This window comes from Burkholderia sp. MR1-5-21 (genome assembly GCF_053427715.1).
In genome coordinates this window covers 1-227,801 of sequence record NZ_JBSAXD010000006.1, presented here as the reverse complement: position 1 = coordinate 227,801, position 227,801 = coordinate 1, and the positions used below count along the sequence as shown (strand labels likewise).

Annotated in this window: 196 protein-coding genes, 1 tRNA gene, 2 pseudogenes and 1 riboswitch (1 of these 200 running past the window's edge); of the genes and pseudogenes, 105 read left to right on the top strand and 94 right to left on the bottom strand. The window is 67.1% G+C overall.

Features of this window, described 5'->3' with window-relative positions; translation table 11 throughout:
- Window positions 1–444: the 3' portion of a GTP cyclohydrolase II gene (gene ribA / locus ACV229_RS11270; protein WP_448083203.1), read on the top strand. 204 nt of this gene lie to the left of the window's left edge; only the last 444 of its 648 coding nucleotides appear in the window; its start codon lies beyond the left edge, outside the window; it ends in the stop codon at window positions 442–444.
- A 337-nt stretch (window positions 445–781) separates the two neighbouring features.
- Here ribA and ACV229_RS11265 read toward each other — a convergent pair whose 3' ends face one another.
- Both ACV229_RS11265 and shc read right to left on the bottom strand, forming a co-directional pair.
- Window positions 782–1,321 carry a VOC family protein gene (locus ACV229_RS11265; protein WP_448083202.1) on the bottom strand — a complete coding sequence of 180 codons (540 nt, stop codon included), beginning with the start codon at window positions 1,319–1,321 and terminating at the stop codon, window positions 782–784.
- Between the two features lie 33 nt (window positions 1,322–1,354).
- On the bottom strand, window positions 1,355–3,412 hold the full coding sequence (shc, locus tag ACV229_RS11260) for a squalene--hopene cyclase (RefSeq protein ID WP_448083278.1): 2,058 nt from the start codon (window positions 3,410–3,412) through the stop codon (window positions 1,355–1,357).
- A gap of 53 nt (window positions 3,413–3,465) precedes the next feature.
- Between shc and ACV229_RS11255 the strand changes: the two genes are divergently transcribed.
- A complete protein-coding gene (locus tag ACV229_RS11255) occupies window positions 3,466–4,179 on the top strand; it encodes a TetR/AcrR family transcriptional regulator (protein ID WP_448083201.1) in 714 nt (237 codons plus the stop codon).
- Between the two features lie 211 nt (window positions 4,180–4,390).
- Here the strand turns inward: ACV229_RS11255 and ACV229_RS11250 are convergent, their stop codons facing one another.
- The 3 genes from ACV229_RS11250 to ACV229_RS11240 form a co-directional block, all read right to left on the bottom strand.
- Complete coding sequence (locus tag ACV229_RS11250; protein WP_448083200.1) at window positions 4,391–5,191, bottom strand: hypothetical protein; 801 nt, start codon at window positions 5,189–5,191, stop codon at window positions 4,391–4,393.
- Between the two features lie 44 nt (window positions 5,192–5,235).
- Window positions 5,236–5,838 carry an acyl-homoserine-lactone synthase gene (locus ACV229_RS11245; RefSeq protein ID WP_448083199.1) on the bottom strand — a complete coding sequence of 201 codons (603 nt, stop codon included), beginning with the start codon at window positions 5,836–5,838 and terminating at the stop codon, window positions 5,236–5,238.
- A gap of 208 nt (window positions 5,839–6,046) precedes the next feature.
- Window positions 6,047–6,490 carry a DUF4902 domain-containing protein gene (locus tag ACV229_RS11240; protein WP_448083198.1) on the bottom strand — a complete coding sequence of 148 codons (444 nt, stop codon included), beginning with the start codon at window positions 6,488–6,490 and terminating at the stop codon, window positions 6,047–6,049.
- 72 nt (window positions 6,491–6,562) lie between these two features.
- Between ACV229_RS11240 and ACV229_RS11235 the strand changes: the two genes are divergently transcribed.
- Complete coding sequence (locus tag ACV229_RS11235) at window positions 6,563–7,282, top strand: autoinducer binding domain-containing protein (RefSeq protein WP_448083197.1); 720 nt, start codon at window positions 6,563–6,565, stop codon at window positions 7,280–7,282.
- A gap of 51 nt (window positions 7,283–7,333) precedes the next feature.
- Here ACV229_RS11235 and ACV229_RS11230 read toward each other — a convergent pair whose 3' ends face one another.
- The 5 genes from ACV229_RS11230 to ACV229_RS11210 all read right to left on the bottom strand — a co-directional run bounded on the left by ACV229_RS11230 (window position 7,334) and on the right by ACV229_RS11210 (window position 13,410).
- On the bottom strand, window positions 7,334–8,041 hold the full coding sequence (locus tag ACV229_RS11230) for an MgtC/SapB family protein (protein ID WP_448083196.1): 708 nt from the start codon (window positions 8,039–8,041) through the stop codon (window positions 7,334–7,336).
- 328 nt (window positions 8,042–8,369) lie between these two features.
- On the bottom strand, window positions 8,370–9,920 hold the full coding sequence (locus ACV229_RS11225; RefSeq protein WP_448083195.1) for a TolC family protein: 1,551 nt from the start codon (window positions 9,918–9,920) through the stop codon (window positions 8,370–8,372).
- Window positions 9,907–12,090 carry an FUSC family protein gene (locus ACV229_RS11220; protein WP_448083194.1) on the bottom strand — a complete coding sequence of 728 codons (2,184 nt, stop codon included), beginning with the start codon at window positions 12,088–12,090 and terminating at the stop codon, window positions 9,907–9,909. Before ACV229_RS11220 ends, ACV229_RS11225 begins: the two co-directional genes overlap by 14 nt.
- Entirely contained in the window at window positions 12,071–13,120 is a 1,050-nt protein-coding gene (mdtN, locus tag ACV229_RS11215) for a multidrug transporter subunit MdtN (RefSeq protein WP_448083193.1), read from the bottom strand. The genes ACV229_RS11220 and mdtN overlap by 20 nt, the downstream gene beginning before the upstream one ends.
- Window positions 13,117–13,410: a hypothetical protein gene (locus tag ACV229_RS11210; RefSeq protein WP_448083192.1), complete on the bottom strand. Its 294-nt coding sequence runs from the start codon at window positions 13,408–13,410 to the stop codon at window positions 13,117–13,119. Before ACV229_RS11210 ends, mdtN begins: the two co-directional genes overlap by 4 nt.
- A gap of 408 nt (window positions 13,411–13,818) precedes the next feature.
- Between ACV229_RS11210 and ACV229_RS11205 the strand changes: the two genes are divergently transcribed.
- Window positions 13,819–14,967, top strand: a complete 1,149-nt coding sequence (locus ACV229_RS11205) for a metallophosphoesterase (RefSeq protein WP_448083191.1) — start codon at window positions 13,819–13,821, stop codon at window positions 14,965–14,967.
- Between the two features lie 133 nt (window positions 14,968–15,100).
- On the opposite strand, the gene ACV229_RS11200 is transcribed toward ACV229_RS11205, so the two are convergent.
- Complete coding sequence (locus ACV229_RS11200) at window positions 15,101–15,685, bottom strand: malonic semialdehyde reductase (protein WP_448083190.1); 585 nt, start codon at window positions 15,683–15,685, stop codon at window positions 15,101–15,103.
- Between the two features lie 255 nt (window positions 15,686–15,940).
- On the opposite strand from ACV229_RS11200, the gene ACV229_RS11195 reads away from it, so the two are divergent.
- The 3 genes from ACV229_RS11195 (at window position 15,941) to ACV229_RS11185 (ending at window position 18,312) form a co-directional block, all read left to right on the top strand.
- Window positions 15,941–16,531 (top strand): alpha-ketoglutarate-dependent dioxygenase AlkB family protein, encoded by a 591-nt coding sequence (locus ACV229_RS11195; protein ID WP_448083277.1) that lies wholly within the window; start codon window positions 15,941–15,943, stop codon window positions 16,529–16,531.
- Window positions 16,532–16,802: 271 nt separating this feature from the next.
- Window positions 16,803–17,009 (top strand): hypothetical protein, encoded by a 207-nt coding sequence (locus tag ACV229_RS11190; RefSeq protein ID WP_448083189.1) that lies wholly within the window; start codon window positions 16,803–16,805, stop codon window positions 17,007–17,009.
- A gap of 349 nt (window positions 17,010–17,358) precedes the next feature.
- A complete protein-coding gene (locus tag ACV229_RS11185) occupies window positions 17,359–18,312 on the top strand; it encodes an IclR family transcriptional regulator (protein ID WP_448083188.1) in 954 nt (317 codons plus the stop codon).
- A 106-nt stretch (window positions 18,313–18,418) separates the two neighbouring features.
- Here the strand turns inward: ACV229_RS11185 and ACV229_RS11180 are convergent, their stop codons facing one another.
- Window positions 18,419–19,498: a porin gene (locus ACV229_RS11180; protein WP_448083187.1), complete on the bottom strand. Its 1,080-nt coding sequence runs from the start codon at window positions 19,496–19,498 to the stop codon at window positions 18,419–18,421.
- A 440-nt stretch (window positions 19,499–19,938) separates the two neighbouring features.
- Here ACV229_RS11180 and ACV229_RS11175 point away from each other — a divergent pair, with 440 nt between their 5' ends.
- From ACV229_RS11175 to ACV229_RS11110, 14 genes are all read left to right on the top strand, one after another.
- A complete protein-coding gene (locus ACV229_RS11175; RefSeq protein WP_448074548.1) occupies window positions 19,939–20,256 on the top strand; it encodes a non-heme iron oxygenase ferredoxin subunit in 318 nt (105 codons plus the stop codon).
- Between the two features lies 1 nt (window position 20,257).
- The gene (locus tag ACV229_RS11170; protein ID WP_448083186.1) at window positions 20,258–20,569 is read left to right on the top strand and encodes a recombinase-like helix-turn-helix domain-containing protein; all 312 of its coding nucleotides are present in this window, start codon (window positions 20,258–20,260) and stop codon (window positions 20,567–20,569) included.
- 43 nt (window positions 20,570–20,612) lie between these two features.
- Window positions 20,613–21,686 carry an aromatic ring-hydroxylating dioxygenase subunit alpha gene (locus tag ACV229_RS11165; protein WP_448083185.1) on the top strand — a complete coding sequence of 358 codons (1,074 nt, stop codon included), beginning with the start codon at window positions 20,613–20,615 and terminating at the stop codon, window positions 21,684–21,686.
- Window positions 21,679–22,446 carry an SDR family oxidoreductase gene (locus ACV229_RS11160; RefSeq protein ID WP_448083184.1) on the top strand — a complete coding sequence of 256 codons (768 nt, stop codon included), beginning with the start codon at window positions 21,679–21,681 and terminating at the stop codon, window positions 22,444–22,446. Before ACV229_RS11165 ends, ACV229_RS11160 begins: the two co-directional genes overlap by 8 nt.
- A gap of 23 nt (window positions 22,447–22,469) precedes the next feature.
- Window positions 22,470–22,997, top strand: a complete 528-nt coding sequence (locus tag ACV229_RS11155) for a cupin domain-containing protein (protein WP_448083183.1) — start codon at window positions 22,470–22,472, stop codon at window positions 22,995–22,997.
- Window positions 22,998–23,015: 18 nt separating this feature from the next.
- Window positions 23,016–23,912, top strand: coding sequence for an alpha/beta fold hydrolase (locus ACV229_RS11150; RefSeq protein WP_448083182.1), 897 nt, complete (start codon window positions 23,016–23,018; stop codon window positions 23,910–23,912).
- A gap of 79 nt (window positions 23,913–23,991) precedes the next feature.
- Window positions 23,992–24,846 (top strand): IclR family transcriptional regulator, encoded by an 855-nt coding sequence (locus ACV229_RS11145; protein ID WP_448083181.1) that lies wholly within the window; start codon window positions 23,992–23,994, stop codon window positions 24,844–24,846.
- The gene (locus ACV229_RS11140; protein ID WP_448083180.1) at window positions 24,843–25,640 is read left to right on the top strand and encodes an SDR family oxidoreductase; all 798 of its coding nucleotides are present in this window, start codon (window positions 24,843–24,845) and stop codon (window positions 25,638–25,640) included. The genes ACV229_RS11145 and ACV229_RS11140 overlap by 4 nt, the downstream gene beginning before the upstream one ends.
- Window positions 25,633–27,300 (top strand): thiamine pyrophosphate-binding protein, encoded by a 1,668-nt coding sequence (locus tag ACV229_RS11135; RefSeq protein WP_448083179.1) that lies wholly within the window; start codon window positions 25,633–25,635, stop codon window positions 27,298–27,300. Before ACV229_RS11140 ends, ACV229_RS11135 begins: the two co-directional genes overlap by 8 nt.
- Window positions 27,293–28,132 carry an aspartate dehydrogenase gene (locus tag ACV229_RS11130; RefSeq protein WP_448083178.1) on the top strand — a complete coding sequence of 280 codons (840 nt, stop codon included), beginning with the start codon at window positions 27,293–27,295 and terminating at the stop codon, window positions 28,130–28,132. The genes ACV229_RS11135 and ACV229_RS11130 overlap by 8 nt, the downstream gene beginning before the upstream one ends.
- Window positions 28,133–28,237: 105 nt before the next feature.
- Window positions 28,238–29,728, top strand: coding sequence for an aldehyde dehydrogenase (locus ACV229_RS11125; RefSeq protein ID WP_448083177.1), 1,491 nt, complete (start codon window positions 28,238–28,240; stop codon window positions 29,726–29,728).
- Between the two features lie 18 nt (window positions 29,729–29,746).
- Window positions 29,747–30,712 (top strand): VOC family protein, encoded by a 966-nt coding sequence (locus tag ACV229_RS11120; RefSeq protein WP_448083176.1) that lies wholly within the window; start codon window positions 29,747–29,749, stop codon window positions 30,710–30,712.
- Window positions 30,705–31,949: an NAD(P)/FAD-dependent oxidoreductase gene (locus ACV229_RS11115; RefSeq protein ID WP_448083175.1), complete on the top strand. Its 1,245-nt coding sequence runs from the start codon at window positions 30,705–30,707 to the stop codon at window positions 31,947–31,949. The genes ACV229_RS11120 and ACV229_RS11115 overlap by 8 nt, the downstream gene beginning before the upstream one ends.
- 30 nt (window positions 31,950–31,979) lie before the next feature.
- On the top strand, window positions 31,980–33,380 hold the full coding sequence (locus tag ACV229_RS11110; protein ID WP_448083174.1) for an MFS transporter: 1,401 nt from the start codon (window positions 31,980–31,982) through the stop codon (window positions 33,378–33,380).
- 212 nt (window positions 33,381–33,592) lie between these two features.
- Here ACV229_RS11110 and ACV229_RS11105 read toward each other — a convergent pair whose 3' ends face one another.
- On the bottom strand, window positions 33,593–34,069 hold the full coding sequence (locus ACV229_RS11105; protein ID WP_448083276.1) for an OsmC family protein: 477 nt from the start codon (window positions 34,067–34,069) through the stop codon (window positions 33,593–33,595).
- A gap of 29 nt (window positions 34,070–34,098) precedes the next feature.
- Between ACV229_RS11105 and ACV229_RS11100 the strand changes: the two genes are divergently transcribed.
- From ACV229_RS11100 to ACV229_RS11090, 3 genes are all read left to right on the top strand, one after another.
- Entirely contained in the window at window positions 34,099–34,857 is a 759-nt protein-coding gene (locus ACV229_RS11100; RefSeq protein WP_448083173.1) for a GntR family transcriptional regulator, read from the top strand.
- 411 nt (window positions 34,858–35,268) lie between these two features.
- Complete coding sequence (locus tag ACV229_RS11095) at window positions 35,269–35,535, top strand: hypothetical protein (protein ID WP_448083172.1); 267 nt, start codon at window positions 35,269–35,271, stop codon at window positions 35,533–35,535.
- Between the two features lie 149 nt (window positions 35,536–35,684).
- Entirely contained in the window at window positions 35,685–36,056 is a 372-nt protein-coding gene (locus ACV229_RS11090; protein WP_448083171.1) for a hypothetical protein, read from the top strand.
- Window positions 36,057–36,233: 177 nt separating this feature from the next.
- On the opposite strand, the gene ACV229_RS11085 is transcribed toward ACV229_RS11090, so the two are convergent.
- Window positions 36,234–36,668: a universal stress protein gene (locus tag ACV229_RS11085; RefSeq protein ID WP_448083170.1), complete on the bottom strand. Its 435-nt coding sequence runs from the start codon at window positions 36,666–36,668 to the stop codon at window positions 36,234–36,236.
- Window positions 36,669–37,065: 397 nt separating this feature from the next.
- Here ACV229_RS11085 and ACV229_RS11080 point away from each other — a divergent pair, with 397 nt between their 5' ends.
- Entirely contained in the window at window positions 37,066–38,550 is a 1,485-nt protein-coding gene (locus ACV229_RS11080; protein WP_448083169.1) for an amidase, read from the top strand.
- A gap of 81 nt (window positions 38,551–38,631) precedes the next feature.
- On the opposite strand, the gene ACV229_RS11075 is transcribed toward ACV229_RS11080, so the two are convergent.
- A complete protein-coding gene (locus ACV229_RS11075; RefSeq protein WP_448083168.1) occupies window positions 38,632–40,071 on the bottom strand; it encodes a carbohydrate porin in 1,440 nt (479 codons plus the stop codon).
- A gap of 330 nt (window positions 40,072–40,401) precedes the next feature.
- Here ACV229_RS11075 and ACV229_RS11070 point away from each other — a divergent pair, with 330 nt between their 5' ends.
- The 4 genes from ACV229_RS11070 (at window position 40,402) to ACV229_RS11055 (ending at window position 43,689) form a co-directional block, all read left to right on the top strand.
- Window positions 40,402–41,088, top strand: a complete 687-nt coding sequence (locus tag ACV229_RS11070) for a hypothetical protein (RefSeq protein WP_448083167.1) — start codon at window positions 40,402–40,404, stop codon at window positions 41,086–41,088.
- A 102-nt stretch (window positions 41,089–41,190) separates the two neighbouring features.
- A complete protein-coding gene (locus ACV229_RS11065; RefSeq protein ID WP_448083166.1) occupies window positions 41,191–42,066 on the top strand; it encodes an arylamine N-acetyltransferase family protein in 876 nt (291 codons plus the stop codon).
- Window positions 42,067–42,277: 211 nt separating this feature from the next.
- Window positions 42,278–42,362: transfer RNA gene (locus ACV229_RS11060), tRNA-Leu, on the top strand.
- 283 nt (window positions 42,363–42,645) lie between these two features.
- Window positions 42,646–43,689, top strand: coding sequence for a Vgb family protein (locus ACV229_RS11055; protein ID WP_448083165.1), 1,044 nt, complete (start codon window positions 42,646–42,648; stop codon window positions 43,687–43,689).
- A 13-nt stretch (window positions 43,690–43,702) separates the two neighbouring features.
- Here the strand turns inward: ACV229_RS11055 and ACV229_RS11050 are convergent, their stop codons facing one another.
- The 5 genes from ACV229_RS11050 to ACV229_RS11030 form a co-directional block, all read right to left on the bottom strand.
- On the bottom strand, window positions 43,703–44,965 hold the full coding sequence (locus tag ACV229_RS11050; RefSeq protein WP_448083164.1) for a multidrug effflux MFS transporter: 1,263 nt from the start codon (window positions 44,963–44,965) through the stop codon (window positions 43,703–43,705).
- 214 nt (window positions 44,966–45,179) lie between these two features.
- On the bottom strand, window positions 45,180–50,021 hold the full coding sequence (locus ACV229_RS11045; protein ID WP_448083163.1) for an NAD-glutamate dehydrogenase: 4,842 nt from the start codon (window positions 50,019–50,021) through the stop codon (window positions 45,180–45,182).
- Between the two features lie 195 nt (window positions 50,022–50,216).
- A complete protein-coding gene (locus ACV229_RS11040) occupies window positions 50,217–50,405 on the bottom strand; it encodes a 4-oxalocrotonate tautomerase (protein ID WP_448074526.1) in 189 nt (62 codons plus the stop codon).
- 29 nt (window positions 50,406–50,434) lie between these two features.
- A complete protein-coding gene (locus ACV229_RS11035; protein WP_448083162.1) occupies window positions 50,435–51,211 on the bottom strand; it encodes a class II aldolase/adducin family protein in 777 nt (258 codons plus the stop codon).
- Window positions 51,186–52,085, bottom strand: coding sequence for an urea transporter (locus ACV229_RS11030; protein ID WP_448083161.1), 900 nt, complete (start codon window positions 52,083–52,085; stop codon window positions 51,186–51,188). Before ACV229_RS11030 ends, ACV229_RS11035 begins: the two co-directional genes overlap by 26 nt.
- 127 nt (window positions 52,086–52,212) lie before the next feature.
- Here ACV229_RS11030 and ACV229_RS11025 point away from each other — a divergent pair, with 127 nt between their 5' ends.
- Entirely contained in the window at window positions 52,213–52,767 is a 555-nt protein-coding gene (locus ACV229_RS11025) for a putative glycolipid-binding domain-containing protein (protein WP_448083160.1), read from the top strand.
- On the opposite strand, the gene ACV229_RS11020 is transcribed toward ACV229_RS11025, so the two are convergent.
- The 5 genes from ACV229_RS11020 to ACV229_RS11000 all read right to left on the bottom strand — a co-directional run bounded on the left by ACV229_RS11020 (window position 52,728) and on the right by ACV229_RS11000 (window position 57,994).
- Complete coding sequence (locus tag ACV229_RS11020; RefSeq protein WP_448083159.1) at window positions 52,728–53,639, bottom strand: alpha/beta fold hydrolase; 912 nt, start codon at window positions 53,637–53,639, stop codon at window positions 52,728–52,730. The genes ACV229_RS11025 and ACV229_RS11020 overlap by 40 nt on opposite strands.
- Window positions 53,640–53,643: 4 nt before the next feature.
- Window positions 53,644–54,549, bottom strand: a complete 906-nt coding sequence (locus tag ACV229_RS11015) for a metal-dependent hydrolase (RefSeq protein ID WP_448083158.1) — start codon at window positions 54,547–54,549, stop codon at window positions 53,644–53,646.
- Window positions 54,546–55,475 (bottom strand): SDR family NAD(P)-dependent oxidoreductase, encoded by a 930-nt coding sequence (locus tag ACV229_RS11010; RefSeq protein WP_448083157.1) that lies wholly within the window; start codon window positions 55,473–55,475, stop codon window positions 54,546–54,548. The genes ACV229_RS11015 and ACV229_RS11010 overlap by 4 nt, the downstream gene beginning before the upstream one ends.
- A gap of 23 nt (window positions 55,476–55,498) precedes the next feature.
- Window positions 55,499–57,076: a flavin-containing monooxygenase gene (locus ACV229_RS11005; RefSeq protein ID WP_448083156.1), complete on the bottom strand. Its 1,578-nt coding sequence runs from the start codon at window positions 57,074–57,076 to the stop codon at window positions 55,499–55,501.
- A gap of 246 nt (window positions 57,077–57,322) precedes the next feature.
- Complete coding sequence (locus tag ACV229_RS11000) at window positions 57,323–57,994, bottom strand: lysoplasmalogenase (RefSeq protein WP_448083155.1); 672 nt, start codon at window positions 57,992–57,994, stop codon at window positions 57,323–57,325.
- Window positions 57,995–58,440: 446 nt separating this feature from the next.
- Here ACV229_RS11000 and speB point away from each other — a divergent pair, with 446 nt between their 5' ends.
- Entirely contained in the window at window positions 58,441–59,409 is a 969-nt protein-coding gene (speB, locus tag ACV229_RS10995) for an agmatinase (RefSeq protein ID WP_448083154.1), read from the top strand.
- Between the two features lie 10 nt (window positions 59,410–59,419).
- On the opposite strand, the gene ACV229_RS10990 is transcribed toward speB, so the two are convergent.
- The 4 genes from ACV229_RS10990 to ACV229_RS10975 all read right to left on the bottom strand — a co-directional run bounded on the left by ACV229_RS10990 (window position 59,420) and on the right by ACV229_RS10975 (window position 63,062).
- Entirely contained in the window at window positions 59,420–60,397 is a 978-nt protein-coding gene (locus ACV229_RS10990) for a sulfonate ABC transporter substrate-binding protein (RefSeq protein ID WP_448083153.1), read from the bottom strand.
- A 126-nt stretch (window positions 60,398–60,523) separates the two neighbouring features.
- The gene (locus tag ACV229_RS10985) at window positions 60,524–61,366 is read right to left on the bottom strand and encodes a MerR family transcriptional regulator (RefSeq protein WP_448083152.1); all 843 of its coding nucleotides are present in this window, start codon (window positions 61,364–61,366) and stop codon (window positions 60,524–60,526) included.
- Between the two features lie 9 nt (window positions 61,367–61,375).
- A complete protein-coding gene (locus ACV229_RS10980) occupies window positions 61,376–61,939 on the bottom strand; it encodes an N-acetyltransferase family protein (protein ID WP_448083151.1) in 564 nt (187 codons plus the stop codon).
- 106 nt (window positions 61,940–62,045) lie between these two features.
- Window positions 62,046–63,062 (bottom strand): AraC family transcriptional regulator, encoded by a 1,017-nt coding sequence (locus ACV229_RS10975; protein WP_448083150.1) that lies wholly within the window; start codon window positions 63,060–63,062, stop codon window positions 62,046–62,048.
- Window positions 63,063–63,540: 478 nt separating this feature from the next.
- Between ACV229_RS10975 and ACV229_RS10970 the strand changes: the two genes are divergently transcribed.
- Both ACV229_RS10970 and ACV229_RS10965 read left to right on the top strand, forming a co-directional pair.
- Window positions 63,541–64,905 (top strand): MFS transporter, encoded by a 1,365-nt coding sequence (locus tag ACV229_RS10970; RefSeq protein ID WP_448083149.1) that lies wholly within the window; start codon window positions 63,541–63,543, stop codon window positions 64,903–64,905.
- A gap of 119 nt (window positions 64,906–65,024) precedes the next feature.
- Window positions 65,025–66,116 carry a porin gene (locus ACV229_RS10965; RefSeq protein WP_448083275.1) on the top strand — a complete coding sequence of 364 codons (1,092 nt, stop codon included), beginning with the start codon at window positions 65,025–65,027 and terminating at the stop codon, window positions 66,114–66,116.
- A 13-nt stretch (window positions 66,117–66,129) separates the two neighbouring features.
- On the opposite strand, the gene ACV229_RS10960 is transcribed toward ACV229_RS10965, so the two are convergent.
- Window positions 66,130–67,005 (bottom strand): LysR family transcriptional regulator, encoded by an 876-nt coding sequence (locus tag ACV229_RS10960; protein WP_448083148.1) that lies wholly within the window; start codon window positions 67,003–67,005, stop codon window positions 66,130–66,132.
- 125 nt (window positions 67,006–67,130) lie between these two features.
- Between ACV229_RS10960 and ACV229_RS10955 the strand changes: the two genes are divergently transcribed.
- On the top strand, window positions 67,131–68,132 hold the full coding sequence (locus ACV229_RS10955; RefSeq protein ID WP_448083147.1) for a quinone oxidoreductase family protein: 1,002 nt from the start codon (window positions 67,131–67,133) through the stop codon (window positions 68,130–68,132).
- A 120-nt stretch (window positions 68,133–68,252) separates the two neighbouring features.
- Here the strand turns inward: ACV229_RS10955 and ACV229_RS10950 are convergent, their stop codons facing one another.
- Window positions 68,253–69,767, bottom strand: a complete 1,515-nt coding sequence (locus ACV229_RS10950; RefSeq protein WP_448083146.1) for an MDR family MFS transporter — start codon at window positions 69,765–69,767, stop codon at window positions 68,253–68,255.
- Between the two features lie 258 nt (window positions 69,768–70,025).
- On the opposite strand from ACV229_RS10950, the gene ACV229_RS10945 reads away from it, so the two are divergent.
- Entirely contained in the window at window positions 70,026–71,585 is a 1,560-nt protein-coding gene (locus tag ACV229_RS10945; RefSeq protein ID WP_448083145.1) for a methyl-accepting chemotaxis protein, read from the top strand.
- Window positions 71,586–71,658: 73 nt separating this feature from the next.
- Here the strand turns inward: ACV229_RS10945 and ACV229_RS10940 are convergent, their stop codons facing one another.
- Together ACV229_RS10940 and ACV229_RS10935 are read right to left on the bottom strand one after the other, a co-directional pair.
- Complete coding sequence (locus ACV229_RS10940; RefSeq protein ID WP_448083144.1) at window positions 71,659–73,344, bottom strand: ATP-binding domain-containing protein; 1,686 nt, start codon at window positions 73,342–73,344, stop codon at window positions 71,659–71,661.
- Between the two features lie 181 nt (window positions 73,345–73,525).
- Window positions 73,526–74,380, bottom strand: coding sequence for a helix-turn-helix domain-containing protein (locus tag ACV229_RS10935; protein WP_448083143.1), 855 nt, complete (start codon window positions 74,378–74,380; stop codon window positions 73,526–73,528).
- A 243-nt stretch (window positions 74,381–74,623) separates the two neighbouring features.
- On the opposite strand from ACV229_RS10935, the gene ACV229_RS10930 reads away from it, so the two are divergent.
- The 3 genes from ACV229_RS10930 (at window position 74,624) to ACV229_RS10920 (ending at window position 79,118) form a co-directional block, all read left to right on the top strand.
- Window positions 74,624–75,952 (top strand): NAD(P)/FAD-dependent oxidoreductase, encoded by a 1,329-nt coding sequence (locus tag ACV229_RS10930; protein WP_448083142.1) that lies wholly within the window; start codon window positions 74,624–74,626, stop codon window positions 75,950–75,952.
- Window positions 75,953–76,073: 121 nt separating this feature from the next.
- Window positions 76,074–77,168, top strand: a complete 1,095-nt coding sequence (locus tag ACV229_RS10925; protein WP_448083141.1) for a potassium channel family protein — start codon at window positions 76,074–76,076, stop codon at window positions 77,166–77,168.
- A gap of 222 nt (window positions 77,169–77,390) precedes the next feature.
- A complete protein-coding gene (locus ACV229_RS10920; RefSeq protein WP_448083140.1) occupies window positions 77,391–79,118 on the top strand; it encodes an adenylate/guanylate cyclase domain-containing protein in 1,728 nt (575 codons plus the stop codon).
- Window positions 79,119–79,279: 161 nt separating this feature from the next.
- Here the strand turns inward: ACV229_RS10920 and ACV229_RS10915 are convergent, their stop codons facing one another.
- From ACV229_RS10915 to ACV229_RS10895, 5 genes are all read right to left on the bottom strand, one after another.
- Window positions 79,280–80,275 carry a hypothetical protein gene (locus ACV229_RS10915; protein ID WP_448083139.1) on the bottom strand — a complete coding sequence of 332 codons (996 nt, stop codon included), beginning with the start codon at window positions 80,273–80,275 and terminating at the stop codon, window positions 79,280–79,282.
- 93 nt (window positions 80,276–80,368) lie between these two features.
- On the bottom strand, window positions 80,369–81,466 hold the full coding sequence (locus ACV229_RS10910; protein ID WP_448083138.1) for a hypothetical protein: 1,098 nt from the start codon (window positions 81,464–81,466) through the stop codon (window positions 80,369–80,371).
- A gap of 567 nt (window positions 81,467–82,033) precedes the next feature.
- A complete protein-coding gene (locus ACV229_RS10905; protein WP_448083137.1) occupies window positions 82,034–83,512 on the bottom strand; it encodes an aminotransferase class V-fold PLP-dependent enzyme in 1,479 nt (492 codons plus the stop codon).
- A 173-nt stretch (window positions 83,513–83,685) separates the two neighbouring features.
- Window positions 83,686–84,567 carry an alpha/beta hydrolase gene (locus ACV229_RS10900; protein ID WP_448083136.1) on the bottom strand — a complete coding sequence of 294 codons (882 nt, stop codon included), beginning with the start codon at window positions 84,565–84,567 and terminating at the stop codon, window positions 83,686–83,688.
- Between the two features lie 64 nt (window positions 84,568–84,631).
- Window positions 84,632–85,738 (bottom strand): OpgC domain-containing protein, encoded by a 1,107-nt coding sequence (locus ACV229_RS10895; protein ID WP_448083135.1) that lies wholly within the window; start codon window positions 85,736–85,738, stop codon window positions 84,632–84,634.
- 395 nt (window positions 85,739–86,133) lie between these two features.
- Between ACV229_RS10895 and ACV229_RS10890 the strand changes: the two genes are divergently transcribed.
- Entirely contained in the window at window positions 86,134–87,288 is a 1,155-nt protein-coding gene (locus ACV229_RS10890) for a porin (protein WP_448083134.1), read from the top strand.
- A gap of 14 nt (window positions 87,289–87,302) precedes the next feature.
- Here the strand turns inward: ACV229_RS10890 and ACV229_RS10885 are convergent, their stop codons facing one another.
- Window positions 87,303–88,214: a LysR substrate-binding domain-containing protein gene (locus ACV229_RS10885; protein WP_448083133.1), complete on the bottom strand. Its 912-nt coding sequence runs from the start codon at window positions 88,212–88,214 to the stop codon at window positions 87,303–87,305.
- A 141-nt stretch (window positions 88,215–88,355) separates the two neighbouring features.
- Between ACV229_RS10885 and ACV229_RS10880 the strand changes: the two genes are divergently transcribed.
- A complete protein-coding gene (locus ACV229_RS10880; RefSeq protein WP_448083132.1) occupies window positions 88,356–89,372 on the top strand; it encodes an aldo/keto reductase in 1,017 nt (338 codons plus the stop codon).
- 21 nt (window positions 89,373–89,393) lie between these two features.
- Here the strand turns inward: ACV229_RS10880 and ACV229_RS10875 are convergent, their stop codons facing one another.
- A complete protein-coding gene (locus ACV229_RS10875) occupies window positions 89,394–90,344 on the bottom strand; it encodes a LysR family transcriptional regulator (protein ID WP_448083131.1) in 951 nt (316 codons plus the stop codon).
- Between the two features lie 129 nt (window positions 90,345–90,473).
- Between ACV229_RS10875 and ACV229_RS10870 the strand changes: the two genes are divergently transcribed.
- Window positions 90,474–91,457: an aldo/keto reductase gene (locus ACV229_RS10870; RefSeq protein ID WP_448083130.1), complete on the top strand. Its 984-nt coding sequence runs from the start codon at window positions 90,474–90,476 to the stop codon at window positions 91,455–91,457.
- Window positions 91,458–91,523: 66 nt separating this feature from the next.
- On the opposite strand, the gene ACV229_RS10865 is transcribed toward ACV229_RS10870, so the two are convergent.
- Complete coding sequence (locus ACV229_RS10865) at window positions 91,524–92,420, bottom strand: LysR substrate-binding domain-containing protein (protein ID WP_448083129.1); 897 nt, start codon at window positions 92,418–92,420, stop codon at window positions 91,524–91,526.
- Window positions 92,421–92,971: 551 nt separating this feature from the next.
- Here ACV229_RS10865 and ACV229_RS10860 point away from each other — a divergent pair.
- Window positions 92,972–93,817 carry a peptidoglycan DD-metalloendopeptidase family protein gene (locus ACV229_RS10860; RefSeq protein ID WP_448083128.1) on the top strand — a complete coding sequence of 282 codons (846 nt, stop codon included), beginning with the start codon at window positions 92,972–92,974 and terminating at the stop codon, window positions 93,815–93,817.
- Between the two features lie 42 nt (window positions 93,818–93,859).
- Here ACV229_RS10860 and ACV229_RS10855 read toward each other — a convergent pair whose 3' ends face one another.
- Window positions 93,860–94,036 carry a hypothetical protein gene (locus tag ACV229_RS10855; protein ID WP_448083127.1) on the bottom strand — a complete coding sequence of 59 codons (177 nt, stop codon included), beginning with the start codon at window positions 94,034–94,036 and terminating at the stop codon, window positions 93,860–93,862.
- On the opposite strand from ACV229_RS10855, the gene bla reads away from it, so the two are divergent.
- A complete protein-coding gene (bla, locus tag ACV229_RS10850; RefSeq protein ID WP_448083126.1) occupies window positions 94,035–94,955 on the top strand; it encodes a class A beta-lactamase in 921 nt (306 codons plus the stop codon). The genes ACV229_RS10855 and bla overlap by 2 nt on opposite strands.
- Before the next feature lie 119 nt (window positions 94,956–95,074).
- Window positions 95,075–95,947 carry a LysR substrate-binding domain-containing protein gene (locus tag ACV229_RS10845; RefSeq protein ID WP_448083125.1) on the top strand — a complete coding sequence of 291 codons (873 nt, stop codon included), beginning with the start codon at window positions 95,075–95,077 and terminating at the stop codon, window positions 95,945–95,947.
- Between the two features lie 57 nt (window positions 95,948–96,004).
- On the opposite strand, the gene ACV229_RS10840 is transcribed toward ACV229_RS10845, so the two are convergent.
- From ACV229_RS10840 to ACV229_RS10805, 8 genes and pseudogenes are all read right to left on the bottom strand, one after another.
- Window positions 96,005–96,340, bottom strand: coding sequence for a type 1 fimbrial protein (locus tag ACV229_RS10840; RefSeq protein WP_448083124.1), 336 nt, complete (start codon window positions 96,338–96,340; stop codon window positions 96,005–96,007).
- Window positions 96,341–96,654: 314 nt separating this feature from the next.
- Entirely contained in the window at window positions 96,655–96,909 is a 255-nt protein-coding gene (locus tag ACV229_RS10835; RefSeq protein WP_448083123.1) for a GlsB/YeaQ/YmgE family stress response membrane protein, read from the bottom strand.
- Between the two features lie 151 nt (window positions 96,910–97,060).
- Window positions 97,061–97,837, bottom strand: a complete 777-nt coding sequence (locus ACV229_RS10830) for an ABC transporter ATP-binding protein (RefSeq protein WP_448083122.1) — start codon at window positions 97,835–97,837, stop codon at window positions 97,061–97,063.
- A complete protein-coding gene (locus ACV229_RS10825) occupies window positions 97,834–98,751 on the bottom strand; it encodes an ABC transporter ATP-binding protein (protein WP_448083121.1) in 918 nt (305 codons plus the stop codon). Before ACV229_RS10825 ends, ACV229_RS10830 begins: the two co-directional genes overlap by 4 nt.
- Window positions 98,741–99,655, bottom strand: coding sequence for a nickel transporter permease (gene nikC, locus ACV229_RS10820; protein ID WP_448083120.1), 915 nt, complete (start codon window positions 99,653–99,655; stop codon window positions 98,741–98,743). Before nikC ends, ACV229_RS10825 begins: the two co-directional genes overlap by 11 nt.
- An 81-nt stretch (window positions 99,656–99,736) precedes the next feature.
- Window positions 99,737–100,807: an ABC transporter permease gene (locus ACV229_RS10815; protein ID WP_448083119.1), complete on the bottom strand. Its 1,071-nt coding sequence runs from the start codon at window positions 100,805–100,807 to the stop codon at window positions 99,737–99,739.
- Between the two features lie 10 nt (window positions 100,808–100,817).
- Complete coding sequence (locus ACV229_RS10810; RefSeq protein ID WP_448083118.1) at window positions 100,818–102,434, bottom strand: ABC transporter substrate-binding protein; 1,617 nt, start codon at window positions 102,432–102,434, stop codon at window positions 100,818–100,820.
- Window positions 102,435–102,509: 75 nt separating this feature from the next.
- Window positions 102,510–102,602, bottom strand: a pseudogene (locus ACV229_RS10805) (D-alanyl-D-alanine dipeptidase); the annotation flags it as partial.
- Between ACV229_RS10805 and ACV229_RS10800 the strand changes: the two are divergent.
- The 3 genes from ACV229_RS10800 (at window position 102,561) to ACV229_RS10790 (ending at window position 104,505) form a co-directional block, all read left to right on the top strand.
- Complete coding sequence (locus ACV229_RS10800; RefSeq protein WP_448083281.1) at window positions 102,561–102,746, top strand: hypothetical protein; 186 nt, start codon at window positions 102,561–102,563, stop codon at window positions 102,744–102,746. The pseudogene ACV229_RS10805 and the gene ACV229_RS10800 overlap by 42 nt on opposite strands.
- A gap of 170 nt (window positions 102,747–102,916) precedes the next feature.
- Window positions 102,917–103,165: a helix-turn-helix domain-containing protein gene (locus tag ACV229_RS10795; protein ID WP_448083117.1), complete on the top strand. Its 249-nt coding sequence runs from the start codon at window positions 102,917–102,919 to the stop codon at window positions 103,163–103,165.
- A 2-nt stretch (window positions 103,166–103,167) separates the two neighbouring features.
- Complete coding sequence (locus ACV229_RS10790) at window positions 103,168–104,505, top strand: type II toxin-antitoxin system HipA family toxin (protein ID WP_448083116.1); 1,338 nt, start codon at window positions 103,168–103,170, stop codon at window positions 104,503–104,505.
- Between the two features lie 314 nt (window positions 104,506–104,819).
- On the opposite strand, the gene ACV229_RS10785 is transcribed toward ACV229_RS10790, so the two are convergent.
- A complete protein-coding gene (locus ACV229_RS10785) occupies window positions 104,820–105,257 on the bottom strand; it encodes a hypothetical protein (protein WP_448083115.1) in 438 nt (145 codons plus the stop codon).
- 279 nt (window positions 105,258–105,536) lie between these two features.
- Here ACV229_RS10785 and ACV229_RS10780 point away from each other — a divergent pair, with 279 nt between their 5' ends.
- The 10 genes from ACV229_RS10780 (at window position 105,537) to ACV229_RS10735 (ending at window position 119,499) form a co-directional block, all read left to right on the top strand.
- Window positions 105,537–107,888, top strand: a complete 2,352-nt coding sequence (locus ACV229_RS10780; protein ID WP_448083114.1) for a type VI secretion system Vgr family protein — start codon at window positions 105,537–105,539, stop codon at window positions 107,886–107,888.
- 5 nt (window positions 107,889–107,893) lie between these two features.
- A complete protein-coding gene (locus tag ACV229_RS10775; protein ID WP_448083113.1) occupies window positions 107,894–110,320 on the top strand; it encodes a peptidase M23 in 2,427 nt (808 codons plus the stop codon).
- Between the two features lie 3 nt (window positions 110,321–110,323).
- Window positions 110,324–110,788, top strand: a complete 465-nt coding sequence (locus ACV229_RS10770; RefSeq protein ID WP_448083112.1) for a hypothetical protein — start codon at window positions 110,324–110,326, stop codon at window positions 110,786–110,788.
- A 236-nt stretch (window positions 110,789–111,024) separates the two neighbouring features.
- Window positions 111,025–111,669: a hypothetical protein gene (locus tag ACV229_RS10765; protein ID WP_448083111.1), complete on the top strand. Its 645-nt coding sequence runs from the start codon at window positions 111,025–111,027 to the stop codon at window positions 111,667–111,669.
- A gap of 1 nt (window position 111,670) precedes the next feature.
- On the top strand, window positions 111,671–111,934 hold the full coding sequence (locus tag ACV229_RS10760; protein ID WP_448083110.1) for a PAAR domain-containing protein: 264 nt from the start codon (window positions 111,671–111,673) through the stop codon (window positions 111,932–111,934).
- 2 nt (window positions 111,935–111,936) lie between these two features.
- Window positions 111,937–113,292, top strand: coding sequence for a hypothetical protein (locus tag ACV229_RS10755; RefSeq protein WP_448083109.1), 1,356 nt, complete (start codon window positions 111,937–111,939; stop codon window positions 113,290–113,292).
- Window positions 113,273–116,848: an ImcF-related family protein gene (locus ACV229_RS10750; RefSeq protein WP_448083108.1), complete on the top strand. Its 3,576-nt coding sequence runs from the start codon at window positions 113,273–113,275 to the stop codon at window positions 116,846–116,848. The genes ACV229_RS10755 and ACV229_RS10750 overlap by 20 nt, the downstream gene beginning before the upstream one ends.
- Entirely contained in the window at window positions 116,845–118,677 is a 1,833-nt protein-coding gene (gene tssF / locus ACV229_RS10745) for a type VI secretion system baseplate subunit TssF (protein ID WP_448083274.1), read from the top strand. The genes ACV229_RS10750 and tssF overlap by 4 nt, the downstream gene beginning before the upstream one ends.
- Window positions 118,674–119,219, top strand: coding sequence for a type VI secretion system lipoprotein TssJ (gene tssJ / locus ACV229_RS10740; protein ID WP_448083107.1), 546 nt, complete (start codon window positions 118,674–118,676; stop codon window positions 119,217–119,219). The genes tssF and tssJ overlap by 4 nt, the downstream gene beginning before the upstream one ends.
- 58 nt (window positions 119,220–119,277) lie before the next feature.
- Window positions 119,278–119,499 carry a hypothetical protein gene (locus ACV229_RS10735; RefSeq protein ID WP_448083106.1) on the top strand — a complete coding sequence of 74 codons (222 nt, stop codon included), beginning with the start codon at window positions 119,278–119,280 and terminating at the stop codon, window positions 119,497–119,499.
- Between the two features lie 24 nt (window positions 119,500–119,523).
- Here ACV229_RS10735 and ACV229_RS10730 read toward each other — a convergent pair whose 3' ends face one another.
- From ACV229_RS10730 to ACV229_RS10700, 7 genes are all read right to left on the bottom strand, one after another.
- Window positions 119,524–120,165, bottom strand: a complete 642-nt coding sequence (locus tag ACV229_RS10730) for an SGNH/GDSL hydrolase family protein (RefSeq protein ID WP_448083105.1) — start codon at window positions 120,163–120,165, stop codon at window positions 119,524–119,526.
- A gap of 21 nt (window positions 120,166–120,186) precedes the next feature.
- Window positions 120,187–121,794, bottom strand: coding sequence for an ABC transporter substrate-binding protein (locus tag ACV229_RS10725; RefSeq protein ID WP_448083104.1), 1,608 nt, complete (start codon window positions 121,792–121,794; stop codon window positions 120,187–120,189).
- A gap of 160 nt (window positions 121,795–121,954) precedes the next feature.
- Entirely contained in the window at window positions 121,955–122,290 is a 336-nt protein-coding gene (locus tag ACV229_RS10720; RefSeq protein ID WP_448083103.1) for a sugar ABC transporter ATPase, read from the bottom strand.
- A gap of 277 nt (window positions 122,291–122,567) precedes the next feature.
- Window positions 122,568–122,897 (bottom strand): hypothetical protein, encoded by a 330-nt coding sequence (locus ACV229_RS10715; RefSeq protein ID WP_448083102.1) that lies wholly within the window; start codon window positions 122,895–122,897, stop codon window positions 122,568–122,570.
- Window positions 122,898–123,039: 142 nt separating this feature from the next.
- Window positions 123,040–123,186, bottom strand: coding sequence for a hypothetical protein (locus ACV229_RS10710; RefSeq protein ID WP_448083101.1), 147 nt, complete (start codon window positions 123,184–123,186; stop codon window positions 123,040–123,042).
- A 3-nt stretch (window positions 123,187–123,189) separates the two neighbouring features.
- On the bottom strand, window positions 123,190–124,107 hold the full coding sequence (locus tag ACV229_RS10705; RefSeq protein ID WP_448083100.1) for a bestrophin family protein: 918 nt from the start codon (window positions 124,105–124,107) through the stop codon (window positions 123,190–123,192).
- 12 nt (window positions 124,108–124,119) lie between these two features.
- The gene (locus ACV229_RS10700; protein WP_448083099.1) at window positions 124,120–126,444 is read right to left on the bottom strand and encodes an FdhF/YdeP family oxidoreductase; all 2,325 of its coding nucleotides are present in this window, start codon (window positions 126,442–126,444) and stop codon (window positions 124,120–124,122) included.
- 164 nt (window positions 126,445–126,608) lie between these two features.
- On the opposite strand from ACV229_RS10700, the gene ACV229_RS10695 reads away from it, so the two are divergent.
- Both ACV229_RS10695 and ACV229_RS10690 read left to right on the top strand, forming a co-directional pair.
- Complete coding sequence (locus tag ACV229_RS10695; protein WP_448083098.1) at window positions 126,609–128,030, top strand: aminotransferase-like domain-containing protein; 1,422 nt, start codon at window positions 126,609–126,611, stop codon at window positions 128,028–128,030.
- A gap of 203 nt (window positions 128,031–128,233) precedes the next feature.
- Window positions 128,234–129,952: a SulP family inorganic anion transporter gene (locus tag ACV229_RS10690; RefSeq protein WP_448083097.1), complete on the top strand. Its 1,719-nt coding sequence runs from the start codon at window positions 128,234–128,236 to the stop codon at window positions 129,950–129,952.
- 134 nt (window positions 129,953–130,086) lie between these two features.
- Here the strand turns inward: ACV229_RS10690 and ACV229_RS10685 are convergent, their stop codons facing one another.
- On the bottom strand, window positions 130,087–130,953 hold the full coding sequence (locus ACV229_RS10685) for a LysR family transcriptional regulator (protein WP_448083096.1): 867 nt from the start codon (window positions 130,951–130,953) through the stop codon (window positions 130,087–130,089).
- Between the two features lie 50 nt (window positions 130,954–131,003).
- Here ACV229_RS10685 and ACV229_RS10680 point away from each other — a divergent pair, with 50 nt between their 5' ends.
- Complete coding sequence (locus ACV229_RS10680; protein WP_448083095.1) at window positions 131,004–131,657, top strand: LysE family translocator; 654 nt, start codon at window positions 131,004–131,006, stop codon at window positions 131,655–131,657.
- A gap of 51 nt (window positions 131,658–131,708) precedes the next feature.
- Here ACV229_RS10680 and ACV229_RS10675 read toward each other — a convergent pair whose 3' ends face one another.
- The 4 genes from ACV229_RS10675 to ACV229_RS10660 all read right to left on the bottom strand — a co-directional run bounded on the left by ACV229_RS10675 (window position 131,709) and on the right by ACV229_RS10660 (window position 134,268).
- Window positions 131,709–132,455 (bottom strand): carbonic anhydrase family protein, encoded by a 747-nt coding sequence (locus ACV229_RS10675; protein WP_448083094.1) that lies wholly within the window; start codon window positions 132,453–132,455, stop codon window positions 131,709–131,711.
- 288 nt (window positions 132,456–132,743) lie between these two features.
- Complete coding sequence (locus ACV229_RS10670; RefSeq protein WP_448083093.1) at window positions 132,744–133,307, bottom strand: isochorismatase family protein; 564 nt, start codon at window positions 133,305–133,307, stop codon at window positions 132,744–132,746.
- A gap of 74 nt (window positions 133,308–133,381) precedes the next feature.
- Window positions 133,382–133,837: a MarR family winged helix-turn-helix transcriptional regulator gene (locus ACV229_RS10665; protein ID WP_448083273.1), complete on the bottom strand. Its 456-nt coding sequence runs from the start codon at window positions 133,835–133,837 to the stop codon at window positions 133,382–133,384.
- 194 nt (window positions 133,838–134,031) lie between these two features.
- On the bottom strand, window positions 134,032–134,268 hold the full coding sequence (locus tag ACV229_RS10660) for a DUF7661 family protein (RefSeq protein ID WP_448083092.1): 237 nt from the start codon (window positions 134,266–134,268) through the stop codon (window positions 134,032–134,034).
- Window positions 134,269–134,497: 229 nt separating this feature from the next.
- Here ACV229_RS10660 and ACV229_RS10655 point away from each other — a divergent pair, with 229 nt between their 5' ends.
- On the top strand, window positions 134,498–134,665 hold the full coding sequence (locus ACV229_RS10655) for a hypothetical protein (protein WP_448083091.1): 168 nt from the start codon (window positions 134,498–134,500) through the stop codon (window positions 134,663–134,665).
- A gap of 258 nt (window positions 134,666–134,923) precedes the next feature.
- Window positions 134,924–135,799: a LysR family transcriptional regulator gene (locus ACV229_RS10650; protein WP_448083090.1), complete on the top strand. Its 876-nt coding sequence runs from the start codon at window positions 134,924–134,926 to the stop codon at window positions 135,797–135,799.
- Window positions 135,800–135,847: 48 nt separating this feature from the next.
- Here the strand turns inward: ACV229_RS10650 and ACV229_RS10645 are convergent, their stop codons facing one another.
- Together ACV229_RS10645 and ACV229_RS10640 are read right to left on the bottom strand one after the other, a co-directional pair.
- Complete coding sequence (locus ACV229_RS10645) at window positions 135,848–137,179, bottom strand: leucine-rich repeat-containing protein kinase family protein (protein ID WP_448083089.1); 1,332 nt, start codon at window positions 137,177–137,179, stop codon at window positions 135,848–135,850.
- Between the two features lie 99 nt (window positions 137,180–137,278).
- The gene (locus tag ACV229_RS10640; protein ID WP_448083088.1) at window positions 137,279–137,647 is read right to left on the bottom strand and encodes a DUF2784 domain-containing protein; all 369 of its coding nucleotides are present in this window, start codon (window positions 137,645–137,647) and stop codon (window positions 137,279–137,281) included.
- A 246-nt stretch (window positions 137,648–137,893) separates the two neighbouring features.
- Between ACV229_RS10640 and ACV229_RS10635 the strand changes: the two genes are divergently transcribed.
- The 3 genes from ACV229_RS10635 (at window position 137,894) to ACV229_RS10625 (ending at window position 140,363) form a co-directional block, all read left to right on the top strand.
- Window positions 137,894–138,700 (top strand): alpha/beta hydrolase, encoded by an 807-nt coding sequence (locus ACV229_RS10635; protein WP_448083087.1) that lies wholly within the window; start codon window positions 137,894–137,896, stop codon window positions 138,698–138,700.
- 17 nt (window positions 138,701–138,717) lie between these two features.
- Complete coding sequence (locus tag ACV229_RS10630; protein WP_448083086.1) at window positions 138,718–139,059, top strand: hypothetical protein; 342 nt, start codon at window positions 138,718–138,720, stop codon at window positions 139,057–139,059.
- A gap of 131 nt (window positions 139,060–139,190) precedes the next feature.
- Complete coding sequence (locus ACV229_RS10625) at window positions 139,191–140,363, top strand: 4-hydroxybenzoate 3-monooxygenase (RefSeq protein WP_448083085.1); 1,173 nt, start codon at window positions 139,191–139,193, stop codon at window positions 140,361–140,363.
- Between the two features lie 16 nt (window positions 140,364–140,379).
- On the opposite strand, the gene ACV229_RS10620 is transcribed toward ACV229_RS10625, so the two are convergent.
- Window positions 140,380–141,276, bottom strand: coding sequence for a helix-turn-helix domain-containing protein (locus ACV229_RS10620; protein WP_448083084.1), 897 nt, complete (start codon window positions 141,274–141,276; stop codon window positions 140,380–140,382).
- 188 nt (window positions 141,277–141,464) lie between these two features.
- On the opposite strand from ACV229_RS10620, the gene ACV229_RS10615 reads away from it, so the two are divergent.
- From ACV229_RS10615 to ACV229_RS10595, 5 genes are all read left to right on the top strand, one after another.
- Window positions 141,465–142,301, top strand: a complete 837-nt coding sequence (locus ACV229_RS10615; protein ID WP_448083083.1) for an SDR family NAD(P)-dependent oxidoreductase — start codon at window positions 141,465–141,467, stop codon at window positions 142,299–142,301.
- Window positions 142,302–142,324: 23 nt separating this feature from the next.
- Window positions 142,325–144,088, top strand: a complete 1,764-nt coding sequence (locus tag ACV229_RS10610) for an FAD-dependent oxidoreductase (RefSeq protein WP_448083082.1) — start codon at window positions 142,325–142,327, stop codon at window positions 144,086–144,088.
- Between the two features lie 13 nt (window positions 144,089–144,101).
- Window positions 144,102–144,443: an NIPSNAP family protein gene (locus ACV229_RS10605; protein WP_448083081.1), complete on the top strand. Its 342-nt coding sequence runs from the start codon at window positions 144,102–144,104 to the stop codon at window positions 144,441–144,443.
- Between the two features lie 101 nt (window positions 144,444–144,544).
- Window positions 144,545–145,921 (top strand): MFS transporter, encoded by a 1,377-nt coding sequence (locus tag ACV229_RS10600; RefSeq protein WP_448083080.1) that lies wholly within the window; start codon window positions 144,545–144,547, stop codon window positions 145,919–145,921.
- Between the two features lie 209 nt (window positions 145,922–146,130).
- A complete protein-coding gene (locus tag ACV229_RS10595; protein ID WP_448083079.1) occupies window positions 146,131–146,403 on the top strand; it encodes a transcriptional regulator in 273 nt (90 codons plus the stop codon).
- 54 nt (window positions 146,404–146,457) lie between these two features.
- Here the strand turns inward: ACV229_RS10595 and ACV229_RS10590 are convergent, their stop codons facing one another.
- The 3 genes from ACV229_RS10590 to ACV229_RS10580 all read right to left on the bottom strand — a co-directional run bounded on the left by ACV229_RS10590 (window position 146,458) and on the right by ACV229_RS10580 (window position 152,404).
- Window positions 146,458–147,201, bottom strand: coding sequence for a transporter (locus tag ACV229_RS10590; protein WP_448083078.1), 744 nt, complete (start codon window positions 147,199–147,201; stop codon window positions 146,458–146,460).
- Between the two features lie 86 nt (window positions 147,202–147,287).
- Complete coding sequence (gene mgtA, locus ACV229_RS10585) at window positions 147,288–150,050, bottom strand: magnesium-translocating P-type ATPase (protein ID WP_448083077.1); 2,763 nt, start codon at window positions 150,048–150,050, stop codon at window positions 147,288–147,290.
- 719 nt (window positions 150,051–150,769) lie between these two features.
- The gene (locus ACV229_RS10580; RefSeq protein WP_448083076.1) at window positions 150,770–152,404 is read right to left on the bottom strand and encodes a S8 family peptidase; all 1,635 of its coding nucleotides are present in this window, start codon (window positions 152,402–152,404) and stop codon (window positions 150,770–150,772) included.
- Window positions 152,405–152,844: 440 nt separating this feature from the next.
- Between ACV229_RS10580 and ACV229_RS10575 the strand changes: the two genes are divergently transcribed.
- A complete protein-coding gene (locus ACV229_RS10575) occupies window positions 152,845–153,741 on the top strand; it encodes a glutamate/aspartate ABC transporter substrate-binding protein (protein WP_448083075.1) in 897 nt (298 codons plus the stop codon).
- An 867-nt stretch (window positions 153,742–154,608) separates the two neighbouring features.
- A complete protein-coding gene (locus ACV229_RS10570; protein ID WP_448083074.1) occupies window positions 154,609–156,471 on the top strand; it encodes a methyl-accepting chemotaxis protein in 1,863 nt (620 codons plus the stop codon).
- Between the two features lie 214 nt (window positions 156,472–156,685).
- Here the strand turns inward: ACV229_RS10570 and ACV229_RS10565 are convergent, their stop codons facing one another.
- On the bottom strand, window positions 156,686–156,880 hold the full coding sequence (locus tag ACV229_RS10565; RefSeq protein ID WP_448083073.1) for a hypothetical protein: 195 nt from the start codon (window positions 156,878–156,880) through the stop codon (window positions 156,686–156,688).
- Window positions 156,881–157,215: 335 nt separating this feature from the next.
- Here ACV229_RS10565 and ACV229_RS10560 point away from each other — a divergent pair, with 335 nt between their 5' ends.
- Both ACV229_RS10560 and ACV229_RS10555 read left to right on the top strand, forming a co-directional pair.
- Window positions 157,216–157,629, top strand: a complete 414-nt coding sequence (locus ACV229_RS10560; protein WP_448083072.1) for a PPC domain-containing DNA-binding protein — start codon at window positions 157,216–157,218, stop codon at window positions 157,627–157,629.
- Between the two features lie 348 nt (window positions 157,630–157,977).
- The gene (locus ACV229_RS10555) at window positions 157,978–158,346 is read left to right on the top strand and encodes a VOC family protein (protein WP_448083071.1); all 369 of its coding nucleotides are present in this window, start codon (window positions 157,978–157,980) and stop codon (window positions 158,344–158,346) included.
- Between the two features lie 129 nt (window positions 158,347–158,475).
- On the opposite strand, the gene ACV229_RS10550 is transcribed toward ACV229_RS10555, so the two are convergent.
- Together ACV229_RS10550 and ACV229_RS10545 are read right to left on the bottom strand one after the other, a co-directional pair.
- The gene (locus tag ACV229_RS10550; RefSeq protein ID WP_448083070.1) at window positions 158,476–158,673 is read right to left on the bottom strand and encodes a hypothetical protein; all 198 of its coding nucleotides are present in this window, start codon (window positions 158,671–158,673) and stop codon (window positions 158,476–158,478) included.
- On the bottom strand, window positions 158,670–159,248 hold the full coding sequence (locus ACV229_RS10545; protein ID WP_448083069.1) for an elongation factor P: 579 nt from the start codon (window positions 159,246–159,248) through the stop codon (window positions 158,670–158,672). The genes ACV229_RS10550 and ACV229_RS10545 overlap by 4 nt, the downstream gene beginning before the upstream one ends.
- A gap of 218 nt (window positions 159,249–159,466) precedes the next feature.
- On the opposite strand from ACV229_RS10545, the gene ACV229_RS10540 reads away from it, so the two are divergent.
- Window positions 159,467–160,414, top strand: a complete 948-nt coding sequence (locus ACV229_RS10540; protein ID WP_448083068.1) for a pseudouridine-5'-phosphate glycosidase — start codon at window positions 159,467–159,469, stop codon at window positions 160,412–160,414.
- 460 nt (window positions 160,415–160,874) lie between these two features.
- On the top strand, window positions 160,875–161,123 hold the full coding sequence (locus ACV229_RS10535; protein ID WP_448083067.1) for an adhesin: 249 nt from the start codon (window positions 160,875–160,877) through the stop codon (window positions 161,121–161,123).
- 195 nt (window positions 161,124–161,318) lie between these two features.
- Here ACV229_RS10535 and ACV229_RS10530 read toward each other — a convergent pair whose 3' ends face one another.
- From ACV229_RS10530 to ACV229_RS10520, 3 genes are all read right to left on the bottom strand, one after another.
- Window positions 161,319–161,573, bottom strand: a complete 255-nt coding sequence (locus ACV229_RS10530; protein ID WP_448083066.1) for a hypothetical protein — start codon at window positions 161,571–161,573, stop codon at window positions 161,319–161,321.
- 417 nt (window positions 161,574–161,990) lie between these two features.
- Window positions 161,991–164,252 carry a penicillin-binding protein 1C gene (gene pbpC / locus ACV229_RS10525; RefSeq protein ID WP_448083065.1) on the bottom strand — a complete coding sequence of 754 codons (2,262 nt, stop codon included), beginning with the start codon at window positions 164,250–164,252 and terminating at the stop codon, window positions 161,991–161,993.
- Between the two features lie 7 nt (window positions 164,253–164,259).
- Window positions 164,260–170,328, bottom strand: coding sequence for an alpha-2-macroglobulin family protein (locus ACV229_RS10520; protein ID WP_448083064.1), 6,069 nt, complete (start codon window positions 170,326–170,328; stop codon window positions 164,260–164,262).
- Window positions 170,329–170,633: 305 nt separating this feature from the next.
- Between ACV229_RS10520 and ACV229_RS10515 the strand changes: the two genes are divergently transcribed.
- From ACV229_RS10515 to ACV229_RS10495, 5 genes and pseudogenes are all read left to right on the top strand, one after another.
- On the top strand, window positions 170,634–171,137 hold the full coding sequence (locus tag ACV229_RS10515; RefSeq protein ID WP_448083063.1) for a sugar dehydrogenase complex small subunit: 504 nt from the start codon (window positions 170,634–170,636) through the stop codon (window positions 171,135–171,137).
- Window positions 171,137–172,750, top strand: a complete 1,614-nt coding sequence (locus ACV229_RS10510) for a GMC family oxidoreductase (RefSeq protein ID WP_448083062.1) — start codon at window positions 171,137–171,139, stop codon at window positions 172,748–172,750. Before ACV229_RS10515 ends, ACV229_RS10510 begins: the two co-directional genes overlap by 1 nt.
- A 2-nt stretch (window positions 172,751–172,752) precedes the next feature.
- Window positions 172,753–174,042, top strand: coding sequence for a cytochrome c (locus tag ACV229_RS10505; protein ID WP_448083061.1), 1,290 nt, complete (start codon window positions 172,753–172,755; stop codon window positions 174,040–174,042).
- A 174-nt stretch (window positions 174,043–174,216) separates the two neighbouring features.
- Complete coding sequence (locus ACV229_RS10500) at window positions 174,217–174,636, top strand: DoxX family protein (RefSeq protein ID WP_448083060.1); 420 nt, start codon at window positions 174,217–174,219, stop codon at window positions 174,634–174,636.
- 56 nt (window positions 174,637–174,692) lie between these two features.
- Window positions 174,693–175,806 (top strand): annotated as a pseudogene (locus tag ACV229_RS10495) (porin).
- 129 nt (window positions 175,807–175,935) lie between these two features.
- On the opposite strand, the gene ACV229_RS10490 reads toward ACV229_RS10495, so the two are convergent.
- Entirely contained in the window at window positions 175,936–177,255 is a 1,320-nt protein-coding gene (locus tag ACV229_RS10490) for an MFS transporter (RefSeq protein ID WP_448083059.1), read from the bottom strand.
- A 40-nt stretch (window positions 177,256–177,295) separates the two neighbouring features.
- Window positions 177,296–178,477: a M20 aminoacylase family protein gene (locus tag ACV229_RS10485; protein ID WP_448083058.1), complete on the bottom strand. Its 1,182-nt coding sequence runs from the start codon at window positions 178,475–178,477 to the stop codon at window positions 177,296–177,298.
- 183 nt (window positions 178,478–178,660) lie between these two features.
- Here ACV229_RS10485 and ACV229_RS10480 point away from each other — a divergent pair, with 183 nt between their 5' ends.
- Window positions 178,661–179,563, top strand: coding sequence for a LysR substrate-binding domain-containing protein (locus ACV229_RS10480; protein WP_448083057.1), 903 nt, complete (start codon window positions 178,661–178,663; stop codon window positions 179,561–179,563).
- A gap of 220 nt (window positions 179,564–179,783) precedes the next feature.
- Window positions 179,784–180,104, top strand: coding sequence for a pyrimidine/purine nucleoside phosphorylase (gene ppnP, locus ACV229_RS10475; RefSeq protein WP_006478890.1), 321 nt, complete (start codon window positions 179,784–179,786; stop codon window positions 180,102–180,104).
- Window positions 180,105–180,215: 111 nt separating this feature from the next.
- Here the strand turns inward: ppnP and ACV229_RS10470 are convergent, their stop codons facing one another.
- From ACV229_RS10470 to ACV229_RS10455, 4 genes are all read right to left on the bottom strand, one after another.
- Complete coding sequence (locus ACV229_RS10470; RefSeq protein ID WP_448083272.1) at window positions 180,216–180,551, bottom strand: hypothetical protein; 336 nt, start codon at window positions 180,549–180,551, stop codon at window positions 180,216–180,218.
- Window positions 180,552–181,028: 477 nt separating this feature from the next.
- Window positions 181,029–182,822, bottom strand: coding sequence for a chloride channel protein (locus ACV229_RS10465; protein WP_448083056.1), 1,794 nt, complete (start codon window positions 182,820–182,822; stop codon window positions 181,029–181,031).
- 20 nt (window positions 182,823–182,842) lie between these two features.
- Window positions 182,843–183,256, bottom strand: coding sequence for a MarR family winged helix-turn-helix transcriptional regulator (locus ACV229_RS10460; protein ID WP_448074323.1), 414 nt, complete (start codon window positions 183,254–183,256; stop codon window positions 182,843–182,845).
- 124 nt (window positions 183,257–183,380) lie between these two features.
- Window positions 183,381–184,559: an HPP family protein gene (locus ACV229_RS10455; protein WP_448083055.1), complete on the bottom strand. Its 1,179-nt coding sequence runs from the start codon at window positions 184,557–184,559 to the stop codon at window positions 183,381–183,383.
- A 429-nt stretch (window positions 184,560–184,988) separates the two neighbouring features.
- Between ACV229_RS10455 and ACV229_RS10450 the strand changes: the two genes are divergently transcribed.
- Window positions 184,989–185,957, top strand: a complete 969-nt coding sequence (locus ACV229_RS10450) for a LysR family transcriptional regulator (RefSeq protein ID WP_448083054.1) — start codon at window positions 184,989–184,991, stop codon at window positions 185,955–185,957.
- A 202-nt stretch (window positions 185,958–186,159) separates the two neighbouring features.
- Here the strand turns inward: ACV229_RS10450 and ACV229_RS10445 are convergent, their stop codons facing one another.
- Both ACV229_RS10445 and ACV229_RS10440 read right to left on the bottom strand, forming a co-directional pair.
- On the bottom strand, window positions 186,160–187,524 hold the full coding sequence (locus ACV229_RS10445; RefSeq protein WP_448083053.1) for an MFS transporter: 1,365 nt from the start codon (window positions 187,522–187,524) through the stop codon (window positions 186,160–186,162).
- Window positions 187,525–187,625: 101 nt separating this feature from the next.
- Window positions 187,626–188,564, bottom strand: coding sequence for a 2-hydroxyacid dehydrogenase (locus ACV229_RS10440; protein WP_448083052.1), 939 nt, complete (start codon window positions 188,562–188,564; stop codon window positions 187,626–187,628).
- Between the two features lie 102 nt (window positions 188,565–188,666).
- Here ACV229_RS10440 and ACV229_RS10435 point away from each other — a divergent pair, with 102 nt between their 5' ends.
- The 6 genes from ACV229_RS10435 (at window position 188,667) to ACV229_RS10410 (ending at window position 196,096) form a co-directional block, all read left to right on the top strand.
- Window positions 188,667–189,575, top strand: a complete 909-nt coding sequence (locus ACV229_RS10435; protein ID WP_448083051.1) for a LysR substrate-binding domain-containing protein — start codon at window positions 188,667–188,669, stop codon at window positions 189,573–189,575.
- A 742-nt stretch (window positions 189,576–190,317) separates the two neighbouring features.
- Window positions 190,318–191,088 carry a hypothetical protein gene (locus tag ACV229_RS10430; RefSeq protein WP_448083050.1) on the top strand — a complete coding sequence of 257 codons (771 nt, stop codon included), beginning with the start codon at window positions 190,318–190,320 and terminating at the stop codon, window positions 191,086–191,088.
- A 19-nt stretch (window positions 191,089–191,107) separates the two neighbouring features.
- Window positions 191,108–192,244: a transporter substrate-binding and LysM peptidoglycan-binding domain-containing protein gene (locus ACV229_RS10425; protein ID WP_448083049.1), complete on the top strand. Its 1,137-nt coding sequence runs from the start codon at window positions 191,108–191,110 to the stop codon at window positions 192,242–192,244.
- A 133-nt stretch (window positions 192,245–192,377) separates the two neighbouring features.
- Complete coding sequence (locus ACV229_RS10420; protein ID WP_448083048.1) at window positions 192,378–193,910, top strand: WG repeat-containing protein; 1,533 nt, start codon at window positions 192,378–192,380, stop codon at window positions 193,908–193,910.
- 244 nt (window positions 193,911–194,154) lie between these two features.
- Complete coding sequence (locus ACV229_RS10415; protein ID WP_448083047.1) at window positions 194,155–194,811, top strand: hypothetical protein; 657 nt, start codon at window positions 194,155–194,157, stop codon at window positions 194,809–194,811.
- Window positions 194,792–196,096, top strand: a complete 1,305-nt coding sequence (locus ACV229_RS10410) for a hypothetical protein (RefSeq protein WP_448083046.1) — start codon at window positions 194,792–194,794, stop codon at window positions 196,094–196,096. Before ACV229_RS10415 ends, ACV229_RS10410 begins: the two co-directional genes overlap by 20 nt.
- Before the next feature lie 93 nt (window positions 196,097–196,189).
- On the opposite strand, the gene ACV229_RS10405 is transcribed toward ACV229_RS10410, so the two are convergent.
- The gene (locus ACV229_RS10405) at window positions 196,190–197,278 is read right to left on the bottom strand and encodes a calcium:proton antiporter (RefSeq protein ID WP_448083045.1); all 1,089 of its coding nucleotides are present in this window, start codon (window positions 197,276–197,278) and stop codon (window positions 196,190–196,192) included.
- 576 nt (window positions 197,279–197,854) lie between these two features.
- On the opposite strand from ACV229_RS10405, the gene ACV229_RS10400 reads away from it, so the two are divergent.
- The 4 genes from ACV229_RS10400 to ACV229_RS10385 all read left to right on the top strand — a co-directional run bounded on the left by ACV229_RS10400 (window position 197,855) and on the right by ACV229_RS10385 (window position 202,513).
- A complete protein-coding gene (locus tag ACV229_RS10400) occupies window positions 197,855–199,411 on the top strand; it encodes a 3-hydroxyacyl-CoA dehydrogenase (RefSeq protein ID WP_448083044.1) in 1,557 nt (518 codons plus the stop codon).
- 56 nt (window positions 199,412–199,467) lie between these two features.
- Window positions 199,468–200,790: a phenylacetate--CoA ligase PaaK gene (paaK, locus tag ACV229_RS10395; RefSeq protein WP_448083043.1), complete on the top strand. Its 1,323-nt coding sequence runs from the start codon at window positions 199,468–199,470 to the stop codon at window positions 200,788–200,790.
- A 39-nt stretch (window positions 200,791–200,829) separates the two neighbouring features.
- Window positions 200,830–201,630 carry an enoyl-CoA hydratase-related protein gene (locus tag ACV229_RS10390; protein WP_448083271.1) on the top strand — a complete coding sequence of 267 codons (801 nt, stop codon included), beginning with the start codon at window positions 200,830–200,832 and terminating at the stop codon, window positions 201,628–201,630.
- 211 nt (window positions 201,631–201,841) lie between these two features.
- Window positions 201,842–202,513 (top strand): MarC family protein, encoded by a 672-nt coding sequence (locus ACV229_RS10385; protein WP_448083042.1) that lies wholly within the window; start codon window positions 201,842–201,844, stop codon window positions 202,511–202,513.
- 160 nt (window positions 202,514–202,673) lie between these two features.
- Here the strand turns inward: ACV229_RS10385 and ACV229_RS10380 are convergent, their stop codons facing one another.
- From ACV229_RS10380 to ACV229_RS10370, 3 genes are all read right to left on the bottom strand, one after another.
- Window positions 202,674–203,540, bottom strand: coding sequence for a CPBP family intramembrane glutamic endopeptidase (locus tag ACV229_RS10380; protein ID WP_448083041.1), 867 nt, complete (start codon window positions 203,538–203,540; stop codon window positions 202,674–202,676).
- 178 nt (window positions 203,541–203,718) lie between these two features.
- Window positions 203,719–204,375, bottom strand: coding sequence for a VC0807 family protein (locus ACV229_RS10375; RefSeq protein WP_448083040.1), 657 nt, complete (start codon window positions 204,373–204,375; stop codon window positions 203,719–203,721).
- 61 nt (window positions 204,376–204,436) lie between these two features.
- Window positions 204,437–205,012, bottom strand: coding sequence for a histidine phosphatase family protein (locus tag ACV229_RS10370; RefSeq protein WP_448083039.1), 576 nt, complete (start codon window positions 205,010–205,012; stop codon window positions 204,437–204,439).
- Between the two features lie 57 nt (window positions 205,013–205,069).
- Window positions 205,070–205,303, top strand: a riboswitch (cobalamin riboswitch).
- Between ACV229_RS10370 and ACV229_RS10365 the strand changes: the two genes are divergently transcribed.
- On the top strand, window positions 205,294–205,461 hold the full coding sequence (locus tag ACV229_RS10365; protein ID WP_448083270.1) for a CbtB domain-containing protein: 168 nt from the start codon (window positions 205,294–205,296) through the stop codon (window positions 205,459–205,461). (Overlaps the previous riboswitch by 10 nt.)
- Before the next feature lie 12 nt (window positions 205,462–205,473).
- Window positions 205,474–206,193, top strand: coding sequence for a CbtA family protein (locus ACV229_RS10360; RefSeq protein ID WP_448083038.1), 720 nt, complete (start codon window positions 205,474–205,476; stop codon window positions 206,191–206,193).
- Window positions 206,194–206,304: 111 nt separating this feature from the next.
- Here the strand turns inward: ACV229_RS10360 and ACV229_RS10355 are convergent, their stop codons facing one another.
- A complete protein-coding gene (locus ACV229_RS10355; protein WP_448083037.1) occupies window positions 206,305–207,504 on the bottom strand; it encodes a GNAT family N-acetyltransferase in 1,200 nt (399 codons plus the stop codon).
- 119 nt (window positions 207,505–207,623) lie between these two features.
- On the opposite strand from ACV229_RS10355, the gene pdxR reads away from it, so the two are divergent.
- From pdxR to ACV229_RS10340, 3 genes are all read left to right on the top strand, one after another.
- Window positions 207,624–209,090, top strand: a complete 1,467-nt coding sequence (pdxR, locus tag ACV229_RS10350; protein WP_448083036.1) for a MocR-like pyridoxine biosynthesis transcription factor PdxR — start codon at window positions 207,624–207,626, stop codon at window positions 209,088–209,090.
- 313 nt (window positions 209,091–209,403) lie between these two features.
- Window positions 209,404–210,954: a trypsin-like peptidase domain-containing protein gene (locus tag ACV229_RS10345; RefSeq protein ID WP_448083035.1), complete on the top strand. Its 1,551-nt coding sequence runs from the start codon at window positions 209,404–209,406 to the stop codon at window positions 210,952–210,954.
- A 352-nt stretch (window positions 210,955–211,306) separates the two neighbouring features.
- Complete coding sequence (locus ACV229_RS10340) at window positions 211,307–212,512, top strand: Bcr/CflA family efflux MFS transporter (RefSeq protein ID WP_448083034.1); 1,206 nt, start codon at window positions 211,307–211,309, stop codon at window positions 212,510–212,512.
- A gap of 60 nt (window positions 212,513–212,572) precedes the next feature.
- Here the strand turns inward: ACV229_RS10340 and ACV229_RS10335 are convergent, their stop codons facing one another.
- The 6 genes from ACV229_RS10335 to cobA form a co-directional block, all read right to left on the bottom strand.
- Window positions 212,573–213,271, bottom strand: coding sequence for a fumarylacetoacetate hydrolase family protein (locus ACV229_RS10335; RefSeq protein ID WP_448083033.1), 699 nt, complete (start codon window positions 213,269–213,271; stop codon window positions 212,573–212,575).
- 144 nt (window positions 213,272–213,415) lie between these two features.
- Complete coding sequence (locus ACV229_RS10330) at window positions 213,416–214,336, bottom strand: helix-turn-helix transcriptional regulator (protein WP_448083032.1); 921 nt, start codon at window positions 214,334–214,336, stop codon at window positions 213,416–213,418.
- A 73-nt stretch (window positions 214,337–214,409) separates the two neighbouring features.
- Complete coding sequence (locus tag ACV229_RS10325) at window positions 214,410–215,009, bottom strand: uracil-DNA glycosylase family protein (RefSeq protein ID WP_448083031.1); 600 nt, start codon at window positions 215,007–215,009, stop codon at window positions 214,410–214,412.
- Window positions 215,010–215,172: 163 nt separating this feature from the next.
- Window positions 215,173–216,219: a CmpA/NrtA family ABC transporter substrate-binding protein gene (locus ACV229_RS10320; protein ID WP_448083030.1), complete on the bottom strand. Its 1,047-nt coding sequence runs from the start codon at window positions 216,217–216,219 to the stop codon at window positions 215,173–215,175.
- An 11-nt stretch (window positions 216,220–216,230) separates the two neighbouring features.
- On the bottom strand, window positions 216,231–216,827 hold the full coding sequence (locus ACV229_RS10315) for an ANTAR domain-containing response regulator (protein WP_448083029.1): 597 nt from the start codon (window positions 216,825–216,827) through the stop codon (window positions 216,231–216,233).
- 213 nt (window positions 216,828–217,040) lie between these two features.
- On the bottom strand, window positions 217,041–217,802 hold the full coding sequence (cobA, locus tag ACV229_RS10310; protein ID WP_448083028.1) for a uroporphyrinogen-III C-methyltransferase: 762 nt from the start codon (window positions 217,800–217,802) through the stop codon (window positions 217,041–217,043).
- A gap of 679 nt (window positions 217,803–218,481) precedes the next feature.
- On the opposite strand from cobA, the gene ACV229_RS10305 reads away from it, so the two are divergent.
- From ACV229_RS10305 to ACV229_RS10280, 6 genes are all read left to right on the top strand, one after another.
- On the top strand, window positions 218,482–219,804 hold the full coding sequence (locus ACV229_RS10305) for an MFS transporter (protein WP_448083027.1): 1,323 nt from the start codon (window positions 218,482–218,484) through the stop codon (window positions 219,802–219,804).
- Between the two features lie 20 nt (window positions 219,805–219,824).
- Window positions 219,825–222,377, top strand: coding sequence for a nitrite reductase large subunit NirB (nirB, locus tag ACV229_RS10300; RefSeq protein WP_448083026.1), 2,553 nt, complete (start codon window positions 219,825–219,827; stop codon window positions 222,375–222,377).
- Window positions 222,378–222,414: 37 nt separating this feature from the next.
- Window positions 222,415–222,762 (top strand): nitrite reductase small subunit NirD, encoded by a 348-nt coding sequence (nirD, locus tag ACV229_RS10295; RefSeq protein WP_448083025.1) that lies wholly within the window; start codon window positions 222,415–222,417, stop codon window positions 222,760–222,762.
- A 40-nt stretch (window positions 222,763–222,802) separates the two neighbouring features.
- Window positions 222,803–227,011: a molybdopterin-dependent oxidoreductase gene (locus tag ACV229_RS10290; RefSeq protein ID WP_448083024.1), complete on the top strand. Its 4,209-nt coding sequence runs from the start codon at window positions 222,803–222,805 to the stop codon at window positions 227,009–227,011.
- A gap of 97 nt (window positions 227,012–227,108) precedes the next feature.
- Window positions 227,109–227,363, top strand: coding sequence for a hypothetical protein (locus ACV229_RS10285; protein WP_448083023.1), 255 nt, complete (start codon window positions 227,109–227,111; stop codon window positions 227,361–227,363).
- A 216-nt stretch (window positions 227,364–227,579) separates the two neighbouring features.
- On the top strand, window positions 227,580–227,801 hold a 222-nt coding region (locus tag ACV229_RS10280), incomplete at its 3' end, for an ESPR-type extended signal peptide-containing protein (protein ID WP_448083022.1).

Genomic DNA, 227,801 nt, shown 5'->3' with positions numbered 1-227,801 from the left:
GAATGCCTGACGGGCGACGTGTTCGGCTCATATCGCTGCGACTGCGGCGAGCAGCTGGATCTCGCGCTGCGCTACATTGCCGCTGAAGACCGCGGGGTGCTGCTGTACCTGCGCGGTCACGAAGGTCGCGGCATCGGCCTGAGCAACAAGATTCGCGCGTATGCGCTACAGGAGCAGGGGCGGGATACCGTCGAGGCGAATCTCGACCTCGGCCTGCCCGACGATGCCCGCGAATACGATTCCGCGGCCGCGATCCTGCGCATCCTCGGCGTGACGTCGGTGCGCCTGATGAGCAACAATCCGAAGAAATTCGACACGCTGGTGAAGCACGGCATCCCCGTTTGCGAACGGGTGGCGCTGGCAGTGCCGGTGCGCGAGGAAAACGAACGCTATATCCGCACCAAGCAGACGAAGTTCGGGCATTACTTCGAGGAAAACGAGTAGCGCCCTTCGAGATGCCGTCGTCAGTGTGCTGGTTCGCGGGCGCGGTGTTTCCAGTCGTCACCCGACCGTAGTGCACCGGCGCGTCCGGCTTTTGTTCTGCGCGCGTGTCCGTTCGCGCTCGCCCCGTGTCTGGTTCGGCGGCCCCGCGATTGTCCGGCGGGTGTGTCGCCGGACGCAGGCTCGCAGCCCCGTGCACTGCCGGGTCGGCCAGCTAGTCGTGCGCGCAACAATCGAGATGGATATCCGATGTCACCTTGCGCGGAAATTGCGCGGCAGCACGCATCGGACTGAACGCCGTCAATACCATTGGGCTGTGGAAGTTTTCACCGCCCATCCTTCATCGAGACCACGCGGCGTTTTGCAGGACGATCCGGTAGCCGTCGGCATCCGTGAACGTCCGGCCCGACGCTTCCCAATACGGATTGAATGACGTCACGCGAACGAAGCCATGCGCTGTCGCGCGGGCGCACGCGTCTTCCCACATTTCGTGATCGGGCAGGTAGAAAACGACCAGGTCCTCGGGCGTCGTAGCCGGCGCAATCGGATGCGTCCGGCAGTGCGTGAACTCGAAGTGGTAGTCCTTGCCTTCGTGCCCGAGCACGATGCCGGCAAATCCATCGTGGTCGCTGAACCGTGCCAGCACGGTAAGACCAAATGCATCGCAATACATGCGCTCGGTGTGCGCGAGATCGCTGACCGGGCGGGCAATTCGCAGTTTGGCTTGCATGGATCGGAACGGGGCAGGGGTTGGAAGCGCAATCATACTGCGCGAATTGTGGGCGCGTGCGCTGTCCAATCCTTCGTGTCGCCGAGGATCACGGTTGCACATGCCGGCGTCGCTTCGGCGCCCGGCACATCGGAACAGCGCGCTATCCACGCCCCGTTCCGAATCACGACGGCGTTCCGTTGCTCAAGCGAGTGCCGCGTCCGCCGTTTCCACCGTACCCGGATCGCGCCCGCCGGTTGCCAGTTGCGCGCCTGCAAGACGGTGATACCGTGCCAGCGCCCACAGCGGGAAGTACGCGGTGTAGCCGTGATACTTGAGATAAAAAATGCGCGGAAAACCCGGCGCATTATGCGAGCGGTGCCACCAGAATCCGTCGTCCTGCTGAACTGACAGCAGGTATGCGATCCCGCGCCGCACGGAATCGGATTGGCAGTCGCCGAACGCCATCTGCGCGAGCAGTGCCCACGCGGTGCAGTTCGACGTGCTCTCGCCATAGTTGGTCCCGGCGAGTTGCGGATCGGGATAGCTGTCGTTCGTCTCGCCCCAGCCGCCGTCCGCATGCTGCTGCGCGCGGAGCCATTCGAGCGCGCGGGCGATGTGGGGCTGCGACTTGTCTTCGCCGGCGAGCGCGAGGCCGGCAAGCACGCTCCAGGTGCCGTAGAGGTAGTTGGTGCCCCAGCGGCCCCACCAGCTGCCGTCGGCTTGCTGCATACGCTTCACGTAGTCGATGCAGCGCGCGAGCGAGGCCCGGTCTTCCGCGCGCTTCGTGACGCCGAAGCACAGCAGCACACGGCCGGACACGTCCTCGGTCGGCGGATCGAGCAACGCGCCGTGATCGGCGAACGGAATCGCGTTGAGGTAGAGGCGGTCGCAATCGGCATCGAACGCGGCAAAGCCGCCGTTGCGCGATTGCAGACCACGCATCCAGTCGAGTGCGCGCGACACGCGTTGCGCGTACGGATGGGTGCCGTCCGCGTGCCGGTGCATGCGGCCGCGGCGATCGAGCATTGCGGTGACGACCGCGCTGTCGTCGATGTCCGGGTAGTACGGATTCGCATACTGGAATGCCCATCCGCCCGGTTGCGTATCGGGGTGCGCGTTTTCGATCCAGTCGCCGCGCAGGTCATTCACCTGGCGCGTCGCCAGCCAGTCGTACGCGCGGGCGATGCGTTCGTTGATTTCGCCGAGTTTGCGCTCGGCTTCCGCGTCTGCGGCCGGTTCCGGCGCGGTCACGCCGCGCGCCTGTTCGAGCGCCATCGTGCTCCACGCCGTATCCCACACCGGCGACAGGCAGGGCTGGCAATACACGCTGCCGTCCGCCCGCGTGACCAGCAGCTTTTCCAGCGCGTCTTCACAGTCGCGCCGCAGCGGATGATCGTCCGGATAGCCGAGCACGGCCATCATCTGATAGCTGTAGACGATCGGCGGAAAGATGCCGCCCAGCCCGTCTTCGCCGTTCATGCGCTCGGCGCACCACGCTTCGGCGTGCCGGATCGCGCGCTGCCGCAGACGCTTCGGCAGCAGCGGTTCGATATGGCGCACCGTGCGGTCGAGCGCCAGAAAGAGCCGGCGCATGCCGCGTGCGGGCGGGAAGTACTGGCGTTCCTCGTCAGGCGGCGTGACGAACAGTTCGCCGATCGACACGTTGCGCGGATTGCGGGCGCGCGCCTTCAGCGAACACAGCACGAGCAGCGGCACCATCGTCGTGCGGGCCCAGTAGGCGACCTTGTACATCGAGATCGGCACCCACTTCGGGAACAGGACGAACTCGACGGGCATGAACGGCGCCGCCCGCCACGGCACCTGGCCGAACGTCGCGAGCAGGATGCGCGTGAACACGTTGGACCGGGCCGCGCCGCCGAGCTTCAGAATCGCTTCCCGGGCACGCACCATGTGCGGCGCATGCTCGGCGTCGCCGGCCGCCTTGAGTGCGAAATACGCCTTCACGCTGCAGGACACGTCCGGCTGGCCGTCGACGTACAGGTCCCACGCGCCGTGCGTGTCGAGCCGCTGGATCGCGCGCAGGTAGCGGGCCATCTTCTCCTGGCGCGCGTCGTCGATCTTGTCCATGAAATGCATCATCAGGATGTATTCCGCGGTGATCGTCGCGTCGGATTCGAGTTCGAAACACCAGCTGCCGTCGGGTTGCTGAAGGCGCGCGAGCGCGTCGCGTCCGCGGGCGATGGCGGCATCGAGCGCGGACCAGGGGGATGGGGTAGGCTTGTTCATCCGGCGGATAATACCATCCGGATGGAATGTTTTTATTGAGGACCGCGGATGCTAAGATCCGCGCTATGAAAAAACGCCTCGACCAAGCGCCGAACGATGTCTCCACGACACGCGCACCGGCCGGAACCGCCGACGCGCATGCGGCCGAACAATCCTCGACACCGGCGGCGGCTGGCGCCGGCGTGCGGCGCAAGAAGGCGCCGGAGCAGGTGCGGGCACAGCTGCTGGTTGCGGCTTCAGACATTGCCACGCATTACGGCGTGCAGGCGCTGACGCTCGACGCGGTAGCCGAGCGTGCCGGCGTCACGAAGGGGGCGCTGCAGTATCACTTCGCGAACAAGCAAGGTTTGCTCGACGCGCTGTTCGAGCAGACGGTGGAGCGATTCGGCCGGCAGATGGAAGCGCGCATCGCCGCGGATCCGCAGCCGGCGGGGGCGGCGGCGCGCGCGTATGTGCATACGACGCTCGACAAGGCGAACCCGGCGGCCAGTACCGACGTGCTGCGCGTACTGGTGGCGTCGATGGTGACCGAACCGGAGACGCGCGAACGCTGGGCGGTACCGATACGCGAATGGAGTCGCCCGGACCCGGTGCCGCTCGAGCAGGCCGCGATGCTGATGATCTGCCGGCTCGCAGCCGACGGCTTGTGGATTTCCGAGCTGCTCGGCAGTCAGGAGATGCCGGCCGACCTGCGCGTGGAAATCGTTCGGCAACTGGATCGCATGACCGCCGGCATGTCTGCGGCCGATACGCCCGGACCGGGAGCCGACGGCAGATAGCCGATTCGACCGCGAACTGTTCGTGTGCCTGGTGGCGAAGGCAATAAAAAAGCCCGCTGCTTGAGCGGGCCGAATCCATGTTTGGAGACATGGAGGAGACAGACGTAAATTTAAGGGAAAACCCTAGAGAGTGCAACCCCCTGTTGCATTCCTGCGACACAGGCGTCATGCCGGCGCTCAGGCATCCGCCTGCCTGACCGCTCCAGATCGTTCACGCACTGTTTCGCGCCCGCAGTTGTGCGCCGCGCGTCCGATGGTCGCCGAACCGTTCCTGCGCGATCGGCAACGCGTACTTGTCGCGCATTTCCGTCTCGATCCACGCGCACGCCTCGCGCGCGCAGTCGTTGAGTTCGTGCCGGGTCGCATGGCCGTCGACGTCGTAGACGAAGCGCACGCCGACTTCGTCGTCCGCGAGCTGCCGCTCGAGCTGGTTCAGCTGCAGTTGCGGCGCATGCCGCTGCGCGAGCACGCGCAACTCGTCGAAGTGATACTCGAGCCAGTCCACAAAAAACAGTGCGTCGCTGTGGCACGGCAGCCGGAATGCCGCGCTGCGCGACGGGCGCAGCGTGCCATCCGCGCCGCCCGCCGGCAGCGTGGCGGATGCATGCGGCGCACGGTCGAGATCGGCAGCCCCGTCGGCGACAGGCGCAAGCGGCTGCCGGATATTCCGGTACGGCTCGCGGTCGCGCAGCGCGTGCCACAGCAGTTCGTCGCTCGCGGCGCACGAAGGCTGCATCGTCAGGTCGTGGCGGCCGTTGCCGGCCGCGGCGATCTCGCGAATCACGAGGCGCAGCGAACAGAGCGGTTCGTCCCCGGCGAGCAGCGTCGCCGCGCGGGGCAGCCCGCAGACGAGCGGTACCGGCCCGGAAGCCCGGAACACGAGCCCGCGACGATCGAGCCGGACCAGCGGCAGCGGTTCCGGAAACGACGGATAGGCGACGGCGATGCGTGTGCTGCTGTCGGCGGCCGTCAGTCCGGGCAACATCGCGTGAAAGACCCGTGAATGGTCCACGTTGATTCTCCTTCTAGTACGATGCCGCCCGAGAGACTGTGCGCTCAGGCGGCGATGGCTTGCCGGGCACTCGATTCCGGATCGATTCCGAGTGCAGCAAACGTTTGCGAGTCAATGTCAATCCAGCACGCGACCACCATGCGGCCGTCGACCACCTTCGGCGGACCTGCGCGGTGCGCATGCACGCCGATACGGCGGAACAGGCGTTCCATGCTCGTGAACGTCACGCCGATCAGCTGTCGCGCGCCGAGCTGCGCTGCGTGTTCGACCACCGCCGCCAGCATCGGCCGCACCGCCCATACGTCACTGTCCGCAACGTCACCCGTCGCCGCGAATCGCGACAGTTCCCATACCGCGGCCGATTGCGGCAGCGGCATGTCCTCGGCGATCAGGTCCGCGAACAGCGTCTTCAACAGGTAAGGCCGGGTCGTCGGCAGCAGACGCGCGCATCCGCACATCTCGCCGCGGCCGTTGCGTGCGAATACATAAACGGTGTCGTCCCGGTCGAACTGGTCGCGCTCGTCACATTCGTTCGCCGACGGAAGCGCCCAACCGAGTTGTTCGACGAAAACCCGGTGCCGGTAGCGCCCGAGATCCGCTGCAAGTTCGTGTGGCAACCGCCCTTCCTCGTGAACGAAGGTCCGCATGGTGTCCTCGGATCCGTGCTTGGCATGCGTGCATTACAGCGTGCGTCCCGAGGAGGTCGTAACTGGTAACTCTTACAGGGTGGCGGGTTGAAATGGCCGATCCGGAGCTGGTAACGGTTCCTTGCTCAGCGGGATTGAAAACCGGCCGGGTTTTGCTTATAAAGAGCGCCAGCGCGGCGCTAATATCGGATGAATGCGCGGCCGGTTGTCACTGGAGCGTCGGCCCGGCATGATGGGCGTCGTTGTGCGCGAGCACGGCGGCTGCCACGGCGGCGGGCCAGTCGAGCCTGGCGAGGCGGGCCGCGAGCGCGGTGACGGTGCGGGTCATGCCGATATCGGCGCCGGCGGCGTCGACGGCCATCACGTTGCTGCGGACGTCGCCGAACGCGATCACGAGTGCGCCGGACGCGCGTTCGAGGTACCAGTCCCAGCCGACCGTCACGTAAGCGACGCCGGTACGGGCAGGGCGATGCCATTCGGTATAGCCGGCCAGGCGCGCGTCGGTCGAGCTGTCGTGCAGTTCCGCCAGCAGCGACGCGTCGAGGCCGCTCGTGACATGGTCGAGCGCAAGCTCGGCCAATGCACTTTCGGACAGGCGCACGTAGCCGTCCGGAGACGGGCCGCGGAAGGGATGCAGCAAGGGTGAGGTCATGCGCGGAATGTATCAGCCCGGACTGGTGCTGAAACCTGACAAGTATGACAGCGTGACGTTGTCGGAGAACGAATGGAACTGCGCTGGCAGGACGCCTACCATCAATTCAGCGCCGCGGAGGACGAGCAGCAGCTCTTCCAGCGGATCGCAGCCTATTCGAAGCGCCTCGGCTTCGAATACTGCTGTTATGGAATCCGCGTGCCGCTACCGGTGTCGAAGCCGGCGGTCGCGATCTTCGATACCTATCCGGACGGCTGGATGGCGCATTACCAGGCGCAGAACTACATCGAGATCGATTCGACCGTCCGCGACGGCGCGCTCAGCACCAACATGATCGTCTGGCCGGACGTCGACAAGATCCCGCCATGCCCGCTGTGGGAAGATGCGCGCGATCACGGGCTGTCGGTCGGCGTTGCGCAGTCGAGCTGGGCGGCGCGCGGCGCGTTCGGCCTGTTGAGCATCGCGCGTCACGCGGACCGCCTCACGCCCGCCGAAATCAACATGCTGACGCTGCAGACGAACTGGCTTGCGAACCTGTCGCATTCGCTGATGAGCCGCTTCATGGTGCCGAAGCTGGCGCCGGAGGCGAGCGTGTCGCTGACCGCGCGCGAGCGCGAGGTGCTGTGCTGGACCGCCGAGGGCAAGACGGCTTGCGAGATCGGCCAGATCCTCAGCATCTCCGAGCGGACCGTGAACTTCCACGTGAACAACATCCTCGAGAAGCTCGGCGCGACCAACAAGGTGCAGGCAGTCGTCAAGGCGATTTCGGCCGGGCTCATCGATACGCCGTGAACGGCGGGGCGGCGCGGCGGCGGGCGCCGTTGCTGCGCTGCGGGGAACCGCTCACTCCATCAGCGGTTCCGCTTCCTTCGCCGTCCAGCTGACGCTCGAAATGCTTTTCTCCATGCTGATCCGGCTCGCGATCTGCTCGAGCTTCGGCTGATCCTTCGGATGCAGCTTCAGCGTCGCAGTGACCTTCAGCCGGTTCGGCTGGTCGGGCACGTCCTCGCTCGTCAGGCTCTGGAACGACAGCGGTTTCGCGTACATCGAATTCGACAGCAGCGTGCGGATATGCACTTCGTCCGACGCGAGACAGATCACCGTGATCTGGTATTCGCGGACGAGGTCTGCGTTCGACACGGGCGTCGCGTTGATCGCCTGGCTCACGCCGCGCAGCAGCGTGTTGGTGAGCAGCACGACCGCCGTCCCCGCGATCGCCGGCACGAAATGCCCGGAGCCGGCGAGCACGCCGACCGCGGCTGCGCACCACAGCGTGGCCGCCGTGTTGATGCCCTGGATCGAGCCTTTGTCGCGCATGATCACGCCGCCGCCGAGAAAGCCGACGCCGGATACGACGTAGGCGGCGATCTGCGTGACGCCGGCCACGCCGTTGCCGGTCAGCACGCCGAGCGTGACGAACAGGCACGCGCCGCTCGCGACCAGCGTGATCGTGCGCAGGCCGGCCGTGCGCTGCCGCATCTGGCGTTCGAGACCGATGGCGACGCCGCAGGCGAACGCGGTGAAAAGACGAATGGCGAAATCGAGAGTCATGAGTTGTCCTGCCGTGCAAGGGCGCATGCGGGCGGCCATGGCTTCGGCGCCGTGACGGGCGGCGAAGCGATGGACGTCATCGCGCGGTACTGTAGCGCGCGAATGCGTAACGCAGTGTGAAACGGAGCGGCGTGCCGGACTCGCTGGAACGCGAGCCGGGGCAGGAGAACTGCGGCGGGCAGGCGTTCAGGCGGCGAGAAGCGCACGCAATGTGCTGCAACTGTCCACGTTGATTCCTGAAAGATGAATGGGCGGCATTCTAGGCGGCGGCACACGGGCGCGTCAACTCATGCGTGCCCCATTTGACGCGGCCAAGGCCGCGCGAAGGTCATTGCGCCGCACTGATCGTCCCCGTCGCGAGCGCGAGTGCGGCGGCGGCCGACAATGCGCCGCAGTAGCTGTCGACGTCCGCGTTCTTCGCGACGAGCAACTGGCTTTGCGCGAGCGTCGCGTCGGTCACCGAGCCGACGCCGTTCCGGTATGCGGTCAGCGCGGCGTCGTAGCTGGTCTGTGCAGCGGCGACGAGCGCCGTCGCGGCCTCGTGCGACGCGAGGCTCGTCTGCAGCGCATTCTGTGCGGCGACGACTTGCCGGACCGCTTCCTCCTTGGTGCGCGTGAGCCGCTCGGCCGCGCTTTCGGCGTCGTTGCGCGCCTGCATCAGCACGGCCGAGCGCAGGCCGGCGTCGTAAAGCGGAATCGTGATGCCGACGAACACGCCGCCGCCATAGCGGTTGCCGTTCAGGTTGACGGTCGGCGCCTGCTGGCCGATCGCGGGCAGCGCGCTGATCGACGTGCCGCCGCTGAGGTAGGACGCCGTCGCGGACATGAACACCTTCGGCATGAATTCCGCTTCCGCAGCCTTCACCTTCGCGCGATCGGCCTTTTCGAGCGCATAGGCGCTCTGCAGGTCGGGGCGCCGCGCGATCGCGTCCGCCACGATGGCTTCCACCGACGCGCCGAGTGCCGGCGGCAGCGGCCGCGCCGGCAGCGGCGCGATCGTCGGCTTCGACAGCGGCGAGATGCCGAGCGTGGAGACGAGCCCCAGATAGCCGTCGCTTTCCGCGCCGCGTGCTTCGACGAGCGCGAGATTGGCCTGGGCGCGGTTCTGCGTCGCCTGCGCGACCTCGACGACGGTGCCGACACCCCGCTTGAGCCGGGTGCGAGCCGCCACGACGATCGTATCGGCGTTCGCGAGGCTCTGCTGCGCACTTTGCGCGCGCGAACGCGCGGCCTCGTAGCGGTAGTACGCGATGGTCACGTCGTGGATCACCTGCTGATGGACGGCCGTAAACGCGACGTTCGACACGATCGACGCCTGTTCGGCCGCTTCGACGCGCGCCTTGCGGCCACCGAAATCGAACAGCAGCCACTGCAGCGCCAGCGCCGAGACCGTGCCGTGCGCGCTCGTGCTCGCCGACGCGTTGCCGAGCTGCGTCGACGTCGTGCCGTGGCCGGCCTGGTAGCCGCCCATCGCGGTCGCGGACAGCTGCGGCAGGTATGCGGTCTTCGCGACGCCGACCGCGAGCGCCGCGTTGCGCGCACCGTTCCACGCGATGCGGGTCAGCGGGTTCGTCGATTCGGCAAGATCGATCAGTTCGGGGAGCGTGTACGCATGCGCGGCATCGAGCGCGGCGGGCGGCGGCACCGCCGCGAGCGCCGTATTGGCGGGCAGCGTGTAGTCGTGGCTGGGCGGATTGCCCTGTGGTTTCGGCACGCCCGGCACGATCTCGCCCGCGGCCGTCGTCTGAGGCTGCCACGGACGATCGGATGCTTCCGGCGCGAGGTCGAGCGACGACGTCGCGCAGCCGGCCAGCACCACGGCCGCTGCTGCTGCGGCGGCTGCGGCGAACAAGGCGGTCGGCGGTTCAGGAACGCGCATGGGAAAGAGACTCCTTCGGTGTGGCTTCGCGGGCGGCGTCGGCAATGCGAGCGAGCCGCGCGTCGATCAGGTTCAGCAATGCGTCGCGCTCGGGGGCCGTGCCGTTCGCGGCAGCGTCGGGCCCGGACGGGCGTGCGGCCGGCGGCGCGCCGACGTTCTCGGCGGCTGCGTGTGGCGCCGCAGCGGTGGGCTGCAATGCGGTAGTTTCATCCGCGTGGTTCGCGCCCGCACCCGGAACGCCGGGGCCCGTTTCGGCGTCGCGCGCAAGATGCGTGATTTGCGCGAGATGCGCATCGGCCGCCGCGTCGCCGGGCGCGCGCTCGGTGAGCAGGAACAGCGGTCCTTCGAGCGCGCCGAGTTCGGCGAGCGTGCGGCGGCGTGCGGCGACCCACGCGGGCGCGGGCCGCACCCACGATGGTTCGTAATGGATCAGGCCGAGGTCCTGCGCGATCGCACCGTAGCGTGCGAACGCGTCCGCCGCCTTCGCGCGCCGTTCGGCCGGATGGGCGATCTGCACGAGCCGGCGCCATTGTTCGAGCAGTGCGGCGAGCGCGGCGTCGACCTGCTTGCCGATGCTGACGGGCCAGATGCGCGTGAACACGAGGTAGACGACGACATTGCCGAGCAGGATGCCGATCGTGCGGTCGCGCGCGAGCGTCAGGTCGAAGCCGGGCCCCGCGCCCTGGATCACGCACAGGAACAGCGCGAAAGCGATCTGGAAGCCGGCATACGCGATGCGCGGCGACCCGAATGCGATCCACGCCGACAGCCACGCGCCGACGAACACGACGGCCATCAGCTGGCCGATCGACGACAGCGCGGGCATCACGAACACGATCGCCGCGGTGCCGACGAGCGCGCCGACGATGCAGCCGGTGATCCGCAGCGTGAGCTTCTCGACCGTCTCGGCGGTCGTGCCGAGCGACACCATGTAGCAGGTGATGAAGCACGTATGGATGCCGGACCAGTCGAGCTGCATGTACAGCAGGTAGCAGAACATCGCGGCGACGGTGGTCTTCAGCGCGTAGCGGATGTGGTCGGGGTTCGTGCGTGCGTCCGGCAGGAAGAAGCCGCCGCCGGATTTGGCGGGTGCTTCGGGTGCGGCTTTGGGCGAAGCCTGGGAGGAAGCGGGCGAAGAGGGCGAAGCCTCGGGCGCGGCAGCCGGCTGCTGCTGCGGGCCGGTGGCCTCCGCGAACTGCGTGATCGCCGCGTGCAGATCGGCCGCGACGACGCGTGCGAGCGGCGGCAGCGCATCGGCCGGCGGCAGCGCGAGCGCGATGTCGACCGGATAGCCGCCTTGCGCGAGCATGCAGGCCATCTCGTCGAGGGTTGCCGCGATCGGCGCGGCGAACGTGTCGGGCAGCCGCGCGTCCGCTTCGCGGCTCGCGAGCGCCACCGACACGAGGATCGCGGTGCTCGATGCGATCGCCTGGCGCAGCGCGGCGACGTCGGCGGCGGTCGACGTGCCTTCGAGCTTCGACAGCTTGAGCCACGTCAGCAGCTGCGCATCGCCTTCGCGCAGCGCGGCGTCGAACGCGGCGCGCGCATCGTCGTGACCGTTGTCGCTGTCGCCGCGCAGTTGCCGGGCGGCGAGCCGCAGCCGCTTCGCGAGCGCGGCGCCGGCGAGGCGGCGCGGCGACGGCGCAATCAGCAGGTGGACCACGATCGCGATGCCGACCGGAATCGCGATCATCAGCCACGTATAGAGCAGCGCGCGCGTCGCGGCTTCGCCGACCGGCGCGAGGCCGAGCTCGTCGAGCCCGAAGCCGACGATCATCGCGAGGATCGCGCCGACGGGGCGCAGCTTGCTCGCGGACGTCAAATAGAGCAGCCCGACCGACAGCACGGCCATGCACGCGACACGCAATATCGGATAGTCGATGCTGAACATCGCGACGCCGAGCACGAGCCCGATCACGATGGTGATGAGCAGCAGCAACGCCGTGGCGAGCACGATGCTCGTCACGCGGTCCGGCCGGATCAGGAAGAGCACGACGTACGCGGAGAGCGCGGCATCGGGCGTGCCGTACGCGCTCGTCACGAGCACGGTCAGCGCGCAGATCAGCGCGACCCGCGTGACGATCGCCGCGCGGCCCGGAAAAGGCGCGAGCAGCCGCAGGATCTCGCGCGGGCCGGGCGCGCGGACGTCGTCAGCGGCAGGCCGTGCCATGCCGGATCTCGACGATCGCGCTCGCGCCGACGCGCACGAGCTTGCCGTCGGGTTCGTCGAGCTTCACGCGCACCGGGAAGCGCTGCGCGACGTGCACCCAGTTCACCGAACGCTGGACGAGCGGCAGCGTGCGCGGGAGATTGATGCGGTCGGTATCCGCGATGCCCGCGCCGATGCCGACCACCTTGCCGGTGATCGGCCGGTTGCGGTCGATCATCGAATAGACGGTCGCGCAGTCGCCGACGTCGATGCGCGTCAGCGACGTCTCGCGGAAGTTGCCGACGGCGAACCATTCGTTCGCGTCGATCAGCGTGAAGATCGACTGGTTCGGCGCGACCGTTTCTCCGGCGAGCACCGACAAGCCTGTCACGAGTCCGTCGTGCGGTGCGCGCACGACGGTGTCGTCGAGCGCATGTTGCGCGCGTGCGAGCGCGGCTTCGCGCGCATGCAGCGTCGCGATCGCATCGGCATCGTCGCCGACCGTCTGCGCGGACGAGCGCTGCTGCTCCTGCGCCTGCTTCAGCGAGACGGCAGCGTCGCGCTCCGCGACCTGCGCCTGGTCGAACTGCTGCGCGCTGACGTAGCCCTGCGCGGCGAGCGGCGCGAGCCGCTTCACGGTGCGCGTCGCGAGGTCGTAGTTGTGCGCCGCACGGTTCACCTGCTCGGCGGCGACCGACGCGTTCGAGCGTTCGCCGATCAGCGTCTTGCGCCGCGTGTCCAGCGCGGCGCGCGCGAGCTCGACGTCGGCCTGCGCCTGCGCGACCGTCAGCCGGTAAGGCACGGGATCGATCTCGAACAGCAGGTCGCCTTTCGCGACGCGCTGGTTCTCGTGCACCGGGAGGTTCACGATGCGTCCGCCGACGGGCGATGCGACATGCACGACATCGGCGTCGATCGACGCGTCGTCGGTCGACGGATAGCCGGTCGTCCGGTAATACGCATAGCCGAGGGCCGCGACGCCGAGCGCGACGATCGCGAGCGCGATCAGGCGGCCTTTCAGGGAGGGGCGGGATTGGCCGGCGAGCTTCATGCGAACGGCCCCGTGCCGGTCAGCCAGACGATCACGGCGACCACGAGCCCGATCGCGGTGCAGACCGCGAGCTGGAACGGCACCGTATCGGCCCAGCCGGTCGCGACGAAGATGCGGTGCGCGACGATCGCACCGACCACGCCGATCACTGCGCTGACGAGCCACAGCGGGAAATACGCGCCGAACAGCACGTAGGTGGGCGCGCCGCGTGATGCGCAGCCCGCGAGCGGGACGGCCGGCGCAAGCGTCGCGCAAAGGCGCGCGGGGGCGCACAGTGTCGTTTTATTCATCACGTGACGGACTCGACGGACAGGTTGGGTCGGACGGCGGCGCCGGACCGCGATGCCAGGATGGCCGGCCCCACGATACGCCGCCGATATTAAATCAGTGCGGTGTCCTCGCCAACCCGGCGGCTCGGCCGGCGCGCGTTGGCGCTCTGCTTTGCGCTCCATTTGACAACGAATCCGGATCGACGGTCACGAATCGTGCATTCGTCATAGGCCAATGGCGCCGATCGATCGGCTCGCACTCTCCGGTGTCAGGCGACCTGCAGCGCGTCGGTTCGCACGTTGCCGGCGTCGTCATGGACGGGATATGTGTACCATCGAGCGTACGGTGCGGGACGCGCGGCACGGGGCACAACGAACCTGTTCGACGCGCGTTCCGCTGGGTCGTGTCGCAACGTGGGTGAGCGCTCCATGCGAAGTTTCTTTGTCCGGTTCATTGCGATCGGCTTGCTGTTCCATCTTTATGTCGGGCTGCGGATCGTGCCCGACGCGTTCGTATCGCCGGTCGCGCGCGGTGTCGCGGTGCTCGTGCTGGCAAGCTTCTGTGTGCTGATTCCGGTCGGGATGTTTTCGCGGCGTTTCGACGAAGGGTGGGCCGCGACCCTGTTCGGCTGGGTCGGGGCGATCGTGATGGGGTTCTTCTCGTCGCTGCTCGCGCTGACGTTCTTGCGCGAGTTCGTGCTGCTCGGCGTCGTCGTGTGGCGGCAGCTCGGGCACGCCGGCGCGTGGAGCAACGCGGCTACGGACAGCGCGCTCGGCGTATTGGCCAGCGCGGTGCTGGTCACGGTCATCGGCTTCGCGAATGCGCGGCGCACCGCATCGGTCAAGCGCGTGTCGATTCCGGTCGCGGGGCTGCCGGACGCGCTCGACGGCCTGAAGATCGTGCAGCTCTCCGATATCCACGTCGGGCCGACCATCAAGCGGGGCTATGTCGAACGCATCGTCGGCGCCGTCAACGCGCTCGATGCCGATATCGTCGCCGTCACGGGGGACGTGGTCGACGGCTCGGTCGAACGGCTGCGCGAGCATACGGCGCCGCTCGGGCGCATGAAATCCCGGCACGGCAGTTTCCTCGTGACGGGCAACCACGAGTATTACGCCGGCGCACACGCATGGATTGCCGAGTTCCGGCGGATCGGCCTGAACGTGCTGCTCAACGAACACGTCGTGGTCGAGCACGACGGCGCGCGCGCGGTGGTCGCGGGCGTCACCGACTTCACGGCCGGCGGATTCGACCCCGCGCACCGGAGCGACCCGGCGAGGGCGCTGGCGGGCGCGCCCGGCGATGTCGGGACGAAGATCCTGCTCGCGCATCAGCCGAGGAGCGCGGAGCAGGCGAACAAGGCCGGCTTTTCCGTGCAGATTTCAGGGCATACGCACGGCGGGCAGTTCCTGCCTTGGCCGCCGTTCGTGCGGCTGCAGCAGCCGGTGATCGCCGGGCTGCGGAAGTTCGGCGATCTGTGGGTCTATACGAGCCGTGGCACCGGGTATTGGGGGCCGCCGAATCGCTTCGGCGTGCCGTCGGAGATCACGCTGATCCGCTTGACGCGGGGCCGGTAGGCGGGGGCCCGCCACGCAACGGGCAAGCTTTCGATATGCCGTCGGCGATCGCCGGACGCGGGTGCCCGATGAACCGATCCGCGACACGCATGCCGCGGCACGCGCGCAACGAGACGCGCGCGCCGCGCGCCCGTCATTCGATACGGGCGATGTCGTCGAAATCGAAGCGCGGGCTGCGCGGGAACAGGCCTGCCGGATCGCCGTAGCCGAGGTTCACGAGGAAATTGCTCTTCACCGTCGTGCCGGCGAAGAACGCCGCGTCGACCGCCGCGCCGTCGAAGCCGGACATCGGGCCGGCGTCGAGGCCGAGCGCGCGCGCGGCCATGATCAGGTACGCGCCCTGCAGCGACGAGTTGCGGAACGCGGTCGCCTGGATCAGCGCGTCGTTGCCGGCGAACCAGCTGCGCGCGTCCGCGTGCGGGAACAGCCGCGGCAGGTGCTCGTAGAACGCCATGTCCATGCCGACGATCACCGTGACCGGGGCGGCCATCGTCTTCGCGCGGTTTCCTTCGGCCAGCGCGGGCTTCAGGCGGGCCTTCGCTTCCGGCGACTTGACGAACACGAAGCGCGCGGGGCTCGAGTTCGCGGACGTCGGGCCGAGTTTCGCGAGATCGACCAGCCGATGGAGCAGCGCGTCGTCGACCGGTTTGTCCTGCCACGCGTTGTGCGTGCGCGCGGTGACGAACAACTGGTCGAGAGCGGAATCGGAAAGGGGCATGATGGGATCCGGTGAGAAATGCGGCCGGGTCGCGCCGGCCGGCTGGATACGAAAGGGAGGCGGCGCCCTGGAACGGGCGCGGTGCGACTTGCCGCGATGATAGCGCGATGGGCGGCGATGCACGCGCCGGCGCCTGCCGTCGGCCATCCGCCGCTTACCGTCCCCGAATGAGCGAGCATGGCAGCCGCGGGCGCGCTTCGCTACCATGCACGCATGCATCGCCCGCCGATGCGCGTTCCACGTTTTCCGCCCGACATGTCGACGTTCGATCTCTTCGATGACACCCCCGCACCCGACGTGGACTGGTTTCCGGACTGGCTGCCGCCGGCGGAGGCCGATCGCGTGCAGGCCGCGCTGACCGGCGAGGTCGCGTGGCGCCAGGACGCGATCCGCACGCCGCGCGGGCGCATCCCGTTGCCGCGTCTCACCGCGTGGCAGGGCGACCCGGATGCGGTGTACGTGTATTCGGGCATCCGCAACGAACCCGCGCCGTGGACGCCGGCCGTGCTCGAGCTGAAGCGCGCGGCCGAGGCGACGTGCGGCGTGCGCTTCAACAGCGTGCTGCTCAACCGCTACCGCAACGGCCAGGACAGCATGGGCTGGCATGCGGACAACGAGCCGGCGCTCGGCGACGCGCCGGTGATCGCGTCGGTGAGCCTCGGCGCGATGCGCGTGTTCGATCTGCGGCACCGCGCGACCGGCGTCACGCACGCGTACCGGCTGACGCACGGCAGCCTGCTCGTGATGCGCGGGCGGACCCAGGCCGAATGGCAGCATCGCGTGCCGAAGGCGCCGGCCGTGCAGGGCGAGCGGATCAACCTGACGTTCCGCCACGTCTACGCGTGACGGGCTCCGCCGATCCCGGTGCCCGCACGCGTGTCGCACGTGGCCGGCGATGCGGCGTCATGCCTGATCGGGCAGCGTAAAACGCCGTCGATGGCGACAATGCATCGAAATTACCAATTCGATAGCCAAGTAGAACCACCGATGGTGCGTTGCAACAATTGTCGGGTAAACTGATAGTTGGGCCGGTGTCTGTCCACGGACGCCGGAATGATGGCATCGCGTGCCCGCGGGATCGGTAGATTCCGAACGGCGGGCAGCGGGAGAACTTTGCGTGACCGGACTGCATGAATCGCTCGAACCCTTGCTGCACGTCTTCGAACAAGACGGTGCATGGCAATGGGCGCTGACCGTGAAGCGCGCGGCGGGCGTCGGCGTGAAGGTCATCGCGTTCAGTCATGACGGTTTCCATCGGCAGGCCGATGCCAGGGAAGCCGGCGAACGCGCGCTCGCGTCCTTCGGCGGCCCGGTGACCGTGTGAGGTTGCCCGGCGGCGGCGCGCCGCTCGCCCGCGGTTCGACCCGGATCCGGCGCGGCTGCAGGTGAACCCCACGCGACACGACGTCGCAGCATGCCGGCCTCCATTCATTGCGGGCACTCCCCGTGTCGTCCGGCGAGGTACTCATGGCGCATCGCTGTCTATCGCTGATATCCTCTCAATTGTGTGTGGCTATTCGAAGTGTCGTGACGATGCGCCGATCGTCCCGGCCGTTTCCGGTTGACCGTGCTTGCGGTCGCGAAACGGCGTGCGGGGTGAGGTAGCATGAGTGAACGTCCACGACGCGCAATGGCCTGTCTTTCGTGATCGAATTCTTTCCGTCCATGCTCCCATGGCCAAAACAACGATGAGCGGTGCGACCAGGCCGCCCGCTGCGCCTGCGCGTCAAACGCGCGGTGCGGCAGGCGCTGGCGATGCGCCGGAACCTGTCCCCGCCGGCGACGACGAAGCCGCTGGCGGTGCGTCATCCTATCTCGTGCCGGGCCTCGAGCGCGGTCTGCGGATCCTGGCCGAGTTCTCCGCGCGCGAGCTGGTGCTCGGCGCGCCCGAACTGTCGAAGCGCATCGGCATTCCGCGCACGACCACGTTCCGCCTGCTGCAGACGCTCGAAGCGCTCGGCTTCCTCGAGCGCGTGAACGGCGACCGTCATTTCCGGCTCGGCGTCGGCGTGCTGCGGCTCGGCTTCGAATACCTGAACTCGCTCGAGCTGACCGATCTCGGCACCCCCGTGCTCGAACGGCTTCGCGACGCGACCGGCTTGTCGACGCACCTGCTGATCCGCGACCAGCGCGACGTCGTGTTCGTCGCGAAGGCGCAGAGCAATGCGTCGATGTTCGGCTCGGTGAAGGTGCATGTCGGCACGCGGCTGCCCGCACACGCGACCGTGCACGGCCACGTGCTGATGGGCGACCTCACGCGCGACGCGTTGCGCCACCTGTATCCGGAAAAGCGTCTCGAGCAGTTCACCGAGCGTACGCCGGGCACGGTCGACGAACTGTACGAGCGCGTGCGTCATTACGCGCGGCTCGGCTATGCGGTCAGCGAGGCCGCGTTCGAAGCCGGCATCTCGGCCGTGACCGCGCCGGTGCGCGATCATTCGGGGTCGATCGTCGCGGCGATTACCGCGACGGTGCCGCGCTCGGAGATCGGCGAGGCCCGCGAGAAGGAGCGCCTCGTCGAGGCCGTGTGCGGTGCGGCGGTCGACCTGTCGCAGCGCCTCAACTATCGTCCGCTCGAAAGCGATCCGACGTTCGCGCACGCGCGCCACAAGGTTGCGATGTTCTGACGTGCTGTCGATGTGCCGCTCACGCGGCCATCGATACAGAAAGCGGCCCGCGGGCCGCTTTTTTTTGTGCCGTCGTGCGCGTGTCGCACGCTATGCGGCCGCGTCGTCAGAACGAATGATGAATCCCCGCCAGCACGACGATCTGGTTCGCGGTGCTCGACACGCCGGCCGTGAAGAACGACGCATGGGCGCCGCCCGACGCGTGCTCGTACAACACGTTCGCATAGAGCTGCGTGCGCTTCGACAGCGAATAGATGTCGCCGAGCTCGAACTGCGTCCAGCGCCGGCCCGACAGCGTCGACGTCGCCGCGCCGCCCGCAATCGTGTTGAACGGGTTGGTGCGGTAGTTCACGCCCGCGTCGTAGCTCTGGAACGTATCCGAGAAACCGTTCGACTGCATCTTCGTGCGCGTGTAGAGCCCGTGCACGAGGAAGTCGCCGATCTGGTACGACGCGCCCGCGCCGATGTTCTCGACCTTGCTCGCCGTATAGCCGTTCGCGGTGTTCTGCCCCTGGAAGCTCGCGATCCCGGTCTGGCTAATCAGCACCGAGCGGTCGTGTTCGTTCGAATAGACGGCCGACGCCTTGAACGGGCCGTTTGCGTAGTTCAGCGCGACGCCGACCGACTTGCCGGTCGAGAAGTTCGTCGTGTTGCCGAGCGCCATCACGGCCGCGGCGGAGAAGCCCGCGAAGGTCGGCGAACGGTATTTGACCGCGTTGTTGTACGGCACGTTGCCGGTTGCCGCGAGGCCGTCGATGTTGCCCGGATGGAACGCATACCAGCTCTGCGCGAGGTACGCGGTGCTCAGCGGGTCGAGGTAGTCGAATGACAGCGGCGTCTGGCGGCCGAGCGTCACCGTGCCGTAGCGATCCGAGCTGAGCCCGACCCACGCGGCGCGGTTCCAGATCGTGTTGGCGGTCGCGAACTGGCCGTTGTTCGTATAGAAGCCGTTTTCGAGCTGGAAGATCGCCGACAGGCCGCCGCCCAGGTCTTCCTTGCCCTTCAGGCCCCAGCGGTCGGGCTGTGTATTGCCCTGGATCATCGCCCACTTCGCGTGGCCGCCGACGTTGTTCACGTAGGCAATGCCCGCATCGGTGCTGCCATACAGCGTCACGCTGCTCTGCGCCCACGCGCCCGACACGGCGCCGATACCGACGACCGCTGCTGCTACCGCATGCTTGACCATTAGATCTCCTTCCTGAGTCTCACTCGAATGAAAACGTGCCGTGGCGGTGCGCGAATGGACGACCTGCCGGCTGCGCGCATCTTCACTGCGGGTTGGGCATTTTCGTGTTCCATATAAGGAACGATGTGCCTCTGGTGGAATGAAGTATAGGGCGGTAGCAAGCGTGGAAAAAAATAAATTTATCGGGTCGAAGTCGTATGCGTCCGGCACGCAACGTGCGGGAACGACTCCCCGGAAAATCGCATAACTGCCCGACAGGTAAGAAAAAATCACAATCCTTAGGGTAGAGGCTGACGATTGCCAACCGAACGGTCAGTGTTTTCCCTAGGACGTGCAGCTTTTTGTTTTTCTCGTGGAAAGTCGCTCCTATAATCACCATCCATAAACTGATGTTCCGGATATGGAACAAACCGAGAGTCGATCAGAAGGAAGGGTGTGAGATGTCTGAACAATGGATTTGCGCCGGGCACGCCGGCGCGCTGTCGGAAGACACGCCGATCGAGTTCAAGCGGACCGACGGCGTCGAGATCGGGATCTACCGCGTCGGCGACGAGGTGTACGCGCTCGAGAACGTGTGCCCGCATGCGTACGCGCTGCTGACGCAGGGTTTCATCGACGAAGGCACGGTCGAGTGCCCGTTGCATGAAGCGGTGTTCGACATCAAGACGGGCCAGTGCCTGAAAGGGCCGGGCGGCCGTGCGCTGAAGCAGTACGCGGTGCGCCTCGCCGGCGAGGAAATCCAGATCAAGGTGGAATGACATGAAAGAAGCGATCGTGAACTTCAATCCCTTCCTGAAGCCGTGGGTGGCGCCGCAGCCGAACAACGTCGCGGGCAAGGGGCAGATCGAAATCCCGGGCCAGGTCGAGAACCGGATCTGGCAGACCCGCAAGGCCGAGCCGACGCAATACGAGAACGATCTCGGCGACGCGCTCGAACGCGTGTTCGAAGCCGGCGCGACCGAGCTGGACGACGTCGTCGCGGGCCTGAACCGCATCGGCTTCCGCGCGCCGGACGGTGCGCAGTGGACCGCCGAGCGCTTCTGCGCGGAAATGGCCGCGCTCGCGGAATGACCGCACGCCCCGCCGACCCGACAACCGCATCCGGAGCCCATTGATGACGTCCACTGCACAACACGCTTCCTCCACCGACCCCGTCCGCGACTATCTCGACCGCGGCATCAAGAACTACTGGTATCCCGTCGCGCCGAGCTGGCAGGTGTCGAACGCACCCGTCGGCCTCACGCGCCTGTCCGAGCAGATCGTGCTGTGGCGCGACCAGGACGGCCAGGTCCACGCGCTCGAGGATCGCTGCCCGCACCGCGGCGCGCGCCTGTCGCTCGGCTGGAACCTCGGCGGCAACATCGCCTGCTGGTATCACGGCGTCGAAGTCGACGGCAGCGGCACGGTCAACCGCGTGCCGGCCGTCGCGAACTGTCCGCTCGAAGGGATGAAATGCGTGAAGTCGTATCCGGTCCAGGAAAAGGCCGGCGCGATCTTCCTGTGGTTCGGCGACGAAGCGCATGCCGAGCCGGCGCCGCTGAACCTGCCCGAGGAACTGGTCGCCGACGAATACGCGCACTTCCTGTGCGTGTCGAGCTGGAAGTGCAATTACCAGTACGCGATCGACAACGTGATGGACCCGATGCACGGCGCGTACCTGCACGCGACGTCGCACTCGATGGCCGAAGGCGACAAGCAGGCCGACATGCGCGTGCGCAAGACGGAAACGGGCCTGATGTTCGAAAAGGTCGGCCAGCGCGACGTGAACTTCGACTGGGTCGAACTCGGCGAAACCGGCTGCCTGTGGATGCGCCTCGCGATTCCGTACAAGCAGAAGTTCGGCCCGGGCGGCAACTTCGGGATCATCGGCTTCGCGACCCCGGTCGACGGCGACCACTGCCAGGTCTATTTCTGGCGCACCCGCAAGCTCGCGGGCTGGCAGCGCGACGTGTGGCGCTTCATGTACCGCAACCGCCTCGAAGGGCTGCACTGGGACGTGCTCGAGCAGGATCGCTACGTGCTCGAAAGCCTCGCGCCGAATGCGCGCGACCACGAATACCTGTACCAGCACGACGTCGGCATCACGCGCGTGCGCCGGATGCTGCGCCAGCGCGCGCAGGAGCATCTGTCCGCGCTCGACGCGCATCGCGCGGCGCAAGCGGCCGCGTCGGAGTCCGCTCATGGCTGACGCTTCCGTGGTGTCGCTCGCCGGCCGGCGCGTGCTCGTCACGGGCGGCGCGCGCGGTCTCGGCGCGGCATTCGTAAAGGCGCTCGTCGCGGCTGGCGCGCAGGTCGCGTTCGGCGACGTGCTGGCCGACGAGGGGCGTGCGCTCGCCGCGCAGCTCGCGGAACAAGGCCACGCCGCGCATTTCTTCGCGCTCGACCTCGCCGATCCGGCGAGCGTCCACGCGTTCGTCGAGCAGGGCGCGGCGGCGCTCGGCGGCATCGACGGCCTGATCAACAACGCGGCGATCACGAACTCGGGCGGCAAGCTGGCGACGGAACTCGACGTCGCGACCTGGGACGCGGTGATGAACGTCAACGTGCGCGGCCTCTGGCTCGTCAGCAATGCGGTGCTGCCGTACCTCGCGCAGTCGGGTCGCGGCGCGATCGTGAACCTCGCATCGGATACCGCGCTGTGGGGCGCGCCGCGGCTGCTCGCGTATGTCGCGAGCAAGGGCGCCGTAATCGCGATGACGCATGCGCAGGCGCGCGAGTTCGGCGCGCAGGGCGTGACGGTCAACGCGATCGCGCCGGGGCTGACGGAAGTCGAGGCGACCGCCTACGTGCCGGCCGAGCGCCACGCGTTCTACCTGCAGGGCCGCGCGCTGACGCGTGCGCAGGTGCCCGACGACGTGACGGGCCCCGTGCTGTTCCTGCTGTCGGACGCCGCGCGCTTCGTGACGGGTCAACTGCTGCCGGTGAACGGCGGCTTCGTAATGAACTGATTTTCACTCTGAAGGAGATGACGATGGCGGACGCCGATCTCGATCGCAATTCGTGGGACCAGCCGGAAGGCGCAACCTTTGGCGACTGGATGGAAGGGCGCGTCGCGCGCTACGCGACGCGGCGCTACGACTGGGACGCGCTGAAGTTCCAGGCCGACTACGACCCGAAGTACCGCCGCGCGCAGATGCGCTATGTCGGCACGGGCGGCACGGGCATCGCGAAGGACGTCAACACGGTGCCGGCCGGCAACTTCACGTTCTCGACGATGGTGATCCCGGCCGGCAACATCGGCCCGAGCCACATCCACATCGATGTGGAAGAAATCTTCTTCGTGCTGCGCGGCAAGATGAAGGTGATCTGCGAGCGCGACGGCGAGACCTGGGAAGCGATCCTCGGCGAGCGCGACCTGATCTCGGTGCCGCCGGGCGTCTATCGCACGGAGATCAACATCGGCGAGGAAGACGCGCTGATGTGCGTGATGCTCGGTTCGCCGAAGCCCATCACGCCGACGTATCCGCCGGATTCGCCGCTCGCGAAGATCAAGCGTTGAGACGGAGCGGGTGAAGCGATGAGTGTCATCGACAAACGTGAACGCGACCGCGTCGCCGCCTTCGCGACGCTGCTCGAGCGGTTTCCCGAGCAGCGCTCGCCGGCCGGCGCGGCGGGCACGATCGGCTACCGCGAGGCCGGCGCGCAGCATGCGGGCCGCGCGCACCCCGTCGTGCTGCTGCACGGGATCGGCTCGGGCGCCGCATCGTGGGTGCGTCAGCTCGATGCGCTCGGCGCTTCGCGGCGCGTGCTCGCGTGGGATGCGCCCGGCTATGGCGCGTCGACGCCCGTGCACGGTGCGTCGCCGGCCGCCGCCGATTACGCGGCGTCGCTGAATGCGTGGCTCGAGGCGCTCGGCATCGAACGCTGCGTGCTGGTCGGCCATTCGCTCGGCGCGATCGTCGCGGGCGGCCTCGCCCGCGTGATGCCGGCGCGGATCGCCGGGCTGCTGCTGATCTCGCCCGCGGGCGGCTACGGCAGCGCGCCGGCCGAGACGCGCGAGTCGCGCCGCAACGCGCGGCTCGCGATGCTCGCCGAACTCGGCCCGGCCGGGCTCGCGGAACAGCGCAGCGCCAACATGTTGTCCGGCTTTGCGAGCGAGGACGCGCGTGCATGGGTGCGCTGGAACATGGCGCGCATCGTGCCGGCCGGCTACGCGCAGGCGACGCATCTGCTCGCGAACGCCGATCTCGCGTCGGATCTCGCAGGCTTTCGCGGCCGCACGGCGGTGGCTGTCGGCGCGAACGACGCGATCACGCCGCCCGCCGCGTGCGAGCGGATTGCCGCGGCCGCGCAGGTCGGGCTGCAGGTGATTCCGCAGGCCGGGCATGCGGGCTACGTCGAGGCGCCGGCCGTCTATACGGCACTGATCGAGACGTTCTGCCGTCAGTGCGACCAGCAGCGGGGGCTCGTATGAACTGCCCCCACGCTCACATTCGTTCGCTGCCCCCCGAGGGGGCGGCTGCCACCCTTGGGGCGGCCCGGCGGGAGGCAGCATGAGCGAACCGCTTCTGAACGAAACCGACGGCGCGAAAGGCGAAGCGAATTACGTGGTGCCGGGCCTCGAGCGGGGCTTGAGAATTCTCGCCGAATTCTCGCCGCGCGAGCCGGTGCTCGGCGCGCCGGAGCTGTCGAAGCGGCTCGGCATTCCGCGCACGACGGTGTTCCGCCTGCTGCAGACGCTCGAATCGCTGGGGTTCCTCGAGCGCGCGGACAAGGACCGCAACTACAAGCTCGGCATCGCGGTGCTGCGGCTCGGCTTCGAATACCTGAGCTCGCTCGAGCTGACCGATCTCGGCCTGCCGGTGATCGAGAGCCTGCGCGATGCGACCGGGTTCACGACGCACATCGTGATCCGCGACGGCCGCGACGTCGTGTTCGTCGCGAAGGCGCAGAGCCAGTCGCCGGTGTTCAGCTCGATCCGGGTGAACGTCGGTACGCGGCTGCCCGCGCACGCGACGACGCACGGCCACGTGCTGATGGGCGACCTGTCGCTGAAGGAGTTGCGCGCGCTGTATCCGGAAGCCACGCTCAACCGGATGACGAACGCGACGCCGGAAACCGTCGACGCGCTGTACGAAATGATCCGCGAGGATGCGCTGCGCGGCTACGGCGTCAGCAACTCGTCGTTCGAGCGGGGGATCTCGGTCGTCACCGCGCCGGTGCGCAACGACACGCAGAAGATCGTCGCATGCATCACGGTGACGGTGCCGCGGCCGGAGATCGACGCGTTGCTGATCGCGGACGGGTTGATCGACAAGGTACAGCGCGCGGCGGCCGAACTGTCGCGGCGGCTCAACTATCGCTCGGATGACGAGCACACGTTTTTGAAGGCATTAGGACTCCGATGATTCAGATCGATCTGACCGGACAGGTTGCGGTGGTGACGGGCGGTTCGTCCGGCATCGGCCTCGCAACGGCCGAACGGTTTCTGCAGGCGGGCGCGTCGGTCGCGATTTGCGGCCGCGACGGCGAGCGTCTCGCGCGCGCCGAGGCCGGGCTGCACGCGAAGTACCCGGGCGCGCAGCTGCTCGCGGCGCGCTGCAACGTGCTCGACGAAGGCGAAGTCGCCGGCTTTGCACAGGCGGTGTCCGCGCGCTTCGGCCGCGCGGACATGCTGGTCAACAACGCAGGCCAGGGCCGCGTGTCGACGTTCGCCGACACGACCGACGACGCGTGGCGCGAGGAGCTCGAGCTGAAGTACTTCAGCATCATCCGCCCGACGCGCGCGTTCCTGCCGATGCTGCGCGACGCCGATGCACCGAGCATTACCTGCGTGAACTCGCTGCTCGCGCTGCAGCCGGAGCCGCACATGGTCGCGACGTCGTCGGCGCGCGCGGGCGTGCTGAGCCTCGTGAAGTCGCTCGCGACCGAACTCGCGCCGCAGCGCATCCGCGTCAACTCGATCCTGATCGGCATCGTCGAATCGGGGCAGTGGCGCCGCCGCTACGAAGCGCAGGCGCAGTCCGGCGAAAGCTGGGAAGCCTGGACGGGCGCGATCGCCCGCAACAAGAACATTCCGCTGAACCGCTTCGGTCGGCCTGACGAGGCCGCCTGGGCGCTCTTTTATCTCGCAACGCATCTGTCGTCCTACACGACGGGCAGCCATATCGACGTTTCTGGAGGCTTTGCACGCCATGTCTAACAAAACCACGGTTGGCGAGCTGATTGCCGCCTTTCTCGAGCAGTGCGGCGTGAAGACCGCTTTCGGGGTCATCTCGATCCACAACATGCCGATCCTCGACGCGATCAACTCGCGCGGCAACATCCGCTACGTCGGCGCGCGCGGCGAAGCGGGCGCGGTCAACATGGCCGACGGCCTCGCTCGCGTGTCGGGCGGCCTCGGCGTCGCATTCACGAGCACCGGCACGGCGGCGGGCAACGCAGCCGGTGCGATGGTCGAGGCGCTGACCGCCGGCACCGCGCTGTTGCACATCACCGGCCAGATCGAGACGCCGTACCTCGACCAGGATCTCGCGTACATCCACGAGGCGCCGGACCAGCTGACGATGCTGAATGCGATCTCGAAGGCCGCGTTCCGCGTGCGCACGGTCGAGACCGTGCTGCCGACGATCCGCGAAGCGGTGCGCGTCGCGCAGACCGCGCCGACGGGCCCCGTGTCGGTCGAGATTCCGATCGACATCCAGGCGGCGGAAATCGACTGGCCGGAAGACCTCGCACCCGCGCACGTCGCGGTTCGCGAACACGACAGCGCGCGCATCGCGAAGCTCGCGGACGCGCTTGCGAACAAGCGTCGCCCGCTGCTGTGGCTCGGCGGCGGCGCGCGTCACGCGCGGGCGGAAGTCGAGCGCCTCGTGAAGCTCGGCTTCGGCGTCGTGACGAGCGTGCAGGGCCGCGGCGTGCTGCCTGAAGACCACCCGGCGACGCTCGGCGCGTTCAACGTGCATGCGGCGGTGGAAGCGTTCTACAAGACCTGCGACGCGCTCGTCGTCGTCGGCTCGCGCCTGCGCGGCAACGAGACGCTGAAGTACAAGCTCGCGCTGCCGCAACCGCTGTTCCGCGTCGATGCCGACGCGCTCGCCGACAACCGCGGTTATCGCAACGACCTGTTCATCCATGGTGATTCGAAGCGCGTGCTGGCCGAACTGGCCGATCGCCTCGAAGGGCGCCTCGCCATCGATCCGCAGTTCGCGGCCGATCTCGCCGCCGCGCGCGAGCAGGCGGTCGCCGACGTCGCGAAGGGCCTCGGCCCGTACAAGCAGCTCGTCGATACGCTGCAGGCCGCGGTCGGTCGCGACTACAACTGGGTGCGCGACGTGACGATCTCGAACAGCACGTGGGGCAACCGCCTGCTGCAGATCTTCGAACCGCGCGCGGGCGTGCATGCGCTCGGCGGCGGCATCGGCCAGGGGATGCAGATGGGCATCGGCGCGGCGCTCGCGGGCGCCGCGGCGAAGACGGTCTGCCTGGTCGGCGATGGCGGCCTGATGGTCAACGTCGGCGAACTCGTGACCGCCGTGCAGGAAAACGCGAACGTGATGATCGTGCTGATGAACGACCAGTGCTACGGCGTGATCCGCAACATCCAGGACGCGCACTACGGCGGCCGCCGCTGCTTCGTCGAATTGCACCAGCCCGATTTCGCGCAGTTCTGCGCGAGCTTCGGCCTCACGCACTACCGGATCACGTCACTCGACCAGGCCGAAGGGATCGTGCGCGAAGGGCTGGCGAAAGAGGGTCCGGTGCTCGTCGAAGTCGACATGCTGTCGGTCGGCTCGTTCACGTCGGCGTTCGCGGGCCCGCCCGTGAAGAAGGAAGCGCCCGTGGAGCGCCAGTATGCTTAACCGGCCCAACCAGGTGCACGCACCCGGGCAGGCGCCCGTCGACGTCGCGATGATCGGTTTCGGCGCGATCGGCGCGGCCGTGTATCACGCGGTCGAGCACGATGCGTCGTTGCGCGTCGCGCACGTGATCGTGCCCGAGCATCAGCGCGACGCCGTGCAGGGCGCGCTCGGCGGCGCGGTGGAAGTCGTGTCGTCGGTCGGCGCGCTGGCCTGCCGCCCCGAGTTCGCGCTCGAATGCGCGGGCCACAGCGCGCTCGTCGATCACGTCGTGCCGCTCTTGAAGGCCGGCACCGACTGCGCGGTCGCGTCGATTGGCGCGCTGTCCGATCTCGCGCTGCTCGACGCGCTGTCGCAGGCCGCCGACGAGGGCCACGCGACGCTGACGCTGCTGTCCGGTGCGATCGGCGGCATCGATGCGCTGGCCGCCGCGAAGCAGGGCGGCCTCGACGAAGTGCTGTACGTCGGCCGCAAGCCGCCGCTCGGCTGGCTCGGCACGCCGGCCGAGGCGCTGTGCGACCTGCGTGCGATGACCGAAGAGAAGGTGATCTTCGAAGGCACCGCACGCGACGCGGCGCGCCTGTACCCGAAGAACGCGAACGTCGCGGCGACCGTCGCGCTCGCGGGTCTCGGGCTCGACGACACGCGCGTACGCCTGATCGCCGATCCGGCGGTCGCGCGCAACGTGCACCGCATCACCGCGCGCGGCGCATTCGGCGAGATGTCGCTCGAGATGAGCGGCAAGCCGCTGCCCGACAACCCGAAGACCTCCGCACTGACGGCCTTCAGCGCGATCCGCGCGCTGCGCAACCGCGCGGCCCGCTGCGTGATCTGAACCGGCCACGGACGCTACCGACATGAAACGACCCCCACGCTCACTACGTTCGCTGCCCCCCGAGGGGGCGGTCAGCCCCCTTGGGGCGGCCCTGCGGAGGCTGACATGACTGCATTCGATTCCTCCCTCGTCCCGAACGGCGAAATCCTCGTCGGCGGTGAATGGCGCAACGGCCGCGGTGCAAAGACGCCGAACTTCTATCCGGCCGACCAGTCGCTGAACACCGAAATCCACATGGCCGACGCGGCCGATGCGAACGAAGCCGTCGAGGCCGCCGACGCCGCGTGGCGCAAGGCCGACTGGGCGGGCCTCAAGCCGCACCAGCGCGCGTCGGTGCTGTACCGCATCGCCGAGCTGGTCAACGCGAACCACGAAGGGCTTGCACAGCTGCAGCGCCGCGACAACGGCAAGCCGATCAACGAGACGCGCGCGCTCGTCACGAGCGCGGCGAACACGTTCCGCTACTTCGCCGCGTGCGCGGAGACGATGGAAGAGGAACTGACGCCGTCGCGCGGCGACTACCTGACGATGAGCGTGCACGAGCCGCTCGGCGTCGTCGCGGCGATCACGCCGTGGAACTCGCCGATCGCGTCCGACGCGCAGAAGCTTGGCCCGGCGCTCGCGGCCGGCAATGCGGTCGTGCTGAAGCCGGCCGAAGTGACGCCGCTCGCATCGCTCGCGCTCGCGCGTCTGTGTGAACAGGCCGGCGTGCCGCGCGGTGTCGTGTCGGTGATCCCTGGCAAGGGTTCGGTGGTCGGCGACGTGCTCGTGCGCCACCCGCGCGTGAAGAAGGTGTCGTTCACGGGCGGCACCGAAGTGGGCCGCGGGATCGCGCGACTCGCCGCGGACAAGCTGATGCCGCTGTCGCTCGAACTCGGCGGCAAGTCGCCGACGATCGTGTTCGACGACGCCGATCTCGATCATGCGGTCAACGGCGTGCTGTACGGAATCTTCAGCTCGTCCGGCGAATCGTGCATCGCCGGTTCGCGGCTGTTCGTGCAGCGCGGGATCTACGACGCGTTCGTGTCGCGTCTCGTCGACGGCGCGCGCAAGCTGCGCGTCGGCGATCCGACGAGCGAGCGCACGCAGATGGGCCCGCTGATCACCGGCCAGCATCGCGACTCGATCGAGCGCTACGTCGCGCTCGGCCGTGACGAGGGCGGCCGCGTGCTGTGCGGCGGCGAGCGTCCGGTCGGCGAAGGACGCGAGCAAGGCTTCTTCTACCTGCCGACGATTCTCGACGGCCTGACCAACCACGCGCGCATCTGCCAGGAAGAGATCTTCGGCCCGGTGCTCGTGGTGCTGCCGTTCGACGACGAGGCGTCGCTGATCGCCGAAGCGAACGACAGCGTGTTCGGCCTCGCGGCCGGCATCTGGACCCGCGACTACAAGCGCGCGTGGCGGCTCGGCCGCGCGCTGGAAACGGGCACCGTGTGGATCAACACGTACAAGCAGTTTTCGATTTCGACGCCGTTCGCCGGCTGGAAGGACAGCGGGATGGGCCGCGAGAAAGGGCGCCTCGGCATCCGCGAGTACATGCTGCAGAAGAGCCTGTACTGGGGCTTGAACGACGCGCCGCTGCCGTGGGCGAACTGAGCGAAGGAGAATGACGCAATGAGCATTTTGGGTATCGAGCAGATCACGTACGGTGTCGACGACCTCGCGACGTGCCGGCGTTTCTTTGCCGACTGGGGGCTGAAGGAAGTGGCGCACGACGAGACGCGCGCACGCTTCGAGACGATGAACGGCTGCACCGTGCTGGTCGTCAAGGCCGACGATCCGGCGCTGCCGCCCGCGTTCGAGACGGGCCCGACGCTGCGCGAAGTGACGTGGGGCGTCGCGACGGCCGCGGAACTCGACGCGCTGCGCGGCAAGCTCGCGGGTCAGCCGGGCTACTACACGCAGGACGACGCGGTCGGCTGCATCGATCCGAACGGGATGGCGATCCGCATCGAAGTGACGCGCAAGCGCGCGCTCGACGTGAAGGGCTCGCTGTCGAACGTGTGGGGCGAGACGCTGCGCGTCGACACGCCGAGCACGATTTATGAACGTGCGGAGCCGGTCGAGGTCGGTCACGTCGTGTTCTTCACGAACGCGCTCGACGCGCAGGAAGAGTTCTATCACGAGCTGCTCGGCTTCGAGACGTCGGACCGCTATCCGGGCCGCGGCGCGTTCATGCGCTGCGCGCCGCACGGCGGCCACCACGACCTGTTCCTGCTCGCGCTGCCTACGGCCAAGCGCGGCCTGAACCACGTCGCGTTCACGGTGCGCGACATCCACGAAGTGTTCGGCGGCGGGATGCACATCGACCGCTGCGGCTGGCAGACCCAGCTCGGGCCGGGCCGGCATCCGGTGTCGTCCGCGTACTTCTGGTATTTCCAGAATCCGGCGGGCGGCCTGATCGAGTACTACGCGGACGAAGACATGCTGACGCCCGACTGGCAGCCGCGCGAATTCGAGCCGGGCCCGACCGTGTTCGCCGAATGGGCGGTCGACGGCGGCCTCGACGGCAACACGCGCCGCCAGAAGAATGCGAAGGCGCCGGAAGGCAAGTTCATGACGGAGCGCAAACATGACTGACGCCACTGTGCAGGATACCGCCGCGATCGGCACCGTCGTCGTGATCGGCGGCGGCCAGGCCGCCGGCTGGGTGCTCAAGACGCTGCGTGCGGAAGGGTTCACGGGCCGGCTCGTGATGATCGCGGACGAACCGCATCTGCCGTACGAGCGTCCGCCGCTGTCGAAGGCAGTGCTCGCGGGCGACGCGCACATCGAGACCGTGCGTGTCGTGCATCCGGAGGAGTTCGAATCGCTGAACGTCGAAGCGTGGCAGCCGGAGCGTGCGGCGTCGATCGACCGCGCGCGCCGCATCGTGCGCACCGAGAGCGGCCGCGAGGTCGAATACGACCGCCTCGTGATTGCGACCGGCGGCACGTCGCGCCGCTTGCCGGATTCGCTCGTGAGGACTGCCAACCTGCATTACCTGCGCACGCTCGACGAGGCGGCCACGCTCGGCGAGAAGCTGCGCGCGAGCCGGCGCGTGCTGGTGGTCGGCGGCGGCTGGATCGGCCTCGAAGTGGCGGCGACCGCGCGCAAGCTCGGCGTCGACGCGGTGGTCGTCGAAGGCGCGCCGCGACTGTGCGGGCGTTCGGTGCCGCAGCTCGTGTCCGGCTTCTTGCTCGACCTGCATCGTTCGAACGGCGTCGACGTGCGCCTCGGCGCATCGCTCGTGTCGCTCGACGCGCAGCCCGGCGACGCGTCGAAGGTGCGCGCGACGCTCGCGGACGGCACGACGATCGACGCCGACTTCGCGGTGGCCGGGATCGGACTTGCGCTGAATGCGTCGCTCGCATCCGACGCGGGACTCGCGGTCGACGACGGCATCGTCGTCGACGAATTCGGGATGACGAGCGATCCGGCGGTGTTCGCGTGCGGCGACGTCGCGAACCACCACAACGGCTGGCTCAAGCGCCGTGTGCGCCTCGAATCATGGGCGAACGCGCAGAACCAGGCGATCGCGGCCGCGAAGGCGGTGCTCGGCGTGCGCGCGCCGTACGCGGAGATTCCGTGGTTCTGGTCGGATCAGTACGACGTGAACCTGCAGATCCTCGGCGATCTGCCGGCCGATGCGCAGCTCGTCGTGCGCGGCGATCTCGCCGCGCGGCGCGCAACGCTGTTTTTCGTGGGCGACGGGCATGTGAGAGGTGTCATCGCCGTCAACAATGCACGCGAACTGAAGCTCGCGCGCAAGTGGATGAACCAGGGCCGGGCAGTGGACATGGAAGCCCTGGCAGACACGACCAAAGCGCTGGCCTGACCGGGCAGAGAGACTACGGAGACACCCCGCATGAGCACTTTCGACAACGTCGTGGCCGGTCGGACCACGATGGAAGCTGCCGCCTCGACGCCCGGCGCGATCATCGCGCGGCTCGAGCGGCTTCCCGCCAACGGGATGCAGATCCGCGCGCGCGTGCTGATCGGCACCGCGACGTTCTTCGACGGCTTCGACGTGATCACGATCGCCGCGACACTGCCGCTGCTGATTCACAAGTGGGGCCTGTCGCCGAACCAGGTCGGCCTGCTGATCGCATCGGGCGCGATCGGTCAGCTGATCGGCGCATTCCTGTTTCCGGCGCTCGCGGAGAAGCATGGCCGCGTGAAGGCGATCGCGTGGAGCTCGGCTGTGATCGGCATCACGAGTATCGCGTGCGGGTTCGCGCCGACGTTCGAGGTGTTCGTGCTGCTGCGCATCCTGCAGGGTCTCGGGCTCGGCGGCGAGCTGCCGGTCGCCGCGACGTACATCAACGAAATCACCCGCGCGCACGGGCGCGGCCGCTTCGTGCTGCTGTACGAGATCGTGTTCCCGATCGGCCTGCTGGTGTCGATGGCGCTCGGCGCGTGGCTCGTGCCGCGCTTCGGCTGGGAGATCATGTACTTCGTCGGCGGCCTGCCGCTGCTGCTCGCGCTCGTGCTCACGCGCGTCGTGCCGGAATCGCCGCGCTGGCTCGCGTCGCGCGGTCGGCTGTCGGAAGCGGGGCGCGCCGTCGGCGTGTTCGAGGCATCCGTGAAGGGCGAGCTGCCGCCGGTCACGCGGGCTGCGGAGTTCGACGACATGGTGCGCCAGCACCCGAAGCGCCGGATGTCCGACCTGTTCAGCGCCGCGTATCGCAAGCGCACGATCGCCATCGCGACGCTATGGGCGACCTGCGGCTTCATTCAGTACGGGCTGTCGACGTGGTTGCCGACGATCTACAAGAACTTCTATCATGCGCCGCTGCAGCTCGCGCTGAACCTCGCGGTGATCGGCTCGGTGATGGGCGTGCTCGGTTCGCTCGCGTCCGCGTTGCTCGTCGACAAGCTCGGCCGCAAGCCGGTAATCGTCTGGTCGTTCGTGCTGTGCGCGCTGTCGATGGCGCTCGCGGGCGTCTATCACGCGTCGTCGGTGTACGTCGTCGCGACGTTCTGCTCGCTGTCGCTCGGGCTGATGGCGTCGGGTTTCATCACGGCCTACGTGTACACGCCGGAGCAGTATCCGACGAGCATCCGCGCATCGGGTTGCGGCCTCGGCAGCGCGTGGCTGAAGATCGCGTCGTTCGTCGCGCCGATGGTCGTGCCGCACGCGATCATCGGCGGCGACCTGAGCCCCGCGTTCTATCTGCTGGGCGCAGTGCCGCTGATCGCGGCCGTCACCGTGCACTTCGTCGGCATCGAGACGAAAGGGAAGGTGCTCGAGGCGCTCGAGGCGTAAGCGTTGCGCTTGTGACGCGTTGGAAGGAAGCGGCCCGGACGATGTCCGGGCCGTTTTTTTTCGGTCGTCGCGAATGCGGCGACGGAGCGTGCGGCAGGGATGCGGATCGGCGCGATTGCCGAGGGCTGAGGCCGAGTTTGGCCGGCTGCCGTCATCGGCGATCCGGGCTGGGCGTCCGGCGACAAGCACGGAGGCGTTGCTTCGATCGCCTGTCAGCTGCTGGCAAACTCGATCGTCGGCTCGCAGCGGATCGGAAAGTTGACGGAGTTCGCCACGTAGCACTTTTCGTGAGCGGTGTGGTGCAGCGTTGCGGCCCGCTCACGATCGTCGCCCGCGCGAATGACCACCTTCGGACGCAGGACGATTTCCGCGAATCTGCCTTGTTCGGGGCTGTCGAGCATCGTTCCTTCCGCGTCGTCGACGTAGGACAGGACGCAGATACCGGCGTCGGCGCACAGGTGCAGGTACCAGAGCTTGTGACACGCCGATGTCGAGGCCAGCAGCAGATCTTCCGGATTCCAGCGCGCCGCGTCGCCGAGGAACGCGGCATCGGACGAACCCGGGATGTCCGGCTTGGCGCCTGCGCGAATGACGTGGTCGCGGCCGTAAGCGCGATATCCCGACGTGCCGGTCCCTTTGTTGCCCGTCCATTCCACCGAAACACGGTACTTGTGCTCACCGTATGCCATCGTGCTCTCCTTCGATAACGAAACGTTGAATGTCGACCGAGGACCCTTGGAGCCGGACCTCATGCGTCGAACCGACTTGCTGGCGTCATTGTCGCACCAGATGCCTGTTTGGTATACCATTATTCCAAATCACGACACGCCAGACCATGGAAACGAAATTCGACTCCACCGCGGACGCGGTGGCCGCATCGCTGCGGGACATGATCGTCAACGGCGAACTGGCGGGCGGCGAACGGCTGGTCGAGCGCGACCTGGCCGACCGGTTCGGCATCAGCCGGATTCCGCTGCGCGAGGCGATTCAACGGCTGGAGCGCGAGGGGCTGGTGGATCTCTTCAGGAACCGCGGAGCCGTCGTGCGGATGCTGAGCGCGTCGGACGTGAAGGAAATCTACGACCTGCGGGCGCTGCTCGAAGGCGACGCAATTCATCGGAGCGTGAAGCAGCTCGACGACGAGACGCTCGCGCGTGCGGAACTCGTTCATCGGCTGCTTGGCGATGCGGGGACGACAGCGAGGCAGGGGGCGCTCAACCGGGAATTCCATGAGCTGCTGGTTTCGCGCTGCGGGAACGAACGTCAGCTCAAGGCAATCGCGGAACTGCGTGGCCAGGTCGAACGTTACGAGCGCTTGCAGAACACGTTGCTCGCGGATACGCCGTCGTTCCAGATCGAGCACGAGGCCATTCTGCAAGCGTGCCGGGAACGCAATGCACGGAGCGCCCGCGCGATGACGATCGCGCATCTCGATTCGGCGAGAGACATCGTGATGCGGCTCGTTGAACGCGGGTGAGCGTGGCGAGCCGCGGATTTACAACCTTTTTACTTGCCACGCCGCCGGCGTTCACTAAAATATCAACGCAACCAATCACAGAGAGCTGGTGACATGAACTTCCGATGTCCTCGTCCCCCGAGTCGTTTCACTGCCTGACAGGCAGGACGTCTGCGTCTCTCTTCCTTGAGCCGCCGTCTTGCCAGCAGGCAAGCGGTGCGCGTCATCCTCATTTTTCCGTGCATCCATTCACGCGACTTCGATACTGAGATTATCGGTATCGAGGCAGCAGCGCGCCGCCGTGGCGGCTTGTGCGCTCGCGCGTAATCGGGCCGGCACATATCGTGCGTCCTCGAGATGGTCCGCCAGGTAGCGTGCAGGAATCGGCAGCACTTCGCATGCACGGTGTTTGTCTTGTAATACGGATTGCTAATGAAAGAACTGATTGGAGCATGTTTTCCGACGAGTATGCCGAGCCTGAGCGCGCACGAGATGGCTGCGCTGATGTTGCTCGATCACGCGCCCGTTGAGGTCGAGATGGGAACGCTCGACATCACCGCGCTTTGCGACGCCGGGCTGGCCGAGCTGATCGGGATGGAAGCGGGCGAGCCCAAGTTTTCCATTACGCGAAAGGGCAAGACGGTATTGCGGATCCTGACTGCATTGATCGCGAACGAAGACAGTGTCTGGAACGCTTGACGCGACCCCGGCATTTCGAGCGCGGCTCGTCGCCAACCGATAGGTACCGCCCCGAAAGGGACGCGCAGGATTTCCCGGCAGTCGATGAGGATGAAATATCAAGCAATCCTCATTGAATGCATCGTGTTTGACAACCCTGGAGTTTTGTCATGTTCGAGATCAACAAGAACTACACTCGCGAATTCATCCACACGGTGTGTGGCGGCAACAAGCAGGCTTTCCTTCCGACGAAGAACGGGAAGGTCGTAGCAGCGTGCCTGCGCATGGATCTCAATCCGCACGCACCCGACGTCATCATCTGCGACGGCAGCGCGTCCGCGCGAGCGGCAGGAAAGACGCTCGCGGCGCAGGAGGGCGCCATCCCGGTGTTCATCAAGATCGAGACGGACGCGTTTCGCTTCGTCGGACTGTTTGTCGTCAGCGAGTCGCTGACCGTGCCGGTCGACTATGCACCCTATGTGCGTAACAGCGGGTTCACGACCGGTCAGGTTTCGCGCGTGCTCAAGATGAAGCGCAGCTAGTGCAACGCCGGTCGGTGCCGATCGCGTCGAGCGCCCGGAACCGGCCGGCCGATCCTGTGTCGTGAAGTTTTCCGTCCGGCCGCTATTTGCCCGATACGGTCGACTGGCAATGGCCCCGGACAGCAACAGCCGCACGGTACACATGCACCTGTGCCCGGCAGCCCGGGCGCACGCGGCCTACTGAACGGCGGTGACGGGGATGTTCGAAATCCGCACGAGGCGGTCGAGGACGCTGCGGCGGAACAGCGACATCAGCGAGTGGAAAGGATCGTGACGCGGCGCGACGATGACGATTTCGTCGCAGCCGTTCTCGGTCGCCGCAGCGGCGATCGTGTCGGCGACCGGGCCGACCTTCATCACGACGCTGTAGGCGACGCCGGCGTCCTTCAGGATCCGTTCGGCCTTCGCCAGTTCGCCTTCGGAGAAGTGCTGCTCGATCTCGCGCAGCCGCGACAGCGGATGGTAGGCCTCGAGACGGGTCGATTCCAGCGGCGGTTGGACGTTGATCAGGACGATTTCCGACGCGCACCGTTCCCGGAACAGGAACGTCGCATGGCGAACGGCCTGCAGCGAGCGGGGCGAGTGGCCGACCGGAACGAGCAGCTTGAGCATGAGCGATGTCCGACGAATGAGATACCTTCAGCGTAGCGCGCGGCCGGGCGCAATGTTCTAAAGAGATCGGGGGACCGCATAAAAATGTCGTCAATGCGTCCGCGCGGCTGCGCATCGCTTACTAGAAATATAAGAAATTTAAGTTTATGCGCATAAACGTTTTCACCCGGCGCGTCCCGGTCGCCGGGCGCGCAGGACGATCGATCACACGAATGCCTCGGCGTTTCGTTGCGATTCAGTCGAAACCGCAATGAATCCGCGCGGAAAATATCGGAGGTCGGCGGTGCCGTGTCGCGTAGAGTAGAGCGACAACGGCGGCGCGGCGCATCCCCGCACGGGCTTCGCGCGGGGGTTGCTGCAATGTCCGCCATCCCGTCCGATTTTCAGGAGACCCCGCATGCCGCACGGCGCCCCGTCGCTTCTCGCTCCCGCCTCCCTCACCGTCGATCCGATCGTGCGCCTGTCGGCGGGCGAACTCGCGTCGGCGATTCGCCGCAAGGATGTTTCGTGCGTCGAGACGATGAACGCATACCTCGACCACATCGGGCGCGTGAACGGCGCGGTCAATGCGATCGTCGCGCTGCGCGACCGCGATGCGCTCGTCGCCGAGGCCGCGCAGAAGGATGCCGAGCTTGCGCGCGGCGAGTATCGCGGCTGGCTGCACGGGATCCCGCAGGCGCCGAAGGATCTCGCGATGACGAACGGCATCGTGACGACGTTCGGCTCGCCGATCTTCCGGCAGAACGTGCCGCAGGCCGATTCCGTCGGCGTCGCACGGATGCGCGCCGCGGGCGCGGTCTTCATCGGCAAGACCAATACGCCGGAATTCGGCCTCGGCTCGCACACGTTCAACGAAGTCTACGGCGCGACGCGCAATCCGTACGACCTGACGAAGAGCGCCGGCGGCAGCAGCGGCGGCACGGCGGCCGCGCTCGCGTCGCGGATGCTGCCGGTCGCGGACGGCAGCGATTTCGGCGGCTCGCTGCGCAATCCGGCCGCGTTCTGCAACATCTACGGCTTCAGGCCGTCGCAAGGCCGCGTGCCGCGCTGGCCGGGCGTCGACGTGTTTGTCCAGCAACTCGGGATCGAAGGGCCGATGGGGCGCACCGTTGGCGACGTCGCGAACCTGCTGGCGATCCAGGCCGGCCACGATCCGCACGATCCGCTGTCGCTTGCCGAGGATCCGGCCGTGTTCGCGCAGCCGCTCGACGCGGACCTGCACGGCAAGCGCATCGCGTGGGTCGGCGACTGGAACGGCTATCTGGCGACCGAGCCCGGCGTGCTCGCGCAGTGCGAGACGGGGCTCGCGACGCTGCGCACGCTCGGCTGCGACGTCGATGCCGCGCTGCCGCCGTTCTCGCCGGAACGGATCTGGCGGATCTGGCTCGCGCACCGGCACTTGCTGTCCGGCGGCGGCCTGCTCGCGCACTATCGCGATCCGGCGCGCCGTGCGCTGCTGAAGCCGGAGGCGATCTTCGAGGTCGAGGGCCTGCTCGCGTTGTCCGCTCAGGAGGTTTTCGACGCGAGCGTCGAGCGCACCGCGTGGTACCAGACGCTGCTCGGCTTCTTCGACCGCTACGATTTCATCGCCGCGCCGACCGCGCAGGTGTTCCCGTTCGACGTCGACGCGCGCTGGCCGCAGCAGATCGCGGGCCGCACGATGGACACCTATCACCGCTGGATGGAAACGGTCGTGCCGTGGACGCTCGCGGGCTGCCCGGTGATCAGCGTGCCGGTCGGCTTCAACGCGGCCGGGCTGCCGATGGGGATGCAGCTGATCGGCCGGCCGCGCGCGGATCTGGCGGTGCTGCAGCTCGCGCACGGCTACGAACAGGCGGCCGACTGGGTCGGGAAGCGGCAGCCGGCGTGGATGGCCGCGTAAGCGGCCGTTGTCGGGCGCGATGTGTTGCCGCGCCCCCGGGCAGATCGCGCGGCGGTGCGCGATACGCGTCTGCGATGACGATCAGAACGTGATGTTGGTCCGCACGCCGAGCACGAACGTGTTGCGCAGCGGCGCGCGCGGATTGTCCGGATTCTGGCCGGCGCCGGCGTTGAACGTGTACTGCGCGTCGGCCTGGATCTGCCACCACGGCGCGACCTGGTAGGTGTACATCGCCTCGAGCGCGGTCTCGCTGCTGCGCACGCCGTACGGGCCGCCGCCGAACGCGAGCGCGTCTTGGTCGAGCGAGCGTACGTGGCGGCCGACCTTGAAGTACGTGAGTGCGAGGCCGGCGCTGTCGTTGTCGCGGCCCGCGAACGGCGCCTTCAGCACGACGCCGACGTTGGCCGCCGCGCTGACGAGGTTGCGGTCCCCCGGCGCGCCCATCACGCGCGCGAACACGCCGAGGCTGCGCGGGCTGTCGGGGCCCGCGCGCCACACCATCTGGTCCGCGACCGCATAGACGCTGTAGTCGCCGCGATGCGGCCGGCCGACGCCGCTTGAATCGGGGTTCGCGAGCGACAGGCCGGTCGTGTCGTCGCGCTGGTCCGCGAAACTGCCGCTGTGATACCAGACGCCGAGCTTGTACGTGCCGGGCAGGCCGCCGGGCGTCTTCGTGCCGCCCGCGCTGTCTTCCCGGTTGATCGCGTACTGCAGCTCGCCGATGAACAGTGCGCCGTTGTGGAGGTTGAAGTTCGTGCCGCCGCGGTTGTCCGGATTGTTGCCGAGCGGATCGCCGTCGAACACGCCGGCGAGCGCGGTCAGCGACGGCGTGAGCTTCGCGCGCACCCGCACGCCGAGCGCGGACAGCGGATACGCGGGCCCGCCGTTCGGCAGGTCGTACGACGGCAGCGCAGGCCAGCCGAACATCGTGTTGATGAACGCCGCGGAATAGGTGCTCGTCAGGAATTCCTGGTCGATCGCCTGCTGGCCGAGCCTGACATCGACGCGGTCGTCGAGCAGCGATTGCTGGTACCAGAGCTCCCAAAGCCGCGTCGTGCTCTCGGCTTCGATCCCGCTCGCGGTGTTGAGCGTGCCGAGATAGTTCGGGCTGAACTGGCGGCCGTGAATCTGCAGCGCGCTGACGTTGAAGCTGCCGCCTTTCCAGCCGAACGCCTTGTCGGTGTCGACGCCGAGCGTCATCGTCGTCAGCCCGTGATACGCGACACCGCGGTCGAGGCCGCCGCGCAGGTTCGCGAGCAGTTCGCTCGATTCGGTCAGGCCGAACGTGACGCCGTATTTGCCGAGCCACGGACGGAGGCCGCCGATGTCGCCGAGCAGCGTGTCGCGCGTCCACAGGCTGTCGGCAGCTGGCGCGGCGTGGTCGCCGGCGGGCGCGTCCTGCGCAACGGCGGCGCCTGCATTCAGCAGCGCCGCGCACGCGACGGCGGCGAGGGGCAGGCGGCACAACAGGTGAACGGGCGCGACGCGACGCGCGGCGAGGTGCGGCGAAACGAACGGCATGACGATCCTTGTGGACGAAGCGATGGACGGGCCGCGCGACATGCGCGGGCAATTGAAAGCAAAACGGGGCGAATCGTAAGAAACGCGAATGACCGCGTCAATCGCAAAGCGCGGCTCCCGACGCAATTGATGCGAAAAAGGAACGAATCCTGACGCGCGCTTGATATCGCGCAGCGGGTGCATGTGAATCCGCGTGTCAGTCCCGCTTCACGGCGGAATTTCAAGCCGGCGCCGAACGCGATTTCGTTTCGATGTGTATCAATCGTTGCGACGCCGTGTGGCGCGCTTCGACAATATCCGCCTCATCATTTCGGGCACGGAGAACAGGACATGAACAAGATTCGCGCGACGGGCAAGCGCCTGGCGTGGGCGGGCATCGTCTGCGGCGCGCTGCTGAGCGGTGCCGCACACGCGCAGCTCGACCTTCAATCGCTGGGCGCGTCGCTGCTCGGCGGCGGACAGCAGCAGGCGGCGCCGGCGCAGGGCGGCATGGGGCAATTGCTGCAGGCGTATGCCGGCGCGAATCAGCAGGTGCTGGCGGGGCAGTCGTCGCTCGCGTCGGCGATGGGGCTCACCGGCGCGGCCGGCCAGGCGCAGCAGGCGGCGAGCCTGCTGGGCGGCGGCAATGCGCTGACGCCGGCCGCGCTGTCGCAAATGGGCGGCGCGCAGCAGTCGGTGTCGCAGGCGCTGGGGCAGGCGTTCGCGAACGGCGGCGCATCGCACGGCCCGATCGACAAGCAGGCGTTCAGCAACGGCCTCGCGTCGCTCGGCCAGGGCCTCACGCAGTACTCGCAGCTTCAGTCGGGGCTCGGCAGCCTCGGCTCCGCGAACGCGGCGTCGCTGCTGCAATCGGGCATGAATCCGCAAAACATGCAGGCCGCGTCGTACATCGCGCAAAGTGCGCCCGGCCAGTTGCAATCGCTCGCGTCGACGCTCAGCCAGGCCGTGCAGTTCGCGACGAGCCAGGGCATCTCCGTGCCGTCGGTCGCGGCGTCGGCGCTCAAGCTGCTGCCCTGACGATGACCGCCACGCGCAAGGTCGTCGCTTACGATGACCTTGCGTTGCATGGGGATTTCGGCCGGTGCTATCGTGTCGCGTCCCCGCTACCCGTGACGGCTCATGACTGACTCGTTCGACCTCTCCCGCTATTTCGCGCGCATCGGCTACGACGGCCCCGTCGCGCCGACCCTCGATGTGCTGCGCCACATCCACCTGCTGCACCCGCAGGCCATTCCGTTCGAAAACCTCAACCCGCTGACCGGTGCGCGCGTCGCGCTCGACGTGCCGTCGGTCGTCGCGAAGCTCGTCGAGCGGCGGCGCGGCGGCTACTGTTTCGAGCTGAACAAGCTGTTCCATACGGCACTCACGGCGATCGGCTTTCGCGTGACGCCGCTGATCGCGCGCGTGCGCTGGATGCGCGCGCCCGAAGACGTGACCGCGCAGACACACATGCTGCTGCGCGTCGATCTCGACGGCGACGCGTGGTTTGCGGACATCGGCTTCGGCACGGCGACGCTGACGGCGCCGCTGCGTTACGCGCCGGGCGAACGGCAACTCACGCCGCACGGCGCGTTCCGCGTCGTCGATGCGCCGGTCGACGGCGAACTCGACATGCAATGCGAGACGCCGGACGGCTGGCAGACGACGTATCGCTTTGCGCTGAAGCGCGCCGAGTGGATCGATTACGAGGCCGCGAACTGGTTCACGTCGACGTATCCGGATTCGATCTTCGTGAACGACCTGATCGCCTGCCGCGTGCTGCCCGACGGCCGCGCGACGCTGTTCAATACGGCGCTGACGCTGCGCGATGCGGCGGGCGCGGGGAAGGCGCGGATATTCGAAGACGCGGCCGCGTGGAGCGCGTGCCTGCGCGATACGATCGGGATCGATACGACGGGATTCGATGTCGACGCGCTGTTTGCCCGGGTGGCGGAGCGGGGGACGGTGCTTGGCGCGCGCAGCCGCGCGGCGGAGTGGAATGCCGCCGAGCGCTGACGAAGGGGCGCGCACGTTGCGGACGGCATGACGCGACCCGTCGACGGTTGATGCCGCATGAGGTTACGAGCGCACAGGGCAAGGAAATCTCGAAACAAAACACCAGAAACCCGTCGTTTCCCTGTTGAACAATTCTGGAAATCAGGATAGAATTCGCTTTTTTGAGGCGACTCACGGGGAAGCAGCAGTAGCGACCCGGGTTGCACGCAGTGCCGACGTGGTGAAATTGGTAGACACGCTATCTTGAGGGGGTAGTGGCGAAAGCTGTGCGAGTTCGAGTCTCGCCGTCGGCACCAAAGATATTGAATGCCAGCCCGCTCAACACGGCTGGCATTTTTCTTTTCAGCGGTGCGCTTGCGGTCGATTGGCAATCGCGAGTCGTTCGAAACGATTTACTCCATTCCATCCGTCGTCGCTCGACGACATCCTGACCGCCGCAATGCACTTCGCTGCCGGTCATCTTCCGTTTTCCATTACCCGAACGACCGCTGCCCGCCGAGCCACGTCTCGGCACCGGGATCAGTGCAACAATGAAAACGTTGTGTGCGTTGAAACTCGTTCCGGAACATGGAGGCGGCCATGCTGGAGATCGCGAGAGGAAAGGTGGCGACAGCGGCGAGCAGGATGCGCGGATCCGTGCTGATCCTGGCGCTTCCGTCGCTGTTGATGAGCACCGTGCTCACGACAGGTATTGCCCACGCACAATCGCCATCGTTCGACAGCTTCGCCGTCCCCGACGGCAGCGCGCCGCACGACGTCGCCCCGGCACCCGACGGCCGCGTGTGGTACACCGCGCAGGCGAAGGGCGAGGTCGGGCGGCTGGACCCGCGTACCGGCAGGATCGACCATGTCCCGCTCGGCGACGGATCGGCGCCGCACGGCGTGATCGTCGGCCCGGATGGGGCGGCATGGATCACGGACGGCGGCCAGAACGCGATCGTGCGCGTGGATCCGAAGGCGCTCGCCGTCAAGGTTTTCCCGTTACCGAAGGACCGGCCGGACGCCAACCTGAACACCGCGGTCTTCGACAAGCGCGGGCATCTGTGGTTTACCGGGCAAAGCGGCGTCTACGGCGAACTCGATCCGGTGAGCGCGAAGATGCGCGTTTTCGACGCGCCGCGCGGGCCGGGGGCCTACGGCATCTGCGTGACGCCTGACGGCAGCGTGTACTTCGCGTCGCTCGCCAGCAGCTATCTCGGCCGCATCGATCCCGTGACCGGCGCCGCACAGGTCATCGACCCGCCGACGCCGAAGCAGGGCGCACGCCGCGTGTGGGCCGATTCGAAAGGGCGGGTCTGGATCAGCGAGTGGAATGCCGGGAAAGTCGGCATGTTCGACCCGGCGACGCAGCGATGGCGCGAATGGCCGCTGCCCGGCCACGATCCGCATGCGTACGCGATCTTCGTCGACGACCGGGACATCGTCTGGCTCAGCGAATGGAGCGCCAATGCGCTCGTGCGCTTCGATCCGCAATCCGCGAAGTTCGACGTGCTGACGCTGCCGCGCCCGCATGCGAATGTCCGCCAGATGATGGGACGCCGGGGAGACGTATGGCTGTCCGAATCGGGCACCGATCATTTGCTGCGCTACCGGTCCCGGGCAGCCGACGCGGGCAGCAATTGACGGCGCCAGCCGATTACGCGACCTCGCCACGGCCGCGCACGGCAGTCTCGGGCTGCATCTGCGCCAGATGGCGCAGCAGCTTCGTCACCATCGCGACGACGGTGAGCGCGAGGATCACGAAGAACACCGCGAGCGGCGTCAGCACCTGCACGGACACGAAGCCCGCGAGCCCCATCATCGCCGACGACACGAGCAACAGCGCACATCCTAGGATCGCGCTCGTCAGCCCCGCGATGTGCGGGAACAGCGAATTGCCCTTCGCCATCAGCGTCGGATACATCGCGCCCGCACAGAATCCCATCACGAGCACAGGCGTCGCGAGCGTCCAGACCTGCAGGCCGACCGTGAGCGCGAGCACCAGCATGGCGATCGACGCGCCGGCCATCACGCGCGCGCCGATCTGCAGCCGCCGCTCGGCACTCGGCAGGCCCGGACCGTGCATGCGGTTCGACAGGCCGCCGAGGAAGTACATCATCCCGATCCCGAGCGCGAGGTAGCCGAAAAAGGTCGGCGGCTTGTGCAGCGTGGTCTGCACCATGAACGGCCCGACGATGTTGAACACGAGCAGGATGCTGTAGCACAGCCCCTGCGCGAGGAAGCAGCTCTGGAACACGGGGCTCGACAGCACCTTGCCCGCATTCGTCATCAGCGTGCGCGGCTCCAGGTGCACGGGCTTCGGCAACGTCTCGCGGTAGCGCCACAGCAGCGCCCACATCACGAGCGAATAGACGAGCAGGAACACGAGGCACGCCTGCCAGCCGAACCACGTCTGCAGGTGCGCGCCGATCACCGGCGCGACGATCGGCGCGAGCCCCCATGCGATCGACATGTAGGTGAAGGCGTGCATCAGCGCCTGTCCGCGGAACGAATCGGTGACGATCGCCTTCGCGAGCAGGTTCGTCGTCGCGATGCCGAAGCCCTGCAGGCAGCGGGCCAGCACGAACGTTTCCAGACTGGACGCAGTGAGCGCGAGCACGCAGCCGATCGTGTAGACGACGAGCCCGAAGGCCAGCACGCGCTTGCGCCCGTATGCGTCGGCGACGGGCCCGAAGACGAGCTGGCCGAACGCGTAGGCGGCCATGTAACCGGACACGCTCGACTGGATCGCCTGCGGCGACGTCGCGAAATAGCGCGCCATCGCGGGCAGCGCGGGCACGTAGATGTCGATCGCGAGTTGTCCGGCGGACGCGAACAGGCAGATCAGGAGCAGCAGGAAGCGTGGCGAATTCGGTGCGCGCGCGGGCGTGGCCACGCGGTCGGAGGGCGTTTGGGTCATGACGGCAATGATGGATCGGATTTCGGCGACGCATCATTGCGCGGTTCGAATCTCGAACGCGCGTGCGGCGGCGCCATCGCCGCGTATTGTGCCTGTTGTCGCGCCGTTCGAACGGATTCCCATGGCGGGCGCGAGGTTGACGGGTGACGATTCGCGGTACAACCGGCGAACGGCAACGGCAGCCGGTGCAGCCGCCGCTACCGCGTCGCGTCCGTCAGGCCCGCTCCAGCACCGCCATCTCCCGAACGATCACGAGCAGCACCGACAGGCTTGCGCCACCCGTCGCGCGCAGATCCGCGAGCAGCTGCGCATAACGCTCGAGCGCAGCCTCCCGCCGTCCGCACCATGCGTTGACGATCGCATCCGGCGCCGCCGAATCCCCGGCTTCCGCGAGCGCGCTCGTCGTCAGCGTGCGCTTGAGGCGCGCGACGTCCGCGACCGCCGCCGCGCGCGCCATCATGTCCCAGTGGGTCGGCGTCGGCAGTGCCGCCGCGCGTTCGCTGATCCAGCCGTAGTTGAGCTGCGTGCCGAGCGCGAAGTACACGCCCGCGACGAGTTCGAGGCTGCGGTTGCAGGTCGCGGCCACCTCGGCGATGTCGAGCAGCGCGGCCGAGATGTCGCCGCTCGCGACGCGCGTCGCGAGCGCGCTGTCGACGCCCGCGTCGACCAGCGCGCGCTGCCGCTCGGACAGCGCGTCGAGATCGGCGGCGGCCAGCAGCGACGGCAGTTGCGGCGCGAGCCGTTCTGCGGCATCGCGGCAGCGCGCGAGCAGTTCGCCGACGCCGCCGTCGCCGATCGCGCCCGCCTGCAGATGCCGCAGGAACCATAGCGCCGCACGTTCGAGCAGCCGCGCGACTGCGACGAACATGCGCGCCTGCACGTCGTCGGCGACGCGGTTGTCGAGCGCGTCGATGTCGCGCCACACCGCATCGAGATCGAACACGTCGCGCGCCATGATGCATGCGCGCACGATGTCGCCCGGCTTCGCGTCGGTCTCTTCCATCAGCCGGTGCACGAACTCGCAGCCGACCCGGTTGACGAGCGCGTTCGTCAGGTGCGTCGCGAGAATCTCGCGGCGCAGCGGATGGCGGCGCATCGGCTCGCTGAAGCGCTGCTGCAGCGGCTTCGGAAAATAATCGACCAGCATCCCGGCGACGAGCGGATCTTCCGGCACGTCGGATTCGAGCAGCGCGTCGTACAGCCACATCTTGCTGTACGCGAGCAGCACCGCGCGCTCCGGCGACGTGAGGCCGAGCTTCGCGGCGTGGCGTTCGGCGATCTCGTCGTCGGTCGGCAGGAACTCGATCACGCGGTTGAGGCGTCCCGCGCGTTCGAGCCAGCGCATCAGCCGCGCTTCCGCATCGAGCAGCTCCACCGTGTAGCGGCCGGCGATCGACAGCGCCTGGGTCTGGTAGTAGTTGTCGCGCAGCACGAGCAGGCCGACCTCGTCCGTCATCTCCGCGAGCAGCGCATTGCGCTGCTTCTCGGTCATTTCGCCGTCGGCGACCACGAGCCCGAGCAGGATCTTGATGTTGACTTCGTGATCCGAACAGTCGACGCCGGCCGAATTGTCGATCGCGTCGGTATTGATGCGTCCGCCGCGTTGCGCGAACTCGATGCGGCCGAATTGCGTGAAGCCGAGGTTGCCGCCTTCGCCGATGACCTTGCAGCGCAGGTCCGAGCCGTTCACGCGCACCGCGTCGTTCGCGCGGTCGCCGACCTGCAGGTGGGTCTCGCGGGCCGCCTTCACATAGGTGCCGATCCCGCCGTTGTAGAGCAGGTCGACGTTCGCCTGCAGGATCGCGCGGATCAGCTCGCTCGGCGTGAGCGCGGACGCATCGATGCCGAGCGCGGTCTGGACCGCGGGCGACAGCGGGATCGTCTTCGCGGTGCGCGGATAGACGCCGCCGCCCGCCGAGATCGCGGCCGTGTCGTAGTCGGCCCAGCTCGACCGCTCGAGCGCGAAGAGCCGCGCGCGCTCGGCGAAGCTCACGGCCGGATCGGGGTTCGGATCGAGGAATACGTGCCGGTGATCGAACGCCGCAACGAGCCGGATGTGCGGCGACAGCAGCATCCCGTTGCCGAACACGTCGCCCGACATGTCGCCGATGCCGACCACGGTGAAATCGGTCGTCTGCGTGTCGATGCCCATCTCGCGGAAATGCCGCTTCACCGATTCCCACGCGCCGCGCGCGGTGATCGCCATCTTCTTGTGGTCGTAGCCGACCGAGCCGCCGGACGCGAACGCGTCGTCGAGCCAGAAACCGTACTCGTGCGAGATCGCGTTCGCATAGTCGGAGAAGGTCGCGGTGCCCTTGTCGGCCGCGACGACGAGATACGGATCGTCGGGGTCGTGCCGCACGACGTCCTGCGGCGGCACGATCGCATTGCCGGCGAGGTTGTCGGTGAGGTCGAGCAGGCCGCGCAGGAACGTCTGGTAGCACGCGACGCCTTCGCGCATCCACGCCTCGCGGTCGCTCGGCGGCGGCGGGTTCTTCACGACGAAGCCGCCTTTCGAGCCGACCGGCACGATCACGACGTTCTTCACCATCTGCGCCTTCATCAGGCCGAGCACTTCGGTGCGGAAATCCTCGCGGCGGTCCGACCAGCGCAGGCCGCCGCGCGCGACGCGCCCGCCGCGCAGGTGCACGCCCTCGACGCGCGGCGAGTACACCCAGATCTCGAACATCGGCTTCGGCTCGGGCAGGCCGGGCACTTTCGCGGGATTGAACTTGAACGACAGGTACGGCTTCGCGTCGCCGTTCCCGCCCTTGTGGAAGTAGTTCGTGCGCTCCGTCGCGTTGATCACGCCGAGGAACTGGCGCAGGATACGGTCTTCGTCGAGATTGGGCACCTGGTCGAGGGCGGTCTCGATCGCTTTCAGCAGCCGTTCGGCCTGTGCGTCGCGCGTGCCGCCGGTGCGCGGATCGAAGCGCACCACGAACAGCTCGACGAGCTGCCGCGCGATCGCCGGATTGCCGGTCAGCGCGCGCTCGATGTACGCGTCGCTGAACGTCGAGCCGACCTGCCGCAGGTACTTCGCATACGCACGCAGGATCGTGACCTCGCGCGCGCTCAGATGCGCACGCAGCACGAGCCGGTTGAAATCGTCGTTCTCGATCCGGCCGCTCCAGATCTGGTCGAACGCGTCTTCGAACAATCCCTTCACGCGCTCGATGTCGAATTCGGTATCGTCCGCGAGTTCGAGGCCGAAATCGTGGACCCACGCGGGCGCCGTATCCTGCGCCTGGATCCGGTACGGCCGCTCCTCGTCGACGCGCACGCCGAGATGCTCGAGCATCGGCAGGCTGCGCGACAGCGCGATCGGATCGTCCGCGCGATACACCTTGAAGCGGAACGCGCGCGCTTCGGCCTCGATCGGGCGGTACAGGTTCATCGCGAGGCGTTCGGTGCCTTTCACGCGCTCGATCAGCTCGATGTCGCGCACCGCCGTGCGCGCCGGATAGTCGTCGCGATAGCCGGCCGGGAACGAGTCGGCATAGCGCTGCAGCAGGCGGTTGCCTTGCTCTTCGCCGTATGCGTCGAGCAGCGCATCGGACAGGTCGTCCTGCCAGCGACGCGTGACCTGCACGAGCCGCGTCTCGAGTTCGCGGGTATCGACGTCGGGCATCGTGCCCGGTTCCGCATGCACGACGAAGTGAATCCGCGCGATCGCCGATTCCGACAGCAGCGGCGTGAATTCCACGTGCACGCCGTTGAACGCGTCGACGAGCAGGCGCGCGACGCGCCGCCGCAGGTCGGTGTTGTACTTGTCGCGCGGCACGTACACGAGGCACGACACGAAGCGGTCGAAGCGGTCGCGCCGCACGAACAGGCGCGTGCGCTGGTGTTCCTGCAGGCGCAGCACGCCGAGCGCGATGTCGTGCAGCTGGTCTTCGTCGGCCTGGAACAGCTCGTCGCGCGGATAGGTTTCGAGCACGGTCACGAGCGACTTGCCGAGATGGCCCTTCGGCAGGAAGCCCGCGCGGCGCACGATATTCGCGCACTTGCGGCGCACGATCGGGATTTCCGACGCGGACACCATGTATGCGGTCGACGTGTAGAGCCCGATGAAGCGCCGCTCGCCGCAGACCTTGCCGTCGGGGCCGATCAGCTTCACGCCGACGTAGTCGAGATAGCCGGGCCGGTGCACGGTCGCGCGCGAATTCGCCTTGGTCAGGAAGATCGGCCACGCGCCGTGGATGATTTCCGCCGCGGCGGGCGGCAGCGGCGTTTCGTCGGGCGTGCCCGGCTCGCGCAGCGCTTCGCGCAGGATCCCGACCCCCGAGCCTTCGATGCCGCGCAGCGCGAAGCCGGCACCGCGCGACTCGAGCGCGTAGTCGCGCTGCCCGAGGAACGTGAAGTGGTCGGCGACCATCCACTCGAGGAACGCGCGCGCCTCGATATCTTCGGCGGTCGTCTCGCGCCCCTTCATCTCCTTGATCGTGTTGCGGGCGATGTCGACGATCTTCGGCCAGTCCTCGACCGATGCGCGCACGTCGCCGAGTACGCGCGCGAGATCGTTGCGCAGCGTGTTGAGCATTGCTGCATCGCCGCATCGATCGACTTCGAAATGGATGAACGACGCGAGCTGGGAATGCCCGTCGTCCGAGGAGGCGCCGCCCAAGTCGATGCGCTCGATGCCGCCGTTCTTGCCGCGCCAGATCCGGAACACGGGGTGCATCGCCGAGTGCAGCGCAAGCCCGAGGCGGTTGACGGCCATCGACACCGAATCGACGAGGAACGGCATGTCGTCGTTGACGATCTCGATGACGGTGTGGTCGGAGTGCCAGCCGTGCTGTTCGAGAATCGGGTTGTACACGCGCAGCCGCTCGCTGCCGGGCACGAATTTCTGGGCGGTCTGCCAGTGCGCCATCGCGGCGCCGTAGAGATCGGCGATGCCGCGGCTTTGCAGGTCGTCGGCGTCGACGAAGTCGTAGTAATGGCGGAGGAGGGGTTCGACGATCCGGAATGTCGCTTCGGGCAACCGCTCGCGCGCGAATTCGATGACATCGGAGAGCAGGTGTGCGACGACTTCTTCGTTCTTCGCTTCCATGGCGCGTTCTCCTCGTCGGGTGGCCATCGACTGCTTCGTCAGTGGGCCATTATGCGCCGAATGCGTGACAAAGCCATGTGCGGGCGCACATCGCGCAGCGCATGACGCAACCCGTGCAACTTTCAGACATCACCGTGGCTCGAACGCGTGCCGCCCGCGGCAGGTGTCTCCCGCGCGGGCGGAGGCCGTATCAGGTCAGCGCTCGTCGCTCCACAGCTTGCCGGCGGTCGCCCAGTTCTCCTTCTTCACGTCGGTGAGGATGATGTCGACCGAGCCCGGCTCGCAGCCGAGCGTTTCGCACGTGACGCGCGTGATCGCTTCGACGAATTGGCGCTTCTGTTCGACGGTGCGGCCCTCGAACAGCTGGATATTGAAAGTCGGCATGCGGGTTTCTCCTGTCAGGTCAGAACAATTCAATTGCGATACGAAGGGTCGATGCGGTCGAGGCGGCGCAGCAGCGCGGGCCATTCGAGCTCGCCCTCGATCGCGCCGCCGTCGCGCAGCTGCTCGGCGGTGCGCGCGGCGACCGCCGCGTCGGGCAGCACGAGCGGCCCGCCGCCCGCCTGCGCGCGCACCTGGATGTCGCACGCCTTGATCAGCGTATCCATCAGCACGTAGGCTTCGGCGACCGTGCGGCCAACCGTCAGCGTGCCGTGGTTGCGCAGCAGCATCGCGGATTTCGCGCCGAGGCTCGCGGTCAGCCGCGCGCCTTCGGCGGGCGAGAACGCGAGCGCCTCGTAGTCGTGATACGCGAGATCGCCGTAAAAGCGCAGCGCATGCTGCGATGCGGGCAGCAGCCCGTCGCGCTGGATCGACACCGCGATGCCTGGCGTATTGTGCAGGTGCATCACACAGACCGCGTCGGGCCGCGCCGCATGCACGGCCGCGTGCAGCGCGAAGCCGGTCACGTTGACCGCATGGTCGCTGTCGCCGATCCGGTTGCCGGCCAGGTCGATCTTCACGAGGTTCGACGCGCACACTTCGTCGAACGTGAGTCCGAACGGGTTGATCAGGAAATGGCCGGGCTCGCCGGGCACGGTTGCGGACAGGTGCGTGTAGATCAGGTCGTCCCAGCCGTTCAGCGCGACGAGCCGGTACGCGGCGGCGAGATTGACGCGCAGCCGGCGTTCGGCGTCCGAGATCGGGCCGCCGGGCTTTACGGCGTCAGGACGGTGAGCGAATGACGACATCGGCATCTCCCAGGATGTGGCGGCGCGTTACCCGGACGGTGAGCCACGACGCGAGCACGAATGGTGCGGTGAGGACGGTGACGCCCGCGCGCATCGCGAGCCACTGCAGCAGCCCGGCAAGGACCGCGCCCGCGACGGCGGCGCGCGCGCCGCGCGGCATCAGCGCGAGCGCGGTGAGCGCGCCGTTGAAGCCGAGCAGGCCGTCGGCGCAGGTCGCGGCATTCGCGCCGAGCGCGAGCAGCAGCGCGGTCGACACGAGCGCGCCGCCGAGCGCGAATGCGGCCGCGCGGCGCGATGCGGCAGCCAGCCCGGCGACGAGCAGCGCGCCCGCCCACGCGCCTTGCGCGAACGTGGTCTGCGCGATGCCCGCGAGCAGCGCCGGTCCGAACGCGGCGAATGACAGTGGCACATGCAGCGGCACCTCGGCGGCGCCCGCATGCTGCATTGCGACAAACGGCAGCCACAGCGCGGTGACGGCGAGGCACGGGCTCGAATACGGACACTGGCGCCACTTCTCGAGCGGCCGGCGCATCGCGCGCTGCACGAGCGCCGCGCCGATCGCGGCGAGCGGGGCGAGCGCGACGGCCGCGCTCGGCTGCGGCGCGAACGTGACGGCCGCCAGCGCGGCGAGCGCACCGTTGAAGCCATGCAACCCGAGTTCGACGTCGCGGCGTGCGGCGCCCGTCAGCACGGCGGTCATGTTGGCGGCCGCTGCGCCGAGCAGCGCCGCGCACGCGAGGCGCGCGTCGGTCAGCGCGAGCGCGGCGAGCAGCAGCGCGCCTGTCAGCGCGTTCGCCTGCAGCACGATCTGGCCGATGCTGCGCAGCAGGATGCGCAGGTCGATCGTGGGCGAGGCGGACGGGGTGGCGGACATGACGGCGGTGGAGCAGGACGAGCCGCGAGCATAGGGCAGATCGGCGTGCACCGGAATAGGGAATTCTGGATACCGGGAATTTGTGCGAGGATGCGTCGCATCGGGGATCGGACGAGGAGGCGGAACGATGCGTGAAGTGCGTTGGGCGTCGCTCGAGGGCGACGGGATCGAACATCTGGCGTTCGATCGCAGCGACGGCGGGATCGTCGTCGAAAGCGCCGTGGTCGGCCAGCGCTATGGCCGGGGTTACGGACTCGCCTACCGGCTCGTCTGCGACGCGCAGTGGCGCGCGACCTACGCGGCGCTCAAGGTGATGGGCGGCGGCACGCTCGAGCTGCATGGCGACGGTCAAGGCCATTGGCACGACGCGTCGGGGCGATCGCTGCCGGCGCTCGACGGCTGCATCGACATCGACATCGCGGCGACGCCGTTTACGAACGCGCTGCCGATCGGCCGCCTCGGGCTCGCGCGCGGCGAGCGTCAGCCGATCGACGTCGTCTATGTCTCGACGCCCGACCTGACGGCCACCGCGGTCAAGCAGGCGTACGCGTGCATCGAGCCGGGCCGGCGCTACCGCTACGAAGGGATCTTCCGGAACTTCACCGCCGAGATGGACATCGACGACGACGGCCTCGTGATCGACTACGAGACGCTGTTCAGGCGCTTGCCGGCGATCCGCTGAACGATCCGCCCGGCGGGCGCCGCCGGCTTCTTCTCGTGCGCGGCGGCGAAGCGGTCGATTCGCGACGCGATCAGGTCGGGGTTGCGCAGCACGATCCAGTGCGCGCCGTCGATTTCCTCGCGCACGTGCTCGCCGAGCCAGCGGTCGAGGCCGGCCGACATCGCCGGCGTCACATAGCGGTCGCGCACCGGCACGAGGATCTGCACCGGTGCTTGCGCATGGCGCTCGCGCGGCTGCCGGGCGCGCGCGACGAAGTTCGCGCGGTACAGGTTCATCCCGTAAAGCGCGTTCTTCAGCTGCGCGGGGTCGGGTTCGGGGCGGATCTTCTCGGTGAGCTGCAGCCAGCGCGGCCACAACGCGGCGCCGCCGAGCCGCCACACCAGCGACGGCACGAGCGGCAGGTGGAAGAACGCGATGTACCACGACTTCAGGCTCTGCTTGAGCCGCAGCTTCGCGCGGAACACGTGGTCGAGGCACGGCCCCGAGATCGACGTGTACGACGCGATGCGCCCGCGGAACGCCGGGTCGGTCGCCGCTTCCCAGCACTGGATCGAGCCCCAGTCGTGGCCGACGAGGTGGAACGGCCGGTCGCCGCAGGTCGCGTCCGCGACGGCCTTCAGGTCCTCCGCGAGCCGCGCGAGCGCGTAATCCGCACGGCGGCGCGGCGCATCGGACGCACCCGCGCCGCGCACGTCGTATGCGATCACGCGGTAGCGTTTCGCGAGCCGCGCGCGGACCGGCTCCCAGACCGTCGCCGAATCCGGGTAGCCGTGCACGAGGATCACGGGCGGCGCACGGCGCGAGCCGCTCACGTAGACGGCGAGCTTCACGTCGCCGGATTTGACGGTCAGCATCTCGCTTGTGCGCGCCATCGCGTCATGCCTGCGGGACCGGATGCAGCGGCACGCGGCGCGGCGCGGCCTGCGCGGCGTAGCGCGCGTTGGTCGCGTCGATGTTCGCGAGCAGCGTGTCGAGCCCTTGCAGGTACTGGTGGTTGTCGTGGTCCCACGGATGGAAGCCCGGCCGGAAATAGTCGAGCCATTCTCTCGCGATGCTCGGGAATACGCCATGCTTCGGGCTGTACAGGTATTTCACGAGACGCCACATGCCGCCGAACTTGCCGTGACGGCGCCGGTGCGCGGACATCAGGCGCAGGTGGAAATCGAGCACGATCGCCCAGAACATGACGGTCGTCGTCAGCATCGTGCCGGTGCGCAGCAGGTAGCTGCCGAGGCCCGGCTTCATCACCGCGTTCCACACGTCGTAGGACACCGCCTTGTGCTCGGTCTCTTCCATCGCGTGCCACATCCACATCTGCTGATAGCCCTCGACGGAGCCGTCGATCCGGTGCTCGTGGCCCGACAGCAGCTGGTTCGCGAGGATCGCCGTGTAGTGCTCGAGCGCGATCGTGATCGCGAGCTGCATCGAATGCGGCAGCACCTTCTTGAACCAGCCGAGGATCGTCCACAGGCGCTTGTCGAGCTTGTGCGCCGGCAGGCCCGATGCCTGCAGCAGGTCGTTGTACTCGATATGCTCGCGCGTGTGCATCGCCTCCTGGCCGATGAAGCCCATCACCTGCTTCTTCAGCTCGGGGTCCTCGATGCGGTCGCGGTAGTTCCGCACCGAGTCCATGAAGAACCGCTCGCCGGCCGGGAACAGCAGCGACAGCGCGTTCATGAAGTGCGTGACCGGCACGCCCTGCACGTGCCAGTCGCGTGCGTGTTCAGGGGGCAGCGCGAAACGGATGTCGCGCCGCACGGGCATCATCTGCGGTGTCGTCATGATTGTTCTCCTCCCTGCTTGCCTGCATTGTTGTACGTTGCGTGGACCGGCGCGGGCGCGTTGCGCGCTGCGCGGCGGCGTGCCTTCGCGGCCTCGTGCTTCGTTGCGAGCACAACCAGTGACTGGTAGGCGGCAGGCAGGATCCGCGCGAGCCAGTCCGCGCCGCGCGCGTCGCGGCCGATCAGCACGCGGCGCTTGTCCTTGCGCACACCGGCGAGGATCGTGCGCGCGGCATCGTCGGCGGTCGTGATGAAGAACTTCTCGAACGTGTCCTTGCCTTGCTGTTCGCTCTCGACCATGAAGCCGACCATGTTCTTCGATACGCGGCTCGACTGTGCGATGTTCGTGCGGATGCCGCCCGGGTGCACACAGGTGGCCGACACGCCGCACTTCATCATGTCGAGCTCCTGGCGCAGCGACTCGGTGAAGCCGCGCACCGCGTACTTGGTCGCGTTGTAGCCGCTCATGCCCGGCTGCGCGAAGATCCCGAAGATGCTCGACGTGTTGATCACGTGGCCGTCGCCGGACGCCTTCAGGTGCGGCAGGAATGCCTTCGTGCCGTGCACGACGCCCCAGAAGTTGATGTTCACGATCCACTCGAGGTCGCTGTATTCCATGCCTTCGATCGTGCTCGACAGCGCGACGCCCGCGTTGTTGAAGATCAGGTTGACCTTGCCGTGTTCCTTCGCGGTGTCGTCGGCCCACGCGAACATCGCTTCGCGGTCGCCGACGTCCAGCACGCGCGTCGTCACGCGCACGTTCGGCGCGATCGCGCGCACGATGCGCTCGGTTTCGGCGAGGCCGATTGCGTTCTTGTCGGCAAGCGACACGTGACAGCCGGCCTGCGCAAGCTGCAGCGCGAGCGAGCGGCCCATGCCCGAGCCTGCGCCGGTGATCGCGGCGACCTTGTTGGCGAAATCTCTCATGTCGGTTGGCTCCTGTTCGGGTCTCAGGCCGCTTCGGCGGAAGCGGCGGGGGCGGGCGCGGCGAGCGGCCGCGCGGCCGTGTCGTGTTGCGGCGCGCGGTACGCGTGGTAATCGGCCATCGAGAAACGGGCCGTCGCCTGCCGGAAGCGCCACGTGAAGCCCGGCCACAGCGTCGTGTTCTTGCCGGTGCGCGGGTCGAGATACCAGCTCTTGCAGCCGCCCGTCGACCAGATCGCCTTCTTGAGCTTGCCCTGCAGGTCGTGGTTGAACTGCGCCTCGACGAGCGGGCGCACTTCGATCGCGTCGGCGCGCTCGCGGTGCATCGCCTGCAGCGCGCCGAGGATGTATTCGATCTGCGACTCGATCATGAACACCATCGAGTTGTGGCCGAGGCCGGTGTTCGGGCCGACGATCATGAAGAAGTTCGGGTAGCCGGGCAGCGTCGTGCCCAGATACGCGTGCGCGCCGTCGCGCCACGCATCGACGATGTCGAGGCCGCCGCGGCCGATGATCGCGCCGCGCGGATACGGATCGGCGACCTGGAAGCCCGTGCCATAGATCAGGCAGTCGACTTCGTGGCGCTTGCCGTCGGACGTGACGACGGCGTTTTCGTCGATGCGGTCGATGCCGGTCGTGACGACGTCGACGTTCTTGCGCGATAGCGCCGGGTAGTAGTCGTTCGAGATCAGCACGCGCTTGCAGCCGAGCGTGTAGTTCGGCGTCACGGCGGCGCGCAGCGCCGGATCGGGGATCTGCTTGCGGATGTGTCGCAGCGCGAGCTTCTGCACGTTCTTCATCAGCGACGGATGGATCGCGAAGCCGAGCACGCGCGATTCGAGCGTCCAGTAGATCCCGCTCCTCACGACCTTCTGCGTGAACGGCAGTGCGCGGAACAGCCACTGCTCGAGCTTCGTCAGGTTGCGGTCCGGCTTCGGCATGATCCACGGCGGCGTGCGCTGGAACAGCGCGAGCTGCTTCACGCGCGGCGCGATCTGAGGGACGAACTGGATCGCGCTCGCACCGGTGCCGATCACCGCGACGCGCTTGCCGTCGAGCGGATAGCCGTGGTCCCACTGCTGCGAGTGGAACGCACGGCCCTTGAAGGTCTCGACGCCCGGAATCGCGGGCAGCGCCGCGCGCGACAGCCCGCCCATCCCGGACACCAGCACGCGCGCGGACAGCCGCTTGCCGTTCGCGAACGTCAGGCGCCAGCGCTGCGCGGCCTCGTCGTACTCGGCGCGCTGCAGTTCGTGGTTCAGCCGCAGGTGCGAGCCGATCCCGAAGCGCTGCACGCAGTCTTCCAGATACGCGCGGATTTCCGGCTGCGGCGCGAACATGCGCGTCCAGCGCGGGTTCGGCGCGAACGAGAACGAGTAGACGTGCGATTGCACGTCGCATGCACACCCGGGGTAATGATTGTCGCGCCACGTGCCGCCGACCGACGCCGCCTTCTCGAGGACGACGAAGTCGGTCGCGCCGGTCTGCCGCAGGCGAATGGCCATGCCGAGGCCGGCGAAGCCGGTGCCGATGATGGCGATGTCGGTCGATGCGTCCGGGCCGTCGTGACCAGGGGGGCCGAAAGGCAAGGTGCGAGCATTCATCCGGGTGTCTCCGTTATGGCTCATTTCTGAATGTTACATTGTGTGATGTAACGATAGTGGGTGAGCCTGGAAACCGCAAGAGGCTAGACGGGGGACTCTAAGAGCCGGACGCCTTGTGGGAAAAGGCGGAGACGGGTTTGGAACGGTGTGGCGGCAGGGTGGCCGCCGGGCGGGCGAGGCCCGCCGAGCACGGTTCGGCGGGGATGAGGCAGACCGCCGGCATGCGGCGGTCTGTTTGAAATCGAATCAGGGCCGGACCGAGCGTGCGGTTGTCTCATGGAAAACCCCGGCGACGATCGTCACCTGCGCGAGCGCGTACAGCGCCCAGATCAGGTAGTCGATGCCGGGAAAGCCGCCGAGGAAGCGGCCGACGCCGATCAGCGTGTCGGAGCCGACGAAGACCAGGCTGCCGATCGCGACGAGCGGGCCGCGGGTGCGCGCGGCGAGCGCGAAGCTCGCCATCGCGCACAGCACGAGCATATAGACGGCGACCGGCACGGCGAGCTCGCCGAGATGCGGGAAGAACGCTGCGTAAAAGCCGGGTGCCGAGAGCCACAGTGCGATCAGCGCGGCGACGCGCCAGCCGTGCGGCCGCGCGCGCCAGCGCATGAAGATCGCGCAATAGGCGAGATGCGTGAGCAGGAAGGCGCCGAGGCCGCCGACGAACGACAGCGGCCAGCCGGGCAGCGCGAGCAGCACGTCGCCGAGCACGGCGGTCGCGAGCGCCGCGCATAACCACCTGCGTTCGCGCGCCGCGCCGCAGGCGCTGCCCACGGCGAGCAGCAGTACGCCCATCGCGGCTTTCGCGGCGGCCTGGCCCGGATAGGGCGCGGCGGCGAGCGACAGCCCGTACAGCAGCGCGGCGGCGACGGCGAGCGGCCAGAGCCGGCGGTAGGTGGCGGGAAGCGTGGCGGTCAAGGCGGGGTGTCTCCGGAAGATTGTTGTCGGCGGCGCGCTTGCGGGGGCGCGGCTGCCGGCCATTATCCGGAAGAACGGCGCGGCGAGAACCGGCGAATCCTTCTAGGAAATGCGGCGCGTGTGCTGCGTCGCGATCGGCTCGTTCCCGTGTGCTGCAACGGCGCTCCGGAGCACCCGCGCATATGCGGATGCATTGCGCGATCCGCACCGAATCTTCGCCTCTTTGCGCTTTGCCCCGGCTGAACCGGGGCATATGCCGAAATTCGGCTTGCTATCATCGGCGCGGGACACCTTCTCCCGCCCGGCTGTGCTACAGGGTTCGCCAGCCAGCGCGACGGTCACGACCGCCGGTCGTGATGCGCGTCCGAAATGAATCCGTGCCGTTCCGATCCGCCGACGACCGACCAACGGCAAGGCGAGACCGGCTTCCAGAAAACAGGTTCGACATGACCGAACTTCTCCACGGCGACGGCGCGATCCGTCGCACGTCCCCGTACGGCGCCTCGATCGAAAACACCTATGCCGGCGTGCTGTCGTTCATGCGGCGCAATTACACGCGCACGCTCGACGGCGTCGACGTCGCGATCTCGGGCGTGCCGCTCGATCTCGCGACGACCTACCGTTCGGGCGCACGGCTCGGCCCCGCGGCGGTCCGCGCGGCGAGCGTGCAGCTCGCGGAACTGCATCCGTATCCGTGGGGCTTCAACCCGTTCGACGAGCTGGCGGCGATCGACTACGGCGACTGCTGGCTCGACGCGCACAACCCGCTGACGATCAAGCCGGCGATCGTCGAGCATGCGCGCACGATTCTGCGCTCGGGCGCGAAGATGCTGACGTTCGGCGGCGACCACTACATCACGTACCCGCTGCTCGTCGCGCATGCGGAGCGTTACGGCAAGCCGCTGTCGCTGATCCATTTCGACGCGCATTGCGACACCTGGGCCGACGACGAGCCGGACAGCCTGAATCACGGCACGATGTTCTACAAGGCGGTGAAGGAAGGGCTGATCGATCCGGCGACGTCCGTGCAGATCGGCATCCGCACGTGGAACGACGACTTTCTCGGGATCGAGCGGCTCGATGCCGCGTGGGTGCACGAGCATGGCCCGCGTGCGGCGGTCGAGCGGATCGTCGGGATAGTCGGCACGCGGCCCGCGTACCTGACGTTCGACATCGACTGCCTCGATCCCGCGTTCGCGCCCGGCACGGGCACGCCGGTCGCAGGCGGGCTGTCGTCCGCGCAGGCGCTCGCGATCGTGCGCGCGTTAGGCGCGGTCAACCTGATCGGCGCGGACGTCGTCGAAGTCGCGCCCGCGTACGACCACGCGGACATCACCGCGATCGCGGCCGCGCATATCGCGTGCGACCTGCTGTGTCTGTGGCGGCAGAAGAAGGTCGCGGGGACATTCCGCTGAGCGGCGGCGCTTACTTCGCCGCGAGCGCGCTCGATGCGTGCCGGTCGGTCCACGCGTTGTCGCCGACGGTGAGCTTTTGCGGGATCAGCTTCGCGCCGTAGAACGCATCGGCAACCCCTTGCTGGGCTGCGACGATCCGGTCGTCGATCGGCATCGCGCCATACGGCGCGCGCCTGACCCAGGTCTCGACGACCGGCTGGCGAAGGCCGACCTTCGGCGCGATCAGCGCGGCCGTGTCGGCCGGATGCTGGTTGACCCACTGGCCCGTCACGCGTGCCTGCTGCAGGATCGCGCCGACGACTTCCGGATGGCGCTGCGCGAAATCGCGCGTCGCCTCGTAGAAGCTGTTCGTCGGCGCGAGCCCCGTGTAATCGGACAGCGTGCGGATCTTCAGCGTATCCTGCGCGGCCGCGTAATACGGATCCCAGACCGCCCACGCATCGACGTTGCCGCTCTCGAACGCGGCGCGCGCGTCGGCGGGCGGCAGGTAGACCGGACGGATCTCGTCGTAGCGCACGCCGGCTTTCTGCAGCGCGGTGAGCAGCAGGTAGTTCGCGCTCGAACCTTTCTGCAGCGCGACCTTCTTGCCGCGCAGGTCGGCGACCGTGCGGATCGGCGAATCGGCTCTGACGAACAGCGCTTCGCTGTGCGGCGCAGGCGGCTCCGCGCCGACATACACGAAGCGCACGCCGCCGGCCTGCGCGAACACGGGCGGCGGCGCGCCGGTCGAGCCGAAGTCGACGCTGTTCGCGTTCAGCGCTTCGAGCAGTTGCGGACCGGCGGGGAATTCGAACCACTGCACGCTGTAGCCGAGCGGCTTCAGCCGCGTCTCGAGAGCGCCTTGCGCCTTGATGACGGCAAGCAGGCCGGCCTTCTGGTAGCCGATGCGCACGACCTGGTCGGTGCTGCCCTGCGCGAACGCGGACGCGGCGGACAGCGCGACGAGCGCCGCCGCGGCGCGGGGAATCCAGCGGGTGAAACGAATCATCGAACGGGCTCCATGCGAAACGTCTTCGGGCGAGCGGCGGCACCGCCGCTCGGTTGGAAGAATCGTCGCATGGGCATGTGCGCCCGCAAACGAAGCAATGCCGATATGAATATGACCGCGCCGGACCTATGCTTTGTCGCGGTCGCCGGCCGCGTCCGACGGACCGGACTGGCGCGCGGCTTCGTCGCTGAGCTGCTTGTCGAGGATCGTCGCGACGCGGCCGCCGAGGTAGGCGCTCGCCGCGGCTTCGAGCGCGCGGTTCGTCTCGCCTTCGACGAACACGGCCGCGAGCGGACGCAGGCGCCAGATCGCGTCGACGAGCGCGGGCACGTCGGTCGGCGGCGGCAGCGTGCCTTCGTCGTAGCGATCGAGCCGCTTGACGACGAGGTCGACGAGCAGCCGCGCGATCGCGTCGAAGTGCGGGCGTGCGAGGCTGATCACGTCGAGCAGCTCGCGCGGCGGAATGCCTTCCTTCGTCATCGCGGCCGCCGCCTCGAGCAGCGCGGGGCTCTTCGCGACGAACGACAGGCCGCGCCGTTCGAGCAGGCCGAGCTCGGTCACGCGCGACAGCTGCGTGGCCGTCTGCGGGCCGAACATCTGCGCGAGCTGGGCGAGCGAATAGGTCTTCGGCAGTTCGTGCGACCAGCGGCCGCCGATCGCGTTTTCCAGGCCGAGGATCGAACGCAGGTCGTGGCCCTCGTCGATCGCCATGATCAGGTCCTGGATGTTCGACAGCGTGTAGCCGCGCGCGAGCAGGTGGTTGATCAGCTTCAGGCGGGCGACGTGCGTGTCGTCGTAGATGCCGACGCGGCCACGCTTCTCGGGCGGCGCGAGCAGGCCGCGATCCTGGTACGCGCGGACGTTGCGCACGGTCGTGTCGGACACGCGCGCGAGCTCGTCGACCGTGTACTCGTTGCGGGCGGTGTCCGCAGCGGCCTCGTCAGGTGTGGTGTGAGTCGGTTTTGGCATGCGGCCATTCTAGCGCGACGCGGCAGGCGCGGGCGAGGCGGGGAGCGTGCGCGCGCCGTCGCCGAGCGGGCGCTGCAGCAGCGCGGTGTCGATCCAGCGGCCGTGCTTGAAGCCGACCGCTTTCAAGATGCCGATCGGCTCGAAGCCGAACGCGCGATGCAGCGACGTCGAACCGCCCGTGCCGCCGCCGGCGATCACCGCGATCATCTGCCGCCACGGGCCGGCCTCGCAGCGCGCGATCAGGGCCGCGAGCAGCGCGCGGCCGGTCCCGCGCCCGCGCTGCGCGTCGTCGATGTAGATGGAGTCCTCGACCGTGTGGCGGTACGCGCTGCGCGTACGGTACGGCGTCGCGTACGCGTAGCCGGCGACGCGCCCGACGCATTCCGCGACCAGGTACGGCAGCCCGTCGCGCAGCACGGCGGCGCGGCGCGCGCACAGTTCGGCGACGTCGGGCGGCGTTTCCTCGAACGACGCGACGCTGTGGCGGACGTGATGCGCGTAGATCGCGTGGATGGCGTCGAGGTCGGCGTCGGTCGAGTCGCGGACGATGCAGGCGGCTGGCGTGGCGGACATGGTGACGGGGCGGCAGCGTGGCGATTCAGGGGAACCGCTACTATGCGGGCGATTGCCGGGCCCGTAAAGCGGCGGCCGCGCGTCCGGCGTCGCGGTGTCGCGCTGTTCAGTTCGGCGGCCGTTTCTTCTGCGTGTCGCGCGGCAACTCGTTGAAGCGGGCGAAATAGTAGGCGGAAAAACGCCCGTGGTGCCCGAAGCCGAACGTCAGCGCCGTATCGGTGATGCTGGCCATCGGGTCGGTCAGCAACTGCACGCGGGCGGCGTCCAGCCGGATGTTGCGCAGCAGCTCCATCGGGGTCGCGCCATGGTAGCGGCGACACAGCACGTTCAGCGTCCGAAAGCTGACGCCGGCCGCCCTGGCCAGATCTTCGAGCGAGATCGGCGCACAGAGCCGCGCGTCGATGAATTCGAGCAGCGCGTCCATTTGCCGGATGCCGCCCCGCGCGCCGAATTCGGCCGGCACGCTGCGCGATTCCGGCGCCGCGCCGGCATGCGTCGCGGCGGGCGGCGGGCGATGCACGAGCAGGAACAGCGCGAGGCTTCGTTCGAAGTGGTCGCGCCACTCGGCCCGGATGCCGCCGTCGTCGGCTACGGCGACGACATTGAGCAGCGACTGCGCGATCAGATCCCATTGGGACGCCAGCGCCCTCGGCAGCAGGAATCCCGGCGCGAGGCCGGGCGCCGCGTCGTCGGGCGGGCGGCCGGAGACCACCCGCATCAGCGAATCGGGCACCTTGACGATCAGTTGCCGTGTGCCGGGCCGCCAGCGGAGGCGGATGTGCGCCTTGGGCGCCAGCACGGCGGTGCGTCCTTCGGACACGTCCATCACGTGCCCGTCGCACTCTATTTCGGCGCCGCCCGCGAGCGACGTGTGGACGAGCGAAAAGCCGTCGAACGGGCGCGGCGTGACCTCGACTTCGGCGCCGTACTGCAATGCGTAGACGGTCAGGTGATTCAGCTGCCCCTTGAAAAGCGCCGCGTCGGGCACGCCCCGCTTCCAGCGCAGCGCATGATCGGCCAGCTCCACGGAGACCTGCTCGTGCGCATCCATGCGCAAGCGGGATCGGAACAGGCAATTCCGATACAGCGCGGACAGCACTTCCGCGTTGGGGGTGAGGGGCATGGCGTCTCCTGTGTGGCGTTTCCGTGCTGCGCATCCCGCTGGCCGCGGATGCGCGTCGTGCCACATGGGTCTCTCTTGGGTCTAGATCTCCCGAACGGATGATATTGATCTTTGTCAGGTTTGTGTAAAGTCTCGCAAGAATCGGATAGTCCTCGTTCCCGCCAACGCAAAATCCGGACAGCGCGCGGAAAAAGCGGATCAAATTCGCGAGCCGCGTGCAAATTCCGGATAGTGAAAATCATTGTGGCTTCCTACACTGCGCCGGTGTCTGGACGAAAATCGTTTCGCGACAATGTTTCGTACAACTACGAAAGTAATGTGCCGAAGGCGTCGCTGACGCCGCACGTTGAAACGGCGCGACCGACGGGCGGTGTCGCTCAGCTTGGCGGCGAGCGGCGGATGCCTGCTGCTTCGCACGGGCATCGCGCGACGGTTGCCGCCGGCCCTGAATCCCATCTGAAAAAAGGAAGGAAGTTCCATGCGTCAAATCAACCTGCAGGCGCTGTCGGACGACGCGCGGCTGGGCCCGCTGCACGGCGTCGTGCTGTTCTGGTGCGCGCTGATCATCGTGTTCGACGGCTACGACCTGGCGGTGGCCGGCATCGCGCTGCCGGCGATCATGAAGGAGATGGGCGTCAATCCCGCGCAGGCCGGCTTCATGGTCAGCTCGGCGCTGTTCGGCATGATGTTCGGCAACATCGTGTTCGGGACTGTCGCCGACCGGATCGGGCGCCGCTGGGCCATCGCGGCCTGCCTGACGCTGTTCAGCGTCTTTACCGCGGCGGCCGGACTGGCGCCGACGCCCGCGCTGTTCGTTGCGGCCCGCTTCCTGGCGGGCATCGGCATCGGCGGCGTGATGCCGAACGTGATCGCCCAGATGACCGAGTACGCGCCGCGGCGCGTGCGCAGCACGCTGGTGACGCTGATGTTCAGCGGCTATTCGGTCGGCGGCATGCTGGCGGCCGTGATGGGCAAGGGGATGATCGAGGCGTACGGATGGCAGTCCGTGTTCGTCGCCGCGGGCGCGCCGGTGCTGCTCGTCCCGCTGCTTGTGAAATGGATGCCGGAATCGCTTCCGTTCCTGATCCGGCGGGGCAGGACGGACGAGCTCGCACGCATCGCGCGCCGGCTCGATCCGGCGTACCAGCATCAACCTGGCGACTGCTTCGTCGTCCCGCGCGAGGACAAGGCGGGCAACGCACCGGTTCGCCAACTGTTCGACGACGGTCGCGGCTTCAGCACGGTCATGTTCTGGATCGCCTGCTTCATGTGCCTGTTCATGGTGTATGCGCTGAGCTCGTGGCTGACCCGGCTGATGGCGGGTGCGGGCTACAGCCTCGGCTCCGCGTTGACGTTCGTGCTGGTATTGAACGCCGGTGCGATGGTCGGCGCGATCGGCGGCGGCTGGCTGGCCGATCGCTTTCCGATCAAGACGGTGCTCGTGTCGATGTACCTGCTCGCCGCGGTGTCGATCACGCTGCTCGGCTACAAGGTGCCGACCGCGCTGCTGTTCGTGCTGGTCGGTCTCGCCGGCGCGTCGACCATCGGCACGCAGATCGTCAACTGCGCGTATGCGGGGCAGTTCTATCCGATGGCGATCCGCTCGACCGGCGTCGGCTGGACGCTGGGCGTCGGCCGCAGCGGCGCGATCCTGGCGCCGATCGTCATCGGCGCGCTGGTGGGCATCGATCTGCCGCTGGAGCAGAACTTCATGGCGATCGGACTGCCCGCGCTGGCGGCGGCCGTCGCGGTTGGCCTGATCGATCATCGCCGCTCGGCTTCGCATCAAGGCTGTCCGGCTTCCGGCGGCGAGCGGCAGGTGTCGCCCGCCCGGCAGTCGTGAGTGGTGCATCGGCAGGGCGCCGGCGCGCGGCCGGCGGCCGATCGCGCGCGGCGACGCAGCGTCGTTCGTCTGACGGGAACAAGTCAGTCATGCATATCGATTCGGGGGCGTTGAAGGCGATGGTGAAGGGGAACGCGCTCGCATTGGCGCTGATGGCGGCAGCGGGCATCGCGCATGCACAAGGCAGTGTGACGCTGTACGGCGTCGTCGATACCGGCGTTTCGTACTACAACCATGCGGCGAAGGGCGGATCGGCGATCGGCATGCCGCATCTGACCGGCGAATTGCCGTCGCGGTGGGGCATGAGAGGCGCCGAAGACGTTGGCGGCGGCTACCGGGTGTTCTTCGTGCTGGAGAACGGCTTCCAGCCCGGCACGGGCGGGTTCAATTACGGCGGGCGGCTGTTCGGCCGGCAGGCGAACGTGGGCCTGAGCAGCGATGTCGGAACGCTCACGCTCGGCAGGCAAATGAACATGACGACCTATGCGCTGGCAAACGCCGACGTGATCGGGCCGTCCATTCATTCGCCGAGCAACTTCGACGCGTACCTGCCGAATGCACGCAGCGACAACGCGATCGGCTACCTGGGCAAGTTCCGCGGATTCACGATCGGCGGCACCTACAGCTTCGGTCGCGACGCCGCCGGGCCGGCCGGGCCGGCGGCCACCGGCTGCGCGGGGCAGGTGCCGGGCAATCCGCTCGCGTGCCGGCAGTACACGGTGCTGGTCGCATACGACGCGACGCGCTTCGGCGTCGCGGCATCCTGCGACGTGAAGCGCGGCGGGGCCGGCGCATCGGCGCCGCTCGACAGCAGCGCCTATACGAGCACGCACACCGTCGTCGACGGATACGCGGAGATGGGGCGCGCGAAGGTCGGCGCAGGGTGGATACGGAACAACGTCGCGGCGGCCACCCATTTGCAGACCGACATCTTCTTCGCCGGCGTTACCTATACGCTGACGCCGGCGGTCTCGCTCGACGCGCAAGGCACGCGCTATCTGCAACGCGGGCCGGCGCGCAACGCGGACGCGAACGCGACCTTGCTGGTCGCGCGTGCCAACCATCTGTTGTCCAAGCGGACGCGCGTCTACACGTCGGTCGGCTACATGCTGAACAGTGCGACGGCCGCCAAGGCGGTCGCTGCCGGCGGAACGGTCGACGTGGGGCGGAATCAGCTCGGGGTCATGGCCGGTCTGCAGCAGCGGTTCTGACGGGGCCGCGGCATCAGAGCCGTCCGTCCGCCGCGCGCACCGCGTCCGCGATCGCGTCCGCGACGCGCTGGACGCGCGGCGACCGGCGCACGTCGGGGTGCACGACGAGCCAGATCTCGCGCTCGATGTCGCAGCGCGGCGCGGAGGTCAGTTCGACGAGCGGCGCCGTCACGGAAGCGGTCGCCGGATCGTCGACGAGAAACCGCGGCAGCAGCGCGACGCCCGCGCCGGCCAGGCACGCGCGATGCAGCGCGGCAAGGTCGTTCGCGACGAACGCGAAGCGGCGTCTGGCCGCGAAGCGTTCGAGCCATTGCTGCTGCGGCGTTTGCGCCAGCGCGTCGTCGTAGCCGATGAACGGCCAGGTGTCGGGCGGCGCGGCCGCCCATTCGGGTGTCGCGCACAGCGCGAAGCGCATCGTGCCGAGTCGGCGCGCGGCGAGCCCCGGTTCGCTCGGCCGCGACAGGCGCACCGCCAGATCGGCTTCGCGCGCGAACAGGTTGGCCGCGTGCATCTCGCCCATCAGGTCGATCCGCAGCGCCGGCCACGCGCGCTGTGCGCGGGCGAGACGCGGCGCGAGGAAGTGGCTGGCGAACACCGGCGACGCCGACACGCGCACGACACCGTCGAGCGCTGCCGCCCCCAGTGCGGCGCGCGCGAACGCATGGGCGTCGCCTTCGAGGCGCGCTGCATGTTCGGCAAGGTGCAGCCCCTCGTCGGTCGGCGGCCAGCCGCGCGGCAGCCGGTCGAACAAGCGGATGCCGAGCGCGGTTTCCAGTGCGTCGATGCGCCGCGCGACAGTCGAATGCTGGACCTGCAGCGACCGCGCGGCCGCCGACAGGCTGCCGCCGCGCATCACCGCGAGGAAGTAGCGGATGTCGTCCCAGCTCATCTCCGGCGCGGCGGCCGCCGCATCATCTGTCGAATTTTGCACAGTAGTTGATCGCTGATCGTGAATTCCGATCGATTATGCACGATGGGATCATCGTGTCACTTCATTCGATCGCGAGGAACACCATGACCCTGAATGCCACGGCCGCCTATCAGATCGGCCTCGACCGCTACGGTGACGCCGGTGTGCTGCGCCGCCTCGACGCGCCCGTGACGCCGCCCGGCGCGGGCGAAGTGCGGATCCGCCAGACCGCCGTCGGCGTGAATTTCGTCGACATCTATTTCCGGACCGGCGCGCACGCGCTGCCGGCGCTGCCCGGTGCGCTGGGCGTCGAGGCGGCCGGCGTGATCGACGCGGTCGGCCCGGGCGTGACGGGGCTGGAACCCGGCCAGCGCGTTGCGTACGCGGGAATGCCGGCCGGCAGCTATGCGAACCTGCGCACGCTGCCCGCCGAACGGGTGTTGCCGATTCCCGACGGCCTGACCGACGAGGCGGCCGCGGCCGGGCTGCTGAAAGGGATCACCGCGTACATGCTGCTGCATCGCGTGCGCTCGGTGCGCGCCGGCGACACGCTGCTCGTCCACGCGGCGGCAGGCGGTGTCGGGCTGCTGGTCACGCAGTGGGCGAGCGCGCTCGGCGCGCGGGTGATCGGCACGGTCGGGTCCGCGGCCAAGGGCGCGCTGGTGCGTGCGCACGGCGCGGAGGCGGTCGTCGCCTATCGAGATGACGATTTCGTCGCGGCCGCGCGCGCGTTCGGCGGCGGCGCGGGCGTCGACTATGCGATCGACGGGATCGGCGGCGATGTGCTGACGCGCACGCTCGGCGCGGTCAAGCCGTTCGGGATGGTCGCGAGCATCGGACAGGTCGCGGCGGTCGGCGCGCGCCACACGATCGACCTCGACGAACTCGGGCCGGCGCGCTCGATCGCGCTGGCGCGGCCGAGCGTGCTCGGTTTCATCGCGCGGGACGTCGACGGCTACCGCGAAGCCGCGCGCGTGACGCTCGACCGGCTGGCGGACGGGATGCACGTGGAGATCGGCGCGCGGCTGCCGCTCGGGCAGGCGGCCGATGCGCACCGGCTGCTGGAGTCGCGGGCGACGACGGGGGCGGTGGTGCTGGTGCCGTGATCTGAAGGGCGGCCTGCGGACGGAGTCGACCGCTATGGGACGGGGCGGCGCTCCGGATCCGGAGGGAAACGGCGAGAACCGGCAAGAACGGGCCGACCGAGCCGCCGCCCGCCGGCGCCGTCATGCGCGCTTGCGCAGCGGTGCATCCTCGACGAACCACGCGAGCACGAACGCGATCGCGATCACCGTCGCCGCAGACAGATACACGACGTGCAGCGACCCCGCGAACGCATGCAGATACGCATCGCGCACCGCGTCCGGCAAATGGTGCACGGTGGCCGGGCCGAGCGACGGCGGCAGTTCGGTGCCGGCCGGCAGCGCATTCGTCAGCCGCAACTGCAGCCCGTTCGAGAACAGCGCGCCGAACGCGGCGACGCCGAGCGAGCCGCCGATCGAGCGGAACAGCGTGACGCCCGACGTTGCGACGCCCATGTGGCGGAAGTCGATCGTGTTCTGCACCGCGAGCACGAGCACCGGCATCACCATCCCGAGCCCGATGCCGAGCAGCGCCATGTAGCCGTACATCGTGTCGAGCGGCGTGTCGAGCGACAGCGTGGACAGCAGCGCCATCGCGACGCCGCCGACCAGCGTCCCCGCGATCGGGAACAGGCGATACTTGCCGAGCCGCGAGATCAGGCGGCCGCTCACGACCGACATCACGAGCATCCCGCCCATCATCGGCAGCAGCTGCATGCCGGCCTGCGACGGCGTCGAGCCCTTCACGACCTGCAGGTACAGCGGAATGAACGTGACCGAGCCGAACAGCGCGATGCCGACGACGAAGCCGATCAGGCTGCACAGCACGAACGTGCGGTGGCGGAACAGTTCGAGCGGCATGATCGGCTCCGCGGCGAGCCGCTCCTCGTAGACGAAGCCGCCGATCGCGACGAGGCCGAGCACGAGCGTCATCCAGAGCTGCGGCGACGACCACGGCAGCAGCGAGCCGCCTTCGCTCGTGAACAGGATGATGCAGGTGAGGGCGGTCGCAAGGAACGCGGCGCCCATGTAATCGATCCGGTGCTTCACGTGCGCGGTGTGCGGCTTGAACGCGATACCGATCACCGCGAGCGCGACGAAGCCGAGCGGCAGGTTGATGTAGAAGATCCAGTGCCACGACAGGTGCTCGACCAGGAAGCCGCCGAGCAGCGGCCCGATGATCGTCGCGAGGCCGTACACGCCGCCGAACATCCCCTGGTAGCGGCCGCGCTCGTCGGGCGGGATCAGGTCGCCGATCGCGGCCATCGTGATGACCATCAGGCCGCCGCCGCCGAGCCCCTGCAGCGCACGCAGCAGGATCAATTGCGTCATGTCCTGCGCGAGGCCGCACAGGACCGAACCGGCGAGGAACAGCACGATGGCCGCCTGCAGCACGATCTTGCGGCCGTACAGGTCGCCGAGCTTGCCGTAGAGCGGCAGCACGACGGTGGACGACAGCAGGTAGGCGGTCACGACCCACGACAGCTGGTCGAGCCCGCCGAGCTCGCCGACGATCGTCGGCAGCGCGGTGGACACGATCGTCTGGTCGAGCGCGGACAGCAGCATTACGAGCAGCAGCGCGGCGATGATCAGCCCGACGGGGGCGTCGCGGCGCACGGTGTCCGGGGTTGGCGGGTGCGTAAGGGTCTCGGTTGACATGGCTGATATCTGCCGTGGCAGTGAATTGTTCGAGAATATAGAGCGATAAAGTTGCCTGGTCAATTTCTGCCTGTTCCTAAATTGTTGCAGCCGTAACAGGACGTTGGCCCGCCCGTCGGGTTCACCGGCCGGACGGGCCGAAACTTGACCTGCATCAGGGAAGGAAATGGCGCCAGACTCAAGTTTTCTGCAGGCAAACCGTAATCCCGGATGCCGTGCGCCGATCGCCGCGGCGTTTCTTACCGCACATGTGCCGACATGAACCTGAATGCCCTGTTTTCCCGTTTCTCGATCCGGACCCGGATCTTCTCCACGCTCGGCCTCGTCGCGGGCCTGCTCGTCGTATCGGGGCTGATCGGCCTCGCCGGCATGCAGCGCTCGAACCGCGCGCTCGAAGAGGCCTGCAAGCAGCAACTGGCCGCAAAGACCGCGCTCGCCGCGACGAGCCTGAACCTGACGATCGTGCGCACGACGCTCGACCGCGCGATGCTGCATCCCGAGTCGTCCGACGTCGCGGATGTCGTGACGAAGGCGGAGGGCTACCTCGCGAAGGCGGACGCCGCATGGCGCGTCTACGCGGCGATGCCGCACGACGGCGACGAGAGCGCGCTTGCCGACCGGATGGACGCCGCGCGCCAGGCGCTGATCGGCCAGGCGCTGAAACCGATGATCGACGCTGTCCGCGGCGGCCATCGCGACGACGCCGACCGGCTGCTGATGACGGTCGCGCCGCCGCTGTCGGTCGCGCTCACGCAAGCGACCAACGCGCTCGACGATTTCCAGGCGGCGCGCGGCAAGGACGTCTACGACACCGCGCAGACCTATTACAACTGGCTGCGCGTAGGCGCGGTCGCCGGCATCGCGTTCGGCCTCGCCGCATGCCTCGGCTGCGCGATCGGCCTGCACTTCGCGATTACGCAGCCGCTCGCGCGGCTGCTCACGCATTTCCGGCGGCTGTCCGACGGTGACCTGACGTCCGAGGTGCGCTGGTCGTCGCGCGACGAAATGGCTGAGCTGGTCAACGGCGTGACGGGGATGCAGCGCAGCCTTGCCGACACCGTGCGCCAGGTCACGCACGGCTCGGAGGCGATCGTCACCGCGACGCACCAGATCGCGGCCGGCAATACCGACCTGTCGCAGCGCACCGAGGAGCAGGCAGCGGCGCTCCAGCAGACGGCCGCGAGCATGGAGCAGCTCACCGCGACGGTGAAGCAGAACGCCGATCATGCGGTCGAGGCGCAGGCCTGCGCGGACAGCGCGTCCGACATCGCGACGAAGGGCGCGACGGTCGTCAGCGAGGTGATCGGCACGATGAACGAGATCGACCAGAGTTCGCAGAAGGTCGCCGACATCATCGGCACGATCGAAGGCATCGCGTTCCAGACCAACATCCTCGCGCTGAACGCGGCGGTCGAGGCGGCGCGCGCCGGCGAGCAGGGCCGCGGCTTCGCGGTGGTCGCGGGCGAAGTGCGGACGCTCGCGCAGCGCTCGGCATCGGCGGCGAAGGAGATCCGCACGCTGATCGGCGAATCGGTCGAGCGCGTCGCGAACGGCTCGCGGCTCGTCGGCGTCGCCGGCACGACGATGCAGGACATCCAGCAGGCGATCGCACGCGTGACGAGCATCATGACCGAGATCGCGGCGGCGTCGAACGAGCAGCGCGACGGCATCGAGCAGGTGAACCGCGCGGTGTCGCAGATGGATCAGGTGTCGCAGCAGAACGCGGCGCTCGTCGAAGAGGCGGCCGCTGCGGCCGCGTCGCTCGAGGAGCAGGCCGACGGGCTGCGCCGCGCAGTGGGTGCGTTCCGCGTCGCCTGACGCGGGCGCGGACGCAGACCAGGGAATCGGCGCGCGCCGACCGGCGCAGCCGGACCCGGCCGGCCGCCGGCCGTTACGGTCGGCCGGGGCGGGTGACGGCCGTCAGCTGCGCAGCCGCGCGCGCCGATGCGACGAGCAGCAGCTTCATCGTCGCGCGCGTCGCGCCGACGAACAGCTTGCGCGCCGCGCGCGCGTCGAGCGTGTCGAAATCGACTTCGGTGAGGATCACGCACGGCGCCGACTGGCCCTTGAAGCGGTAGATCGAATCGAGCAGCACGTCGCCGTCGCGATACTCGGGATTGCCGAACAGGTCGTACTTGCCGGTGAAGCTCTTGATCCGGTGCGGGCCGAGGTGGTCGAGCGGCGCGAGCACCGAGCCTTCGCGGCCGCGATACGACAGCACCGCGATGTCCTGCTTGCGGAAGCCGAGCGACAGCGCGTGCGTGATCGCGCGCTTGGTCGCGTCGACGCACGCGCTGGCCAGCGCGGCGCCCGACGCGCCATCTTCGCCGTAGGCCGACACCGCGGGATCCGACCCGTCGAACGGGCTGCCCGAGCGCAGCTCGGCCGCAAGCGGCTCGACGCGGCCGACGACGTCGCGCACGAAGTCGAGCAGGTCGCGCGGGCTGCGGTAGTTCGTCAGCGCCTTCAGCGTGACCCAGCCCGGCAGCGCGACGGGTTCGCGCATGTACAGGTTCTGCAGCGGGTCCTCGAGCCACCACCACGCGCCGTCCGGCGCGAGCAGCCGTTCCAGCGCCGCGGCCCAAGGCGCATGAAAATCCTGTCCTTCGTCGACGATCAGCACGTCGAACCGCCAGCGGTTCGGCACCGGCGTTTCCGCGAAGCGTGCCTCGAGCCGTTCGAACGCATCGGGCGCGTCGAAGTCCGGCGTGTAGCCGCCGTCGCGCGCCACCCAGTCGCACAGCTGGTGATAGTTCGCGATCTTCGCGCCGGGCGGCGCGATGCGCGCGATGTAGTCGGCGAGCGGCCGGTTGAAGCAGACATAAAGCACGCGCCGGCCCGCGGCGATCGCGTCGCGCATCGCCTGCACCGCGAGCTGCGTCTTGCCCGAGCCCGCGGTGCCCGTCACGCGTAGCCGGAACGGCGCGAACGCGAGCTGGCGCGCCCACTCGGCAAGGCCGCCGGACAGCCGCGTGACGAGCGTGCCGGCCTGCCCGACGAGCGCACTCGTATCGGGCGTCAGCGCGAGTTCGTCGGCGAGGAAATGATGGATCTTCGGTGCGTTCGCGTGTCGCGGCTCGTCGGCGGGCAGCAGTTGCCGGATGACCTGCGCGAGCTGGGCCTTGCGCGTCGCGTCGACGATGCGCTCGGCCGCAACGCCTGCGATCGCAGCCTGGCGGATCGTGTAGTCGGGACAGTAGAGCAGCGCGTCGACGCCGTAGACGCCCGCGCCGAGCGCGGCGGTCAGGCGCCGGTGCAGCGTTTCCTGCGTGCGTGCGAGCTGGATCGATACGTTGCGCTCGGTCTGCAGGTAGACCTTCACGAGCCCCTTCGGCGTCTCGCGCAGGAAGCCGGCCTTCTGCTCGATCAACAGGATGCGTCCGGCCTGGCTGACGACGACGAACGCCGCTTCGCCGAACACCGAGAAGCCCTGCTCGGCACGCGTCCAGTGGACGCCGTGGTACACGGTGTAGTCGTCCGGCAGCGCATGTTCGAGCGCGGCGAGCGTTTCGCGTTCGCGTTCGGCCGCGCCGGTGGCGGCGAGGCTTTTCCAGTCGTCGGGAATGAGGCGGGCCATGTCGTCTCGCGGCGGATGCCGGGTGGGCGTGAACAGGTGCGGCTATTGTATAGGGGCCGTTCTCGTGGCAACGCATGTGCGTTCCAGATGAAACAGACCCTGTGAACCTGTTCGCGGCCGTGGCGCCGCGTGTGGGTTGGCCATCCGGCCGGCGCCGCCAATGGGGCCGGCCTTGCAGCGTTCAGCCGCGGGCGAGGCGTTTCGCGAGATCCGCGCTGAGGATCGCCATGCGCGCGGGTTTTTCGTAGCAGACGACGTCGAACGCGCGGATCACTTCGCTGATGTCGGCTTCGCTCGCGCGGCCGGTGAGCAGGTCGCCCGTCAGCACGAAGATCGGCGCGCCCGGATTGTCGGACGTGCGCACCGCCTTGATCGCGGTGGCGGCCGTGCAGTCGTCGAACAGCCACTCGGTGACGACCGCGTCGAACGCCTGGCCCTGCAGCGCGTCGACGAACGCGGTCATGCCGTCGAATGCGGCGGTCGAGAAGCCCTGGCGTTCCAGATAGCGGCACAGCTCGGTCGCGCTGACGCGGTCGGGATCGATCACCGCGACGACCAGCTTGTCGCTCTCCGCGCGGCGCGGATAGATCTCGATCTTGTGCACGTCGTAGGCGTTCTGGTACAGCACGCCCGTATGGCGCAGCACGCGCCAGCGGCCGTTCTGTTCATACGCGACGAATTCGGGCCGCGCGCCGGCCTCGAGCGGCGCGCCGATCCACGCGGTGCATGGGATCTCGGCGACGCCCGCGAACAGTACGGCTTCCTGCGAATACGCGCCGACCATGCCGGGGTCGAGCGTCTGCGCGCCGAACAGTTGCGCGGCGGGTTCGCCGTACGCTTCGGCGACTTTCTTGATCTGTGAGAGCGTCCACGGGCTGCTGCCGCGCAGCTTGCGGTGGCCCTGCGAAAAACTGAGATCGAGGATACGGCACAGCTCGGTGGTCTGCTGGCGCTTGCCGATGCCGTTGCGGGTCATCAGTTCGCGCACGCGCTCGGCAACCGCGAGGGAGTCCGTGGTGATTGCTTCAATGGTCATGCTACGGGAGCGGATCGGGTCGAATGACGTTCAGAACGACGCCTTGCGGCGTAATCGGCGGACAATCTCGATGACGTCCAGTGGCGAGCCGACCGGCCACGCGCGGAAAAGATAACTTTACCGCAAAATGGCATCGGTTCCCCGTAGTGAAACATGCGATTGTGTGAAAGGTGTTTCGCAACGTTACCGTGTTTCCGCGCACGTTCCGTGTATTACCGACCAATAAGAAATAATGAAGTAACAATGACGACGACTTATCCTCTTCACGACACGCTGACGCATGCCGATGCGGCGTTCCCCGCCGACGCCGACGTCGTGATCGCGGGCGCCGGCATCATGGGCTGCGCAGCCGCGTATTACCTGGGCCTGCGCGGCCTGAAGGCCGTCGTGCTCGACAAGTCGCGGCTCGCCGGGCAGCAGTCCACGCGCGCATGGGGCTTCGTGCGACAGCAGGGGCGCGAGTCTCCCGAAGTGCCGTTGATGATGGCCGGCATGCGAATCTGGGAAGGATTAGAGGAAGCCCTCGGTTTCGATCTCGAATGGCGTCAGGGCGGCTGTCTCTATATTGCGGACAACGAAACGGACTGGGCGTCGTTCCAGGCGTGGCTGGATGTCGCACGTGCGCACGGGCTCGACTCGCGCACGCTGTCGCGCGCGCAGATCGACGAGCGCGTCAGCGGCCTCGCCGCGCCGGCGCTCGGCGGTCTCTACACACCGAGCGACGGGCAGGCCGAGCCGCGGCGCGTCGCCGCCGCATTTGCCGCGCGTGCGACGGAAGCGGGCGCGCGTTTTTTCGAGGGCTGCGGCGTGACGGCGATCGAGACGGCGGGCGGCGCGGTCGTCGGCGTCGCGACCGAGCGCGGCACGATCCGCACGTCGCGCGTGATCTGCGCGGCCGGCGCGACGAGCAGCCGGCTGCTCGACGGCGTCGGCATCCGGCTGCCGCAGCAGGCCGTGCGCGGCACCTGCATGCGCACCAACGTGCTGCCGCCCGTATCCGCGTCGACGATCTGGGGGCATGGCCTCGGGATCCGCCAGCGCAGGAACGGCGCGATCAATCTCGCCGACGACATGCAGGCCGACGTCGACCTGACGCTCGGCCATTTGCGCGGGCTGAGCCTGTTCTGGCCGGAATTCTGGTCGCAGCGCGAGAAATTCCGGCTCCACCTGAACGGCGCCGCGTGGCGCGACGTGATCGCGCGCCTGAACGGCGGGCCCGGGCCGATCGAGCCGCGCGATCCGCAGCCGCAGCCGAATCGCGCGCACGCGCCGCGCGCGCTCGCGAAGCTGAAGGCGATCTTTCCCGCGCTGAAGGACGCGCAGATCGTCGAGGCGTGGGCGGGGCTGATCGACGTGCTGCCCGACGGCATCCCCGTGATCGACGCGCCCGGCACGCCGTCGGGGCTCGCGATCGCGACGGGCTTCTGCGGTCACGGCTTCGCGATGGGGCCGATCGTCGGCCGGCTGCTCGCCGAATGGATCGATACCGGCGCGCCCTCGCTCGACCTGTCCGCGTTTCGCGCGGCGCGTTTTACCGACGGGACGATGGTGCGTCCGCGCAGCATGCTGTGATGTCGCGATGGGGCCGGCATGGAGCCGCCTGCACGGACCTGTTGCACGCGCCTGTTGCACGCGTCCGTTGCACGCGCGCACATCGTAGAATCGACCCCGTATCCTTCCGGAGAATCCCCCGTTGGCCTCGCCATCCGCTCAACGCCGGTCATTGCGTTCCCGTTTGCGGCGCGCCGGCAATCCGTGGCAGGCGCCGCGCAGGCGCACGCTGTTCACGCGTCCCGCGACGTCGCCGGGGCGCACGCTGCTCGTCCGTCTGTGCCTCGTCGTGTTCCTGTGCGCGCTCGCGTTCTTCGTGCTGTATCTCGATCGCGACGGACTCCGCGATTCGACGAAGAGCACGCCGATGAACATCGCCGACCTCGTCTATTTCACGATGGTCACGGTCGCGACGGTCGGCTACGGCGACATCGTGCCCGTCACCGCGCGGGCGCGCCTGATCGATGCATTCTTCATCGTGCCGATCCGCATCGGCATCTGGTTCATCTTCCTGGGCACGGCGTATCAGTTCGTGATCCAGCGCGTCATCGAGGAATTCCGCATGAAACGCCTGCAAAAGCAACTGACCGACCACATCGTCGTATGCGGCTATGGACTGTCCGGTTCGATCGCCGTGCGCGAGCTGCTCGAGAGCGGCGTCGATCCGGCGACGGTGATCGTGATCGACGCGCAGCAGCAGGCGCTCGAGGCGGCGACCTCGCTCGGCGTGACAGGGCTGCTCGGCGACCCCGCGCACGAGGATCTGCTGCAGCAGGCGCAGGTGCGCGCGGCGAAGGCGGTGATCATCTCGGTGACCGACGATCCGACCGCGATCCTGCTGACGCTGTCGGTGCGCAGCATCGCGCCCGATACGAAGATCGTCGTGCGCATCCAGGAGAACCTGTACCAGCGGCAATTGCGGCAGGCGGGCGCGGACGTGATCGTGTCGTCGACGAAGATCGGCGCGCTGCTGCTCGCGGACGCGGTCCACAGCCGCTACATCGTGCCGTTCGTCAACGACATGCTGTCGACCCGCGGCCGCGCGACGCTCGTCGAGCGGCCGGCGATGAAGCACGAGATCGGCTGCATGACGAACGTCGTGCCGGGCGCGATCGTCGTCGGGCTCGATCGCTGCGGCAAGATCCATTCGTTCTATGAGGATCCGCCGTGCCGGATCGAGGCCGGCGACACGCTGGTCGTGATCCAGTCGGCGCGGATTCCCGATCCGGATGCGTGAGCATCGACTTCGGGCAGGGGCATGCCACTGCGACCCCGAAGTCAGTGTAGAGCCAGTAAGCTTGCGATAGGGGGCGTGTACCGTGTTCGCCCGCCGACAGCGATCCGGTGCCGCGTCGCGACGGACCAGTCGATTGGGCGCAATCGTGCCCTCACGCCGCTGCGTTGACTGCGGAAAGTGAAGTGTTCCGGCAGTCTGACCACCGGGCGGACAAGAGAACGGGTGCCGATCAACACGCGTGGAGCGTCGAGCATGTCGCACTTTCCGTATCGTCAACGGTTGCGGCACGTGGGGATTCGGCCGGTCCGGCTGGCCACCGGGCTGGTCGTGTTCACCTACGTCGGCACGCACCTCGTGAACCATGCGCTGGGGAATGTCTCGCTCGCCTGGATGGAGCGCGATCTGCTCGTACAGAAGTTCGTCTGGCAGGGATGGCTGGGTACGACCGTGCTGTACGGCTCGCTGGCGACGCATTTCTTCCTCGGCCTGTGGGCGCTGTACGAACGGCGCTCGTTGCACTGGACGCCGGCCGAGCTGACACAACTCGTGCTCGGCTTGTGCATTCCGCCGCTGCTGGCCAACCATCTTGTGAATACGCGAATCGCCTTTGCCGAGTTCGGTCTGAACAAGGGTTATGCGCAGCTGCTGTACTCGTTCTCGAACGATTCGCCGTTCTTCGGCCGTGTGCAGCTGACGCTGTTGGTGGTCGCGTGGCTGCATGGATGTTATGGCGTCTGGTTCTGGTTGCGATTGAAGCCCTGGTTCGCGGCATGGCGCAGCGTGCTGCTGAGCGTTGCCGTTCTGCTCCCGGTGCTCGCGCTGCTCGGCTTCCTGCAGGGCGGACGGGAAGTCGCCGCGCTCGCGCGGGATTCCGTCTGGCGTGCGGCGGCGACCGAACCGGCGAAGGTCGGCACCGGTTCGCAGAATCGATGGCTCGCCGGGTTGCGCAACGACTTCCTGATCTTCGATGGCGGGGCGCTGTTGCTGGTGCTTTGCGGGCGGCTGTCGCGCGCGATCCGCGAACGCCGCGGCGGGCGGCTTCGCATCCGCTATCCGGATGGACGGCAGGTATTCGTGCCGCTCGGGTTCTCGGTGCTCGAGGCGAGCCGCATGGCTGGCGTTCCGCATGCCAGCAGTTGCGGCGGACGCGCCCGATGTACGTTGTGCAGGGTGCGCGTACTCAGCGATCTGCCGCTGCCCGAGCCTGGCGAGGCCGAGCGCCGCGTGCTGGAGCGACTCGGCGCCGATCTGCAGACCGTCCGCCTCGCGTGCCAGTTGCGGCCGACCCACGATCTGTCGGTGTGGCCGCTGGTGCCGCCGGCCGCGTCCGCCGCGTTCCTGCAGCGGCGGCAGCGGGACGTCATGCCGCAGGAGCGGTTCGCGGCGTTCATGTTCGTGGACATGCGGGATTCGACGAACCTTGCGGCGGCGCAGCTGCCATTCGACAGCCTGTTCGTGGTCAGCCGCTTCCTGAGCGCAGTCAGCTCCGCGGTGGTCCAGGCCGGCGGCCTGCCGAACCAGTTCGTGGGGGACGCCGTGCTCGCGATATTCGGCCTGAGCAGCGAGCCTGCCGCCGCCTGCCGCCAGGCGCTCGATGCGGTGCCGCTGGTGGCGGCCAATATCGACGCGCTGAACACCGCGCTCGAGCAGCAGCTGAGCGCGAAGATCCGGTTCGGCATCGGATTGCACTGCGGTCGCGCGGTCATGGGCGAGATCGGGTTTCGCGACCATGTCACCTTCACCGCGATCGGCGACCCGTTGAACGTGGCGTCGCGACTCGAGCAATTGACCAAGGAGGTCGGCTGCGAGGCGATCGTGTCTGACCCGGTCTTCGAGCATGCCGGCGTTTCGGCCGCCGGCCTGCCGCAGCTTGCCGCCCGCGTGAGAGGCCGCGATGATCCGGTACCTGTGCGCGTGCTGTCCAGGGCGGCGCACATGCCTCGGGACTGATTGCGCTCGCCACGCGTTCCTGCCGGGGAGCGTCGGGGCGATTGCGTCGCCTCTTCCCTCGGCGTAGCGCTCTGCGGCGCTCGCGCAACGGAAGGTCGATGCATTGCGCCGCACCTCGACGGCCCGACATGTCGACATCGCCAGCGCGCAAGACGGACGGTTCAGGGAGGACTTATTGCTGCCACCACCTTGCCCGTAGCCGAATGCAGGACGACCTGTTCGTCCGTGATAGTGGCGTGCCCGGCATAGCGCAGCGTATGACCCCGCGGCAACTTGAACGCCCATGCGGCCCCAGGATGGCTTGCTCGCGTTGCGGTATCTGCGGTCATCACCCGGGTGCCTGGGGGATAGTTCAGCGGTCCGACTCGCGTTTCCGCGGCCAGTTCGGCTCGGCCGACCCCCAGCCATGTCCGCTCCTGGCTGACCAGCAGCGTGCTGTGCAGCAGCGCAAGGCGCAGCGGTCCCGGCGCAATGATGGGCTTGTCGCCAACCAGTTCCACATGCCAGTAGTCGCCGGGTGCGAAGTCGGTGGAGATTGCGCTGAGCTCACGGTCGGTTTGCGCGAGTTCCAGCCGGGACAGGCCAGGAAGCGGTATATCGGCGACCCGGTTTCCCGCCGCCAGCGTGCAGTAAGTCAGGTTCCTGATCTGCCCTTGCGCGGTCGTGGCGAATCCGACAGAGCCGTAGGTTTCGTCGGTGTACCCGCAAACCCAGCCCTCCTGGGGCGAGGCTTGGCCGTCACCCCACAAGGCGATCCTTGCGGCATCTTCATCCGGATTTCTACCCAGGTTTCGATCCATCGATGTGACGTGGACACCGTGGATCCAGACGGGATAAGGGAAGCTGGCATGGCTAAACGTTTCGGGGCCGCCACCCGATTCGGCCAGAACCAGCTTCGTCCCCGCGGGCATATCCAGCCCCCATACACGAGCAGGTTGTTCGAGCGTGAGACTCAACGCTTCGTAGTACGCATGCTCGCGATGGCTGTCGTGGACCGCTTTTCCCGTCGTCAGCAGGAAAGATATTGCGGGAATCGTCACGATTACGATTCCGGTGAAGCTTGCCGCTTTGTGACGTCGAAATAGCGCGCGTGCTTTTTTGCTCACCGCGAGCCCGACCAGCGCGACAAGCAGATAAAGCGCAGCGAGCGGCGGCAAAAAATATATCGCGAGAGAACCGGGATCTGGCATGGACGACGGGGTGCGGCCAAGGAAGGGGAGACGGTAGTATCGAAAGACGAGCCAGGTACGCTATTCGCCGGATGAAATCTCTTGCCAGATGATAACGCCGGCTTGTTCATTGGAAAGAACGCTGATGACGCTGCCGTCCGACGCATGCAATACCGACATGCCCGGAACCACGTCGCCATGTCCCGCATAATGGGCGTTCGCATGGAGCGGGCTCACGATCCATGCGACACCCGGCCATTTCCTTTGCTCGCGCGCAATGGCCGACCGGATGGCCGTATCCGAAGCATAGGTAACCGGCCCTATCGTTGTTTCGCGCGTCAGGGTCGCGTAATTGCCTGTTCCTGGAGAAATGGCGAGCAACGCTCTTTGCGGATTCAACATCAATTGCGCATCACGCAGCGGCAGTTGCAGCGTGCCGACCGTGACCACGATCGGCCGGGACGACACGTCAAGGCGCCAGGCAGCGGGGACGACCATGTCCTGGCGTGAAGCGCGGCTCGTCAGCGTGGTTCCCCGGGGTATCGACAGGTTGCCCACGTGATTGCCGTTGCCGAGGGTGCAGCCGTCGAAGTGCTGCAGCTTGCCGTCCATGCCGGCGGTAAAGCCGATGAACTGCGTCGCATCGCAGATCCAGTCCTCGACCTTCTGGTCATGCGTGCCCTGCAATGTGACGACCTGTCCGGCAGGCGGCGATTTTTCCGCGAATTCGTTCCCGACGTGATATTTGCTGCTGAAGAATACGGCCGTGGCCTCGATGCCGTAGATGGTCTGCGGACCAGGAAAAACCGCCTTTTCCAGATATTGAATATTGCCGTCGGGATTCAGTAGCGTCAGTCGTGTGCCGGCCGGGAACTGAAAACCTTTGATGGACGTGACGTGGTCGAGCGTTCGATGCTTTGCCGCCTCGTCAGCGGCGCTTTTTGCATGCTCCTCATAGGTAAACCAGCCATACGCGAAGGAATACAACAGAAACGGGAGGCTGAAAACGCCAAGCAAAGCGAACAGGCTGAAGCCACTTCCCTTGTGTCTGTTGAACCAGGCGCGTGCCGGTTTCCTGAGCGCAAGGACAATCGCGCTGCCGAGCAGCGTGATCGCGGTAGCGAACGAGAAGAACAGAATGACGAAAAAACCCAGGGACGGGACGGAAACCGGAATCATGGCGGCCCAACGATCAATGTGCGTGGTGGGGTGAGCTGGCAGAAAGGGCACCCATCGCCGAGTTCGAATTGCTTGAATTCCGTCTGGGTCCGGGGCGTCGATTCGCTAACCGAGACGCGCACTCGAAAATCGAGAGTAAACGCGATCCCGCGCAGGTTTGCAAGCGCGGCGCGATTCAATTGAAAGGGGGGGGCGTATTTCCGCTATCGACGCAACGGGATTTCAGATGCGTATGACGCGAAGGCCATAAATGCGGCGCTGTTTATTTTGAAGGATTCGATGGAAGGCCGATTTTAGATGGCTAACTCTCCATGTGACCACAGGCGTTTGTCGTCATGAGAGAAGTCCACTTGGTCATTCGCCATCCATTCAGGCACCAGGCGGGGGAATGCAGGGGGAGTCGATTCATCTCAATCGATCCGAAACTCCGTGCATTCGCCCTCTAGCCTTTATGGATTGGAAATCCTTGCGCCGGCCTGGATGTCGATCGATCCCGGGAGGCGTGGAGACGTCCGGATTCCGGATCCGGACGGTTGAAGCTCGCGGCGGCCCGATCGGCCAGGATCGTCAGGCCGTACGCCGGGTCGCCAGTCGATTCCACAGCATTCCGGATCGCTTGCCGCTTCCGCAATAGGCGAGAACAGGCTTCGGCAACGCGTCGACCATTGCGCCGAAGGCATCGACTTCCGCGTCGCCGATATGACCGGATTCGACGGGAAGGTATCGCGCGTCGAGCCCCAATCGGCGGGCAGCGGCAGCAATCTCCTCGAAGGCCGGCTGATCGGTGCTTTCCCCATCGGGCCGGTTGCAGATCACCGAGCGGAAGCCGGCGTCGCAAATGGCTTTCAGGTCACCCGGCGTGATCTGGCGCGACGCGGCAAATCCGTTTGACGCGGTCGACCGGCACTGCTCGATCGCTTGCCGGAAACAGGCAATCGCGAAGTCGATGTCCTGTTGCGTCGTGAAGCGTCCGACGCTGATGCGGACGGTGCGGCTGGCCGAATCCGCATCCAGGCCGATTGCCGTGAGGACGTGGGACGGCGTGCCGGCGGCCGAGTTGCAGGCGGACGTCGATGACACGGCGAGCGCGTCGCCAAGCATGAACGGGAAGAAACCGGGGGCAGTCACGGTAAAGCTCAAGGTATGCGGAATGCGTCGCGCCGCGCGCGCGTTCTGCCTGACGTCTCCGAGCGCGAGCACCGAATCTCGCAAATGCGCGCTGCGCGCGGAAATCCGTGCCGTGTCGGTGTCGAATTCATCGGCTGCCAACGCGCACGCGGTTCCCATGCCGACGATCTGATGGGTCGCGAGCGTACCCGACCGCAATCCCTGCTCGTGTCCGCCACCGTGCATCTGAGGCGCGATTCGGTCCGCAATGTCGCGACGGACGAACAGCGCGCCGATCCCTTTGGGTCCGTAGACCTTGTGCGCGGACATCGACATCATGTCGATTCCGAGCGCGCGGACATCGATCGGGGTCTTGCCGAGCGCCTGCGCCGCGTCGACGTGGAGAAGCGCGCCGGCCGCGTGCACGATGCGAGCGATCTCGCCAATGTCCGTAAGGGTGCCGATCTCGTTGTTCACGAGCATCAGCGACACCAGGCCGGTCTCCGGGCCGATCGCCGCCGCCAAGGCGTCGGGCGTGATTTCGCCATCCGGCGTCGGCGTGAGGTAGGAGACCGACAGCCCGCGCTTCGACAGGCTGGCCATCGTGTCGAGGATGGCCTTGTGTTCGATGCGGCTCGTAATCAGATGGCGTTTCTCGACTGCGGCATCCGCGTAGCCCTTGAGCGCCAGGTTGTTGGATTCCGTGGCGCCTGACGTCCAGACGATCTCGTCCGCATCCGCGCCGATCAGCGCCGCAACCTGTTCGCGTGCCCGTTCCACCTTGGCGCGCGCCAGCCGGCCCGCGACATGCGAGTTCGACGCCGGATTGCCGAACACGCCGTCGGCACCGAGGCATGTGGCCATCGATTCGATCACCCGCGGATCGGCAGGCGTAGTCGCCGCGTAGTCGAGGTAGTGAAATGTGTTGTTCTCGCTCATATCCTTTTCTTGCCACTCTGCAATGCAAGAAATGATACGGCGGGCCACCAGGAATAAGGATCCAAACTTGGCTGGGAATTGCGCCCTCGGGAGAATATTTTTCTACTGTCGGACGCCGTCCCAAGCAACGCTCGCGTCACATGGTGTCGATTTTCCCGACCACGGGCTCCGGCCTACTTCACGCACTCGAGCGTGTACTTGAGCGCCTGGCCGATCAGGCCGCGCCACACGTCCCACGTATGCCCGCCGTCGACGATGCGCAGCTCGGCCGGGTTCTGCGCGCGGCGCAGCTGCGTGTACAGCACGCTCGATTCGGCCTGGATCGTCAGGTCGTCGTCGCCGGCCGCGATGAACATCGGCACGCGCCAGTTCCGCGCGAAATAGCCGCGCATCAGCGACGGGTAATTGAGTTCGTGCCAGACGCGCGGATCGAACTGCCTGTCGCCGAACACGCCGACGTAGCGGGCTGCCGAGTTGAGCGGCGGCTCGTTCGCGTAGATCGCGGGGCTCAGCAGCATCGCGCCGCAGAACAGGCCCGGTTCGAGCAGCGTGAAGCGCAGCGCGCCGAAACCGCCCATCGACACGCCGCCGATCGCGCGTCCCGCACGCTGGTTCGACACTGCGAAGTGCGACTCGACGTCCGGCAGCAGGTCGTTGAGGAACGCGCTCTGCATCCGCTCCTTGCGGTCGACATACCAGTCGGTGCCGCCTTGCGGCATCACGATCACGACGGGCGGGATGTCGTGCCGCTCGATCAGCGCATCCGCGGTGACCTGCAGGCGGCCCTGCGTGATCCAGTCGTTCGCGTTGCCCGCGTTGCCGTGCAGCAGGTACAGCACCGGGTAGCGCGCGCCTTCCGGGTTGTAGCGGGGCGGCAGGTAGACCGTGTACGACCAGTCGCGCTGCAGCGACGCCGAATGGAACGTGCGCATCACCACGCTGCTGTCGTCGTTGATCGGGGCGGCCTGCGCCGCCGGCGCGGACTGGCTGGATTCGGCGGAGCCGGCGAAGCCGACGGTCAGTGCGGCGGCGAGCAGGAGAAAAAATCGGCGCATGGCAAGCGGGTGGAGGATAGTCGCCGCCTATCGTAACAGCGACAGATGACGTCGGTGCGGTGGTTTATCGCCGCGTGCGGAACGGCAGCCGCGACATCAGCGGCGCGTACAGCTTCGCGACGAGATACAGCAGGCCGATCGCGACGACGTCGGCGGTCAGCCCGAGCGGCACGTCGAGGTAGCCCTCGGTCGCCTGGTACAGCACCGAATCGACCGCGAGCGAGATGCAGGTGCCCGCGACGAAGCACAGCAGGCCCTGCCGGCCGATCGTGCCGACCCACGGCATCGCGTGCGCGACCTTCTTCATCCAGCCGAGGTGGACGAGCTTGGCCGCGAGCCAGGCGATCGCGAGGAAGTTCGCGAGCCGCAGCACGCCGAGGTTCTGCTTGATCGACGGATCGGTCGGGAACGGCTCGATGCGCAGCCGGTAATACGCGCCCGCGGCGACGATCGCGAGTGACGCGGCAGTCAGCAGCCAGCCCTGCGGCTTCGGCGCGAGCGTCTGGTAGACGGGCTGGCAGCGCGAGATCACACCGAGCACGAACAGGAACTGCCACGCGAACGGGTTGAAATCCCACGGCGCGCCTTCGACGGTCGGCAGGTAGCCGGCGACACGCGGCGCCGCGAACCACAGCGACGTGCTGAACGCGAGCAGCAGCCACGGCTGGCTGCGCGCGAGCGGCAGCGCGAGCGGGACGAGCAGCGCGAAGAACGCGTACATCGGCAGCACCGACGCGAGATACGGCTGGCGCCGGAACAGCAGGATGTCGCGCAGCGCGGCGAGCGGCTTCTCGATCAGGCCGTCGAGATCGTTGGTCGGCATGTTCGGCGCTTCGATCGCGAACGCGTTCAGCACCGCGGTGATCAGCAGCATCAGGCCGGCCGTCACCAGGAACGCGCGGTAGATCTCGAACGCGCGGCGGATGAAGCGCTGGCGCGCGGCGGCCTCGTCGTGGCGCTCGGCGAGCGAGTTGTACGCGATCGCGGTCGCGAAGCCGCCGAGGAACACGAACACCTCGGCTGCATCGCACAGCGCGTACGCGTGCAGCGTGACGCGCGACAGGATGCTGCCACCGATGTGGTCGACGACGATCACGAGCAGGACGAGGCCACGGAAGAAATCGAGCTCGGCGTAGCGGCCGGGGCCGGGCTTGGCGGCGACGGTGGTCATCGGCCGGACTCCGGGGGCGGCGCGCCGATCGCGCGGCAGGCACTTGCCGCGCGGAAATCGGGGTGAAGCATGACTTCGTGAAGAAATGACGAACAGATGCGCATTGTGCCATTGAAGCGACACTTTCCGGGTTTATGCGGATGGCATACCGGGCACCCGCGGCCCGCAAGGCCCGCCTGTCAATCGGCACAATGGGGTCAGTTGGAAGGGCGCAACACGTTGCGCGGCGGGGCGCCGCCCCGATGGACGATTGATTGGCAACGTGACACCATTTTGACCATTGCGCGGCGTGCCACCCCGCGCTGCCCGCCGAGCGGGTCATGCAACAAGACAGACAAAACACTCGCCCGGTGCGCCGCATGCCGCACCCGGCATCCCGGTCCTGGAGATACGACATGAACAAGCGCGTGATCGTTGCCGCCACGCTCGCCGCCTTTGCCGCGCCGGTGTTTGCACAAAACAGCGTGACGCTGTACGGCCTGATCGACGAAGGCTTCAACTACACGAACAACGTCAACGTAAACGGGGTCGGCAAGACCAACTACCAGCTCGCAAGCGGCTATGCGCAAGGCAGCCGCTGGGGCCTGCGCGGGTCCGAGGACCTGGGTGGCGGCCTGAAAGCGATCTTCACGCTGGAAAACGGCTTCGACGTGAACAACGGCCGGCTCGGCCAGGGCGGCCGCATGTTCGGCCGCCAGGCGTTCGTCGGCCTGACCGAATCGCGCTTCGGCACGCTGACGTTCGGCCGCCAGTACGATGCCCTCGTCGACTATCTCGCGCCGCTGACGGCGAACGGCAACTGGGGCGGCACGCTGTTCTCGCATCCGTTCGACAACGACAACACGGACAACTCGTTCCGCGTCAACAACACGGTCAAGTACGCGAGCCCGGACTGGAACGGCCTGACGCTCGGCGGCACGTACAGCTTCAGCAACAGCACGGGCTTCTCGAACAACCGCCAGTACAGCATCGGCGCGCAGTACTCGCTCGCCGGCCTGCAGGTCGCGGCAGCCTACCTGCAGGCGAACAATCCGGGCGTCGGCAACGCGGGCGCCATCGCGGCCGACGACGCGAACTTCGTCGCCGACCGCCTGCGGATCTTCGGCGGCGGCATCAACTACTCGTTCGGCCCGGCGACGGTCGGTTTCGTCTACACGAAGACCGACGTGAAGAACCCCGTGTCGACCGTCTATCTGCCGGCGTCGACGTTCGCGGGCCTCGGCCTGACCGCGACGAAGTTCCAGAACTTCGAGGTCAACGGCAAGTACCAACTCACGCCCGATTTCTATCTCGGCGCGCAGTACGTGTACACGGACGGCAAGTTCGACGGCGCGAACGGCTCGATCAAGCCGAAGTACCACACCGTTGGCCTGATGGCCGACTACAGCCTGTCGAAACGCACCGACGTGTACCTGCAGGGCGCGTGGCAGCGGGTTGCCGGCGACAAGACCGGCACGGCCGCCGACGGCGGCTACGTGGTCGGCACCGACGGCCCGTCGTCGTCGTCGAACCAGTTCGCGGTGCGCGCGGCGATCCGCCACAAGTTCTGAAGCCCGGGCGCCGCTCAGCCGGCCCGATGCGGCCGGCCGAGCGTCTGCGCGAGCCAGTCGACGAAAATCCGCACGCGCGGCGCGAGGTGCCGGCCGTGCGGAAACACCACCGACACCGGCAGCGGCGCCGCATTCCATTCCGGCAGCACTTCGACGAGCGAGCCGTTCGCGAGCGGTTCGGCGAGCCCGTCGCGCGGCGCCTGGATCATCCCGAGTCCCGCGATGCAGCACGCGAGGTAGGCCTGCGAACTGTTGACCGACACGACGCTGCGCATCTTCAGCGCGTGCATCTCGCCGGTATCCATGTCCGCATATTCCCAGTCGAGCTCGCGGCCCGTGCGCGTCGAGAAGTAGCCGACCGCGACGTGCTCGGGCAGGTCGTCGGGCGAGCGGGGCGTGCCGTGGCGCGCGAGATACGCGGGTGACGCGCAGTTGACCTGCACGAGCTCGCCGATCCGCCGCGCGACGAGCGACGTGTCGGACAGCGCGCCGACCCGCACCGCGCAGTCGATGCCGTCGGCGACGAGGTCGACGAAGCGGTCGGTCGTGCTCATCACGACGCGCAGGTCCGGATACCGCGCGTGAAACGCGGGCAGCGCGGGGATCACTTCGTTCAGCGCGAAACGCTCGGGCAGGTCGACGCGGATCATCCCGCGCGGCGACGCGCTGGCGTCCTCGAACAGTGTCTCGGCGTCGTCGAGATCGGCGAGCAGCCGCGTGCAGCGCTCGTAGTAGGTCGCGCCTTCGGCGGTCAGCGCGACGCGCCGCGTCGTGCGTTGCAGCAGGCGGATCTTCAGATGTTTCTCGAGATACTGGACGGCGTTGCTGACCGTCGGGCGCGGCAGCTGCATTTGCTCGGCCGCTTTCGTGAAGCTGCCGAGATGCGCGACGCGCGCAAAGATGCGCATAGCGTGCAGATGGTCCATGCGGAACGGAAAACCTGGCGGATTGGAACAGGCTCCATTGTTAATCAGCGTCGAATAGTTTGGTGGAGTCTTTCGCGTTTATCGACACGCGCGATCTCGCCAGAATCGCGTCCATCCACTCACCACTGCGAGGAAACGGACATGAAACTGCGTCAACTGGGCCGCACGGGCCCGCAGGTCTCCGCCATCGGGCTCGGCTGCATGGGCATGTCGGACCTGTACGGGCCGGCCGACCGCGACGAAAGCATCGCGACGCTGCATGCGGCGCTCGACCACGGGATCACGCTGCTCGACACGGGCGACTTCTACGGGATGGGCGACAACGAGATGCTGATCCGCGACGCGCTGCGCGGCAGGGCGCGCGACCAGGTCGTGATCAGCGTGAAGTTCGGCGCGCTGCGCGACCCGGCCGGGAAGTTCGTCGGCTACGACGCGCGGCCCGCGGCGATCCGGAACTTCGTCGCGTATTCGCTGAAGCGGCTCGGCACTGACTGCATCGACATCTATCGGCCGGCGCGCATCGATCCGGCGGTGCCGATCGAGGAGACGGTCGGCGCGATCGCCGATCTCGTCAAGGAAGGGTACGTGCGGCATATCGGGCTGTCCGAGGTCGGCGCCGATACCGTGCGCCGCGCGGCGGCCGTCGCGCCGATCGCCGACCTGCAGATCGAGTATTCGCTGCTGTCGCGCGATATCGAGGCGCAGATCCTGCCCGCGTGCCGCGAACTCGGGATCGGCGTGACCGCGTACGGCGTGCTGTCGCGCGGGCTGCTGAGCGGACGCTGGACGGTGGAGCGGGAGGTAGGGCGCGATTTCCGCGCGGCGAGCCCGCGCTTCCAGGGCGAGAACCTCACGCACAACCTCGCGCTCGTCGACGCGCTGCGCGCGATCGCCGACGCGAGGGGCAGCAATCCGGCGCAGGTCGCGATCGCGTGGGCGCTGTCGCGCGGCGACGACATCGTGCCGCTGATTGGCGCGCGCAAGCGCACGCAACTGCAAGACGCATTGTCGGCGCTTGAATTGCAACTAACGGTCGATGACCTCTCCCACATCGAAGCGGCGGTTCCCGCCGGGGCGGCGGCCGGCGACCGTTATCCGGCCGCACAGATGGCGCACCTCGACAGCGAGCAGGGGCGGGGGGATGGCCACACCGGGTGAGCGGCGGCCGGGTTCGTGGGCTCACTGACGCCGGGCGGCGCTCGTCGCTGCGCCTGGCCGGTCGTTCGTTGCGCCGGCTTTCCCCGCCCATTCGCGAACCGCTTCCGCAAACAGCCGCAGCGCGGTCGGCGGATGGCGGTTCGCGGGGTAGTACAGGCACAACCCCGGAAAGCCGGGGCTCCATTCGCGCAGCAGGTGAACCAGCCGTCCGGACGCCAGATGGCCGGCCACCAGATGTTCCGGCACCCAGGCAATCCCGATTCCGCTCAGCGCGGCCTCCACCATCAGGTTCAGGTTGCCCAGCGTCAGCGGCCCGTCGACGTCGATGCTCGCGCTCTTGCCGCGATATTCGAGATCCCAGCGGTACAGCGCGCCGCTTTCGAAGCGGAACCGGATGCAGTGGTGCTGCTTCAGGTCGTGCGGCGCTTTCGGCCGCGTGCGTGCCGCCAGGTATTCGGGCGAAGCGACTGCGGCGAAGCGCATGTCGGGGCCGAAACGAATCGCGATCATGTCGCGCGGCACGTCTTCCCACACCCGGATGCCGGCATCGAAGCCATCGGCGACGATGTCGACGAGCCGGGTATCCACGACGAATTCGACTTGGATGTCGGGGTAGCGGGCGAGAAACCCCGGCAGCACCTCGCGTATCAGCGGCCTCGCCGACAATTCCGACGCGCTGATCCGGATCGAGCCCGACGGCCGGTTGCGCGCCGATGCGGCTTCGTTCATCGCGTCTTCGAGGTCGGCCATCGCCGGCCGTACGCGGCGCAGCAGTTGTTCGCCCGCTTCGGTCAGCGCGACTGAACGGGTCGTGCGGTTGAACAGGCGCACGTCGAGCTTGGCCTCGAGATTGCGCATCGTGTGGCTGAGCGCCGACGGCGATACGCCGAGCGCGCTGGCCGCGCGGCTGAAGCTCTGTTGTTCCGCGATCGCGATGAACGCGGTCAGCTCAGGCAGTCCGGTACGCATCATTTGTGAAAATCCCTCAATACATCATCAAACAAATGATGGATTGTTGAGCTGTCGTCAGCAACCTAGACTTTGCAGCGTTGCCGGGACGTCGCGCGTATGTCACGCGCGAGCCGCACGCAGGAGAAACGGATGCAAACGCGAAAACTGGGAAGGAGCGGCCTCGAAGTGTCCGCATTGGGGCTGGGCTGCATGGGGCTGAGCTTCGGCTACGGCCCCGCCACGGAGAAAGCGGACGGTATCAAGCTGATCCGCACGGCATTCGAGCGCGGTGTCACATTCTTCGACACGGCCGAATGCTATGGCCCGTTCGCGAACGAGGAACTGGTCGGCGAGGCGCTTGCGCCGTTCCGGGACCAGGTCGTCATCGCGACCAAGTTCGGCTTTCGGGACGGCGACTCGAAGCAGCCGCTCGACAGCCGCCCGGCGCGCATCCGCGCGGTGGCCGACGCGTCGCTCAAGCGCCTGAAGACCGATCGCATCGACCTGTTTTATCAGCATCGCGTGGATCCCGACGTGCCGATCGAGGACGTCGCGGGCACCGTCGCCGATCTGATCCGGGAAGGCAAGGTCGGCCATTTCGGGCTGTCCGAAGCCGGCGCGGAAACGATCCGGCGCGCGCATGCGGTGCAGCCGGTGGCGGCCGTGCAAAGCGAGTATTCGCTGTGGTGGCGCGAACCCGAAACCACGATCCTGCCGGTACTCGCGGAGCTGGGCATCGGCTTCGTGCCGTTCAGTCCGCTCGGCAAGGGTTTCCTGACCGGTGCGATCGACGAGCGCACGGCGTTCGATCCGAGCGATTTCCGCACCATCGTGCCGCGTTTTTCCGAAGCGAACCGGAAGGCGAATGGCGGGCTCGTCGATGTGCTCGGCGAGATCGCCGCCGGCAAGGGCGTCACGCGTGCGCAGATCGCGTTGGCATGGCTGCTCGCGCGGCAACCGTGGATCGTGCCGATCCCCGGGACGACGAAGCTGCATCGGCTCGCGGAAAACCTCGATGCCGCGGCGGTCGAGCTTTCCGCCGACGATCTGCGCAAGATCGCCGACGCGCTCGAATCGGTCCGGATCGAAGGCGATCGCTATCCGGCGTCGTTGCAGGCGCGTGTCGGGCGATAGGCCGGAACGGGCGAGCGCGCGCGGGACGCGGGGCGGCATGCCCTGTTTCCGGCCGCGCCTGCGGCGCTACTTGCCGGCAGGCTCGCCCGCCAGAAACCCGACGAACTCCCTCGTGTACTTCGGCAGCGCGTCGAACGACCGCGCACACAGCGTGAGCTTCCGATGGCTCCACGCATCGGACAGCTCGACCGTCTGCACCGCCATCGTCGGCATCGCGCGCAACGCCGCGTGCCGCGACACGATCCCGATGCCGACACCGCTTTCGATCACGCGGCAGATCGCATCGAAGCTCTTCAGCTGCACGCGATAGCGGATCCGCTTGCCGAGCGCGCGCGCCTGGTCCGCGAGATGCACCTGCAACGCGCTGCCGTCGGTGAGGCCGATGAAGTCAGCGTCGACGATCTCGTCGAACGCGACCTTGTCGCGCGCGGCGAGCGGATGGCCGGCCGGCACGACGACGATCAGCCAGTCTTCCCGAAACGGCTTCTGTTCGAGCCCGCCGAGTCCGACCGAATCGGCGACGATGCCGACGTCGGCGGTCTTGCTGCGGATCGCGTGCACGATGTCCTGGCTCGAGCGCTCCTCGACGCTGATCGACAGCTTCGGATGATGCGGCAGGTAGTCGGCGAGCGCGTCCGGCAGGTATTCGCTGAGCGACGCGGTATTGCACAGCAGCCGGATGTGCCCGCGCAGCCCCTGGCCGTACTGCTGCAGCTCGCCGCGCATGTGGTCGATCTGCTGCAGCACGGTGCGCGCATGGTGTTCGAGCGCGTGGCCGGCGTCGGTGACCTGCGTGCCGGACTTGGTCCGGTGCAGCAGCGGCACGCCGAGCTCGTCCTCCATCCCGCGAATACGCTCGCTCGCGGCCTGCAGCGTGATGTGCGTGCGTTCCGCGCCGCCCGTGATCGTGCCCGCGTCGCAAATGTTCAGGAAAAGCCGCAGGTCGGTCAGGTCGAAGCGCATGATGGGGTCGGATGTCGTTGGTTTGGGCGATAAGGTAGCAGGGAACGGCGCACGGGGCTCAGGCGCTGCCTGAGGCCCGATTCGCCGCTTCCGTATTTTCGGGGCGCGAACAATGCCGGATCATGGCGGGACGTCGAACCTGAGAGCCTGTCATGCGCAACGATCCATCGTGGGGCGTGTCGTTCAAGATCGCACTGCATCTGTTCTTTCTGTGTGTCGGCATCGTGCTGGCCTGTCGGGAAGTCGCCGAATGGCTGCGCTGAGCACGGCCGCACCGTGCCGCCGGCCGTCACGCGGGAAGCGTTCGCGGGCGGCGCGGCCGGGCGGCCTCGAATGACGGCCGACTGTCATTTTTCCGCATGACGGAATTTTTTTCGCCAATCTCGTCACCAGGCATCAAGTTTTTCCGGATCTGACCGTATTACCAGCATCGAATATGCTGCCGGCATCGGGTTCGTGATCGTTTGTCATCATTGTTTGCATCCGGTTACACGTCGGCCGTCCCATTTTTGAGATGCTTGAAAGATTGTCAAATCGGAATCGGGTCGACCATGGAAAAGCGCGAGATCAACCGCATGGCGGGATGGCTGCCTGGCCTGGCCGCCGTTGTCGTGATGGCCGGCTGCGCAACGCAGCAGACCCCGCCGAGCGATACGCTTGCGGGTGCGTCGGCGTCGCAGCAGAGCGCGCCCGCCGTGCCGCCAGCCCAGCCTGCGGCGGCGCAGATGCCGCCGGCGCCGATCCTCGTCGCGCACCGTTATGTCGTCAGACGCGGCGACACGCTGACGGGTATCGCGTCGGCGAACGACTGCAGCGTGGCCGACCTGCTTCTGTGGAACAAGCTCAACGCACGCAGCCGGTTGCGTGCCGGGCAGGCGCTGCGCATCGTGAAGCAGGAGACGCCGCAGGCGCCCGTGTCGACGGCCGCCGCGAACGGCGGCACGACGGCGGCGTCGGGCCCGCAGCCGGCCGCGGACACCGCGAGCAATCGGCAGGTCGTCAAGGAAACGAAGCGGCACGCAAGCGCGGTCGCGCTCGCGTGGCCCGCGCGCGGCAGCGTGGTCGAACCGTTCAAGCCGGGGCAGAACCGCGGGATCCAGATCGCGGGCCGCCCGGGCGACCCGGTGCGCGCGGCCGCCGACGGCCGCGTGATGTATGCGGGCACCGGCCTGAACGACTACGGCAGCCTGATCATCGTCCAGCACAACGCCGATTTCCTGACCGCCTATGCGCATAACCGCAAGCTGCTCGTGAAGACGGGCGACGTCGTGCACAAGGGCGACGAAATCGCGGAGATGGGCGACCTCGACAACTCGCGCGTCGCGCTGCTGTTCGAGGTGCGGCGCGACGGCAAGCCGGTCAACCCGATGCCGTACCTGCCGTCGTCGCAAGGCTGAACGCGGCGCGCGGGCGCCGCTGGAACAAGGGCGCCATCGCTGTTACGCTAGCGGCCAGTGCCAGTGCCAGTGCCAGTGCCAGTGCCAGTGCCAGTGCCAGTGCTGGAGTTCGAGCCCGAGCGTGTGCAGTCTGCCGCGCACGCGCGTGTGCGGATGCTTCGTTTCGGATACACCGCTTCCAATACGCAGCCCCAGATACGCAGCCGCCCCGACATCCATGGACCACTCTCCGTCACGCCGCTCGCTGCTGCTTGCCGCCGTTGCCGCGCCGTTCGTTGCCGCGTGCGCGCCGGCGCCCGTCGCCGATCATGAGCGCGTCCACGTCGCGCAAACCCAGCTCGACGCACTCGAAAAAGCGTCGAACGGCCGCCTCGGCGTCGCCGCGCTCGACACCGCGACCGGCGCGCGAATCGCCTATCGTTCACGCGAACATTTCCCGTTGTGCGGGACGTATGCGGTCGTCGCCGTCGCCGCGATGCTCGCGCGCAGCGCACTCGACGCGTCGCTGCTGCCGCGCCGGATCCTGTACCGCCGTTACGACGTCGTGTCGGGTTCGCCCGTCACGGAGAGCCACGTCGACACCGGCATGACGATCGAGCAGCTCTGCATCGCGATGCTGCAATCCGGCGACAAGTCCGCAGGGAACCTGCTGATGGACGTGCTCGGCGGCCCGCAGGCCGTGACCGAATTCGCGCACGCGAGCGGCGACACGCTGTTCCGCCTCGACCGCTGGCAGCCCGAGCTGAACACGGCCGCGCCCGGCGACGAGCGCGACACGTCGACGCCGCTTGCGATGACCGAAACAATGCGCCGGCTGCTGCTCGGCGACACGCTCGGCGAACCGCAGCGCGCGCTGCTGACGAAGTGGATGGCCGGCAATCCGAGCGGCGGTGCGGGCACCGGCGCCGGCATCCGCGCCGGCGTGCCGTCCGACTGGCGCGTCGCGGATCTGGCAGGGGCGGGCGGCTACGGCACGACGACCGACGTCGCGGTGCTCTGGCCGCCGTCGCACGCGCCGCTCGTGATGGCGGTGTCGTTCACGCAGCCGCGCGCCGATGCGGCGCCGCGCGCGGATGTCGTCGCGTCGGCGGCGCGCATCTCGGCCGCGGCGCTCACCGCCCCGGCTGGCGGCAACTGACGGCTGACCGCGGGCCGACAGCCGGGCTTCACCGCCTCGCGCAAACCCGGCGTTTGCCTTATCGTGTTGTTCTGCGCGCCGGCAGCGGCGCGCGATCCTTTCGTTCACCTCGTTTCGCCATGCGCCGACTTCCCCCGCTGCACGCGCTGCAGATCTTCTCGACGGTGGCCCGCCATCGCAGCTTCACGCGCGCGGCCGAGCAGCTCTGCATCACGCAGGGCGCGGTGAGCCGGCAGATCCAGACGCTCGAGGCGCACTACGGTTTCCCGCTGTTCAAGCGGCACGCTAAGGGGTTGACGCTGACGGCCGAGGGCGAGCAACTGCTGCCGGTCATCAACGAGAGCTTCGCGCGTATCGAGGACATCTCGCTTAAGCTCACGCGGCAACGCACCGATCTCGCGCTGAAGGTGCCGACCTGCGTGATGCGCTGGATGCTGCCGCGCATCATGCGCTTCCAGGGTGAGCATCCCGACCTGCACGTGCAGATCACGACCGCATGGCAGCACGACGTCGATTTCGCGACCGAGCCGTTCGACGCGGCGATCGTCTACGGGACGTCGCCGGGCGCGGGCGTGTTTGCGCTGCCGCTGTTCGACGAACGGCTGACGCCCGTCTGCGCGCCCGAGCTGCGGCAGACGTCGCCGCTCGACGACGTCGACGATCTCGTGCGACACACGCTGCTGCATCCGACGCGCGACCATCGCGACTGGCGCGCTTGGCTCGACCATGCGGGTGCGCGCACGATCGATCCCGAGCGCGGGCCAAGCTTCGATACGCTCGATCTCGCGACGAACGCAGCGATGCAGGGCTTTGGCGTCGCGATCGGCGACGTGACGCTCGTCGACGACGACGTCAGCGCGCGACGCCTCGAACGGCCGTTCGACATCGTGCTCGAAACCGGCGCGCGCTATTTCTTCGTGTATCCCGAGAGCCTCGGCAACCAGCAGAAGATCCGCGCGTTCAGCGACTGGATCGCACGCCATCGCGACTGACGAAATGGCGGACGACCGGGCCGCGCGAATTCATCGCAGCCGGACCCGAGGCGCACGTTATTGATACGTGACGATTGCAATCATCGGTGAATGCGACTTGTCGGCGCGATTCGGTAAATCGATCGAATGTGATGCTTGCGTAAATGTCGTGGTCTTGACAGCCTGTTGGGTGGCGGCGTCGACGAAAGCGATCTGGCCGGCGGCCGGGCGCGGGCACGCGGGATGCACGCTCGCGTGGGCGGCATTGGCCGCGTCGATGTCGAACGAGCACGGCGGCTCGACGATCATGCCGGTGAAGCGGATGATGCCGGAAGCCCCGTCGGCAAAGGACGAGGACGACGCCAGAAGCGAGGCAGCCAACACGAACGAGGCGGCAAACAAGCGGTGCTTCATGACAGGCTCCAGGGTGGAAGCGCGTCGCAGCGAGGCCGCTCGAATGGCAGTCCGTCAACGCTGCGAAGCTGAATGCATAAACGGCAAAATCATCGAATCTCTTGAATGAAAGTTTTCAAATAATCGAAATAAGCAAATAACCCGTGTATTGCTCGATTCAATATATGTCGAATCCGAGCAATCGCAAGTCAGGGTATTACCGGGCGCGCTACGATCGGGAATGGCGATGCGTTTTGCATGACGCAGGTCAAAAAGCAAAACGGCCGCTCGTCGAGAGCGGCCGTTTTCGTTTGCGGAAGGGACGCCGCGTGGTGTCAGCCGCCGCGCTGGCGCACCGCGCCGACGATCACCAGCAGCACAATCGCGCCGATGATCGACGCGATCCAGCCTGCGCCTTGTCCGGGCGCATACCAGCCCGCGACGCGGCCGACGTAGCCCGCGATCAGCGAGCCCGCGATGCCGACGACGGTGGTCATCAGCATACCCATCTTGTCGTCGCCCGGCTTGAGCGCGCGAGCGAGAAGGCCGACGATGAACCTGACCACGAGGGTTTCGATGAATTGCAGCATGAGCGCCTCCGATCGTTGCTGGACGAATGTCGGATGGACTCATGTGACGCACAAGGGTTCCTTGCAGCCCGCGCCGCGGCCCGCACGCACAACGTGTTCGCGCACGCCGGCATCGCGTGCGCACGCGTCGTGCAGATCAGTCGTGCCGACGTCACGCAGTGGACGCGTCGACTGCAGGATCGATCCGCCGATAACCTTCCGTTGCGCGCAGCAGCGTGCGCGTGTAGTCGCGCGCGACATTCCCCGCGCGCACGTCCTCGACCCGCAACTGCTCGACGATCTCGCCGTGCTGCATCACCGCGACGCGCTGGCACAGGAAGCCGACCACCGCGAGGTTGTGGCTCACGAGGATCATCGTCAGGCGCCGCTCGCGATGCAGGCGGCGCAGCAGGTTCAGGATCTCGGCCTGCACGGACACGTCGAGCGCGGACGTCGGTTCGTCGAGCAGCAGCACGCGCGGCTCGACGATCAGCGCACGCGCGATCGCGACGCGCTGCCGCTGGCCGCCCGACAGCTGGTGCGGGTAACGGAAGCGGAACGCGGGCCCGAGTCCGACTTCGGCGAGCGCGCGGGCGATCCGCGCGTCGGCATCGCCGATCCCGTGGATCGCCAGCGGTTCGCGCAGCGTCTGGTCGACCGTGAAGCGCGGATGCAGCGAGGCGTACGGATCCTGGAACACCATCTGCACGTTGCGGCGAAACGCGCGGTCGAGCGTGCCGCCGATCGGCCGGCCGTCGATCGACAGGCTGCCGGCCGCGAGCGGCACGAGCCCCGTCAGCGCGCGCAGCAGCGTCGATTTGCCGGAGCCGGACTCGCCGACGAGGCCGAACACTTCGCCGTCGCGCACGGCGAAGCTGGCGTCGCGCACCGCGTCGACATGGCCGGTGCGGGTGGGGAAACGGATCGAGACGTGGTCGATGTCGATCATCGGGCAGCCTCCTGATCCTGTGCAAGATTCAGCCAGGCCGGGTCGCGTTGCAGCACCGGCAGTTCATCGGGCGGATTCGCGAGCGGCGGGTTCGCCGCCAGCAATCCGCGCGTATAGGGATGGGTCGCGTGCCGCAGGTCGCTTGCCGCGCAGGTTTCGACGACGCGTCCTGCATACATCACCGCGACGCGATCGCAGAACGACATCACGAGCGGCAGGTCGTGGCTGATGAACATCAGGCCCGTGCCGTGCCGCGCGATCATCGCATCGAGCACCGCGAGCACCTGCATCGACACCGCGACGTCGAGCGCCGACGTCGGTTCGTCGGCGATCAGCAGGCGCGGGCCGGTCGACACCATCATCGCGATCATCACGCGCTGCCCCATGCCGCCCGACAGCTCGTGCGGATACGCATCGGCGACACGCGCCGGATCGCGGATCTGCACGGCCGCGAGCGCGTCGACGATCCGCTCGCGCAGCGCGCGGCCGCGCAGCCCCGGTTCATGCAGGCGGAACGCCTCGCCCATCTGCTTCGCGACCGTCATCACCGGGTTCAGCGAATATTTCGGGTCCTGCAGGATCATCCCCATCTGGCTGCCGCACAGACGCCGGCGTTCGCGCGCAGGCATCGCGAGCAGGTCGTGGCCGGCGAAGCGCAGCGTGCGCGCGGACCAGCGCGCGGCGTCGGGCAACAGGCCGAGCAACGCGCGGCCCGTGAGCGACTTGCCGGAGCCCGATTCGCCGACGATGCCGAGGCGTTCGCCGGGCGCGAGCGTCAGCGACAGGTCGCGCACCGCATCGGTGACGGTGCCGTCGTGGCCGCGAAAGCCGATCCGCAGTCCGTCGATTTCGCACAGCGGCACATTGGCTTGATTGGCTTGATTGGCGTGATGGGTGGTCATGTCACGCTCCATGTCGCGGATCGAAGACGTCGCGCAGCCCGTCGCCGAGCAGGTTGAACGCGAGGCTGACGAGCAGGATCGCCGCGCCGGGCAGCGTCGCGACCCACCACGCGTCGAGCAGCACGTTGCGCCCCGACGCGACCATGAAGCCCCATTCGGGGCTCGGCGGCTGCGCGCCGAGGCCGAGGAAGCCGAGGCCCGCGACGGTCAGGATGACGCCGGCCATGTCGAGCGTCGCGCGCACGATCACCGACGACATGCAGAGCGGCACGATATAGCGCAGCAGGATGCGCGTGCCGGACGCACCTTGCAGACGCGCGGCATGGATGTAGTCGGCCTGCGCGATGCGGATCGTCTCGGCGCGCGCGAGCCGCGCATACGCGGGCCACGCGGTGATCGAGATCGCGACGACCGCGTTGACCACGCCCGGCCCGAGCGCGGCCGCGAACGCGAGCGCGAGCACGATCTTCGGGAACGCGAGCGCGACGTCGGTGATGCGCATCAGCACGCTGTCGACGAACCCGCCGCAGTAGCCGGCCGTCGTGCCGATCGCGAGCCCGATCGGCACGACGATCACGACGACGAGCAGCGCGATGCCGAGCGTCAGACGGGATCCGCCGATCAGCCGCGACAGGATATCGCGGCCGAGCTGGTCGGTGCCGAGCCAGTGCGACGGCGAGCCGGGCGGCAGCAAGCGGTCGGCAAGCACCTGGCGCAGCGGGTCGTGCGGCATGATCAGCGGGCCGACGATCGCCACCGCGATCAGCGCGACGAGGATCGCGAGCCCGAACAGGTTCAGCGGATTCGCGGCGAAACGGCGCCAGCGGCGGTATGCGAGGCCGCACGCGGCCTGTGCGCGCGACGCGGGCGCATCCGACAGCAGCCATGCGCGCAAGGTCGATTGCTCGGCATTCATGGTCGGACGGCCTTGTGCAGCGATGAAAAGGAAAAACGCAGTGAAACGGTCATGGCGAAACGGTCCCTATGCAGACAGAGGCTAGCGCGCGCGAGGATCGAACACGCGGTACAGCGCGTCGGTCAGCAGGTTGACGGTGATGAACATCGCGCCGATCACGAGCGTCGCGCCGAGCACCGCGTTCATGTCGGCGTTCAGCAGCGCGCCCGTCAGGTACATGCCGAGCCCTGGCCACGCGAACACGATCTCGGTCAGCACCGAGCCTTCGAGCAGGTTGCTGTAGGTCAGCGCGATCACGGTCAACAGCGGCACTGCGATGTTGCCGAACGCGTGACGCCAGATCACGCGCCGCTCGGAGAGCCCCTTCGCACGCGCGGTGACGATGTATTCCTGGCTCAGCTGGTCGAGCATGAACGAGCGCGTCATCCGGCTCAGGTACGCGACCGAGTAGTAGCCGAGGATCGCCGCCGGCAACGCGATGTGCGACAGCGCGTTGCGGAACACGTCCCATTCGCCGGCCAGCGCCGAATCGATCAGCAGGCTGCCGGTGCGCGTGTCGACCATGCCGTCGAACACCGGGTCGATCCGGCCGGGCCCCGCGACCCAGTGCAGCCGCGCGTAGAACAGCAGGAGCCCCATCAGGCCGAGCCAGAACACCGGCACCGAGCTGCCGATCAGGCCGACGAAGCGCGCGACGTGATCGATCGGCCGGTTGTGCCTGACCGCGGCCGCGACGCCGAGCGGCACGCCGACCGCGATGCCGATCAGCGTCGCGAGCGTCGCCAGTTCGAGCGTCGCCGGAAACACGCGCTTGATGTCGTCGAGCACGGGGTTCGACGTCAGCAGCGACATCCCGAGATTGCCGTGCAGCACGTCGCGCACGTAGATCAGGAATTGTGTCGCGAGCGGCTTGTCGAGCCCGAGCGCGATGCGCTCGGCCGCGTACGCGTCGGCCGACGCGCGGTCGCCGAGGATCGCGAGCACGGGGTCGATCGGCACCTTGCGGCCGATCACGAACGTCAGCGCGAGCAGCCCGGCGAACGTGACGGCGAGCGTGAGCGCCCAGCGCAGCACGCGCAGCGCCCAGCGCACGCCGGGGTGCCGCTCGGGCAGCGTGCGCAATGCTTCGAGGGAGGAGGCGGGAGTCGACATGCGGTGAATCTCATTGCTTCTTCAGGTTACGGTACGACACGAGATCGTTGATCGGGCCGACTTCGAGTCCGCTTACGCCGGGCCGCGTCGCGACTTGCGCGACCTTCTCGAACATGATCACGAACGGCGACAGCGCGAGCATCGCCTTCTGCATCGCCTGGTAGCGCTGCGCGCGTTTCGCGGCGGACGGCTCCGCGAGCGCCGCGTCGGTGTCCTTCGTGAGCTGCGGAATGTCCCAGCTGTTGCGCCAGGCCAGCATTTTATAGCTCGACTTGTCGCTGTTGTCCGGATTCCACGCGAAGCCCTGCGCATTGCTGTGCGGATCGATGTAGTCGGCCGACCATTCGCCGATGTAGATGTCGTGCTGGCGCGCGCGGTATTTCGCGAGTGTCTGCTTGTTGTCGCCCGGGATCAGCTGCACGTTGACGCCGGCCTGCGCGAAGTTCGCCTGCACGGCCTGCGCGATTTCCGTATACGGATAGTCGTTGCGCACGTCCATCGTCACCGTGAACCCCTTCGGCACGCCGGCCTTCGCGAGCAGTGCCTTCGCCTTCGCGACGTCGAGCCTGTACGGGTTCGCGGCGAGCGTGCCGAGGAAGCCGTCCGGCAGGAAGGTCTGGTGCACCTTGTAGGTCGTCTTCACGACGTGCGCCTGGATGCCCGAATAATCGACGAGCCATTTCAGCGCTTCCTGCACCTCGGGTTTCGCGAGCGTCGGGTTCTTCGTGTTCAGTCCGAGATACAGCAGCGTCGCCTGCGGCGACGGCGTCACTTTCGCCTTGCCGGATTTCACGACTGCGGCGAGATCGTCGGGGCTCAGGTCGCGGGCTGCATCGACGTCGCCGTTTTCGAGCAGCAGGCGCTGGCTCGCCGCTTCCGGCACATGGCGCAGCACGATGCGCTTCATCGCGAGCGGCAGCCGGTAGCCGTCGAAGCGCTGCAGCACGACGCTGTCGCCGGCCGTCCACTTGACGAGCCGGTACGCGCCAGAGCCTGCTTCGTTGGTCTTCAGCCAGCCGTTGCCGAAGTCGTTGCCCTGCTGGTGCGACAGCAGCAGCTTCTTGTCCAGCACCGACGCGGGCCACGAGCCGAGCACGTTCAGCACGAAGGTCGGCGCGTACTTCTGGTCGGTCGTGACAGACACCGTCTGGTCGTCGAGCTTCTTCACGTTCGCGAGCACGTTCGCCTTCGTGAGGCCGATGCCCGTCAGCACCGCGGCCGGGCCCTTGTCGAGCAGCACCGCGCGCTGGATCGACCACGCGATGTCGTCGGCCGTCAGCGGGTTGCCTGAATGGAACTTGAGGCCGGCGCGCAACTTGAACGTGAAGGTCAGCCCGTCGGGGCTCACGGTCCACGACTGCGCGACGTCGCCGTTGAATTTCGACGGATCGCGCAGGTCGACGCGCACGAGGCGGTCGTAGGTGTTCGCGACGTATTCCTCCGGCACCAGCTCGTAGATCTCGCCGGGATCGAGCGTCGTGAATTCATCCAGCAGCGTGGCCATCACGAACATGTCCTTCGGCGTTTCCGCGCGTGCGGCGAGCGGGGCGGCGACGAGGACGGAGAGAGCGGCGAAGGCGGACGCGGCGGCCAGCGAGGCGGCGAGCCGGGATGTCGGAAGTTTCATGCGGGCTCCATCGGTCGGTGAACGGGAAAGAGGGCGGGCATTGCATCACGCGCCACGGGGCGCTGTCGATGCACGGCAATGCGCGCACAGGCGGATCGGCTTGCCGGTCAGGTTGCAGTCGGTCGCATGGACGAGATCGATCTCGACGCGATGCGTGGCGGCGGGGATGTCAACGAGGCGGGAGGCGTCAGGTCGGTGAAACGGGCTTCGACGGTACGGGCGAACGCGCAGGTTCATCGATTGTTGGATCGTTGTCGCCGGGCGGCGAAGGGTCATTCATCTCACGAAACCAAAATCTTTCGCGCCAGATGATAAAAACTATGATATGACGCAGATCGATAGCGAATTGGCGAGCGCCGGTGGAGCAGGTGGCGTGCAAGTTATTCCTGAAGGAAATATTACGCGTTTATTTGTTTGAGGAATATTTTTCACTTATGCGCGAGGGGAATATACTGCGTTTATTGCCCACAGGAATCCGCGCCGTGAACCTCATCGTCAACACCCCCGCCCAGCTTGGCGAGATCCTGTCGTCCGCGCGTCAGGCCAAGGGCATGACGCAGGCCGAGGCCGCCGCCCGCATCGGCATCGGCCAGCCGCGGCTGTCGCTGCTCGAAACCACGCGGACCGCCAGCCTGTCGCTGACCCAGCTCCTTGCGCTGACCGCGCTGTACGACCTCGAACTCGGCGTCCGTACGAAGGGCGAGAGCGGCGCGTCCGACGCCGAGTGGTAAGCATGGGCCGCAAATCGCACGCCCGCGCGCTGTCGATCTGGGCCAACGGCCTCAGGGTCGGCGTCTGGCGCATTCCCGCGCGCGGCGACATGGAGCTGCAGTACGACGCCGGCTGGAAGCGGTCGGCCGCGGGCCGGCCGTTGTCGCTGTCGCTGCCGTTCGGCATCGGCGACGCGCCGTTGCGCGGCGAGCGCGTGAACCACTATTTCGACAACCTGCTGCCCGACAGCGAGGCGATCCGCCGCCGTCTCGCGACGCGCTTCGGCACGCCGACGCTCGAGCCGTTCGACCTGCTTGCCGCGCTCGGCCGCGATTGCGTCGGCGCGGTGCAATTGCTCGGCGAGGACGAGACGCCGGCCGGCTACGACCGCATCGACGGCACGCCGCTGTCGGACGACGACGTCGCGCGGCTGCTCGACCAGGCGAGCGGCGCGGCCGCCGGCGTCTGGGACGATGACGACGACCTCCGCTTGTCGCTCGCCGGCGCGCAGGAGAAGACCGCGCTGCTGTTTCACGAAGGGAAGTGGATGCGTCCGCACGGCGCCACGCCGACCACGCACATCCTGAAGCTGCCGCTCGGCCTCGTCGGCAACAAGCGCGCGGATCTGACGACGTCGGTCGAGAACGAATGGCTGTGCCTCGCGATCCTGCGCGCGTTCGGGCTGCCGGTGCCGGATGCGGAGATCGTCACGTTCGGCGCGCACAAGGTGCTGTCGGTCGCGCGCTTCGACCGCGCGCTGCATCGCGACGGCCGCTGGCTGCTGCGGCTGCCGCAGGAGGATTTCTGCCAGGCGCTTGGCGTGCCGCCGCACCTGAAATACGAGTCCCACGGCGGCCCCGGCGTGCCCGATCTCGTCGGCATCCTGCGGCGCTCGGAGACGCCCGCCGAGGATCTCGACACGCTGTTCGCCGCGCAGGTCGTGTTCTGGATGCTCGCCGCGCCGGACGGCCACGCGAAGAACTTCAGCCTGCGGCTGCTGCCGGGCGGGCGCTTCCGGCTCACGCCGCTGTACGACGTGATGTCGATCTGGCCGGTCGAGGGCGACGGCGCGAACCAGTGGTCGTGGCACAAGGCGAAGCTCGCGATGGCCATGCACGGCAAGCGCAAGCACTACGCGATGCGGGACATCACGCGGCGCCATTTCAGCGCGATGGCCGAGCACTGCCTGCTCGGCGATATCGCGACGCCGATCGTCGAGCGGCTGATCGCCGCGACGCCGCGCGTGATCGACACGGTTGGCGTCGCGCTGCCGCGCGGGTTCCCGGCGAAGGTCGCGGAGCGCATTCTTGGTGGCTTGCGGCAGGCTGCGGAGCGGCTCGATGCGATGCCGGCGGGGTGATTCGGAGCTGACAGGCCGAGCATAGGCAGTGCGTGACGTTAGGCGTGCCGTTTCGCAGTAGACACGGGTGTTCCATTTTCAGTATCAACTAACCGGTCGACGACTCTACTGTGCGGCATCGGAATTATTAAAAGATAACAAAAATCGGATTAAGCCATTGCATCGAGTTCTTGCTTTTTATCTTTTTTTAAGCTTGTGATTGCTGTCCGAAATTTGGTTTTCAGGCTTATTGGTTTTTCGATGGAAATATGGGTCATGGATTGCAGGGTAATCGCATGAAATGTCAAAAACGGAGAGCAGCGGTTCGGTAGCCGTCACTGGCGCCAGCTTTGAGACGTCGATTCTTGATACCGGACGTCGAAGTCGTATCCGCCTTGAGCAGGGGCAGACTGTTGCGGCGCAAGATCGCAAAGTTCTGTTCTGAAGTCGGCCCCCATTGCACCGAGCGTGACGATCGCGCTCTTGAGCAGCAGAATGTCGAGCCGTGCCGTTATGGCCGTGATTTCGTTGCTCGTTTCGGTTTCCGAACTTGCCCCAGCGGCACCGCCAAGCTCGCGTGCCCACGCCGAAACCAGGTAGATGCCACGTCGACTCGCGTTGCGCGAGCCTCGCACGGCGTTGCCGTCGATTGCGACCCAGCTATCTGCCCCCGACAGGATCGCGCACAGCGCGACCAGGATCTCCCGCAAATCATGCGGGGAAGGCCGGCTACGTGGATCCGTCAATCCACCGAATGATTTTTCGATGCTCAACACATTCAGCTGAAAAAACGGACTGTCGCACGGACGTCTCTCAGGGAAAAATCGTGACTACATTCTGCTTCGAACTGGTTTTCAAGAAAGCGGAAGTCTATTAACAATTTACACATTTCGTGGGATTGTCCGATTTTCGTCGCAATTCTCGAAAATTTCGAATTTGTCTCATGGCTTTTGCTCTGAAGATTTGCTTAACTCGGGCAAATCCGACGGCATTGTGTCCCCAAAGTTGCGGCGGGCTTGCCGGTGTGTGCAACCCCTCATGCAACGGTGGTCATGCGAACCATTCAGGATGTGCTCAAACACCCGAGCGCGATCGTCACTCAGCCGCTTCATCTCGAGATCGCGACGGTAGCCTCTCCGCTCTCCGTGTACGAATTCACGCTCACGGAGGAGATGAACATGCCGTTCCTGGCCGACATCACGGTTACGTCGCCGGACAAGCATGTCGACGGCGCGGCTTGCGTCGGGCGGCCGGCGATCTTCACGATCGACGAGTACGCGTCGGTACCGTCGCTACCCGGCGTAATTGAGCCTGTGCTTCACACCGCGCGTACCGTGCACGGCATTGTCACGCAGTGGACGCGGATCAAGACGACGCGGGATGAGGCAACCTATCAACTGCATCTGAAGCCGCGCTTCGCGTTGCTCGAGTCGGTACATGATTCGGCGGTGTTCCTCGACCGCTCGCTTCGCGAACTGTTCACTGATGCAATCGTTGACCGCAATCTGTTTGAATCCTACGACGTCGAATTTGCGCTCGAAGGCCTCGACGGCAAATTCGAGCAGACACTCATGTACGAGGAGACGGTCGCCAGTTTCGTGGATCGCCATTGCCGCCGCGCAGGCGTCTACTACTATTTCAAGCAAGCTGCGAAGGGCGACGGGCCCCAGCGCGACACGCTCGTGTTCGGCAATTCGCCACGCGGCTATATGCGAGCGCTCGAGGTGCCGCTGCTGCCGCATTCGGGTCTGGTGAGCTGGCACGAAGCCGTGCTTGAACTCGGCGTGACGCGAGCGCTGGTGCCGCAGACCGTGCGCGGCTGGGATCACAACTACCACCGGCCGGACGATCCGTTGCAGGTCGAGACGGTCGTCGCTCATGACGACCGTTCGGTGTTCGGCAGCGTAAACCGCAGCAGCGAACACTTCCATTCCATTGAAGAGGGGCAAGCGCTGGTCGATGTCCGGCGCGATGCACTGGTCACGCGACAAACGCAAATCACCGGGAAGAGTAACGTGATCGGCATGATGCCGGGGATGGTCGTTCGGATTACAAACGACACCGTACCCGAGGCGCCGCACGGCATGGTGATCACGAAGTTGGTGACAACGGGCGGTCGCGCGAAGTCGGTGACGAACAAATTCGAGGCGATGCCCGCGCATCAGACGTACCGGCCCGAGTATGTGCCGGAAAAGCACTGGCGCTGGATCGGCGGCACACTGATCGGCATCGTTGAGTCGGGTGACGATCTGCCGTATGCGTGGCTGGATGAACATGGCCGCTACCGCGTGCGGTTCCAGTTTGCACGGCATACCGGCAAGCGCGGCACCAATAGCATGCTCTTGCGTCTCCTGCGTCCTTCGGCATCACACTATGGCGGGCTGCATATTCCGTTGCTACCGAGGACCGAAGTCAGGCTCGAAGCCACGCAAGGGAATATCGATCGCGTTTATATCGCCGGTGCAATGCATGACTACGCGCGGCGGGACCTTGTGCACGGCAAGGAGGGCTGGTACAGCCGGTCGGTGTTCCGCTCCCCCATGTTGGGGAACAAGCTGCGCTTCGAAGATCTGAAAGACCACGAAGGCGTCAAGATCGCGTCGGTCTTTGCGAAGTCGTCGGTGTCGCTCGGCTATCTGGTCGATGGCGAGAAAAGGAAGCGTGGGGAAGGTATCGAGCTAGGCACGCAGGCCTGGGGCACGATGCGTGCGCCGAAGGGACTGTTTGTCTCTGCCGATCCGTGGAATCCCAATGCGCCGCATCTTGAAATGCAGGCTGCCATCAAGGAATTGCAATCGGCCCTTCAGCGGGTGACCTCCCTCGTCAACGCGACGACGCAGGCAAAGGCGATGCCGGCCGACAAGGCGACACAGGCGAGCCTCATGAACATGCTGGACCAGCTCAAGGGTGCTGGGCTCATCGCCAGCGCACCGGCCGGCATGGCGTTCGCTACACCGAAGTCGATCCAGCAAGCCGCGGGTGAGAACGTCATTGTGACCGCCGGTCAGCACGCGGATGTGAGCGTAGTCAAGCGTTTTACGGTGGCGGCAGGCGAACTGATCTCGCTTTGTGCGCACAAGCTAGGGCTTAAGATTTTCGCGGCGAAAGGAAAAGTTGAGATTGCGGCCCACACTGATGCGATGGAACTGACCGCGTCCAAGCAGTTGCGACTTGCGAGCGCGGACGAAGACGTGTTGGTGATTGCGCGCAAGAAGATCGTGCTGGCCAGCGGCGGTGCCGCGCTCAAGATCGAGGACGGCACGTTCGAATTCATTGGTCCGGGGGCCTTCAAGATCAAGGCGTCGCAGTTCGTGTTTCAGGGGCCGGGCAATGCCAATTCCCCATTGCCATCGCTGCCCAAAAGCAATCTGAATCTATCCGACGACTATCCTCTTTCGAACTGACGCCCATGATTATCAGTCCGCCTTTCCTGCTCCCGGTTGATGCCGGATTGACTGCAGAAGATCCGTTGATGGACAAACTCGACAAGATGACCGACAGCGACGGCTTATATCCGATCGCGTTCGATCGCCGCTGGCATACTGGTCTGCATCTCGTTCCGTCGGATGACCTTTCACTACCCGTGAGAGCGATCGCGGACGGCGAAGTCGTCGCGTACCGTGTCTGTCAGCAGCCCATCGAGGGCGTGTCTGACAGCAAGAACACGAACACCGGGTTTGTGCTGCTCAAGCACACAACGGAGACGGGCGACGGCCGGACGCTGACGTTCTACTCGCTGTACATGCATCTACTCGATCTGAACACGATGACGCAGGACGGCATCCTGCCGCCACCGGTGAATGAAGCTCACAGCATGCCCGAATGGCTGCGGACTCGGGATACCGGCGGCCCGGTCACCGGTGAGGGAAAGAAGGTGCGCCGCAAAGATATTCTCGGCTACGTGGGGCGCTGCCAGGGCGGTCGGTGGCATTTGCACTTCGAGATCTTCATGGCCCCGGCTGATTTCGAAGCCTATTTTGGCGCGACGCAGTTGGGGCGTCAGTACGTCACTACGTCGGAGGGGAGCGACTGTTGGGGCCACAGCTACCACGTAATCCCCGCGCACCAGACTTTCCTCGCGCAGCCGCCGGGCGTAGATGCGCACCACAAACTAAACGGGATTGAATTTCTTCCGAAGCAGGCTGGGCAGAACGAACGCCCCTTGTACGTCGAAGTGTATTTTCACAAGGGGGACAAATACACGAACGTGTGGAGCGTCGCGGACGACGGCAGTCGGACGCTGCTAACCGATCGGGATCCGGAGTCGAGGCAGCCCAGACCGGTTAGCGAAACAGCGTTCGAATACGACATGTACAAACGTGCGTGCGCGCTGTACCCGGCTTGCCCGAGCGATGGTTACGAGATGTTGCGGTTCGGACGAATTCTGAGCCAGCCTGAAACGTTGCCGCCGGTTCCTGATCAGGAGACGTCGACCACGCCGAACCGGCGCAAGACGTGGTATTGCATCCCATTCGGTGATGGGCAGCAGGGCTATATCGATATCAGCAAATCGACGATCAAGAAACTGTCGGATGCGGATTTCCCGTTCTTCATGGGGTGGAGGAGGATTCAGACGTCGGACGTGCTGTTCGACGCGAACGGACTGTGGGATACGGACAAGTTCAAGGAACTGGTTCGCACGTCCGTCGGGCATGTCGGGCTACCCGATACCAACTCGGCGACGAGTGAGCAGAGCGCGCAGCAGAGAAGCGAGGCCATGCGGCACTACGTGAGCGACTCGGACCACCAAGCGGTCCGTGACCTGCTGCGTGGCTTTATCTGCGAGGCGCCGAGCGAATGGGACAGCGCGAATCTGGAGGACCGCTATCGAAACCTGCTGGACGAAGGGGAACATTTCGAGGGTAAGCAGGAGGCCTGCAACAAGTTTCTCGACTTCGTCAAAAAGCTCCAGTTCTGGGACAAAACCGGTTTGCCTGCCGGGGGAAAGGTATGGTTCTTCCATCCGCTAGCGTTCATCCGGCATTTCAGAAAGTGCGGATGGTTGACTCAGGATGAACTCGCCGCCTCGTTCCCTCGCTATCCGTTCTACACGGGAAGTGGTAGTCCTAGGCGGGCAGTTTCTACCGAAACCGATATATACAGAATAACGAAGGATATTGCTCGTCGGCGCGTTGCAAATCACGTGACTGCATTGAATAAGTGTATTAGAAAATATATGGGGAGCGATCAAAAGAGAATTGCTTTGTTTTTGGCGCAAGTCCTCCTAGAAACGGCCCAATGGAGAAACCTTGGTGGTACAAAACGACTTATGCACGAGTGGGGCTTCGGCCAATACTCTGCAGCCAATCCAGCGACTCAGTACTACGGCCCTTTTTATGGTCGTGGAATTATGCAACTCACATGGGTGAGTAATTTTGATGCGTATGGAAAATATAAAAAAATTCCAAACCATCTTGATGTATACGTGGAGCGACTAGCGGGCATAACTCCGCGAATCACGGGTAATTCGCGTCATTATTCTGCACATCCGGATGATGGTGGTCATTTGATGGTTTGGGCTCCGCGCTACGATCCAGATGTCGTCGCGGAAGATCCCGATTATGCTTGTGATTCCGGTGGATTTTATTGGGTTTCGAAAGAATTTTCTAGTGGTCCAAATATTAATAGGGTTTCAGATGGGAGGTATTCGGAGTCAAGTGTTGATTTTATCAATCGACTGGTCAATGGCGGGAGTAATGGCTACTACGAACGGCAGGTATATTCGGCATACATTCTGAGAATACTTGGTGATGGAGTTGAAGTTAGCGAGAAATTTATGATTTTCCCGCCGCGAAACAAAAAAGCAATCGAGGCAAATATGCTTGCCCCGGAGTGAAATATGCATATCGTAAGATATCCATTTGGCGCAGCGCTTATGTTGGTGGTATTTTCGGCGTTTGGTTTCGATTATGTGAAAAATTTTTCACCCGATGTCGGAGTTGAGGCAAATGTGGAAATAAAGGGTGGTGATTTGTTGTGGGGGGTGAACTATTTTGGAGGTAGTGCGCAAGGTCATATAACTCTTGATGTCGATAGGCCGGTTCACATCGCAATTGGTGACTATGATTTTAGTGGGCGACGAGGGTTTTTGGTATGGTATATCGATGAAGGTATGGGTGTGCATAAGATTTATAGGGTTTTTACGTTTTCTCCGATGAGAAGGGGGTTTGTGGAGAGATTTTCGGCGTGCGGCGATGAATTTATTGATTTGCGTGTCGAAAAAGAAGGGCGGCGTCTAATTAGTTCGTATTACGATGAAGGGGTCCCGAAAATTTGTATTACTCGTTTATCGTCAAGCAGGTAATGAGTGGATTGGTGTTTTATATTGTCGAGGTCAATGTCAAAAAAATGCCACGAGCAGGCACGTGAACGTATGGACCATGGCAGATGGACGCCCTAATATACATTTAATTGTTGTATCGCGCGGTGCGTGGCATGTGCGAAAGCGCTAGCAGTCCAGGCGAAAGTCGAGTTTTCAGTCGAATTAGGGGTGAATTTATTGAAATTTCATGCGAGATTCAATGCGCGAAGAGATTGGTCGTGCACGTAAAAATCCGTGTGATTTTAATTGTGGCAATTATCCAATTTTCCTCTTGCGCTGTAGGCGGTGTTGCTTCGGCCGCTGAGCCGTCGAGGCTCATAGTCGACATGGAGCAGCAATGTGTTATCAGTGTAATGGATTATTTCAAAGGAAATTTTTCTAGTGGAGCACCATTAAATGCGTCGTACTGGTCCGATAATCCGCTTGGTAAAGTGTTGGCGCCGAGGTTTGGTGTAAATTTCGTGTGCATCAATCTGATGGAAAAATCAAAAGAGGAGGTCGCGCACCAGCACGGAGCTTCCTACGATAGGCATAAAAAGAAGTGGATTCCTTATTTTGAGAGCGAAAGAGATTCGTGGATTTTGGGTGCCTTTACGAAGGTGTATAGCCTAGAAGCGATCAACGGGAATGGGTTTTATTTGATCCAAGACGATCGGGATGGTGATCCTGCACAGCGTGAGCGCTATATGACATTCTGTATTTTTCACAATAAAGTGGCTGTGTGTGGCGGTGAACCTGTCATGTATGTCAGCGATCCTGACGGAGATCTGCTTCCTTACATCCTTAATATCCTTCGCAGCGTCGAATTCGTTGACCGCTCGGGGTCCAAGGCTGCGGCGGCAAGTGGCCCTATTGGGAGTTGAAATGACACATTCTCCGATTCGCAAGGATGACGAACTGGAACACGGCGGCCAAGTGACGAGCGGCTCCTCGACCATGGAATTCATGGGTCGCCCGCTGGCACGCAAGGGCGACTCCGCGATCTGTGACCTGCATGGCCAAACGGTGATCGACGAAGGCGACGAGTCGTTTCCGGACCAGGACGGCAAGCCCGTGGCGATGCATCTGCATCGCTGTGCGTGCGGATGCCGGTTGGTCTCGTCGTTGCGGAACGTCTACATCGATTGACCATGCCTGTCGATCTGTCACCCGCTGGACTGCCATCGGCTTATCCGGCGCACGGGCCGCGCTTTGTGCCCTGGTTATTCGGGTGGGTACTGTGCTGCGGAATCGGCGCCGCGGCAGTGTTGTTGCTGTGGCCGGCCGGTACGCCAGCACAGGGTGCCCAGTTCTGGCTTTGCCTGCTCGGCATCCCGAACGCGGTGTATTTCACAGCACTCGGCATCGCGCGCGCCGTGTACGAGGCGGATTGTCTCTACGCACTGTTCCGGAACCGACATCGCGCCTCGTGGCTGAGGGACCGTATCCTGACGGCGCAGCGCCCACTGCAGATACTGGGAGCCGGATATTGTCTGCCGCTGGGCGGCAAGTCGATCGGCGAGATACTCACCGGCAAGACGTCGTTGTTGGAGGCGCGCGTGCCGCGTAGTGGCATCAATCGAATCGTGCACACCCGCTTTGCCGATGACGATCCGCTCCTTCAAGAGGACGCGGACGAGTCTGAATCATTCGATGATGATTTGTTTGGAGCAATCGATATCGAACACGTCGAGATTGCTGCACCGGACAGTGATCCGACTCCACCCGTGCCCGTGCCCGTGCCGTCCGTCGTACGCGTGATGACGCAGGCACTTGTGCCTCTCATCGAAAGCCTGCAAGCGTTGTCGCAATATGGTCCAAAGTATGCACCCGCAGTACGCGTGATGTCGGCCCCGGAAACAGCCGACATGCGAGTGAATCAGGTTAGGCAGGCGCTGCAACGAGCGGGAATTTCGGATCTGGAATGCTGCGCTGTATCGCCGGTGGACGGTTTGATGTTGACCGACGCCTGGCTGGATACGGCCGAACTGCGGCCGTTGTTGGTCGTCGCAGCGGAATGGCACGCCGCTCCACCGCTGGGCAGCACCGAGGGTGCGGTCGCCGTGCTGCTCGGCCCGGGTGTATTCCAGTTACCCGAACTGGTGAGCGTGATGGGACTGCTGCACCGGCCTGTGGCCGACGATCTCGAACACATGGACGCGATGCTCGCGAACAGCGTGCTGTGGGGCAAAGCCGACGCGCCCACGGTCGACACGGCGTGGATCAGCGGCCTCGACGGCTCGCACGAAACGAAACTGATTGCAGCGCTGCGCAACGCGGGGCTTATGGGGGTCACCGGACAGGACGCCCAGCGGCGCCCCGATCGCATCATCGGTTACGCCGGGACGGCTGGTGGTTGGCTGTCGATCGCTGCGGCGCTCGAAGCGGGACCCGGAACGCGGTTGATCCTGCATGCGCCTTCGCCTCCCTCGATCGCTCAGGCCGCGATCCTGCACGTCAATGACCAAACGCATAACGAAGATCTTAATGACGAACGCACGCAATAACATGCAAACGCTCGGGACCGGGGAAACCGAGTCCGTACAGTCCCGCCCGTTGCTCGCATGGGGGCCGATTTTTCTGGCGCTGTTGCTCGCGGGGATCACGCTGGCCCCTATCTGGTTCAACGGTGAATTTCTGGGCGTCCGAACTCGCGAGGCCAAGCAGGGCGCAACGATCTGGATATTCGGCGGGCTCGTCGGGGTGCTTCTCGCGCATGTCGGACTGTTGTTCGGTGGCGCATATCGCCTCGTCGGCCGGGTGTTCCGCGCCGACGTGGGCAAAAGGGGCGCAACCGCAAAGCAGGTCAAACCACTGAAACGCGATGCGCGGATGCAGACTCTGTGCGACGAACTACGCGCGTCGCACGGCTGGCGCTGGCGCTACCGGATGCCGTGGTTGCTGCTGAGCGGCACCGACGCGCTGATCGAGGAAGTGGCGCCGGGGCTGAAGCGCGCGGGCACGATACCGGTGGCCGACGCAATCCTCGTGCACGCCGCGCCGGACGGCATTGAGGCATCAGCGTGGCGTCGCCAGATACGGCAATTGCGCCGCCGGCGACCGGTCGACAGCGTCGTCCAGGTCGTGCGCTCGGGCGAAGATGCCGGATCGGCCGACAGCGAACTGCCGCGTGCGCTTGCCGCCCTGGCGACGGATCTCGGCTGGGCCGCGCCGGTCACGTTTTTGCATCCCGTGTCCGCCAACGGCAACCAGTCCGGAACGTTCGATGCGATTGGCGCATTCATGGGCAGGGGGCGTTCGAACCGAGAACAGGTGGAAGCGTTGGGCGACCAGCTTGCCGCAATCGAGATGCACACGGCAGATGTGGGCGTGCAGCTATGCAGTTCGCCGGCGCGCGTGACTTACCTGGCGCAGGTGTCCACCTATATCAGCCAGCAGCGCAAGCGCATCATAGCGGGCTGGGAGGCAGTCAGCGCCTCGCACTGGCTGCGCGCGCCGCTGGCGGGCGTAATGTTCGCACCCGCGTTCCCCGCGCCGGCGGCAGTACCGACGCCGGTGCCGGTAGCCACGCAGGGGCAGGCACAGCCGAATTCGAGCGCGATGGCATCCGGCACCGTGATCTTTCCGAAACAGCCCGCAGCGCTGCTGCCCGCGTGGCAGGCGATCGCCAGCCGGCGCGGTGTCGGCCGGCGGGTCGGCTTCTACTGGTCCAACGCGCTGGCGACGCTCGCCATGGTCACGGCGATCGCATGGTGCGGATGGATGACCGTCTCGTTCATCGGCAACCAGCAGTTGATGCGCGAGGCCCGCGCGGCAGCGGATGCTGCCGTCGAAGCGCGCCCCCAAACGACGCAGGGGTGGCGCGCCCAACTGGCGTTGCAGCAATTGATGGAAAAGCTCGAATACCGCCAGCAGCGCGGTGCGCCATGGCATCTGCGCGGTGGTCTCTCGCGCAACGACGAAGTGCTGGCCGCGCTCTGGCAGCCATACCGGGTCGCCGCAACCCGCAACCTGCAAATGCCTGTCGCGAAGTCGACCGAAGACCTGCTCAAGTTTGCGGCCGAAGCAAGGGCCGACGCCCTGCAATCGCAGGCTGCGCGCAGCAGCACCTATAACGCGCTCAAGACCTACCTGATGCTCGCGGACCCACAGCGCGCTGATTCTGCGTTCCTGAAGCGCATGCTTGTAGCGCTGTGGCCGAAGCCGGTCGAGATACCTCTCGGTGAGCGCGAGGACACTGGTCGGCGGCTCGCGGGCTTCTACGCGGACCACTTGAAGGCGCATCCCGACTGGCGGATCGCACCCGACGGCAGCCTCATGGCGTCAACCCGCAACATGTTGGTTACCCAAATGGGGCTCGCGTCGGCGGACGATACTGTGTATCAAGGCATCGTCGACGAGGTCAAAGGCAAGTACGCGGACGCATCGCTCGAGACGCTGCTCAATGGCGCCGATGCGCACGGGATGTTCACGATGTCGCAGACCGTGCCGGGTATCTATACGCGTGCCGCGTGGGACGGCATGATCGCCGCAGCGATCGACAATGCGTCGAACGAACGTCGCGTGAGCGGCGACTGGGCATTGACCGGCGTGCAGCCTGCGCAGCCGATCGGCAACACCCTTTCCCAAGGGGCCATCCAAACCGATGCCGCGATCGACGAGAGGCGCGCGGCAGATGCCCTGAAACAGCGGCTGACGGCGCGATACTTCGCCGAATATACGGCCGCGTGGCAACGTATGCTCAACAGTATCCAGTGGCAACCGGCGTCGAACCTCAATGGAGCGATCGAACAGTTGTCCCGGCTCGCGGACGCCCAGACCTCGCCACTGATCGCGCTGATGAAATCAGTGCAATATCAGGCGCAAGCGGGCCGGCCGTCGCAGGCCATGACCGACGCGCTGGTGCGCAAAGCGCAAAGCCTGATCGGCAGCGAGGAGCAGGCGGATACACCAACCGTCAATCCGCTCGACAAACCGTTTGGCCCGCTGCTCGCGTTGATGGGCGATTCCGGCGCCGCGCCGGCCACCGGTAGCGGCAAGGGCAACGCGCCAGTGAATGTTGCGCTGAACGGCGTGAGCCTGTCGCGTTATCTGACGGCCGTGACGACGATGCGCCTGAAACTGCAGCAGATCGCTCGCAGCCCGGATGCGCAGGCCATGGCGCGCTCGCTTGCTCAGGCAGTGTTCCAAGGCAAGCTTTCGGAGCTGTCGCAGGCCCGCGACGACGCGGCGCTGACGGCCGCGAACCTCGGCTCGGCGTGGTCCGGCTTTGGTGATGCCGCTTATGCCCAACCGCTCGAAGCTGCGTGGCAGACGATTCTGCAGCCGGCCGCGGCGAGCCTGAACGAGGCGTGGCGCGCTAGCGTCGTGGCACCGTTCAACGCGGCGATGAGCGGCCGGTATCCGTTCTTCGATTCGCAAGCTGATGCATCCTTTTCCGAGCTCGGTCGCTACGTGCGGCCCGACACCGGCTTGATCGCGCGCTTTGTTTCCACGCAACTGGCCGGCGTGTTGAAGCTCGAGGGCGATCACTGGGTGCCGAACGAGCTGGCGCCGCAGGCGCTGCAATTCGATCCGAAATTCCTGGCCGGTCTCCGCCAGTTGTCGACCGTAGGTGTGCAGCTCTACCTGCAAGGAGACGCTGGCGAGAAGTTCGAAATGATGGCGCTGCCGACACCCAATGTGACGCGCTCGGAACTGTCCGTCGACGGCAAGCAGATCGTCTATTTCAACCAGCAGGAAAGCTGGACGCCGCTCGCGTGGCCCGGCAACGGTCTGAATGGGCGCGCGGGGCTGGCGTGGCAGACGGCCAATGCCGGTTTGCGGCAGGCGTGCGATTCGACGGGCGACTGGGCGTTCCTGCGGCTCTTGGGTAACGCTCATGTCAAGTCGCTCGACAGCACGCGCTATCAACTGACGTGGAATGCGTCGAATGGCGAACCGCTGCGCTATGTGTTGCGCACGCAGGTCGGCGCCGGTCCGCTGGACCTGCTCAAGCTGCGTGGCTTCCGGATGCCCGAGCGGATCTTCGTTGTGGGCAAGGCCGGCGTCATGCCGGCGTTCCCGTCCCTTCCCCCTTTGCCGCAGGACCTGCAACCATGAGCCAGAATCCACCGCCGACAGACCCTTGCGACGACAGCGAGCCGTTTCTTCGTTACTTCGATGCGGAGATGCGCTACTTGCTTGAAGCAGGGAAGGAGTTTGCCCAAGCACAGCCGGGGGGCGCACGCCGGCTCGGTCTCAGCACGCCCGGCGCGCGTCACGACAGTGTCGAGCAGGCCTACGAGGCCTTTGCGTTCCTCACGAGCCGACTGCGGATGAAGCTTGACGACGCGCTGCCGGAAATCACCGACCCGCTGATCGACCACCTGTGGCCGCATGCGGGCCGCACGATCCCGTCGCTGGCGATCCTCGAGTGCGTGCCGCGCACTGGCGAGGCACGCGTACTGGATATGTTGCCGGCCGGACTGCAGGTGCGTTCGACACCGGTGGGTCCGGACGGCACCGTATGCATCTATCGCACCACGCAGCCGGTGCGCCTGCTGCCGCTCGACGTATGCGATGCGGGGCAGGCCGTACTGCCTGATGGGCGCACGGTGATCCGCGTCGCGTTCGACCTGTTGCACCGTGAGCAGCGCGCGCTCGACGACCTGTCACGCATCCGCCTGTTCCTGCACGGTGACCGGCCGACTGCATCGGCCCTCTACGCGGCATTCACGCGCCAGGTGGCGTCGATAGGCGTGCGCATGGCGGGCGTGCTCGACGGTCAGTTGCAACCGCGGCCTGCCATGCGCTTTCAGGCGGCCGGTTTCGGGCCAGACACGCGGCTGTGGCCCGTCGACCACGACGCGCGCAACGCCGAACTCGATCGCGAACAGACGCTGCTTGAGTACTTCGCGTTTCCGGAGAAGTTTCATTTCGTCGACCTGTGCGGCTTTGATGCAGCGAGCGTGCCGCCGGGCGAGACCCACATCACGTTCGAGATTGCAATCGACGGACGGATCGCCGGAGACGCCGCATTTGACGCACGCAATATTCGCCTGTTCTGCACGCCGGTAATCAACCTGTTCGAGCTGGATGCACAGGCGATCCGGCCGAACGCGCACGACCGCGACTATCCGGTGCGCGCGCCGACATCGGCCGGTGCGCACGTCGAACCCTACGATGCGTTGTCGGTCGTGGCGACCGATCCACGCAGCGCCACGCGTCACGAATATCGGTCGTTCAAGGAGTTCCGCCATCGCGGCGGGATGCTGCGCCACGAGTCGCCAGACCGGTATTTCCATACGTCGATTCGCCCAGGCGTGACGGGGCAGCGCGAGATGCGGATGACCTTGGGCGGCCATCTATGGGACGAGCCCGGCAGCCTGCCGGACGAGCACGTAACGATCCGGGTCCTGGCAAACAACGGACGATTGCCGCGCATGGCGCTGCGCGAATCGATGCTGACCCAGCCGGCTTCGGCCTTTACCGGCGTCGAGCGGGTACGGAACCTTACTGCGCCGACCATGCCGCTCCATCCGCCGCGCGGCGGCGACTACGATTGGCGGGTGATCTCGCACTTCAACTCGGCCGGCTCGGCCGAGTTGAACATGATGGACGCAAACGTGCTGCGCGGCGCGTTGTCGCTCTACGACTGGACGCAGCAGGACGAGAACCGGTGGCGTATCGCGGCGATCGACACCGTCTGGCTCGATCAGGAAGAGGAGATCGTCGGCGCAGGCATCGATCGGATCGTGAACATCAACGTCGGTATCGATCCACAGGCATTCGCAGGACCAGGCGATGTGACACTGTTCGGCGACGTGCTGAACTGCTTCGTCGGCCGCTACGCATGTTTTCACTACGCGGTTCGGCTGGTGTTGTACGAGGGTGTGGGAGGCACGATCCGGCGCTATCCACGTACAGCCATGACGGAAGGGTGGTTATGAGCGCACGATGGCTCAAAAGGAAACGGGTAGTCGGTCGAATCGGTGCGGGCGTCGTATTGGCGACGCTACTGTCTGGCTGCGGCATGTGGCAGTCGGTCAAGGATACGACGATGGACGCGACGCGTGCAGTGTTCGTTGCCAAAGTGAGGCGGATGAATCTGGTGCTCGAAAGCCGTGCGGCACTCAACCAGAACGGGCAGGGGCAGTCTTTGCCGGTCGTGGCGAGGATTTACCAGTTGAAGAATGCCAAGGCCTTCGAGAACGCGAGCTATGCGCAACTGCTCGCTGACGACCGCACGCCGCTGAAGGCTGATTTGCTCGACAGAGTGGAAGCGACGCTGGCGCCCGGGGAGACGGTCAAGCTGTCGGTGCCAATGGCGGACGACGCACAGTACATCGGTGTTGTCGGATTCTTTCGTGATCAGGGTGGCGCCGAGTGGCAACTTGTGATTCCAAAGTCGCAATGGAAGAAAACCGACCCCGTCAAACTGGTCGTGATCGACAACCGGCTTGAGCTGGAGGCCTCACGTCAGGAAGAATAGGCAGACGTATCGGCATTCATGGCTGAAACAGAACAGCGACACGCAGAGCAACTATGCGATGCGGGACATCACGCGGCGCCATTTCAGCGCGATGGCCGAGCACTGCCTGCTCGGCGATATCGCGACGCCGATCGTCGAGCGGCTGATCGCCGCGACGCCGCGCGTGATCGACACGGTCGGCGCCGCGCTGCCGCGCGGGTTCCCGGCGAAGGTCGCGGACCGCATCCTCGGCGGCTTGCGGCAGGCCTCGGAGCGGCTCGATGCGATGCCGGCGGGGTGAGCGCCGGCGAGAGGCAGCGCGAACTCAGCCCAGCATCGGCCGCACGACTTCCGCAAGCGCATTGCCGAGCACGACGTGCTGTTCCGCGTCGAGATGAATGCCGTCGATCGCGCTCGTCGCCGTGACTTCGCCTGCATCGAACAGCGCACAGCCGAGCGTGTGCGCGACGTTCCGGTACGCGTCGGCGAGCCCGGCACAGCGCGTTTCGCTGCCGGCGAACTTCGGCATCGCGGAGCCGCCGTCCGGTACGCGAATGGCCGGCGGGACGACGATCAGGATCGGCGGGACGGGCATGCCGGGCTCGATCGGTGCGCGGCGCACGGCGTCGACCAGCGCGCCGATGCCTTGTGCCGAATGCCACGCGGACAGCGCGTGGGTGTTCTGGAAGTCGTTGGTGCCCAGCATGAACACGACGAGGTCGAGCGGCGCATGCATTTCGACGACCTGCTCGAGTCCGTGCAGCCCGTTCCGTCCCGGTTTGAACGGATCGTCCCACACCGTGCGGCGGCCGTTCAGGCAGTTTTCGAAGACGCGCACCGGCATGCGCCGGGCTTGCAGCGCATGCTCCATGACGCCCGGCCAGCGGGCGTCGAACGGCAGGCGCCGGCGCGTGCCGGGGACGATGCCCCAGGCCAGCGAGTCGGCGTAGACGAGGATCTGTTTCATGTCGTACAGGAGGCGTTGCGCTTACTTCTTCAACGTCCGATACGACACGAGATCGTTGATCGGCCCGATCTCCGGGCCGGTCACGCCGGGCCGCGCCGCGACCTGCACGACCTTCTCGAACATGATGATGAACGGCGAGTTCGCGAGCACGGCCTTCTGCAGCGCTTCATAGCGCTGCGCGCGCTTGGCCGGCGACGGCTCGACGAGCGCGGCCTCGGTGTCCTTCGTGAGCTGCGGGATGTCCCAGCTGTTTCGCCACGCGAGCATCTTGTCCTTCGAATTGTCCGAATTGTCCGGATTCCACGCGAAGCCGCGCGCGTTGCTGTTCGGGTCCATGTAGTCCGGCGACCATTCGCCGATGAAGATGTCGTGCTGGCGCGCGCGATACTTGCCGATCGCCTGCTTCGCGTCGCCCGCGATCAGCTTCACGCGGATGCCACCCTGCGCGAAGTTCGCCTGCAGCGCCTGCGCGATCTCGATGTACGGATAGTCGTTCGGCATGTCCATCGTCACGTCGAAGCCGTTCGGCAGGCCGGCCTTCGCGAGCAGCGCCTTCGCCTTCGTGACGTCCTGCTTGTACGGCCGCGCGTTCAGCGTGCCGAGGAAGCCTTCGGGCAGGAACGTCTGGTGCACCTTGTAGGTCGTGCTGACGATGTTGCGCTGGATGCCGTCGTAGTCGACGAGCCACTTCATCGCCTGCTGTACCTCGGGCTTCGCGAGGTTCGGGTTCTTCGTGTTCAGGCTCAGGTACAGCAGCGCGGAGACGGGCCACGCCGTGACCGTGATCTTGCCGGCCTTCGTGAGCGCGGCGAGGCTGTCGGGGCTCAGGTTGCGCGCGGCGTCGACGTCGCCGTTCTCGAGCAGCAGCCGTTGCGCGGACGCTTCCGGCACGTGGCGCAACACGACCCGCTGCATCGGGTACGGCGTGCGGTACGCGTCGAAGCGCTGCAGTGAGATGCTCTCGTTCGGCGTCCACTTGACGAGCTTGTACGGGCCGGAACCGGCGTCGTTGGTGCGCAGCCAGCCGCTGCCGAAGTCGTTGCCCTGCTGGTGCGACATCAGCAGCTTCTTGTCGAACACCGATGCGGGGCAGGCGCTCAGCACGTTGAGCACGAAGCTCGGCGCGTACTTGCGATCGGTCTCGATCACGACGGTCTGCGGATCGATCGCGCGGACCTTCTGCACGACGTTCGCCTTCGTGAGGCCGAGATCGGCGAGCACGCCGGCCGGGCCCTTGTCGAGCAGGATCGTGCGCTGCAGCGACCATGCGACGTCGTCGGCGGTCAGCGGATTGCCGGAATGGAACGTGAGCCCGGGGCGCAGCTTGAACGTGTACGTGACGCCGTCGGCGCCGACGGTCCACGACTGTGCGATCTGCCCGTCGAAGCGCGTCGGGTCCTTCAGGTCGACGCGCACGAGCCGTTCGTAGGTGTTCGCGACATACTCGGACGGCACGAGCTCGTAGATCACGCTCGGGTCGAGGGTCGTGAATTCGCCGAGCTGCGTGGCGACGACGAAGATGCCGGGCGGTGTCGCGGCCTGGACCGGCGACGCGGGCGTGAATGTGGCGAGGGCAGTGAGCGTGGTGAGCGCGGCACCGACGAACAGCCTGGACAGCAGATGCTTCATGCGGGCTCCATCGGAAAGAGATCGTGGTGCGATTCTCTCATCGACGGGGCCTGATCGAAAGTATTCGAAAGTATTTGCGGCAAGGACAGGCCGTCGCACGTGCGCGCCCCGCGCTTGCCGGGCGTCCGCGCAAGGCCGGCGCCGTTGCGCGACGCGCGCGTCAGATCGCGCAGCGTGCGATCGCGAAACGCATCGCTTCTTCGGCCGGCTCGTTGCCCGAGCCGCGCACGACCCGGATGACCGAGCCGGCGCCCGACGGCGTCAGCGTGACGAAGTACGAGCGGGAGCCGACGTTGACGTCGATTGCGCCGTCGTGTTGCGACTGGTGCGTGTCGGACAGCCGGCTGCCGAGGCAATTGGCGATCGCGTAGGTCGGACGCTGCGACGATACGTAGATCATCGCGTTCGAGCCGGACGCGGCCGTGTTGTCGAGCGACGGTGCGGAACCGCAGGCTGCGAGCACGGCAGCGGGGAGGAGAAGCAGGAATCGTTTCATGATCGGGTCGTCGTGTCTCTCGTGTCGAGGCTGGAACGCGGGGGCAGGCGAAACGCGAAGCTTCGCGACGAAACCGCCCGGAATCGCGCCGCTGGCCGCGGCGAATGTGAAAAGCGGCTGACCGCGAAGTATACCCGCAGCGTTTGACACGCATCGCGCGTTGAAACGAATCGATACAACAAGCGCCCGTTGCCGGCGGGGCGGCAGCGGGCGTTTCAAGTTCACCGCGGCGGAGCGCTTGTTGGCGGACTTATTGGTCGACTTGTTTATTGGCGAATTATTGGCCGATCTTGTTGCTGACCGTGTTTTCCTGCTGGTTCAGCACGCGCTGTTCCGGCTTGGTGAGATGGCTGTGGTCCTGTGCAGCCATGTCCCGCTCTTCCTGGCGGATCTTTCGGTCGTCGCGATGCAGGCGCGCGGCCTCGGCATGCGACATCTCGCCTTCCTTCACTTCGTGATGGATGCGGCGGTTCTGGTTCGCGAGGCGCTGGTTCACCTCTTCGCGGCGCGGATGCGCTTTCTGCCACGGCGTGTCGGCGAAGGCCGTGCCGGTCAGGACCGACATCAGGGTGGCGGCGATGGCGAGATGGCGGGTGAGGGCTCGCATGGTGTTTTCTCCTGTCGTTGCGCGGAGGAATTTCCGGCGCTTGCCCCAAGAACGGGTAGCGAATCGCGTTTGTTGACGGTCGGTTTGTATCGATTGTGAGGGTTTATTACGTGCGATGCGGCGCTGCCGGTGCCGTCACGCATCACCGCATGCGGGCAGCACGGCGCGCGCCGCGGCCCGAGCGCGACGGCTTCGTGATCCGGACGAGCGGAATGATCGCGATGACGGTGATCGCCGACGCGTAGACGCTCTCGCCGACGTGCGTGCGCCGCGCGGCGGCGAGGGCCACGCGTCAGGTGAGGCGATAGTACTTGCCGGGCTTCACTTCGTCCGGCAGCGGCTCGCCGTTCAGTTCGAGCAGCGTGCGCTCGATCTGCCGCGTCATCGCGTCGAGCGCGAGATGGTTCGGGCCGGTGCCGAATGGTTCGGCGATCGCATGCGCGATCGCGTCGAGCGCAATCAGCGTGTAGGCGACGAACACCGTGACGAACGGCGTCGCGGCGCCGATCGAGTCGACGACGCCGAACGGCAGCAGCATGCAGTACGCGTAGATCGTGCGGTGCAGCAGCACGTCGTACGAGAACGGGATCGGCGTCGACGCGATGCGCTCGCAGCCGCTGACCATCGCGACGAGATCGTCGAGCCGCGCATCGAGCATCCACAGGCGCGTGTCCGCGAGGCGACCGGCATCCGCGCGCGCGGCGAACGCGATGCGCAGCGCGTGCAAGATCGCGATCGGCCGGAACTGCAGCGGCGCCACGTGCGCATAGGTCGGCGCATCGAGCAGCGGCCGCAGGTCGGCGTCGGGATCGGTGCCGCGCAGCTGATGCTTGAGCGCATACACGAACGCGATCACCGTGCGCACGAACGCGCGGCGCTCGCCGTCGGTGTCGAATACGCGGTACGCGAACGCCTGCGACGTCAGCGTGCGCGTCGCGGTCAGCACGCCGCCCCACAGCGTGCGCCCTTCGCGATAGCGGTCGTAGCTCGCGTTGTTGCGAAACGCGGCGAAGATCGCGAGCGTGAGGCCGATCAGCGTGAACGGCGTCGGGTTCAGCGGTACCTTCTCGCCCATCACGCGCCCGCCGGTCCACAGCGCGACGATGCTGATCGCGAGCGTCAGCGTGAGCTGCGGCAGGATCGCCTGCAGCACCGAGCCGTTCCAGACGAACAGCATCCGCAGCCAGTGCTCGCGGGGGCGGACGATCATCGAGACTCTCCTTCAGGCGGCCTGCGACGCTGGCGCGGCGGCGCGGTGCAGCAGCACCGGCACCGACTTCGACGTCGGCGTGTTGCAGACGTCGCCGACGCTGTCGAGCGGCACGAGCGGGTTCGTCTCCGGATAATACGCGCCGATGCAGCCGCGCGGAATGTCGTATTCGACGAGCAGGAAGCCGTTCGCGCGCCGCTCGATGCCGTCATGCCACACCGTTTCCATGTCGACCCAGTCGCCGGCCTTCAGGCCGAGCATCGCGAGGTCGCCGGCGTTCACGAACACGACGCGGCGCTGGCCGAACACGCCGCGATAGCGGTCGTCGAGCCCGTACACCGTCGTGTTGTACTGGTCGTGCGAGCGGGTGGTCATCAGCGTCATCAGGCGCTCGCCGTGCAGCGCGCGGGCGCGCTGGATCGGCGTGTCGGACGGCAGCGCGTGCGCGATGAAGTTCGCCTTGCCCGTCGGCGTCAGCCACTCGCGGTCGCGCGACGCGACGCGCAGGTGGAAGCCGCCCGGCTTCGCGATGCGCGCGTTGTAGTCGTAGAAGCCGTCGAAGGTCGCTTCGATCCCGTCGCGGACCTTCGCGTAGTCGTCCTTGTAGGCGAGCCAGTCGATCTTGCCGCTGCCGAACAGCGCGTGGCCGATGTGCGCGACGATCGCCGTCTCCGACATCAGGTTCGGCGACGCCGGCTTGTTCATCCCGTATGACACGTGCACCATGCTCATCGAATCCTCGACCGTCACGCCTTGCGGCACGTTGTCCTGCAGGTCGATCTCGGTGCGGCCGAGCGTCGGCAGGATAAGCGCGTCGCGGCCGTGGATCAGGTGGCTGCGGTTCAGCTTCGTCGTGATCTGCACGGTCAGGTCGCAGCGGCGCAGGCCTTCCCACGTGCGCGGCGTGTCGGGCGTCGCCATCGCGAAGTTGCCGCCGAGGCCGATGAACACGCGCAGATGGCCTTCGAGCATCGCCTCGATCGTCTCGACGACGTCGTAGCCGTGCCGGCGCGGCGGCTCGAAATCGAACACCTTGCCGAGCCGGTCGAGGAATGCCTGCGTCGGCTTCTCCTCGATGCCGACCGTGCGGTTGCCCTGCACGTTCGAATGGCCGCGCACCGGGCACAGGCCCGCGCCGGGGCGGCCGATGTTGCCGCGCATCAGCATCAGGTTCGTCAGCATCTGCACGGTCGCGACCGAATGCTTGTGCTGCGTGAGGCCCATGCCCCACGTCGAGATCACGCGTTCGCTGCGCGCGTACAGTTGCGCGAGGCCGTCGATCTGTTCGTACGGCACGCCGCTTTCGGCCGTCAGCGCGGACCAGCTTTCGTTGCGCAGGTCGTCCGCGAACGCGTCGAAGCCGGCCGTGTGCTCGGCGATGAACGCGGTGTCGAGCACGCGCGGCGCGCCGTTCCTGCACGCTTCATCGTCGAGTTCGAGCACGCGCTTCGCGATGCCCTTGATCAGCGCGAAATCGCCGCCGATCGTCGGCTGGATGAACGTCGACGCGATGTGGGTGCCCGACATCGTCAGCATCTCGAGCGGGCTTTGCGGATCCGCGAAGCGCTCCAGCCCGCGCTCCTTCAGCGGATTGATCGACACGATCGTCGCGCCGCGCTTCGCGCATTCGCGCAGCTCGCCCATCATCCGCGGATGGTTCGTCGCCGGGTTCTGGCCGAAGATGAACAGCGTGTCCGCGTGCTCGAAGTCGTCGAGCGTGACCGTGCCCTTGCCGACGCCGACCGACGGCGGCAGCCCGCGGCTCGTCGCCTCGTGGCACATGTTCGAGCAATCGGGGAAGTTGTTCGTGCCGTACACGCGCACCAGCAGCTGGTACAGGAACGCCGCCTCGTTGCTCGCGCGGCCGGACGTGTAGAACGCGGCCTGGTTCGGATCGGGCAGCGCGCGCAGGTGGCGCGCGATCAGCTCGAACGCGTCGTCCCACGCAACCGGCACGTAACGGTCGGTGCGCGCGTCGTAGATCATCGGGTCGGTGAGGCGGCCGTGCTGTTCGAGCGCGTAGTCGGTCTGTTCGAGCAACTCGGTGACGGTGTGCGCGGCGAAGAATTCGGGCGTCACGCGCTTGCTGGTCGCTTCGGCCGCGACGGCCTTCACGCCGTTCTCGCAGAACTCGAACGTCGATGCGTGCTGGCGGTCCGGCCACGCGCAGCCGGGGCAGTCGAAGCCGTCGGGCTGGTTCTGGCGGAGCAGCGTCCGGTAGTTGCCGCCGGCGACCTTTTCCTTGATCAGGTTGATCGTGACGGCTTTCAGCGCACCCCAGCCGGCGGCCGGGTGAGTGTAAGGCTCGATGCGCGCGGTGGAGGATTTCTTTTTCATGATGCAGATGTCAGGGTCGATGCGTGGAGGGTACGCGGGCCCGGGCGCCGCCTGTGTGTACACCTGTTCACTTCGAAAAAGAGTACAGTTTCGCCAATCTGTCGCAGTGCGCAACGCCACTGTGCTGGAATCGTGTTTTTGAAGGGGTTTTGAAAGGTGAGAGGGTGAAGCGCTACGAGAAACTGGCCGACGATCTGCAGTCGCAGATCGATCGCGGAATGTACCGGCCGGGCGAGCGGATTCCGTCGGTGCGGCAGGCGAGCCGGCTGCATCGGCTCAGCATCACGACCGTGCTGCGCGCGTACCTGGTGCTCGAAAGCCGTGGCGCGATCGAAAGTCGGCCGCAGTCCGGGTATTTCGTGCGCGCGCGCATGGAGCCGGCGGGCGTGCCCGAACTGCATCAGTCGGCGCCGGTCGCGACGTCGTCGACCGTCGACGTGAGCCGGCTCGTGCTGTCGACGCTGCGCACGATCGCGCGCGACGACGCGGTGCCGCTCGGGTCGCCGTATCCGGACGCGACGCAGTTTCCGGTGCAGCGGCTCGCGCGGCATGCGCAGTCGATCGCGCGGCGGCGCTCGCGCTGGGGCGTGATCGACGACCTGCCGCCCGGGAACCAGGAGCTGATCCGGCAGATCACGCGGCGCTATCTGGAAAGCGGCATCGCGGTCGAACCGGACGAGATCGTCGTGACGATCGGCGCGACGGAGGCGATCAACCTTTGCCTGCAGGCCGTCGCGCGACCCGGGGATACGATCGCCGTCGAGTCGCCGACGTTCTACGCGATGCTGCACGCGATCGAGCGGATGGGGATGCGCGCGCTCGAGGTCGCGACCCATCCGGCCGACGGCATCGATCTTGCGGCACTCGAGCGGATTCTCGAGCGCGAGCGGATCGCCGCGTGCATGGTGATGCCGAATTTCCAGAACCCGCTCGGCTTCCAGATGCCCGATGCCCGCAAGCGCGCGCTCGTCGAATTGCTCGCGAAGCACGGCGTGCCGGCGATCGAGAGCGACGTCTATCACGAGCTGTATTACGGCGATGCGCGGCCGAGCGCGCTGAAGTCGTTCGACCGCAACGGGCTCGTGCTGCACTGCGCGTCGTTTTCGAAGAGCCTGTCGCCCGGCTACCGGATCGGCTGGGCGATGCCGGGGCAATACCGCGATCAGGTCGAGAAGCTGAAATTCCTGAATACGCTCGCGACGCCTGTGACCGAGCAGCTCGCGATCGCGGAGTACCTGAAGCACGACGGCTACGACCTGCACCTGAGGCGGATCCGCAAGCACTATGCGCAGCAGGCGAACCTGATGAGCGCGATGGTGAGGCGCTTCTTTCCGGAAGGCACGCGGCTGTCGCAGCCGCAAGGCGGCTACGTGCTGTGGGTCGAGCTGCCGCCGCAGGTCGACGCGATGCGCCTGTACCAGCTGGCGCTCGCGCAGCGGATCACCATCGGGCCTGGACACATGTTTTCGGCCACGACGGATTACCGGCATTTCATCCGGCTGAACTACAGCTATCCGTGGTCGGCGCAGATCGAGGCGGCGTTGAAGACGCTGGGGCGGCTGGCCGCGGAGTGTGCGCGGGGGTGACGGGCACCGTGGCCGTCATCTGCCGCATGAAAGCGACATGCGCGGCGACGGTTGGGTTCCGGGACTCCCGAACATTCTCACCATTAGGCAGGGATCCTCTGTTTCTGCCTCCGCAAGCGCCGCGCGTGTCGCCGCTGCATTCGCGTTCCGGCGCCGGCTCGCCGCACGATGCACGAAAAACGTTCCGACGATACGATGTCTGCATGAGCGATTCAAACGACAAACCGCCGTCAGGCGTGCGCCTTCTGAAAGGCATTCTTCCGATCAACCGGGTCGCGGGCATCCGCGACGTGTTCGCGGGCATCTCGCTCGCGTCGATGGACATCCCGCAAGTCCTCGGCTATGCGCGCATCGCCGGCATGCCGGCCGTGACGGGCCTGTATACGGTGTTCCTGCCGCTCGTCGCATTCGCGTTGTTCGGCGCGTCGCGGCATCTCGTGGTGGCCGCCGATTCCGCCACCGCGACCATTTTCGCGAGCCGCGTGTCGTCGATGGCGCCGATCGGCAGCGCCGAATACGTGACGCTGGCCGGCATGGTCGCGCTGCTGACCGCCGTGATGCTGCTGCTCGCGCGGATCTTCAAGCTCGGCTTTCTCGCCGATTTCCTGTCGCGGACCGTGCTGGTCGGCTTCCTCGCGGGCGTCGGTGTGCAGGTGTCGATCGCGATGCTCGGCGACATGCTCGGCATGACGGTGCCGATTCCGTCATCGCGCAGCGTCGCGCAGTTCGCGTATGTCGTCGAACACATCGCCCGCGCACACCTGCCGACGCTGGCGCTGGCGGCGCTGGTGGTCGTCGCGATTCTCGGCTGCAAGCGCTTCCTGCCGCGCGTGCCGATGCCGATGATCGCCGTCGCGGGCAGTATCGCGGCAAGCTACGCGTTCGGTTTCGCCGCGCACGGCATCGCGGTGCTTGGGCCGGTCGCGGGCGGCCTGCCGCCGCTGCGCTTTCCGGCCGTGACCTGGCAGCAATGGCTCGATCTCGTGCCGGTCGCCGCGTCGTGCTTCGTGATGATCATCGCGCAGAGCGCGGCCGCGGCGCGCGTGTTCGCGCAGCAGTACCGTGAAGACGTCGACACCAACGCCGACATCCTCGGGCTTGCGGCGGCGAACACGGTGGCCGCATTCAGCGGCGCGTTCGTCGTGAACGGCAGCCCGACCCAGACGGCGATGGCCGATGGCGCCGGCGCGCGCAGCCAGATCGCGCAACTCGCGTTCGCGGCCGTCGTGGTGGTCGTGCTGCTGTTCCTGAGCCCGACGCTGCAGTATCTGCCGCATTGCGTGCTGGCGGGCATCGTGTTCACGATCGCGCTCGGCCTGATCAACGTGCGCAGCCTGATGGCGATCCGTGGCGAGAGTCCTGGCGAATTCACGCTGGCGCTGGTGACGGCCGCGGCCGTCGTGATCGCCGGCGTCGAGCACGGCATCCTGCTCGCCATCGCGTTGTCGCTGCTGCGGCACGTGCGGCACAGCTACCGTCCGCACACGATGGTGCTGGAACCCGCGACCGACACCGGGCGGTGGCAGCCGATACCCGCGCGGCCCGGCGCGATGACGGCGCCGGGGCTGATCGTCTACCGGTTCGGCTCGGACCTGTTTTTCGCGAACGACCATCAGTTCGCCGAGGAAGTGGTCGCACTGATCGACGCGGCGCCCGACACGCCGCGCTGGTTCGTCGTCGACGCGGGCGCGATCACCGATGTCGACTACTCGGCCGCGCGCACGGTCAGCGATCTGATCAAGACGCTGCGCGAGCGCGACATCGTCGTGCTGTTCGGCCGCGTGAACCGCTATCTGCGTTCGGACATGGACCGGCACGGGATCACGCCGATCGTCGGCGCGTCGAACATCTTCACGACGCTGCATGAAGCGCTCGCGGCCGCAGGCGTGAATCCGGAAATGCACGAGGCGGGCACGCTGTAGCGCGGGAGCAGGGCAGGCCGTCCATGCGCGGGTGCGTGCGATGCGCGTGACGATCGCCGTTCGGATCGGACAGCCCCGCCGGTACCGGCGGGGCCTTATCCGCATCGCACGTGTCTGGCCGATGTGACGCCCGGTCACGCCGTCTGCCGATATCGGGCGAAGCCGTTCCTCAGGTGATGCGCGAATTCTGCCGCAGCCGGCGAGCTCTGGCCGCGCGGCACATGCAGGTTGATCGCGAAGGCGGGGAGTTCGGGCAGGCCGCTGCCGGCCGGCAGGATGTCGAGATCGGCGGGCACGGTGGACGCGAGCGACACGGTCACGGCGAGATCGGAGCGCACCGTCGCGGCCGTCGCATCGAGGCTGCCGTTTTCGAACACGGTGCGCCACGCGAGGTCGCGCTCGCGCAGCGCATCGAGCACGACCGGGCGGAACGCGCACGTTTCCGCGACCATCGACACCGGCAGCGGCACCTTGCGATGTGCGGTACCGCCTTTCGCGCCGACCCAGACCAGCCGATCGACGGCAACGCATTCACCGCGCGATGGCCCGAGCGGCTCCTCGACCAGCGCGACATCGATGTCCCCTTTCCGGAGCGCGCGCAGCAAGTCCGGCGACGCCGCGCACACGAGCGACAGCGCGACCTGCGGCTGGGCCTGCGCATAGCCTTTCAGGATCGGACCGAGGCAGCTGCCGACGAGATCCTGCGGCGCGCCGACGCGAACCGTGCCTTCCATCGCGCCTGCCGTCATGTCCGTCCACAGCGTGTCGTGAAGCGCGAGCAGGCGGCGCGCCTGCGCCAGCATCCGCTCGCCGGCCGAAGTGAGCTGCAGGTTGCGATGTTCGCGCAGGAACAGCGGCCCGGACAGCGCTTCGAGTCGCGCGACCTGTTGGCTGACCGCGCCTTGCGTCAGGTGCAGCGCATGCCCCGCGGCAGTCATGCTGCCGTGATCGGCGACCGTGACGAACGCACGGAGCAGGGCGATGTCGAGATTGCGTGTCATTCACGCATTATGAATGCTAATGGATGGAATAAAAAACTTTCGCTGTCTTAATGCGTGACGCGCGGGTAAAAACGAAGCTTCCTCGACGACTGCCGGGAGGCAACGTGCCGTTTCGCGACTACCTGCCGTTGATGCTGTTCGTGATCGTCTCCACCATCACGCCGGGCGGCGCGACCACGTTGGCGACCGCGTCGGGCGCGCATTTCGGGTTCCGGCGATCGCTGCCGTACATGACCGGCATCGCGGCCGGGCTGGCATCGATGGCCGCGACGGCCGCAGCCGGGCTGGGCAGCGTGCTTGCCGCGTTGCCGACGCTCCAGTTCGCGATGAAGGCGGTCGGCTCGCTCTATCTGTTGTGGCTGGCAGTGCGGATCGGGCGCAGTGGCCCGCCCCATCTCGACGCACATCTGCGCAAGCCGCAGGGGTTCGTCGGCGGTGTCTGGATGCTGTGGCACAACCCGAAGGGATGGGCGATGACGCTCGGGGCTGCGGCGTCGTTTGCGGCGCTCGCGCCCGGGCCGCTGCGGCTCGGTACCTTGCTCGGCATGGCGTTCGGCGCGGCCGCGATGGTGTCGCTGTCGCTGTGGTGTGTGGCCGGTCTTCTGTTCGCGCGGCTGTTGCGGACCGATGCGCAATGGCGATGGCTGAATGCCGGGCTGGGCCTGCTGCTCGTCTTGTCGATCGCGCCGATGTGGTTGCCATAGCCACGCGATCGCTACCGATGCGCCCCTCGCTCCGATCGGCACGCGACGCAATCAGCCGAAGAATTCCACTGCGCCCGTGCCGAGGTTGTACATCGCGCCGACGATCCGGATCTTTCCGCCGGCCTCGAGTTCAGCGAGCACGGGGCTGTCCCGGCGGATGCCGGCGATCGTCATCTCGACGTTCTTGCGCGCGACGGCGTCGACGAACGCATAGTTCGTCGCCGATCGCTCGCCGTCGTAGGACGTCGCCTGCACGGCAGGCTTGATCCTGGCGAGCAGCCCGGTGAGATGGCCGAGCTGCGCGTCGGCAATCGCGCCCTTGATCGCGCCGCACGCCGTATGGCCCATCACGAGGACGACTTTCGCGCCGGACAGCTTGCACGCGAATTCCATGCTGCCGAGGATGTCGTTGTTCTCGACGTTGCCGGCCACCCGGCAGTTGAAGATGTCGCCGATGCCGAGATCCATGATCACTTCCGCGGGCGCACGCGAGTCGATGCAGCTCAGCAGCACCGCCGCCGGGTACTGGCCGGACGCGCTTGCCCGCTGCTCGCGCAGGTAATTGCGGGCCTTCCGCTCGCCTTTCTGGAAGCGCGCGTTGCCCTGTTTCATGACCTCGATGATCTGGTCCGGCGTCATGCGGTCGCGCTGCGCCTTGGTCAGCGCATCGGCCCGGGCCGGTGTCACGAGGAGGGGGCCCGACGCGAAGCCGGCCAGCGTCGCGGTGCCGGCCAGCCTGAGGAAGCGCCGGCGACTCGCCCCTCCGTATTGCCGCGGATACTCGAATGTGTCGCACATGACATTGTTCCTCTTGTTCGACAGTCGGCGAGCGGGGCATCGGTTCACGATGTCCGTGGCGAAAGTGGATTCACTATAGGCCATCGCCGGCGCGGTTCAAGGCAGTCGCAATGATTCAGTTGCGCAGCGGATTGCCGGGGATTCGATGCGTTGGCGTCGGTGTCCTGGCACGACGTGAACGCCGCAATCCTTCATATCGTTCCGGCGCCGGGCGATCAGGCGTCGCAGCGGTCGGGTGCGCGGTCGGGTGCGGACCGCGCGGGGCCGCCGCTCAGGTCCGCACCGCGATCACGCATCGAGCGTATCGAGCAGTGCGACGATGTCCTGCGTCGAACCCGTCTCGCCGAGACGCGGAAAGATCCGCGCGATGCTGTTCGCGTGTGCGTCCGCATTCAGGTCGGTCATCGCGTCGACCGCGAGCGTCACGTTGTAGCCGAGTTCGTGCGCCTGGCGCGCGGTGGACTCGACGCCGATGCTCGTCGCGATGCCCGCGAGCACGACCTGCGTGACGCCGGCGGCCTTCAGGTGCGCGTCGAGACCGGTGCCCGTGAATGCGCCCCACGTGCGTTTCGTCACGACATGGTCGTGCGGCTGCCGGTTCAGTTCGGGCACGAGATCGGTCCAGTCATCGGGCAACGGGACATTGAGGCCCCCGTGTTCCGTCCTGCCCGGCGCGCCACCGGCGACGTTGACGAGCACGACCGGCAGGCCGCGCCGGCGGAATGCGTCGGCCAGCACGGTCGCTTGCCGGACCACGTCGGCGGCCGGATGGGCGATGGGGAGGGCGGTGATGCCTTTCTGCAGATCGATGACGATCAATGCGGTGGTCGGATCGAGACGTGTTGCGCTCATGGTGGCTCCCTTCGGGCAGACGGTTGGCGGCCGGGAGGCGCGCGGCATCGCGCGCCTCCCGGATGGTGGAGGTTTTACGAATCGCCGAGCCGCTGGATCAGCGGTATCGCGGCGATCAGCGTTCGGGTTTCGTCCGGATCGAGTTTCGCGAGGGCGGAAACGAGCCATGCGCGCTTCGCGACGTTGCGCTTGCGTCTTTCTTCGATGCCCGCTTGGGTCAGCAGGAACAGGATCTGCCGACCATCGGTCGGGTGCGGCCGGCGCTCGACGAGGCCTTCATCCTCCAGGCTCGCGAGGATCGTCTTCATCGATTGCGGTTTCATCGATTCCGCACGCGCGAGGTCGGCGGTCGTCATCGGTCCGTTCTGCTCCAGCCGCGCCAATGCGCTGATCTGCGACAGGTTGAGCCCGCTTGAATCGACTTCCGACCGGATGCGGCGGACCAGTTGCCCGACAGCGAGCGTCAGGTCGTCGACCACGGTTTCGGCGGAGGGATCGGATCGACGTGAGGAGGTCATCGGGCGGATCATAGAAGAAGAAAGTTTAACTTGCAAGTTAAACTGTTTAATTAATCGAGCGCACAGCGGTGACGGCCCCGGCTCCGGGGCATGCGAACGACAGCGGGGGACGGCTTGAACCGGCGTGTTTGGGGGCGGCGCGTTTTGCGCAGCCGGTCCCTGTCCTGCGTGACGCACGACGCGGTGCGTCGACGGCGCGTGTGACGCTAGTCGCGGCCGCTCGCGACGATCGGCGTGACCTTGTCGTTGCGCGGCGTCGCGTCTTCATGCAGCAGGTCGCCGATGTATTGCGCGAGCTCGTCCGCGGCGAGCGCAGCCGGGATAGGGAGATCGGCCAGGCGCCGCTTGCCTTCGCCGCCAATGTCGAACACCACCCAGCGATCGCGGTCGCGCACGACCGCAAGCAGGCGTCCGAAAGCGTTGAAACGGTATTCGTCTGTCATCGAAGCGGCTCCTCTCCTGAAGGTTGAACGAATCGCGCATGCGTCTGCCGTTACTTCAACGAGCAGGTCATCCAGCGGTGGATCGTGAGTGCATCGCTCGTCACGCCGGCGAGCCGGCGCGCGTTTCGCGCGGCGAGCGTGCTGCGCGGATGCGATCTTGTGCTTGTCGGCGCGATGCCGTGCGTGAGGGCGGCGATGCTTCACGGCCTTGCGGTGAACCGGCAGTTTCTTGACGGCCGTCGAATACGCGAGCGATGCGGTGCTGCGAAAAATTATAAGCGCGAACATCGACGCGATGACGCAGCGTGCGCGCGTGCCGGCGCGTTCAACGCGGCCAATTCTTGCGCGACACGACGGCGAAGCTGATCGCGACCGCGCCTCGCGTTGGATGACATGACGTGTCGGAAGCGACGTCGCCGAAGCGCGGTCGGCGGCTGCGCGCGTGACGGGGATCAGGGGTGGAGGCGGTGGCCGTGCCGTGCTCGTCGTCGGCCTGATCCGCAGCGGCGGCGGGTTCGACGATTGCGCAGGGCGGTGGTCTCATCGGGTGACGTGCAGGCATGACGGCGATCTTCGGGAAGGATATGACCGTATTGAACCTCTCGACGATCGATCGGTAAAATGAATGTTTTGATCGATATGATTCCTGCACGGAATGGAACTGAAACTGCTGAGGACGTTTCTGACGGTCACCGAGTTGCGTCACTTCAGCCGTGCCGCCGAGATGCTGCACATGAGCCAGCCGGCGCTGAGCAAGCAGATCGGTGCACTGGAGGCCAGCCTCGGCGGCAAGCTGTTCGAGCGCGGGCGGCATGGCGCGGAACTGACGCCATTCGGCGAACGGTTCCTGCCCGATGCGCAGGTGCTCGTACGCGATGCCGACGAAATCGTGCGGCGTGCGAGAGAGGCGAGCGGCGGTCAGCGCGGGCATCTGCGCATCGGCATCTGCCTGTCGGTGCTGACGATCGTGCCGCGGCTCATCGCGGCGTTTCGCTGCCAGTATCCCGACGTTGCCGTCACGTTGAGCGACCTGTCGTCGTCGGAGCAGACGCGCCGGCTGCTGGCCGGCAAGCTGGAGGTCGGCTTCCTGCGACTGCCGGCCGATGAAGGGCTGTCGTCGTTCAGGATGGTCGACGAGGGGTTGGCGCTGGCGTTGCCGCCGCACCTCGGCTATACGCGCGTTCCGGCGGATCTCGCGGCGCTCAACGAAATCGGCTTCATCGCGCTGCAGCGCGCGCGGGGCCCCGGGCTCGCCGCGCAGATCGACCGGTGGTGCGTCGCGCGCGGCTTCGTGCCGAACGTGACGCAGCAGGCGGAAGACGTCCAGTCGGTACTCACGTCGGTTGCAGCGGGCGTCGGCGTCGCGTTCGTCCCGTCGCGCGCGCAGTATCTGTTGCGTGATGCGACGGTGCTGCCGCTTCCCGGCAAGGACGCGAAGTGGCGCGTGGGGCTTGCATGGCCGTCCGCGCGCAAGGATCCCGTTACCGCGCGCTTCGTGTCGTACGTGCGGTCTGCGATGAAGGACGCCTGAAGGAAGACGCGGACATTCGATCGTCGCAACGCATTCGCCGCGCCGGGATCATGCCGCCGTCCACGGCAGCAAGCTGGCGGCGATCGTCTCGAACGAAGGCCTGCTCTCGACGGTCTCGCTCACGCATGCGGCCGCGAGGGCTTCGAGTTCACCCGCGTCGCGCAGCGTGCCCGGCTCGCACCGCTCGATCAGCTCGTCGAGCAGATGGCCGAATGCCCGCACCTCCAGCCGTTGCAATGCCGATCCGAGCGTGTGATCGCGCGTGTCATAGAACGACGCAGCGCCGAAATCGCCCAGTAGCGCGCGCCCGGCGCCGCCATGCAGGATGTTGTGTGCGTACAGATCGCCATGCATGATCCCTCGCTCATGCAGGTGACAGGCGGCCGACGCGATGCCGTATGCAATACGCAATGCCGACGCCGGATCGAATCGCACGTCGTCGGCATAGACATCGCGTGTGCAGGAATCCAGGCTGGGCGGTGCGGCGAGATTCGCGAACGCCGGATCGATCAGCGCCATGACGAGGCCGTGCGTGTCCATCGGATGGTGCTTCACTTTGCCGATCACCGGGATCAGATTCGGATGCTGCCCTGCGTGAATGCAGGCGGCCATTTCGCAGTCAGGCAATCCGTCGCTCGTCACGGCGCCCTTGAACAGCTTGACCGCAACGGGCTGCGGCGCAAGACCGGCATCCGCCACCCGCGTTGCGCGATAGATGATGCCCGACGCGCCTTCGCCCAGCTTCTGGTCGAGCGTCAGCGACGCCCAGTGAATATCGGCGATCGCCGTATCGGCCGATGCCGCCGCTTCCGGTGCCGCGCCGAGCGGATTGCCCGCGTACGCGAGCCACGCAAGGCGCGGCAAGCGCAACAGCCAGTCGGGCAACGCGGTCAATCGATTGGCCGACAGACGCACGAGCTCGAGCCGGGTGCATGCGGCCATTTCGTCAGGCAATGCGCGCAACCGGTTGCCCGCGAGCATCAGCTTCTGCAACTGCGTGCAACGGCCGATTTCGGCCGGCAGCGATTCGATCTCGTTGTCGGTCAGGATCAGCCAGCGCAGCGCACGCGGCAGCGATTTCCCCGAAACCTTGCGGATGCGGTTCGCCTTGAAGCCGACCATGCTCAACTGCGGACACTCGCCCAGAACGTCGGGCAGTTCGGTGAACGGGTTGTTGGATGCAAAGAGGATGCGCAACCGGCTCAGGCGCGGCAGATCGTCGGGCAGTGTCGACAGTGCATTGCCGGACAGGTCGAGCGTTTCCAGCGTGTCGGCAAGATCGAAAATCTCGCGCGGGAATTCGGTCAGCCCGCAAGCGAGCTTGAGGTGCCGGACGCCGGAGCGTTGTCCGGCGCGAAGTTGTTCGAGCGTGGTAGTCACAGTGGAAAGCGGGGTTCGGTTACCGGTGAGGGGCGGGCGGCCGTGCCGATTCTACCGGGATCGCCTTGCGTCCACCAACGGGCCGATTCGGGCTGCTCGTCACGGTCGCGGCGGGATCAGGCGCCAGGTGACGACGACGACCAGCAGAAACGCCACGTAGGTGGCGGCAAACACCCAGCCGGGGAAATCGTAGTACATCCAGACGCTCACCCAATGCTGAATGAAGCCCTGCGGGCCGCTCCTGCCGGTGCGCAGCATGTCCTCGAGAACCGTGAGCGGGCAGGGCAGGTCGAGGGCAGCGAGCATCGCGACGATGCCGATCGCGCCGAGATGCGTGATCCGGAATGCGCGATTGCGCACCCAGTTGCGCTTGAATCCGGCGCCCACCCAGATCGCGAGCAGCCCGCCGACGATGAAGATGACGAGCATCGCGTGCAGGACCAGAATCGTATTCGCGAGCCAGATCATGGTGTCGTTGCGGGGTACGACGAAAGCGCTGCGGCATCGGCAGGCGCGTTCCGGGCATTTCGCGTCATCCGACCGGCAGGCGTATGCTTGGTTGTCGACACGTCACCGATTGCTCCGTCCGTATCCGCGCAGGCGGGAACGGGATACAGCGTAGCGGAAAAGTATGAAGCGGATTGCGAATTCGCCGGCGGACGCCCGATGCGCCGCCATGACAACAGACCCGACGGATCGCCTGGACGCGCTGCGATGAAACCCGCCGGGATCATGCTGCGTGTCGCCGTCGCATGTCTGGTTGGTCTGGTCGCGTTCGCAGGAGTCGCCATGGTGCAGGATCGCCTCATCTACTTCCCGGAGAAAATCACGGTTCGCGAGATCGTCTCCGGCGAGCTGCAAGCGTGGCCGTCGACGGAGGCCTTTCGGGGCCTCGTGGCCGAGCCGGCCGGCGCCGCGCGCGGGACGGCGATCGTGTTCCATGGCAATGCCGGGCATGCCGGATACCGTTCGTACTATGCGACGGCGCTTACGCGAATCGGGCTGCGCGTGATCCTCGCGGAATATCCGGGTTACGGGCCACGCGACGGCGCGCCAAGCGAAGCGAGCCTGGTCGCCGACGCGCAGCAGACGATCGCGATTGCGCGTCGCCGCTACGGCATGCCGTTGGTGCTCGTCGGCGAATCGCTCGGCGCTGGCGTGGCGGCGGAGGCGGGCGCGCGCGAGCGCGAGAACGTGACCGGCTTGCTGCTGATCACGCCGTGGGACACGCTCGGGCACGTCGCCGCGCATCACTATCCGTGGCTGCCCGTGACGTGGTTGCTGCGGGACCGGTACGACAGCGTTGCCCATCTTGCGTCGTTCGGCCGTCCTGTCGTGGTGGCGGTCGCGGAGCGCGACAGCATCGTCCCTGCGCGCTTCGGAGAGGGGCTCTACGACGCGCTCGCCGATCCGAAACGGCTGACGGTCGTGAAGTCGGCCGAGCATAACGACTGGATCGGCCTGGTCGACGATGCGTGGTGGCAAGACGCGATCGGCTTTCTGCTCGCACCGCTTCATTGAAACTGCTCCAGTGAGCGATGAAATCCCGTTCCGTTCCGCCCGAAGGGCGACGCTTCTACATCCTCGATGCAAAGGACACACCTGTCGAAGTGTTCGATGAAAGTGCGTGGTCGCGCTGGATGTCGGAGAACGATCTCGTGTTTCGTCGCACGGTGCTGGACGAATCCGGCGTCACGATCACGACGCGCTTTCGCGGCGTATCCGATGCGAAGACAGGGGATGCTCGCCTGTTCGTCACGCGCATCGCCGGTCTGCAAGTGCAGGATAACCAGGCCTTCGCCGCGAGTACGCTCGACGAAGCAATGGATCAGCACGAACACTTGCTGCAGGACATTCTCCGGAAACTGACGGGGCGATGACCGTCGCCGATCACGCTGCGTGCGTCCGGTTCTATTTGCTTTGGAGATATTGCGTATTCTCGATATCGCGTTGCGCGATACCCGATGCGACCGCCAAACTTGCGCAAAATCAATTCCACCAGGAGACGAACATGCGTACGCAAGTCGGCATCATCGGCGCAGGGCCCGCGGGCCTGCTGCTTTCCCATCTGCTGCATCTGCGCGGGATCGATTCGGTCGTGCTCGAGACCCGCAGCCGCGAACAGATCGAATCCACGATCCGCGCGGGCGTGCTCGAACAGGGCACGATGGACCTGCTGACGGAGGCCGGCGTCGGCGACCGGATGAAAGCGGAAGGCGCCCTGCATCACGGGTTCGAGCTGGCGTTCGAGGGCAAGCGCCGCCGCATCGACCTCAACGGGCTGACCGGCAAGGCGATCACCGTCTACGCGCAGCACGAAGTGCTGAAGGATCTCGTCGCCGCGCGCGTCGCCGCCAACGGCGCACTGTACTTCAACGTGTCGGGTACCACGATTGCCGACATCGACACCGATACGCCGTCGATCCGTTTCATGCACGAAGGCGAGCAGCACACGCTGCACTGCGACTTCGTGATCGGCTGCGACGGCTCGCAGGGCGTGTCGCGCGCGGCGATTCCGGCCGCGCTGCGCCAGGATTACGAACGGGTCTTTCCGTTCGGCTGGTTCGGCATTCTGGTCGATGCGCCGCCTTCGTCGGACGAATTGATCTATGCGCGCCACGAACGCGGTTTCGCGCTCGTCAGCACGCGTTCGCCGAACGTGCAGCGCATGTACTTCCAGTGTGATCCGAAGGACTCGGTCGACAACTGGTCCGATGACCGCATCTGGGCGGAAATGCATGCGCGTGTCGATTCGGCGGACGGTCAGCAGGTGGTCGAAGGAAAGATCTTCCAGAAGAATATCGTCGGGATGCGCAGCTTCGTGTCGACGACGATGCAGCACGGCCGCCTGTTCCTGGCGGGCGACGCCGCGCATATCGTGCCGCCGACCGGTGCGAAGGGGCTGAACCTGGCGGTGTCGGACGTGCGCATCCTGACGGCGGCGCTCCAGGCGTTCTATCAGGAAAATCGCAACGATCTGCTCGACGCGTACAGCGAAACCGCGCTGCGGCGGATCTGGCGCGCGGAGCACTTCTCGTACTGGATGACGCGGATGATGCATCGCCTCGACGACGCGTCGCCGTTCGAGCAGCGCCTGCAGGTCGCGGAGCTGGAGCACGTGACGACGTCGCGGCCGGCGGCGACGGCGATGGCGGAAAACTACGTTGGGGCGGTGGCGGTCTAATTAGCGCGAACAGCGCCTAGGGCGCCAGCATCAGGTCCCGATGCGCGGACTCCCTGAATGCGCCGGGCGTCAGCCCGGTTTGCTTGCGGAAATAGCGGCTGAAATACGCGCTGTCGTCGAAGCCCATTTCGTGCGCGATCTGCTTGACGCTCAGGTTCGAGTAGACGAGATCCCGCTGCGCCTCGCGAATCACATGCTCGTTGACGACTGCCGTCGGCGACGTGCCCAGTTCCTCCCGGCAGATTCGCGCGAGCTGCGCGGCGGCCACGCCGAGCCGCCCCGCATAGAATTCGACCGGCCGATGTTCACGAAAATGCGCGGCGATCAGCTCGCGAAAGCGTTGCAGCAGCACGCCGCGACGATCGACGCCGGCATTCGACGGCACGGCGGCGAGATCGCTGAGGCGGGCGATCTGGACGAATAACGCTACCAGCAATGCCATCCCGGCGGCGTCTCGGCCGCGCGCGCCGCCGCGAAATTCCTGCTCGAGCAGGTCGAACAGCGGCATCAGCATCGACACGCTGGTATCCGGCCCCCTGACCGGAATGACCGCCGCACGCTGCAGGATCGGCAGCACGCCCGGTGCGGCCACTTTCATCAACGCTTCCAGCGCGCGTTGCGCGACCGTGATCACGAGGCCGTCGATCTCCGGCGTGAACTCGAACGCATGCACCGTCTGCGCCGGCAACAGCACGATGCACGGCGGATCGAACGCGTGCTTTTCGCTCTCGATCACGACGTGTCCGTCTCCTCCGCGGATGTACAAAATCTGCAATAGCGCGTCGTGGCGGTGCGCGGCGATATGCCAGTCGTTCGGCCGGCTGCGCTCCGGGATCCATTCGAAGTTGAACGCGTTGTACCAAGGCGGACGCGCCGACTCGCCGTACAGGTCGTAGTTAGGGATTCTCCTCATGCCGATTTGCCTCCTGTGTACAAATTGTCCTGCCGCTTGCTGCGTTTGTCCAATTTCCGCGCGCCACGCGCTTCTATACTTTTTTCACGGAAACGGCCTGCGTGAATCGCTCACCGGGCGCTGATTTCGCGTCGCATCCAACCGTCGAGGCAACGCGTCTTCGACAATCGATCAGGATACCGTAAAAAATGTCAGAGACTGGGATTCAACCTGCGGGCTGGCTGGCGCTCGACAGCCGGATATGTGTGGTAACGGGCGCGGCCGGCGGCATCGGCGCCGCGATTGCGCATGTTCTCGCCGATGCAGGCGCCCGGCTCGCGCTGCTCGACCGGGACGCCGACAGGACGATTGCGCTCGCCGAACAACTGCGCGCGCGTGGCCGTGACGCGGTCGCGATCGGCTGTGATATCGGCGACGTGTCGAGCGTCGCGCACGCAGCCGAGCGCGTGCATCGCGAGCTGGGCACTGCCGACGTGTTGGTCAACAACGCAGGGTTGTTGCGTCCCGGCGGCATCGACACGCTCGACCTCGACGCATGGAACGCGATGCTGCAGGTCAATCTGACGGGCTACATGCTGTGTTCGCAGGCATTCGGGCGCGCGATGCTCGCTCGCGGCGCCGGCGCGCTCGTGCACGTCGCGTCGATCGCGGCCCGTCACCCGCAGACGTATAGCGGTGCGTACAGCGCCAGCAAGGCCGCGGTCGCGATGCTGGCGCGGCAACTGGCGGCGGAGTGGGGGCCGCGCGGGGTCCGCAGCAACACCGTGTGCCCGGGCATGATCCGCACGCCGCTCTCCGAGTCGTTCTATACACATGGCGACATCGAGGCGCGACGCAGCGCGATGACGGCGAGCCGCCGCATCGGCCGGCCCGACGACATCGCGAACGTCGTCGCATTTCTCGCGAGCCCGCGCGCGTCGTACGTGAACGGCGCGGAGCTGGTCGTCGACGGCGGGCTCGATTCGATGCTGATGGATCTGGTTCCGCGGCCGGGCTTCGACGCCGGCGCCGCGACGCAGAAGTGAGTCACGGAAGGAGAGGGGATGCCATGAACACTCAGCAGCGTACGAACGATCTCACGTGCGACATGCTCGTGATCGGATCGGGAGCGGGAGGCCTGTCGACCGCGATTACCGCGCGCAAGGCCGGGCTCGACGTGATCGTCATCGAGAAGGAAGCCTGCTTCGGCGGGACGACCGCATTTTCCGGCGGGGTCTTGTGGATTCCCGGCAACCGTCATGCGTTGGCCAACGGCGTGCAGGATACGCGCGAGGCCGCACGCACGTATCTGCGCGGCGAAACGGGCGCATTCCATGACGAAGCTGCAATCGACGCCTTTCTCGAGCACGGTCCGCAGATGCTCGAATTCTTCGAGCGGGAGACCGAGGTCAGGTTCGTCCCGACGCTCTATCCGGACTATCACCCGAATGTGTGTGGCGGTGTCGACATCGGGCGGTCGGTGGTGGCAGCGCCATACGACGCGCGCAGGCTCGGACGGCATCTCGAGCGGCTTCGACCGCCGTTGAAGACGATCACGTTCATCGGGATGATGTTCAATTCGTCGAATGCGGACCTCAAGCATTTCTTCAACGCGACGCGTTCGCTGAAGTCGGCGTGGTACGTAACCAGGCGGCTCGCGTCGCATCTGAAGGATCTCGCGCTGTATCGCCGCGGCGTGCAGGTGACGAGCGGCAACGCGCTCGCCGCACGGCTCGCGAAGTCGGCGCTCGACCTCGGGATTCCGATTCTCACGAGTACCGACGCGCGTGAACTGATCATGCACGACGGCCGCGTGACCGGCGCAGTGGTGAGGGGCGAAGGCGCGGAACAACGCATCATTGCGCGCCGTGCTGTCGTGCTCGCATGCGGCGGCTTTTCGCACGACGTGGCGCGCATCGCGCAGGCGTACCCGCATCTGAAACGCGGGGGCGAGCATCTGTCGCCGGTTCCTTCAGGCAATACCGGCGACGGCGCGAAGCTCGCCGAACGCGCGGGCGGCCGTGTCGAGATCCGCTATCCGCAGCCGGCCGCGTGGATGCCCGTGTCGCGCGTGCCGGTCGGCAACGGGCAATTCGCTGTCTTTCCGCACCTGCTCGATCGCTACAAGCCGGGCGTGATCGGCGTGACGCGCCATGGCAAACGCTTCACCAACGAATCGAATTCGTATCACGACGTCGGCGCCGCGATGATCGAAGCGTGCCGCGACGACCCCGAAACGGCGATGTGGCTCGTCTGCGACCACGCGACGATCCGCAAGTACGGTCTCGGTTTTGCGAAGCCGGCGCCGGTGCCGCTCGGGCCGCTGCTGCGCAACGGCTACCTCGTCACGGGCCGCACGCTCGCGGAACTCGCGCAGCGCGCGGGCATCGACGCGGCCGCGCTGGAACGCACGGTTCGGCGCTACAACGACGGCGCCGCACGTGGCGAGGATCCCGAGTTCGGCCGTGGGACGACCACGTTCAACCGTTATCTCGGCGATCCGGATCATCGGCCGAATCCCTGTGTTGCGCCGATAGGCAACGGCCCGTACTACGCGCTGAAGATCCTGATGGGCGACCTCGGCACGTTCGACGGGATTCGCACCACGGTCGCCGGCCAGGTGCTGGCCGCGAACGATTGTCCGATCGCCGGCCTCTACGCGGTCGGCAACGATCGCGCCAGCATCATGGGCGGCAACTATCCGGGCGCCGGTATCACGCTCGGGCCGATCATGACGTTCGGATACCTGACGGCTCGTCACGTTGCGGGGCTGTATGAGCCGGCAACAGCCGGTTCCGCACCGAATTCCGAGCGCGTCCGCGAAACCACCTGAACCGCTACCGATCATGAACACCTCGAAAGCCTTCATCGACCATCGCATCTACACGATCCGCCCGCGCGGCATGACGGAGTTCCTCGAGATCTTCGACCGCCTCGCGATGCCGGTGCAGCTCAAGCATCTCGGCGCGCCGGTCGGTTTCTACATGAGCGACATCGGTGCGCTCAACCAGGTCGTCCACCTGTGGGGTTACGACAGCATCGCCGACTACGACACCCGCCGCACCGCGCGCGATGCAGATCCCGCGTGGCCGGCCTACCTGCAGGCGTCGGGTCATCTGATCGTCGCGCAGGAGAGCCGGATCATCCGCCGAGTCGATTTTCCGAGCCTCAGGCATCTGACGTCCTGAGCGGTTCATCCGCACCGGCAAACCTTTCAGAGCGAAACATGGAGACATCCGTGCGCGAGCGGCGCAGGCGCAGCTCGCCCGGACCAACAAGGAGACATCAGATGCAACCCGCTAACCGTACGCTCGACGTGCAGTCGGTCATCGACACCGAGCGCTTTTCCGCTTGCCAGTGGCTGATCCTGATCCTGTGCTTTTGCGTCGTCGCGGCCGACGGCTACGACACGGCGGCGATCGGCTTCATCGCGCCGTCGCTGGTGCACGACTGGGGGATTGCGCGCGGCGCGCTCGGCCCCGTGATGAGCGCGGCGCTCGCCGGGCTCGGCATCGGCGCGCTTGCCGCCGGACCGCTGGCGGACCGGTTCGGCCGCAAGACCGTGCTGGTATCGTCCGTCGCGTGCTTCGGCGTCTGGAGTCTCGTATCGGCGCACGCGCAGACCATCGACGCGCTGACGGCGTTGCGCTTCCTGACCGGTCTCGGGCTCGGCGCGGCGATGCCCAATGCGGTGACGCTGATGTCCGAGTATGCGCCGGCGCGCGTACGCGGGATCGCCGTCAACGCGATGTTTTGCGGCTTCTCGTGCGGGCTCGCGCTGGGCGGTGTCGCGTCGGCGTGGCTGATTCCGCATCATGGCTGGCAGAGCGTGCTGACGGCCGGCGGCATCGGGCCGATCGCGCTGGCCGCGTTTCTCGTGGTTCTGCTGCCGGAGTCGGCGCAGTTTCTCGCGGCGCGGCGCGGCACGCATGCGCGCATCGCCCGGATCCTTGCGCGGATTGCGCCGCGTCAGCGCTTCGACGACTGCACGTTCGTCGCGACACACACGCACGCCGAAGCGGATGACGGGCGCTCCGCGCTGTCGCTGGTGCTGTCGTCGCAGTTTCGCTCGCGCACGCTGATGCTGTGGCTCGCGTATTTCATGGGCTTGCTGATCTATTACCTGTTGACGAACTGGATGCCGACGCTGTTTCGCGACGCCGGCTTCGGCGCCGAGCGTGGCGCGCTGATGACGTCGCTGTTCCCGCTCGGCGGCGTGGTCGGCAATCTCTGCACGGGCTGGTTGATGGACCGTTTCAACCCGAACCGGACGATCGTTCTTGCGTACGTGGTCGCGGCAGGCCTGGTGCTGGTGGTCGGCCGCACGATCGGTCACGCGGCATGGCTCGGCACGCTGATCTTCCTGTGCGGCACCGTCGTCACCAGTGCCGTGACGTCGATGTCGGCCTATGCGGCGAGCCTGTATCCGATGCGCGGCCGGGCGACCGGTGTGGCCTGGATGCTCGGGATCGGCAGGATCGGCGGTGTCGCGGGCGCGTTTGTCGGCGCGGCGCTGATGGGGCTGGGCTGGAATGTCGGCGATGTGTTCAGCCTGCTCGCGGTGCCGGCGCTGGCCGCCGCCGGCGCACTGCATGCGATCGTCAACTGCCGGCCCGAATACACCGAGCAGGAACGCGCAGCCGGGCCGGCCGCACCGCAGCACTGACGCTCGAACGATTCGTCGACGAGCAAGCAGACGTTGGTGCGCGTCGCGATGCGGCACACATTCCGAGGCCGCCGTCGGATTCGTCGCCGCTTCCATGCTTCGATGCCGCAACCGCCGGCGATTGGTTAAAGTAGCGGCAATGTGACGGGCGAGGGTGAGCATGCAGCGCTTGCCCCGCCCGATCGACGAATCCTCGACACGCACAACCGATGACCACCGAACAAGACGACGATCTCGATCCCGCCATTGTCGCGATCCTGGCGGCGCTGCATGAAGCGGCGCGCGACCCCGCGGGTAAACCGTGGTCGCTCCCGAAGCTCGCGAAGCGCACGCAATTGCCGATGAGCGCGTTGCGCCGCGTGTTGACGCAGCTCGATGCGGGCGGCCTGACCGCGACGACCGTGCGCGAAGACGGCACGGGCTCGGCGGCATTGACCGATGAGGGGCGCGCGCTGTGCGCCCAGCTTTTCGATGCTGCATAAAGAAAGCGGGCCGCCGAAGCAGCCCGCCATCCGTCCGGTCGATTCGCCGATGGATCACCAGCGCGCCGTCACCCCCGCCATGACCGAATGATCGTAAGTCTGGTCGTTCAACCCGCGCCGGTATCCGACATCGAGATCGAGCCAGGGCTTCGGCGAGTAGATCGCGCCCGCGATCACGAAAGCGGGATTCGCCGACGTGCCACGTTCTGCGTTGCGTGACGTCCCCACATCGACGACCAGTTGCAGCGCATCGGTTGCCCGATAGATCGCGGCGCCGGAGACCTGCCAGATCGACGTGAGGTCGTCCTGCCGATTCGGCTGATACGTGATTCCGGCATTCGCGAGAAACGAAAACCGCGCGACGTCGACCTGCGCGAGCATCGTTGCGCCGGCGCCGACGCGCCCGGTTCCGAGGCCGCGCCGGTCGTTCCCGGTCGGCATCGTCAGCTTCGGCTTCAGCGCGAGCGTGAACGGCCCGCGTTCGACGAAGCGCCATTTCATTCCGGCTTCGACATCCCCGAATCCCGAGCCGTTGTCGTCGGACCGCGTCTGCAGATGCGTATACGGCGCGCTGACGTACAGATCGACACGCTCGCCGAACCCGCGCGTCAACGTCGAATTCCAGAGTTGCTGACGTCCGGTTTCTTCCTGTTTCGACGTCTCCTCGACGTTCAGTTCGAACTGCCAGTTCGCATTGCCCTGCGTGCCCGTGTCGTCGCTGACGAGCGGATGGGCTGCATCGGCGCCGATCGGCACGAGGAAAGCGCTCGCGGCGGCGAGCGGAAGCATTCTTTTCATGAGGTCACCTGTGAAGCATTGCACACGGCAAGGCCCGCGCGTCGCGCGCGAGCCCGCCGGTCGTCATGCGTTGGAAGCGGAAGGGATCAGAACCACTGCTTGTACCGGCGCACGTAGATCGTCTTGACGATCTGCGCGAGCAGGATGTAGCCGACCATCGTCGCGGCGAGCCACAGCCAGAAGCTGCCCGGCAAGTGCATGAAGCCGAGCGAATCCGCGAACGGCGAGAAGGGCAGCCAGCAGCCGATCGCGATCGCCGTGAACGTCGACAACAGCACCGGCAGCGCCGCCGTGCTCTGCAGGAACGGAATCTTCTGCGTGCGCAGCAGGTGCACGACGAGCGTCTGCGACACGAGGCTCTCGATGAACCAGCCGGAGTTCATTACGATCTGGCCGCCCGAACCGCCGTGCAGGTGATACATCGCGCCCGCGCCGAACACGGTCCACATCAGCACGTACGTGGTGATGTCGAACACCGACGACGTCGGCCCGACCCACAGCATGAAGCGGCTGATGTTGCCGGCTTCCCACTTGCGCGGCTTCTTCAGGAACTCGGGATCCATCTTGTCCCACGGCAGCAGCATCTGCGACGTGTCGTAGATCAGGTTCAGCACCAGCAGCTGCGTCGCGAGCATCGGCTCCCACGGCAGGAACGCACTGGCGACGAGCACCGAGAACACGTTGCCGAAGTTCGAGCTGGCGGTCATGTTCAGGTACTTGAGAATGTTGCCGAACGTCTCGCGGCCCTTGATCACGCCTTCCTCGAGCACCATCAGGCTCTTTTCGAGCAGGATGATGTCGGCCGTTTCCTTTGCGATGTCCGCGCCGCTGTCGACGGAGATGCCGACGTCGGCGTCACGCAAGGCCGGCGCGTCGTTGATGCCGTCGCCGAGGAAGCCGACCGTGTGGCCGTTCGCCTGCAGCGCCTTGACGATGCGCGCCTTCTGCAGCGGCGTGAGCTTCGCGAACACGGTCGTGCGTTCGACGACCTGAGCGAGCGTCGCGTCGTCGAGTGCTTCGACCTCGGTGCCGAGGATCGGCTTGCCGGGCTCGAGGCCGACCTGGCGGCACACCTTCATCGTGACGGTCGGATTGTCGCCCGTCAGCACTTTCACGGCGACGCCGTTCTCGCGCAGCGCCGCGAGTGCGGGCGCGGCCGATTCCTTCGGCGGGTCGAGGAAGGTCAGGAAGCCGCGCACGATGAGGTCGCGCTCGTCAGCGGTACGGTATTGCTCGCGCTCGTCGCCGCGCGGGATCGCGCGCGTGGCCACTACGAGCACGCGGAAGCCGTCCTCGTTGTATGCGTTCGCCTGTTCGAGCAGCCGCTTGCGGGCGACGAAATCGAGCGGCCGCACGCCGTCTTCGTCCTGCACGTGGGTCGACACGGCGAGCATTTCCTCGACGGCGCCCTTGCAGATCAGCGTGTGCGTGCCGCGCGTGTCCTCGACGACGACCGACAGGCGGCGCCGCACGAAATCGAACGGCAGCTCGTCGATCTTCTTGTAGCCCTGCGGCTTTACCCGGTCGCCGATCTCGTTCGCGCGATTGACGACCGCGATGTCGATCAGGTTCTTCTGGCCGCTCTGATGGAAGCTGTTCAGCCAGCCGAGCGTCAGGATCTCCTCGTTCTTGTGGCCGGACAGGTCGAGGTGGTGCTCGAGGATGATCTTGTCCTGCGTGAGCGTGCCCGTCTTGTCGGTGCAGAGCACGTCCATCGCGCCGAAGTTCTGCACGGAGTTCAGGCGCTTGACGACGACCTTGCGGCGCGCCATCGCGACCGCGCCGCGTGCGAGGTTCGCGCTGACGATCATCGGCAGCATTTCCGGCGTCAGGCCGACGGCCACCGCGAGCGCGAACGTGAGCGCACTCAGCCAGTCGCCCTTGGTCAGCCCGTTGATCATGAAGACGATCGGCACCATCACGAACATGAACTTGATCAGCAGCCAGCTCACGCTCGCGACACCGCGGTCGAAGCTCGTCTCGATCCGCTTGTGGCTCACGACGTTGCGCGCAAGCGACCCGAAATAGGTGTCCTCGCCCGTTGCCACGACGACCGCGGTCGCCGTGCCGCTGACGACGTTGGTGCCCATGAAGCAGACGTTCTCGAGATCGAGCAGCGACGACGACGCGTCGTTCGCGGCGGCCGCGCGTGCATTGGCCGACTTGCCGGCGACCGCGCCGAGCGTGTCGTACTTCTCGACGGGCAGCGCTTCGCCCGTCAGCACGGCCTGGCTGATGAACAGGTCGCGCGACGCGATCAGGCGCACGTCGGCCGGAATCATGTCGCCGGCCGACAGGTGCACGATGTCGCCGACCACCACTTCGCGCATCGGAATGTCGCGACGCGCGGGCTCGGCGGTGTCGGTGACCGCGCGCTGCACGGTCGCGGTCGTGCGCACCATCGCCTTGAGCTTCTCGGCGGCACGCAGCGAGCGGAACTCCTGCACGAAGCGCAGCAGTGCGCTGATCGTGACCATCGTCAGCAGGATCGTCATGCCGACGTAGTCGCGATCGTCGGGCGCCGCGAACCAGACGTCCGTGCAGAAGCTGATCGCGGCGAGCACGAGCAGCACGTAGACGAACGGGTTGTGGAACGAATGCAGCAACTGGGTGGCCCAGTGCGGCGGCTTGTCGTGCGCGATCTCGTTCGGGCCGTAGCGCTCGAGGCGGTCGGCGGCCTGCGAGTAGGTGAGGCCGCGCATGCTGGTGCGCAGCGACTTCAGCGTGTTTTCGAGCGGGCCGGCGGATTCCTGTGCGGCGCGCATGATGCGCGGTTCGTTCTGCTGACCGGCGCCGCCGGCCTTGATGAAGCCGCGCTGTTTCTTGTGCGAGGGATTACGTTGTGTCATGTGTCGCTCCATGCGCGCGAGGCGGCGGGCGGGGAGCGCACGTTATCGACGAACGAACGCTCCCCGCCGCGTCGCGTCAGGCGCGATCGGCTGGGTATCGGTGAAGGGGGGAACGCTCGCCGGCGCGCCGTGCGTCGTGATGCAGCGGGTGTGCAGGGCCGCACCGGCGAGCGGTAATCGACTACTTTCGTCTGAGTTCATTGGCACTCCTGTCGTTGTCGGTCGACGGCACGGCAATCGGTGGCGGTGCGTGCATGACGGCACGCACGCCGGACGGCGCGCGAACGGAATACGCACGCAGCCGGGCTGCGCGCGCGACGGACGTGCGCTACCGCGTCGGCGGTTGCACGTCGTTCAAAAAAATCGGCGGGGTTTCTGGCCGGTCAGGCCGGAAGGGCGCCGCATCCTGCTTCCCGGGATGCGGCAGAAGACGAGGCTCTGCGCAGTTTCCTCAGGCGGCAGTCATGTTGGTCAAGCACCAACTACAACTCGCATCGGTGTTCACAGAACACTCCATGTGTTTAGACGGGGGCGATGGTAAAGGGACGCAGTGCGAAGCGTCAACCCTTTTGTAAGACATTTTTTTTGAGATTGTCATGCATCGCCGGCCGGATCGTAAGGCAGCGCGGGTTCCTGTTCGCCGGGCGCGTTGCGCGCGACGATCGCGCCCTCGGCGGTTGCCGAAGGCGCGTATGCGACCGCATCGCCGATCAGGTGCGTTACTGCGTCGACGCGGTCACGGCGGCAGCCGCATCGACGATGCCGGCGCCCGCAGGCAGTGCCGTGCACGACGTGCCGGCCGGCAGCTTCGTCGTCCGCGCGCCGCCCTGCAGTTTCTGCTGGATCTGCGCGGGCGTCAGGTTGCCGTTGACTGCGAGCATCAGCGCGGCGACGCCCGACACCTGCGGCGTGGCGAGGCTCGTGCCGTTCGCGAGGTTGTAGGTGTCCGCGCCGGGCACGGTCGTCCCCGTGTTCGACGTCGACAGGATGTTGACGCCCGGCGCGGAGAGCGCGACGTCGGTGCCGAAGTTGCTGAACGATGCGCGCCGGCCGGTCGCGTCGGTCGCGCCGATGCTGATCACGCCGCGGCAGTTCGCCGGCTGGTCGAGCCCGGTCGACAGTCCGTCGTTGCCGGCCGCGACGACAACCGTCACGCCTTTGGCGGTCACGTCGTCGACCGCCTGCTGGAACGTCTGGCTGCACGTGCCGGTGCCGCCGAGGCTCAGGTTGATGATCTTCGCGGGCGTCGGATTGGCCGGCACGCCGTTGACCGCGATGCCGGCGGCCCAGCGCATCGCGTCGGCGATGTCGCTCGTCACGCCGCCGCACTTGCCGAGCACGCGCACCGGCAGGATCTTGCCGAGCCACGAGACGCCGGCGATGCCGATGTTGTTGTTCGCGGCCGCGCCGATGACGCCCGCGACGAGCGTGCCGTGCCAGCTGCTGTTGCTCGGCGCGCTCGCGCAGTGGTAGAACGGGCCGCCCACGTTGTCGATCTCCTGTTGCGTGACCCAGTCGCCCGGGTCGGTCGCGTCGGGGCCGCGCGTGTTGCCGTTGTTGCTCGTGTTGACGTTGGAGATGAAGCTGTAGCCGGGAAGCAGGTTGCTGACGAGGTCCGCGTGCGGGCGGTAGCCCGTGTCGAGCACGGCGGTGACGACCGTCGGCGCGCCCTTGGTCAGCGTCCAGGCGGCGGGCAGGTCGATGCCGGCCGTCGGATCGAAGAGGTTCCACTGCTGGCTGTAGTCCGGATCGGTCGGCGTGTCGCGCACACCCATCCGGCTGTCCGGTTCCGCGTAGTCGACGTCCGCGTCGGCGGCGAACACCTGCGCGAGCGCGGCTGCGTCGGCCGCCGCGATGTGCTGCCCGAGCGCCAGCACGGACGCGCCGTTCGACATCGTCCGCTCGACCTGCACGTTCAGCGGCGTCTGCGACGCCGTGCTCGAATACGCGCGTGCGGCGCCGCCCGGCGCGCCCCATTGCGTGATCGCGCGCTGGATCACCGCGTCGATGCGCGACGTGCCGTTGGCGGCCGACATCGCCTGCGCGGCTGTCACGGTCTTGAGCTTCACGATCAGGTGATCGACCGGCGGCGCATTTGCGGCGACGGTTTGCGCCGCCATCTGCGCGGCGGCCTGCTGGGTCGCGCACGAGCTGCTGCTGGTCGGCGTCGACGGGGTAGGTGTCGGCGTGGGCGACGGTGCCGGCGCGGCAGTGGACGGTGCCGCGCTGCTGCCGTCGCCGCCGCCGCCGCCGCAACCGGCGAGCGGCAGCAGCGCGGCGGCGGACAGCATGCCGGCCAGCGCGCGGGCGTGAGCGAACCGTGCCACAGCGGGATTGAAACGTTTGGCTCTCATGGTGAAACTCGATCCTGGTAGATAGCCGTCGTGCCGGCGGTGGCAGTCGGGCCGGTCGCCGCGATCGTCGCCTGTCGTTGCGTTATCGCGTCGGCGTCGCTCGGCGGTCAGCCGGCCCTTCTCGTTGTTTTCCGGCGGCCTCAGCGACCGATGCTGCGACGCGCCACGCTCTGGGTAACGGCCGTTGCGGCCGCTTCTTGAGCGCGCTTCAAAAGAAAACATGGCTGGCGCGCAAACGATAGCGTTGCTGCACGCCAGCACGAACATGCGTTTCGAACGGTCGATATATCGGGAGGGCCGGCGGCGCTCCGAGATCGGGCGGCACGGCGCCGCACAAGCAGGGCTGGACGACGGCCGCAGACCTTACGCTTTCCCTGATGAGGGGCGATTTTGGCGGGCGTAGGATCGCGGTTCGATCCACGATTCGTCAGGAGAAAGGCATGGACCGTCGTTACCGTTGGCTGGCCGTCGCGCTGTCGTGTGCGCTGGCGGGCGCCGCGCACGCGCAGGCGCTCACAGGTACGCTGAAGAAGATCAAGGACACGGGCATCGTGTCGCTCGGCATTCGCGAATCGTCGGTGCCGTTTTCTTATTCCGACAACCAGCAGAAGAACATCGGCTACTCGCGGGACATCGCGTCGCGCATCATCGACCAGCTCAGGACGGACCTGAACCTGCCCGGCCTCATGGTGAAGGAGATTCCGATCACGTCGCAGAACCGGATTCCGCTGCTGCAGAACGGCACGATCGATTTCGAATGCGGATCGACGACGAACACGCTCGAGCGGCAGAAGCAGGCGGCGTTCTCGAACAGCATCTTCCTGTACGGCATTCGCTTCAGCACGCGCAAGGATTCGGGCGTGAAGGACTTCGCGGATCTCGCGGGCAAGACGGTCGCGACGACGGCGGGCACGTCGGACGAGCGCCTGCTGCGCAAGCTCAACGAAGAGAAGAACATGAACATGACGATCATCAGCGCGAAGGACCACGCGGAGGCGTTCATGAACGTGACGACGGGCCGCGCAGTCGCGTTCGTGATGGACGAGCCGCTGCTGTACGGCGAACTCGCGAAGGACCGCAATCCTGGCGCGTACACGGTGACGGGCACGCCGCTCGTCCACGAGAACTACGCGTGCATGTTGCGCAAGGACGATCCGGCGTTCAAGCATGTCGTCGACGGCGTGATCGCGAAGATGCAGACGTCGGGGGAGGCCGAGAAGGGGTATAACCGCTGGTTTACGCAGCCGATTCCGCCGAAGGGGATGAACCTGAACTATCCGCTGTCGGCGGAGATGAAGCAGCTTTTCAGGAGTCCGACGGATCAGGCGCAGTATTGAACGAGCAGCGCAGCGTGGATGCCGCCACGATGCCCGAGCCGCGTGCGGCACGTGTCGGCATCTGCAAACCATGCTTGCGTTCGCCTGACGATCCATCGATGACGCTCCACGCACGCTTTGCTGTCGATACCCTTGCGGACGATGCGCACAGTGACGGTCCGCCGGGGACTGGGTGTGCCCGCCGCATCCATGCTCGCGCAGTCTGCGTTGCGCCGCCACGAGCCACTGCATGACTGCAATTTCGGGGTGAGGCAGATTTCAGAGTAGACGATTCCTGCGCTGCTCACGAATCGTTGCCGATTTTTTTTGCTGCACCCAACGAGAAACGTTGCGCAAGCAACGCTGCCGAGTCGCATCGGCGGACGGGAATTTTGCGCATGCTCGTTCTAAAGGAACGTCTTGTAATTCAGCGATAGTTTCCTACCATGGATTGCATTCGACGCCGAGGCCCAATATCCCGGGTTGATCGGGAACAGAACGATACAAGCGGCGCCGCGAATATTCAATTTCGCATCTCATTCCGGGGAATCGTTGCAATGATCAAAACCGTGGCCATCCCGAGCGCTCGCTCGGGACATGATCCGGGGTAGTACGACCGGGGTTCATGCTCTTCGAGGTCGGCGCGACGTTCTCGGCGCGGGGAGAGGATTTGCCGTTGACGTCTCGTAGACGCTCAAATTTCGAAGTGCAAATTATCGAACCGCGATAGATGGCGCCGACGGATCGTGCTCGCCCCGAATTCGGTGAACCCGCCGATCCGATATCCGCATTCCCTGATACCCGCTATTTGCGCCAGGCACTAACGTTCTGCGCTTGCTTGCCGATAACCCATGCTGGCCACGACCAAGCAGATATCGAGGGTTTTCAATGCATTTCTGGCGCAAGCTATCCATTCAGAACAAGTTGATTCTCAGCATGACCAGTTGCCTGCTGGTCTTCGTCGCGATTTCGAGCGGGTTGAGCCTCTGGTTGATCGGGAACGCCGTGCGCGAGCGTGTCGTGCATGACGAACTGCCGACCGCACTCGACAGCATCCGCGCCGACGTGCAGCGTCAACTCGCCGGACCGGTCGCGGCATCGCGCGTGCTGGCTCGCGACGCCTTTCTGCTGCAATGGGAGGCCGACGGCGAACCCGATGCGGGCACGCGCAACTGGATGCGTCTTGCCGAGAGCGTGAAGGCGGAGCAGAAGGCCGCGTCCGTGCAGTGGGTATCGCTGAAGAGCGGCAATTACTACAACGAGGGCGGTCTGCAGCGGAAGGTCGGCGACAACGATCGGTGGCTGACCGCCTTCCTCGCGTCCGGCAAGCCGTTCGAGGTCAACATGGACCATGAGGTGACTGGCGGCGGCTACATGATGTTCATCAACAGCCGCGTGGAAATCGACGGGAATCCGGTTGGCGCGGCCGGCATGAGCCTGTCGGTGGACGCGCTGGCCAAGGGCATCGCCGCATACCGGATCGGCGAAACCGGGTTCGCGTATCTCGTGCGCCCGGACGGCGCGATCATGATGCATCGCGACACGTCGCTGATCGACGGCAAGCACTTCCTGGCGGACGAGGCCGGGCTGTCCGGCGATGCCGCATCGGTGCTGCTGGCCGGCAAGCCGTACGCTTACCTGAGCTATGCGGGAGCAGGGGGCGCGCGTTTCATCGCGACGTCCTTCATTCCGGAGCTGAACGCCTATGTCGTCGTCGAGGTGCCGCAGGGCGAGATGCTCGGGCCTGTCACGCATGCGATCCGGAATGCCGCGCTGGTGGCTGCCGTCGCAGGGTTGGGCGTGGCGTTGATCGTCATTCTGCTGGTCGGCCGCGCGATCGCGGCGCCGATCCGGCGGGCCGCGTCGCTGCTGTCCGAGATCGCCGGCGGCCACGGCGACCTGACTCGCCGCATGACGGTCGAGAGCGAGGACGAGATCGGGCAATTGTCGGAGGCGTTCAATCGCTTCGTGTCGTCGCTGGCGACGCTCGTTCATCGCATCCGGGCCGCATCGACGTCGATCGCGACCGGCTCCGCGCAGATCGCTTCGGGCAACGCGGATCTCAGCGAGCGCACCGAGGGCCAGTCGAGCAACCTGGAGAAGACTGCATCGTCGATGGAGGAGATCACCGCCGTCGTGAAGAACAACACGGAAACCGCGCGCACCGCGGCCCGGATGGTCACCGGCGCATCCGATACGGCCGTGCGCGGCGGGCAGGTGGTCGGGGAAGTGGTGAGCACGATGGAGCAGATCAGCGACGCGTCGAACCGGATTTCCGAAATCATCGGGTTGATCGACAGCATCTCGTTCCAGACCAATATCCTCGCGCTCAATGCTGCGGTGGAAGCCGCACGTGCGGGTGAGCAAGGCCGGGGGTTTGCGGTGGTGGCGTCAGAAGTGCGCAACCTCGCGCAGCGCAGCGCGCAGGCGGCGAAGGAGATCAAGGCATTGATCGAGCATAGTGCGGGGACGGTGAGCGTCGGTTCGCGTCTGGTCGGCGAAGCCGGTGAAGTCATGCGCGACGTCGTCTCGCAGGTGCAAGGCGTCAGCACGATGATGAACGAGATCGCCGAGGCGAGCCTCGAACAGAGTGCCGGGATCGATCAGATCGGTGGCGCCGTGCAGTCGCTCGACGAGATGACGCAGCAGAACGCGGCGCTGGTCGAGGAGAGTGCGGCTGCGGCGGAGAGCTTGAGGCAGCAGGCTGCCGAGCTGACGCGGTTGGTGGCGGCGTTCAAGGTGGAGGTTTGAGGGTTTGCGTGAGTGAATCGGGCTGATGTCGGGGGTGTTGCGTGGACGCCGCCTGTGTTCGGAATGTGGGTGGCGGACATTCAGCGCTCCGGCCGGCTGATGGGTGTCCTGCGTCACGACCAGCGGGTGCATGCTGTCGACCTGTTGCGGGCCATTGACGCGCCAATATGTATGACAAAAGCCCCGCCAAGTGCCGGGCGGGGCTATGTAACGCCTATTCCCGATAGGTCAGCTCCTCGGCCAACTCATTGATCAGTATCGAAAGATACTTGGCATCGCTGGTTGCATGTTGTTGAACGTGAGCCGGATCTGACGCGCTTCCAAGCAGACGAATCGCTCCGCTCTGAACGGCCGCTTTGACGATTTCCGCTGCCATCGCTGCTGCGTCTCCGCGATTGAACAATGTCATTCGCCGCCTCCGCTTCGTTGACCATGGAATAGTCATCGTAGCAAAGGGTGGGGTGGCGTGAACGGGATTTCAGGCCAATCGCGCGTCGCTCAGGTGGGGCGCAGCATGACGAATGCGCGGACGAGCAGCCAGATCCCGTTTGTGGATGCTCAGGCGATCAGCACGCTTGGGGCGGAGCGTGCAGCGGGAGCGGATCGTGAACAGGCGGGCGACGTACCATCAGTCCGCACCTGGCTCGAGTCGACCCGCTTCGACTGTTCTCACGACCGCTTGCCGGCCTGCCTTGTTCACGCATAACCTTGCTCGGATTCGCGGTTCTCGAACAGGTACCGAGCATGCTGCCCTATCCTTTGCGCCTTTTTCCCGGCGATGATTTGCGCGCGTCTGTCGAGGAGGCGCTGCGTCAGCAAGGCGTGCGTGCGGCGTTCGTCCTTCAGGGCATCGGCAGCCTCAGCGTTGCCCAATTGCGATTCGCGGGTGCCGAGGCGCCGGTCACGCAGCGCGGCGATCTCGAAATATTGACCCTGGCAGGTTCGGTGGCTCCCGATGGCGCACACCTGCACATGTCCGTTTCGGATGCAGGCGGTCAAGTGTTCGGCGGTCATGTGGCGACCGGATGCACGGTTCGCACGACCGCAGAGATACTGCTCGTCCTGCTTCCGGAGCATCGCTTCTCTCGTGAACTCGATGACCGCACCGGATTCAAGGAGCTTGTGGTTCGGCATGAATCAAGCGGCAGCGCCGCCTGAACGACAGTCATTTCCATGCTCGACTATTCGAAAGGGTTCGGGCATACGGACCTTGTCACGTGCTGAACGTGTCGCATGACATGAATGCGGAACGTCAAGACGTGGTGCCGAAGCCGGGCAGGGACCCACCACGTTCAATTGCAGGTCGCGACCTTTCCTGTCTGATGTATCCCGCTGTAAAGTGAGTGGCGTCGGCGGCAGACGATGGACCCCATGAAGTCCGTTCCTGCCGTAGAGGACAAAAATGGGGCATGATTTGAACGCGGGCTGGGGTGTAGCGTCGGTCTCCGCCCACGGGTCGCTTGAATCATTGTCAGGCCGCGCACAGGCCACACTTCAGGAGAGCTCATGTTTGACCACGTCGTATTCGGAGTCAGCGACTATGCAGCGAGCAAGGTGTTCTTCCTCAAGGCACTCGAGCCGCTCGGCATAGCGGTTGTCCAGGAGGGACAGCACGGCATCGAGCTCAGCTCGGACGGCAAGACGTCGTTGTGCATGTTCCAGACCGAGGAGAAGCCGGCGCATCTTCACCTGGCGTTCGTGGCCGAGAATCGCCAGCAAGTCGACGCATTCCATCGCGCGGCTCTGGAGGCGGGCGGCAAAGACAATGGTGCGCCTGGTCTGCGTCCGCGCTACCACGCGAACTACTATGCGGCTTTCGTCACTTGTCCGGATGGGCACAACATTGAACTGGTTTGCCACAAACCCGAGGCCTGACTGTTTCGTCTTTTGGTCAGGTCGGATGAACGGCAGGAGATGGCCGACATTACACGTTCATGTAGACCGCCGGAAAGCTGACGTTGAGGATTCCAGCGTCGACGACATCGGAGCAATGGGCGGACAAGATTACCGCCACCAAGCGCGCCAGCGGGCTGCTGAAATGCACACCCAGCTTCGGGTCGGGTAGACGTCGAGCAAAATTCTGATGAGTTTGTTGGCGTTTGCCATGACCGTCATATCGGCGCCGGGCGCTGCAATATGCGCGCCGACAGCGCGCGACACAGCCAGATCGGACCCTGGCCGGACGAGAAATGCCGCAGTCATGGTTTTCGCGTTCCTCGTCTTATCCGTTCCAGATATTTTCCTGAGGCGACTTCGATTCGCACCGTGTCCCCTTCCTTGATGAACTGAGGAACGAGAACTTCCATGCCGTTCTCGAGGGTGGCGGTCTTGAAGGTGGAGGTTTCATGCTCGTGCAGGCCCGGCGGCGTGGACACGACGCTCAACTCGACCGCCGGGGGGAATGCGATGGTGACGGGCTCACCCTCATAAAGCTGCACCGGGATTCGCATATTGGGCTGAAGAAACTTTTCGTATGCGCCGATGGTTTCCGAGGGAAAACTGATCTGTTCGAAGGTGTCGGGATTCATGAAGTAGAAGGCGACACCATCCGTGTACAGATACTCCATATCCTTGCGATCGAGCGCGTACTCCTCGAGCTTGTCACCCGGGTGCAACCGCAGTTCCTTGATGTGACCGGTCTTCAGGTTCTTGACCCTGGCAAAGACCGCGCTCGCCTGCTGGCCGCCGCCAGCGTGGTACCCGGCGCTGACGACGCTATGAAGTTCGCCTTCGAGCATGACGACCATGCCCGACTTCAGTCCGGAAGCCTCGACCATTTGCTTGTCTCCGCCTGGTCAGCAAGATGACGCCTTCAGCCTAGCACTGCAGCGGACCTCCAACAACCGGTCGGCCGCAACAGCGACAAATCAATCAGGCGACTTTGAACGGGCTTTGTCCCGGACTAACGAAGCGTCATCCGAATGCGTGGGCTGCGGCTGCGGCACCTTGGCCTTTGCTGCATACTTGACTGATTGACGTCGCCGAATGCATCGAGATGGTTGCCAGCCTCGCTCACTCCTGGTTGACCAACAGCGCGCCCGTGGCCGCTGCACAGGCTGCCGGCCGCCCGCTAGTGGCGCTCGAATCGACCATCATTGCGCACGGCATGCGCTACCCGGAGAACGTTCGAACGGCACGCGAAGTGGAGGCCCTGATACGTGACCTGGGAGTGGAGCCCGCTACCATCGCGTTGATCGGGGGACGAATCCATATCGGCCTTTCGGATGACGAACTGGAACTGATCGGCCGCTCGGACCAGGTGCACAAGGTCAGCCGCCGCGACCTTCCGGCCGTCTTGGCCGGTGGGGGGCTCGGCGCCACGACAGTGGCCGGCACGATGATATGTGCCGCCTTGGCCGGCATTGAAGTCTTCGTCACTGGCGGCATTGGCGGCGTGCACCGCGGCGCGCAGGAAACCTTCGACATCTCGGCCGACCTGCAGGAACTGGCGAAGACCTCGGTGGCGGTGGTCTGTGCGGGTGCGAAGTCTGTCCTGGACATCGGGCTCACGCTGGAATACCTGGAAACCCACGGCGTTCCGGTACTCAGTTGCGAACAAGACAATTTCGCAGCGTTCTACACGCGCGATAGCGGCTTTCGCGCGAACTTCAGGCTTGACGACGCGGCGGCGCAGGCACGGTTCATTCGCACCAAGTGGGACTTGGGCCTCGTGGGTGGTGTGGTGTTGAGCACCCCGGTGCCGGAAGCGGCGGCGATGAAGTTCGAAGAGATCGAGACGCTCACTCAGCAGGCGCTCGCCGAGGCCGCGGCACAAGGAATCACTGGCAAGGCGGTGACACCCTTCCTGCTGGCTCGCATCGAAGCGCTGACGAATGGGCGCAGCCTGACGACAAACATCGCGCTTGTGAAACACAACGCCGAGGTGGGGGCAAGGCTGGCACTGGCGTTGTCACACGTGGGGCGCGAGACGGGCGCGGCGTAGCCGCCGGAACGTCCGATCTCTATCAAACTTCGCGTCACTTTCGAACGATGCTCAAGGCGTCGCTGTGCAAAGGCGGCGCTTTCCAGCGCACAAGTCGCGCCCGGCAAGCGCCACCGCCGGAAGCGAGAGAGTCGGCTATGGCGGGTCCGAGATGGCTGAAATATGCGGTGAAACCCGACATTCGCCGCTACCGACGAACGATCGTCTGGAAAGCGCAATGAAGCAGCCTCACGCACGCCGATACCTGAACGCCCGCAACGGCCGAACTCCAGTCGTTGACTGCAAGGCAATCGCCAGCCATTAACGGCCGAGTCACGCCTCTTTAAAAACCAGGCGACCCACAGAAAAACGGGGCTCAAGCACCTTCTCGAGCCCCAGTTTCCGCAGACCATTTCCGGGGAACCCCCAAGTGCGCCGCAAAAACCCTCCGCGTTACTCTTGAGCAACGAGGAGACGAACCATGAGAAGAGCCGTACACATCGCTGTATTCGCGCTGCTGACGTATCTCATAGCCGACAGGGCACTTCTGCATGCGCACGGTCGCGATGCCAGCCCGCTTGCGTGCGCCCAGGGCTCGGAGCGGGTGAAGTATGACGCGCTCAGCCGTGGCTTCGGTGATGCCGCGGCCAGCAGCCAGAGCGAGGCGTTCATGTCGGCCTGCCTTGTGACGGGCAGGGGTGGGAAGGACGTGGCGATCGCCGACAATTGAAGAGAACGAGAAGGGCTGTTTGCGCGCGCGATGCACCGACGACCGACCTGAGGTCGTGAACCCGGTCGCGCGTGTCCTGCGGCCTGGTGATCATGGCAACCACCAAGTCGGCAGCGCCCGACCTGCAGCCGCTGCCGCCCCTCAATCGCCGACACATCGCCGCCACACGACGCCACCGGAGTCGATCCGCTCCGGCTACGCCTTGTTCTTCTTCCTCGCCTCAATAGCGGCAGCAACGAAATAACCAGCCGCCGCGAGCCACAAGCAACCGAACAGCAGTTGCGCGTCGTTCGACGACTGGAAATTCCCTTCGTTCTGGTAGCTGCACATCAATTGCGCGCCGATTTGCAGGCAGCCGGTGCGGATGGCGTCAAAAAACGACCACAGTTGATACAGACCCAGCGCCAGGAAAATCACGGCAACCCGCGCACATGTCTTGGATTTCTTCATCGTGCTTCCCATTCCCCGATGGGGCCGCGGACATTCTGAATGTTCATGCTTGACCAGATGACGCTACACGAAGGCGCGGGGTGTGTAAATCCGCACAACCGGCGTCCCCGGCCCGGCTGCGTTACATGACGGGTGCCACAGCGCTCCGCTCGCGCACCCAGATAGCCACCCATCGGCAGAAGCCCAAAACCTTTCGATTTGTCAGGTGGCTGGTTATGCTGCTGAACGATCAATGGAAATGTCGAGAGAGCGCTTCGATCCTGAAAGAGCCGGGCGTGGTATCAATTGACGAATATCAAACAACTGATAGCCGGGCAACGCCGTCCGGACAGCGAGGGCGATCCGGCACAGGAGAAACACTGCACCCGAAGACCCGTTTGCCACGAGCCGGCGAAAAGGGCGCCGGTGTGGTCCCGCTCAAGGCCGCCGCGCACCCGCCTTCGCAAACGCCCCTCGCACCTCGAAGCTGATCGTATCCGCGACATTGCCGCGCGCGTCGACCAGTTCGAGCCGATGCCGCCCTGGCCACGGCAGCCACGCGACACGATCCGCGTGCCCGATCACCTTGTCGTCGAGCCGCCACGAAAACTTCGTCGCGTGTCCCGACGTGCGCTCGAACCAGATCCGCTGGTTCTTCGGCGGAATATCCGGATCGATCGCGAAGATCGTCCCGTCGGTCGGCGCGCCGATCGTCAGCGGTGCGCGCGGCCCGTCCTTGCCGGACGTCACAGGCGCCGCCAGCCGGACCGTATCGACCGCGGTGCCCGCGACGAACCATTCGTTGCGCGACGGTTCGATGTCGCGTTCGAACGTGATGCGGCGCGCTTCGACGCCGGCAGGCGGACGCGGCGCGCGGCTCGCGAGATCGCGATGCAGGTAGCCGACGACCGCCGACCAGACGGGCGCTGCCCCGGTGACGCCCGACACGTCCCACATCGGCGAGCCGTCCGCGTTGCCGACCCAGACGCCGACGGTATAACGCGACGTGTAGCCGACCGCCCAGTTGTCGCGCATGTCCTTGCTGGTGCCGGTCTTCACGGCCGAGAAGAAGCGCGTCGCGAGCGGGTTGTCGAAGCCGAACGTGCGCACGCGCGCGTTGTTGTCGGCGAGGATGTCGGTGACGATGAAGGTCGCCGACTCGCTGAACACACGCGTACCGTCGGCCGCACGTGCGGGCGTCGACACCGAAGCCGAAGCCGAAGCCGAAGCAGGGGCAGAAGCCGGCAAGTCGATGGTCTTGCGCGCGACGCCCCCGTTCGCGAGCGCGCGATACGCATTGGTCAGCGACAGCAGCGTGACGTCCGCGCTGCCGAGCGCGAGGCTGAAGCCGTAATAGTCGCCTTCCTGCGCGAGCGGCAGGCCGAGCGCGGTCAGCGTGCGCGCGAAGCGGTGCGGCGTGACGAGCACGAGCGTGCGCACGGCCGGCACGTTCAGCGAGCCGCCGAGCGCGCTGCGCACGCTCACCCAGCCCTTGAAGTCCTTGTCGTAGTTCTGCGGAATGTAGAGGCCGCCGCCGGCCGCGAGGTTGATCGGCGCATCGTCGAGCAGCGACGCGGCGGTCAGCCGCTTCTCGTCGATCGCCTCGGCATACAGGAACGGCTTCAGCGTCGAGCCGGCCTGGCGCGGCGAGAGCACCGCGTCGACGTCGCGCGCGTTCGACAGTGCGCCGGACGAGCCGACCCACGCGCGGATCTCGCCGGTCGCGTTGTCGATCACGACGACCGCGCCGTCCTGCACGTTGCGCCGATGGGCGGGCGCGTTGAGCTCGGTCAGTGCGCGGGTCAGCGTATCGCGCGCGAAGCGCTGCAATGACGCGTCGAGCGTCGAGCGGACCTGCGCGCCCGCGGCCGGCCTGACCTCGGCTGCGATGCGCCGCGCAAAATGCGGTGCGAGCACCGCGCCGTCGTCGCGTCCGGCGCCCGCGGGGCGCGACGTGACGAGCTGCACGTAGCCGTCGAGCGACGCGCACGCGTCTGCGGCTTGCATGTCGTGCAGGATCCGGCACGCGCGTTCGGCGACTTTCGCGGCGCTCGCGTTCGGCGCGCGCACGAGTGCGGCGGCGACCGCGGACTCGCGCACGTCGAGCCCGGACGGCGCCTTGCCGAACAGCGCGTGCGACATCGCGTCGAGCCCGATCGTCTCGCCGCGGAACGGCACGAGGTTCAGGTAGGCCTCGAGGATCTGGTCCTTGCGCCAGCCGCGTTCGAGCAGCAGCGCGTTCACGGCCTGCGACGCCTTTTGCGGCAGCGAGCGCTGGCCCGAGCGGCGCGGCGAATCGCCGAGCAGGCCCGCAAGCTGCATCGTCACGGTCGACGCACCACGCGTGCGCTCGTTCCACAGGTTGCCCCACGCGGCGCCCGCGATGCCGCGCCAGTCGACGCCGCTATGCGCATAGAAGCGCTTGTCTTCGGACACGACGATCGCTTCGCGGAACGCGGGCGACACGTCGGCGAGCGCGACCCAGTCGCCGCGCCGCTGGGTGAGATCGACGCGCGTGCGTTGCAGCGGCGTGCCGTCGCGCGCGAGCAGCACCCAGTCGGAGCTGCGCCATTGGTGGCGCACGTCGTCGTAGGACGGCAGCGCGTGCGCGGCGAGCGGGGCCGCGAGCACCACCGCGATGAAGAGGCGGCCGGCAATACAGGCAATATGCGCCGGCCGCAGCGCAGCGAAACCCTTCATCGCGCGCTCACGACTTGCCCGCGTCGGCCGGCTTGACGGTCACCGGCGGATTCGGCCAGAGCCCGTACACGGACGGCGCATACAGCGCTTCGACGCGCGTCGGCGGCAGGCCGAACGTCCCGACATTGTTCAGCCGCACCGTGTATTCGACCGAGAATTTGCCCTTCGGCAGGTAGTCGTAATACGCGCGGTAGCCGTCGAAGTCGCGTTCGACGAATGCCGGCCACGTGCCGTCGGTCGTCTTCTCACCCTGCGTTGCCGCCTCGGAATCGCGGCCGAGGCCGGAACCGAGGATCGTCGCGCCGGACGGGATCGGATCGTTGACGACGACCCACGTCATGTCGCTTTGCGCATCGATGTCGAGATGGACGCGCACCACGTCGCCGCGCGTCAGCACGCCGCTGACCGCGGGCGACACCGGCGTGACGGTCTTCGTGATCCGGTAGCCGGCGGCGAACGGCGCGCGCAGCGGCACCGCGGCGAGGCTTTCGACCGTCGCCCACGGGCGGCCGGTGCCGTCCTGCACGACGCTCAGCGTGCCGGGCTGCGCGGCGCGCGGCCACGGCAGCATCACGCTGCGCGCGGCGGCGGCGCGTGTCGCCGGAGTTGCCGGGGTCGCCGACGCCGGCGTAGCGGGCGCAGGTGCGGGCGCGGGCATCGCAGCCGCGGGTTGCGACCACGCGATCGTGCGCGCGTCGCCGCCGAGCGCGACCTTCGTCGTGCCGCTGACCGGCGTGCTTTCGTACGTGCGCGAGAAGCGATCGACGGCGAGCAGGCCGAGCGCGTTCGACGTCGTCGTCTGCCACGCGCCGCGCTGCTGCAGCGCGAGCAGGCCGGCCGTCACGCGCGGCATCTCGTCCTTCCATGCCGGGTCGCCGGCGAACTCGAGCGCGAGCCGGGCCGCGTTGGTCTCGTTGTTCGTCATCAGCCACCACAGATCGTCGTCGCGCGCGGTCGAGAACACGAGCTGCGTGCCCTGGTACGTGAGGCGCGCGCGCAGGATCTGCTCGACCTGTGCGCGTTTCTCGTCGCGCTGCGGGATGTCCTTCACGCGCGTCAGGATCGCGTGATAGTCGATCACGGCCGACGTCGGCCACTGGTTCGGCGCGATCTCGAGCGAGCCGAGCATCCGGCCTTGCGCGGCGCCGTAGCGCGACAGCGCCTCGATCGCCGCAAGCTTGCGCAGGTCGCGGTCCTGGCGCGGTGCCCACGTGTCGCGCTCGATGCGGCCTTCGACGAAACGCGCGAGCCCGGTCTCGAGCTGCGTGCGCACGTCCTCGGGCAGCGCGAAGCGCGGATCGAGGCGGCTCGCTTCGTCGGACAGCACGAGCAGGTACGAGGACAGCGTCGGGCTGCCGTAATGATCGTTGTCGGACGGGGGCGGGAAGTAGCTCGCGAGCCCGTCGCGGTCGAGGTAGACGGGCATGCGCGCGGTCAGCGCCTGCCATTGCGCGGGATCGCGCAGGCCGATCGCGCGCGATGCCTGCTGTTCCAGGCAGCGGTACGGGTAGCGCTCGAACCAGCGCCGCACGCCCGGCAGGCCGTCGGCGAGCTTCGACTGCAGCGAAACCGCGATGCCGCCGCGCGGCGCGCCTTGCGCGTTGGGCGCCGCGCCCGCCGGCGGCGCGACGGGCAGCGTGAGCGTGCCGTCGACCTGCGTGAGCGTCGCCTGATGCACGGTGACGGGCAGCGCAAGCACGACCTTCTGCGCGATCGCGAGCGCGTCGGCGGCACGCGCGCCGCCTTGCTCGGCGGCTTCGATGCGCCAGTTCAGCGCGCCGGCTGCATCGAGCGCCTGCTCGGGCACGGTCACGGTCCACGCCACTTCGCTTGCGCTGTTCGGCGCGAGCGATACGGTCTGCGGCGCGACGTCGAGGCCCGTCGCATGCGGCGTCACGACGACCTTCATCGTGCGTTCGGTCGTGTTGCGCAGCGTGACCTGCGCGCGGAACGCGTCGCCTTCGCGCACGAGCGGCGGCAGGCCGGAGATCAGCTGCAGGTCCTGCGTGCTGCGGATCGACGTGCTGCCGCTGCCGAAGCGGTCGGGGCCGACGGCCGCGATCGCGACGATCCGGAAGCGGGTCAGCGCATCGTTGAGCGGGACTTCGACGGTCGCGCTGCCGTTCGCGTCGAGCGTCACGCGCGGATTCCACAGCAGCAGCGTGTCGAACAGCTCGCGCGTCGGCGCGGTGCCGCCGCCGCCGCCGGCCGGCACGGCCTTGCGGCCGAAGTGGCGGCGTCCGACGATTTCCATTTGCGCGGTGGCCGTCTCGACGCCGTACGCGCGCCGCCGCAGCATCGCGTCGAGCAGGTCCCAGCTGTTGTTCGGCATCAGTTCCAGCAGCGCCTCGTCGACGGCCGCGACCGCGATCTGCGTGCCGGCCGGCGCCGGCTGGCCGCCGGGCAGCGTGACCTTGACGTGCGCCTGCGCCTTGCCGCGCACGGTGTAGCGGGTCGCGTCGGTCGTCACGGTCACGCCGAGCCGGTGCGAACCCGTGCCGACCTTGATCTCGCCGAGGCCGTAGCGGAACGCAGGCTTCGACAGGTCGACGAACGCGGTCGGCGCTTCGTAGTGGCGGCCTTCGCGCCAGAACGCGCGCACCCAGTCGAGCGGCGCCTTCCAGCCCCACGTGAAGAACGAATACCACGGCACTTCGCGGATGCGGCCGCGCAGCGCGAGCACCGACACGTACACGTTGGGCCCCCACGATTCGCCGACCTTCAGGTCGACGGTCGGGTTCTTGCCGTTCAGTTCGACGATGTGCGTCTCCATCACGCCGCCGCGTTCGACGGCGACGAGCGCGGTCGCATAGCGGAACGGCATCCGCACCTGGAAGCGGGCCGTTTCGCCCGCTTCGTACGACGTCTTCTCGGGAATCACGTCGATCCGGTCGGTGTTGTCGCCGCCGAACCACAGCTCGTCCTCGCGCGTGACCCACACCGACGCCGACGCGTTCGACGTGCGCCCGTCGCCGTCCTTCGCGACGGCGATCAGCTGCACGTTGCCGGCCTGCTCGAGCGTCGCGTCGCACGACATGCGGCCCTTGTCGTCGGTCTTGCCGGAGCACAGCACGCCGAGGTCGCGCGTGTCGCTCTTGTTGTCGTACGCGTAGAAGCCGCCGACCATCCGCTTGCGCGACGACGTCGTGACGTGCGCGACGCCCTTGATCTCGATCGGTACCGACGCGCGCGGCTTGCCCTGCAGGTCGAGCGCAATCGCCTGCACGGGCACCCGCTGGCCGACCGATACCCAGTGGCCGGCCTTGATGCCGGCGACGACAGCAGCAGGCCACAGGATCGTGTCGCCGCGAATCGTCTGGACTTCGCCGTTCGGGTCCGCGAAGGTCGCTTCGAGCGCGAGGCGCTTCGGCGCGTCGACGACCGGCAAGCCCTTCAGCGTGACCGAGCCCGAACCGTTGCGGTCGAGCGTCAGCGGCAGCTTGTCGGCGATCAGCTTCGTCGCGTCGGGATCGTTGTCCGCGCGCGATGCGTTCCCGCCGTTCTCGCCGTCCTGCTCGTCGTCGTCGGCCATCCCGTCGCTCGTGTCGGGGCGGTACGGTGCGAAGCTGAAATCCTCATAGCGGTCGATGAATGGCGGCGACGCCCATTTCATCAGCGCCGACACCTGCACCGGCAGGTTCGACGCGCCGCCGCCCGACACGTAGTCGATCTGCACCGCGAGCGGCGCTTCCTTCACGGCGACGAGCGGGCTCTTCTGCGCGTCGCGCGCGCCGATCGAGCCCTTGAGGACGGGCAGGCGGAACGCCTCGACGCGGAAGCTGCCGCTGTAGTAGCTGGTGGTCGGCGCATCCTCGGGGCCGTCCTCGAGCGACACGCTGTATTCGCCGAGCTTCGCGGCGGGCGGCAGCGTGAATTGCGTGTCGGCGCTGTGGTCGGCGCCCCACGTCAGCGGCAGCCGGTAGGTCTGGTCGGAGCCGAGATGGCGGATCGTCACGCGCGCCGGGTAGCGCGACGGGAACGCGAGGGTCTGCAGCGTCTCCTGACGCAGGAAATGCTTCATCGACACGGTTTCGCCCGCGCGCAGCAGCGTGCGGTCGAACACGGTATGCGCGCGCACGGTCGGCGCGCTGTCCATGTCGGTCGGCACGTTGAAGCGCCACGCCTCGATGCCGCGGTTCCAGCCCGAGCTGACGAACGCCATGTCGGGGCCGGTCTTCGGATCGTCGACGCGGGCCGACACGAAGTAGTCGTCGTAGCGATCGGACTTGCATGCGTGCTTCGGCTCGAACGGCCCGTCGATCTTCAGCAGACCCTGCGCGTCGGTCTTGCCGGCCGCGATCTCGTCGCCGTTGCAGTCGGACACGCGCACCTGTGCGTTCGGCACCGGCTTGCCCCTGTCGAGCGTCGTCACCCACACGACGCTGTTTTCGCGGCCCTGTTTCAAGTGCACGCCGAGATTGGTGACGAGTACCGCGGTGCGCACGTACATGCTCGACGGCTTCGCGAGCAGCGAGCGGCCGAGCGCCGGCGACGCGAGTTCGAGCACGTAGAAGCCGGGCTTGTCGATCGGCACGCCGACGATCTCGAACGGGCGCAGCGTCTTCGGATCGGCCTTCGGCAGCGTCAGCGTCTGCACACCGGCTTCGCCTTTCAACAGCGAAAGCGAACGCACGTCGATGCGGCGGTCCTTCGGCGCAGGCTGGTGTTCGCCTGCCTCGAGCGGCACGTATACAGGGTGTTGTCCGCCGCGCCGGAGCAGGCCGGGGATCTGATCGTCGATCGACCCGGCCGTCATCGACCAGTTGTCGAAGCGCTCGACGAGCCGCATCCACTGGCGGATCGCTGTGTCGTTCTCGACCTTCAGGTTGGAGAACTGCGCGCCGCCCGCGTTGAGGCCCGCGATGTGCAGGTCGGCCTCGACGTTGCGCAGCGTGACCGGCACGAGCGCGGGCATGCCGGGTTCGGCGAAGCGTTCGACGATGCCGAACGTGCCCGACGAGAATTTCGCGAGCGGCGGCATCGGCGCAGTGCGCGTCGCGAGCGGGAACAGGTCGGCGTTGCTGAGCGTGCGCCCGGTGACGTCGCGCAGGCCGGACGGCAGCTCGATCGTCAGCGCAGCCTGCGCGGGCAGCGGCGGGGCGAACGTGACGGTCGTCACTTCCTCGCTCTTGTCTTCCGGCACGAAGTTCGGCGCGAACGAGCCGTCCGGGCCGCGCAGCCGGATCGCTTCGGCGTTCTTGCGCGTGATCGGCGCGTTGAAGGAGAGGGTGAGCGGGCGCAGCGGCGTGCACGGCGCCTTCGCGTTTTCGCGTTCGCACGAGAAGCTCGCGGCGAACGGCGCACGCACGGTGAAATCGAAGCGGCGCTCGGTGTCGTTCGCGATGCCGCTCGGGCTCGCGACGCCTTTGCCGTAGACGAGCTGCATCTTTGCGCTCGACGGCAGCGCCTGCGCGCACGACAGCGTCAGCACGCGCGCGGCGTCCTTCTTCAGGTCGAAGTGGTCGAGCAGCGTCTTGCGCGTGTCCGCATCGGCGTTCTCGACGGGGATGCGGTTGCCGATGCCGGCCGCCTCGCACCAGATGTTCGCGAGCGCCGAGCGTTCTTCGGCCGGGCCGTTCAGCTTGATCACGAACACCTGGCGTTCCTCGATCTCGCGCGAGCCTGGCCGCACCGACACCGGGAACGGGCCGCCGGTCTGGAACGTGAAGCGGCGCGGGCCGGTGGCCGCGTTGCCGGCGACCGAGCGCAGCCCGTCGTTGAGCGCGACCGAGCAGCGCACGCCCGGCGGCAGGTCGTTCTCGAAGTCGTAGACCCAGGTCTTGTCGTCGAGCCAGTGGCCCTGGCCGCGCCCGGCGGCGGAGTCGTTACACGTGACGCGTGCGGGGTTCGGCGCGGACGCCGAGCCGAACGCGACCATCGGTTCGTCGAACTTGACGACGGACTGCCGCACTTCGGCGACGGTGCCTTGCGGCGACACGCTCACCGTGCGCGCCGCGCCGGCCTGCAGCGACAGCACCGCGGCGGCCCCGAGCGCCGCGACGGCACTGGTGCGCCATAGCAGTCGCTTGATGATTCGACAGGAATTGTTTTGCTTGTCGTTGTCGCGTTGCTTCATCGCTCGATTGCCCTCGGAGGGAAGCTTTCTGATTGGTTGCACGCGATTCTAACCGACCGGCATCCGTGCACTTGCGGGCCGAAAGCTTGGCACCGTTGTGCGACACGTTGGTGCACATCGCACACATGTCGCGCCGACGACACAAAAACCCGGCGAAATGTCGATTGTCCCGGATTGCGGAACATTTAATGGACTATAAAAAGATTGTCCGATCCGAATTGTGCGCGTACATTTCAGGCCCCGCGCCAAAGTTTGAGAAATATCAAGCGTGGTTTTCCCGAATCTGGCGTCCGAGAGAAGGAAGCATGCACAACGACAACACTCCCCACTCGCGTCGCGCCAGCGACGCTGCCGGCGGCATCACGCGGCGCCAATGGCTGCAGGGCGCACTCGCGCTGACCGCCGCGGGCCTCACGGGCTCGCTCGCGCTGAAGGCGCTGGCCGATAACCCGGCCGCCGCGCCGCTCGATACGTTCATGACGCTCTCCGAAGCATTGACCGGCAAGAAGCCGCTGAACCGCTTGGTCGGCGAGCGCCTGATGCAGGCGCTGCAGAAGGGCTCGTTCACGACGGCCGACAGCCTGTCGCAACTCGCGGGCGCATTGTCCGCGGGCACGCTGAATCCCGACCAGGAAGGGCTCGCGCTGAAGATTCTCGAAGCGTGGTACCTCGGTGTCGTCGACAACGTCGTGATTACCTACGAAGAGGCACTCATGTACGGCGTCGTATCCGATACGCTCGTGATCCGCACGTACTGCCCGAACAAACCCGGCTTCTGGGCCGAAAAACCGATCGAGAGGCAAGCCTGATGGCCGATACACAACAAGCCGACGTCGTCGTCGTCGGGTCGGGCGTCGCGGGTGCGATCGTTGCGCACCAGCTCGCGATGGCGGGCAAGTCGGTGATCCTGCTGGAGGCCGGCCCGCGCATGCCGCGCTGGGAAATCGTCGAGCGCTACCGCAACCAGCCGGACAAGATGGATTTCATGGCGCCGTACCCGTCGAGCCCGTGGGCGCCGCATCCGGAATACGGCCCGCCGAACGACTACCTGATCCTGAAGGGCGAGCACAAGTTCAACTCGCAGTACATTCGCGCGGTGGGCGGCACGACGTGGCACTGGGCTGCGTCCGCGTGGCGCTTCATCCCGAACGACTTCAAGATGAAGACCGTGTACGGCGTCGGCCGCGACTGGCCGATCCAGTACGACGATCTCGAGCACTATTACCAGCGTGCGGAGGAAGAGCTCGGCGTGTGGGGCCCGGGCCCCGAGGAAGACCTGTACTCGCCGCGCAAGGCGCCGTATCCGATGCCGCCGCTGCCGCTGTCGTACAGCGAGCAGACGATCAAGACCGCGCTCAACAACTACGACCCGAAGTTCCACGTCGTGACCGAGCCGGTCGCGCGCAACAGCCGCCCGTATGACGGCCGGCCGACCTGTTGCGGCAACAACAACTGCATGCCGATCTGCCCGATCGGCGCGATGTACAACGGCATCGTGCACGTCGAGAAGGCCGAGCAGGCCGGCGCGAAGCTGATCGAGAACGCGGTCGTCTACAAGCTCGAGACGGGCGCGAACAAACGCATCGTCGCGGCGATCTACAAGGACAAGACGGGCGCCGACCATCGCGTCGAGGGCAAGTACTTCGTGCTGGCCGCGAACGGCATCGAGACGCCGAAGATCCTGCTGATGTCGGCGAACCGCGATTTCCCGAACGGCGTCGCGAACAGCTCCGACATGGTCGGCCGCAACCTGATGGACCACCCGGGCACCGGCGTGTCGTTCTACGCGAGCGAGAAGCTGTGGCCGGGCCGCGGCCCGCAGGAGATGACGTCGCTGATCGGCTTCCGCGACGGCCCGTTCCGCGCGACCGAGGCGGCGAAGAAGATCCACCTGTCGAACATGTCGCGGATCGAGCAGGAAACGCAGAAGATCTTCAAGGCCGGCAAGCTGCTGAAGCCCGCCGAGCTGGATGCGCAGATCCGTGACCGCTCCGCGCGCTACGTGCAGTTCGACTGCTTCCACGAGATCCTGCCGCAGCCGGAGAACCGCATCGTGCCGAGCAAGACGGCGACCGACGCGGTCGGCATCCCGCGTCCGGAGATCACCTACGCGATCGACGACTACGTGAAGCGCGGCGCGGTGCATACGCGCGAAGTCTACGCGACGGCCGCGAAGGTGCTCGGCGGCACCGACGTCGTGTTCAACGACGAGTTCGCGCCGAACAACCACATCACCGGCGCGACGATCATGGGCGCGGATGCACGCGACTCGGTCGTCGACAAGGATTGCCGCACGTTCGACCATGCGAACCTGTTCATCTCGAGCAGTTCGACGATGCCGACCGTCGGCACGGTGAACGTGACGCTGTCGATCGCGGCGCTCGCGCTGCGGATCTCGGACACGCTGAAGAAGGAAGTCTGACCGTGCTGAAACATACTCTCACCTTCCTCGTGGCCGGCTGCCTCGCGCTGCCCGGCCTGGCCCGCGCCGACGACGCGACCGGCAGCGGCGCCGACGCGGCGCTCGTGAAGCGCGGCGAATACCTGTCGGTCGCCGGCGACTGCATGGCGTGCCATACGGCGAAAGGCGGCAAGCCGTTCGCGGGCGGCCTGCCGATGCCCGTGCCGCTGCTCGGCAAGATCTACACGAGCAACATCACGCCCGATCCGGACACCGGCATCGGCAACTGGACGTTCGAGGACTTCGAGCGCGCAGTGCGGCACGGCGTGTCGAAGAACGGCGACAACCTGTATCCGGCGATGCCGTACGTGTCGTACACGAAGATCAACGACGACGACGTGAAGGCGCTGTACGCGTACTTCATGCACGGTGTCGAGCCGGTCAAGCAGACGCCGCCGAAGAACGAGATCCCGGCGCTGCTCAGCATGCGCTGGCCGCTGAAGATCTGGAACTGGCTGTTCTTCAAGGAAGGCGCGTACGAGCCGAAACCGTCGCAGAGCGTCGAGTGGAACCGCGGCGCGTATCTCGTGCAGGGTCTCGCGCACTGCAGCACGTGCCACACGCCGCGCGGCTTCGCGATGCAGGAGAAGTCGGTCGACGAGACGGGCGGCAGCTTCCTGTCGGGTTCGGTGCTCGCGGGCTGGGACGGCTACAACATCACGTCGGATCCGAACGCGGGGATCGGCGGCTGGACGCAGGCGCAGCTCGCGCAGTACCTGCGCACGGGCAGCGTGCCGGGCGTCGCGCAGGCGGCCGGACCGATGGCCGAGGCGGTCGAGCACAGCTTCTCGAAGATGACCGACGCGGACATCGGCGCGATCGCGACGTACATCCGCACGGTGCCGGCCGTCGCCGACAGCAGCGTCAAGCAGCCGCGTACCGCGTGGGGCACGCCCGCCGACGACGGCCTGAAGCTGCGCGGCATCCCGCTCGCGTCGTCGGGCATCGACGCGGCGCGCCTGTATCTCGGCAACTGCGCGACCTGTCACCAGATGCAGGGCAAGGGCACGCCGGATGGCTACTATCCGTCGCTGTTCCACAACTCGACGGTCGGCGCGTCGAATCCGACCAATCTCGTGCAGGTGATCCTGAACGGCGTGCAGCGCAAGGCGGGCAGCGAAGATGTCGGGATGCCGGCGTTCCGTCATGAGCTGTCGGATGCGCAGATCGCCGCGCTGACGAACTACCTGACCGGGCAGTTCGGCAATCCGGCCGCGAAGGTGACCGAGCAGGACGTCGCGAAGCTGCGCTGAGCGGCGCGCGGCGGTGGGCAGCCAACTTTCACGAAAGGAGGCGCGCAGCACATCGGGCGGCGCCCGATGCGGTTGTTGCAGAGCGGGGCGGGCGGCGATCGCCGTCGCCCGTCCTGGTTCATTGACATGTGGATGCGCGTTTGCGTCGCGCATCGCGTTCGTTGATCGATCACCATGACACCGCGCCAATCGTTTCTCGCGTCGCAACGCGACGTGCTGCTGTTGCTTGCCCGTATCCTGATCGTCATCGTGTTCATTGCGTTCGGCTGGCCGAAACTCATGCATTTCTCCGGCACCATCGCGTTCATGGGCACCGAGGGGGCGCCCGCGCCGATCATCTCGGCCGCGATCGCCGTCGTGATGGAGTTGTTCGTCGGCATCGCGCTGCTCGTCGGCTTCTACACGCGTCCGCTTGCGCTGCTGCTCGCGCTGTACACGATCGCCGCCGCGATCATCGGCCACCACTACTGGACGATGATGGGCGGCGAACAGGCGAACAACATGATTCATTTCTACAAGAACTTCGCGATCGCCGGCGGCCTGCTCGCGCTTTGCGCGGCCGGCCCCGGACGTTTTTCGATCGATCGCGGCTGACCGGACGCGCGCATGGGGCGCGTGTCGTACGGTCAAGACACCGAGGGGGCAATACCTTGCGATTCAAACACTTCGCATTGCTGATGGCGGCGGCCGCGCCTGCGGCCGCATGCGCGCAGACGAGCGTGACGCTATACGGCCGGATCGACGGCGGCGTCGAATACCTGAACCACATCGCGACGCCGAACGGCAGCGCGACGCGCTGGAGTGCCGAGGGCGGCGACTGGGGCACCAGCATGTTCGGGCTGAAGGGCGTCGAGGAGCTCGGCGGCGGGCTGTCGTCGGTGTTCAACCTGGAGACCGCGTTCCAGGTGATGAACGGCACGACGGGCGGCGGCCGGATGTGGTCGCGCCGCGCATATGTCGGCCTGAAGAGCAACACGTGGGGCCAGCTGCAGGCCGGCCGCAACCTGTTCATCGACAGCGACGGCGTGTGGGAATTCGACCCGTTCGTCCAGCAGGCGTTTTCGTCGGCGTCGCTCGTGCGCGGGCGCAACTGGCAGCAGACCAGCAACAACGTCGAATATCACAGCCCGGTGATCGGCGGCTTCGACGTGCAGGCGCAATATGCGTTCGGCAACCAGTCGCGCGGGTTCAACTACGGCGCGGCGGACGATTTCGGCCGCTCGGACGGGATCATGATCTCGTACCACTCGCCGATGCTCGACGTGCGCGGCATCTACGACGAGCTGCGCGACAACAACGGCAAGTTCAGCAACATCTTCACGGCGTCGCGCGAGTATTTCGTCGGCGCGAACGTGAAGGTGTCGAAGTTCAAGATCCAGGGTGCGTATACGCACTACCAGGCACCCGACAGTCCCGCGGGCGTCGCCGATCGCGCCGATCACTTCTGGCTCGGCGCGACCTACGTCGCGAATCCGCAATGGGCGGTGACGGGGGGCGGGTACTACGTGAAGGTCGGCGACGGCGGCGGCGATGCATCGCACGATCCGTCTGGCCACGCGATGATGTACGTGCTCGGCACGACGTACAACCTGTCGAAGCGCACGTTCCTGTACGGCACCGTCGCCTATGTGCGCAACGGCGGCAACTCGAACTTCTCGCTGCTCGCGACGCCGCGCGACGCCGCGCGATGCGAGCCCGAACACGAGCCCGCTGGCGGGGGAGTCGCAGACGGGCGCGTATGTCGGGATGATGCATAACTTCTGATTCGCGCGCGATGTTGCCGGGGCGCCGTCCGCCGGTCGCCGTTCCGGGACGTTGCGCACGACGCGGCGGCATGGCTGCCGTCGCGTCGGCTCCGCCAACGTTACTGCATCGATCGCGACAGCCGGTCGATCAATCGAGCGCCTTGCCCGCTTTCTCGTCCATGCACCGCAGCGCGAGCAGCGTCAGCACGCCGCAGCCGATCGCATACCACGCAGGCGCATTCGGGTTGCCGGTCGCCGCGATCAGCCACGTGACGAAGAACTGCGCAAACCCGCCGAAGATCGCGACGCCGACGCTGTACACGAGCGCGCCGCCCGTCGCCCGCACTGCGCGCGGGAACAGTTCGCCGAGCATCGCGCCCGTTGCGCCGATGTTGATCGCGTGAACGACCGACAGTGCGCCGATGATCGACAGCAGCGATGCAGCGCCCGGCCAGCGGTTCAGCGCGATGAAGGCGGGATAGATCGCGGCCATCAGCGCGACGCGCGTCCACCAGACGATCCGGTTGCGCCCGTACACGTCCGACAGGTAGCCGCCGAACGGCGTCACGAGCATCAGGATCGCGCCGGCGACGCAGCCGGCCGTCATCGACAGCCACGTCGGCAGGTGCAGGACCTGCACGCCGTAGATCGCCATGTAGAACACGATGATGTAATGGATCGACGTGCCGCCGATCGTCACGCCGAGCCCCGCGAACACGGCCTTGCCATGATGGCGCAGCACGGCGGCGAGCGGCAGCGACGCGACTTTCTCCTGCGGCGCCGCCGTTGGCGTTGCAGCCGGCACCTCCTCGACGGTGTGACGCAGCCAGTAGCCGATCGGCACGAACAGCGTGCCGATGATGAACGGCACGCGCCAGCCCCAGCTTTCGAGTTGTGCGGCATTCAGCGTCGACGTCAGCGCGACACCCGTCAATGCACCCGCAAGCGCGGCGAGCCCCTGGCTCGAGAACTGGAACGACGCATAGAAGCCGCGGCGATGCTGCGGCGCCTGTTCGAGCAGCAGCGTCGTCGACGCGCCCACTTCGCCGCCCGACGCGAACCCCTGCAGCAGGCGTGCGAGCACCAGCAGCAGCGGCGCGGCGATGCCGATCTGCGCGTAGGTCGGCGCGACCGCGATCGTCGCGGTGCCGAGCGCCATCAGCAGCAGCGTCGCGATCATCGCACGCTTGCGGCCGACGCGGTCCGCATACATGCCGATCACGAGCCCGCCGAGCGGCCGTGTGACGAAGCCGACGCCGAAACTGGCGACCGCGAGCATCAACTGGCCGAACGACGAATGCACGGGAAAGAACAGCTTGCCGATCAGGATTGCGAAGAAGCTGTAGACGGTGAAGTCGTAGAACTCGAGCGCATTGCCGACCGCGGCAGCGGCGATCAGGCGGCGCTTTTTTGCGGCGGCGCGCGCGTCGACCGGCGCGCCGGCGAAATTGAGGGCGGACGTTTCCATGGTGCTCCCGATGAACGCGAGACTGCGAGATGAGGGGCCGTCAGGCCGCGAGCCAGGCTTCGGCGACGCGGACCCAGTAGCTCGCGCCGATCGCGAGGATGTCGTCGTTGAAGTCGTAGCCGGGGTTATGCACCATGCATCCGCCCTTGCTGCCAATCCCGTTGCCGATGAACGCATAGCAGCCGGGGCGCGCCTCGAGCATGAACGCGAAATCCTCGCTGCCCATCAGCGGCGCGGCATTGGCCTCGACGCGGTCCGCGCCGAGCATCTGGCGCGCGATGTCGGTCGCGAACGCGGTCGGTTCCGGATGATTGACGAGCACCGGATAGCCGTAGTCGTACTGCACGTCGGCCGTCACGCCGAAGCTCTCGGCCTGGCCTTTCGCGAGCGCGTCGATGCGGCGCGCGAGCAGCTGGCGCACGTCGGCGCTCAGTGCACGCACCGACAGCTTCATCACGACGGTCTCGGGAATGATGTTGAAGGTCTCGCCGGCCTTCACGCTGCCGACCGTGATCACGGCCGCCTGCTGCGCGTCGACTTCGCGCGCGACGATCGTCTGCAGCGCGACCATGATGCTGCCGGCCGCCGACATCGGGTCGCGCGCAAAGTGCGGCAGCGCGCCGTGCCCGCCGACGCCGCGCAGCGTGATCGTCACGTTGTCGACGGACGCCATCGCGGCGCCCGCGCGGAACGCCATGTCGCCCGCCGCGCGGCCCGGCATGTTGTGGATCGCAAAGATCGCGTCGCACGGGAAACGGTCGAACAGGCCGTCGTCCATCATCGCCTTCGCGCCGCCGAAATTCTCCTCGGCGGGCTGGAAGATCAGGTTCAGCGTACCGGAGAACTTGCGCGTCGCCGCGAGGTGCCGCGCTGCGCACAGCAGCATCGCGGTGTGGCCGTCATGGCCGCACGCATGCATCTTGTTCGCATGGCGGCTCGCATACGGCAGGCCCGTCGTTTCCGCGAGCGGCAGCGCGTCCATGTCGGCGCGCAGGCCGATCGTGCGCGTGCCTTGCCCTTCGCGCAGCACGCCGACGACACCCGTCTTGCCGAGGCCGCGGTGGACCTCGTAGCCCCAGCCGGCGAGCAGTTCGGCGACGAGGTCGCTCGTCAGCGTCTCCTCGAAGGCCAGCTCGGGATGAGCGTGGATCCGGCGGCGCACGTCGATCAGGTCGGGCGCGATCGCGGCGATGCCGGGGATGACGGGGTTTGCAAGCTGCATGGTCTCTCCAATGGGGCTCGAGTGTGGCGTTTGACGCGCATATGACGTCAAAGCATATAAATTTCTTTCGCGCACCATAAGCTGATAAATTGCTTTGGTGCTCACCACCGGTTGCCGCTAGGGAACACCCTGACCGGGTGTTCACTCGATGCATCCGGGTTATCCCGTATCACACGCGTTGCCATGAAATACCATCAGCTGAAAGCGTTCGTCACGGTCGCGGAGGAGGGCAGCATCCGCGCGGCCGCGCGGCGCCTGAACGTGTCGCCGGCGGCACTGACGAAGGCGGTCAAGGAACTGGAGATCGCGCTCGGCGTGTCGCTCGTCGTGCGCACCGCACGCGGTGTGCAGCTGACCGGCTTCGGCCAGCAGCTCCAGGTGCGCGCGCGGCTGATCGTCGCCGAAATGCAGCGCGCGCGTGACGACATCGAACAGGCGCAGGGCGCGATGACGGGTTCCGTCGCGGCGGCCATCACGCCGGCCGCCGCGGTGACGATCCTGCCCGATGCGTTCTGCGCGTTCCGGCGGCGTTTTCCGGTCGCCCGCGTGAGTCTTGTAGAGGGCTTCCCGGGCGTTGCGCTGCCGCGGCTGCACGACGGCTCGCTCGATTTCGCGGTGGCGGTCGTCGTGCCCGAACTGCTGGCGGCCGAGTTCGATCATGCGGAACTCTATGCGAGCCGGTCGCTGATCGTCGCGCGCAAGGGGCACCCGCTCGCGAACGCGACGTCGCTCGCCGATCTCGTCGACGCCGACTGGCTGATGAACCCGTCGCCGGAAAGCTCGACGCAAGTGCTGTTCAACTGTTTCGTCGCGCATGGGCTGCCGGTGCCCGCGCGGATCGTCGAGTGCCCGAGCTTCGGGCTCGCGCACAGCCTGATGACGGGGTCCGACTTGCTCGCGTCGATGCCGGAACAACTGCTGGACGCCGACTGGGCGCGCGACCGGTTCGCGGTGCTGCCGATCCGCGAGCGGCTGCCGGCCGTATCCGTGCAAGTCATCACGCGCCGCGACAGTCCGCTCACGCCGGCCGCGTCGATGCTGCTCGACTGCCTGCGCGATTCCGCGCGGCGGCAAGGGCTGCGGTGAATCGGTGAAGTGCGCGCCGGTTGAGTTATCACGTTATCCTGAACATGTTGCGCAGCCCGCTGCGCGCATCCGTCCGGCGTTCGCGCGGGCGTCGCGGCGCCGTCCGGGCGATACGCGGTTTCGGCGCGTCGCCCGCGAGCCGGTATCATTACGGCCGGCCGGCGGTGCCGGCCGATCTCCAACAACATGCAAATCAGCATCCAGCAATCAGAGGCGTCACATGACCAGTGCAACCCAATTCGACAACGTGTCGGTCGTCAAGCGAGCCAACGTGTATTTCGACGGCAAGTGCGTATCGCACACCGTGCTGTTTCCGGACGGCACGCGCAAGACGCTCGGCGTGATCCTGCCGTGCGCGCTCAACTTCGGCACGGACGCGCCCGAATTGATGGAAGTGCAGGCCGGCAAGTGCCGCGTGAAGCTCGACGGCAGCAGCGAATGGCAGACGTACGGTGCAGGCGAGTCGTTCTCGGTGCCGGGCAAGAGCCGCTTCGACATCGAAGTGCTGGAAACGCTCGACTACGTCTGCAGCTATCTGTGACGACGTCGGCGCGCGTGCGTTGCCGCGTCGCGCCGGTCGTCGTATGGAAAAGCCCCGCGCAAGGCGGGGCTCGTGACTTCACGGATGGCGCGAGGCCATCCGGCGCGCCTGTTACAGGCAGGCGTTGATGTCGCCTGCCGCATCGGCGCCCGTGCCGCGGAAGCCGACCCACGTCTTCGCACTGGCGGTCTGGGCCGGGCGGACCATTGCAGCCGCGCCGTTCGGCGGTTGCTGGCCCGGTGCGTAGACGTCGGTCGCGAGGCCATTCGCGAGCACGTTCTGCGACACGACCTGCTGCTGGGATTTGTCTGCCCAGGTCTTTGCGATGCACGCCGACACGTCCTGAGCGGGTTTCTGGCTTTGCCCCACGTTTTGCACTGCAGACGAAGGATCGGCCGCGTGAGCAGAAATTGCGACGGTCAATGCGATGAGCGGTAAGTATTTCACGTTATCTCCCTCGGGTCGTGATTGAATGAGCGCAATGCGCAGCAGTACTGCGCTGCGTAAAGTGAGATCGCACCGTGCAAGCGGGGTTCCGACGATTCCGAAACAAGATGTTAAGGCGCTTGCCAAACGGTGGATCCGATGCTGCGCATCCGGCATGCGATGCGTTCGCATGCCGGTGTCGTGACGCACAGCGTCACATGGTGGTCTCGCTGCCCGAGCGTGTGAAGGTTGCCGGCCGTGGCGTGCGGCATTCGTGTGAATGTCGCGCTACGGCTCGTTATCGTGGAATGGCTGAATGAAGGCCCCGTCGCATGAGACACATGATGACAAACTTTCGGGCCTCGAACTGTCAAGCAACTTCAAATGCGCGGAGGCGGGCAGACGGCGATCGTTCGCGTCGGCGAGGATGCACGCGCGAACGTGCCGAATCGATGGCGCTGCCGGCGCGTGCCGGCAGCGTAGAGAGAATGAACCGGATCAACCGGCCTTGTTCGGCGAACCGAGGCGGCGGCGCGCGTTGACCGGCACGATCGGCCGGAAGCGTTCGCGCTTGTGTTCTTCGTCGAAGTGCTGCAGCGCGGGCTTGATCAGGTCGCTGCGCGACACGAGGCCCGCGATGCGCAGCGATTGTGCGTCGTCGACGACCGGCAGGCGTTCGAGGCCGAGCACCGCGAGACGCGTCGCGACGAGTCGGCACGTCTCGTGCGCGAGCGCGACCGCCGGCGTGCGATCGGGGAGCACGTTCGCGACCGGCGTATCGGGCGTGTACTTCGCGCGTTGCGCGTCGAGCAGCGTGCGATCGACGATGCCGAGCAGCCGGCCGTTCTGCACGACCGGATACGCGCGGTGCGTCTGCGTCGCGCCGAAGTACTGCGCTTCGACGATATCGAGCGTCGCCGCGGCGTCGATCGTGACGATCTTGTCGGCGTCCGTCATTACCTCGGCGACGTCGTGCCGCTCGAGCGGATCGACGCCGTATTCGCGGTAGATGTGATAGCCGCGGCGCGCGATCTTCTCGGTCATGATCGAGCGCTTCATCACGACGGTCGCGAAGCCGTGCGCGACGAGCGTCGCCGCGAGCAGCGGCAGCAGCGCATTCGTATCGTGCGTGAGGCCGAACGCGAACACGATCGCGGTCAGCGGTGCGCCGAGCGTCGCGCCGAGCGTCGCGGCCATGCAGACGAGCGGCCACAGCGCCGGATCGCCGCCGGGCAGCACCGGCGACAGCACGGTGCCGAGGCCCGCGCCGAGCATCAGCAGCGGCGCGAGCACACCGCCCGACGTGCCCGAGCCGAGCGCGATCACCCACATCACGGCCTTGACGACCAGCAGCGCGAGCGCGACCTGCAGCGCGATGTGCTGATGCAGCAGATCGCCGATCACGTCGTAGCCGACGCCGAGCGCGCGCGGCTGCAGCCAGCCGCCGATGCCGATCACGATCGCGCCGAGCGCAGGCCACCACATCCAGTGCACGGGCAGCTTCGCGAACGTGTCCTCGACGCGGTAAAGCGCAGCCGACAGCCCGCACGCGAGCATGCCGGACAGCAGGCCCGCGACCACGCACGACAACAGCGCGACCGGCGACGGCGCGGCGGTCGTCAGCGGAAACAGCGGGTCGACGCCGAAGAACAGCGCGCGCGCGAAGCCGGCGACCGCACAGGCGAGCGCGACCGGCAGGAAGCTGCGCGGGCGCCATTCGAACAGCAGCAGTTCGACGGCGAGCAGCACGGCGGCGACCGGCGTGCCGAACACGGCGGTCATGCCGGCCGCGGCACCCGCGACGAGCAGCGTCTTGCGCTCGGCGGCCGTGACCTTCACGCACTGCGCGAGCAGCGAGCCGAGCGCGCCGCCCGTCATGATGATCGGCCCCTCGGCGCCGAACGGGCCGCCGCTGCCGATCACGACGCCGGACGACAGCGGCTTCAGGATCGCGACCTTCGGCGACATCCGGCTCTTGCCGAACAGGATCGCCTCGATCGCTTCCGGAATGCCGTGGCCGCGGATCTTCTCGGAGCCGAAGCGCGCCATCATTCCGACGATCAGCCCGCCGATCACCGGCACCGCGATCACCCATGCGCCGAGCGTGTTGCCCGCGGGCGAGCGGTCGGCGAACGAGAACTGCTGGAAGAAGAACAGGTTCGTGAACAGGTGGATCAGGCTCAACAGCACGAACGCGGCGAGCGTGCTGAGTACGCCGATTACGGCGGCAAGCAGCGCTATCTTCGGCAGGCGGTCGTTGGTCGCGAAATCGCGTTTGTGCGGGGCGTTCATCGGCGTGGCGAAAGCAAGAGTCAGAAATCGAGTTGTGGAACCTGGAATGCGCCCTTGAGCGACTTCAGTTCGGTGCGGTGCATCGCGGCGAGGCGCGCGAGCAGCGTCTCGCCGGCGTCCTCGAGATGCACCTCGACCTGGCGGCGATCCGTTTCGCTCGGCTTGCGCTTCACGAGGCCGAGCGCCTCGCAGCGCGACACGAGCGCGACGACGCCATGGTGCTGCGCCTGCAGGCGTTCCGCGAGCTCGCCGATGGTTGCCCATTCGCGATGCGGATAACCCTTGATGTGCAGCAGCAGCAGGTACTGCAGCGGCGTCACGCCTTCGCTCTGCGCGGCACGCTCGGAGAAGCGCTCGAAGCGGCGCATCTGGTAGCGGAATTCGGAGAGCTGCTGGAAGTCGGACTTGTTCAGCGCGCGTCGGGAGTCGGTCATCGTCGTTCTGAGGATCAGTTACGGTAACGTGCAAATATATCACAACATGATATAAATGGACGAGCTGCGCCGCGACTGAATGTGCGGCGCGGCGGTGCCCTCGCTGTGTCCTCGCAGTGTCCTGTTAAGCGGCCTCGAGCATTTGCGTCTGCTGGTACAGGCCCGTGACGAGGTCGGTCTGGGTCATGATGCCGACGAGCCGGCGCGACGCGTCGACGACAGGAATGTGGTGGTGCCCCGAGTGCGTGAACAGCGGCACGAGCGCGGTGAGCGGCATCGTCTGCGGCACCGACGCGACATCGCGGCTCATCACGGTATGGACGCTCGCGGGCTGGCCGCCGATCGATTCCGGCAGGCGCGCGGACAGGCGTTGCCACAGCGCCGTCGGGCGGCGCGTCTGGCGCGTCAGGTCGGCGCGGGTGACGATCCCGACGAGGCGGTGGTCCGCGTCGACGACGGGCAGCGCCTTCACATGGTGCCGGTCGAGCATCGTCAGCGCGGTCGTCACGGACGTCGACGGCGCGACGCTGATCGCGCGCTTCGTCATCAGGTCCGCGCAGGTGAGCTGGCCGAACGTGCGCGCGTACGCCTGAATCTCGGTTTCGCGCAGCAGCGCTTCGAGGTCGTCCGGATCAACGTCGAGCCATTCGCTGCGGCGCTTGAGCACCGCGTCGAGGTCTTCGCGCGTGAAGCCGCCGCGGGCGGGCGCACGGCCGGCGCCGGCTTGCGGTTTCGCGTCGGGGCGCGCGCCGCCATGCGGATAGCGGTGGCCGGTCAGCGCGTGGTAGACGAGCGCGGCCGACAGCAGGATCGCCGATTGCAGCGCGATCGGCTCGAGCACGAAGCTGAAGCCGAGCGCGTGGATCGCGGGCCCGCCGAGCACGGCCGTCAGCGCGACGGCGCCCGACGGCGGGTGCACGCAGCGCAACGCGAACATCCCGCCGATCGCGAACGCCACCGCGACCGCGGCGGCCGTGATCGGATCGGCGATCCATTGCGCGCACGCGACGCCGACCGACGCGGCGACCAGGTTGCCGCCGATGATCGACCACGGCTGGGCGAGCGGACTCGCCGGCACCGCGAACAGCAGCACCGCGGACGCCCCCATCGGCGCGACCAGCAGCGGCACGAGGCCGGGCACGCCCGGCACGACCTTCATCGTGAAGCCGACCGTCGCGATGCCGACCAGCGCGCCCGCACACGAGCGCAGACGTTCACGCCAGCCGAGGGTCATGGGAAGCGGGAGGAAGCTGTGCAGCCATTGCCGCAACGTGCGGCGTGACGAGAGGGAGCCGGACGACATGGAACGTGTGACGAAAAGTGGGGCGCGCGAGAGCCGGGGTGTGACGGAAAGCCGCAATTATATCTCGTTGTGATACAAATTGTCGCGCTGCATCAACATGTTGCCGGCATGCGACGCGCCAGGGGCTGTTCACGTCAATGACGGGCTTGCGAACGTGCGTCGCCGCCCGGTGCGTCCGGATCGGTCGATGCGGGCGGTTCCGGCGAAACCGGCGCCACACGGCCGTTCCAGCACATTTTTGTCCGCGGCGGCGTACAATTCGGCCAGCAGAATTCTCCCGAACCTCCTGGACCCCGCACGCGATGCCCGCTCTCCCGCCTTCGTCCCGGCACGGTGATCGACTCGGTGCGGCCTTCGGCCCTGATCCGTCCCCCACCTGACGCGAGCCCGGCCGACGCTTTCCCCACTTACTTTCCCGAAGCCAATTCAATGGACATGCTCGAAAACATGCGCCTGTTCGTGCGCGTTGTCGAAGCCGGCAGTTTCACCGCGGTCGCGAAGGAGATCGACGCGACTACCGCACAGGTGTCGCGTGCCGTCTCGAACCTCGAGGCGCACGTGCAGACGCGCCTGCTGCATCGCACGACACGCCACCTCGGCCTGACCGAAAGCGGCCAGCGCTATTTCGAGCGCGCGAAATCGATCCTCGCGGAAATCGACTACGCGAATGCCGAGGCGCGCAACGCGCTGTTGCGGCCGTCCGGCAAGATGCGCATCCACGCGATGACGGGGCTCGGGCAGAGCCACGTCGTGTCGTCGATCGTCCGCTATCAGGAGGACAACCCGGACGTGTCGGTCGAACTGACGCTCGCGCAGCGGATGCCGAACCTCGTCGAAGAGGGCTACGACGTGTCGATCGTGACCGCGTCGCAGCTGCCGGATTCCGGCTACGTCGCGCAGACCTGCGGCACGAGCTGCAGCGTGCTCGTCGCGTCGCGCGACTATCTCGCGCGGCACGGCACGCCGCAGACGCCGGAGGACCTGCCGAACCACACATGCCTGCGGCTCGACACGCCGGCGTCGCCGGCCGACGAATGGCGGCTCGAGCACAAGGACGGCGACGAGCAGGTGTACGAGCTGCCGCCGGCGCCGTTCCAGGTCAACGTGCCGGACGCGCTGTGCGTCGCCGTGCGGGCCGGCCGCGGGATCGCGTGCGTTGCGCTGTACACGGTGCTCGACGACATCCGCGAGGGCCGGCTGATCCGCGTGCTGCCCGAGTACCGGCTGCACACGCTGAGCGTCTACGCGGTGTACGCGACGCGCCGCTATCTCGATGCGAAGATCCGGACCTTCCTCGAACATTTGCGCACGACGCTTACGCCCGCGCTGGAAAACGACCTGCGCGAGCTGGACCGCCTGACCGTCGAGCACGCGCCGGGCGGCCGCAAGCGCGCGTGACGCTGGAGTAGTGCGAGCCCGCGCGCAGGCTCGCGCGATGGCCGTCCGTTCGCGCCGCCGGCCAAGGGCGGCGCTTGCTTGCCGGTGCAAGCAGGCCGGCGTTTACGCTTTGGCCGTTCGTCGACGCCGCTTGCCCGGAGCGGGTGCTTGCGTGCCAATGCAAGCAGGCCGGCGTTCACGCTCAGGCCGCGCGCACCGGCGTTCACGTGTCGGCTGCGATGCGAATCCGCTCGAAGCGCCCGGCCAGCCACCCGTACGCGGCGATGCCGATCAGCCCGTGCGCGGCGACGAACCACAGCGCGTCCGAGAACGAGCCGGTGCGCGCGACGAAATAGCCGATCACGAGCGGCGTGACGATCCCGGCGATGTTGCCGAGTCCGTTGAACACGCCGCCGCTCAGGCCTACCATCCCTTCCGGCGCGGTGTCCGCGAGCACGGCCCAGCCGACCGCGGCGAGCCCCTTGCCGAAGAACGCGATCGTCATCAGCGCGATCACGACCGTGTTCGACGTCGCGCCGTTCGCGCACACGATGAGCGTCGCCATCGCCATCCCCGCGATGAACGGCGTCTTGCGCGCGCACGACGGATGCATGCCGCGCCGGATCAGCCAATCGGACAGCACGCCGCCGAGCACGCCACCCGTGAAGCCGCAGATCGCCGGCAGCGCCGCGACCCAGCCGGCTTCCATGATCGTCATCCCGCGTCCCTTGATCAGATATATCGGGAACCACGTGATGAAGAAGTATGTGAGCGCGGTGATGCAGTACTGACCGAGATAGATTGCCCAAAGGTTCCGGTGGCGGAACAGTTGCGCGACGTCGCGCCACGATAGCCGCGGCCGTTGCCGGACACGATTCGCTTCGAGATCGACGAGCGCGCCGTGCGTGCGCAGGTAGTCGAGCTCCCGCGTGCCGACGCGCGGATGGCTGTGCGGCTCGCGATACCACGCGAACCACAGTGCGCCGAGCAGCACGCCGAGCATCCCCATCCACAGGAACACGTGTTCCCAGCCGAGCGCATGCGTGAGCCACGCCATGCACGGCGTGAAGATCACGACGGCCATGTACTGCGCGGAATTGAACAGCGCCGATGCGGTGCCTCGCTCGCCGGTCGGGAACCAGCACGCGACAATCCGCGAATTCGCCGGGAACGCCGGCGATTCGACGAGACCGAGCATGAAGCGCATCGCGAACAGCGCGAGCGTCGCGGCCGCGCCCGACACGCCGAGCCAGCCGACCGTGCCCTGCAGCATCGTGAAGACCGACCACAGCAGCAGGCTCAGCCCGTACACGCGGCGCGCGCCGAAGCGGTCGAGCAGCCAGCCGCCGGGGATCTGGCCGATCGCGTACGCCCACGCGAACGCGGAGAACACGATGCCGAGCTGGACCGGCGTGAGGCCGAGGTCATGCGCGACGCCGGTGCCGGCGATCGACATCGTCGCGCGGTCCGCGTAGTTGACGACCGTGACGACGAAGATCAGCGCGAGGATCGCGTAGCGGACGCGGCCGATCGCGTGCGATGCGGCAGGGGACGCGGCGAGTGCGGCGTCGGGGGATCGATTGGGCATGCGTGTCTCCGGGCCTCCGTCGTGCGGAGGCGTGTTGTCGCGTCGGGGCCGGTCGATTTCCGGCGGGGGCGGGCGGCGCGATCGACGCCGCGCCGCGCGGGTCAGCTCGTCACGCTCGTCGGCGGGCGCTGGCCCGCGAAGCACGCGGCGAGGTTGTCGAGCACGATCCGGCCCATTGCTTCGCGCGTCTCGCGCGTCGCGCTCGCGCGGTGCGGCTGCACGACGACGCGCTCCAGATCCAGCAGCGCGGCCGGCACGTGCGGCTCGTCAGCGAACACGTCGAGGCCGGCGCCGGCGATCGTGCCGTCGGCGAGCGCACGCACGAGCGCCGCTTCGTCGACGAGCTTGCCGCGCGCGACATTGATCAGGAATCCTTTCTTTCCGAGCGCGGCGAGCACGTCGGCGGTGACGAGCACCTTGCCGTGGTCGGCCGATGCGGCGAGCACGAGCACGTCGCTGTCGCGCGCGAGCTCGGTCAGGTCGTCGACGAAGCGGTAGCCGCTGTCAGGATGCGCGCGCGGCCCGTGATAGCTGACCGGCATCCGGAACGCCTGCGCGCGCTGCGCGATCGCGCGCCCGACCCGGCCGAGCCCGACGATGCCGAGCCGCTTGCCCGTCACCTGCGTCGCGAGCGGTTGCGCAACCTTGCCCCAGCGCCTGGCGCGCACGATCCGGTCGCCGGCGCCGAGGTCGCGCAGCGTCATCAGGATCAGGCCCATTGCCATGTCGGCGACGTCGTCGGTCAGCACATCCGGCGTGGTCGTCACGTGGATGCCGCGCGCGCGTGCCCGTTCGAGGTCGACCGCATCGGTGCCGATACCGCTGATCGCGACGATCTCGAGCGCGGGCAGCCGGTCCATCAGCGTGCCGGACAGGCCGTTCGCGCCGCCCGTCACGACGCCGCGGATGCGCGGCGCAACGCGGTCGATCAGCGCGTCCGGCTGCGGCGCGACGTACAGGCGGTGCACGGTGTAGCGCGCCGTCAGTTCGGCGTCGATGTCGGCGGGAAGCGGCTGGGTCAGGAGTAGATCGATGGTCATGAAGGTCCCGGTCGTGCGGTGGAGCGGCAAGTGCAACCGAGTATAGGAATCGCATCGATGTTGGTCTAACATCTAAAGGCTATGGATCAATACAACTTTTGAATGATTGAACTGCACCAGCTTCGCTGCTTCGTCGCGGTGGCCGAAGAACTGCATTTCGGCCGCGCGGCCAAGCGGCTGTTCATGACGCAGCCGCCGCTCAGCCGGCAGATCCAGTTGCTCGAGCACGCGCTCGGCATCTCGCTGCTCGAGCGCAGCAGCCGGCAGGTGAGCCTGACCGCTGCCGGCGAGCGCTTCCTGCGCGACGCGCAGCACATCCTCGAGTTTTCCGCGCGGGCGGAGCAGGCCGCACAGCGCGTCGCGCGCGGCGAGGCGGGCCGCATCACGCTCGGTTTCACGGCCGTCAGCGCATACCGGATGATCCCGATGCTGCTTGCGCACGCCGCGCATGCGCTGCCGGACGTCGATGTCGAATTGCGCGAGATGGTGTCGACCGTGCAGATCGACGCGCTCGTGTCGCGGATGCTGGATGCGGGTTTCGTGCGCCAGCGCGCCGCGCGGCAGCCGCTCGAATACCGGCTCGTGCAGCGCGAGCCGCTGCTCGTCGCGGTCGCGGAGGGGACGGCGCTCGCCGCGCGCGACCGGATCGGCCCCGACGATCTCGACCGCCAGCCGTTCATCGCGTATTCGCCGAACGAGGGCAAGTACTTCTACGACATGATCTCCGGCATGTTCGCGAACGCGGGGCGGCTGCCCAATTACCTGCATTACGTCGGGCAGACGCATACGATCCTCGGCCTCGTGCGCGCGGGGCTCGGCGCGGCGCTCGTGCCCGCGTCGGCGCGCGAACTGCACGTCGGCGGCGTCGTGTTCCGTCCGCTCGCGGATGTCGACGTCGCGGCCGAGCTGTACCTGACGTGGCGGACGGACAACGACAATCCGGCGCTGCCGGGATTCAACGCGATGGTCGAGCGCTTTCTCGCGCAGAGCGCGGACGCCGGCACGCTGTGAGCGGCCAGTGCGGCGTCGCGCGAGAACCTTTCAATCCGGAAGCTTGTCGCGTGCGAATGACCAGTGATCCTGACGGAGCGGCGCGTCGCGAGTCTTGCGGAATCCTTTCGATTGGCAAGCTGCCGACATCCAGCGCTTCTTTCATCGTTGAAAGGCGCGGCTTGGGGCGGCAACAGCGGCAAACGTCAACCCGAATTCGCAAGTGATGCGAAAAACGCACGCCCGGCGCGCACCGCGCTGAGCGCTTGACGCGTGCATGCCGCTCGGCGCACGATACGTCCGAGCATTGGGAGCGGGACGCGCCGGCCGCGCGACACCCGCATCCGCGACACGCAAAAGAACAACGATGAGCCCTTACGCACTCGACTCGGTACCCGAATCGGCACTCGAATCGGAAGTTGAACCCCGGCCGCATCGCCGTACCGGGACAGCGATCCACCCGACGCATCTCGCGTCACGTTTTCGTCATCCGGTTTCGGCCGGCACATCGGTACCATTGCCGTTCCCGGCATCGGCAGTACGCGACGCCGGACCGGGTGGTCGCATCGAACCGCCAGCCTCACCCCATCAACGCATCCTGAATGGCGCCGTCACGGGCGTGTCGTGACGCCGGCCGGCGCACGTCCTCGCATCGCGGCGGCCGCTTCCCGGAGGAAGCCGGCGCCACCGGAGTCCGAAGCATTTCGATTGAGCGTGAAAGAGAAACAAAACGCAGTTCAGTTCGAGGTTCAAGGAGAAACTCATGTCGCAGCTTTCGCATGAAGAAAACGGCAGTTCGGGGAATCGCAAGGCAACGCTGATCAAGTGGGGGATCATCATCGCGGGCGTCGCGATCGCGGCGCCCGCCGCGCTGTTCGTGCTGAAGGGGATGATCGCGCTGATCACCGCGGCGGTCGTCGGTCTCGGCGCGATCTACTTCGCGCCGGTCGTCGCGATGAAGTTCGCGAACCAGAAGGTCAGGATGATCGTCGAGGAGGCGCAGTCGAACCCGATCGAGACGCTGATCAACCAGCTCGCGGAAAAGCGCCAGGCCGCGCAGAAGTTTGCGGACAGCATCACCGCGTTTCGCACCGAGGTGAAGAACTTCGAGAACAAGACCGAGCAGTTCGAGAAGCAGTATCCGGAAGACGCGCCACGCTTCAAGATGCAGCTCGACACGATGAAGCAGCTCCTCGCGTTTCGCGAAAGCCGCTACAAGCAGGTGCAGAACGAGCTGAAGAACTTTGCGTCGGCGATCGACCGCGCGAAGGCGATGTGGGACATGTCGCAGGCCGCGCAGCAGATGAACAAGATCGCGGGCCGGCAGACCGCAGACACGTTCGAGCAGATCAAGACCGATGTCGCCGTCGATTCGGTGATGCGCTCCGTGAACAAGGCGTTCTCCGAAATGGAGACGTCGCTGATGGACAACCCCGAAGTCAAGCAGGCGCAGCAGCAGGCCGCGATCGACGGCAGCCGCCCGCACGGTATTGAAGCGGCGAACCCGGCCCAGTTGCCGTCGAAACAACAATAAATCCAGCAGGCACGCAAACATGAAAAAACTTCTCGGTGCAGTCGCATTTCTGGTGGTGCTCGTCGGCATCTGGTTCGTGCGTCAGGGCGGCGGCTTGCCGAAGCTGGCGCCCGCGCAGGATGCGACGCCGGCCGCCACGTCGGCGCAGGCGAACGGCAGCGGCCAGCCGGCGCCGCCCGCGCAGTCCGGCAACGTGCTGCCGGCCGGCTTCAAGCCGGAAGCCAGCGCGCTGAAATCGATCGCGGAAAACGGCATCGTCAGGATCTCGGTGCAGAATCCGAGCGAGCCGTTCTTCGGCGAGGACAAGGGCGCGCCGCACGGCTTCAACGTCGAGTTCGCTCAGCTGCTGTTCTCGGATCCGTCGTTCTCGCATGGCGGCAAGCCGATCGTCGTCGATACGCGTCACGAGGTCGACACGTATCCGGGCGTGCCGAAGCAGCTGCTCGACACGGATGCGAGCGGCAACCATGTCGTCGACGTCGCGATGGACGGCCTGACGTTCCCCGACAACACGCCGTCGGGCGTCGTCTATTCGGTGCCGTACGTCGACGATTTCGGCTATTCGCTGATCGTCCGGCAGAGTTCCGCGATCCGCTCGACGGACGACCTGGCCGGCAAGACCGTCGGCATCCTGAAGGGCGACCCTGATGTGCGCGCGTTCGTCACGCGCCAGTATCCGAACGTCCACTTCGTCGAGGTCGACGATTCCGATCCGGCCTTCATCGCGAAGAGCCTCGACGGCCGTACGGTCGACGCGTTCATCTACGACTATCCGTTCGCGGTGAGCTCGATCAAGGGCACCGATCTGAAGTTCGCGGTGACGAAGCTCGACGGGTCGAACATCGCGTACAAGATCGGCGTGCGCGCCGACGACCAGGACCTGCTGATCTACCTGAACGCCGCGATCGCGAAGCTCAAGCAGTCGCCGCAGTATCTCGAGCTGCTGCGCAAGTACTTCGTCAGCGACCAGGCGGTGACGACCGCGGCCGCGTCCGGCGAGCACGTGTATGTAGTGAAGCAGGGCGATACGCTGAACATGATCGCGGCCAGCAAGCTCGGCAGCGGCCAGCGCTATCGCGAGATCCAGCGGCGCAACAACCTCGCGAATCCGAACCTGATCCTGGCCGGCCAGCATCTCGTGATTCCGGTGCGGTGACACGCGACGGCACGCGCGGCCGCATGATCGACGCCGGCCGCGCCCGCGAGACGCCGGACCGCGCGAGCCCGATTCGGTCAGGCAGTCCGGTTTCGGCTCATGCCGGAATTGCCGGTTTTCAGCGAGACATCCGATGGCGCACCGCCTGTATCTGTACAACCTTGACGAAGTCGGCCGGACCGGCGCGCCGTGCCTGGGCATGGTGGAGTGGAACTACGACTTTCCGACCGTGCTGAGCCCGTTGCTGTCGTCGTCGCCGTTCCTCGCGCGCAACCGCTGCAACGACACCGGCGAGGCCGACGGCCTCTATGCCGACGCGGCAGGCGGCAAGGCGCTGATGGCGCGGCTCTATGCGTTCCTGGAACGCCACGCCGTGCGCCTGATCAACGATCCCGACGCATTCCGTGAAGCGAAGCGGAAGATGCTCGCGTTCCTCGGCAACCGGGCCGTGCATCGCTACTTCCATCTCGACGCATGGGACGTGTTCAATCTGTCCGAGGAGACGCACGTCCGACAGGCGCAGTCGCTGCTGGCGCGCATCGAACGCGACAACGCGCGGATCCGCGAAGCGATTGAAACGGACGATCCTGCGCTGCTCGACGCTTGCGAAGGTCTGGGATGCGAGGATGTGACGAGCTTTCGCGAGCTGATCAATCAGCCGCACTACGACTATGGCTGGGAACCGCTCACGTCGATCATCCATGACAACGCGCTGGTGTTCGAGCAGGACGGGCGGCACGGCGTGATGGCGGTCACGGGCGAGGTGCTGGCGCCGGCGCGGTATGACGAGATCGGCGAATTCGACGCGTGGACGGACGTCGCGATCGTCAGGCAGGGGGACCGGTACGGCCATATCGATACGGAAGGGCGCGAGATCACGCCCGTGCAGTACGAGCAGGTGTGGGCGTTCTGGCGCGGCGATTTCGCGCGGGTCTTGCGGCAGGGCAAATTCGGCGTCGTCGATCGGAACGGCGTGGAGGTCGTGCCGTGCCGTTACGAGGAACTGGCGGTCCTGCTTCATTTCGGCGAATGCTGCTGGGCGGCGCGCGAGCACACGCTGTGGGGCGTCGTCGATCCCACCGGGCAATGGCGGCTGCCCGCCGAATTCGACGCGATCGACCACTCGACCGGCGTGATCTTCGCGACCCGTCCCGGCCATACCGTGCCGGACGTCCATACCCGCCGGTTCGTGCAGTTGGGGAGCTTGCAGCAGGAGCAGGTCGAGGTCATCGAGGCGACGGACGACGACGGCGGCAAGACGTTCCATTACATGGTGCGGCAATCCGGCGACGACGGTGCGGAGCGGGTCTCGCTCGTCGACGAGGACGGCAACGCGCTGCTGGCGCCCGGCGCTGTCGACGAGCTGTGCAATTTTTCGGTCGGGGTGCTGCTGCGCTTTCGGCGAGGCGAGCGCTGGGGCCTTGTCGATTATCACGGCGTGGAGCGATGCGCTGCGCGTTACGACAGCGTCAACCATGCCGGCTTGCGGGACGGCTGGCTGGCGATCGGCTTCCGCGACGGCCGGGCATGGGCCGTACGCAACGACGGCAGCGACGAGCTGCTGTCGACCGCCGTCGCCAGCGAGCTGGCCGGATACGAGGATTCGCGCCTGTTCGACGATGCGCAACGACGCGCGCTCGCGCGCACGGCGGCCGGCGGCCGTTGAGCGTCGGAAGAAACCTGGCCTCCGATGCGCAGTCGGCTGGAATGGAACCGCGACGAACGACAGGTTGCGGGCCGATGGCCGATCGCATCGGCGCTTCGAGAACGCGCACGGGAGATGTCACGCGCGCCGGGAATCAGTACACTGGCCCTTATTGCGATAACGGGACATCTGCCGGTGGCACGGATCGCATCGACGCATGCGCCGGGACCGTCCGGCTCAGCCGACCCCATTCAAAGACGACATCATGAGAGAACGTCCGCGTTACCTGCAGGCCTTGCGCGTGCAGGCCGTCGGCGCGCTTGCCTGGCTCGCGATCCTGCTGTCCGCGCAACCGGCGTTCGCGGGCGCCTTCGACCGTGCCGCCGAAGCGCAACGCTACCGCGCGTGGCTCACGCAATTCGAGGCGGACTTCGCGACGCTGCAGCAACGCAGCGCGTCCGGCAAGCCGGTCACCGACGATGAATTCGAGCAGATCTTCGCGAAATCGGTCGTGCCGAAATCGCGGGCGATCCCGTTGCTGAAGACGGTTGCCGCGCAGACCGGCGTCAGCGCCGGTGCAGGCTTCGCGGTCGCGGGCGCCGGCGCGCTCTTTTTCGACGTCCTGCGCGAGTCGGTGCCGGCAGGCGAGGGCGGCATCTATCCGGAGACTGACGCGAAGATCGCGGCACGCGACCTGAGCGTGTGGTACATGCACATCGGCGCCGCCGGCGAAACGGCCGACGACTACTTCAACGATCCGAAGCGGTTCAAGCCCTATCATCTGCCGCCACCCGGGACGCTCGAGCGGAATGCCTATCCGTTCCTGCTGATGGACGACCGGCATGGCGCATTGCGGCTCGGCGGTGTCAGCGCCGAATTCTGGAACCTGATTGCGACGTTCCATGGCACACAATTCCAATAACGTCCGCCGGCGCGCGCGCCTTCATGCGTTCGCGCTCGCGGCCGGTCTGGCGGCCGCGCCGATTGCCCACGCGGTGTGCGATCCGTCGGACGGCGCGCTGGCGTCGATGACGCACGTCGCGGTGGATTTCTCGCTGGACGACGGCGGCACGCTGCTCGGGCTGGACGGTTCGCGCATCAAGTCCGCCGACCTCGACGCGCCGTTGCGCGTCACGCTCGACGGACGCGCGCGCCCGACGCTGTGGGCGGAGCAGGTGGACTGGTCCGTCTACCGTCTGCCGGACAAGCGCATCGGCCCGACCACGCTGTACTTCGATCAGGCGGCGGACGGCACGCGCCATCTATGCCGCGTCGAGCAATACGGCTTCACCGACGCGTTCGAAAGCAGGCGCGACGCGCTGCTGACGCGGCAGGAAAGCGATCGTTACGCGGACGAACGACGGCACGGCGGGCCCGGCAATCGCGCCGCCGATGCGCGCGCGGCGGAGCCCGGCGATTACCGGCTGGAACGCAAGCTGGTGCTGCAATACGACGGCGCCGGCCGGCTGACCGATTTCGAGACGTTCCGCCGCGACGGCGATGCCGACGCGCGCACGCCGCCAGTGCAGGCCCAGCGAGTCTGTCTGCGCTATGACGGGCATGGCTGGCTGGCAGCGCAAGGGGCCGACGTGTGCAAGGCCCGTGCAGGCGATCCGGTCGGATTGCGCTACGTGCACGACGCGGGCGGCCACCTGCTGCGCGTGATCCGGCGCGACGGCGCCTGGGTGCAGGTGCGTGCGTTCGATGCGCACGGCAAGCCCGGCGCGCTTTACCTCGAGTCGTCCGGGCAGTACGCGGTCTCTCCTCACCGGTTGCCGCAGATCGCCAGCGCCGGCTCGACGCTGACCTACGACGCGTCCGAGCGCGAGCAGCGCACGCTGGTGCTCGACGGTCCGAACTGGCCGATCCCGTCCGTCGACTCCGAGTACTACCAATGGCGTTTCGTGCTGTTGCCGGGCGACGAATCGGCCGGCGGCATCATCTCGTACCGCGATGACCAGATGCAGTTGCTCGCCACCGGCAAGAGCGGCGAGAACGGCACGATCCGCCTCACCGACGCGCAGAAGCGCAGGATCTGGGAAGCCGCGCGCGACCACCCGGCGCGCGTGATCTGGAACTACGCGCCCGGACAGGATCTCGTCGTGGTCGCGGCGATGCCGGACGCGCTGTGGCGGCAGTGCGCGGGAACGTCCGACCTGACGGCCGACGCGTGCGGGAAGGCGGGGGGCGTCGCGCGCAAGCCGTGACCCGCAGCGGCGGTGGATCGGAATGCTGCCGGACAACCGCAGGCACGCATCGACAATGCATCGAGCGTGCCGCGGCTCGCGTCGTGCGACGCGTCAGTGCGTGACCGACAGGAACAGGTACGCGGCGAACAGCGACAGATGGACGACGCCGTGCAGCACGGTCGTCCGTCCCTGGCTGAGCGTCAGCGTGCTGACGAGCAGCGTCAGCGACAGCAGCACGGTTTCCATCGCGCCGATGCCGAGCGTCAGCGGCTGGCCGACCCAGATGAACACCACGGCGACCGTCGGGATCGTGAGCCCGATGCTCGCGAGCGCCGAGCCGAGCGCGAGGTTCATGCTGGTCTGAAGGCGGTTCGCGCGTGCGGCGGTGACGGCCGCGAGCCCCTCGGGCAGCAGCACGAGCGCGGCGATCACGATGCCGACCGCGGCTTCGGGCAGGCCGAGCTTGAACACCGCGTGTTCGACGGCCGGCGACAGCAGCTTCGCGAGCAGCACGACCGAGACGAGGCTCACGAACAGCAGCACGAGGCTGATCAGCGCCGTCTTGCCGCTCGGCGGCGTCGCGTGCACGGATTCGTTCGCGCTGTCGTGCGACGCGAGGAAGTAGTCGCGGTGGCGCACGGTCTGTACGAACACGAACACGCCGTACAGCACCAGCGACGACACGCCGGCGAACGCGAGCTGCGATTCCGACAGCACCGGACCCGGTGCGGCACTCAGGTAGTTCGGCATCACGAGCGACAGCACGGACAGCGACGCGAGCACCGCGAGCGCCTTGCTCGCGCCGCGCCCCTGGAAGTCCTGCTCGCCGTGTTTCCATGCGCCGACGAGCAGGCACAGGCCGACGATGCCGTTACAGATGATCATCACCGCGGCGAACACCGTATCGCGCGCGAGGCCGGATTTCTCGGGACCCGAGCCGAGCATCACCGACACGATCAGCGCGACTTCGATGACCGTCACGGCAACCGCGAGCACGAGCGTGCCGAACGGTTCGCCGACCCGGTGGGCGACGACTTCGGCATGGTGGACGGCCGCGAACACGGCGCCGGCGAGCGCGGCGGAGAACAGCGCGATCATGAGCCCTTCGGCCGGCGCGACGAGCGACAGCGCGAGCACCAGCCATGCGGCAAGCGGGGCCAGGAGCGTCCAGCGCGGAAGCTGGTTGGATGACGTCGGCATGGTGGGTTTTCCTTATTCGAGTGGCGGCGCGCGACGCGCGGCCACGGGTTGGACGAAGCCCGGCCGGCCAAGCCGCCGAACGAGGACGATGATGCTGAAAGACGGCGGCGAGGGAACGCGCTGCCTTGGCTCGCCGCCGCGACGCGGCGGATGACGTGGGCGCCGGAGCCCGTCGCTCGAAGCCGTCGCTCCGGCGCCCGTCGCGGCGAACCGGTTCGACTCGGCTGGCCCCAAAAAACGGGGCGGGATCGCCGCCCGACGCGTGAGCTGACAGCACGGTTCCGACCCCGAGCGGGCGGACGGCGATGCGCGGCATGGACAGCGTGTCACGCGGCTCTCCCTGAATTCCCGGTGGTTTGCCGGATTTTATCAGGCGTTCGCGGGCCACTATCGTGAAATCGAACGCTTACGTTGACCTTTCGGTTTCAAAAAAGTGCCCGACAGTTTTCATTTTTTTATCGTTGCGGATCCGGTAAAGGTCTCTTGCACGACAAATTCGGGCTCGCCCTGACATAAATCTACCGACCGGTCGGTTTATAATCGCTCGCATTCCCACTTCATGACGGATCGCAAGCGATGGCTGTTTCCTCTGCACAATCGGTGAAATCGGGCGCGCTGGCGCCGGCCGCGGTGGTTGGCGTGATCGGCGCGGGTGCGATGGGCGCCGGGATCGCGCAAGTCGCGGCGGCCGCGGGCCACACGGTGCTGCTGTACGACCTGAACGAGGCGGCCTGCGACAAGGCGCTTGCCGGCATCCGTGCGCAATTCGCGCGGCTCGCGGAAAAGGGCAAGCTCGATCCGGCTCACGCGGAGGCCGCGGGCCGGCGGGTGAGCGCGGTGCGTGCGCTCGCCGATTTCGCGCCTGCTGCGCTGGTCGTCGAGGCGGCGGCCGAGCGGCTCGACGTGAAGCGGGAGATCTTCGCGACGCTCGAACGCTATGTCGACGACGCATGCGTGCTCGCCACCAACACGTCGTCGATCTCGATCACGTCGATCGCGGCCGGCCTGCGCGCGCCGCAGCGCGTTGCCGGCCTGCATTTCTTCAACCCGGCGCCGCTGATGGCGCTCGTCGAGGTGGTCAGCGGCCTCGCGACCGCGTCTGCGGTTGCGCAGGTGCTGTATGACACCGCCGCCGCATGGGGCAAGAAGCCGGTGATGGCGAAGTCGACGCCGGGCTTCATCGTGAACCGCGTCGCGCGGCCGTATTACGCGGAGGCGCTGCGCGTGATGAACGAGCAGGGTGGCGCGCCGGCGTCGATCGACGCGGTGATGCGCGACGCGGGCGGCTTTCGGATGGGGCCGTTCGAGCTGATGGACCTGATCGGCCACGACGTGAACTTCGCGGTGACCGAATCGGTGTTCCGCGCGTACTTCAACGACCCGCGCTTCACGCCGTCGCTGATCCAGCAGGAACTCGTCAACGCCGGGTTCCTCGGCCGCAAGACGGGGCGCGGGTTCTATTCGTATGCGGACGGTGCGGTACCGCCGGCGCCGGACGTCGAGCCGGACCGCGATGCGCCCGCCGAAGTCACGCTGTTCGCGCAGCACGGCCCCGCCGATGCACTGCGCGTGCGCTTCGCCAAACGCGTTGCCGGCGCGAAGCTGGCCGATGCGCATCGCGACGACCTGCTCGCGACGGCCGGCCGCGCGTCGATCGCGCTGACCGACGGCCGCACGGCGACCGCGCGCGCCGCGCAGACGGGCGTGGCCGACCTCGTGCTCGTCGATCTCGCGCGCGACTACGCGCAGGCCGGGCTCGTCGCGCTGACGCGCGCGCTTCAGTGCAGCGACGCGGCCTACGCGGACGCCGTCGGCCTGTTCCAGCAAGCGGGCTATCGCGTCGTCGGCCTCGCCGACGTGCCGGGGATGATCGTGATGCGCACCGTCGCGATGCTCGCGAACGAAGCGGCCGACACGGTGAACCAGGGCGTGTGCTCGCCCGCCGATCTCGATCTCGCGATGGAAAAGGGCGTCAACTATCCGCGCGGCCCGCTCGCCTGGGCGGACGCGATCGGCATCGCGCGCGTGCATCGCGTGCTGTCGCACCTGGCTGCGAGCTACGGCGAGGACCGCTACCGCGTATCGCCGCGCCTCGCCGCGCTGCACGCGGCCGGCCGCACCTTCCGCGGGTAGCCGCCGGCCCGCGCCCGATCACGATAACGACATCACTCCACTGGAGGAGCACCCCAATGACTCACCCGACACACCCGATGGCCGCGCTCGACCCGATCGAAACTGCCAGCCGTGACGAACTCCAGGCGCTGCAGCTGCAGCGGCTCAAGTGGTCGCTGCGCCACGCGTACGACAACGTCCCGCATTACCGCCGCACGTTCGATACGGCCGGCGTGCATCCGGACGACCTGAAGACGCTCGCCGATCTCGCGAAATTCCCGTTCTCGACGAAGACCGACTTCCGAAACAACTACCCTTTCGGGCTGTTCGCGGTGCCGCGCGACCAGGTCGTGCGCGTGCACGCGTCGAGCGGCACGACCGGCAAGCCGACCGTCGTCGGCTACACCGCGCGCGACATCGACACCTGGGCGAACCTGATCGCGCGCTCGATCCGCGCGGCGGGCGGCCGCCCCGGCGACACGCTGCACAACGCGTTCGGCTACGGGCTGTTCACGGGCGGCCTCGGCATCCATTACGGCGCGGAACGGCTCGGCTGCATGGTCGTGCCGATGTCGGGCGGGCAGACCGAGAAGCAGGTGCAGCTGATCCGTGACTTCGAGCCGAAGATCATCCTCGTCACGCCGTCGTACATGCTGAACCTGATCGACGAGATGGTGCGGCAGGGGATGGACCCGGCCGAGTCGTCGCTGAAGATCGGCATCTTCGGCGCGGAGCCGTGGACCGGCGCGCTGCGCGAGGAAGTCGAGGCGCGCGTCGGCATCGATGCGCTCGACATCTACGGGCTCTCCGAAGTGATGGGGCCGGGTGTCGCGTGCGAGTGCGTCGAGACCAAGGACGGCCCGGTCGTGTGGGAAGACCATTTCTATCCGGAAGTCATCGACCCGGTGACGGGCGAGGTGCTGCCGGACGGCAGCGACGGCGAGCTCGTGTTCACGTCGCTGACGAAGGAGGCGATGCCGGTGATCCGCTATCGCACACGCGACCTCACCGCGCTGCTGCCGCCGACCGCGCGCGCGATGCGCCGCCTCGCGAAGATCACCGGCCGCTCCGACGACATGCTGATCATCCGTGGCGTGAACGTGTTCCCGAGCCAGATCGAGGAGCTCGTCGTCGCGCTGCCGAAGCTGTCGGGGCAGTACCAGCTGACGATCTCGCGCGACGGCCACATGGACCGGCTCGACATCGCGGTCGAGCTGCGCTCGGAAGCCGGCGCGAGCGTCGCTGACGCCGAGCGCCAGGCGATCGCGCGCGAGCTGCAGCACCGGATCAAGACGATGGTCGGCGTGTCTGCGGGCGTGACCGTGCTGCCGGCCGGCGGCATTCCGGCGACCGCGACCGGCAAGGCCAAGCGCGTGATCGACCGGCGCCACGCCGCGTGATGGCGCCCACCTGTTTGATGCGAGGAAACCTGCTTGAAAATCGATGAACTGAAGACCCTGGCCGTTGCCGTCGATGCGCGCGGCATCGCGACCGTCGCGCTGCAGCGCGGCGACGTGCTGAATGCGTTCGACGAGACGATGATCGCCGAACTGACCGACGTGTTCACCGCCCTCGGCGCGCGCGACGACGTGCGCGCGATCGTGCTGCGCTCGGACGGCCGCGCGTTCTGCGCGGGCGCCGACCTGCAGTGGATGCAGCGCGCGAGCGCGAACGACGCGGCGGCGAACCTGCGCGACGCGGAACGCTTCGCCGCGATGATGCGCGCGATCCGGCAGTGCCCGAAGCCGACCGTCGCGCGCGTGCAGGGGCATGCGTTCGGCGGCGGCGTCGGCCTGTGCGCCGCGTGCGACATCGTGATCGCGAGCGATCATGCGCGCTTCGCGGTCAGCGAGGCGCGGTTCGGGATCCTGCCCGCCGTGATCGGTCCGTATCTCGTCGAGGCGGTCGGCCAGCGCCAGGCGCGGCGGCTCGCGCTGACGGCGACCCAGCTGAGCGCAGGCGATGCGGTCGCGATCGGCCTGATCCACCAGGCCGTGCCACTCGAGTCGCTCGACGAAGCACTCGACGGGACGCTCGCCGAACTGAGCCGCAACGGCCCGAATGCGCTGATGGAGATCAAGCGCTTCTTCGATGCGATCGGCGAGTATCCGCCGTCCGACGAACGCGCGGCGTTCACCGCGCAGACGATCTCGCGCGTGCGCGCGACGGCAGAGGCGAAGGAAGGCTTCGCGGCGTTCTTCGCGAAGCGGCCTCCGGCGTGGGAGCCGGGCGCCGCGTAAGCGCGCAGGCGGCGCGGGGTGGCCTCGCGCCGGGGCGGAAAAAACGGTGTGGTCGGTTTGCGCAGGCCGTGCGGGCTTGCATCGCGCAATACCGCCGACGTACGCGGGGCGGCTTGCTGCACCCCGCCGGCCGCCCCGCAAACGGGGACGGTTGCTCTACAATGCGTGACCCGGCGCGCCGCCGACTCCGCCCTGACCGATTCCCCGCCCGATGATCGTCAACCGTCTTATCTCCGAGATCCTGTTCGGCTTCACCGGCCTGATGGGCATCATCAATCCGATCGGCATCGCGTTCCTGTTCCTCGAGCGCACGGAATCGCTGACCGAGCACGAGCGCCACCTGCTCGCGAAGAAGGTCGCGTTCAATTCGTTCATCGTGCTGATCGTCGCGTTCTTCGTCGGCACGCCGGTGCTGCATTTCTTCGGGATCTCGATGGAAGCGCTGCGCATCGGCGGCGGCTTCGCGGTCGCGGTGTCGGGCTGGCGGATGCTGAACGAGCCGGACGTGCCGGGCGGCGGCGACACGCCCGTCAAGCCGATCGACGCGAACGCGATCATGACGCGCGCATTCTTCCCGCTGACCGTGCCGCTGACGACCGGCCCCGGCTCGATCGCGACCGCGATCGCGCTGAACGCGAACCGCACGCACAAGCTGTCGGAATTCATGCTGTCGAGCATCGTGTCGGTCGCGGTGTCCGTGCTCGTCGCCGTCGTGATCTGGCTGACGTACAGCCGCGCGGCGCTCCTCGCACGCTATCTCGGTACCGAAGGCACCAAGGTCGCGATGCGCGTGTCCGCGTTCCTGCTGCTGTGCGTCGGCGTGCAGATCATGCTGACCGGCTTCTCCGAGTTCCTGCAGCCGATCGCCGATCAGATCAAGTAAGTCCCGGGCCTTGGGCGCACGGCCGCCGGTACGCGGCTCGTCCACCGGGCGAGAAGCCCGCTGCGTCGCGCATCGGCGCGAGATCGCCAGGATCGGATGTGCACGGCCGGCGGCAGTCGGCTCACCTGCGGGGCAGGCAGCCCGCTACGTCCGTCGCGCGTCAGCGCGCGGCCGCCAGCATCGGATAAGTGAACAGGCCGAAGTGGACGACGTTCAGCCCGGCATGCGCGAGCGCGGCCGCGAACAGCCCGCCGCGGCGGTAGGCGACGCCGTACCCGACGCCGGCCACCGTGCCGAGCACGATCCATTGCCAGCCGCCCGCCGCATGGGCCGCGCCGAACAGCACGGCGCTCACCGCCAGCGCCGCCCCCGGCCCCCACGCGAACCGGCCGAGCGCACGCGTCAGGCCGCCCTGCAGATAGCCGCGGAACAGCGCTTCCTCGGCGAGCATCACGAACAGCAGGTTGTTCGCGAACCACAGCCAGCCTGACGCCGGCCATTTGGGCGCCCAGCCGACCGTCCCGAACGCGACTGCGCCGGCGAGGCATGCGACCGACGTCGCCAGCGCCGCGACGACACCCGTGCGCACCGCACGCGCCAGCGGAACCGCCGGTGCGATCCACGGCAACACCCACAGCAGCCACAGCCCGGCGAGCGGCTTGTCGAGATTCAGGTACATCGTGAACGGCACGGCGTCCGGCGTGAAACGAACCGGACCGATCGCGCGCGGATTGTGGAAGCCGGGCAGCCAATGCAGGCTGAGCGCAATGGCGAGCACGACGAACGCGGCGTGCGCGGCGGCGCGCACCGCAGGCTGGCGCGCGGCGGACACGCCCCATGCGGCCAGCACGAGCGCGGCCAGCGGCGCCAGTGCGAGCGGCGCGAGCATGCCGAGCGCGAGTGCGCCGGCATAGCCGAGCGCGGCGAGGATCAGGCTGGCGGCGCGCAGCGGGCGGACCCACGCGAGCGCCGCTGCGGCAAACAGGGCAATCCAGGTCGCCGTGAACGGCAGGGGCGGAAAGGACATAAGCGGCGGAGCATTCGTCGGACAAGACGCCGCGCATCATACAGGACGGGGAATCCCGGTTCCCGCCGGGAGCGCGGCGCAAAGGACGGATAATTCGGATTCCCGCCGGGAGGGTGGCATACCGGACGGAGAATCCGGATCCCCGCCGGGAGGGCGGCGCGAGCGCGCCGGGCGGCCGTCAGCGACCGGCGGTTTCGGTCAGGCCGTCGCGGGTCGGGATGTCGACGTTGTTGCGCGTGCGCATCCGCCGCCGGTACCAGAACGTCCACATCAGCAGGCCGCCGAACACCGTATAGCCGATGATCGGCGACACGACCAGCACGCGCTCGACGGTCCAGTTCGCGACCATCCAGCAGCGCAGCAGCATTTCCAGCGTCATGGCGGCGCCCCACACGAAGGTCATCAGGCGCAGGGTCTGGCGCAGCAACGGCTGCTCGTCCCACGCCGCTTCGAAGCGTGCCGCGCCGCCCGCCATTTCGCGGGCCACGGTGGCGCGCGCGAGATAGAAGATCACCGGACGTTCACGCACGAGCGACAGCAGAAACATCACGCCGATCGCGCCGGACGCGAGCGAATCGCGCATCAGCAACGCGCGCGGTCCGCCGCCCAGCGCCATCGCGACGATCGACAGCGCAATGCCGAACAGCACGACGACGCTCACCGCGTCGATGCGGCGTGTGCGGATGAATTCGAAGATGGTCCAGAGGACGGGCGGGATTGCCGACGCGTAGAGCGCGCCGCTTTCGTCGAAATACGGGTGCGCGACGCGGTAGGCGGCCCACGGCAGCACCAAGTTGACGACGAGTTCGAGGATCAGGCCGGCTCGCGGTTTCACAGGACAGATTCCTGGTGAAGGGTTCGGACGCGAATCACGTGCAATCCAGTATATCGGACATTCAGCGGTCGTTCGCGCCGTGCAAGAAGCCGGATATTACGATCCATTCTTGGGCATGCTGCGACAGTTCGACTATCGACAGCGGCGCGATGTCGGCGCGCCACACGGTCGCGGATGCGGCGCCCGACGCATGCGCGATTGCGGCGCGAATCACGGGCGCCGATGCGATCGCGATCACGTCGCCCGAGGTCGGCAACCGGTCGAGCCACGCGCCGACCCGGCGCCGGAGCGCGTCGAACGATTCGCCGCCGTGCGGTGACGCGGACGGATCGGCCAGCCACGCATGCAGGCGTTCAGGCGTCTCGCGCACGACATCGGCGAGCCGCTTGCCACGCCAGCGGCCGTAGTCGATCTCCGCGAGCGCCGGCTCGACGCTCGCATGCAGTTCCAGCGCTTCGGCGGTCTGCCGCGCGCAACGCGCCGGACTGCACAGCACCGTCGCATCGGGCGGCCAAGACCACTGCGCGCGGGCATCCGCGGCTTGTGCGACGCCGCGCGCGTCGAGCGGATCGTCGTCGGGAAACGCGCCCGTGCGCATCGCCCGGGTAGCCGCGTGCGCGACCAGGCGCAGATGCATGCTCATCGCGTGACGGCGCCGTCGCGGCGGACCCGACGCGCGCAGCGGAATGCTTTCTGATCCGGAACGTTCACGCGTACAATCCCCCCGTTGCGAAGTGCGGAAGCCGGTGCAATTCCGGCGCGGTCGCGCCACTGTAATCGGTCACGAACGTTTCCGAAAGCCAGACCTGCCTTCGTCGCTACACCCGATCTTTTCAACCGTTCGTTGGGGCGCGATATCCCCCTGGAGGTTTCATCATGACCGACGCAGTTCTCAAGCCGGCAGTCGCGCCGGCGCCCATTCCCGTCCGGGAACTCCTGCCCTGGGCCGTGTTCGCCGGCCTGCTCCTGTTGCTGGCGCTGTACTTCGTCGGAGCCGAGGAGGGCGCGACGTCGCTCGTCCCCGGCATGTACGTTCACGAATTCGTGCACGACGGCCGCCATCTGCTCGGCTTTCCTTGCCACTGACAGGGGACGCACATGGTTGGGAAGCTGCTGGTACGCGGCATGCTCGCGGGCATCGCCGCGGGTCTGCTCACGTTCTGTTTTGCAAAGGTGGCCGGGGAGCCGCAGGTCAACCAGGCGATCGCGTTCGAAGAGAAGCTCGACGCGGCCAAGGGCGACGCGCCTGAACCCGAGCTGGTCAGCCGCGAGACGCAGGCCGGCCTCGGTTTGTTGACCGGCGTGGTCACGTACGGGGCCGCGTTTGGCGGGCTCTTTGCGCTGACGTTCGCGTATGCGTACGGGCGGGTCGGGCAGATCAAGGCCCGCGCGCTCTCGGCATGGCTCGCGCTGGCCGCGTTCGTCGCGCTCGTCATCGTGCCGAACCTCAAGTATCCGGCCAATCCGCCGTCCGTCGGGGATCCTGACACGATCGGCTTTCGCACCGGGCTGTTCTTCCTGATGATTGCGATCTCGATCGCGGCGATGGTGTTCTCGCTCGGCGTGCGGCGGCATCTGTCGGCGAAGCTCGGCGCATGGAATGCGTCGGTGGCTGGCGGGCTCGTGTTCGTCGCGATCATCGCGTTCGTGCAGTTCGCGCTGCCGGACATCAACGAAGTGCCCGCCGCGTTCCCGGCCGTCGTGCTGTGGAAGTTCCGCGTGGCCGCGATCGGCATGCAGGTCGTGATGTGGACGACGATCGGCCTGCTGTTCGGCGCGCTCGTCGAGCGCAGCGGGTTGATCGGCGCGCGCGCGTAGGCGGCGCGACTTCACCGCTTCGCGCGCCGGGGGCAGCAGAATGCTGGCCCGGCGCGCGTTTCCTCCTCAAGCCCGCCGCGTCGCGCGACGCTGACGGCCGCAGCCCATCCGCTAGCCGAGATCCTTGCGGTACTGGATGAAGCCCGCGTTGTTCGCGAGCCGGTCGTACAGCGCGCGGGCCGTCGTGTTCGTCTCGTGCGTGAGCCAGTACACGCGGCTCGCGCCGGCTTCGCGCGCGTGCGCGTACACGGCCTCGATCAGCGCGCCGCCCGCGCCGCGCCCGCGCGCTTCGGCCGCCGTGAACAGATCCTGCAGATAGCAGTACGGCCCTTCGGTCCAGCACGAGCGATGGTAGATCGCGTGCACGATCCCGATCAGCGTGTCCGACGCGTCGAACGCGCCGAGCACGAACATCGGCTCGTCGGGGTCCATCAGGCGCGCCCATGTCGTCGTGAACACGGCGTCGTTCGGCGCCGTGTTGTAGAAGCGCCGATAGCCCTGCCACAGCGGACGCCACGCGGCCTCGTCGGCGGCGGCGAGCGGCCGGACCGTGATACCCGTCGCGCCGTTCTCGCGGCCGGCCGCGTCGCGCGCGTTCGCCTGCGCGTGACGGATCGCGGCAAGCGACTGGCGCTGCGCGCCTTGCGCGTCGAAGTTCGCGGGCGACAGCCATGCGTCGAACGCCGCCGCGACGGCCGGCCACTCGCCGTCGACGATCGAATACCACGCGGTGTCGCGACTGCGGCCCTTGTAGACGATCGCCTGCCGGAACGTGCCTTCATAGCGGAATCCGAGCCGCGCGGCGGCCTGGCGCGACGGCTCGTTCAGGCTGTCGCACTTCCACTCATAGCGCCGGTAGCCGAGCGTGTCGAACGCGTATTGCATCAGCAGGTATTGCGCTTCGGTCGACACGGGCGTGCGCTTCAGCGCGGGCGAGAACGTGACGGAGCCGACCTCGATCACGCCGTTGGCCGGATCGATGCGCATCAGCGCGAGTGTGCCGACCGCGCGGCCTGTCGCACGATCGATCACCGTGTAGTGCAGCGGATCGGGGCTCGTTGCCGCGCCGCGCGCGTACTCGCGGTAGCTCGCTTCGTCGGTGTACGGGCCATGCGCGAGATAGGTCCAGTCGCGGCCGTCGACCGCTTGCGCGTACGCGGCATACAGGTCTGCCGCGTGACGGTCGGCGTCGAGGGGCTCGAGACGGCAGTAGCGGCCGTCGAGCGTGACGCGTTGCGGGCGCGGGCGCGCGGACCAGTCGGGAACCGGTTGCCCGATGGGCTGTTGAAAAGCGTTGGTGAGCGTGGACAAGGTCGATCTCGCTTCGGTTGGCGGCCGGCGACATGCCGGCATGCAGACGATCGTAGTGATCTCGAGGTACCATGAGAAGCGCCAGCATACGGCGATTTTATGGTGCCACGCTCCATTCGATGACTTCCGTTCCAACTTCCGATGAGGTCCCGCCGCAGCTCGACGCGCCGCTGTCGCGCGCGCCGGGCGCGCCGTCGCTGCAACGGCAGCTGTTGCAGCGGCTGCGCGACGCGATTCTTGGCGGCACGATGCCGGCCGGCAGCCGCCTGCCCGGCACGCGCGCGCTGGCCGACACGCTCGGCATTTCGCGCAACACGGCGACGGCCGTGTACGAGCAGCTCGTCGCCGAAGGCTTCCTGCAATCCGACCGGCGCGGCACGCGTGTGGTCGGACTGTCGCGCCGCAGCGCGCCGCGCGGGCGTGCCGCGGCACCCGCCGTCGCGCAGCGGCTCGCGCGGATCCGCCCGAGCCTGATCGGCGCCCGCGAGTTCGACGGGTTTCGGCCGGGCGTGCCCGCGCTCGCGCATTTTCCGGTCGACGCGTGGCGCCATGCGATCGATCGCGCGCTGCGCCGCGGCGGGCGCGACCTGCTCGGCTACGGCGATCCGCTCGGCGAGCCTGCGCTGCGCGAATCGATCGCGCGCCACCTCGCGGTGACGCGCGGCGTGCGCTGCGGTCCCGAGCAGATCGTGATGACCGAGGGCGCGCAAGGCGCGATCGCGCTGTGCGCGCAGTTGCTGACGAACCCCGGCGACACGGTGTGGGTCGAGGAGCCCGGCTATCGCGGCGCGCGCACCGCGATGCAGGCGGCCGACCTCGACGTGGTCGCGATGCCGGTCGACCGCGAAGGCATGTGCGTGCACGCGGACGACTGGCGCGACCGGACGCCGCGGCTCGTCTACACGACGCCGTCGAACCAGTTTCCGACCGGCGCGGTGCTGTCGATCTCGCGTCGGCTCGCGCTGATCGATGCCGCGCGCCGCCATCGCGCTTGGATCATCGAAGACGACTACGACAGCGAATTCCGGCACACCGGCGAGCCGATCGGCGCGATGCAGGGGCTCGCGCCCGATTCGCCGGTCGTGTATCTCGGCTCGTTCAGCAAGACGATGTTTCCGGCGCTGCGGCTCGGCTTCCTCGTGCTGCCGGAAGCGCTGCTGTCCGCGGTGCAGGCGGTGCTGCCGGAGATGCTGCGCGGCGGCACGCGGCACGTGCAACTCGCGCTGGCCGACTTCATCGAGAAGGGCGAATACGGCCGCCACCTCGGCCGGATGCGCCGGCTCTACCGCGATCGCCGGCAGGCGCTGCTCGCCGCGCTCGACGGCGGTTTCACGGTGCCGCACCGCGTCGAGGGCGGCCCGTGCGGGCTGCACCTGACGCTGCGCCTGCCAGCGCGTTACCCCGATCGCGCGCTCGTCGACGCCGCGCGTGCGCACGGCATCGGCCCGTTCGCGCTGTCGGGCTTCTCGATGCATGCGGACACCGCGCACAACGGGCTCGTGCTCGGCTTCGGCAACACGTCGGCCGATGCGTTCGAGCCGCTGCTGCGCACGCTGTCCGCGCTCGCGCATCGGCTCGGCGGCTGAACCGGGGCCGCGCGTCGTCTTGCCCGGAAGCATTGCGTCGGTCACGTGCGCCGGGTCGACGCGCGCACCCGCCGTACACGCTTTCCGTGCGCGGGTTGCGAACGTCGGAGTTGTGCGGATTGACGAAACGCGCGGTTTGACCGGAACGAATGCTGCAGCCGTTCTGCGACGCATGCGCAGCCCGCATGCCGCGTGTCGATTCGTATGCTCTGGCGCGCGGCGTGGAGTATAAATGGAGCGTGTGCTGGGGCTTGTCGGCCGCATGCGCGTCTCGCGCATCGGGCGGTGCGACGACTGCCGGGGGAGGTGCACCGTGGTTCGCCTGACGCTTGTCCGCGCCGTGCTTCGCGCCGCGCTGATCGGGGGAGTGTTTGCCGGTTGCGTGTCGATGCAGCCGGCGGCCATCGCGGCGAGTCCGGCGCCGTCCGTGGCGAAGGAAAAACACGTCGCGCAGCTCAGCGCGGCGCCGGTCGATTTTCCCGCGATCGTCGAGCGTTACGGACCGGCCGTCGTGCACATCAGCGAGGCCATGCCCCCCGATGCGCAGGTGGGCGCGCCATCCGCGCCCGCCACGGCGGGCGCCGTCTCCACGCTCGACACCGACGATCCGCTGGCCGCATTCTTCCAGCGCGGCGTTCCGCAGCCGCCTTCGCAGCCGCCGTCGCCGGACATCGCGCCGCGCACGATGTCGGGCAGCGGCTCCGGGTTCATCGTCAGCGCCGACGGCCTGATCCTGACGTCCGCGCAGGTCGTCGATCAGGCGACCGACCTGACGGTGCGCCTGACCGACCGGCGCGAATTCAAGGCGACCGTGCTGACCGTCGATACGACGAGCGACGTCGCGGTCCTGAAGATCGACGCGACGAAGCTGCCGGTGGTCAGGCTCGGCGATTCGTCGAAGGTGCGGGTCGGCGAACCGGTGATCACGATCGGCTCGCCGGACGGCACGGGGAACACGGTCACGGCCGGCATCGTCAGCGCGACGTCGCACATGCTGCCGGACGGCAGCCCGTTTCCGTTCTTCCAGACCGACATCGCGGTCAATCCGGACAACTCGGGCGGGCCGGTGTTCAATCGCGCGGGCGAAGTGATCGGCATCGCGATGCAGGTCTACGCGAGCGCGGATCGCTATTCGAGCCTGACGTTCGCGATCCCGATCAGCCTCGCCGCGAAGGTGCGCGCGCAACTTCAGGCGCAGATGCAGGCACAGGTGCAGCCGCAACGCGCGCCGTCGGGGAATGCGCTCGGCGTCGACGTGCAGGACGTCGGTGCGGGGCTCGCGGCGGCATTCGGGCTGCCGCGTCCGGCGGGCGCGCTCGTCAACGCGGTCGAGCCGGGCTCGCCTGCGGCGGCGGTCGGCATCAAGCCTGGCGACGTGATCCTGCAGTTCGGCAACCGGCCGATCGGCCGCTCGGCCGAACTGAACGAGGTCGCGGCCGCGCTGCCGCCCGGTTCGAAGGCGCCGCTGAAGCTGATCCGCAACCGCAAGCCGATGACGCTGACAGTCACGGCCGGGTCGGCTGCCCCGGCCGGTGCGGCAGGCACGGCGGCGGCCGGTGCGGGTGCGGAGCCCGTTGCCGCGCTGTCCGCCGGCGGCGGCGATCGTCTCGGCCTGACGATGCATCCGCTGACCGACGACGAGCGTCGTTCGACGGGGCTCGCGGTCGGGATGATGGTCGATGACGTGCATGGGCCGGCGGCCGCCGCAGGCATCCAGCCGGGCGACGTCGTGCTTGAGCTCAATGACACGCTGCTCGAAACCCCGGACGACGTGGCGGCGCTCGAAGCGAAAGGCGGGAAGGTGATCGCCGTGCTGATCCAGCGCAACAACGCGCGGCGGTTCGTGTCGGTGCATGCGCGGTAGGCGCGGGGGCGAAACGGCAAAAGGGCAAAAGGGCGAAACGACGAAACGACGAAACGACGAAACGACGAAACGACGAAACGACGAAACGACGAAACGACGAAACGACGAAACGGCGAAACGGCGGGCGAGCGGGCAGCCGCCATCGCCAGGCCCGTTGACGCCGTCGCGGCATCCTGCCTAACATCGTTGCAACTGACCCGGAGCATTCGAGCATGAAAGCAGCATCCTTCATCGTGGTACTAGCAGGCAGTCGGCGCATGATCCGGTAGCGGTACCTGCCGGCACCCCATGCGCCCCCGACTCGTTCGGGGTTTTTTTTGTCCCGCCCGATCCTGCCTCCTCCTGCATCCAAATGACGACACCGACGATCGCCGAACGCCCGCTCCCGACGCTGTCCACGCTGACCCTGCTGTGCGCGCTCTCGGTGCTGCCGTTGAGCCTGTTCCTGCCGTCGCTGCCGAACATCGCGCGCGAATTCCGCGCCGACTACGCGCTCGTGAGCCTGTCGCTCGCCGGCTACGCGGCCGTCGCCGCGACGCTGGAGTTGGTGATGGGGCCGCTGTCGGACCGCTTCGGCCGGCGGCCGGTCGTCCTGACCGCGCTGGCGCTGTTCACGGCCGGATCGCTCGGCTGCGCGCTGGCTGCCGACGTCCGCGTGTTTCTCGCGTGCCGCCTGCTGCAGGCGTTCATCACGTGCTGCTACCCGGTGGCGATGGCGACGATCCGCGATACGGCCGGCTACACGCAGACCGCCAGCCGGATCGGTTACGCGGCGATGGCGGCGGCGCTCGCGCCGATGCTCGGCCCGACGCTGGGCGGCGCGCTCGACGAAACCTGCGGCTGGCGCGCGAGTTTCTGGTGCCTCGGCGTGGCCGGCAGCGCACTGTTCGCGTGGTGTTGGCTCACGTTCGGCGAAACCAACGGCAAGCCGTCGGATACGATCCGGCGGCAACTCCATGCGTATCCGGCGCTGTTCCGCGCGCGCCGCTTCTGGGCCTACGCGCTGTGCATGGCCTTCTCGACCGGCGCGTTCTATGCGTTCCTGGCCGGCGCGCCGCTGGCCGCGCGCACGGTATTCGGCTTGCCGCCTGCCATGCGCGGCGTCTACATGGGGACGATCACCGCGGGCTTCATGCTCGGCAGCTTCGCCGCCGGCCGATACGCGAGCCGATTTCGGCTGACGACGACGCTCGTCGCGGGACGCATTGTGGCCTGCGCCGGTCCGCTGCTCGGCCTCGCACTGTTCTTTGCGGGCGTGCGGCATCCGATCGCGCTGTTCGGCCCGTGCGTGCTGGTCGGCGTGGGCAACGGCCTGACGAATCCGGCGGCGCATGCCGGCGCGCTGTCGGTGCGTCCCGAACTGGCGGGGGGTGCGTCCGGCCTGGTCGGCGCGATGACCATCGGCGGCGGCGCCGCGCTGTCGTCGCTCACGGGCGTGGTGCTGACCGAACGCAATGCGGGCTACGCGCCGCTCGGCATGATGCTGCTGTCCGCCGCGATCGCGCTGTCGGCCGCCCTGTGTGCGCGCTGGATGGATGCGCGCAACGCGCGTCGCTGAACGACGCGATGCCGCGCCGGATCGCTCGGCGCGGCACGCGGCGCATTCATGCGTCGACGCTCAGGGCTTCGCGCCCATCGTGAAGGAGAACTGCGCGACGCCGTCGACGCCGCCCGTCACGCGGTCGTCCGGCTGCAGCGGGCCGACGCCGGCCGGCGTGCCGGTGAAGATCAGGTCGCCGGCTTGCAGCTCGACCGAGCGCGACACGTACGCAATGATGTCCGGCACCGGCCAGATCATGTCCGCGAGATCGCCTTGCTGGCGCGGCTCGCCGTTGACCGCGAGCCAGATGCGGCCGGTAGCCGGATGGCCAGTTGCCGAGACCGGCCGCAGCGCGGTCACCGGCCCCGACGCATCGAAGCCCTTCGCCCAGTCCCACGGCCGGCTCAGCTTCTTCGCTTCGGCCTGCAGGTCACGACGCGTCAGGTCGACGCCGACGCCGTAGCCCCACACGTGCGACAGCGCATCGGCCGGGTCGATCGAACGGCCGCCCTGGCCGATCGCGATCACGAGCTCGATTTCGTGATGGAGGTCGTTCGTCAGCGGCGGATACGGGACGGTGCCGTGCGCCGGCACGACCGCGTCGGCCGGCTTCGAAAAGAAGAACGGTGGCTCGCGGTTCGGATCGGCGCCCATCTCGCGCGCATGCTCGGCGTAGTTGCGGCCGACGCAGAACACGCGGCGCAGCGGAAAGCGCGCGGACGACTGCTCGACTTCGACGGAAGGACGCTCGGGAGCGTCGATGACGTATTCGGACATCGGATGGCCTCGTTCGGGTGGACGGCGGAAAGCCGGCGCACGCGTCGCGCGGCGGCCGGCATGCATGCAACGATACCCGACGCGCACCGCGCCGGATGCGACGCAACTGCGTATTACCGGGACAAAACTACGTCCGGAATGCCACTACGCGTCGCCGTCCGGCAGCACGGCGTTCGCTTCCCGGTACGCCTTCGGCGACACGCCGACCCGCGCGCGGAACCGCCGCGCGAAATACCCCTCGTCGCGGAAGCCGACCGCGCGCGCGATCTCCGAGATGCGCCGGCTCGTGTGGGCAAGCAGCGACTGCGCGAGCGCGATGCGGCGCTCGGTCACGAGATCGGTGAACGTGCTGCCGGTTTCCTTGCGGATCAGGTGCGCGAGATAGTTCGGCGACAGGAACGCGGCCTCGGCGGTGGCGGCGAGGGTCAGGTCTTCGCGGGTCAGGTTCGCGCGCACGTGGCGCAGCACGCGTGCGAGCGCGTCGCGCCGGCCCGCGCGATGCGCGCCGCGCTGCGCGAGCTTGTCGAGCGCGCCCGCGTACTGCGTGCAGACGAGCCCGATCAACTGCAGCAGGTAGCCGCGCAGCAGCGTCGTCGTGCCGAACGTGCGGACGCGGTCGGCGTCGAGCATGCACAGCGCGAGGCGGCGCGCTTCGTCGAACGTGTCGCCGGTCAGGATGAAGTCCAGATGCTCCTGGAAGCGGAACGGCGTGAGTTCGGGGAAGCGGTGTGCGGGTACGTCCTCGAGGTCGAGCGGATCGACGTCGAGATCGGCGCGCAGGAATGCCTGGCTGAAGTTGATCACGATGAAGTGCGCGCCTTCCGGGTGCGGGATCAGGTGCTCGCGGTACGGCAGCACGAACGCGAGCGCGCCGCGCGGAAACGGCCGCGTGACGCCGCCGATCCGCTGCTCGGTGTCGCCGCCGAGGTTGAACTGGATCTGGAAATACGCGTGGCGGTGGGGCTCGGTGATCGCCTGGCGCGACGCCTGGTCGCGGATGTAGAAATCGAGCCGGTCGCTGCGTTCGGGCATCCCGTACAGGCGCGGCGGGGCGGAGGAGGACATGACGGATTCGGCCAATCGTGACGCGGATGGAGCCGCGATGGTACAGCGAACGGCGCGCGGCCGGAACCGCGCGTCAGCGCGCGAGTTGCCGCGCGACCCGCCGCCGCAATTCGGGCAGCACGTCGGTCTCGAACCACGGATGGTGCTTGAACCAGCCCTGGTTGCGCGGCGACGGGTGCGGCAGCGGCAGCACGTCCGCGCCGTAGTCGCGCCACGCGGCGACGGTGTCGGTCAGCGACGCCTTGCGCGAGTCGGGCAGGAAATGCCGCTGTGCGTACGTGCCGATCAGCAGCGTCAGCCGGATCGCGGGCAGTTCGGCGAGCAGCCGGTCGAGCCACAGCCGCGCGCATTCGGGGCGCGGCGGATTGTCGCCGCTTGCGCCGCGGCCCGGGTAGCAGAAGCCCATCGGCACGATCGCGAAGCGCGTCGGGTCGTAGAACGTGTCCGCGTCGACGCCGAGCCACTCGCGCAGCCGCTTGCCGCTCGCGTCGTCCCACGGGATGCCGCTCGCATGCACGCGCGCGCCGGGCGCCTGCCCGACGATCAGGATGCGCGCATCGCGATGCGCGCGCAGCACGGGGCGGGGCCCAAGCGGCAGCACCGCTTCGCAGGCGCGGCACGCGCGGATTTCGGTGAGCAGCGCGTCGAGCGACGCGCCGGGGCGATTGGACATCGATTTCGGTGAAGGAGGCGAGAAACGTTGTGTCGCCAGCGGGTTGTCGTGTACCGCCGCCACGCGTGGCACCGGCACGCGCATCGCATCGGATGCGCCCGTCCGGCGCGCAGTGCGCGGCCATCCGGCAACGATCCGGAGCGAACGCTTCCGACCCCGCCCGCTATCCGGCGAGCGCGGCGCCCGTCCCGGCGACCGCAGCATCATACAACGCGGGGTCCGCGATCGCCGCGGCGATCGCCCGGTCGTCGTGCGCGCCGGATAGCATCCCCCAGCGCCGGTATTGCGACAGGAACCACAGGCCGTCTTCGGTGCGCGGCCGGTTCACCGTGCCGTTCGCGTGGAACGCGACCGGGAGCGGCGGCGCGGCGAACGGCCCCGCGCCGTAGTCGCCGAGCAGGCGCGGCGCGATCAGCGCGGCCGGCACGCCGAGCGCATCCGGCGATGCGAGCCAGCCGGCCGCCTCGATGCGGTGCGCAGGGCTGTCGAGCCATGCGCACGCGTCAGCCAGCGTGCGGATCAGCGCCCGCGCCGTGTTCGGATACAGCGCGGCGAAATCGCGCCGGCAGGCCAGCGCCTTCTCCGGATGATCGGGCCATACCTCGCTCGTCGCGGCGACCGTGCGGCCCGCGCGGCACGCCTCGGCCACCGCGTGCCACGGCTCTCCAGCGCAAAAGCCGTCGAGCTCGCCGTTCGCGAGCGCCGCGACCATCTCCGGCGGCGGGATCACGACGCTGCGGATCGCGTGTAGCGGATCGACACCTTGCGACGCGAGCCAATGATAGAGCCACATCGCGTGCGTGCCGGTCGGGAAGGTCTGCGCGAACACCGGCGGGCGGCCGAGCGTCGCGAGCGCGTCCTTCAGGTTGCCGCGGGCGCGATACGCGTCGGCGAGCGCCCCTGAGAACGTGATCGCCTGGCCGTTGCGGTTCAGCACCATCAGCACGGCCATGTCCGCCTGCGGGCTCGCGATGCCGAGCTGCATGCCGCAGACGAGGCCGTACAGCGCATGCGCGGCGTCGAGCTCGCCGGACAGCAGCTTGTCGCGCACCGCGGCCCACGACGGTTCGCGGCTCAGTTCGAGCGTGAGGCCGTGGCGTGCGCCGAGGCCGAGGCGCTGCGCGACGATCAGCGGGGCCGCGTCGCTCAGCGCGACGAAGCCGAGGCGGAGATGCGCGCGTTCGGGCGCGGCGGCGGGGGAAGTCGTCATGGCAATGACACTCATGGTTGCGGGTCGCCGGCGAGCACTTCGCGCGCGGCGTCGACGATGCGGATGCCCCGGTCCATCGCGCGCTTGCGCAGCGCCGCGTATGCGTCGGGCTCGGACAGCTTGCGGTGGTCCATCAGCGTGCGCTTCGCGCGATCGATCAGCTTGCGGTCCTCGAGCTCGCGCTCGACGTCGGCGAGCCGGCGGCGCAGCGCGTCGTCATGCGAGAAGCGCGCGAGCGCGACCTCGAGGATCGGCGCGAGCCGCTCGGCCGACAGCCCTTCGACCAGATAGGCGCTGACGCCCGCGCCGACTGCCGCGCGGATCAGCGTCTGGTCGGCGTCGTGGCTGAACATCAGCACCGGGCGCGGCGCGGTCGCGTTCATCACGGCGAGCTGTTCGAGCGTGTCGCGCGACGGCGATTCGGTATCGATGATCACGACGTCGGGCCGCTGCGCCTCGACGACCGCAGGCAGCCGCGCGGGCGTCGCGACTTCGTTCAGCATCTCGTAGCCGAGGCGCGCGAGCGCGTCGCGCAGGTCGCCGATCGGTTTTTGCGTATCGGTGACGAGCAGCACGCGCAGCTTGGCGGGCGAAACGGACGCACTCATGACGTGAACGGAACGAACGGGGTGGCGGTGCCCGGCGGGGCGGTTCGGCGGCTGTCCGTCATGGACATGCGCTCGATGTCCGCCGGGGACTTCCGGCGGGCGTTCCATGAGGAATGCCTGCGTCCGTCGCGGCGCGACCTCGTTCGGGCGCCCCGCGGGCGCTCGCCTTTTTCACTATAGATGCGCGGCTTTGGCCGCGTCGCACGCCGCATCCTAGGCGGCCCGCGCGATCGCGTGCGCGGGGCCCGCGGCGTCGGCCAGCGCAGCCGCTTCGCCGATCGCGGCACCGACCAGGATCACGGCCGGGCTGCCGAGGCCCGTTTCGGCGACGCCTTGCGCGAGCATGCCGAGCGAGCCGGTCCAGCGGCGCTCGTCGGGCGTGCCCGCCCACTGGACGGCCGCGGCGGGCGTCGCCGCGGGCAGCGCGGCGAGCAGGCCGGCCGCGATCCGCTCGATGCGGCTCATCCCCATGTAGATCGCGAGCGTCGTGCCGGTCGCGGCGAGCCGCGACCAGTCGGGTTCGCCGTGGTCCTGCAGATGCGCGGTGACGAACGTGACGCCCTGGCAATGCTCGCGATGCGTGAGCGACACGCCGAGGCCGGCCGCCGCCGCGAAACCCGACGAGATGCCGTTGACGATGTCGACGGGAATCGCCGCGTCGCGCAGCATCTTCAGCTCCTCGCCGGCGCGTCCGAACAGCAGCGCCTCGCCGCCTTTCACGCGCACCACGTGCGCGCCGCGCAGCGCGTAGCGGCGCATCAGCCGCTCGATGAACGCCTGCGGCGTCGAACGGCAGCCGCCGCGCTTGCCGACGCGCACGACGCGCGCCTGCGGCGCGAGCGTGACGATCTCCGGATTGACCAGATCGTCGAGCAGGATGACGTCGGCGGCCGCGAGCGCCTTCACGGCCTTCAGCGTGAGCAGGTCGAGATCGCCGGGGCCGGCGCCGAGCAGCGTGACCTTGCCAGTCTTCATGATGCTTGTCCCATTGCCACGCATGCGCGGCGGTCGAAATAACGGATCGGATGCGACTTGTGCCGGTGCCGCCGCGCTCGCCGAAGCGACAACGGCGTCCGCCCGTGCCACCGCACGGAGGGACGCCGTTGTCCGGAAGCGTCCATCCACGACGAGGTGGCGGGCGCGCGCTGCGGGTACCGCACACCGGCGCCGTTGCCGGTGTCTTGCCCAGGGTCACGCAATATTCGGGCCACCCGCGTGCCAGGGCGCGTCGGCGTGCCGCCCCGCGCCGCGTGCGGTCTCGACGGGCAAACACCGGCCGGCGCGCGGTGCGTCGGTGCGATGCCGCATGCGGGTGCGCCATTCACCACGAACGTGCACAGCATTGCAGCACGGTGACAGTGCTGCATCGCACCACATCTGTGCCTCGCTGCGCCATGACGCGTCGCCGAAGCCGGGCAGGGACGCATCGCGCAGGCGCCCGAAATCGCCGTGATCCCTTGTATGGCGGGATTTCGCACGACATGGCACGCCCCTTGCATAGTGTGGTCCGTGCGAATCAACGGCGATTCGCTCGCAGTACCGAATACCGATACGCCCGGCAACGGGCTTCCTGGGCAACGGCGTCCTACGGATCGGGTCTCGACATGCGCGAGACCGGGTTCGCAGGACGCCGTTTTCGTTTGGTGAATGGGAAATGACCGACAAAGCTACCCGCATCGATCTCTTCAGCCTGAGCACCGCGCCGATGCGCGCGTTCCATCTGACGTGGATGGCGTTCTTCGTGTGCTTCTTCGCGTGGTTCGCGTGCGCACCGCTGATGCCGCTCATCGCGCACGAATTTCACCTGAGCGCCGCGCAGGTCGCGAACATCAACATCGCGGCGGTGGCCGCGACGATCGCCGTGCGGCTGGTCGTCGGCCCGCTGTGCGACCGCTTCGGTCCGCGCCGCGTGTATGCGGGGCTGCTCGCGATCGGCGCATTTCCCGTGATCGCGGTCGCGTTCAGCCATGACTACCTGTCGTTCCTGATCTGCCGGCTCGGCATCGGCGCGGTGGGCGCGAGCTTCGTGATCACGCAGTACCACACGTCGGTGATGTTCGCGCCGAACATCGTCGGCACCGCGAACGCGACGTCGGCCGGCTGGGGCAACGCCGGCGCGGGTGCCGCGCAGGCTTTCCTGCCGCTGCTCGCAGCGGCCGCGCTGATGCTCGGTTTCGGCGAAGCGTCCGCGTGGCGCGCCGCGCTCGTCGTGCCGGGCATCGCGATGCTCGTGATGTCATGGGTTTACTGGCGCTACACGCAGGACTGCCCGCAAGGCGATTTCGTCGCGCTGCGCAAGGAAGGCGTGACGATCGACAGCGGCAAGAAGGGCGGCTGGGCGAGCTTCGCCGCCGCATGCGCGAACTACCGCGTGTGGATGCTGTTCGTCACGTACGGCGCGTGCTTCGGCGTCGAGGTGTTCATCCACAACGTCGCCGCGCTGTACTACGTCGACCACTTCCACCTGTCGCTGAAGGAGGCGGGCCTCGCCGCCGGCTTGTTCGGCGTGCTCGCGCTGTTCGCCCGCGCGCTCGGCGGCTGGCTGTCCGACAAGATCGCCGCGCGCCGCAGCCTCGACGTGCGCGCGTCGCTGCTCTGCGCGCTGATCGTCGGCGAAGGGCTCGGGCTGATCTGGTTTTCGCACACGAACACGGTCGGGCTCGCGCTGGTCGCGATGCTGACGTTCGGCCTCTTCACGCACATGGCCTGCGGCGCGACGTACGCGCTCGTGCCGTTCATCGACCGCAAGGCGCTCGGCGGCGTCGCGGGCATCGTCGGCGCGGGCGGCAACGCCGGCGCGGTCGCGGCCGGCTTCCTGCTGAAGGGCGTCGGCGACGTGCAGCACACGCTGAGCCTGCTTGGCCTGATCGTCACCGTATCCGCGCTCTGCGCGATGGCGGTGCGCTTCAGCGAAGAACACAAGGCCCGCGAGGCAGCGCTGCGCGAGCGCGCGCTGGCGGGCAGCATCGCAAACTGATCGTTCGGGGAAACCTCATCATGAAACTCATCGTCATCGGTCACGGCATGGTCGGCCACAAGCTGCTCGAGTGCGTCGCGGCGGACGCCGCCGGCGCGCTCCAGGTCACCGTGCTCGGCGAGGAGCCGCGCGCCGCATATGATCGCGTGCATCTGTCGGAATTCTTCTCGGGCAAGACGGCGGACGACCTGTCGCTCGTCGCGCCGGGCTTCTTCGAGCAGAACCCGCACATCGACCTGCGCCTGAACGCGCAGGTCGCGTCGATCGACCGCGACGCGCATACGGTCACGCTGAGCTCCGGCGAAACGCTCGCGTACGACAAGCTCGTGCTCGCAACCGGCTCGCGCCCGTTCGTGCCGCCGGTGCCGGGCCGTGAGCGCGCGGACTGCTTCGTGTACCGCACGATCGAGGACCTCGAAGCGATGCAGGCATGCGGCGCGCGCGCGAAGCGCGGCGTCGTGATCGGCGGCGGGCTGCTCGGCCTCGAATGCGCGAAGGCGCTGCGCGACATGGGGCTCGACACGCACGTCGTCGAATTCGCGCCGCGCCTGATGGCCGTGCAGGTCGACGAAGGCGGCGGCCGGATGCTGCGCGCGAAGATCGAGGCGCTCGGCGTGACGGTGCATACGGGCAAGAACACGCTCGAGATCGTCGACGGCGAAGAAGGGACGCACCGGATGCAGTTCGCCGACGGCACGCATCTCGACACCGACATGATCGTGTTCTCGGCCGGCATCCGTGCGCGCGACGAACTCGCGCGTGCATGCGGGCTCGAACTCGGCCCGCGCGGCGGCGTCGCGATCGACGACAGCTGCCGCACAAGCGACTCGGACATCTACGCGATCGGCGAATGCGCGGCGTGGAACGGGATGGTGTACGGCCTCGTCGCGCCGGGCTACGACATGGCGCGCATCGTCGCGAAGCAACTGACGGGCGAGGCCGCCGCATTCGCCGGCGCGGACATGAGCACGAAGCTCAAGCTGATGGGCGTCGACGTCGCGAGCATCGGCGACGCGCACGGCGCGACGGCCGGCAGCCGCACCTACCAGTACGCGGACGAGCGCAAGCAGGTCTACAAGAAGCTCGTCGTGTCCGACTGCGGCAAGTTCCTGCTCGGCGCGGTGATGGTCGGCGACGCGGCCGAATACGGCACGCTGCTGCAGATGATGCTGAACCGCATGGAGCTGCCGGAGTCGCCGGAATTCCTGATCCTGCCGTCGTCGGACGGCGCGGCGAAGCCCGCGCTCGGCGTCGACGCGCTGCCGGACGGCGCGCAGATCTGCTCGTGCAACAACGTGTCGAAGTCGCAGATCTGTGCGGCGGTGTGCGACGGCGCGACGAGCATCGGCGCGCTGAAGTCGTGCACGGGCGCGGGCACGTCGTGCGGCGGCTGCGTGCCGCTCGTCACGCAGATCATGAAGGCCGAGATGAAGAAGAACGGCCTCGCGGTCAACAACCATATCTGCGAGCACTTCCCGTATTCGCGGCAGGAGCTGTTCCACCTGATCCGCGTCGAGCGCATCCAGACTTTCGGCGAACTGCTCGCGAAGCACGGCCACGGCCTCGGCTGCGACGTCTGCAAGCCGGCGGTGGCAGGCATCCTCGCGTCGTGCTTCAACGAGTTCGTGCTGAAGAAGGAGCACGCGGGCCTGCAGGACTCGAACGACTACTACCTCGCGAACATCCAGCGCGATGGCACGTATTCGGTCGTGCCGCGCATGGCCGGCGGCGAAGTGACGCCCGAAGGGCTGATCGCAGTGGGCCAGGTCGCGAAGAAATACGGCCTGTACACGAAGATCACCGGCGGCCAGCGGGTCGACCTGTTCGGCGCGCGCGTCGAACAGCTGCCGCTGATCTGGGAGGAGCTGATCGCCGCGGGCTTCGAGTCGGGCCATGCGTACGGCAAGTCGGTGCGCACCGTGAAGTCGTGCGTCGGCTCGACCTGGTGCCGCTACGGCGTCGACGATTCGGTCGGCCTCGCGATCGAGATCGAGAACCGCTACAAGGGCCTGCGCGCGCCGCACAAGCTGAAGTTCGGCGTGTCGGGCTGCACGCGCGAATGCGCGGAAGCGCAGGGCAAGGACGTCGGCATCATCGCGACCGAGAAGGGCTGGAACCTGTATGTGTGCGGCAACGGGGGGATGAAGCCGCGTCATGCGGAACTGCTCGCGGCCGACCTCGACCACGACACGCTGATCCGCTACATCGACCGCTTCCTGATGTTCTACATCCGCACCGCGGACCGGCTGCAGCGCACGAGCGTGTGGCGCGACAACCTCGAAGGCGGGCTCGACTACCTGATCGACGTCGTCGTGAATGACCGGCTCGGCCTCGCGGCCGAACTGGAAGCGGACATGCAGCATGTCGTCGATACGTACGAATGCGAGTGGAAGAAGGCCGTCACCGATCCCGAGACGCGCAAGCGCTTCCGCCACTTCGTGAACAGCGATGCGCCCGACGCGAACATCGCGTTCGTCGAGACGCGCGGCCAGATCCGCCCCGCGACGCCCGACGAGCGCGTGCGCGGCAAGCGCATCGACATCCCGGTGGTGCTCGAAACCGAGACCGCCTGAGCCATCCCTCCCGATCATTGCCAGCAAGGAGAAAGCCATGAGCAACGAACAGATCGAAGTGTCCTGGACCCCCGTGTGCGCGCTCGACGAGATCGTGCCGAACACCGGCGTGTGCGCGCTCGTCAACGGCGAGCAGGTCGCCGTGTTCCACGTCGCGCACGAGGCCGGCGGCGTGTTCGCGATCCACAACGTCGATCCGGCATCGCAGGCGGCCGTGATGTCGCGCGGCCTCGTCGGCAACCTCGGCGAGCGGATCGTCGTCGCGTCGCCGCTGTACAAGCATCACTTCGACCTGCGCACCGGCGAATGCCTCGAAGCGCCGGACCAGTCGGTCAACACGTACCGGTCGCGCGTGCACGACGGCGTCGTGTGGGTTGCGGCCTGATTCACAACCCGATCAGCAGCCTGACGAAACCGGAGCGCGCATGACTGCCACGAACGTGAAGACGGTGTGTCCCTACTGCGGCGTCGGCTGCGGGATGGTGCTGCACGTCGAGGACGGCGAGGTCGTCAAGGCGTCCGGCGACCCCGACCATCCGACCAACTTCGGGCGGCTCTGCACGAAGGGTTCGTCGGCGCACGTCGCGCTGCGCAAGTCGGGGCGGCTGGAAAGCGCGTTCGTGCGCCGCGCGCGCGAGGACGACCTCGTGCCGCTGCCGGCGCGCGACGCGATCGCCGAGACCGCGCGCCGGCTGCGCGCAGTGCTCGACGCGCATGGTCCCGACGCGCTGTCGTTCTACGTGTCGGGACAGATGTCGATCGAGGCGCAGTACCTCGTCAACAAGCTCGCGAAGGGCTTCGTCGGCACCAACAACATCGAGTCGAACTCGCGCCTGTGCATGGCGAGCGCGAGTAGCGGCTACAAGCTGTCGCTCGGCGCGGACGGCCCGCCGGGCTCGTACCAGGACTTCGAGCGCGCAGACCTGTTCTTCGTGATCGGCGCGAACATGGCGGACTGCCACCCGATCCTGTTCCTGCGGATGATGGATCGCGTGAAGGCCGGCGCGAAGCTGATCGTCGTCGATCCGCGGCGCACGGGCACGGCCGACAAGGCGGACCTGTTCCTGCAGATCCGTCCGGGCACCGACCTCGCGCTGCTGAACGGGCTGCTGCATCTGCTGCATGCGAACGGCAAGACCGATGCCGCGTTCATCGCGGACTACACCGAAGGATGGGACGCGATGTCGGCGTTCCTCGCCGACTACACGCCGGACAAGGTTGCGGCAATCACGGGCCTCGCCGAAGCCGACATCCGCCGCGCGGCCGAATGGATCGGCGACGCGCCGGAATGGACGAGCTGCTGGACGATGGGGCTCAACCAGAGCACGCACGGCGTGTGGAACACGAATGCGATCTGCAACCTGCATCTCGCGACCGGCAGGATCTGCCGGCCCGGCAGCGGCCCGTTCTCGCTGACCGGCCAGCCGAACGCGATGGGCGGGCGCGAGATGGGCTACATGGGGCCGGGGCTGCCCGGCCAGCGCTCGGTGCTGTCCGACGCGGACCGGCAGTTCGTCGAGGACATGTGGCGCGTGCCGCGCGGCACGCTGCGCACCGAGACCGGCAAGGGCACGATCGACCTGTTCGAACGGATGGCGGCCGGCGACGTGAAGGCGTGCTGGATCGTCTGCACGAACCCGGTCGCGACGGTCGCGAACCGGCAGACCGTGATCGCCGGGCTGCAGGCCGCGGAACTCGTGGTCGCGCAGGACGCGTTCCTCGACACCGAGACCAACCGCTATGCGGACATCCTGCTGCCGGGCGCGCTGTGGGCCGAAGGCGACGGGGTGATGATCAACTCCGAACGCAACATGACGCTGATGCGGCAGGCGATCGCGCCGCCCGGCGACGCGCTGCCGGACTGGAAGATCGTCGCGGAGGTCGCGTGCGCGATGGGCTTCGCGGATGCGTTCAGCTATGCATCGGCTGCCGACGTGTTCGACGAGATCGTCCGCTTCACGAACCCCGCGACCGGCTACGACCTGCGCGGCGCGAGCCACGCGGCGCTCGCCGACACGCCGCTGCAGTGGCCGTGCGCACCGGATGCGGTGCACGACCGCAACCCGATCCGCTACCTGAACGACGGCGTGAGCCAGACGCTGCGCACGGCGGCGGACGGCGGCATGCAGAACCCGCGCATCGCATTCCCGACGGCGTCCGGCAAGGCGCAGTTCTTCGCGCGGCCGCACGTCGCGCCGCGCGAGCTGCCGGACGGCGAATTCCCGATCGTGCTGAACACCGGGCGGCTGCAGCACCAGTGGCACACGATGACGAAGACGGGCAAGGTGCCGATGCTGAACAAGCTGAATCCGCGCCCGTTCGTCGAAATCCATCCGGAAGATGCGCGCGCGCTCGGCATCGCCGCGAAGGACAGCGTCGAGATCCGCTCGCGGCGCGGGCGTGCGGTGCTGCCGGCCGTCGTGACCGACCGCGTGCAGCCCGGCAACTGCTTCGCGCCGATGCACTGGAACGACGTGTACGGCGACGACCTGTGCATCAACGCGGTCACGAACGACGCGATCGACCCGGTTTCCCAGCAGCCGGAACTGAAATTCTGCGCGGTCGCGCTGAGCCGGGTCGACGCGGCCCCGCTCGAGCGCGCCGCCGACGACACCCCGCAGCGCGACCCGGACGTCGCCGAGGCCGCGCCCGAGCCGGCCGCCGCATCCGGCGCGCCTGCGACACTGGAATTCGACATGGCTGACATCGACACCTTCGCCGCCGCGCTCGGGATCGCCGAGACGGCGCCGCCCGCGCTTTCCGACGCGGAGCGCCACTACGTCGCGGGCTTCGTCAGCGGCCTGCGCACCGATGCAGGCCGCCGCGCGGGCGGCGTGCCCGTGCTGCCCGCGAGCGCGCCGCTCGCCGCGCCGACGCGTCTGTGGCTCGACGGCATGCTCGCGGGGCTGTTCAGCCGCGCGACGGCCGGCCACGGGATGCCGGCAACCATGCCCGCACCGCAAGCGGATGGCGCGACAGCCGCCGCAGCCGCGCCGGGCGGCGTGCGGATCGTCCGCACGCGGCCGAAGGTCGTGCTGCTGTGGGCATCGCAGACGGGCAATATCGAATCGCTGACCGAGGATTACGCGACGCAGTTGATGAACGCGGGCTTCGAGATCCGCACGACCTGCATGTCCGATTACCCGATCGCGTCGCTGGCGAAGGCGCAATACGTGCTGCTGATGACGAGCACGTTCGGCGACGGCGACCCGCCCGACAACGGCCGCGACTTCTGGGATGCACTGAAGGCAGATGGCGCGGCGCGTCTCGACGGTGTGCATTTCGCGGTGCTTGCGTTCGGCGACCGCAACTACGACCAGTTCTGCGGCCACGGCCGCCAGCTCGACGCGCGGTTCGCCGAACTTGGCGCGACGCGGCTGTCGCCGCGCGTCGATTGCGACGTCGAATTCCAGGCCGACGCGGACCGCTGGCTCGAACGTATCGTCGCGCGGATCAAGGAAGAGGACGCGGCGCTGCACGCGGTGCCGGCGGACGGGATGATCCCGCCGGGCGCATTGCCGACGAAGGCGCATCCGGCGCCGTCGCGGCTCGTCGCGAACCTGCGGCTGAATCATCCGGGCGCGGCGAAGGACACGCGCTACGTGTCGCTGTCGACCGAAGGCGCGAACCTCGAATACGAGGCCGGCGACGCGCTCGGCGTGTGGCCGACCAACTGTCCGGCGCTCGTCGACGAACTGCTCGACATGACTGCGCTGAAAGCCGACACGCCGGTGACGGTTCCGGGCGTCGGCGACGTGCGGCTCGGCGACGCGCTCGCGCGCCACCTCGACATCACGCGGCCGCATCCGGACGCGCTTGCGTTCATCGCCGCGCGCAGTTCGAACGGCGCACTGAAGGCGCTGCTCGGCGACGAGCGCAAGGCCGACCTGAAGAACTGGCTGTGGGGGCAGCAGCTTGCCGACGTGCTGCACGAATATCCGGTCGAGCTGTCGGGCGCGGAACTCGTCGGCATGCTGAAGCGGATGCAGCCGCGCCTCTACTCGATCGCATCGAGCCCGAACGCGCATCGCGGCGAGATCCACCTGACCGTGTCCGCCGTGCGTTATCACAACGGCCGCCGTGCGCGCAAAGGCGTCGCGTCGACGTTCCTCGCGGATCGCGCGGACGACGGCCGCGTGCCGGTGTTCGTACAGAAGTCCGCGCATTTCCGGCCGCCGGCGAGTGGTGACGTGCCAATCGTGATGGTTGGGCCTGGCACGGGCATCGCGCCGTTTCGTGGCTTCCTGCATGAGCGCGAAGCGCGCGGCGCACGTGGGCGCAACTGGCTGTTCTTCGGCGAGCAGCATGCGCAGACCGACTTCTACTATCGCGACGAGCTGGCCACGATGCGCGACAGCGGCTTCCTGACGCGGCTCGATCTCGCGTTCTCGCGCGATCAGGCGGAGAAGGTGTACGTGCAGGACCGGATGCGCGAGCAGGGCGCCGAGCTGTTCGCGTGGCTGGAGGAGGGCGCGCATTTCTACGTGTGCGGCGATGCGTCCCGGATGGCGAAGGACGTCGATGCGGCGCTGAAATCGGTGGTCGCCGTGCACGGCGGGATGTCCGACGACAAGGCGAGTGAATACGTCGCGCGGCTCGCGAAGGAGCGGCGCTACGTGCGGGACGTGTATTGAGTGGCTGGCGCGACTTTGGATATGAGTGCACGACGTTTGATCCGACGGTTCATCATGGTGTTTCTCCAACGCATCCACGATCCTCGGAGGGAACGTCATGAAGACGTTGCTTCCGATCACGATGCGGGCCATCAGGGTATCCGCGGCGCTGGCGGCTGCCGCCGTCTGGAGCGCATCCGCCGTCGCGCAGGCCATGACGCTGCCGCCAGGCGCCGTCGTCGCGACGACGGACGACGCGGTGCTGCTGACTGTTTCTCTGAAGCACGATCAGTCGCGTCCACTTGATGAAACATATTTTGACGGTTTCCTGCGCGTCGGGATGCGGTGCGATGCCCGGACGATTCGCACCTGAAGCGGGGTGATCAGGAGTCTGAATCAGTAAATTACCGTCGGATGTGGTCATGAAGCGAGGGATTTATCGGAAATCACGGGTTGCGATCAGATAAGTACTAGAAATCACGCTCCCCTGAATCTTTGATGTCTGGCAGTTGGTGACGGTTGCCTTATGGTTTCCTGACGAGTGCCTTGCTATTGTTCATCGGTCGAAGAAAGACACCCGTGAAGGACGATGAACAAAAAGACCTACCGTCTGGTGTACTCCAGATTCCGGGGAATGGCGGTGGCCGTTGAAGAGACGGCGGCTGCCACGGGGAAATCCGCTTCAGGCGAAAGCCGCGCCGGCCGTCGCGCGTCGGGCGGCACGGGCTTGCTGATCGCGGCTGCTTCGCTGGCAACTGCGCCGACGATCGCATCGGCGCAGATCGTGCCGACGCCCGGCACCAGTACGCAG

What these genes read in the sequence shown, in the direction of transcription:
- ACV229_RS10460 (WP_448074323.1), bottom strand. Translation starts at nt 183,256, where the DNA reads ATGACCGACTCCCGACGCGCGCTGAACAAGTCCGACTTCCAGCAGCTC.
- ACV229_RS10615 (WP_448083083.1), top strand. Translation starts at nt 141,465, where the DNA reads ATGTCAGAGACTGGGATTCAACCTGCGGGCTGGCTGGCGCTCGACAGC.
- ppnP (WP_006478890.1), top strand. Translation starts at nt 179,784, where the DNA reads ATGACCAGTGCAACCCAATTCGACAACGTGTCGGTCGTCAAGCGAGCC.
- ACV229_RS11195 (WP_448083277.1), top strand. Translation starts at nt 15,941, where the DNA reads ATGTCGACGTTCGATCTCTTCGATGACACCCCCGCACCCGACGTGGAC.
- ACV229_RS10580 (WP_448083076.1), bottom strand. Translation starts at nt 152,404, where the DNA reads ATGAGAGCCAAACGTTTCAATCCCGCTGTGGCACGGTTCGCTCACGCC.
- ACV229_RS11205 (WP_448083191.1), top strand. Translation starts at nt 13,819, where the DNA reads ATGCGAAGTTTCTTTGTCCGGTTCATTGCGATCGGCTTGCTGTTCCAT.
- ACV229_RS10465 (WP_448083056.1), bottom strand. Translation starts at nt 182,822, where the DNA reads ATGAACGCCCCGCACAAACGCGATTTCGCGACCAACGACCGCCTGCCG.
- ACV229_RS11090 (WP_448083171.1), top strand. Translation starts at nt 35,685, where the DNA reads ATGTTCGAGATCAACAAGAACTACACTCGCGAATTCATCCACACGGTG.
- ACV229_RS10715 (WP_448083102.1), bottom strand. Translation starts at nt 122,897, where the DNA reads ATGCGAGCCCTCACCCGCCATCTCGCCATCGCCGCCACCCTGATGTCG.
- ACV229_RS11110 (WP_448083174.1), top strand. Translation starts at nt 31,980, where the DNA reads ATGAGCACTTTCGACAACGTCGTGGCCGGTCGGACCACGATGGAAGCT.
- ACV229_RS10590 (WP_448083078.1), bottom strand. Translation starts at nt 147,201, where the DNA reads ATGAAAAGAATGCTTCCGCTCGCCGCCGCGAGCGCTTTCCTCGTGCCG.
- nirB (WP_448083026.1), top strand. Translation starts at nt 219,825, where the DNA reads ATGAAACTCATCGTCATCGGTCACGGCATGGTCGGCCACAAGCTGCTC.
- ACV229_RS10500 (WP_448083060.1), top strand. Translation starts at nt 174,217, where the DNA reads ATGACACCGCGCCAATCGTTTCTCGCGTCGCAACGCGACGTGCTGCTG.
- ACV229_RS11130 (WP_448083178.1), top strand. Translation starts at nt 27,293, where the DNA reads ATGCTTAACCGGCCCAACCAGGTGCACGCACCCGGGCAGGCGCCCGTC.
- ACV229_RS10430 (WP_448083050.1), top strand. Translation starts at nt 190,318, where the DNA reads ATGTCGCAGCTTTCGCATGAAGAAAACGGCAGTTCGGGGAATCGCAAG.
- ACV229_RS10860 (WP_448083128.1), top strand. Translation starts at nt 92,972, where the DNA reads ATGGAAAAGCGCGAGATCAACCGCATGGCGGGATGGCTGCCTGGCCTG.
- ACV229_RS10810 (WP_448083118.1), bottom strand. Translation starts at nt 102,434, where the DNA reads ATGAAACTTCCGACATCCCGGCTCGCCGCCTCGCTGGCCGCCGCGTCC.
- ACV229_RS10900 (WP_448083136.1), bottom strand. Translation starts at nt 84,567, where the DNA reads ATGCGCCGATTTTTTCTCCTGCTCGCCGCCGCACTGACCGTCGGCTTC.
- ACV229_RS10575 (WP_448083075.1), top strand. Translation starts at nt 152,845, where the DNA reads ATGGACCGTCGTTACCGTTGGCTGGCCGTCGCGCTGTCGTGTGCGCTG.
- ACV229_RS10635 (WP_448083087.1), top strand. Translation starts at nt 137,894, where the DNA reads ATGAAACCCGCCGGGATCATGCTGCGTGTCGCCGTCGCATGTCTGGTT.
- ACV229_RS11140 (WP_448083180.1), top strand. Translation starts at nt 24,843, where the DNA reads ATGATTCAGATCGATCTGACCGGACAGGTTGCGGTGGTGACGGGCGGT.
- ACV229_RS10840 (WP_448083124.1), bottom strand. Translation starts at nt 96,340, where the DNA reads ATGAAGCACCGCTTGTTTGCCGCCTCGTTCGTGTTGGCTGCCTCGCTT.
- ACV229_RS10865 (WP_448083129.1), bottom strand. Translation starts at nt 92,420, where the DNA reads ATGCGCTTCGACCTGACCGACCTGCGGCTTTTCCTGAACATTTGCGAC.
- ACV229_RS11010 (WP_448083157.1), bottom strand. Translation starts at nt 55,475, where the DNA reads ATGAGAGATTTCGCCAACAAGGTCGCCGCGATCACCGGCGCAGGCTCG.
- ACV229_RS11050 (WP_448083164.1), bottom strand. Translation starts at nt 44,965, where the DNA reads ATGACCCAAACGCCCTCCGACCGCGTGGCCACGCCCGCGCGCGCACCG.
- ACV229_RS10905 (WP_448083137.1), bottom strand. Translation starts at nt 83,512, where the DNA reads ATGAGCGAGAACAACACATTTCACTACCTCGACTACGCGGCGACTACG.
- speB (WP_448083154.1), top strand. Translation starts at nt 58,441, where the DNA reads ATGACCGAACTTCTCCACGGCGACGGCGCGATCCGTCGCACGTCCCCG.
- tssJ (WP_448083107.1), top strand. Translation starts at nt 118,674, where the DNA reads ATGAGCGCACGATGGCTCAAAAGGAAACGGGTAGTCGGTCGAATCGGT.
- ACV229_RS10320 (WP_448083030.1), bottom strand. Translation starts at nt 216,219, where the DNA reads ATGACGACTTCCCCCGCCGCCGCGCCCGAACGCGCGCATCTCCGCCTC.
- ACV229_RS11160 (WP_448083184.1), top strand. Translation starts at nt 21,679, where the DNA reads ATGGCTGACGCTTCCGTGGTGTCGCTCGCCGGCCGGCGCGTGCTCGTC.
- ACV229_RS10960 (WP_448083148.1), bottom strand. Translation starts at nt 67,005, where the DNA reads ATGAGCTGGGACGACATCCGCTACTTCCTCGCGGTGATGCGCGGCGGC.
- ACV229_RS11020 (WP_448083159.1), bottom strand. Translation starts at nt 53,639, where the DNA reads ATGGCGCGCACAAGCGAGATGCTGACCGTCAAATCCGGCGACGTGAAG.
- ACV229_RS10605 (WP_448083081.1), top strand. Translation starts at nt 144,102, where the DNA reads ATGAACACCTCGAAAGCCTTCATCGACCATCGCATCTACACGATCCGC.
- ACV229_RS10790 (WP_448083116.1), top strand. Translation starts at nt 103,168, where the DNA reads ATGGGCCGCAAATCGCACGCCCGCGCGCTGTCGATCTGGGCCAACGGC.
- ACV229_RS11175 (WP_448074548.1), top strand. Translation starts at nt 19,939, where the DNA reads ATGTCTGAACAATGGATTTGCGCCGGGCACGCCGGCGCGCTGTCGGAA.
- ACV229_RS11240 (WP_448083198.1), bottom strand. Translation starts at nt 6,490, where the DNA reads ATGACCTCACCCTTGCTGCATCCCTTCCGCGGCCCGTCTCCGGACGGC.
- bla (WP_448083126.1), top strand. Translation starts at nt 94,035, where the DNA reads ATGGACCACTCTCCGTCACGCCGCTCGCTGCTGCTTGCCGCCGTTGCC.
- ACV229_RS10570 (WP_448083074.1), top strand. Translation starts at nt 154,609, where the DNA reads ATGCATTTCTGGCGCAAGCTATCCATTCAGAACAAGTTGATTCTCAGC.
- ACV229_RS10760 (WP_448083110.1), top strand. Translation starts at nt 111,671, where the DNA reads ATGACACATTCTCCGATTCGCAAGGATGACGAACTGGAACACGGCGGC.
- ACV229_RS11145 (WP_448083181.1), top strand. Translation starts at nt 23,992, where the DNA reads ATGAGCGAACCGCTTCTGAACGAAACCGACGGCGCGAAAGGCGAAGCG.
- ACV229_RS11200 (WP_448083190.1), bottom strand. Translation starts at nt 15,685, where the DNA reads ATGCCCCTTTCCGATTCCGCTCTCGACCAGTTGTTCGTCACCGCGCGC.
- ACV229_RS10825 (WP_448083121.1), bottom strand. Translation starts at nt 98,751, where the DNA reads ATGGAGCGTGACATGACCACCCATCACGCCAATCAAGCCAATCAAGCC.
- ACV229_RS11070 (WP_448083167.1), top strand. Translation starts at nt 40,402, where the DNA reads ATGAACAAGATTCGCGCGACGGGCAAGCGCCTGGCGTGGGCGGGCATC.
- ACV229_RS10680 (WP_448083095.1), top strand. Translation starts at nt 131,004, where the DNA reads ATGCGTGACGCGCGGGTAAAAACGAAGCTTCCTCGACGACTGCCGGGA.
- pdxR (WP_448083036.1), top strand. Translation starts at nt 207,624, where the DNA reads ATGACTTCCGTTCCAACTTCCGATGAGGTCCCGCCGCAGCTCGACGCG.
- ACV229_RS11030 (WP_448083161.1), bottom strand. Translation starts at nt 52,085, where the DNA reads ATGTCCGCCACCCCGTCCGCCTCGCCCACGATCGACCTGCGCATCCTG.
- ACV229_RS10640 (WP_448083088.1), bottom strand. Translation starts at nt 137,647, where the DNA reads ATGATCTGGCTCGCGAATACGATTCTGGTCCTGCACGCGATGCTCGTC.
- ACV229_RS10325 (WP_448083031.1), bottom strand. Translation starts at nt 215,009, where the DNA reads ATGTCCAATCGCCCCGGCGCGTCGCTCGACGCGCTGCTCACCGAAATC.
- ACV229_RS10910 (WP_448083138.1), bottom strand. Translation starts at nt 81,466, where the DNA reads ATGATTCCGGTTTCCGTCCCGTCCCTGGGTTTTTTCGTCATTCTGTTC.
- ACV229_RS10425 (WP_448083049.1), top strand. Translation starts at nt 191,108, where the DNA reads ATGAAAAAACTTCTCGGTGCAGTCGCATTTCTGGTGGTGCTCGTCGGC.
- ACV229_RS10410 (WP_448083046.1), top strand. Translation starts at nt 194,792, where the DNA reads ATGGCACACAATTCCAATAACGTCCGCCGGCGCGCGCGCCTTCATGCG.
- ACV229_RS10560 (WP_448083072.1), top strand. Translation starts at nt 157,216, where the DNA reads ATGCTGCCCTATCCTTTGCGCCTTTTTCCCGGCGATGATTTGCGCGCG.
- ACV229_RS10485 (WP_448083058.1), bottom strand. Translation starts at nt 178,477, where the DNA reads ATGCAGCTTGCAAACCCCGTCATCCCCGGCATCGCCGCGATCGCGCCC.
- ACV229_RS10335 (WP_448083033.1), bottom strand. Translation starts at nt 213,271, where the DNA reads ATGTCCGAATACGTCATCGACGCTCCCGAGCGTCCTTCCGTCGAAGTC.
- ACV229_RS10415 (WP_448083047.1), top strand. Translation starts at nt 194,155, where the DNA reads ATGAGAGAACGTCCGCGTTACCTGCAGGCCTTGCGCGTGCAGGCCGTC.
- ACV229_RS10630 (WP_448083086.1), top strand. Translation starts at nt 138,718, where the DNA reads ATGAAATCCCGTTCCGTTCCGCCCGAAGGGCGACGCTTCTACATCCTC.
- ACV229_RS10720 (WP_448083103.1), bottom strand. Translation starts at nt 122,290, where the DNA reads ATGAAACGATTCCTGCTTCTCCTCCCCGCTGCCGTGCTCGCAGCCTGC.
- ACV229_RS10565 (WP_448083073.1), bottom strand. Translation starts at nt 156,880, where the DNA reads ATGACATTGTTCAATCGCGGAGACGCAGCAGCGATGGCAGCGGAAATC.
- ACV229_RS11105 (WP_448083276.1), bottom strand. Translation starts at nt 34,069, where the DNA reads ATGGCATACGGTGAGCACAAGTACCGTGTTTCGGTGGAATGGACGGGC.
- ACV229_RS10285 (WP_448083023.1), top strand. Translation starts at nt 227,109, where the DNA reads ATGAAGACGTTGCTTCCGATCACGATGCGGGCCATCAGGGTATCCGCG.
- ACV229_RS10890 (WP_448083134.1), top strand. Translation starts at nt 86,134, where the DNA reads ATGAACAAGCGCGTGATCGTTGCCGCCACGCTCGCCGCCTTTGCCGCG.
- ACV229_RS11085 (WP_448083170.1), bottom strand. Translation starts at nt 36,668, where the DNA reads ATGCTCAAGCTGCTCGTTCCGGTCGGCCACTCGCCCCGCTCGCTGCAG.
- ACV229_RS10835 (WP_448083123.1), bottom strand. Translation starts at nt 96,909, where the DNA reads ATGCTGCAATTCATCGAAACCCTCGTGGTCAGGTTCATCGTCGGCCTT.
- ACV229_RS11245 (WP_448083199.1), bottom strand. Translation starts at nt 5,838, where the DNA reads ATGCGGACCTTCGTTCACGAGGAAGGGCGGTTGCCACACGAACTTGCA.
- ACV229_RS11080 (WP_448083169.1), top strand. Translation starts at nt 37,066, where the DNA reads ATGCCGCACGGCGCCCCGTCGCTTCTCGCTCCCGCCTCCCTCACCGTC.
- ACV229_RS11015 (WP_448083158.1), bottom strand. Translation starts at nt 54,549, where the DNA reads ATGACGACACCGCAGATGATGCCCGTGCGGCGCGACATCCGTTTCGCG.
- ACV229_RS10520 (WP_448083064.1), bottom strand. Translation starts at nt 170,328, where the DNA reads ATGAAGCAACGCGACAACGACAAGCAAAACAATTCCTGTCGAATCATC.
- ACV229_RS11025 (WP_448083160.1), top strand. Translation starts at nt 52,213, where the DNA reads ATGCGTGAAGTGCGTTGGGCGTCGCTCGAGGGCGACGGGATCGAACAT.
- ACV229_RS10975 (WP_448083150.1), bottom strand. Translation starts at nt 63,062, where the DNA reads ATGCCCCTCACCCCCAACGCGGAAGTGCTGTCCGCGCTGTATCGGAAT.
- ACV229_RS10315 (WP_448083029.1), bottom strand. Translation starts at nt 216,827, where the DNA reads ATGAGTGCGTCCGTTTCGCCCGCCAAGCTGCGCGTGCTGCTCGTCACC.
- ACV229_RS10665 (WP_448083273.1), bottom strand. Translation starts at nt 133,837, where the DNA reads ATGATCCGCCCGATGACCTCCTCACGTCGATCCGATCCCTCCGCCGAA.
- ACV229_RS10955 (WP_448083147.1), top strand. Translation starts at nt 67,131, where the DNA reads ATGACCCTGAATGCCACGGCCGCCTATCAGATCGGCCTCGACCGCTAC.
- ACV229_RS10385 (WP_448083042.1), top strand. Translation starts at nt 201,842, where the DNA reads ATGATCGTCAACCGTCTTATCTCCGAGATCCTGTTCGGCTTCACCGGC.
- ACV229_RS11170 (WP_448083186.1), top strand. Translation starts at nt 20,258, where the DNA reads ATGAAAGAAGCGATCGTGAACTTCAATCCCTTCCTGAAGCCGTGGGTG.
- paaK (WP_448083043.1), top strand. Translation starts at nt 199,468, where the DNA reads ATGACTCACCCGACACACCCGATGGCCGCGCTCGACCCGATCGAAACT.
- ACV229_RS10875 (WP_448083131.1), bottom strand. Translation starts at nt 90,344, where the DNA reads ATGATGCGTACCGGACTGCCTGAGCTGACCGCGTTCATCGCGATCGCG.
- ACV229_RS10885 (WP_448083133.1), bottom strand. Translation starts at nt 88,214, where the DNA reads ATGGACCATCTGCACGCTATGCGCATCTTTGCGCGCGTCGCGCATCTC.
- ACV229_RS10870 (WP_448083130.1), top strand. Translation starts at nt 90,474, where the DNA reads ATGCAAACGCGAAAACTGGGAAGGAGCGGCCTCGAAGTGTCCGCATTG.
- ACV229_RS10400 (WP_448083044.1), top strand. Translation starts at nt 197,855, where the DNA reads ATGGCTGTTTCCTCTGCACAATCGGTGAAATCGGGCGCGCTGGCGCCG.
- ACV229_RS11225 (WP_448083195.1), bottom strand. Translation starts at nt 9,920, where the DNA reads ATGCGCGTTCCTGAACCGCCGACCGCCTTGTTCGCCGCAGCCGCCGCA.
- nirD (WP_448083025.1), top strand. Translation starts at nt 222,415, where the DNA reads ATGAGCAACGAACAGATCGAAGTGTCCTGGACCCCCGTGTGCGCGCTC.
- ACV229_RS11065 (WP_448083166.1), top strand. Translation starts at nt 41,191, where the DNA reads ATGACTGACTCGTTCGACCTCTCCCGCTATTTCGCGCGCATCGGCTAC.
- ACV229_RS10515 (WP_448083063.1), top strand. Translation starts at nt 170,634, where the DNA reads ATGCACAACGACAACACTCCCCACTCGCGTCGCGCCAGCGACGCTGCC.
- ACV229_RS10450 (WP_448083054.1), top strand. Translation starts at nt 184,989, where the DNA reads ATGGACATGCTCGAAAACATGCGCCTGTTCGTGCGCGTTGTCGAAGCC.
- ACV229_RS10830 (WP_448083122.1), bottom strand. Translation starts at nt 97,837, where the DNA reads ATGATCGACATCGACCACGTCTCGATCCGTTTCCCCACCCGCACCGGC.
- ACV229_RS10405 (WP_448083045.1), bottom strand. Translation starts at nt 197,278, where the DNA reads ATGCCGACGTCATCCAACCAGCTTCCGCGCTGGACGCTCCTGGCCCCG.
- ACV229_RS10755 (WP_448083109.1), top strand. Translation starts at nt 111,937, where the DNA reads ATGCCTGTCGATCTGTCACCCGCTGGACTGCCATCGGCTTATCCGGCG.
- ACV229_RS11095 (WP_448083172.1), top strand. Translation starts at nt 35,269, where the DNA reads ATGAAAGAACTGATTGGAGCATGTTTTCCGACGAGTATGCCGAGCCTG.
- ACV229_RS10725 (WP_448083104.1), bottom strand. Translation starts at nt 121,794, where the DNA reads ATGAAGCATCTGCTGTCCAGGCTGTTCGTCGGTGCCGCGCTCACCACG.
- ACV229_RS11045 (WP_448083163.1), bottom strand. Translation starts at nt 50,021, where the DNA reads ATGGAAGCGAAGAACGAAGAAGTCGTCGCACACCTGCTCTCCGATGTC.
- ACV229_RS11155 (WP_448083183.1), top strand. Translation starts at nt 22,470, where the DNA reads ATGGCGGACGCCGATCTCGATCGCAATTCGTGGGACCAGCCGGAAGGC.
- ACV229_RS10330 (WP_448083032.1), bottom strand. Translation starts at nt 214,336, where the DNA reads ATGTCCTCCTCCGCCCCGCCGCGCCTGTACGGGATGCCCGAACGCAGC.
- ACV229_RS10670 (WP_448083093.1), bottom strand. Translation starts at nt 133,307, where the DNA reads ATGAGCGCAACACGTCTCGATCCGACCACCGCATTGATCGTCATCGAT.
- ACV229_RS11125 (WP_448083177.1), top strand. Translation starts at nt 28,238, where the DNA reads ATGACTGCATTCGATTCCTCCCTCGTCCCGAACGGCGAAATCCTCGTC.
- ACV229_RS10815 (WP_448083119.1), bottom strand. Translation starts at nt 100,807, where the DNA reads ATGTCGACTCCCGCCTCCTCCCTCGAAGCATTGCGCACGCTGCCCGAG.
- ACV229_RS10420 (WP_448083048.1), top strand. Translation starts at nt 192,378, where the DNA reads ATGGCGCACCGCCTGTATCTGTACAACCTTGACGAAGTCGGCCGGACC.
- ACV229_RS10675 (WP_448083094.1), bottom strand. Translation starts at nt 132,455, where the DNA reads ATGTGCGACACATTCGAGTATCCGCGGCAATACGGAGGGGCGAGTCGC.
- ACV229_RS11115 (WP_448083175.1), top strand. Translation starts at nt 30,705, where the DNA reads ATGACTGACGCCACTGTGCAGGATACCGCCGCGATCGGCACCGTCGTC.
- ACV229_RS10370 (WP_448083039.1), bottom strand. Translation starts at nt 205,012, where the DNA reads ATGCATCTGCGCCTGGTCGCGCACGCGGCTACCCGGGCGATGCGCACG.
- nikC (WP_448083120.1), bottom strand. Translation starts at nt 99,655, where the DNA reads ATGAATGCCGAGCAATCGACCTTGCGCGCATGGCTGCTGTCGGATGCG.
- ACV229_RS10930 (WP_448083142.1), top strand. Translation starts at nt 74,624, where the DNA reads ATGACGACGACTTATCCTCTTCACGACACGCTGACGCATGCCGATGCG.
- ACV229_RS10535 (WP_448083067.1), top strand. Translation starts at nt 160,875, where the DNA reads ATGAGAAGAGCCGTACACATCGCTGTATTCGCGCTGCTGACGTATCTC.
- ACV229_RS11005 (WP_448083156.1), bottom strand. Translation starts at nt 57,076, where the DNA reads ATGAATGCTCGCACCTTGCCTTTCGGCCCCCCTGGTCACGACGGCCCG.
- ACV229_RS10770 (WP_448083112.1), top strand. Translation starts at nt 110,324, where the DNA reads ATGCATATCGTAAGATATCCATTTGGCGCAGCGCTTATGTTGGTGGTA.
- ACV229_RS10945 (WP_448083145.1), top strand. Translation starts at nt 70,026, where the DNA reads ATGAACCTGAATGCCCTGTTTTCCCGTTTCTCGATCCGGACCCGGATC.
- ACV229_RS10985 (WP_448083152.1), bottom strand. Translation starts at nt 61,366, where the DNA reads ATGCCAAAACCGACTCACACCACACCTGACGAGGCCGCTGCGGACACC.
- tssF (WP_448083274.1), top strand. Translation starts at nt 116,845, where the DNA reads ATGAGCCAGAATCCACCGCCGACAGACCCTTGCGACGACAGCGAGCCG.
- ACV229_RS10775 (WP_448083113.1), top strand. Translation starts at nt 107,894, where the DNA reads ATGATTATCAGTCCGCCTTTCCTGCTCCCGGTTGATGCCGGATTGACT.
- ACV229_RS11210 (WP_448083192.1), bottom strand. Translation starts at nt 13,410, where the DNA reads ATGAATAAAACGACACTGTGCGCCCCCGCGCGCCTTTGCGCGACGCTT.
- pbpC (WP_448083065.1), bottom strand. Translation starts at nt 164,252, where the DNA reads ATGAAGGGTTTCGCTGCGCTGCGGCCGGCGCATATTGCCTGTATTGCC.
- ACV229_RS10510 (WP_448083062.1), top strand. Translation starts at nt 171,137, where the DNA reads ATGGCCGATACACAACAAGCCGACGTCGTCGTCGTCGGGTCGGGCGTC.
- ACV229_RS10610 (WP_448083082.1), top strand. Translation starts at nt 142,325, where the DNA reads ATGAACACTCAGCAGCGTACGAACGATCTCACGTGCGACATGCTCGTG.
- ACV229_RS10845 (WP_448083125.1), top strand. Translation starts at nt 95,075, where the DNA reads ATGCGCCGACTTCCCCCGCTGCACGCGCTGCAGATCTTCTCGACGGTG.
- ACV229_RS10855 (WP_448083127.1), bottom strand. Translation starts at nt 94,036, where the DNA reads ATGGATGTCGGGGCGGCTGCGTATCTGGGGCTGCGTATTGGAAGCGGT.
- ACV229_RS10445 (WP_448083053.1), bottom strand. Translation starts at nt 187,524, where the DNA reads ATGCCCAATCGATCCCCCGACGCCGCACTCGCCGCGTCCCCTGCCGCA.
- ACV229_RS10690 (WP_448083097.1), top strand. Translation starts at nt 128,234, where the DNA reads ATGAGCGATTCAAACGACAAACCGCCGTCAGGCGTGCGCCTTCTGAAA.
- ACV229_RS10705 (WP_448083100.1), bottom strand. Translation starts at nt 124,107, where the DNA reads ATGATCGTCCGCCCCCGCGAGCACTGGCTGCGGATGCTGTTCGTCTGG.
- ACV229_RS10660 (WP_448083092.1), bottom strand. Translation starts at nt 134,268, where the DNA reads ATGACAGACGAATACCGTTTCAACGCTTTCGGACGCCTGCTTGCGGTC.
- ACV229_RS11255 (WP_448083201.1), top strand. Translation starts at nt 3,466, where the DNA reads ATGAAAAAACGCCTCGACCAAGCGCCGAACGATGTCTCCACGACACGC.
- ACV229_RS10735 (WP_448083106.1), top strand. Translation starts at nt 119,278, where the DNA reads ATGCGGGACATCACGCGGCGCCATTTCAGCGCGATGGCCGAGCACTGC.
- ACV229_RS10620 (WP_448083084.1), bottom strand. Translation starts at nt 141,276, where the DNA reads ATGAGGAGAATCCCTAACTACGACCTGTACGGCGAGTCGGCGCGTCCG.
- ACV229_RS10435 (WP_448083051.1), top strand. Translation starts at nt 188,667, where the DNA reads ATGATTGAACTGCACCAGCTTCGCTGCTTCGTCGCGGTGGCCGAAGAA.
- ACV229_RS10600 (WP_448083080.1), top strand. Translation starts at nt 144,545, where the DNA reads ATGCAACCCGCTAACCGTACGCTCGACGTGCAGTCGGTCATCGACACC.
- ACV229_RS10545 (WP_448083069.1), bottom strand. Translation starts at nt 159,248, where the DNA reads ATGGTCGAGGCTTCCGGACTGAAGTCGGGCATGGTCGTCATGCTCGAA.
- ACV229_RS10700 (WP_448083099.1), bottom strand. Translation starts at nt 126,444, where the DNA reads ATGAAAAAGAAATCCTCCACCGCGCGCATCGAGCCTTACACTCACCCG.
- mgtA (WP_448083077.1), bottom strand. Translation starts at nt 150,050, where the DNA reads ATGACACAACGTAATCCCTCGCACAAGAAACAGCGCGGCTTCATCAAG.
- ACV229_RS11220 (WP_448083194.1), bottom strand. Translation starts at nt 12,090, where the DNA reads ATGGCACGGCCTGCCGCTGACGACGTCCGCGCGCCCGGCCCGCGCGAG.
- ACV229_RS10625 (WP_448083085.1), top strand. Translation starts at nt 139,191, where the DNA reads ATGCGTACGCAAGTCGGCATCATCGGCGCAGGGCCCGCGGGCCTGCTG.
- ACV229_RS10555 (WP_448083071.1), top strand. Translation starts at nt 157,978, where the DNA reads ATGTTTGACCACGTCGTATTCGGAGTCAGCGACTATGCAGCGAGCAAG.
- ACV229_RS11035 (WP_448083162.1), bottom strand. Translation starts at nt 51,211, where the DNA reads ATGTCGTCATTCGCTCACCGTCCTGACGCCGTAAAGCCCGGCGGCCCG.
- ACV229_RS11150 (WP_448083182.1), top strand. Translation starts at nt 23,016, where the DNA reads ATGAGTGTCATCGACAAACGTGAACGCGACCGCGTCGCCGCCTTCGCG.
- ACV229_RS10965 (WP_448083275.1), top strand. Translation starts at nt 65,025, where the DNA reads ATGGTGAAGGGGAACGCGCTCGCATTGGCGCTGATGGCGGCAGCGGGC.
- ACV229_RS10990 (WP_448083153.1), bottom strand. Translation starts at nt 60,397, where the DNA reads ATGATTCGTTTCACCCGCTGGATTCCCCGCGCCGCGGCGGCGCTCGTC.
- ACV229_RS11165 (WP_448083185.1), top strand. Translation starts at nt 20,613, where the DNA reads ATGACGTCCACTGCACAACACGCTTCCTCCACCGACCCCGTCCGCGAC.
- ACV229_RS10380 (WP_448083041.1), bottom strand. Translation starts at nt 203,540, where the DNA reads ATGTCCTTTCCGCCCCTGCCGTTCACGGCGACCTGGATTGCCCTGTTT.
- ACV229_RS10780 (WP_448083114.1), top strand. Translation starts at nt 105,537, where the DNA reads ATGCGAACCATTCAGGATGTGCTCAAACACCCGAGCGCGATCGTCACT.
- ACV229_RS11135 (WP_448083179.1), top strand. Translation starts at nt 25,633, where the DNA reads ATGTCTAACAAAACCACGGTTGGCGAGCTGATTGCCGCCTTTCTCGAG.
- ACV229_RS11120 (WP_448083176.1), top strand. Translation starts at nt 29,747, where the DNA reads ATGAGCATTTTGGGTATCGAGCAGATCACGTACGGTGTCGACGACCTC.
- ACV229_RS10595 (WP_448083079.1), top strand. Translation starts at nt 146,131, where the DNA reads ATGACCACCGAACAAGACGACGATCTCGATCCCGCCATTGTCGCGATC.
- ACV229_RS10540 (WP_448083068.1), top strand. Translation starts at nt 159,467, where the DNA reads ATGGTTGCCAGCCTCGCTCACTCCTGGTTGACCAACAGCGCGCCCGTG.
- ACV229_RS11055 (WP_448083165.1), top strand. Translation starts at nt 42,646, where the DNA reads ATGCTGGAGATCGCGAGAGGAAAGGTGGCGACAGCGGCGAGCAGGATG.
- ACV229_RS10340 (WP_448083034.1), top strand. Translation starts at nt 211,307, where the DNA reads ATGACGACACCGACGATCGCCGAACGCCCGCTCCCGACGCTGTCCACG.
- ACV229_RS10290 (WP_448083024.1), top strand. Translation starts at nt 222,803, where the DNA reads ATGACTGCCACGAACGTGAAGACGGTGTGTCCCTACTGCGGCGTCGGC.
- ACV229_RS10730 (WP_448083105.1), bottom strand. Translation starts at nt 120,165, where the DNA reads ATGAAACAGATCCTCGTCTACGCCGACTCGCTGGCCTGGGGCATCGTC.
- ACV229_RS10880 (WP_448083132.1), top strand. Translation starts at nt 88,356, where the DNA reads ATGAAACTGCGTCAACTGGGCCGCACGGGCCCGCAGGTCTCCGCCATC.
- ACV229_RS11100 (WP_448083173.1), top strand. Translation starts at nt 34,099, where the DNA reads ATGTCGACCGAGGACCCTTGGAGCCGGACCTCATGCGTCGAACCGACT.
- ACV229_RS10980 (WP_448083151.1), bottom strand. Translation starts at nt 61,939, where the DNA reads ATGTCCGCCACGCCAGCCGCCTGCATCGTCCGCGACTCGACCGACGCC.
- ACV229_RS11235 (WP_448083197.1), top strand. Translation starts at nt 6,563, where the DNA reads ATGGAACTGCGCTGGCAGGACGCCTACCATCAATTCAGCGCCGCGGAG.
- ACV229_RS10440 (WP_448083052.1), bottom strand. Translation starts at nt 188,564, where the DNA reads ATGACCATCGATCTACTCCTGACCCAGCCGCTTCCCGCCGACATCGAC.
- ACV229_RS10970 (WP_448083149.1), top strand. Translation starts at nt 63,541, where the DNA reads ATGCGTCAAATCAACCTGCAGGCGCTGTCGGACGACGCGCGGCTGGGC.
- ACV229_RS10455 (WP_448083055.1), bottom strand. Translation starts at nt 184,559, where the DNA reads ATGTCGTCCGGCTCCCTCTCGTCACGCCGCACGTTGCGGCAATGGCTG.
- ACV229_RS10940 (WP_448083144.1), bottom strand. Translation starts at nt 73,344, where the DNA reads ATGGCCCGCCTCATTCCCGACGACTGGAAAAGCCTCGCCGCCACCGGC.
- mdtN (WP_448083193.1), bottom strand. Translation starts at nt 13,120, where the DNA reads ATGAAGCTCGCCGGCCAATCCCGCCCCTCCCTGAAAGGCCGCCTGATC.
- ACV229_RS10800 (WP_448083281.1), top strand. Translation starts at nt 102,561, where the DNA reads ATGGACGAGATCGATCTCGACGCGATGCGTGGCGGCGGGGATGTCAAC.
- ACV229_RS10530 (WP_448083066.1), bottom strand. Translation starts at nt 161,573, where the DNA reads ATGAAGAAATCCAAGACATGTGCGCGGGTTGCCGTGATTTTCCTGGCG.
- ACV229_RS10935 (WP_448083143.1), bottom strand. Translation starts at nt 74,380, where the DNA reads ATGACCATTGAAGCAATCACCACGGACTCCCTCGCGGTTGCCGAGCGC.
- ACV229_RS10480 (WP_448083057.1), top strand. Translation starts at nt 178,661, where the DNA reads ATGAAATACCATCAGCTGAAAGCGTTCGTCACGGTCGCGGAGGAGGGC.
- ACV229_RS11230 (WP_448083196.1), bottom strand. Translation starts at nt 8,041, where the DNA reads ATGACTCTCGATTTCGCCATTCGTCTTTTCACCGCGTTCGCCTGCGGC.
- ACV229_RS10750 (WP_448083108.1), top strand. Translation starts at nt 113,273, where the DNA reads ATGACGAACGCACGCAATAACATGCAAACGCTCGGGACCGGGGAAACC.
- ACV229_RS10650 (WP_448083090.1), top strand. Translation starts at nt 134,924, where the DNA reads ATGGAACTGAAACTGCTGAGGACGTTTCTGACGGTCACCGAGTTGCGT.
- ACV229_RS10360 (WP_448083038.1), top strand. Translation starts at nt 205,474, where the DNA reads ATGGTTGGGAAGCTGCTGGTACGCGGCATGCTCGCGGGCATCGCCGCG.
- ACV229_RS10550 (WP_448083070.1), bottom strand. Translation starts at nt 158,673, where the DNA reads ATGACTGCGGCATTTCTCGTCCGGCCAGGGTCCGATCTGGCTGTGTCG.
- ACV229_RS11075 (WP_448083168.1), bottom strand. Translation starts at nt 40,071, where the DNA reads ATGCCGTTCGTTTCGCCGCACCTCGCCGCGCGTCGCGTCGCGCCCGTT.
- ACV229_RS11185 (WP_448083188.1), top strand. Translation starts at nt 17,359, where the DNA reads ATGGCCAAAACAACGATGAGCGGTGCGACCAGGCCGCCCGCTGCGCCT.
- cobA (WP_448083028.1), bottom strand. Translation starts at nt 217,802, where the DNA reads ATGAAGACTGGCAAGGTCACGCTGCTCGGCGCCGGCCCCGGCGATCTC.
- ACV229_RS10895 (WP_448083135.1), bottom strand. Translation starts at nt 85,738, where the DNA reads ATGACCACCGTCGCCGCCAAGCCCGGCCCCGGCCGCTACGCCGAGCTC.
- ACV229_RS10950 (WP_448083146.1), bottom strand. Translation starts at nt 69,767, where the DNA reads ATGTCAACCGAGACCCTTACGCACCCGCCAACCCCGGACACCGTGCGC.
- ACV229_RS10490 (WP_448083059.1), bottom strand. Translation starts at nt 177,255, where the DNA reads ATGGAAACGTCCGCCCTCAATTTCGCCGGCGCGCCGGTCGACGCGCGC.
- ACV229_RS10305 (WP_448083027.1), top strand. Translation starts at nt 218,482, where the DNA reads ATGACCGACAAAGCTACCCGCATCGATCTCTTCAGCCTGAGCACCGCG.
- ACV229_RS10685 (WP_448083096.1), bottom strand. Translation starts at nt 130,953, where the DNA reads ATGACACGCAATCTCGACATCGCCCTGCTCCGTGCGTTCGTCACGGTC.
- ACV229_RS11040 (WP_448074526.1), bottom strand. Translation starts at nt 50,405, where the DNA reads ATGCCGACTTTCAATATCCAGCTGTTCGAGGGCCGCACCGTCGAACAG.
- ACV229_RS11180 (WP_448083187.1), bottom strand. Translation starts at nt 19,498, where the DNA reads ATGGTCAAGCATGCGGTAGCAGCAGCGGTCGTCGGTATCGGCGCCGTG.